This is a genomic window from Leclercia adecarboxylata (genome assembly GCF_023639785.1).
Classification (GTDB): Bacteria; Pseudomonadota; Gammaproteobacteria; order Enterobacterales; family Enterobacteriaceae; genus Enterobacter; species Enterobacter adecarboxylatus_D.
In genome coordinates, this window is sequence record NZ_CP098325.1 from 4519572 (window position 1) to 4695432 (window position 175861).

The 175861-nt window shown below is 55.8% G+C and carries 151 protein-coding genes, 5 tRNA genes, 6 rRNA genes and 1 riboswitch (1 of these 163 running past the window's edge); of the genes, 82 read left to right on the forward strand and 80 right to left on the reverse strand.

Annotated elements, in window-relative coordinates; translation table 11 throughout:
- Window positions 1-170, reverse strand: the 5' portion of a protein-coding gene (locus NB069_RS21385; protein WP_039031246.1) for a DUF413 domain-containing protein. 169 nt of this gene lie to the left of the window's left edge; only the first 170 of its 339 coding nucleotides appear in the window; it begins with the start codon at window positions 168-170; its stop codon lies off the left edge, out of view.
- A gap of 118 nt (window positions 171-288) precedes the next feature.
- Here NB069_RS21385 and hdfR point away from each other — a divergent pair, with 118 nt between their 5' ends.
- Complete coding sequence (gene hdfR / locus NB069_RS21390; protein WP_250586578.1) at window positions 289-1110, forward strand: HTH-type transcriptional regulator HdfR; 822 nt, start codon at window positions 289-291, stop codon at window positions 1108-1110.
- A gap of 100 nt (window positions 1111-1210) precedes the next feature.
- Here hdfR and NB069_RS21395 read toward each other — a convergent pair.
- The 8 genes from NB069_RS21395 to btuB form a co-directional block, all read right to left on the reverse strand.
- Window positions 1211-1286 (reverse strand) — tRNA-Trp (locus tag NB069_RS21395).
- A 50-nt stretch (window positions 1287-1336) separates the two neighbouring features.
- Window positions 1337-1413, reverse strand: a tRNA-Asp gene (locus NB069_RS21400).
- Between the two features lie 55 nt (window positions 1414-1468).
- Window positions 1469-1584 (reverse strand): 5S ribosomal RNA (rrf, locus tag NB069_RS21405).
- Window positions 1585-1651: 67 nt separating this feature from the next.
- Window positions 1652-4556, reverse strand: a 23S ribosomal RNA gene (locus NB069_RS21410).
- Between the two features lie 220 nt (window positions 4557-4776).
- A tRNA-Glu gene (locus NB069_RS21415) sits at window positions 4777-4851 on the reverse strand.
- A gap of 87 nt (window positions 4852-4938) precedes the next feature.
- Window positions 4939-6478, reverse strand: a 16S ribosomal RNA gene (locus NB069_RS21420).
- Together the 16S, 23S and 5S rRNA genes with 3 tRNA genes alongside form the textbook arrangement of a ribosomal RNA operon.
- Before the next feature lie 381 nt (window positions 6479-6859).
- A complete protein-coding gene (murI, locus tag NB069_RS21425; RefSeq protein ID WP_250586579.1) occupies window positions 6860-7711 on the reverse strand; it encodes a glutamate racemase in 852 nt (283 codons plus the stop codon).
- The gene (gene btuB / locus NB069_RS21430; protein WP_250586580.1) at window positions 7656-9509 is read right to left on the reverse strand and encodes a TonB-dependent vitamin B12 receptor BtuB; all 1854 of its coding nucleotides are present in this window, start codon (window positions 9507-9509) and stop codon (window positions 7656-7658) included. Before btuB ends, murI begins: the two co-directional genes overlap by 56 nt.
- 66 nt (window positions 9510-9575) lie before the next feature.
- Window positions 9576-9750, reverse strand: a riboswitch (cobalamin riboswitch).
- 103 nt (window positions 9751-9853) lie between these two features.
- Here btuB and trmA point away from each other — a divergent pair.
- The gene (trmA, locus tag NB069_RS21435; protein WP_250586581.1) at window positions 9854-10960 is read left to right on the forward strand and encodes a tRNA (uridine(54)-C5)-methyltransferase TrmA; all 1107 of its coding nucleotides are present in this window, start codon (window positions 9854-9856) and stop codon (window positions 10958-10960) included.
- A gap of 75 nt (window positions 10961-11035) precedes the next feature.
- Here the strand turns inward: trmA and NB069_RS21440 are convergent, their stop codons facing one another.
- Window positions 11036-11395, reverse strand: coding sequence for a YijD family membrane protein (locus NB069_RS21440; RefSeq protein ID WP_032615232.1), 360 nt, complete (start codon window positions 11393-11395; stop codon window positions 11036-11038).
- Between the two features lie 10 nt (window positions 11396-11405).
- A complete protein-coding gene (gene fabR / locus NB069_RS21445; protein ID WP_032615233.1) occupies window positions 11406-12044 on the reverse strand; it encodes an HTH-type transcriptional repressor FabR in 639 nt (212 codons plus the stop codon).
- 196 nt (window positions 12045-12240) lie between these two features.
- Between fabR and sthA the strand changes: the two genes are divergently transcribed.
- The gene (gene sthA / locus NB069_RS21450) at window positions 12241-13641 is read left to right on the forward strand and encodes a Si-specific NAD(P)(+) transhydrogenase (RefSeq protein WP_138370873.1); all 1401 of its coding nucleotides are present in this window, start codon (window positions 12241-12243) and stop codon (window positions 13639-13641) included.
- Here the strand turns inward: sthA and oxyR are convergent.
- The 4 genes from oxyR to argC all read right to left on the reverse strand — a co-directional run bounded on the left by oxyR (window position 13624) and on the right by argC (window position 18102).
- Window positions 13624-14541, reverse strand: a complete 918-nt coding sequence (oxyR, locus tag NB069_RS21455; RefSeq protein WP_250586582.1) for a DNA-binding transcriptional regulator OxyR — start codon at window positions 14539-14541, stop codon at window positions 13624-13626. The genes sthA and oxyR overlap by 18 nt on opposite strands.
- A gap of 321 nt (window positions 14542-14862) precedes the next feature.
- The gene (gene argH, locus NB069_RS21460; RefSeq protein WP_250586583.1) at window positions 14863-16236 is read right to left on the reverse strand and encodes an argininosuccinate lyase; all 1374 of its coding nucleotides are present in this window, start codon (window positions 16234-16236) and stop codon (window positions 14863-14865) included.
- Between the two features lie 78 nt (window positions 16237-16314).
- Window positions 16315-17091, reverse strand: a complete 777-nt coding sequence (gene argB / locus NB069_RS21465; RefSeq protein ID WP_250586584.1) for an acetylglutamate kinase — start codon at window positions 17089-17091, stop codon at window positions 16315-16317.
- A gap of 6 nt (window positions 17092-17097) precedes the next feature.
- The gene (gene argC, locus NB069_RS21470) at window positions 17098-18102 is read right to left on the reverse strand and encodes an N-acetyl-gamma-glutamyl-phosphate reductase (RefSeq protein WP_250586585.1); all 1005 of its coding nucleotides are present in this window, start codon (window positions 18100-18102) and stop codon (window positions 17098-17100) included.
- Between the two features lie 88 nt (window positions 18103-18190).
- Between argC and argE the strand changes: the two genes are divergently transcribed.
- From argE to gldA, 5 genes are all read left to right on the forward strand, one after another.
- The gene (gene argE, locus NB069_RS21475; protein ID WP_250586586.1) at window positions 18191-19342 is read left to right on the forward strand and encodes an acetylornithine deacetylase; all 1152 of its coding nucleotides are present in this window, start codon (window positions 18191-18193) and stop codon (window positions 19340-19342) included.
- Window positions 19343-19588: 246 nt separating this feature from the next.
- A complete protein-coding gene (gene ppc, locus NB069_RS21480) occupies window positions 19589-22240 on the forward strand; it encodes a phosphoenolpyruvate carboxylase (protein WP_250586587.1) in 2652 nt (883 codons plus the stop codon).
- A 101-nt stretch (window positions 22241-22341) separates the two neighbouring features.
- Window positions 22342-23112, forward strand: a complete 771-nt coding sequence (locus NB069_RS21485; protein ID WP_250586588.1) for a helix-turn-helix transcriptional regulator — start codon at window positions 22342-22344, stop codon at window positions 23110-23112.
- A 128-nt stretch (window positions 23113-23240) separates the two neighbouring features.
- Window positions 23241-23903 (forward strand): fructose-6-phosphate aldolase, encoded by a 663-nt coding sequence (gene fsa, locus NB069_RS21490; RefSeq protein WP_250586589.1) that lies wholly within the window; start codon window positions 23241-23243, stop codon window positions 23901-23903.
- Between the two features lie 12 nt (window positions 23904-23915).
- Window positions 23916-25019, forward strand: coding sequence for a bifunctional L-1,2-propanediol dehydrogenase/glycerol dehydrogenase (gene gldA / locus NB069_RS21495; protein ID WP_250586590.1), 1104 nt, complete (start codon window positions 23916-23918; stop codon window positions 25017-25019).
- 110 nt (window positions 25020-25129) lie between these two features.
- Here the strand turns inward: gldA and katG are convergent, their stop codons facing one another.
- The 4 genes from katG to metB form a co-directional block, all read right to left on the reverse strand.
- On the reverse strand, window positions 25130-27301 hold the full coding sequence (katG, locus tag NB069_RS21500) for a catalase/peroxidase HPI (protein ID WP_250586591.1): 2172 nt from the start codon (window positions 27299-27301) through the stop codon (window positions 25130-25132).
- A gap of 145 nt (window positions 27302-27446) precedes the next feature.
- Window positions 27447-28337: a methylenetetrahydrofolate reductase gene (gene metF, locus NB069_RS21505; protein ID WP_039032119.1), complete on the reverse strand. Its 891-nt coding sequence runs from the start codon at window positions 28335-28337 to the stop codon at window positions 27447-27449.
- A gap of 232 nt (window positions 28338-28569) precedes the next feature.
- Complete coding sequence (locus NB069_RS21510) at window positions 28570-31002, reverse strand: bifunctional aspartate kinase/homoserine dehydrogenase II (RefSeq protein ID WP_250586592.1); 2433 nt, start codon at window positions 31000-31002, stop codon at window positions 28570-28572.
- Window positions 31003-31004: 2 nt separating this feature from the next.
- A complete protein-coding gene (gene metB / locus NB069_RS21515) occupies window positions 31005-32165 on the reverse strand; it encodes a cystathionine gamma-synthase (protein ID WP_250586593.1) in 1161 nt (386 codons plus the stop codon).
- Window positions 32166-32443: 278 nt separating this feature from the next.
- Between metB and metJ the strand changes: the two genes are divergently transcribed.
- Window positions 32444-32761, forward strand: a complete 318-nt coding sequence (metJ, locus tag NB069_RS21520; protein ID WP_007369220.1) for a met regulon transcriptional regulator MetJ — start codon at window positions 32444-32446, stop codon at window positions 32759-32761.
- A 51-nt stretch (window positions 32762-32812) separates the two neighbouring features.
- Here metJ and rpmE read toward each other — a convergent pair whose 3' ends face one another.
- Window positions 32813-33028 (reverse strand): 50S ribosomal protein L31, encoded by a 216-nt coding sequence (gene rpmE / locus NB069_RS21525; protein WP_039032122.1) that lies wholly within the window; start codon window positions 33026-33028, stop codon window positions 32813-32815.
- Between the two features lie 201 nt (window positions 33029-33229).
- On the opposite strand from rpmE, the gene priA reads away from it, so the two are divergent.
- The 7 genes from priA to rraA all read left to right on the forward strand — a co-directional run bounded on the left by priA (window position 33230) and on the right by rraA (window position 41190).
- A complete protein-coding gene (priA, locus tag NB069_RS21530) occupies window positions 33230-35425 on the forward strand; it encodes a primosomal protein N' (protein WP_250586594.1) in 2196 nt (731 codons plus the stop codon).
- Window positions 35426-35559: 134 nt separating this feature from the next.
- Window positions 35560-36585, forward strand: a complete 1026-nt coding sequence (gene cytR / locus NB069_RS21535; protein ID WP_250586595.1) for a DNA-binding transcriptional regulator CytR — start codon at window positions 35560-35562, stop codon at window positions 36583-36585.
- A 93-nt stretch (window positions 36586-36678) separates the two neighbouring features.
- Window positions 36679-37659, forward strand: a complete 981-nt coding sequence (gene ftsN, locus NB069_RS21540) for a cell division protein FtsN (protein WP_250586596.1) — start codon at window positions 36679-36681, stop codon at window positions 37657-37659.
- 92 nt (window positions 37660-37751) lie between these two features.
- Window positions 37752-38282: an ATP-dependent protease subunit HslV gene (gene hslV / locus NB069_RS21545; protein WP_032615282.1), complete on the forward strand. Its 531-nt coding sequence runs from the start codon at window positions 37752-37754 to the stop codon at window positions 38280-38282.
- A gap of 9 nt (window positions 38283-38291) precedes the next feature.
- On the forward strand, window positions 38292-39623 hold the full coding sequence (gene hslU / locus NB069_RS21550) for an HslU--HslV peptidase ATPase subunit (RefSeq protein WP_250586597.1): 1332 nt from the start codon (window positions 38292-38294) through the stop codon (window positions 39621-39623).
- 62 nt (window positions 39624-39685) lie between these two features.
- Window positions 39686-40612, forward strand: a complete 927-nt coding sequence (menA, locus tag NB069_RS21555) for a 1,4-dihydroxy-2-naphthoate polyprenyltransferase (RefSeq protein ID WP_250589556.1) — start codon at window positions 39686-39688, stop codon at window positions 40610-40612.
- Between the two features lie 92 nt (window positions 40613-40704).
- Window positions 40705-41190 (forward strand): ribonuclease E activity regulator RraA, encoded by a 486-nt coding sequence (gene rraA, locus NB069_RS21560; RefSeq protein WP_039032129.1) that lies wholly within the window; start codon window positions 40705-40707, stop codon window positions 41188-41190.
- Window positions 41191-41270: 80 nt separating this feature from the next.
- Here rraA and zapB read toward each other — a convergent pair whose 3' ends face one another.
- On the reverse strand, window positions 41271-41510 hold the full coding sequence (gene zapB, locus NB069_RS21565) for a septal ring assembly protein ZapB (protein ID WP_039032130.1): 240 nt from the start codon (window positions 41508-41510) through the stop codon (window positions 41271-41273).
- Window positions 41511-41911: 401 nt separating this feature from the next.
- Between zapB and NB069_RS21570 the strand changes: the two genes are divergently transcribed.
- The 4 genes from NB069_RS21570 to fpr all read left to right on the forward strand — a co-directional run bounded on the left by NB069_RS21570 (window position 41912) and on the right by fpr (window position 46258).
- Window positions 41912-42757, forward strand: a complete 846-nt coding sequence (locus NB069_RS21570; RefSeq protein ID WP_250586598.1) for an MIP/aquaporin family protein — start codon at window positions 41912-41914, stop codon at window positions 42755-42757.
- A gap of 21 nt (window positions 42758-42778) precedes the next feature.
- Window positions 42779-44290 (forward strand): glycerol kinase GlpK, encoded by a 1512-nt coding sequence (glpK, locus tag NB069_RS21575; protein ID WP_250586599.1) that lies wholly within the window; start codon window positions 42779-42781, stop codon window positions 44288-44290.
- Window positions 44291-44404: 114 nt separating this feature from the next.
- On the forward strand, window positions 44405-45415 hold the full coding sequence (gene glpX / locus NB069_RS21580; protein ID WP_250586600.1) for a class II fructose-bisphosphatase: 1011 nt from the start codon (window positions 44405-44407) through the stop codon (window positions 45413-45415).
- A gap of 96 nt (window positions 45416-45511) precedes the next feature.
- Window positions 45512-46258 (forward strand): ferredoxin--NADP(+) reductase, encoded by a 747-nt coding sequence (gene fpr / locus NB069_RS21585; protein WP_250586601.1) that lies wholly within the window; start codon window positions 45512-45514, stop codon window positions 46256-46258.
- On the opposite strand, the gene NB069_RS21590 is transcribed toward fpr, so the two are convergent.
- Entirely contained in the window at window positions 46259-46678 is a 420-nt protein-coding gene (locus NB069_RS21590) for a DUF805 domain-containing protein (RefSeq protein WP_250586602.1), read from the reverse strand. It lies immediately after the preceding gene.
- A 113-nt stretch (window positions 46679-46791) separates the two neighbouring features.
- Between NB069_RS21590 and NB069_RS21595 the strand changes: the two genes are divergently transcribed.
- Both NB069_RS21595 and tpiA read left to right on the forward strand, forming a co-directional pair.
- Complete coding sequence (locus NB069_RS21595; RefSeq protein ID WP_250586603.1) at window positions 46792-47388, forward strand: DUF1454 family protein; 597 nt, start codon at window positions 46792-46794, stop codon at window positions 47386-47388.
- A 110-nt stretch (window positions 47389-47498) separates the two neighbouring features.
- Window positions 47499-48266 (forward strand): triose-phosphate isomerase, encoded by a 768-nt coding sequence (gene tpiA / locus NB069_RS21600; RefSeq protein WP_250586604.1) that lies wholly within the window; start codon window positions 47499-47501, stop codon window positions 48264-48266.
- Between the two features lie 36 nt (window positions 48267-48302).
- On the opposite strand, the gene NB069_RS21605 is transcribed toward tpiA, so the two are convergent.
- The 6 genes from NB069_RS21605 to cpxP form a co-directional block, all read right to left on the reverse strand.
- Window positions 48303-49607 carry an SLC13 family permease gene (locus NB069_RS21605; RefSeq protein ID WP_250586605.1) on the reverse strand — a complete coding sequence of 435 codons (1305 nt, stop codon included), beginning with the start codon at window positions 49605-49607 and terminating at the stop codon, window positions 48303-48305.
- Between the two features lie 73 nt (window positions 49608-49680).
- A complete protein-coding gene (locus NB069_RS21610; protein WP_250586606.1) occupies window positions 49681-50424 on the reverse strand; it encodes a CDP-diacylglycerol diphosphatase in 744 nt (247 codons plus the stop codon).
- Window positions 50425-50533: 109 nt separating this feature from the next.
- Window positions 50534-51523, reverse strand: coding sequence for a sulfate ABC transporter substrate-binding protein (locus NB069_RS21615; RefSeq protein WP_250589557.1), 990 nt, complete (start codon window positions 51521-51523; stop codon window positions 50534-50536).
- Between the two features lie 264 nt (window positions 51524-51787).
- Window positions 51788-52750, reverse strand: a complete 963-nt coding sequence (pfkA, locus tag NB069_RS21620) for a 6-phosphofructokinase (RefSeq protein ID WP_250586607.1) — start codon at window positions 52748-52750, stop codon at window positions 51788-51790.
- 174 nt (window positions 52751-52924) lie between these two features.
- Entirely contained in the window at window positions 52925-53830 is a 906-nt protein-coding gene (gene fieF / locus NB069_RS21625) for a CDF family cation-efflux transporter FieF (RefSeq protein ID WP_250586608.1), read from the reverse strand.
- A gap of 153 nt (window positions 53831-53983) precedes the next feature.
- Window positions 53984-54484 carry a cell-envelope stress modulator CpxP gene (cpxP, locus tag NB069_RS21630; protein WP_138370896.1) on the reverse strand — a complete coding sequence of 167 codons (501 nt, stop codon included), beginning with the start codon at window positions 54482-54484 and terminating at the stop codon, window positions 53984-53986.
- A gap of 150 nt (window positions 54485-54634) precedes the next feature.
- On the opposite strand from cpxP, the gene cpxR reads away from it, so the two are divergent.
- Together cpxR and cpxA are read left to right on the forward strand one after the other, a co-directional pair.
- The gene (cpxR, locus tag NB069_RS21635) at window positions 54635-55333 is read left to right on the forward strand and encodes an envelope stress response regulator transcription factor CpxR (protein ID WP_039032144.1); all 699 of its coding nucleotides are present in this window, start codon (window positions 54635-54637) and stop codon (window positions 55331-55333) included.
- Complete coding sequence (gene cpxA, locus NB069_RS21640) at window positions 55330-56703, forward strand: envelope stress sensor histidine kinase CpxA (protein WP_250586609.1); 1374 nt, start codon at window positions 55330-55332, stop codon at window positions 56701-56703. Before cpxR ends, cpxA begins: the two co-directional genes overlap by 4 nt.
- Window positions 56704-56755: 52 nt before the next feature.
- Here the strand turns inward: cpxA and yiiM are convergent, their stop codons facing one another.
- The 4 genes from yiiM to rhaS (NB069_RS21660) form a co-directional block, all read right to left on the reverse strand.
- The gene (gene yiiM / locus NB069_RS21645) at window positions 56756-57430 is read right to left on the reverse strand and encodes a 6-hydroxyaminopurine reductase (RefSeq protein ID WP_250586610.1); all 675 of its coding nucleotides are present in this window, start codon (window positions 57428-57430) and stop codon (window positions 56756-56758) included.
- 76 nt (window positions 57431-57506) lie between these two features.
- Window positions 57507-58127: a superoxide dismutase [Mn] gene (sodA, locus tag NB069_RS21650; RefSeq protein WP_039032150.1), complete on the reverse strand. Its 621-nt coding sequence runs from the start codon at window positions 58125-58127 to the stop codon at window positions 57507-57509.
- 183 nt (window positions 58128-58310) lie between these two features.
- The gene (gene rhaR / locus NB069_RS21655; protein ID WP_250586611.1) at window positions 58311-59159 is read right to left on the reverse strand and encodes an HTH-type transcriptional activator RhaR; all 849 of its coding nucleotides are present in this window, start codon (window positions 59157-59159) and stop codon (window positions 58311-58313) included.
- A 73-nt stretch (window positions 59160-59232) separates the two neighbouring features.
- Entirely contained in the window at window positions 59233-60069 is an 837-nt protein-coding gene (gene rhaS, locus NB069_RS21660) for an HTH-type transcriptional activator RhaS (RefSeq protein WP_250586612.1), read from the reverse strand.
- A 300-nt stretch (window positions 60070-60369) separates the two neighbouring features.
- Between rhaS (NB069_RS21660) and rhaB the strand changes: the two genes are divergently transcribed.
- The 9 genes from rhaB (at window position 60370) to rhaM (ending at window position 70279) form a co-directional block, all read left to right on the forward strand.
- Window positions 60370-61839: a rhamnulokinase gene (gene rhaB, locus NB069_RS21665; protein WP_250586613.1), complete on the forward strand. Its 1470-nt coding sequence runs from the start codon at window positions 60370-60372 to the stop codon at window positions 61837-61839.
- Window positions 61836-63095 (forward strand): L-rhamnose isomerase, encoded by a 1260-nt coding sequence (rhaA, locus tag NB069_RS21670; protein ID WP_250586614.1) that lies wholly within the window; start codon window positions 61836-61838, stop codon window positions 63093-63095. Before rhaB ends, rhaA begins: the two co-directional genes overlap by 4 nt.
- A 122-nt stretch (window positions 63096-63217) precedes the next feature.
- Window positions 63218-64048, forward strand: a complete 831-nt coding sequence (gene rhaD / locus NB069_RS21675) for a rhamnulose-1-phosphate aldolase (protein WP_250586615.1) — start codon at window positions 63218-63220, stop codon at window positions 64046-64048.
- 77 nt (window positions 64049-64125) lie between these two features.
- The gene (gene rhaS / locus NB069_RS21680) at window positions 64126-65112 is read left to right on the forward strand and encodes a rhamnose ABC transporter substrate-binding protein (RefSeq protein ID WP_250586616.1); all 987 of its coding nucleotides are present in this window, start codon (window positions 64126-64128) and stop codon (window positions 65110-65112) included.
- Window positions 65113-65211: 99 nt separating this feature from the next.
- Window positions 65212-66714, forward strand: coding sequence for a sugar ABC transporter ATP-binding protein (locus NB069_RS21685; protein WP_250586617.1), 1503 nt, complete (start codon window positions 65212-65214; stop codon window positions 66712-66714).
- Window positions 66714-67718 carry an ABC transporter permease gene (locus tag NB069_RS21690; protein WP_250586618.1) on the forward strand — a complete coding sequence of 335 codons (1005 nt, stop codon included), beginning with the start codon at window positions 66714-66716 and terminating at the stop codon, window positions 67716-67718. Before NB069_RS21685 ends, NB069_RS21690 begins: the two co-directional genes overlap by 1 nt.
- Window positions 67715-68719 (forward strand): ABC transporter permease, encoded by a 1005-nt coding sequence (locus tag NB069_RS21695; RefSeq protein WP_250586619.1) that lies wholly within the window; start codon window positions 67715-67717, stop codon window positions 68717-68719. The genes NB069_RS21690 and NB069_RS21695 overlap by 4 nt, the downstream gene beginning before the upstream one ends.
- 100 nt (window positions 68720-68819) lie before the next feature.
- The gene (fucO, locus tag NB069_RS21700; protein ID WP_250586620.1) at window positions 68820-69968 is read left to right on the forward strand and encodes a lactaldehyde reductase; all 1149 of its coding nucleotides are present in this window, start codon (window positions 68820-68822) and stop codon (window positions 69966-69968) included.
- Window positions 69965-70279 (forward strand): L-rhamnose mutarotase, encoded by a 315-nt coding sequence (gene rhaM, locus NB069_RS21705; protein ID WP_250586621.1) that lies wholly within the window; start codon window positions 69965-69967, stop codon window positions 70277-70279. The genes fucO and rhaM overlap by 4 nt, the downstream gene beginning before the upstream one ends.
- Here the strand turns inward: rhaM and NB069_RS21710 are convergent.
- The 4 genes from NB069_RS21710 to NB069_RS21725 form a co-directional block, all read right to left on the reverse strand.
- Window positions 70267-71541 carry an MFS transporter gene (locus tag NB069_RS21710; RefSeq protein WP_250586622.1) on the reverse strand — a complete coding sequence of 425 codons (1275 nt, stop codon included), beginning with the start codon at window positions 71539-71541 and terminating at the stop codon, window positions 70267-70269. The two genes, rhaM and NB069_RS21710, sit on opposite strands and share 13 nt — an antisense overlap.
- 44 nt (window positions 71542-71585) lie before the next feature.
- Window positions 71586-73709, reverse strand: a complete 2124-nt coding sequence (locus NB069_RS21715) for an alpha-galactosidase (protein ID WP_250586623.1) — start codon at window positions 73707-73709, stop codon at window positions 71586-71588.
- Window positions 73710-73813: 104 nt separating this feature from the next.
- Window positions 73814-74809: a LacI family DNA-binding transcriptional regulator gene (locus NB069_RS21720; protein WP_250586624.1), complete on the reverse strand. Its 996-nt coding sequence runs from the start codon at window positions 74807-74809 to the stop codon at window positions 73814-73816.
- Window positions 74810-74828: 19 nt separating this feature from the next.
- Window positions 74829-75377 (reverse strand): helix-turn-helix domain-containing protein, encoded by a 549-nt coding sequence (locus NB069_RS21725; RefSeq protein ID WP_250586625.1) that lies wholly within the window; start codon window positions 75375-75377, stop codon window positions 74829-74831.
- Window positions 75378-75479: 102 nt separating this feature from the next.
- Here NB069_RS21725 and NB069_RS21730 point away from each other — a divergent pair, with 102 nt between their 5' ends.
- Together NB069_RS21730 and NB069_RS21735 are read left to right on the forward strand one after the other, a co-directional pair.
- Window positions 75480-76139 carry an AzlC family ABC transporter permease gene (locus tag NB069_RS21730; protein ID WP_250586626.1) on the forward strand — a complete coding sequence of 220 codons (660 nt, stop codon included), beginning with the start codon at window positions 75480-75482 and terminating at the stop codon, window positions 76137-76139.
- The gene (locus NB069_RS21735; RefSeq protein WP_250586627.1) at window positions 76139-76462 is read left to right on the forward strand and encodes an AzlD domain-containing protein; all 324 of its coding nucleotides are present in this window, start codon (window positions 76139-76141) and stop codon (window positions 76460-76462) included. Before NB069_RS21730 ends, NB069_RS21735 begins: the two co-directional genes overlap by 1 nt.
- Before the next feature lie 41 nt (window positions 76463-76503).
- Here the strand turns inward: NB069_RS21735 and NB069_RS21740 are convergent, their stop codons facing one another.
- From NB069_RS21740 to fdhD, 3 genes are all read right to left on the reverse strand, one after another.
- Window positions 76504-76716 carry a YdgH/BhsA/McbA-like domain containing protein gene (locus tag NB069_RS21740; protein ID WP_039032167.1) on the reverse strand — a complete coding sequence of 71 codons (213 nt, stop codon included), beginning with the start codon at window positions 76714-76716 and terminating at the stop codon, window positions 76504-76506.
- Window positions 76717-76962: 246 nt separating this feature from the next.
- Window positions 76963-77175 carry a YdgH/BhsA/McbA-like domain containing protein gene (locus NB069_RS21745; protein WP_039032167.1) on the reverse strand — a complete coding sequence of 71 codons (213 nt, stop codon included), beginning with the start codon at window positions 77173-77175 and terminating at the stop codon, window positions 76963-76965.
- A 115-nt stretch (window positions 77176-77290) separates the two neighbouring features.
- On the reverse strand, window positions 77291-78076 hold the full coding sequence (gene fdhD / locus NB069_RS21750) for a formate dehydrogenase accessory sulfurtransferase FdhD (protein ID WP_250589558.1): 786 nt from the start codon (window positions 78074-78076) through the stop codon (window positions 77291-77293).
- Window positions 78077-78561: 485 nt separating this feature from the next.
- Between fdhD and fdnG the strand changes: the two genes are divergently transcribed.
- The 6 genes from fdnG (at window position 78562) to NB069_RS21780 (ending at window position 85959) form a co-directional block, all read left to right on the forward strand.
- On the forward strand, window positions 78562-81612 hold the full coding sequence (fdnG, locus tag NB069_RS21755; protein ID WP_250586628.1) for a formate dehydrogenase-N subunit alpha: 3051 nt from the start codon (window positions 78562-78564) through the stop codon (window positions 81610-81612).
- A 12-nt stretch (window positions 81613-81624) separates the two neighbouring features.
- A complete protein-coding gene (fdxH, locus tag NB069_RS21760; protein ID WP_250586629.1) occupies window positions 81625-82527 on the forward strand; it encodes a formate dehydrogenase subunit beta in 903 nt (300 codons plus the stop codon).
- Window positions 82524-83159, forward strand: a complete 636-nt coding sequence (gene fdoI / locus NB069_RS21765; protein WP_039032173.1) for a formate dehydrogenase cytochrome b556 subunit — start codon at window positions 82524-82526, stop codon at window positions 83157-83159. Before fdxH ends, fdoI begins: the two co-directional genes overlap by 4 nt.
- Entirely contained in the window at window positions 83156-84085 is a 930-nt protein-coding gene (gene fdhE / locus NB069_RS21770) for a formate dehydrogenase accessory protein FdhE (protein ID WP_250586630.1), read from the forward strand. The genes fdoI and fdhE overlap by 4 nt, the downstream gene beginning before the upstream one ends.
- Window positions 84086-84292: 207 nt before the next feature.
- The gene (locus tag NB069_RS21775; RefSeq protein WP_250586631.1) at window positions 84293-85234 is read left to right on the forward strand and encodes an alpha/beta hydrolase; all 942 of its coding nucleotides are present in this window, start codon (window positions 84293-84295) and stop codon (window positions 85232-85234) included.
- Window positions 85235-85398: 164 nt separating this feature from the next.
- On the forward strand, window positions 85399-85959 hold the full coding sequence (locus tag NB069_RS21780; RefSeq protein ID WP_250586632.1) for an Ail/Lom family outer membrane beta-barrel protein: 561 nt from the start codon (window positions 85399-85401) through the stop codon (window positions 85957-85959).
- A 64-nt stretch (window positions 85960-86023) separates the two neighbouring features.
- On the opposite strand, the gene fabY is transcribed toward NB069_RS21780, so the two are convergent.
- The 6 genes from fabY to NB069_RS21810 all read right to left on the reverse strand — a co-directional run bounded on the left by fabY (window position 86024) and on the right by NB069_RS21810 (window position 90768).
- Window positions 86024-86965, reverse strand: a complete 942-nt coding sequence (gene fabY / locus NB069_RS21785; RefSeq protein WP_250586633.1) for a fatty acid biosynthesis protein FabY — start codon at window positions 86963-86965, stop codon at window positions 86024-86026.
- Between the two features lie 44 nt (window positions 86966-87009).
- The gene (dtd, locus tag NB069_RS21790) at window positions 87010-87447 is read right to left on the reverse strand and encodes a D-aminoacyl-tRNA deacylase (protein ID WP_250586634.1); all 438 of its coding nucleotides are present in this window, start codon (window positions 87445-87447) and stop codon (window positions 87010-87012) included.
- The gene (locus NB069_RS21795; protein ID WP_250586635.1) at window positions 87444-88325 is read right to left on the reverse strand and encodes a virulence factor BrkB family protein; all 882 of its coding nucleotides are present in this window, start codon (window positions 88323-88325) and stop codon (window positions 87444-87446) included. The genes dtd and NB069_RS21795 overlap by 4 nt, the downstream gene beginning before the upstream one ends.
- Entirely contained in the window at window positions 88319-88918 is a 600-nt protein-coding gene (gene yihX / locus NB069_RS21800; RefSeq protein ID WP_250586636.1) for a glucose-1-phosphatase, read from the reverse strand. Before yihX ends, NB069_RS21795 begins: the two co-directional genes overlap by 7 nt.
- A 118-nt stretch (window positions 88919-89036) precedes the next feature.
- Entirely contained in the window at window positions 89037-89837 is an 801-nt protein-coding gene (locus NB069_RS21805; RefSeq protein ID WP_250586637.1) for a DeoR/GlpR family DNA-binding transcription regulator, read from the reverse strand.
- A 34-nt stretch (window positions 89838-89871) separates the two neighbouring features.
- Window positions 89872-90768, reverse strand: coding sequence for a sugar kinase (locus tag NB069_RS21810; protein ID WP_250586638.1), 897 nt, complete (start codon window positions 90766-90768; stop codon window positions 89872-89874).
- A 155-nt stretch (window positions 90769-90923) separates the two neighbouring features.
- Here NB069_RS21810 and yihU point away from each other — a divergent pair, with 155 nt between their 5' ends.
- The 6 genes from yihU to NB069_RS21840 are packed head-to-tail and all read left to right on the forward strand — an operon-like array spanning window position 90924 to window position 98910.
- Complete coding sequence (gene yihU, locus NB069_RS21815) at window positions 90924-91814, forward strand: sulfolactaldehyde 3-reductase (RefSeq protein WP_250586639.1); 891 nt, start codon at window positions 90924-90926, stop codon at window positions 91812-91814.
- A gap of 17 nt (window positions 91815-91831) precedes the next feature.
- A complete protein-coding gene (yihT, locus tag NB069_RS21820; RefSeq protein WP_250586640.1) occupies window positions 91832-92707 on the forward strand; it encodes a sulfofructosephosphate aldolase in 876 nt (291 codons plus the stop codon).
- A gap of 14 nt (window positions 92708-92721) precedes the next feature.
- On the forward strand, window positions 92722-93963 hold the full coding sequence (gene yihS, locus NB069_RS21825; protein ID WP_250586641.1) for a sulfoquinovose isomerase: 1242 nt from the start codon (window positions 92722-92724) through the stop codon (window positions 93961-93963).
- Window positions 93964-93980: 17 nt separating this feature from the next.
- Window positions 93981-96005, forward strand: a complete 2025-nt coding sequence (locus NB069_RS21830; protein ID WP_250586642.1) for an alpha-glucosidase — start codon at window positions 93981-93983, stop codon at window positions 96003-96005.
- Window positions 96006-96050: 45 nt separating this feature from the next.
- Entirely contained in the window at window positions 96051-97433 is a 1383-nt protein-coding gene (locus tag NB069_RS21835) for an MFS transporter (RefSeq protein WP_250586643.1), read from the forward strand.
- Between the two features lie 43 nt (window positions 97434-97476).
- Window positions 97477-98910, forward strand: a complete 1434-nt coding sequence (locus NB069_RS21840; protein ID WP_250586645.1) for an MFS transporter — start codon at window positions 97477-97479, stop codon at window positions 98908-98910.
- Between the two features lie 76 nt (window positions 98911-98986).
- Here NB069_RS21840 and typA read toward each other — a convergent pair whose 3' ends face one another.
- A complete protein-coding gene (gene typA / locus NB069_RS21845) occupies window positions 98987-100810 on the reverse strand; it encodes a ribosome-dependent GTPase TypA (RefSeq protein WP_250586647.1) in 1824 nt (607 codons plus the stop codon).
- A gap of 389 nt (window positions 100811-101199) precedes the next feature.
- Here typA and glnA point away from each other — a divergent pair, with 389 nt between their 5' ends.
- The 4 genes from glnA to NB069_RS21865 all read left to right on the forward strand — a co-directional run bounded on the left by glnA (window position 101200) and on the right by NB069_RS21865 (window position 105494).
- A complete protein-coding gene (gene glnA, locus NB069_RS21850) occupies window positions 101200-102609 on the forward strand; it encodes a glutamate--ammonia ligase (protein ID WP_039032183.1) in 1410 nt (469 codons plus the stop codon).
- 189 nt (window positions 102610-102798) lie between these two features.
- Window positions 102799-103848: a nitrogen regulation protein NR(II) gene (gene glnL, locus NB069_RS21855; protein ID WP_250586649.1), complete on the forward strand. Its 1050-nt coding sequence runs from the start codon at window positions 102799-102801 to the stop codon at window positions 103846-103848.
- Between the two features lie 11 nt (window positions 103849-103859).
- The gene (glnG, locus tag NB069_RS21860) at window positions 103860-105272 is read left to right on the forward strand and encodes a nitrogen regulation protein NR(I) (protein WP_250586651.1); all 1413 of its coding nucleotides are present in this window, start codon (window positions 103860-103862) and stop codon (window positions 105270-105272) included.
- A 111-nt stretch (window positions 105273-105383) separates the two neighbouring features.
- Window positions 105384-105494 carry a YshB family small membrane protein gene (locus NB069_RS21865; protein ID WP_250586653.1) on the forward strand — a complete coding sequence of 37 codons (111 nt, stop codon included), beginning with the start codon at window positions 105384-105386 and terminating at the stop codon, window positions 105492-105494.
- A gap of 74 nt (window positions 105495-105568) precedes the next feature.
- Here the strand turns inward: NB069_RS21865 and hemN are convergent, their stop codons facing one another.
- The 3 genes from hemN to NB069_RS21880 all read right to left on the reverse strand — a co-directional run bounded on the left by hemN (window position 105569) and on the right by NB069_RS21880 (window position 108220).
- Window positions 105569-106942 (reverse strand): oxygen-independent coproporphyrinogen III oxidase, encoded by a 1374-nt coding sequence (gene hemN, locus NB069_RS21870; RefSeq protein ID WP_250586655.1) that lies wholly within the window; start codon window positions 106940-106942, stop codon window positions 105569-105571.
- 188 nt (window positions 106943-107130) lie between these two features.
- Window positions 107131-107643, reverse strand: a complete 513-nt coding sequence (gene yihI / locus NB069_RS21875) for a Der GTPase-activating protein YihI (protein ID WP_250586657.1) — start codon at window positions 107641-107643, stop codon at window positions 107131-107133.
- 358 nt (window positions 107644-108001) lie between these two features.
- Window positions 108002-108220, reverse strand: a complete 219-nt coding sequence (locus tag NB069_RS21880; protein ID WP_250586659.1) for a hypothetical protein — start codon at window positions 108218-108220, stop codon at window positions 108002-108004.
- A 4-nt stretch (window positions 108221-108224) separates the two neighbouring features.
- Between NB069_RS21880 and yihA the strand changes: the two genes are divergently transcribed.
- A complete protein-coding gene (gene yihA / locus NB069_RS21885; protein ID WP_250586661.1) occupies window positions 108225-108851 on the forward strand; it encodes a ribosome biogenesis GTP-binding protein YihA/YsxC in 627 nt (208 codons plus the stop codon).
- Window positions 108852-109162: 311 nt separating this feature from the next.
- On the opposite strand, the gene polA is transcribed toward yihA, so the two are convergent.
- The gene (gene polA / locus NB069_RS21890; RefSeq protein ID WP_250586663.1) at window positions 109163-111955 is read right to left on the reverse strand and encodes a DNA polymerase I; all 2793 of its coding nucleotides are present in this window, start codon (window positions 111953-111955) and stop codon (window positions 109163-109165) included.
- 436 nt (window positions 111956-112391) lie between these two features.
- On the opposite strand from polA, the gene NB069_RS21895 reads away from it, so the two are divergent.
- Window positions 112392-113300: an acyltransferase gene (locus NB069_RS21895; protein ID WP_250586664.1), complete on the forward strand. Its 909-nt coding sequence runs from the start codon at window positions 112392-112394 to the stop codon at window positions 113298-113300.
- Window positions 113301-113315: 15 nt separating this feature from the next.
- Here the strand turns inward: NB069_RS21895 and dsbA are convergent, their stop codons facing one another.
- The 3 genes from dsbA to NB069_RS21910 form a co-directional block, all read right to left on the reverse strand.
- The gene (gene dsbA / locus NB069_RS21900) at window positions 113316-113939 is read right to left on the reverse strand and encodes a thiol:disulfide interchange protein DsbA (RefSeq protein ID WP_250586666.1); all 624 of its coding nucleotides are present in this window, start codon (window positions 113937-113939) and stop codon (window positions 113316-113318) included.
- A 27-nt stretch (window positions 113940-113966) separates the two neighbouring features.
- A complete protein-coding gene (locus NB069_RS21905; protein WP_250586668.1) occupies window positions 113967-114953 on the reverse strand; it encodes a serine/threonine protein kinase in 987 nt (328 codons plus the stop codon).
- A gap of 75 nt (window positions 114954-115028) precedes the next feature.
- Window positions 115029-115298, reverse strand: a complete 270-nt coding sequence (locus NB069_RS21910; RefSeq protein ID WP_250586670.1) for a YihD family protein — start codon at window positions 115296-115298, stop codon at window positions 115029-115031.
- 69 nt (window positions 115299-115367) lie between these two features.
- Between NB069_RS21910 and mobA the strand changes: the two genes are divergently transcribed.
- A complete protein-coding gene (gene mobA, locus NB069_RS21915; RefSeq protein WP_250586672.1) occupies window positions 115368-115952 on the forward strand; it encodes a molybdenum cofactor guanylyltransferase MobA in 585 nt (194 codons plus the stop codon).
- Window positions 115949-116455 carry a molybdopterin-guanine dinucleotide biosynthesis protein MobB gene (mobB, locus tag NB069_RS21920; protein WP_250586673.1) on the forward strand — a complete coding sequence of 169 codons (507 nt, stop codon included), beginning with the start codon at window positions 115949-115951 and terminating at the stop codon, window positions 116453-116455. Before mobA ends, mobB begins: the two co-directional genes overlap by 4 nt.
- Window positions 116456-116542: 87 nt before the next feature.
- Here the strand turns inward: mobB and rrf (NB069_RS21925) are convergent.
- The 5 genes from rrf (NB069_RS21925) to NB069_RS21945 all read right to left on the reverse strand — a co-directional run bounded on the left by rrf (NB069_RS21925) (window position 116543) and on the right by NB069_RS21945 (window position 121625).
- A 5S ribosomal RNA gene (rrf, locus tag NB069_RS21925) occupies window positions 116543-116658 on the reverse strand.
- Window positions 116659-116724: 66 nt separating this feature from the next.
- Window positions 116725-119629: ribosomal RNA gene (locus NB069_RS21930) — 23S ribosomal RNA — on the reverse strand.
- Window positions 119630-119826: 197 nt separating this feature from the next.
- Window positions 119827-119902: transfer RNA gene (locus NB069_RS21935), tRNA-Ala, on the reverse strand.
- 36 nt (window positions 119903-119938) lie between these two features.
- Window positions 119939-120015, reverse strand: a tRNA-Ile gene (locus tag NB069_RS21940).
- Window positions 120016-120085: 70 nt separating this feature from the next.
- Window positions 120086-121625: ribosomal RNA gene (locus tag NB069_RS21945) — 16S ribosomal RNA — on the reverse strand.
- A gap of 479 nt (window positions 121626-122104) precedes the next feature.
- Between NB069_RS21945 and NB069_RS21950 the strand changes: the two genes are divergently transcribed.
- Window positions 122105-122797: a FadR/GntR family transcriptional regulator gene (locus NB069_RS21950; protein WP_250586675.1), complete on the forward strand. Its 693-nt coding sequence runs from the start codon at window positions 122105-122107 to the stop codon at window positions 122795-122797.
- A 20-nt stretch (window positions 122798-122817) separates the two neighbouring features.
- On the forward strand, window positions 122818-124245 hold the full coding sequence (gene mdtD, locus NB069_RS21955; RefSeq protein WP_250586677.1) for a multidrug transporter subunit MdtD: 1428 nt from the start codon (window positions 122818-122820) through the stop codon (window positions 124243-124245).
- Here the strand turns inward: mdtD and rbsR are convergent.
- The 7 genes from rbsR to kup form a co-directional block, all read right to left on the reverse strand.
- Window positions 124211-125203, reverse strand: coding sequence for a ribose operon transcriptional repressor RbsR (gene rbsR / locus NB069_RS21960; RefSeq protein WP_250586679.1), 993 nt, complete (start codon window positions 125201-125203; stop codon window positions 124211-124213). The genes mdtD and rbsR overlap by 35 nt on opposite strands.
- Window positions 125204-125206: 3 nt before the next feature.
- The gene (gene rbsK, locus NB069_RS21965) at window positions 125207-126136 is read right to left on the reverse strand and encodes a ribokinase (RefSeq protein WP_250589559.1); all 930 of its coding nucleotides are present in this window, start codon (window positions 126134-126136) and stop codon (window positions 125207-125209) included.
- Between the two features lie 107 nt (window positions 126137-126243).
- Window positions 126244-127134 (reverse strand): ribose ABC transporter substrate-binding protein RbsB, encoded by an 891-nt coding sequence (gene rbsB / locus NB069_RS21970; protein WP_250586681.1) that lies wholly within the window; start codon window positions 127132-127134, stop codon window positions 126244-126246.
- Window positions 127135-127161: 27 nt separating this feature from the next.
- Complete coding sequence (gene rbsC, locus NB069_RS21975; RefSeq protein WP_138370949.1) at window positions 127162-128127, reverse strand: ribose ABC transporter permease; 966 nt, start codon at window positions 128125-128127, stop codon at window positions 127162-127164.
- A gap of 4 nt (window positions 128128-128131) precedes the next feature.
- Entirely contained in the window at window positions 128132-129637 is a 1506-nt protein-coding gene (rbsA, locus tag NB069_RS21980) for a ribose ABC transporter ATP-binding protein RbsA (protein WP_250586683.1), read from the reverse strand.
- Window positions 129638-129644: 7 nt separating this feature from the next.
- Entirely contained in the window at window positions 129645-130064 is a 420-nt protein-coding gene (rbsD, locus tag NB069_RS21985; protein ID WP_250586685.1) for a D-ribose pyranase, read from the reverse strand.
- Between the two features lie 216 nt (window positions 130065-130280).
- Window positions 130281-132149: a low affinity potassium transporter Kup gene (gene kup / locus NB069_RS21990; RefSeq protein ID WP_250586687.1), complete on the reverse strand. Its 1869-nt coding sequence runs from the start codon at window positions 132147-132149 to the stop codon at window positions 130281-130283.
- Window positions 132150-132370: 221 nt separating this feature from the next.
- Between kup and ravA the strand changes: the two genes are divergently transcribed.
- Window positions 132371-133867, forward strand: coding sequence for an ATPase RavA (gene ravA, locus NB069_RS21995; RefSeq protein ID WP_250586689.1), 1497 nt, complete (start codon window positions 132371-132373; stop codon window positions 133865-133867).
- Window positions 133861-135312: an ATPase RavA stimulator ViaA gene (viaA, locus tag NB069_RS22000; RefSeq protein ID WP_250586691.1), complete on the forward strand. Its 1452-nt coding sequence runs from the start codon at window positions 133861-133863 to the stop codon at window positions 135310-135312. Before ravA ends, viaA begins: the two co-directional genes overlap by 7 nt.
- Here the strand turns inward: viaA and asnA are convergent, their stop codons facing one another.
- Window positions 135313-136305 carry an aspartate--ammonia ligase gene (gene asnA / locus NB069_RS22005; RefSeq protein ID WP_250586693.1) on the reverse strand — a complete coding sequence of 331 codons (993 nt, stop codon included), beginning with the start codon at window positions 136303-136305 and terminating at the stop codon, window positions 135313-135315.
- A gap of 150 nt (window positions 136306-136455) precedes the next feature.
- Here asnA and asnC point away from each other — a divergent pair, with 150 nt between their 5' ends.
- From asnC to NB069_RS22070, 13 genes are all read left to right on the forward strand, one after another.
- Entirely contained in the window at window positions 136456-136914 is a 459-nt protein-coding gene (asnC, locus tag NB069_RS22010) for a transcriptional regulator AsnC (RefSeq protein WP_032615488.1), read from the forward strand.
- A 90-nt stretch (window positions 136915-137004) separates the two neighbouring features.
- Window positions 137005-137454, forward strand: coding sequence for an FMN-binding protein MioC (gene mioC, locus NB069_RS22015; protein ID WP_250586695.1), 450 nt, complete (start codon window positions 137005-137007; stop codon window positions 137452-137454).
- A gap of 372 nt (window positions 137455-137826) precedes the next feature.
- Window positions 137827-139716, forward strand: coding sequence for a tRNA uridine-5-carboxymethylaminomethyl(34) synthesis enzyme MnmG (gene mnmG, locus NB069_RS22020; protein WP_250586697.1), 1890 nt, complete (start codon window positions 137827-137829; stop codon window positions 139714-139716).
- 106 nt (window positions 139717-139822) lie between these two features.
- Entirely contained in the window at window positions 139823-140446 is a 624-nt protein-coding gene (gene rsmG, locus NB069_RS22025; protein WP_250586699.1) for a 16S rRNA (guanine(527)-N(7))-methyltransferase RsmG, read from the forward strand.
- A gap of 615 nt (window positions 140447-141061) precedes the next feature.
- A complete protein-coding gene (atpI, locus tag NB069_RS22030; RefSeq protein WP_250586701.1) occupies window positions 141062-141442 on the forward strand; it encodes a F0F1 ATP synthase subunit I in 381 nt (126 codons plus the stop codon).
- Window positions 141443-141450: 8 nt separating this feature from the next.
- Window positions 141451-142266 (forward strand): F0F1 ATP synthase subunit A, encoded by an 816-nt coding sequence (gene atpB, locus NB069_RS22035; protein ID WP_142487639.1) that lies wholly within the window; start codon window positions 141451-141453, stop codon window positions 142264-142266.
- Window positions 142267-142315: 49 nt separating this feature from the next.
- Window positions 142316-142555, forward strand: a complete 240-nt coding sequence (atpE, locus tag NB069_RS22040) for a F0F1 ATP synthase subunit C (protein WP_000429386.1) — start codon at window positions 142316-142318, stop codon at window positions 142553-142555.
- A gap of 52 nt (window positions 142556-142607) precedes the next feature.
- Window positions 142608-143078, forward strand: coding sequence for a F0F1 ATP synthase subunit B (atpF, locus tag NB069_RS22045; RefSeq protein ID WP_032615498.1), 471 nt, complete (start codon window positions 142608-142610; stop codon window positions 143076-143078).
- A 14-nt stretch (window positions 143079-143092) separates the two neighbouring features.
- On the forward strand, window positions 143093-143626 hold the full coding sequence (gene atpH / locus NB069_RS22050) for a F0F1 ATP synthase subunit delta (protein WP_103177606.1): 534 nt from the start codon (window positions 143093-143095) through the stop codon (window positions 143624-143626).
- A gap of 12 nt (window positions 143627-143638) precedes the next feature.
- On the forward strand, window positions 143639-145180 hold the full coding sequence (gene atpA / locus NB069_RS22055; protein WP_039032214.1) for a F0F1 ATP synthase subunit alpha: 1542 nt from the start codon (window positions 143639-143641) through the stop codon (window positions 145178-145180).
- A 50-nt stretch (window positions 145181-145230) separates the two neighbouring features.
- Window positions 145231-146094 (forward strand): F0F1 ATP synthase subunit gamma, encoded by an 864-nt coding sequence (gene atpG / locus NB069_RS22060; protein ID WP_250586703.1) that lies wholly within the window; start codon window positions 145231-145233, stop codon window positions 146092-146094.
- 26 nt (window positions 146095-146120) lie between these two features.
- Complete coding sequence (atpD, locus tag NB069_RS22065) at window positions 146121-147503, forward strand: F0F1 ATP synthase subunit beta (protein ID WP_039032216.1); 1383 nt, start codon at window positions 146121-146123, stop codon at window positions 147501-147503.
- Between the two features lie 20 nt (window positions 147504-147523).
- Complete coding sequence (locus NB069_RS22070) at window positions 147524-147943, forward strand: F0F1 ATP synthase subunit epsilon (protein ID WP_039032217.1); 420 nt, start codon at window positions 147524-147526, stop codon at window positions 147941-147943.
- A 338-nt stretch (window positions 147944-148281) separates the two neighbouring features.
- Here the strand turns inward: NB069_RS22070 and NB069_RS22075 are convergent, their stop codons facing one another.
- Window positions 148282-150372 carry a right-handed parallel beta-helix repeat-containing protein gene (locus NB069_RS22075; RefSeq protein WP_250586705.1) on the reverse strand — a complete coding sequence of 697 codons (2091 nt, stop codon included), beginning with the start codon at window positions 150370-150372 and terminating at the stop codon, window positions 148282-148284.
- Window positions 150373-150715: 343 nt separating this feature from the next.
- On the opposite strand from NB069_RS22075, the gene glmU reads away from it, so the two are divergent.
- From glmU to NB069_RS22120, 9 genes are all read left to right on the forward strand, one after another.
- Window positions 150716-152083 carry a bifunctional UDP-N-acetylglucosamine diphosphorylase/glucosamine-1-phosphate N-acetyltransferase GlmU gene (gene glmU, locus NB069_RS22080; RefSeq protein WP_250586707.1) on the forward strand — a complete coding sequence of 456 codons (1368 nt, stop codon included), beginning with the start codon at window positions 150716-150718 and terminating at the stop codon, window positions 152081-152083.
- A gap of 190 nt (window positions 152084-152273) precedes the next feature.
- Window positions 152274-154103, forward strand: a complete 1830-nt coding sequence (gene glmS / locus NB069_RS22085) for a glutamine--fructose-6-phosphate transaminase (isomerizing) (RefSeq protein WP_250586709.1) — start codon at window positions 152274-152276, stop codon at window positions 154101-154103.
- 323 nt (window positions 154104-154426) lie between these two features.
- Window positions 154427-155467 carry a phosphate ABC transporter substrate-binding protein PstS gene (gene pstS / locus NB069_RS22090; RefSeq protein WP_250586711.1) on the forward strand — a complete coding sequence of 347 codons (1041 nt, stop codon included), beginning with the start codon at window positions 154427-154429 and terminating at the stop codon, window positions 155465-155467.
- A gap of 128 nt (window positions 155468-155595) precedes the next feature.
- Window positions 155596-156555 (forward strand): phosphate ABC transporter permease PstC, encoded by a 960-nt coding sequence (pstC, locus tag NB069_RS22095; RefSeq protein ID WP_032615515.1) that lies wholly within the window; start codon window positions 155596-155598, stop codon window positions 156553-156555.
- The gene (gene pstA, locus NB069_RS22100; protein WP_250586713.1) at window positions 156555-157445 is read left to right on the forward strand and encodes a phosphate ABC transporter permease PstA; all 891 of its coding nucleotides are present in this window, start codon (window positions 156555-156557) and stop codon (window positions 157443-157445) included. The genes pstC and pstA overlap by 1 nt, the downstream gene beginning before the upstream one ends.
- Before the next feature lie 47 nt (window positions 157446-157492).
- Window positions 157493-158266 (forward strand): phosphate ABC transporter ATP-binding protein PstB, encoded by a 774-nt coding sequence (gene pstB / locus NB069_RS22105; protein WP_250586715.1) that lies wholly within the window; start codon window positions 157493-157495, stop codon window positions 158264-158266.
- A gap of 14 nt (window positions 158267-158280) precedes the next feature.
- The gene (phoU, locus tag NB069_RS22110) at window positions 158281-159006 is read left to right on the forward strand and encodes a phosphate signaling complex protein PhoU (protein ID WP_039032224.1); all 726 of its coding nucleotides are present in this window, start codon (window positions 158281-158283) and stop codon (window positions 159004-159006) included.
- A gap of 327 nt (window positions 159007-159333) precedes the next feature.
- The gene (locus NB069_RS22115; protein ID WP_250586717.1) at window positions 159334-160872 is read left to right on the forward strand and encodes a carbohydrate porin; all 1539 of its coding nucleotides are present in this window, start codon (window positions 159334-159336) and stop codon (window positions 160870-160872) included.
- A gap of 25 nt (window positions 160873-160897) precedes the next feature.
- Complete coding sequence (locus NB069_RS22120) at window positions 160898-162067, forward strand: alpha/beta hydrolase-fold protein (protein ID WP_434543598.1); 1170 nt, start codon at window positions 160898-160900, stop codon at window positions 162065-162067.
- A gap of 63 nt (window positions 162068-162130) precedes the next feature.
- Here NB069_RS22120 and yieH read toward each other — a convergent pair whose 3' ends face one another.
- Window positions 162131-162796: a 6-phosphogluconate phosphatase gene (gene yieH, locus NB069_RS22125; RefSeq protein WP_250586719.1), complete on the reverse strand. Its 666-nt coding sequence runs from the start codon at window positions 162794-162796 to the stop codon at window positions 162131-162133.
- A gap of 169 nt (window positions 162797-162965) precedes the next feature.
- Between yieH and adeP the strand changes: the two genes are divergently transcribed.
- Window positions 162966-164300 (forward strand): adenine permease AdeP, encoded by a 1335-nt coding sequence (gene adeP, locus NB069_RS22130; RefSeq protein ID WP_250586721.1) that lies wholly within the window; start codon window positions 162966-162968, stop codon window positions 164298-164300.
- A 112-nt stretch (window positions 164301-164412) separates the two neighbouring features.
- Here adeP and NB069_RS22135 read toward each other — a convergent pair whose 3' ends face one another.
- The 12 genes from NB069_RS22135 to rpmH form a co-directional block, all read right to left on the reverse strand.
- Window positions 164413-164979, reverse strand: coding sequence for an NADPH-dependent FMN reductase (locus NB069_RS22135; protein ID WP_250586722.1), 567 nt, complete (start codon window positions 164977-164979; stop codon window positions 164413-164415).
- 38 nt (window positions 164980-165017) lie between these two features.
- Entirely contained in the window at window positions 165018-165764 is a 747-nt protein-coding gene (locus tag NB069_RS22140) for a 4'-phosphopantetheinyl transferase family protein (protein ID WP_250586724.1), read from the reverse strand.
- Window positions 165765-165906: 142 nt separating this feature from the next.
- Window positions 165907-166869 (reverse strand): HTH-type transcriptional regulator YidZ, encoded by a 963-nt coding sequence (yidZ, locus tag NB069_RS22145; RefSeq protein ID WP_250586726.1) that lies wholly within the window; start codon window positions 166867-166869, stop codon window positions 165907-165909.
- Window positions 166838-168013, reverse strand: a complete 1176-nt coding sequence (locus NB069_RS22150) for an MFS transporter (protein ID WP_250586728.1) — start codon at window positions 168011-168013, stop codon at window positions 166838-166840. Before NB069_RS22150 ends, yidZ begins: the two co-directional genes overlap by 32 nt.
- A 130-nt stretch (window positions 168014-168143) precedes the next feature.
- Entirely contained in the window at window positions 168144-169400 is a 1257-nt protein-coding gene (gene tnaB / locus NB069_RS22155; protein WP_250586730.1) for a low affinity tryptophan permease TnaB, read from the reverse strand.
- 89 nt (window positions 169401-169489) lie between these two features.
- A complete protein-coding gene (gene tnaA, locus NB069_RS22160; protein WP_250586732.1) occupies window positions 169490-170905 on the reverse strand; it encodes a tryptophanase in 1416 nt (471 codons plus the stop codon).
- 229 nt (window positions 170906-171134) lie between these two features.
- A complete protein-coding gene (gene tnaC, locus NB069_RS22585) occupies window positions 171135-171212 on the reverse strand; it encodes a tryptophanase leader peptide (RefSeq protein ID WP_138370951.1) in 78 nt (25 codons plus the stop codon).
- A gap of 193 nt (window positions 171213-171405) precedes the next feature.
- On the reverse strand, window positions 171406-172770 hold the full coding sequence (gene mnmE, locus NB069_RS22165) for a tRNA uridine-5-carboxymethylaminomethyl(34) synthesis GTPase MnmE (protein WP_250586734.1): 1365 nt from the start codon (window positions 172768-172770) through the stop codon (window positions 171406-171408).
- A gap of 103 nt (window positions 172771-172873) precedes the next feature.
- On the reverse strand, window positions 172874-174517 hold the full coding sequence (gene yidC / locus NB069_RS22170; RefSeq protein ID WP_250586736.1) for a membrane protein insertase YidC: 1644 nt from the start codon (window positions 174515-174517) through the stop codon (window positions 172874-172876).
- Between the two features lie 2 nt (window positions 174518-174519).
- On the reverse strand, window positions 174520-174777 hold the full coding sequence (gene yidD, locus NB069_RS22175) for a membrane protein insertion efficiency factor YidD (protein ID WP_072036746.1): 258 nt from the start codon (window positions 174775-174777) through the stop codon (window positions 174520-174522).
- Window positions 174741-175100: a ribonuclease P protein component gene (rnpA, locus tag NB069_RS22180; protein ID WP_014072458.1), complete on the reverse strand. Its 360-nt coding sequence runs from the start codon at window positions 175098-175100 to the stop codon at window positions 174741-174743. Before rnpA ends, yidD begins: the two co-directional genes overlap by 37 nt.
- Window positions 175101-175116: 16 nt before the next feature.
- Complete coding sequence (gene rpmH, locus NB069_RS22185; protein WP_003849659.1) at window positions 175117-175257, reverse strand: 50S ribosomal protein L34; 141 nt, start codon at window positions 175255-175257, stop codon at window positions 175117-175119.
- Window positions 175258-175861: the final 604 nt, after the last annotated feature.

The window sequence follows — 175861 nt, forward strand, 5'->3', positions numbered from 1 at the left end:
TCGTCTTCAGTGGAGGGTTCACGTTTTCCCAGGTCCAGTTCATTGAAGGCATAACCGTGGCGCTCAAGCAGTTGTGCTTCTTTGATGGTGAAATCACCGTGGCGAGAAAATCCGCGTGGATAATTTTTATTGTCGAAAAAACGATTAGTCGTCGTAAAGCTTTCCGCCATCCTACACGCTCCTATATCTTTGGCCGAGCTATTTATGGCGCGGAGTATTAGTTACGCTTGACAGAGCGTCCAACAAAACATTTAAATCATTACGACAAATAATTTTGCGGAGAAAGCCGTGGATACGGAATTGCTAAAAACTTTCCTCGAAGTGAGCAGAACTCGCCACTTCGGGCGCGCCGCAGAAGCGCTTTATCTGACGCAATCGGCAGTGAGCTTTCGTATTCGACAGCTTGAAAATCAGCTCGGTGTAAACCTTTTCACCCGCCATCGCAATAACATACGCTTAACGCCAGCAGGAGAGAAACTTCTGCCTTATGCAGAAACGCTGATGAATACCTGGCAGGCGGCACGTAAAGAGGTGGCTCACACCTCAAAGCATAATGAGTTTTCTATCGGTGCCAGCGCCTCGCTATGGGAGTGCATGCTTAGCCCCTGGCTTAGTCGATTGTATCGCTCTCACGGCCACTTACAGTTTGAGGCGCGTATTGCGCAACGGCAGTCACTTGTTAAGCAGCTGCATGAAAGACAACTGGATCTGCTGATTACCACAGAAGCACCAAAGATGGATGAATTCAGCAGCCAGGTTCTCGGGCAATTTAGCCTGGGGCTGTATGCCGCTGAGCCCTCCGCCAACAAAAGCGACCTGAATTATCTGCGTCTTGAATGGGGCCCCGATTTCCAGCCGCATGAGGCGGGTTTGATTGCGGCTGATGATGTACCGGTGCTGACGACCAGTTCTGCAGAAATAGCGTGCCAGCAACTTGCTGCACTCAAAGGTTGCACCTGGTTGCCGCAACGCTGGGCCAGTGATAAACCAGGTTTGTATAGGGTTACCGATTCTGCTCTGCTTCAGAGGCCGCTATATGCTATCTGGCTTCAGAATAGTGACAAGCAAGCACAAATCAAAGATCTGCTAAAAATCAATGTGATGGAGTAATTGAGCCGATTGCAGGGACGCAATTAAAGGCTTAACGATGGGTAATCTGGATTTGTTGCAGGCAAAAAAAATCCTTTGCCGAAGCAAAGGATCCTTTATATGGCAGGGGCGGAGAGACTCGAACTCGCGACACCCGGTTTTGGAGACCGGTGCTCTACCAACTGAGCTACGCCCCTAAATTTCTTACTACTAAGCCTGCTAATGTAGCAGGCTTAGTTTAAATAAGTGGCGGAACGGACGGGACTCGAACCCGCGACCCCCTGCGTGACAGGCAGGTATTCTAACCGACTGAACTACCGCTCCACCGAATACTTCTACAACTACCGGTTTAATGCCCCGGTTCACTGCTAAATTTGATGCCTGGCAGTTCCCTACTCTCGCATGGGGAGACCCCACACTACCATCGGCGCTACGGCGTTTCACTTCTGAGTTCGGCATGGGGTCAGGTGGGACCACCGCGCTACAGCCGCCAGGCAAATTCTGTTATCTGTATCAGGCTGAAAATCGTCTCAAATCCACACCGAAACAGCTTCGGCGTTGTAAGGTTAAGCCTCACGGTTCATTAGTACCGGTTAGCTCAACGCATCGCTGCGCTTACACACCCGGCCTATCAACGTCGTCGTCTTCAACGTTCCTTCAGGACCCTTAAAGGGTCAGGGAGAACTCATCTCGGGGCAAGTTTCGTGCTTAGATGCTTTCAGCACTTATCTCTTCCGCATTTAGCTACCGGGCAGTGCCATTGGCATGACAACCCGAACACCAGTGATGCGTCCACTCCGGTCCTCTCGTACTAGGAGCAGCCCCCCTCAATTCTCCAGCGCCCACGGCAGATAGGGACCGAACTGTCTCACGACGTTCTAAACCCAGCTCGCGTACCACTTTAAATGGCGAACAGCCATACCCTTGGGACCTACTTCAGCCCCAGGATGTGATGAGCCGACATCGAGGTGCCAAACACCGCCGTCGATATGAACTCTTGGGCGGTATCAGCCTGTTATCCCCGGAGTACCTTTTATCCGTTGAGCGATGGCCCTTCCATACAGAACCACCGGATCACTATGACCTGCTTTCGCACCTGCTCGAGCCGTCACTCTCGCAGTCAAGCTAGCTTATGCCATTGCACTAACCTCCTGATGTCCGACCAGGATTAGCTAACCTTCGTGCTCCTCCGTTACTCTTTAGGAGGAGACCGCCCCAGTCAAACTACCCACCAGACACTGTCCGCAACCCGGATTACGGGTCCACGTTAGAACACCAGCCATTAAAGGGTGGTATTTCAAGGATGGCTCCACGCAGACTGGCGTCCACGCTTCAAAGCCTCCCACCTATCCTACACATCAAGGACCAGTGTTCAGTGTCAAGCTATAGTAAAGGTTCACGGGGTCTTTCCGTCTTGCCGCGGGTACACTGCATCTTCACAGCGATTTCAATTTCACTGAGTCTCGGGTGGAGACAGCCTGGCCATCATTACGCCATTCGTGCAGGTCGGAACTTACCCGACAAGGAATTTCGCTACCTTAGGACCGTTATAGTTACGGCCGCCGTTTACCGGGGCTTCGATCAAGAGCTTCGCGTTGCCGCTAACCCCATCAATTAACCTTCCGGCACCGGGCAGGCGTCACACCGTATACGTCCACTTTCGTGTTTGCACAGTGCTGTGTTTTTAATAAACAGTTGCAGCCAGCTGGTATCTTCGACTGATTTCAGCTCCACCCGCAGGGGCTTCACCTACATATCAGCGTGCCTTCTCCCGAAGTTACGGCACCATTTTGCCTAGTTCCTTCACCCGAGTTCTCTCAAGCGCCTTGGTATTCTCTACCTGACCACCTGTGTCGGTTTGGGGTACGATTCGTTGTTACCTGATGCTTAGAGGCTTTTCCTGGAAGCAGGGCATTTGTTACTTCAGCACCGTAGTGCCTCGTCATCACACCTCAGCGTTAAAAAGGTACCGGATTTACCTGGAACCTCCGCCTACATGCTTAAACCGGGACAACCGTCGCCCGGCCAACATAGCCTTCTCCGTCCCCCCTTCGCAGTAACACCGAGTACAGGAATATTAACCTGTTTCCCATCGACTACGCCTTTCGGCCTCGCCTTAGGGGTCGACTCACCCTGCCCCGATTAACGTTGGACAGGAACCCTTGGTCTTCCGGCGAGCGGGCTTTTCACCCGCTTTATCGTTACTTATGTCAGCATTCGCACTTCTGATACCTCCAGCAAACCTCACAGTTCACCTTCAACGGCTTACAGAACGCTCCCCTACCCAACAACACATAGTGTCGCTGCCGCAGCTTCGGTGCATGGTTTAGCCCCGTTACATCTTCCGCGCAGGCCGACTCGACCAGTGAGCTATTACGCTTTCTTTAAATGATGGCTGCTTCTAAGCCAACATCCTGGCTGTCTGTGCCTTCCCACATCGTTTCCCACTTAACCATGACTTTGGGACCTTAGCTGGCGGTCTGGGTTGTTTCCCTCTTCACGACGGACGTTAGCACCCGCCGTGTGTCTCCCGTGATAACATTCTCCGGTATTCGCAGTTTGCATCGGGTTGGTAAGCCGGGATGGCCCCCTAGCCGAAACAGTGCTCTACCCCCGGAGATGAGTTCACGAGGCGCTACCTAAATAGCTTTCGGGGAGAACCAGCTATCTCCCGGTTTGATTGGCCTTTCACCCCCAGCCACAAGTCATCCGCTAATTTTTCAACATTAGTCGGTTCGGTCCTCCAGTTAGTGTTACCCAACCTTCAACCTGCCCATGGCTAGATCACCGGGTTTCGGGTCTATACCCTGCAACTTAACGCCCAGTTAAGACTCGGTTTCCCTTCGGCTCCCCTATACGGTTAACCTTGCTACAGAATATAAGTCGCTGACCCATTATACAAAAGGTACGCAGTCACACCACGAAGGTGCTCCCACTGCTTGTACGTACACGGTTTCAGGTTCTTTTTCACTCCCCTCGCCGGGGTTCTTTTCGCCTTTCCCTCACGGTACTGGTTCACTATCGGTCAGTCAGGAGTATTTAGCCTTGGAGGATGGTCCCCCCATATTCAGACAGGATACCACGTGTCCCGCCCTACTCTTCGAGTTCACAGCAAGTGTGCTTTCATGTACGGGACTATCACCCTGTACCGTCGGACTTTCCAGACCGTTCCACTAACACACAAGCTGATTCAGACTCCGGGCTGCTCCCCGTTCGCTCGCCGCTACTGGGGGAATCTCGGTTGATTTCTTTTCCTCGGGGTACTTAGATGTTTCAGTTCCCCCGGTTCGCCTCGTTAACCTATGTATTCAGTTAACGATAGTGCAACGGATTGCACTGGGTTTCCCCATTCGGACATCGCCGGGTCAAAGGTTCATATCACCTCGCCGGCGCTTTTCGCAGATTAGCACGTCCTTCATCGCCTCTGACTGCCAGGGCATCCACCGTGTACGCTTAGTCGCTTAACCTCACAACCCGAAGATGTCTCTTTCGATTCATCGTCGTGATTGTGAAAATTTGAGAGACTCGAACACACCTGATTCTGTTCCTGTTTACGGAGAACAGACACGGTGTGTCGTTTCAATTTTCAGCTTGATCCAGATTTTTAAAGAGCAAATATCTCAAACGTGACTCGTAAGCCAGTTTTGAGATACTGATTGGTTGTGCCTTTCACTCACACCCAGCAAGTGGCGTCCCCTAGGGGATTCGAACCCCTGTTGCCGCCGTGAAAGGGCGGAGTCCTAACCGCTAGACGAAGGGGACACGGAGTGTCACGACTTCGCAGCCGTCTTGCTTCTTTACGTTCATCAGACAATCTGTGTGAGCACTGCAAAGGCAGGTTCTTTAAGGTAAGGAGGTGATCCAACCGCAGGTTCCCCTACGGTTACCTTGTTACGACTTCACCCCAGTCATGAATCACAAAGTGGTAAGCGCCCTCCCGAAGGTTAAGCTACCTACTTCTTTTGCAACCCACTCCCATGGTGTGACGGGCGGTGTGTACAAGGCCCGGGAACGTATTCACCGTAGCATTCTGATCTACGATTACTAGCGATTCCGACTTCATGGAGTCGAGTTGCAGACTCCAATCCGGACTACGACGCACTTTATGAGGTCCGCTTGCTCTCGCGAGGTCGCTTCTCTTTGTATGCGCCATTGTAGCACGTGTGTAGCCCTACTCGTAAGGGCCATGATGACTTGACGTCATCCCCACCTTCCTCCAGTTTATCACTGGCAGTCTCCTTTGAGTTCCCGGCCTAACCGCTGGCAACAAAGGATAAGGGTTGCGCTCGTTGCGGGACTTAACCCAACATTTCACAACACGAGCTGACGACAGCCATGCAGCACCTGTCTCAGAGTTCCCGAAGGCACCAATCCATCTCTGGAAAGTTCTCTGGATGTCAAGAGTAGGTAAGGTTCTTCGCGTTGCATCGAATTAAACCACATGCTCCACCGCTTGTGCGGGCCCCCGTCAATTCATTTGAGTTTTAACCTTGCGGCCGTACTCCCCAGGCGGTCGACTTAACGCGTTAGCTCCGGAAGCCACGCCTCAAGGGCACAGCCTCCAAGTCGACATCGTTTACGGCGTGGACTACCAGGGTATCTAATCCTGTTTGCTCCCCACGCTTTCGCACCTGAGCGTCAGTCTTTGTCCAGGGGGCCGCCTTCGCCACCGGTATTCCTCCAGATCTCTACGCATTTCACCGCTACACCTGGAATTCTACCCCCCTCTACAAGACTCTAGCCTGCCAGTTTCGAATGCAGTTCCCAGGTTGAGCCCGGGGATTTCACATCCGACTTGACAGACCGCCTGCGTGCGCTTTACGCCCAGTAATTCCGATTAACGCTTGCACCCTCCGTATTACCGCGGCTGCTGGCACGGAGTTAGCCGGTGCTTCTTCTGCGAGTAACGTCAATCACTGTGGTTATTAACCACAATGCCTTCCTCCTCGCTGAAAGTACTTTACAACCCGAAGGCCTTCTTCATACACGCGGCATGGCTGCATCAGGCTTGCGCCCATTGTGCAATATTCCCCACTGCTGCCTCCCGTAGGAGTCTGGACCGTGTCTCAGTTCCAGTGTGGCTGGTCATCCTCTCAGACCAGCTAGGGATCGTCGCCTAGGTGAGCCGTTACCCCACCTACTAGCTAATCCCATCTGGGCACATCTGATGGCAAGAGGCCCGAAGGTCCCCCTCTTTGGTCTTGCGACGTTATGCGGTATTAGCTACCGTTTCCAGTAGTTATCCCCCTCCATCAGGCAGTTTCCCAGACATTACTCACCCGTCCGCCACTCGTCACCCGAGAGCAAGCTCTCTGTGCTACCGTTCGACTTGCATGTGTTAGGCCTGCCGCCAGCGTTCAATCTGAGCCATGATCAAACTCTTCAATTTAAGTTTGATGCTCGTGAATTAAACTTCGTAATGAATTACGTATGTTCACTCAGAGACTTGGTATTCATTTATTGTCCGAAGACATTAAGAATCCATGTCACTTTGAGTGCCCACACAGATTGTCTGATAAATTGTTAAAGAGCAGTGCAACGCGGCTTTCGCTCACCGTTGCGAGGTCCCGTATATTACGTTTTCCTCATTCAGAGTCAAGCGATTATTTTCACTTTTCTCTGCCGGCGTTCATCGCTGAACCCCGCTGACCCGGCGGCTTGCGTGCCGTTGTTCCGTGTCAGTGGAGGCGCATTATAGGGAGTTCTCCGGCGCTGACAAGTGCAAAATTAAAAAAAACGTCTAACCGTCTCTTTTTTGCGCAAAACAGTGCTACAACGCCAGTTTTTCGAGCGTTTCGAAGCCATAGCGATGCAAAACGGGTAAAAGTTGATCAGTTTCCGGAGTCAATGCCATGCAATAAGCGATATTCGCATCGGCAGATTTCGCATCTGGAGCTTCATGTTCAAGCAGCCATGCCGTGCGACGGGCAATTGCCGCTCCCGAATCCACCAGCCGGGTACCTTCCGGAAGTACGGCAAGCAGCTCTTCCTGTAAAAGCGGGAAATGCGTGCAGCCCAGCACGACCGTATCCGGCGGCTCCGCCATTCGCAGCCATGGACGCAGAATACGACGCAGCTCTTCCAGCGATACTGCCTGGCCATGCAGCTTAGCTTCGGCCATCTCAACCAGCTCAGCAGAACCTAACATCGCAATCTGGCATTCATTAGCAAAGCGCTCGATCAGTTCGCGGGTATAAGGACGCTTAACCGTGCCGCGCGTCGCCAGCAGACCGACCACGCCATTCGCCGTCAGGCGCGCGGCAGGTTTAATCGCCGGAACCACGCCGACAACCGGGAACGGGAATTTTTCACGCAGTGCCGGAAGGGAGACCGTACTGGCGGTATTGCAGGCAATCACCGCCAGTGCGAGAGGGTATTGCTGTTGAACGGCGGTAACGATCTCAACGACGCGTTCGACAATAAACGCTTCGCTCTTTTCACCATACGGAAAAGCCACGTTATCGAATGCATAGATATAATGAAGATCCGGCAGAAGTTGCCGAATCTCATCATAGACTGAAAGCCCACCGACACCGGAGTCAAACACCAGTACGGTGGGACGTGGGTCAGAAGGTGTAGCTGCCAGACAAGGTGTATTCCCGTCCTGCAGTTTCGTAGCCATAAACTGTCTCGTAGTCTTTATCGAACAGGTTGGCTATTTTACCACGAACTGTAAGGTGAGAGGTGACAGGATATGAAACGGCGAGATCCCACAGGCTTACGCCGCCCAGTTTCACGCGCTCTGAAGTAAAGGTATTCGGATCGTACGCCACGTCATAACGGGTTCCCAGGTAGCGGTATGCCAGATTCCAGTCGAGATCCCACACCTGCATGTCCAGCTGATATTTCACCTGCTGCTTCGAACGGCGGGCAAGCACTTCATTCGTTTTCGCATTGCGTGGATCGACGTAGTCATAGGAAACCTGATGGCCTACCGGGCCGGTATCAAACTGCGCCGTCGCTTCGATACCTTTAATACGCGCTTTATCGACGTTGTAATAGCGGAAAGTACGCGGGTCGCTGCTAATCAGGTTGTCGATATCGTTACGATAACCAGACACACGCCAGTTCACCGGGCCGGTCAGCCCCTCGAAGCCGCCCTCCCACTGCTTGCTCTCTTCCGGTTTCAGATCCGGGTTGCCATAGCTCGCGCTGTGGATCTGGCTCATGGTCGGCGCTTTATAGGCCGTGCCGTAGGAAGCGATGATGCGGTAACCGTCGATGAACTCCCATCCGGCGCTGGTCTGCCAGGTGTTATGGTTACCAAAGTTAGAGTTGTCGTCATTACGCGCGGCGGCCTCCAGGGTGACGCTATCGAACTGCTGCAGGGCAGACAGGAACACACCCGTGTTGCGCTGCTCATAGCCTTTATCCAGATAGCCCGTTCCCGCCTGGGTTTTTTGTTTCTGCCAGTCCAGACCGGCGCCGATATTGCCGTGGCCCACCGTGACGGTGTTCATCCACTGGGCGGTGTACTGCTTAACGTCATCCGTGGTGGCAGAGGACGCATAGCGGCCTTTGCTCGGATCGTAGTTCTGGTCTTTGCTACGACCGTAACCGGCCACCAGCTGTGTCTGGTAAATTCCCTGGTTATAGCGCAGGCCGGTGTCCCAGTTCTGGCTGTAAAGCTGACGGGTATCAGGCAGGCCATCGACCATAAAGTTGTCGTCGTAGTGCTCATAGCCGTCATACGCCGTACGGTTGTCATAGCCAAGACCACGCACGAAGCCGCTCAGGTTGTCGGTAAGCTGCTGCTCAACGGAGCCAAACAGCGACTTACTCATAAAGCCGTCACGGTCGGGCTGGCGCGGGGCATCTGCCGCATCGATATCAAAGCCGCGGGTATAGGTATAGTTGCCGCCCAGGGTAATTTTGGTTTTATCCAGCACCTGCTGGAAGGAGCCATCGTAGGATTGATACCCTTTCGATCCCACGCTGGCGGTAATTTCAGCGCCGGGCTTATCACGGCCAGTAATAATGTTAATCACGCCGCCAATCGCATCCGAACCATACAAGGCTGAGCGCGGACCACGGATGTACTCGACACGTTGAATGAGCGAAACAGGGATTTGGCTGAGGTCCGGCGAGTTACTGATCCCGGCGTTGTTCAGCGGAATGCCGTCAATCAGTACCAGAACGTGACGGGATTCCGTGCCGCGAATAAAAGTAGACGAGTTGGCACCCATCCCACCGCTTTGAGCAATATCAACGCCCGGTAAACGCGACATCACCTCAACGACGCTTTTTGCCTGCCAGCGCTCGATGTCTTCGCGGGTCACGACAGAGCTTGGGGCCAGAACGGTATTAGCAGGCTGTGCAACACGGTTTGCCGTCACCACCAACGAGTCTGCGCCATCCTGCGCCCAGCCCGAAAATGCCGTGACGGAAAGCGCCGTCAACAGCGATACTTTTTTAATCATTGTAAAAGCATCCACAATATAAGAAGGATGCCGCAGGCCTCATCCATAGCACGCGATGATGAAACCAAATGCGACGTGATCCCGGCAGGTCTTCGGGCTAGGTGGCGTTTACTGGATGACGACTTCCCATTTTCACAGTGTCTGTTAACTCATCCCGCCAGTCTTTACCGCTGCGCGTCAGCTCCAGATTTGCACTGGATTCCCTTTTCACTCATAAGAGACCGGAAACATAATGCTACATTTAGACACGTATAGATGTCCAGACTGCCGTTAACCAATAGGGCTGGACATCCCCTGCACAATCCCTACAATCCCCGCGTAATTCATCATCAACAGGAAGCATCATGACTCCAGAACACCTCCCGACAGAACAGTACGACGCGCAACTGGCAGAGAAAGTCGTCCGCCTGCAAAATATGATGACGCCTTTTGCTGCGCCTGCGCCTGAGGTGTTCCGCTCCCCTGTCAGCCATTACCGTATGCGCGCCGAGTTCCGTATCTGGCATGACGGCGACGACCTGTACCACATCATTTTCGATCAGCAGACTAAAAGCCGTATCCGCGTGGACAGTTTCCCGGCGGCGAGCGAGCTGATTAACCAGCTGATGACGCTGATAATGGACGGCGTGCGCAATAATCCCCTGTTGCGCCATAAGCTGTTCCAGATTGACTACCTGACCACCCAAAGCAATCAGGCCATCGTCTCGCTGCTGTACCATAAGGCACTGAATGATGAGTGGCGCCAGGCAGCAGAAGCCCTGCGCGATGCGCTGCGTGCGCAAAACATTAACGTGCATCTGATTGGCCGCGCGACTAAAACCAAAATCGCGCTGGATCAGGATTACATCGATGAACGCCTGCCGGTAGCCGGGAAAGAGATGGTCTATCGCCAGGTTGAGAACAGCTTTACACAGCCGAATGCCGCCATGAACGTGCAGATGCTGGAGTGGGCGCTGAAGGCCACCGAAGGTTCAACCGGCGATCTGCTGGAGTTGTACTGCGGTAACGGCAACTTCTCCCTGGCGCTGGCGCGTAACTTTGAACGTGTCCTGGCCACCGAAATTGCAAAACCATCGGTCGCCGCTGCGCAATACAACATCGCGGCGAACCACATTGATAATGTGCAGATCATTCGTATGTCGGCGGAGGAGTTTACTCAGGCGATGAACGGCGTGCGGGAATTTAACCGTCTGCAGGGGATCGATCTGAAGAGCTATCAGTGTGAGACCATTTTCGTCGACCCGCCGCGCAGTGGGCTGGACAGCGAAACTGAAAAGATGGTGCAGGCGTACCCGCGTATTCTTTATATCTCCTGTAACCCGGAAACCTTATGCAAAAACCTGGAAACATTAAGCCAGACGCACAAGGTTGAACGTCTGGCGTTGTTCGATCAGTTCCCGTACACGCACCATATGGAGTGCGGGGTATTACTGACGGCTAAAAACGCGTAAGCCGGATAAGCGAAGCGCCTTCCGGCGCTTTCTGGCAGGTGGCGCTACGCTTACCTGCCCTACAAAACAGAACCGTTACTCTGGCAGCTGCTGCTTACGGTTACGCATTTTAAAGCCAATCCAGAACACCAGCGCCACCGACAGCACAGCCGGCAGGAAGTTAGAGCCAATGTCCGGGTACTCAGCGCGCACCACGGTGCTATACAGCAGGACGCCCAGAACAAAGAACGCTGCCGACAGCGCCGGTAAGCCTACCGGCATGGTGCGATTCTGATAACGCTGATGCAGGCAGTACACCGTCAGCACCAGAGAGATCATCGGGAAAACCGAGAACGGTACAATAGAGCTAAAAATTGCTGCAAACGTACCGTTAATGGATAAGCCAGCGATCAATGCCAGCAACAATGTTCCTTTATCCTGTCCTGTCTGTTTCATTACTCACCTTTCACTCATCGGATTGATGCGCCAGTTTTTCTTGTTCACGGCGATACCAGTAATAAGCCCCTTTAGAGATCATCCGCAGTTGCAATACCAGTCGCTCTTCGAGTTGCTTGCGTTGTTCAACGCTCACATCCAGTGCTTCGGCGCCCGCACTGAAGACTATTGTTACCATCGCCTCGGCCTGCGCCTCAGTGAAGGCGCGCGGCATATGGTTTTCGAGTTCAAGATAGTCGGCAAGTTCCGCAATAAAATGCTGAATCTCCCGGGCCACAGCGGCACGGAATGCTGCCGAGGTGCCAGAGCGTTCCCGTAACAATAAACGAAACGCGTTGGGATTATTGCCGATAAACTCCATAAAAGTGGAAACGGAGGTGCGGATCACGCTGCCCCCTTTAGCGATACGCTGACGCGCCTGGCGCATCAGCTGGCGCAGCATCAGCCCGCTCTCGTCCACCATGGTCAGACCCAGTTCATCTACGTCACGGAAATGACGATAGAAAGAGGTAGGCGCAATCCCGGCTTCGCGTGCGACCTCACGCAGGCTCAGACTGGCAAAACTTCGCTCAGCACTCAGTTGACTGAATGCGGCTTCCACCAGCGAACGCCGGGTTTTCTCTTTTTGTTGTGCTCTTACGCCCATCACGATAGTTGAATCCTTCCAAAGGCCCGCTGGCACTATACCAGAGAATAAAATTAATCGGTTTACCTGGCTTACAGAATGAAGGTTTCCCTGTGGTTTGTGCTCCACCACGCGAAAAGAGCACAACGATAATTGGGTTATCCCGCCAATGATGTTACTATTCTGTTGCTTTTATGTATAAGAACAGGTAAGCCTTACCATGTCACATTCCTACGATTACGACGCAATAGTTATTGGTTCCGGCCCCGGCGGCGAAGGCGCTGCTATGGGACTGGTTAAACAGGGAGCCAGAGTAGCGGTTATCGAGCGCTACCATAACGTTGGCGGCGGCTGCACCCACTGGGGCACCATCCCTTCCAAAGCCCTCCGCCACGCCGTCAGCCGCATTATTGAATTCAACCAGAACCCTCTTTACAGCGATCACTCCCGTCTCCTTCGTTCCTCATTCGCCGATATTCTCAATCACGCTGATAACGTGATTAATCAGCAGACGCGGATGCGCCAGGGGTTTTATGAGCGTAACCACTGCGAAATTCTGCAGGGCAGCGCGCATTTTGTGGATGAACATACGCTGGCGCTGGAGTGCCATGACGGTTCTGTTGAGACGATCACCGCAGAAAAATTCGTTATCGCCTGCGGCTCGCGTCCTTATCGTCCGGCCGATGTCGATTTCTCTCACCCGCGCGTTTACGACAGTGACTCCATTCTGAGCCTGCATCATGAGCCGCGCCACGTGCTGATCTACGGTGCCGGGGTGATCGGTTGCGAATATGCCTCTATCTTCCGCGGTATGAACGTGAAGGTCGACCTGATTAACACCCGCGACCGTCTGCTGGCCTTCCTCGATCAGGAGATGTCCGACTCGCTCTCGTACCACTTCTGGAACAGCGGCGTGGTAATTCGCCACAACGAAGAGTACGAGAAGATCGAACCCTGCGATGATGGCGTCATCATGCATCTGAAGTCCGGCAAAAAACTGAAAGCAGACTGCCTGCTGTACGCTAACGGCCGTACGGGTAACACCGATTCGCTGGCGCTGGAGAACATCGGTCTGACCACCGACAGCCGCGGGCAGATCAAGGTGAACAGCATGTACCAGACCGCCCTGCCGCATATCTATGCCGTAGGGGATGTGATTGGCTACCCAAGCCTGGCATCAGCGGCTTACGACCAGGGGCGCATTGCGGCTCAGGCGCTGGTGAAAGGTGAGGCGACGGCGCATCTGATCGAAGATATTCCTACCGGCATTTACACCATTCCGGAAATCAGCTCAGTCGGAAAAACCGAACAGCAGCTGACGGCCATGAAGGTGCCTTACGAGGTGGGTCGTGCCCAGTTTAAACATCTGGCGCGGGCGCAAATCGTGGGGATGAGCGTGGGTACGCTGAAGATTTTGTTCCACCGCGAGACGAAAGAGATCCTCGGCATTCACTGCTTCGGTGAACGTGCGGCGGAAATCATTCATATCGGCCAGGCGATCATGGAACAAAAAGGTGGTGGTAACACCATCGAATACTTTGTTAATACCACCTTTAACTACCCGACCATGGCAGAAGCCTATCGGGTAGCGGCGCTGAACGGCTTAAACCGCCTGTTTTAAGGTACTGTCGAAATGGCCATCCATTGCACCACGGATGGCCTCTGCCAGCTGCTCATAGCGGCTGCGCAGCGGTGAACCCGGGCGATAAACCAGACCAATGGTACGACGCGGCTCCGGCTTGATGCAGGGCAGATAGACCACGCCATCACGCCTGCGCTCGCGCGGCACGGCCAGCGCAGGCAGCAGCGTAATACCGCTTCCCGCCGCCACCATGTTACGCAGCGTTTCCAGGCTGGTTGCGCGGAAGTGGGTATCTTCATCAGCGCCTGCTTCAAAACAGAAGCCCATTGCCTGATCGCGCAGACAATGACCATCTTCCAGCATCAGCAGCTTTTCACCGGCCAGATCGGCCATCGGGACGCGATCGCGGCTCGCCCACGGATGATCTTCATAGATCGCCAGCATCATCGGCTCATCAAACAGCGGCACTTCGATAAAAGCTTCGCTCTCTTTAACCAGTGCCAGAATGGCACAGTCGAGCTTGCCGCTATCCAGCTGCGCCAGCAGCTGATGGGTTTGCGCTTCATGCAGGTACATTTCGAGCTTAGGGAAAGTCTGATGCAGCATCGGAATGATGTGCGGCAGCAGGTACGGGCCAACGGTTGGGATCAGGCCAATATGCAGCGGGCCGGACATGGTCTCCCCCTGCTGGCTTGCCATTTCCTTGAGCACTTTGACCTCGCGCAACACGGTGCGCGCCTGATCCACCAGCAGCAGTCCTGCCTGGGTGAACAGCACTTTACGACTGGTGCGCTCCAGCAGCATTACGCCAAGCTCGTCTTCCAGCTTACGGATCTGACCGCTAAGGGTAGGCTGACTGACGTGGCAGGAATCTGCCGCGCGGCGAAAATGGCGATGTTCGGCTAACGCCACCAGGTATTCAAGATCACGAATATTCATTATTCATCCTCCGTCGCCACGATAGTTCATGGCGATAGATAGCATAGCAATGAACGATTATCCCTATCAAGCGTTCTGTTGAATAATGCATCACAGAGACGAGGCGGCACTGATTACCCTTGAAGTCCTGTCCCGTCTCACGAGTTTCTCAAAACTCGAACAACTAAAGCCAACGTGAACTTTTGCGGACCCCGTGGTCCGCTTTTTTTTGCGTAAAAAAAACCGAGGGAAAAGCAAAATGGCAACCGAAGTTGCCATTTTTAGTCTTTGCTCCCTCTCCCTGTGGGAGAGGACCGGGGTGAGGGCGCCAGCCCGCACAAATCAAACTAACCGGTTTTTCGCATCCGCGATGGCTTGCGCCACCTGCTTCGGCGACACGCCGCCTTTCGCCGCACGTTTATCCAGGCACGACTGCAGCGCCAGGATCGGATACACATCATCCCCAATCACGCTGCTGAATTTCTGCAGATCGGAAAGCGGCAGGTCTTCCAGGGCTTTGCCCTGACGAATGGCTTCGACCACCGCTTCACCCACAATATGGTGCGCTTCACGGAAGGGTACACCTTTGGCCACCAGATAATCCGCCAGCTCGGTAGAGTTAGCGTAACCCTGCTGAGCCGCTTCCTGGCAGCGAGGACGTTTAACCTGAATGCCGTCCAGCACCAGAGCGGCCATATGCAGACAGTCCAGCCAGGTGTCGAGCGCGTCGAACAGGCCCTCTTTGTCTTCCTGCATATCTTTGTTATACGCCAGCGGCAGCCCTTTCAGGGTCATCATCATGCCGGTCAGGGCGCCCTGCACACGGCCGCACTTGCCGCGGATAAGCTCCAGCGCATCCGGGTTTTTCTTCTGCGGCATCAGGGATGAACCGGAGGTCACGCGATCCGACAGCTCAACGAACCCGGCTTCACCCGAGTTGAAGAAGATCAGGTCTTCGGCGAAGCGCGACAGGTGCACCATGCCGATAGAGGCATTCGAAAGCAGCTCCAGCACGTGGTCGCGATCGGACACGCTGTCGAGGCTGTTGCGTGTAGCAGAGGCAAAGCCCAGCCAGCCCGCCAGCTGTTCACGGTCGATTTCATACGCAGTACCGGCCAGCGCGCCGCTGCCCAGCGGGCTGACGTCCAGACGCTTTAAGGTATCCTGCAGACGACTTTCGTCACGCGCCAGCATCTCAACGTAGGCCAGCGACCAGTGGGCAAAGGTGACAGGCTGCGCACGCTGCAGGTGGGTATAGCCCGGCATGACCGCATCCTGGTTGTTCTGCGCGGTATCCACCAGCGCGCTCTGCAGCTGACGGTTAGCCGCCAGCAGTTCCACGACGGTATCCTTGCACCACAGCTTCAGATCGGTCGCCACCTGGTCGTTACGGCTCCGGCCGGTATGCAGCTTTTTACCCAGCTGGCCCACTTTATCGATGAGCTTCCCTTCCACCCAGCTGTGAATATCTTCCGCGTCGCTTTCAAGAATTTGCTGCGGGTTAAGGCGCACCTCTTCCAGCAGATTGTTCAGCGCCTCTTCCAGCTGCAGCTGTTCGTCTGCAGTCAGAACGCCAACGGTGACCAGCGCTTTGGACCAGGCCACAGAGCCGACGATATCCTGTTCGGCCAGGCGGTAGTCGAAGCGCAAAGAGTCATTGAACTGTTTGAACCGTTGATCCGCTGCCTGTGTAAAACGCCCACCCCAAAGTGCCATAACATGCTTCCTTAATATCTTTGAATTTCATTGCCCGGTGGCGCTGCGCTTACCGGGCCTACAAAAACCGTGAATCTATTACGCCAGAATACGCGTGCCAATCGGCGTGCCGTTAAACAGCGCCGGGAGCTGCTCCGCGTGGCGCCAGGAGGCGATATCCACCGGACGACCCAGCGCGCGCGCCGCATCCAGCGCGGCGTTCACTTTCACGATCATGCCATCGGTAATGATGCCCTGAGCGATCAGCTGCTCGGCCTTCGCCGCGGTCATCTCCGCGATGCGCTGCCCTTTGCCGTCCAGAATCCCGCTTACGTCAGAGAGCAGAATCAGGTCTGCGCCCAGAGTCGCGGCCAGCGCGGTTGCTGCCTGATCCGCATTGACGTTCATCAGTTGGCCCTCTTCGGTCACGCCGATAGAGCTCACTACCGGCAGGAAACCACCCGCCAGCAGCGTGTTAATCAGTTTTGGCGATCCCGGCTGTGCCAGCCCAACGTGGCCAAGCTCTTCGTCGAGCTGGGTTACTTTGACGCTGTCGCCATCCCCCAGGTAGAGCCCCACGGAAGCGATATGGTGCTTCTTCGCCCATGCCAGCAGGGTTTTGTTAGCCGTTCCCGCCAGTGCGCCGGTAATGATGTCAATCTGATCGGCAGGCGTCACACGCAGGCCGTTCTTCTTTTTCACCGGCAGATTCAGGCCTTTCATTAACTCATCCACCACACATCCGCCACCGTGAACGATCACCAGCGGACGTTGATGTGATTCGCGATAGTTGACCAGCGCGTTAAACAGACGCTCCAGCGCCTCTTCGCTGTCCAGCAGTACACCACCAAGCTTGATAATTAATGGGTTCATCATCACACCTTAAATAAGAGACTGCGTCTCAGCATAGCCAAAACGAATATTTGCGCACTGCATTGCCTGGGCGGCTGCGCCTTTGAGTAAGTTATCTTCTGCGGCCACCACAATCAGGTGCTCGCCCTGCACGGCAAAGCCAATATCGCAGAACGGCAGGCCAACCACGTTTTTCAGCGCCGGCACGCCTTTGTCATACAGACGCACCAGCGGTTTATCCGCATACGCCTGGGTAAAGACCGCATTTACCTGGTCTTTGGTGACGCCCGGCTTCAGGCGGCAGGTGATAGTTTCGAGGATCCCGCGCGGGAAGCTGCCCAGATGCGGAGTGAAAATAACGTCCGCACCCAGGTGGGTAGTAATTTCCGGGTGATGGCGGTGGTTGAACACACCATACGGCTGAAGGCTCACTTCACAGAAGCTGTTGGAGATCGCCGCTTTACGCCCCGCCCCGCTCACGCCGCTGGTGGCGTTGATCACCGGCCACTGGTTCAGATCCAGCAGACCGGCGTCGATCAAGGGTTTCAGGGAGAGCTGCGCTGCCGTTGGGTAGCAACCCGGTACGGCTACCAGGTTCGCTTCTTTCATCGCATCTGCGCTCCACTCCGCAAGGCCGTACACCGCTTTTTCAAGTAGATCCGGATGCTGATGGGTGAAGCCGTAATATTTTTCATAAAACGCGGCGTCGTTCACACGGAACGCACCGGAGAGATCGAATACCACGCAACCGGCCGCCAGGAACTGCGGCGCCAGATCGTGGCTGACTTCGTGAGCGGTGGCTAAAAACACCACGTCCACGCCGTCGGTAAACTCGCTGATATCCGACATTGGCTGCAATGGCAGATCGACAATCCCTTTAAGTTGCGGATGTAAATCGGAAATTAACTTTCCTGCATCATTGCTTTGCGCTGAGACAGTCAAAGCGGTTATGGTCATATGAGGATGGCGATTCACGTAGCTTACAAGCTCTGCGCCCGCATAACCGCTAGCGCCTACAATCAGCGTATTCAACATCGGGTTCCTTTATGCTCAACGTTAATGTATTTTTATTCACATTTATTGCATGAATATTGATACTATCACGACCTAAGGTGTGTCAACAATGAAAATGAATTTACCGCCATTTATCGAGATCTACCGCGCCCTGATTGCCACGCCGTCCATCAGCGCAACGGAAGAAGCGCTGGATCAGAGTAATGAGACTTTAATCAATCTGCTGGCGGGGTGGTTCAGCGATCTCGGCTTTAAGGTGGAGGTTCAACCGGTACCGGGAACCCGTAACAAATTTAACCTGCTCGCCAGCACCGGTCAGGGGGCGGGTGGTCTGCTGCTGGCGGGACACACCGACACCGTTCCGTTTGACGATGGCCGCTGGACGCGTGACCCGTTTACGCTGACCGAGCACGACAACAAGCTCTACGGGCTGGGTACCGCCGACATGAAAGGCTTCTTCGCCTTTATCCTCGACGCGCTGCGTGACGTTGACGTGACAAAACTGAAAAAGCCGCTCTATATTCTGGCCACCGCCGACGAAGAGACCAGCATGGCGGGCGCCCGCTATTTCTCTGAAAACACGGCAATTCGTCCGGATTGCGCGATTATCGGTGAGCCAACCTCCCTGCAACCGATCCGTGCACACAAAGGCCATATCTCTACGGCAGTGCGCGTGCTGGGCCAGTCCGGCCACTCCAGCGATCCGGCGCGCGGCGTTAACGCCATTGAGCTGATGCACGACGCCATCGGTCGTATCATGACGCTGCGTGACGATTTGAAAGAGCGCTATCACTACGACGCCTTCACCGTACCGTATCCAACGCTGAACCTCGGTAGCCTGCACGGCGGCGACGCGTCTAACCGTATCTGCGCCTGCTGTGAACTGCATATGGATATCCGTCCGCTGCCGGGCATGACCCTGAGCGATCTGAATGGTTTACTGACCGAAGCGCTGGCACCGGTTAGCGAACGCTGGCCGGGCCGTCTGACGGTATCCGACCTCCATCCGCCGATCCCGGGTTATGAGTGCCCACCGGACCACCAGCTGGTGGAAGTGGTGGAAAAACTGCTCGGCGAGAAAACCGACGTGGTGAACTACTGCACCGAAGCGCCATTTATTCAGACCCTGTGCCCGACCCTGGTGCTCGGCCCGGGCTCCATCAACCAGGCCCACCAGCCGGATGAGTACCTGGAAACACGCTTTATCAAGCCTACCCGGGAGCTGATTACCCAGGTTGTGCATCACTTCTGCTGGCATTAATGACGCTTCCCCTCTCTTCGGAGAGGGGAAAATCTCGCGATCTTCGTCACATTCTCATAAGCATCTCTTATCTGACGCAAAGCGAATTAAATTTCGTAAATTGCCCGCATTTATTCGTTTGCTGAACCGTTTTCGCAGCAATTGACGACGGGGGTTTTACGTGGCTTTATAAAGGGAGATGACAAAATAATGTCCGTGAGATGTCTGGCAGGGCATAAACAAAAATGATGGGGTGACTGGGTTTTTATGAACGAACAATATTCCGCGTTGCGTAGTAATGTCAGTATGCTCGGCAAGGTGCTGGGAGATACCATCAAGGATGCGTTGGGCGAGAACATTCTCGATCGCGTTGAAACAATCCGTAAGCTGTCTAAATCTTCCCGCGCAGGCAACGAAGCCAATCGTCAGGAACTGCTCACCACCCTGCAGAACCTCTCCAATGACGAACTGCTGCCTGTGGCCCGTGCTTTCAGCCAGTTTCTGAACCTGGCGAATACCGCCGAGCAGTATCACAGCATTTCGCCGAATGGCGAAGCGGCAAGCAACCCGGAAGTGATTGCCCGTACGCTCAGAAAACTCAAGGACCAACCCGATCTTAACGAAGCCACCATCAAAAAGGCCGTCGAGTCCCTGTCGCTGGAGCTGGTGCTCACCGCCCACCCGACCGAGATCACCCGTCGTACCCTGATCCACAAAATGGTGGAAGTGAACAACTGCCTGAAGCAGCTGGATAACAAAGACATCGTTGATTATGAACGTAACCAGCTGATGCGCCGTCTGCGCCAGCTGATTGCCCAGTCCTGGCATACCGATGAAATTCGTAAGCACCGCCCAAGCCCGGTAGATGAAGCCAAGTGGGGCTTTGCGGTGGTGGAAAACAGCCTGTGGGAAGGGGTACCTAACTACCTGCGCGAGCTGAATGAGCAACTGGAAGAGAACCTCGGCTATCGCCTGCCGGTGGATTTTGTGCCGGTCCGCTTCACCTCCTGGATGGGTGGCGACCGCGACGGCAACCCGAACGTGACTGCCGACATCACCCGCCACGTGCTGCTGCTGAGCCGCTGGAAAGCCACCGACCTGTTCCTGAAAGACATTCAGGTGCTGATCTCTGAGCTGTCGATGGTTGAAGCCACACCGGAGCTGCGCGAGCTGGCCGGTGAGGAGGGTGCCAGCGAGCCGTACCGTTACCTGATGAAAAAGCTGCGCAGCCAGCTGCTGGCGACCCAGGCCTGGCTGGAAGCGCGCCTGAAAGGCCAGCGCCTGCCGAAGCCGGAAGGTCTGCTGAGCCAGAACGAGCAGCTCTGGGATCCGCTGTATGCCTGTTATAAATCGCTGCAGGCTTGTGGCATGGGCATCATCGCCAATGGCGAATTGCTCGACACCCTGCGTCGCGTGAAGTGTTTTGGCGTGCCGCTGGTGCGTATCGATGTACGTCAGGAAAGCACCCGTCACACCGAAGCGCTGGGCGAGCTGACCCGTTACCTTGGCATTGGCGACTATGAAAGCTGGTCAGAAGCGGACAAACAGGCCTTCCTGATCCGCGAGCTGAATTCCAAACGTCCTCTGCTGCCGCGCAACTGGGAGCCAAGCAACGAAACCCGCGAAGTGCTCAACACCTGCAAAGCGATCGTTGATGCGCCGAAAGGATCGGTAGCCGCCTATGTGATCTCCATGGCGAAAACCCCGTCCGACGTGCTGGGTGTTCATCTTCTGCTGAAAGAAGCCGGCATCGACTATGCCCTGCCGGTGGCCCCGCTGTTCGAAACCCTGGATGACCTGAACAACGCCAACGACGTAATGACCCAGCTGCTGAACATCGACTGGTATCGCGGCTTTATTCAGGGCAAACAGATGGTGATGATTGGCTATTCCGACTCCGCCAAAGACGCGGGCGTGATGGCAGCATCCTGGGCGCAGTACCAGGCGCAGGACGCGCTGATTAAAACCTGCGAGAAAGCGGGTATTGAGCTGACGTTGTTCCATGGTCGCGGCGGCTCTATCGGCCGTGGCGGCGCGCCAGCGCATGCGGCGCTGCTTTCCCAGCCCCCGGGTAGCCTGAAGGGCGGTCTGCGTGTCACCGAACAGGGCGAGATGATCCGCTTCAAATACGGTCTGCCGGAAGTGACCATCAGCAGCCTGTCGCTGTACACCAGCGCTATTCTGGAAGCCAACCTGCTGCCACCGCCGGAGCCGAAAGAGGCCTGGTGCCATATCATGGACGAGCTGTCAGATATCTCCTGCGATCTGTATCGCGGCTACGTGCGTGAAAACAAAGACTTCGTGCCTTACTTCCGCTCGGCCACACCTGAGCAGGAGCTGGGTAAACTGCCGCTCGGATCCCGTCCGGCCAAGCGTCGTCCGACCGGTGGCGTTGAGTCCCTGCGTGCCATCCCATGGATCTTCGCGTGGACGCAAAACCGCCTGATGCTTCCGGCCTGGCTAGGTGCCGGTGCCGCCCTGCAAAAAGTGGTGGATGACGGTAAGCAGAGCGAACTGGAAACCATGTGCCGCGACTGGCCATTCTTCTCCACCCGTCTGGGCATGCTGGAGATGGTGTTCTCCAAAGTCGACCTGTGGCTGGCGGAATACTACGATCAGCGTCTGGTGAAACCGGAGCTGTGGAAACTGGGTACCGAACTGCGCGAACTGCTGGAAGGCGACATCAAAGTCGTGCTGGCTATCGCCAACGACTCTCACCTGATGGCTGACCTGCCGTGGATTGCGGAGTCTATCCAGCTGCGTAACATCTACACCGATCCGCTGAACGTTCTGCAGGCCGAACTGCTGTACCGTTCGCGTAAAGCGGAAGAAGAGGGTCAGGAGCCGGATCCACGTGTGGAACAAGCGCTGATGGTGACCATCGCGGGCGTTGCGGCGGGGATGCGTAACACCGGTTAATCCCCTTTGCCGGGTGGCGCTTACGCTTACCCGGCCTACAAAGCGCTTTTCGTAGGCCTGGCAGGCTCAGCGTCGCCGGGCGATACTTCGGTACTCCGGCCATGCTCCACGACATCACCTCCATTCTGACCGATCTGATCGCCGGCACATTGCCGCTGGGTCAGGTGCATTTCGCCTCTCCGACCGAACCGCTCCCCCAGGCATTCCCTCGCCTTGTAATTTTTCTTGAAGGCGAAACGCATGACGCCGTGTTTTCTTCGGTCGGGTTTATGGATGACCTTCGCTCCGCTACCCTGCTCAGCATCAGTTTCGGGAAGCAGCAGCTGACTCTTCAGGTCCAGCGCGACGACAACGTGTTGCGCCAGCAGCAGGTCGCCAGACGCGGGCCCAGAGTCGGTGCATTTCTGCTGCAAACCCTCGCTGAACTGCACATGCAGCCGGACGAGCAGGCCACGGCCAGACTGGTGGTCTTAAGTCTGCTCAGCCACTGCCGCGATCTGTTGGGCAGCGATATTCACACCGCCTCCCGCAGTCGGGCGCTGTTTGAAGCCATCCGGAGCTATATCGACGAACACCATGCCTCCCCCCTCACCCGCGAGTCGGTGGCGCAGGCGTTTTATATTTCACCTAACTACCTTTCTCACCTTTTTCAAAAGACCGGCAGCGTTGGGTTTAATGAATACCTGACCAGAACCCGTCTCGAACATGCCCGGCATTTGCTTAAAGGCTATGACCTGAAAATTAAAGACGTCGCCGCGCGCTGCGGCTTTACCGACAGCAACTACTTCTGTCGGCTGTTTCGCAGGCACACGGAACGCTCGCCTTCAGAATATCGCCGCCAGTATCACAGCCAGCTGACCGCCAGAAAGTAGCACTGTGATCGTCCTCTCAGTTCGCTGAGGACCTTACATTTGTCCAGTATTTGGCAAAATTGACCTCTGGTTCCCGCCGTCAGGCCCGCCGTATCCTTAATTCATACCCGCTGACTTAAGGAAAAATAATGGAACTGTATCTCGATACCGCCAACGTGGCGGACGTTGAACGCCTCGCCCGCCTCTTCCCCCTTGCGGGCGTCACCACCAATCCGAGCATTATTGCTGCCAGCGGCGAACCCCTCTGGGATGTCCTGCCTCGCCTGCAGAAAGCCATCGGCCCTCAGGGCACCCTGTTCGCCCAGACCATGAGCCGCGACGCCGAAGGTATGGTTGTCGAAGCCAGACGCCTGCGCGACGTCATCCCCGGTATCGTGGTGAAAATCCCGGTTACCGCTGAAGGGCTTGTCGCCATCAAAACCCTTAAAAAAGAGGGCATCACTACCCTCGGCACCGCAGTTTACAGCGCCTCACAGGGTTTGCTGGCGGCGTTAGCCGGGGCGAAGTACATCGCGCCGTACGTTAATCGCGTGGATGCCCAGGGCGGGGACGGCATCCGCACGGTGCAGGAGCTGCAAAGCCTGCTGGAACTGCATGCGCCGGACAGCATGGTGCTGGCTGCCAGCTTTAAAACCCCGCGTCAGGCGCTGGACTGCCTGCTCGCCGGCTGTGAAGCGATCACCCTGCCCACTGATGTAGCGCAACAACTGCTCAATACGCCGGCGGTAGAGTCAGCCATAGACAAGTTTGAGCAGGACTGGAAAAACGCGTTTGGTAGCCTCAACCTGTAAAGGAGACATAGGATGGATCGTATTATTCAATCGCCCGGCAAATACATTCAGGGTGCAGATGTGCTCTCACGCCTCGGTGATTACCTCAAACCGCTGGCCGCGCGCTGGCTGGTAGTGGGCGATAAATTTGTGCTGGGTTTTGCCGAAGAGACGCTGCGCCAGAGTTTCAAACAGGCGGAACTGTATGTAGAAATCGCCCCCTTTGGCGGCGAATGTTCACAGAACGAGATCGACCGGCTGCGTCAGTTGGCGAATAGCGCCGACTGCCAGGCAATCCTTGGCATCGGCGGCGGTAAAACGCTGGATACCGCTAAAGCGCTGGCGCACTTTATGGATGTGCCGGTCGCTATCGCTCCGACTATCGCCTCCACCGATGCGCCCTGCAGCGCCCTTTCCGTGATTTATACCGATGATGGCGAATTTGATCGCTATCTGATGCTGCCGCACAACCCGAACATCGTGATTGTCGATACCAGAGTGGTAGCGGGGGCGCCTGCGCGTCTGCTGGCGGCCGGTATCGGCGACGCGCTGGCAACCTGGTTTGAAGCCCGCGCCTGCTCGCGCAGCGGTGCAACAACCATGGCGGGCGGCAAATGCACGCAGGCGGCGCTGGCGCTGGCCGAGCTTTGCTACAACACGTTGGTTGAAGAGGGCGAAAAAGCGATGCTGGCGGCTGAACAGCATGTCGTCACGCCTGCGCTTGAGCGCATTATTGAAGCCAACACCTATCTGAGTGGCGTCGGGTTTGAGAGCGGTGGCCTGGCAGCGGCACACGCCATTCACAACGGTCTGACCGCCATCCCGGATGCCCACCATTACTATCACGGCGAAAAAGTGGCCTTTGGCACCCTGACCCAGCTGGTGCTGGAGAATGCCCCGGTTGAAGAGATAGAAACCGTTGCGGCGCTCTGTCACAGCGTTGGGTTGCCCATCACGCTTGCCCAGTTGGATATCAAAGAGGATATTCCGGCCAAAATGCGTCTGGTCGCGGAGGCGGCGTGTGCCGAAGGGGAGACTATTCACAACATGCCGGGCGGCGTGTCGCCGGATCAGGTGTATGCGGCGCTGCTGGTTGCCGACCAGTACGGTCAGCGTTTCCTGCAGGAGTGGGAGTAGCCATTATTGCCGGGTGGCGGCTGCGCCTTACCCGGCCTACAAAACCCACAGGCCCGTGCAAGCGAAGCGCTACCGGACAAAAAATCCCCGCCGAAGCGGGGATTTTTCTTTTACAGCAGATCAAACCGGTCGAGGTTCATCACTTTCACCCATGCCGCGACAAAGTCGTTCACGAACTTCTCGTGAGCATCGCTGCTGGCGTAAACCTCTGCCAGAGCGCGCAGCACGGAGTTAGAGCCAAACACCAGGTCGGCACGGCTCGCCTGGTATTTTACTTCACCACTCACGCGGTCGCGGCCTTCAAACAGCTCGCTGGATTCATCGGTGGCTTTCCACTGCGTGCCCATATCCAGCAGATTGACGAAGAAGTCAGTGCTGAGTACGCCCACGCGATCGGTAAAGACGCCGCTCTTGCCGCCATCGAAGTTGGCTCCCAGCACGCGCAGCCCGCCCAGCAGCACCGTCATCTCTGGCGCGGTCAGCGTCAGCTGCTGCGCTTTATCAATCAGCAGTGATTCGGTGGTCGACACGTCGATAGCCGCACGGTAGTTACGGAAGCCATCGGCAGCTGGCTGCAGCAGCGAGAACATCCCGATATCGGTCTGATCCTGACGCGCATCAACACGGCCTGGCGTAAAGGGTACGGTGATGTTGAAGCCAGCCGCTTTCGCCGCCTGCTCGACGCCCACCACACCGGCCAGCACGATGATGTCCGCCAGCGATGCTTTGTGGGCAGATTTATAAATGCCTTCCAGCACCGGCAGAACGCGGGCCGCGACGGCGTTCACATCCCAGCTGCGCTGCGGCGCCAGTGCCAGACGTGCGCCGTTGGCGCCGCCACGCTTGTCGCCGCCGCGGAAGGTGGAGGCCGAGGCCCATGCCACGGAGACCAGCTCACTCACCGACAGCCCGGAGGCCGCAATGTCCTCTTTCAGGCTCTGGATATCTTCTGCGGTCGGGTGGAAGAAGGGCTGCGGCAGCGGATCCTGCCAAATCAGCTCTTCTTTCGGCACTTCCGGTCCGATATAACGGGAGATCGGCCCCATATCACGGTGAGTCAGTTTGAACCACGCCCGGGCGAAGGCTTCGTTGAAGGCCTGCGGATCGTTCAGGAAGCGGCGGGAGATCTTGTCGAACTCAGGATCGAACCGCAGCGTCAGGTCGGTAACCAGCATGGTCGGCTTACGTTTTTTAGACGGGTCGAACGGATCGGGCATGATTTCCGGCGCGTTGACCGCTTCAAACTGAATCGCCCCGGCCGGGCTGCGGGTTTGCACCCAGTCGTATTTGTAGAGGTTCTCGAAGAAGTAGTTACTCCACTGGGTCGGCGTCTGCGACCAGATCACCTCCAGGCCGGAGGTAATAGCGTCCGCTCCGATACCGGTGCCGTGGGTGCTGGCCCAACCCAGCCCCTGAGCCTCAAGCGGGCCCCCTTCCGGATCGACACCCACATGGCTGGCTTTCCCTGCCCCGTGAGTTTTACCCAGCGTATGGCCACCTGCGATCAGCGCGACGGTCTCTTCATCGTTCATCCCCATGTTGCCGAAGGTGGCGCGAATAGCCGCCGCCGCCGACAGCGGCTCGCCGCTGGCATTTGGCCCTTCCGGGTTAACGTAGATCAACCCCATCTCGGTAGCTGACAGCGGATTCTTCGCCAGCGCTTCTGGGTCACGATGGGTTAACCAGGCTTTTTCATCGCCCCAGTTAACGTCCAGATCCGGTTCCCACACGTCTTCACGTCCGGCGCCAAAGCCAAAGGTTCTGAAGCCGGAGTTTTCCAGCGCCACGTTGCCCGCGAGAATAAACAGGTCAGCCCAGGAGATTTTCTGGCCATATTTTTGCTTGATCGGCCACAGCAGACGACGCGCCTTATCGAGGCTGACGTTATCCGGCCAGGAGTTGAGCGGAGAGAAACGCTGTTGGCCACGGCCCGCGCCGCCGCGTCCGTCCACTGCACGATAGGTACCCGCGCCGTGCCACGCCATACGAATGAACAGACCGGCATAGCTGCCCCAGTCCGCAGGCCACCACGGCTGTGAATCGGTCAGCAGAGCTTTAAGATCGCCTTTCAGCGCAGAGTAGTCGAGTTTGCTGAACTCTTTGCGGTAATTGAAATCTTTGCCCAGGGGATTAGAACGTTCGGAATGCTGATTAAGAAGGTCGATACGAAGTTGTTTAGGCCACCAGTCCCGGCTGTTGGTACCGGCACCCGCACTCTTGTCATAAGAGCCCTGGTGGAAAGGGCATTTACCTGCATTCTGTTTATCGTCGGACTGACTCATCGCTCTGCTCCCTATATGGTTTTACCGTTAGGATATACACCACCAGGAACAAGAGATAATTGAAACGATCCACAGATTTGATAGTTAATTCCTGTTAAGGGTACCGTTCGAACAATAAACCCTCACTTATGTGAGGGCTTTATAGTCACAGGCCCGGGCGAACTCCCAGCGTATGGCAAATTGCGTAGCTCATTTCGGCGCGGTTAAGGGTATAGAAATGGAAATCTTTCACCCCTTCGCGGCTGAGAATTTTCACCATGTCCATAGCGATATTGGCGCCCACCAGCTTGCGGGTTTCGGCATCATCGTCCAGACCTTCATACATTTTTGCCATCCACAGCGGGATACGCACGTTGGTCATGTCGGCAAATTTCTTCGCCTGTTTGAAGTTAGAGACCGGCAGGATCCCCGGAATAATTTCCACGTCGATACCCGCTGAAACGCAGCGGTCACGGAAGCGCAGATAGCTTTCAACATCAAAGAAGAACTGGGTGATGGCGCGGTTGGCACCGGCATCCACTTTGCGTTTCAGGTTGAGCAGATCCGCCTGGGCGCTTTTCGCTTCCGGGTGAACTTCCGGGTACGCCGCGACGGAGATATCGAAGTCACCGACCTCTTTCAGCAGGGCAACCAGATCGGTGGCGTACATCTCCGGCTTACCGCTGCCTGGCGGCAGGTCGCCGCGCAGCGCCACGATATGACGGATACCGTTGTTCCAGTAATCCTGGGCGATGGCGCGCAGCTCATCACGGGTGGCATCAATGCAGGTCAGATGCGGGGCCGCTTCCAGACCGGTACGGTCCTTAATGCCTTTAATGATGCTGTGCGTGCGGTCGCGCTCGCCGGAGTTGGCGCCGTAAGTTACGGAGACAAACTTTGGCTTCAGGCTGCTCAGGCGATCGATAGAGGCCCACAGGGTCTGCTCCATTTCACTGGTGCGCGGCGGGAAAAATTCAAAAGAGACGTTAATCTGGCCGTTTACTTCAGCCAGGCTCTGATTCAGTGCTTCCCGCTGGTTGGCGTGAAAAAAGCTCATACCTTACCTCATCAATCGCGTGTCGTTGTTTGTTATGTTTCGAACTTCTATACGTTTAGACGTCCAGATGTAAAAATGACGGAAAAGCGGACTGGCGTCAACTGAAAATATCATCATTGACGGTGAGGAATGCTCAGGGAAAGTGAAAATAGTTCAGGATGGTGCGGGGTGAGTGCGCGCTGGTGCCCTCACCCCAACCCTCTCCCACAGGGAGAGGGAGAAAACATGCGAATTACAGTAGCTGCGCCAGACGGTTGATATCTGACTGGATTGCCCCGGCGGTCACGTCACGGCCCGCACCCGGCCCACGGATCACCAGCGGGTTGTCGCGATACCAGCGGCTTTCGATGGCAAAGACGTTATCGCACGGCAGCAGCGCCGCCAGCGGATGTTCAGGGCGTACGGCCTCAACGCCCACGCGCGCTTTGCCGTTGGCGTCGAAACGCGCCACGTAGCGCAGCACCAGCCCCATTTCACGGGCGGCTTCCAGGCGCTGTAGCATCTGCTCGTTCAGGGCGTCGCCGTTCTCGAAGAAGTGATCGACCGATCCCTCTTCGCAGCCCGCAGGCACCAGCGACTCCACACGCACCTGATTCGGCTCGATGTCGTAGCCCGCTTCACGCGCCACAATCACCAGCTTACGCATCACGTCTTTCCCGGAGAGGTCAACGCGCGGATCCGGCTCGGTCAGCCCCTGCTGCCACGCCTGATCCACCAGGTCAGTGAACGGCACGGTGCCATCAAACTGCAGGAACAGCCAGGACAGGGTACCGGAGAAGATACCGCTGATCGCCAGAATGCTGTCGCCGCTTTCGATCAGATCGCGCACGGTGTGGTTAACCGGCAGACCCGCGCCAACGGTGGCGTTGTACAGCCAGTGACGGCCCGTTTTTTCAAAAGCGTCATGAATTTGACGGTAGTTACGGGTATTGCTGGCACCCGCCAGTTTGTTGGCGCTGATAACGTGGAAACCGTGGCTGGCAAAATCAAGATACTGATCGGCCAGCTGCTCGCTGGCGGTCACGTCCAGCACCACCAGATCGTCATACGGATGGGCGCGCATCCAGAGGAAGAGCGACTCTTCATCCTGCTCAATGGCTTCGTCATTGAAGAAGGCAAGCGCCCGGCTGGCGTCCAGCCCTTCGTAACTGAGCAGGCTGCGGCGGCTGTCCACCACCCCTGCCAGCACAAATTCAAAGCCGGTACGCGCGGAAAGCGTGGTCTGTTCACGGGCAAACAGCTCCAGCCAGCGGGAACCGATATTCCCTTTCCCGAACAGCATCAGGCCGATACGCTTTTCGGCGCGGAACAGCGACTGGTGCAGCCCCTGGATCAGGCTCTCCGTTGGCCCGGTGCGCATCACCGCCACCAGGCTGATGCCCTCTTCCGACTGCCAGGTAAATTCAACCGGCTGGCCTTTCAGCTGCTGCCAGAAACGGTGGCAGTGCAGCGGGTTACGGGTGACGCCCGCACCGACCATGGCGATCAGCGCCAGCCCCTGACGCAGACGAAGCTCGCCCGGCAGGCCCGCTTCATCAAGAATTTTCAGCGCGCTGTCGGCCACTTCTGCGGTGTAGCAGAACTGCAGCAGGTGACGGTCGGTATGCACACCCACGGCCAGGGGACGCACCTGAGCACGCTTGAGGATCAGATCAATCTCTTTATGGGCCTGTTTGAAATCCTGTCCGGCCGGAACGAGAAACTCGATCAGGCAGATATCGTCATGGCTGGTAACGATACGCGCGCCCGTGCCGGAGGCCAGCACGCGCTCGATGCGGGTTGAACCCTGATCCGGCGTATAGCTACAGCGCAGCTGCAGATCGATATCGCTGCCGGAAACCGGCTGAAGCGTGCGGGCGTGGAGAACCGGGGCCGCGAGGCGCGCCAGTTCGCTGGCTTCATCGAGACGCAGCAGCGGCAGCAGGCACGCATCTTTAACCTTACGCGGGTCGGCACTGTAGACACCGGCCACGTCGCTCCAGATGGTGACGCGAGACACCCCGGCCAGGGCGCCGATCTGCGTCGCGGAGTAGTCGGAGCCGTTACGTCCCAGCAGTACGGTTTCACCTGCGTTGCTGCGGCTGATAAAGCCGGTCACGACAATACGTTTATTCGGATGCTGCACCAGCAGCTGCTGAAGCAGCGGATAAGAGAGGCCTTCATCCACCTGCGGCTGTGCGCCACGTTCGGCACGCAGGAAGTCACGCGCGTCCAGCCAGGCAGCCTCGAGCCCCTGCTGTTGCAGAACGGCCGCCATCAGACGGGCAGACCACACTTCGCCGTGGCCCACCACTTCGGCATACACGGCATCGGTCACGCCGCTGTCGAGTAACGCGGCCAGCCGCTCCAGATCCTGGATAAAGGTGCTAATCAGGCCATCGGCTACGTCGGCAGGCAGTAAGCCGGCGATCAACTCACTCTGATAGCGGCGTAATGCTTGTTGAACCTGATGCGCAGAGAGACGATCGGTCTGGCTTAACTTCAGCCAGCTAATCAACTGGTTGGTGGTGCTGCCTGCCGCGGAGACAACCATCATGTCCCCCGGCATCGAATACTCTGCCATGATCCCCGCGACCCGCAGGTAACATTTCACATCAGCAAGACTACTACCACCAAACTTGTGCAGCTGACGACCCTTCGCCCCTGCCTGCGCTATCACACTCATGATTACCCCTTGGCTGCGACCCGGAAGCCATTTTCCAGATCGGCAATTAAATCTTCACAATCTTCAATACCGGTTGAGATACGCAACAGCGTCTCAGAGATCCCGGCGGCGGCACGCGCTTCTGGCGCCATGCCCGCGTGCGTCATGGTGGCGGCGTGGGAGATCAAGCTTTCAACCCCACCTAAAGATTCCGCCAGCGTAAACAGTGACAACCCGCTCAGGAAGCGACGCAGCGTCTGCTCATCGCCATCCAGTTCGAAACTTAACATCGCGCCAAAACCCTTTTGTTGACGCGCCGCAATCTCATGCCCCTGATTCTCCGGCAGCGACGGGTGATACAGCTTTTTCACCAGCGGCTGGGTCTTCAGGAAATCGACAATCGCCTGGGCGTTACGCTGCGCCACCTCCATACGCGGCGACAGGGTACGCAGCCCACGCAGCAGCAGATAGCTGTCGAACGCGCTGCCGGTGACGCCGATGTTATTCGCCCACCATGCCAGTTCGGTGACAACCTCCGGATCTTTTGCAATCACCACCCCGGCAACCACATCCGAGTGGCCGTTCAGATATTTAGTGCATGAATGCAATACCAGGTCTGCTCCCAGTGCCAGCGGGTTCTGTAGCGCCGGACTGAGGAACGTATTATCCACTACACTTATCGCTCCCGCATCCCTTGCAAGCTGACAAATTTTTGCAATGTCCACAACGCGCAGCAGAGGGTTGCTTGGACTTTCCACTAAAACCAGCTTTGGTTTCTCTGCCAGCGCCTGTTTCAGCGCCTGCTCATCACCCTGATCGACAAACAGCACGCGGTAGCATCCGCGCTTCGCCAGGCTGTCGAAAAGACGATAGCTGCCGCCGTAGCAGTCGTGCGGGGCCACCAGCAGATCGCCAGGTTTCAGGAACACGGTGGTCACCAGGTGAATGGCCGACATGCCGGTGTTGGTCATCACCGCGCCTGCGCCACCTTCCAGTTCCGCCAGCGCTCGCTGGGTGACATCACGCGTAGGGTTGCCACGGCGCGAATAATCATGGGCGCGTGGTTCATTAAATCCGGTGAAGTTATAGGTACTGGAGAGATGAATCGGCGGGACAACGCAGCCGTACTGTTCGTCATCATTCAATCCGCTACGCACTGCGATGGTGGCCTGTTTACGCGTCATGGTGAAGGCTTCCTGGCTTAATGGATGAAAAGTCAGGCCCCAGAGTAAACATTGATTATATGGACGTCAATACATCTGGACATCTAAACTTCTTTGCGTATAGATTGAGCAATGCGCAAATAGCCGTTAAAATTATATGCTTTAGCGCATACCGCAGAGGCAATATCCGTGTCACGACGGCATCTCTACGGTAAACTACGCGAGATTATGGCGCGAAACCCTGCGAACCGCTGCGGTGTCGGCCTCATATTAATGACAGAGAGGATTAAAGGTATCTCATGGCTGAATGGAGCGGCGAATATATCAGCCCATACGCTGAGCACGGTAAGAAGAGTGAACAAGTAAAAAAAATTACGGTTTCCATTCCTCTGAAGGTGTTAAAGATCCTCACCGATGAGCGCACGCGTCGTCAGGTGAATAACCTGCGTCACGCGACCAACAGCGAGCTGCTGTGCGAAGCGTTCCTGCACGCGTTTACCGGTCAACCGTTGCCGAACGATGAAGACCTGCGCAAAGAGCGTAGTGATGAAATTCCGGAAGAGGCGAAGGTGATCATGCGTGAACTGGGTATCGACCCGGATACGTGGGAATACTGATTTGCAGATACAAAAAAAGCGCCTTGCGGCGCTTTTTTTTCGGGATGCATCTTACTTGGAAGAGCCCGGGATGCTGAAACGCTTGTTGAAGCGGTCAACACGGCCACCGGTTGCAACATCACGCTGCTTACCAGTGTAGAACGGGTGGCACTGGCCGCACACGTCCAGGTTCAGATCATGACCCACGGTGGAGCGGATCTGGATAGAGTTACCGCAAGAGCAGTTTGCAGTAATCATTTCGTATTTAGGATGGATATCTTTTTTCATGGGAGAACCTCAGTTAAGGCCGCGTCGCTCTTCCAGCCCTAACGCCAGACACCACGCGATGTTGAATGTAAGTTCTTTGATGCAAAGTGCACCAAAGGCGGCGAATCATACAGAATTTAACCAGGGTATGCAAACTGATCCGCACGCCGCCTTTCACTAATGTGTATACTAACGCGCCACTTTTCAAGTCAGGAAGATTCGATGCCCGTTGCTCACGTTGCCCTGCCCGTTCCGCTTCCCCGCACCTTCGACTACCTGCTGCCAGACGGTATGCAGGCCGTAGCGGGCTGTCGCGTGAATGTGCCGTTTGGCAAACAGCAGCGGGTGGGCATTGTGGTTTCCGTCAGCCAGCAAAGCGAACTGCCTCTCAGTGAACTGAAAAGCGTAGTTGAGGTGCTGGACAGCGAGCCTGTCTTTTCCTCCAGCGTCTGGCGACTGCTGCTGTGGGCAGCCGACTATTATCATCACCCCATTGGCGATGTGCTGTTTCACGCCCTGCCCATTCTGCTGCGTCAGGGCAAAAGCGCCAGCCACGCGCCGATGTGGTACTGGTTTGCCACCGAGCAGGGCCAGGCGGTGGACATTAACAGCCTGAAACGCTCCCCGAAACAGCAGCAGGCGCTGGCGGCGTTACGCCAGGGCCGCATCTGGCGGCATCAGGTTGAGAGCCTCGATTTTAACGACGCCGCGCTGCAGAGCTTACGCAAAAAAGGGCTGAGCGAGCTGGCCTGCGAAGCCCCGGCGCTTATCGACTGGCGCGACGGCTTTAGCGTGGCGGGCGACCGCCTGCGCCTGAATACCGAACAGGCAACCGCCGTTGGCGCGATCCATAGCGCGTCCGATCGCTTCTCGGCCTGGCTGCTGGCGGGGGTCACCGGTTCCGGTAAGACCGAAGTCTACCTGAGCGTGCTGGAAAACGTGCTGGCTCAGGGAAAACAGGCGCTGGTGATGGTGCCGGAAATCGGCCTGACGCCGCAGACCATCGCCCGTTTTCGCGAGCGGTTTAACGCCCCGGTTGAGGTGCTGCACTCCGGCTTAAACGACAGCGAACGCCTCAGCGCCTGGCTGAAAGCCAAAAATGGCGAAGCGGCGATCGTGATTGGCACCCGCTCATCCCTGTTCACGCCGTTTAACAATCTCGGCGTGATCGTCATCGACGAAGAGCACGACAGCTCCTATAAGCAACAGGAAGGCTGGCGCTATCACGCCCGCGACCTGGCGGTGTACCGCGCCCACAGCGAGCAGATCCCGATTATTCTTGGCTCAGCCACCCCTGCGCTGGAGACGCTGCACAATGTGCGCCAGCGAAAATACCATTTATTACGCCTGACGCGACGGGCGGGCAATGCCCGGCCAGCCATTCAGCACGTGCTGGATCTGAAAGGTCAGCAGGTGCAGGCGGGATTAGCCCCGGCGTTGATTACCCGCATGCGCCAGCATCTGCAGGCCAACAACCAGGTGATCCTGTTTCTCAACCGTCGCGGCTTTGCCCCGGCGCTGCTGTGCCACGACTGCGGCTGGATAGCCGAGTGCCCGCGCTGCGATCACTACTACACCCTGCATCAGGCTCAGCACCATTTGCGCTGTCACCACTGCGACAGCCAGCGGCCGGTGCCGCGCCAGTGTCCCTCCTGCGGCTCCACCCATATGGTGCCCGTCGGGCTGGGCACAGAGCAGCTGGAGCAGGCGCTTACCCCCTTCTTCCCCGGCGTGGCCATCTCGCGTATCGACCGCGATACCACCAGCCGCAAAGGGGCGCTTGAGCAGCAGCTGGCGGAGGTGCATCGCGGCGGGGCGCGCATCCTGATTGGTACCCAGATGCTGGCGAAAGGGCACCACTTCCCGGACGTCACCCTGGTGGCACTGCTGGACGTTGACGGGGCGCTGTTCTCCGCGGATTTCCGTTCTGCAGAGCGCTTTGCCCAGCTCTATACCCAGGTGGCAGGCCGTGCCGGGCGTGCCGGTAAACAGGGCGAAGTGGTGCTGCAGACCCACCATCCCGAGCATCCGCTGCTGCAAACCCTGCTGCATAAAGGCTACGATGCCTTTGCCGAGCAGGCGCTGGCGGAGCGCCAGACCCTGCAACTTCCGCCGTGGACCAGCCATGTGATTATCCGCGCAGAGGATCACAACAACCAGCAGGCACCGCTGTTCCTCCAGCAGCTGCGCAATCTGCTGCAGGCCAGCCCGCTGGTGGATAATCAGCTGTGGATTTTAGGTCCGGTTCCGGCATTAGCCCCCAAACGCGGCGGACGCTATCGTTGGCAAATTCTGCTGCAACACCCTTCCCGGGTGCGTCTGCAACATATCGTTAGCGGCACGCTGGCGTTAATCAATACCCTGCCGGAAGCGCGTAAAGTGAAGTGGGTGCTGGACGTCGATCCTATCGAAAGCTGAAAAAGGGTGGGAGGCGGATCGAAAAATTCAACATGACTCACACTTTTTATGAAAATTCTGTAACCGCTTCCATTCGCAATCTGATAAAACTGACTCAGTCAGAAGAGCGGTGATTCGCCTGCGAGGAGAAGAGGTTGAAGTCCAGGAAAGAGGTTGCCTCGGCGACCATGAAAGATGTTGCCCTGAAAGCAAAAGTCTCAACGGCAACGGTATCCCGAGCCCTAATGAATCCCGACAAAGTCTCGCAAAGCACGCGAAATCGCGTTGAGCAGGCTGCGCTGGAGGTAGGTTATCTGCCCCAGGCCATGGGCCGAAACGTCAAACGAAACGAATCCCGCACCATACTGGTCATCGTGCCTGACATCTGCGATCCCTTTTTTAGCGAAATCATCCGCGGCATCGAAGTGACCGCTGCAGCCCAGGGCTATCTGGTGCTGATTGGCGACTGCGCGCACCAGAACCAGCAGGAAAAGACCTTCATCGACCTGATTATCACCAAGCAGATCGACGGCATGCTGCTGCTCGGTTCCCGTCTGCCTTTCGATGCCAGCATTGAAGAGCAGCGCAATCTGCCGCCAATGGTGATGGCCAACGAGTTCGCTCCTGAACTGGAGCTGCCTACCGTCCATATTGATAATCTCACTGCCGCATTCAATGCCGTGAATTATCTGCAGGAGCTGGGTCATAAACGTATCGGCTGTATCGCCGGGCCGGAAGAGATGCCTTTGTGCCACTATCGTCTGCAGGGCTATGTTCAGGCGCTGCGCCGCACCGGGGCGACAGTGGATCCCCACTATATTGCCCGGGGTGACTTTACTTTTGCTGCTGGCGGCCTGGCGCTGGAAAAACTGCTGTCGCTGCCGCAACCGCCTACGGCGGTATTCTGCCACAGCGACGTCATGGCGCTGGGTGCGCTCTCTTATGCCAAACGGCGCGGCCTGAACGTGCCGAAAGATCTCTCAATTATTGGCTTCGATAACATCTCTCTGTCTGAATTTTGCGATCCGCCGCTCTCAACGGTGGCGCAACCCCGCTATGATATTGGCCGTGAAGCGATGCTGCTGTTACTGGATCAGCTGAACGGACAAACGGTCAGCAGCGGCTCCCGTTTACTGGACTGTGAATTGATTGTTCGGGGTTCAACCCAGGCACTGACTTAAAGTAAACGCCTTTCAGACGTCCTCATCTGGTCAAAGGCCCGTCGCTTAAGTAACATGACGGGCTGACAAACGAAAAAATACAGCGAAACGATAGTGGCACAACGAGATTATGTACGTCGCGGCCAGCCGGCACCTTCGCGACGCAAAAAGAGTAGCTCACGGAAACCGCAACGCAGCCTGCCTGCGGTCTCGCCTGCCATGGTCGCGATTGCGGCGGCAGTAGTGGTGGCATTCATCGGCGGCCTCTGGTTCATTACGCACCATAAAAAAGAAGAAGCAGAAGCGCTACAGGGCAACAAAGTTGTCGGCAACGGCTTGCCTCCGAAACCGGAAGAGCGTTGGCGCTATATTAAAGAGCTTGAAAGCCGCCAGCCGGGCGTGCGTGCACCTACCGAGCCCTCTGCCGGTGGCGAGGTGATGGATCCTAATCAGCTGACCAACGAACAGCGCCAGTTGCTGGCCCAGATGCAGGCGGATATGCGCCAGCAGCCTACGCAGCTCAACGAAGTGCCGTGGAATGAGCAAACGGCGGCGCAGCGCCAGCAAACGCTGCAGCGCCAGCGCCAGGCGCAGCAACAGGTTCAGCAGCAACAGTGGGCGCAAACCCAGACGGTACAGCAGCCGAAAGCACAGCCGCGGGTGACAGAGCAGCCTTACCAGCAGCCGCGTACCGCGCAAACGCAACCGGCGCAACAGCCGAAGACGCAGCCTGCGAAGCAAAATACCAACACACAGCCGTATCAGGATCTGATGCAAACGCCTGCCCACACTACCGCGCAGCAGCCGAAGGCCGCCCCGGTCACCAAAGAGACCGAGGCGCCGAAACAGACGGCAGAGAAGAAAGACGAACGTCGCTGGATGGTACAGTGCGGCTCCTTTAAAGGCGCAGAGCAGGCGGAAACCGTGCGTGCCCAGCTGGCGTTTGAGGGCTTTGATTCACGCATCACCACCAATAACGGCTGGAATCGCGTGGTGATCGGCCCGGTCAAAGGCAAAGATAACGCCGATGGCACCATCTCTCGTCTGAAGATGGCTGGCCACGCAAACTGCATTCGACTCGCTTCCGGGGGTTGAAACCCCCAAAATCCCCCCCATCTATCATTCTATTCAGCCCTGAGCACTGGCTCGGGGCTTCTATTCCGAATTTGTAACCAGGGGGTCTGCTCGTGACAACAATAGTAAGTGTACGCCGTAACGGCCAGGTGGTGATTGCCGGTGATGGCCAGGCCACGCTGGGTAATACCGTCATGAAAGGCAACGTGAAAAAAGTGCGTCGTCTGTATAACGACAAAGTGATCGCCGGTTTTGCGGGCGGTACCGCTGACGCCTTCACGCTGTTCGAGCTGTTTGAACGTAAACTGGAAATGCATCAGGGCCATCTGGTGAAAGCCGCCGTTGAGCTGGCGAAAGACTGGCGCACCGACCGTATGCTGCGCAAGCTTGAAGCACTGCTGGCGGTAGCCGATGAAAACGCCTCGCTGATCATCACCGGTAACGGTGACGTGGTGCAGCCAGAAAATGATTTGATTGCTATCGGTTCCGGTGGCCCGTACGCCCAGGCCGCTGCCCGCGCACTGTTGGAGAACTCCGACCTGGGCGCGCGCGATATCGCTGTGAAGGCGTTGGATATTGCAGGTGATATCTGCATCTACACCAACCACTTCCACACCATCGAAGAATTGCCGTCTAAGGCGTAAGGATTTCTCATGTCTGAAATGACCCCACGCGAAATTGTCAGCGAACTGAACAAACACATTATCGGCCAGGATAACGCCAAGCGTTCTGTGGCGATTGCCCTGCGTAACCGCTGGCGTCGTATGCAGCTGGACGAAGAGCTGCGCCATGAAGTGACGCCAAAAAACATTCTGATGATCGGACCGACCGGTGTCGGTAAAACCGAGATCGCCCGTCGTCTGGCGAAACTGGCCAACGCGCCGTTCATTAAAGTTGAAGCGACCAAGTTTACCGAAGTGGGCTATGTCGGGAAGGAAGTGGACTCTATCATCCGCGATCTGACCGATTCCGCGATCAAAATGGTTCGCGTCCAGTCCATCGAGAAAAACCGCTATCGCGCCGAAGAGATGGCGGAAGAGCGCGTTCTGGATGTACTGATCCCACCAGCGAAAAACAACTGGGGCCAGGCAGAGCAACCTGCCGAGCCGTCTGCTGCCCGCCAGGCGTTCCGCAAAAAACTGCGTGAAGGCCAGCTGGATGACAAAGAGATTGAGATCGAGCTCGCAGCCGCGCCAATGGGCGTGGAAATTATGTCTCCGCCGGGTATGGAAGAGATGACCAGCCAGCTGCAGTCCATGTTCCAGAACCTGGGCGGGCAGAAGCAGAAGCCGCGTAAGCTGAAAATCAAAGACGCCATGAAGCTGCTGATTGAAGAAGAAGCAGCGAAACTGGTAAACCCGGAAGAGCTGAAGCAGGACGCCATTGACGCGGTTGAGCAGCACGGCATCGTGTTTATCGATGAGATCGATAAAATCTGTAAGCGCGGCGAATCCTCCGGCCCGGACGTTTCCCGTGAGGGTGTACAGCGCGACCTGCTGCCGCTGGTTGAAGGCTGCACCGTTTCCACCAAGCACGGCATGGTGAAAACCGACCACATTCTGTTTATTGCGTCCGGTGCGTTCCAGGTGGCCAAGCCGTCTGACCTCATTCCTGAGCTGCAGGGTCGTCTGCCGATCCGCGTTGAGCTGCAGGCGCTGACCACGGAAGATTTCGAGCGTATCCTGACCGAGCCGAACGCCTCCGTCACCGTGCAGTACAAAGCGCTGATGGCAACCGAAGGCGTGAACATTGAGTTCACCGAAGACGGTATCAAGCGTATCGCTCAGGCCGCGTGGCAGGTTAACGAAACCACCGAGAACATCGGTGCGCGTCGTCTGCATACCGTGCTGGAACGCCTGATGGAAGACATCTCTTATGATGCAAGCGACCTTAACGGTCAAAGCATTACGATTGATGCCGACTATGTGAGTAAGCACCTTGATGCTTTAGTAGCAGATGAAGATCTGAGCCGTTTTATCCTATAATCGCGGTCATTGCATATTCATCACTGATGATGGGGCTGAAAAGCCCCATTTTTATTGGCTAAATAACTATGACTGAAATCAGCCGTACACGTGCCTGGCTGGAAAGCCTGCGGCCTAAAACGCTTCCTCTCGCTTTCGCCGCCATTATTGTCGGCACCGCTCTCGCGTGGTGGCAAGGGCATTTCGACCCGCTGGTGGCCGCTCTGGCGCTGGTTACCGCCGGGCTGCTGCAAATCCTCTCTAACCTGGCCAACGATTATGGCGATGCCGTTAAGGGCAGCGACAAACCCGATCGTATCGGGCCCCTGCGCGGAATGCAGAAAGGGGTGATCACCCAGGAGCAGATGAAACGGGCGCTGATTATCACCGTCGCGCTGATCTGTCTTTCCGGGATTGCGCTGGTGCTGGTGGCCTGTAAAACGCCGGCGGATGCGGTTGGCTTCCTGGTACTCGGCCTGCTGGCGATTGTCGCGGCGATCACTTATACCGTCGGCACCCGCCCTTACGGATACATTGGGCTGGGCGATATTTCCGTCCTGGTGTTCTTCGGCTGGCTGAGCGTGATGGGCAGCTGGTATCTGCAGGCGCACACGCTGATCCCTGCCCTGTTCCTGCCCGCCACCGCCTGCGGCCTGCTGGCGACGGCAGTGCTCAATATCAACAACCTGCGCGACATCGACAGCGATCGTCAGAATGGTAAAAACACGCTGGCGGTCCGTTTAGGGCCGGTGAACGCGCGCCGCTACCACGCGTGCCTGCTGATGGGGGCGCTGTTCTGCCTGGCGCTGTTTAATCTGCTGTCGCTGCACAGCCTGTGGGGCTGGTTGTTCATCCTTGCCGCGCCGCTGCTGATCAAACAGGCGCGCTACGTGATGCACGAGCAAAGCGCCTCAGCTATGCCGCCAATGCTGGAACGCACGGTAAAAGGCGCGCTGTTAACTAACCTGTTGTTCGTGATAGGGATTGTTCTCAGCCAGACGCTAAATTAGCTGACAAATATCAATTAACAATTGATGATTTTGCAAACAATGCATTTCGCGCGATATACTGAAATCACTTGCAGCAACAGAGCGTTAAACCTATGAAATACGATACCTCCGAGCTTTGTGACATCTACCAGGAAGATGTTAACGTCGTAGAACCGCTGTTCTCCAACTTCGGTGGACGGTCGTCATTTGGCGGACAAATCATCACGGTGAAATGTTTTGAGGATAACGGGTTGCTGTACGATCTGCTCGAACAGAACGGCCGTGGTCGTATTCTGCTGATCGACGGCGGGGGCTCCGTGCGTCGCGCGTTAATTGATGCCGAACTGGCCCGTCTTGCCATGCAAAACGAATGGGAAGGCATTGTGGTTTATGGCGCGGTGCGTCAGGTAGACGACCTCGAAGAGCTCGATCTGGGCATTCAGGCGATTGCTGCCATTCCGGTGGGTGCAGCAGGCGAAGGCATTGGCGAAAGCGACGTGCGCGTTAATTTCGGCGGTGTGACGTTCTTCTCCGGCGATCATCTCTATGCCGATAATACCGGCATTATCCTCTCTGAAGATCCGCTGGATATCGAGTAATAAAAAAGCCGGGTGGCGGCTTCGCCTTACCCGGCCTGCTCATTCTCTCTTACGCCGTTAAGCGTAAAAGATAACGGGAATCAGACTTCTTCCATACGTCCCAGCAGGGCATGCAGGCGATCCTGCCAGCCGTTCTGCTGTTCGCGCAGGTGGTGGTTTTCACGCTCCAGCTCTTCGCGGCCATGCTGAGCAGTCTGAATTTCCTGCGACAGCGCGTTGTTTTTTTCTTTCAGCTCTTCGATTTCCATCTGCAGCAGGGTGATGGTATCAATCGCCTGCTGTACTTTGGATTCCAGTTTCTCAAACACTTCTAACGACATAATCCTACCTCTCCTGAATTTGCAAGGCGACGCTTGACGTAAACGCGCACAACACCTGGTGTCGATTGTATGGAGCCCCGTCCTCCCTGTCCAGCGGCAGACCGCGCAGATTGCGGTTTGCAACACTTTTCAGCCTCCTCCTGGTGCGTTCCCGTCATATACCCCTAAATTGTTAACGCTTTAGTTAACGGAATGCTTCAAGCCACCTTCGTCCTTAAACACTTGTGCACACTTTATGGCGCGTTATCGCTCATTTTGTTGACGCGGCACACACATTTTAATTTCGATATTTCTCGTTTTTGCTCGTTAACGATAAATTAACACTATGTCTACAGGACATCGTGGCGGTTACGACAATCGTCGCGCCAACAATAACCATTAATTCTTTTCAGGATCCGATTATGAGTGAAACATCAACCTTAAAAGGCCAGTGCATCGCAGAGTTCCTGGGTACTGGGTTGTTGATTTTCTTTGGCGTAGGATGTGTGGCTGCACTGAAAGTGGCGGGTGCCAGTTTCGGGCAGTGGGAAATCAGCATCATTTGGGGTCTGGGCGTGGCGATGGCCATCTATCTGACGGCGGGTGTTTCTGGTGCGCATCTTAACCCTGCGGTCACCATCGCGCTGTGGCTGTTTGCCTGCTTCGACAAACGCAAGGTGATCCCCTTCATTGTTGCGCAGTTTGCCGGTGCCTTTTGTGCCGCGGCGTTAGTTTACGGGCTCTATTACAATCTGTTTATCGACTTCGAGCAGACGCATCAGATGGTGCGCGGCAGCGTCGAGAGTCTGGATCTGGCCGGTATCTTCTCAACCTATCCGAACCCGCATATCAATTTTGTGCAGGCGTTCGCAGTTGAAATGGTCATTACCGCTATTCTGATGGGCGTCATCATGGCGCTGGGTGATGACGGCAACGGCATTCCACGCGGGCCGCTGGCGCCGCTGCTGATTGGCCTGTTGATTGCCGTTATTGGTGCATCCATGGGCCCGTTAACCGGTTTTGCGATGAACCCGGCGCGTGATTTAGGGCCGAAAACTTTCGCCTTCTTTGCTGGCTGGGGCGACGTGGCCTTCACCGGCGGTAAAGATATTCCTTACTTCCTCGTGCCGCTGTTCGGGCCGATTGTTGGGGCGGCGTTGGGCGCATTTGGCTATCGCAAACTGATTGGTCGCCACTTACCGTGCGACACCTGTGTGGAAGAGGAGAAAGAAACGACTTCCGCCACGCAACAAAAAGCTTCGCTGTAATCTGACTACGGGACAAAAACCATGACCGAAAAAAAATATATCGTTGCGCTCGACCAGGGCACGACCAGCTCCCGCGCTGTCGTTATGGATCATGACGCGAACATCGTCAGCGTGTCACAGCGCGAATTCGAGCAAATTTATCCGAAGCCAGGCTGGGTCGAGCACGACCCAATGGAGATCTGGGCGTCACAAAGCTCGACGCTGGTTGAAGTGCTGGCAAAAGCCGATATCAGTTCCGACGAGATTGCCGCTATCGGCATCACCAACCAGCGTGAAACGGCCATTGTCTGGGAGCGCGAAACCGGTAAGCCGATTTACAACGCCATCGTCTGGCAGTGCCGCCGCACCGCAGATATTTGCGAGAAGCTTAAGCGCGACGGCATGGAAGAGTACGTGCGTAGCGCCACCGGCCTGGTGGTGGACCCGTACTTCTCCGGCACCAAGGTAAAATGGATCCTCGACCACGTTGAAGGCTCCCGCGAGCGGGCAAAACGCGGCGAACTGCTGTTCGGTACCGTGGATACCTGGCTTATCTGGAAGATGACCCAGGGACGCGTCCATGTGACCGACTACACCAACGCCTCGCGTACCATGCTGTTCAACATCAACACCCTGGAATGGGATGACAAGATGCTGGAGGCGCTGGACATCCCGCGCGCCATGCTGCCCCAGGTACGTAAGTCCTCGGAGATCTACGGCCAGACCAATATCGGCGGTAAAGGCGGGACGCGTATTCCTATCGCCGGGATCGCCGGTGACCAGCAGGCGGCGCTGTTTGGCCAGCTGTGCGTGAAGGAAGGAATGGCGAAAAACACCTACGGTACCGGCTGCTTCATGCTGATGAACACCGGCGAGAAGGCGGTGAAATCCGAGCATGGCCTGCTGACCACCATCGCCTGTGGCCCGCGCGGCGAAGTGAACTACGCCCTGGAAGGCGCGGTATTTATGGCGGGGGCCTCCATCCAGTGGCTGCGCGACGAAATGAAGCTGATCAGCGACGCCTTTGACTCCGAGTATTTCGCCACCAAGGTGAAAGATACTAACGGGGTGTACGTGGTGCCGGCCTTTACCGGGCTGGGTGCGCCGTACTGGGACCCGTATGCTCGCGGGGCGATTTTCGGCCTGACGCGTGGGGTGAACTCCAACCACATCATTCGCGCTACGCTGGAGTCGATTGCCTATCAGACCCGCGACGTGCTGGAAGCGATGCAGGCCGACTCGGGTATTCGTCTGCACGCCCTGCGCGTGGACGGCGGCGCGGTCGCCAACAACTTCCTGATGCAGTTCCAGTCCGATATTCTGGGTACCCGCGTGGAGCGCCCGGAAGTGCGTGAAGTGACGGCGCTGGGTGCGGCTTATCTTGCCGGTCTGGCGGTGGGCTTCTGGCAGAACCTCGACGAACTGCAGGAAAAAGCGGTCATTGAGCGCGAATTCCGCCCGGGCATCGAAACCACCGAGCGCAACTACCGCTACAGCGGCTGGAAGAAAGCGGTGAAACGCGCCCTGGCGTGGGAAGAGCACGACGAGTCGTAATCCACCTCACATTCCCTCTCCCTGTGGGAGAGGGTCAGGGTGAGGGCATCAGGCCGCACCCTCTCCACTCTGTGATAAACTTCGTGCAATTCCTTTTGATTGCACGAGTATCTGATGAAACGTGAACTTGCTATCGAGTTTTCCCGCGTAACCGAAGCTGCTGCCCTGGCAGGCTACAAATGGCTTGGCCGTGGCGATAAAAATACCGCTGACGGCGCAGCCGTCCATGCCATGCGCATCATGCTTAACCAGGTCAATATCGACGGCACCATCGTAATTGGCGAAGGTGAAATCGACGAAGCGCCAATGCTCTATATCGGCGAAAAAGTCGGAACCGGTAAAGGCGATGCGGTGGATATCGCCGTGGACCCCATTGAAGGCACCCGCATGACCGCCATGGGCCAGGCTAACGCGCTGGCGGTGCTGGCCGTGGGCGATAAAGGCACCTTCCTTAACGCGCCGGATATGTATATGGAAAAGCTGATTGTCGGCCCCGGGGCAAAAGGGATTATCGACCTGAATCTGCCGCTGGCGGATAACCTGCGTAATATCGCTGCCGCGCTCAATAAACCGCTGAGCGAACTGACGGTCACTATCCTGGCTAAACCGCGTCACGATGCGGTAATTGCCCAGATGCAGCAGCTTGGCGTGCGCGTCTTTGCCATCCCCGACGGCGACGTGGCGGCCTCCATCCTCACCTGCATGCCGGACAGCGAAGTCGACGTGCTGTACGGCATTGGCGGCGCACCGGAAGGCGTGGTTTCTGCTGCGGTGATCCGCGCCCTCGACGGCGATATGCACGGGCGTCTGCTGGCTCGCCATGACGTAAAAGGCGACAGCGAAGAGAACCGCCGTATCGGTGAACAGGAGCTGGCACGCTGCGCGGCCATGGGGATTGCAGCCAACACCGTTCTGCGTCTGGACGATATGGCCCGCAACGATAACGTCATCTTCTCCGCCACCGGGATCACCAAAGGCGATCTGCTGGACGGCATCAGTCGCAAAGGCAACATGGCGACCACCGAAACGCTGCTGATCCGCGGTAAATCACGCACCATCCGCCGCATCCAGTCGATTCACTATCTGGACCGCAAAGATCCCGACGTGCAGACCCACATTCTGTAAAACCGTTTGATCAATTGAGCTTTCCGGCCCGTCCGGGCTGGAAATCTCCCCCTCATGAAAGGAAGATAGATCCCGAGATCAGCACAGGAGAACATCATGGCAGACTGGGTAACAGGCAAAGTCAAAAAGGTAGAGTTCTGGACCGATGCGCTATTTAGCCTCACCGTTCACGCGCCCATCCATCCCTTCACGGCAGGGCAATTTGCCAAGCTGGGACTGGAGATCGACGGCGAGCGCGTGCAGCGCGCCTACTCCTATGTTAACGCGCCGGATAACCCGGATCTTGAGTTCTATCTTGTCACCGTTCCCGATGGCAAACTCAGCCCGCGTCTGGCGGCGCTTAAACCCGACGATGAGATCCAGATTGTCAGCGAAGCCGCTGGCTTCTTCGTCCTGGATGAAGTGCCGGACTGCGAGACGCTGTGGATGCTGGCGACCGGCACTGCCATCGGCCCTTACCTGTCGATCCTGCAATACGGGCAAGACCTCGACCGCTTTAACAATATCGTTCTCGTGCATGCCGCACGCTATGCCGCAGACCTGAGCTACCTGCCGCTGATGCAGGAGCTGCAGAAGCGCTATGAAGGGAAAGTAAAAATCCAGACGGTAGTGAGCCGCGAAACGGTAGCGGGGTCCCTCAACGGGCGTGTCCCGGCCCTGATTGAAAATGGCGAACTGGAAGCCGCCGTGGGTTTGAAAATGGACGCCGACACCAGCCATGTGATGCTGTGTGGCAACCCGCAAATGGTGCGCGACACCCAACAGCTGCTGAAAGAGACCCGGCAAATGACCAAACATTTACGCCGTCGGCCGGGCCATATGACCGCTGAACACTACTGGTAATCAGCGGTACTTTACGTCGATCGTATCTTTACCGTATTTATTCTCGCCCTGGGTGCCAACGAACGCGCCCAGGTCGACAATAATCATCACAAAAATAATGGTGGGGATCAGCCTGCCAACCACCCACGGCAGCATGGATGGCAGCATCGACCAGTTGCCAGCCAGCAGCATCCACGCCAGAACCACCAGCAGCGCCCACAGCCCGGAACGTCCACGATCGTGCAGTCGTTTAACCAGTACCGCTGCGGTCGGCCACAGCAGCGACACCAGCGCGAAGGCCGCCTTCTGGGTGCTCAGCCAGGCGTTATTGGCAAAAATAAACAGAGCCAGCATGGCGACAATCCATACACCAATCCAGATCCAGAAATCACGGCGTCCAATACGCCCTTTGAATGAAAACAACCACTGCTGTATGGTCATGTCGGGTTCCTTAAAATCATTGCGGAGCGTAGTTTACCCTGGAGTCGCATCCTTTTGACAAGCCAGCCGGATCCCGTTTTAATCGTGGGCAGTAACATTCAGAGACTTTATTGATGAAGATGTGGTTTCACCTTATTTGGCTGGGTTTAACACTGTTAAGTGCGGGCTTTTCTCTGCGTGCTGCCGAGACATCCGCACCGGCTACCGCACCCTACGTGATGCCAGGCGCACCGACGTTCGATCAATCCATCAGCCTGTTCCGTGAAGCCTTTAATCAGGATAATCCAACCCTGCCGCTCAATGAGTTTCGCTCTATCGACGGCACCCGCGATACCCCGAACCTGACCCGGGCTGCCAGCAAAATTAATGAGAATCTGTACGCCTCCACGGCGCTGGAGCGTGGAACCCTTAAAATCAAGAGTATGCAGGTCACCTGGCTGCCGATTCAGGGGCCGGAACAAAAGGCCGCCAAAGCCAAGGCGCTGGAGTATATGAGCGCTATTCTGCGTGCTTTCACCCCTGCGCTGACCAAATCCCAAAGCCAGCAAAGACTGCAAAAGCTGCTTAGCGCCGGTAAAAACAAACGCTACTACGCCGAAACGGAAGGCGCGGTTCGCTATGTGGTGGCAGATAACGGCGAAAAGGGGCTGACCTTCGCTGTTGAACCGATTAAGCTGGCGTTATCTGAGACACTCGGCGGGTCGAATTAATGACAAAAAGCAAAGCCTTTCGAGGGAAAATCTCTATACTGATTCACAGACCATGCTGCCCTGTCGGGTGGCCATATTCCTTAATTCGCTCTTGAGCGTGGAGAATTGAAATGCGACATCCTTTAGTGATGGGTAACTGGAAACTGAACGGCAGCCGCCATATGGTAAACGAGCTGGTAGCTAACCTGCGTAAAGAGCTGGCTGGCGTGACTGGCTGTGCTGTTGCTATCGCTCCGCCGGACATGTACCTGGATATGGCTAAGAAAGCGGCTGACGGTAGCCACATCGTTCTGGGTGCGCAGAACGTTGACGTTAACCTGTCTGGCGCGTTCACCGGTGAAACCTCTGCCGAAATGCTGAAAGATATCGGCGCGAAATACATCATCATCGGCCACTCTGAGCGTCGCACCTATCACAAAGAGTCCGACGAGTTCATCGCGAAGAAATTCGCTGTACTGAAAGAGCAGGGTCTGATCCCGGTTCTGTGCATCGGTGAAACCGAAGCAGAAAACGAAGCAGGCAAAACTGAAGAAGTGTGCGCACGTCAGATCGACGCAGTGCTGACCACCCAAGGCGCGAGCGCGTTCGAAGGCGCGGTCATTGCTTACGAGCCAGTATGGGCGATCGGTACCGGCAAATCTGCAACCCCAGCACAGGCTCAGGCCGTTCACAAATTCATCCGTGACCACATTGCGAAAGCAGACGCGAAAGTCGCTGAACAAGTGATCATCCAGTACGGCGGTTCCGTAAACGCAGCGAACGCCGCAGAGCTGTTCACCCAGCCGGACATCGACGGCGCGCTGGTTGGCGGCGCATCCCTGAAAGCAGACGCTTTCGCGGTGATCGTTAAAGCAGCAGAAGCCGCTAAAAAGGCGTAAAAACCTTCTTTCCTCTCCCCTCTGGGGAGAGGAAAATTACAATTTCCCCAGCACGCTAAACCACAGATAATCCAGCGGCAGCAGCACCAGATACGTTGCCACCGCCAGCGCCAGACAGAGCAGCATCCCTGCCCGCGCAGGCACCTTTCCCAGCCCCATCGCCACCACAATCGGCGACGCCTGATACGGCAGCAGCGGCGTGGAATACCCCAGCACCTGAATCATGATCACCGACAGCAGCGGAAAACCGGTCGCGTCCGAGAAGCTTTGCGCCAGCGTGGTATACAGCGCCGGCACGCCGTTGGCGGTCATGATGAAGTTCAGCGCGGTGGTGATGCCGGTCAGGGCCAGGAAACTGGTGAACGGCGCGTCGGCATCCAGCGGCATGACGCGCATCAGCGCCTCACCCACGGCATTGCCAATACCGGTTTGCGTCACGGTGATCGCCAGCCCCAGAATGCCCGCCACGTAGATACAGGTGCGCATATTCACCCCGGCCGAGAACTCTTCGCCGGTGATAAAACCCACCCGCGGAAGCATGACCACAATCGACGCCGCAAGCCCCGTCCACGCCGGGCCAATGCCGTGCCAGCTTTCGGTCACCCACATCACCAGTACCACCGCCAGCAACCAGGCGAGGCGCTTTTCGTCGCGGCCCATGGGTTCCGGCGGCGTCACATCTTTCGCCGGTTTGGGCGCGCCGGGGAACAGCCAGCAGATCAGGCCGATGAGAATCAGGCCCTTAAGAATGCCCAGCACCGGGGTATGCAGCAGCAGGTAGGGAACATAGTTGAGATGAATACCGTATGAACCTTCCGCCGCCCCGCTCATCACCAGATTAGGCACGTTGGCAGGCAGGATAGTGGCCGAGAGCTGGAAGGTGCCAAACCCCACCGCCAGGGCCAGGCCGAACCACGCCCGGGAACCGTCGGCTATGCCCGCCCGCTTCGCCATCGCCGCCACTATGGGCATCAGCAGCGCAATACGCCCCATGTTAGACGGCATGACAAACGCCAGCGCATAGGTGAGCAGCACCACGCTTGCCACCATCAGCGGCCAGGAGTCAGTCAGCCGGGAGGATAATGCCCGCGCCGCCCTGTCCGCCAGCCCGGTTTTACGGATCGCCACGCCGAGCACAAATCCGCTGAACACCAGCCAGAACGCCGACGACGCGAAGCCGCCGAAGATCACCTCCGGCGGCGCAATTTTGGCGATCATCGCCGCGGTAAAAAACAGCAGCGCGGTGATAAATTCCGGCAGCAGCGAGGTGGCCCAGAGCACGATAGTGACGCCGATAATCAGCGAGGGCAGAAACAGCGGGTGGGTGAACCAGAGCGACATGCCTGTCTCCTGTAGAATTTTTCAGCAAGTCTACGGCGACAGGCAGGGCGAGTAAACGCTATTTATGGTGGGGTCAATTCAGGATATGGCATTGATGATCCTGCAATTCCTCAGCAGAGGCGCGGTTAAGCGTCAGCAGATTGCGCTCGTTCGCCAGCAACACAAACGACCCGTCGGACTGCTTCGCCATCGCCAGCGCAAAGCGCCCCATATGGTCCCGCGCTTCCGGGAGCTCTTCTGCCAGCATCATAAACGGACTGCGCTTCACCAGCTCTGCCTCCGTTACCCGCCGCGCCAGATACTCGTGTCCTTCCAGCCCGCCGGGGAACGGCAGCCACTGGGTGCTGATTTGCCCCTGATGCGCATTGAGCTTCTCGCGCACGTCCGGACGCAGGCAGGAGATGTGGATATGAAAATGGTTTTGCGTGCGCCCGGTCGGGGAGTTGATGGTCAGTGAAACCGCGCTGTCAGGCACTCGGGTCCCCCGCTTGATGCTCATAAAGCTGCGCGACTGCCACGCCAGCCAGAAGAAGTTCGGCGTATGGGCCTCGGTCAGGAGAGGGCTTTCGGTACCCTTGATGCGGTACGTTGGCATCAGCAGATACTGCAGCGGCCCGTTGCGGTCTTTAAACACCACATATCCCGCATCCGTCTTAACCTGCACGCAGGGCGCCGGATTACGGTGCTGCATCTGATTTGGCACACACTGGTCAAGAACGATATGCCGCAACGCGTTTGGGTTACCCGTTTTCATCCATAGCCAGCCGCCCGCGGCGAGCGCGATGACAACCAGCACCAGCACGATTATTTTTTTCACAACGCGTTCCCTGTATCCGTTTGAGGGGAAAGAGTAACGCATAAAGATGACCAAATAAAAAACCCGGCGGATTTCTCACACCGGGTCACCGTGTCGTTCTTGAAAACGCTTAACGCTTACTGATCTGATCGAAGGTGCCGCCATTCGAGAAGTGATCTTTCTGCGCTTTCGTCCAGCCGCCGAAGACCTGATCGATAGTGAACAGCTTCAGTTTCGGGAACGCGTTCTCATATTTCTTCGCTACCGCCTCATCACGTGGACGGTAGAAGTTCTTCGCCGCGATCTCCTGGCCTTCCGGAGTGTAAAGGTACTTGAGGTACGCTTCAGCCACGGCCTGGGTGCCTTTCTTAGCCACCACTTTATCGACAACCGAGACGGTTGGTTCAGCCAGAATGGATTCGCTCGGGGTGACGATTTCAAACTTGTCTTTGCCCAGCTCGTTGGTGGCCAGCAGCGCTTCGTTTTCCCACGCAATCAGCACGTCGCCAATGCCGCGTTCAACGAAGGTGTTGGTTGCCCCGCGCGCACCGGAATCCAGCACTTCAACGTTCTTGTACAGCGCTTTTACGAACTCCTGCGCTTTGGCCTGATCGCCATTGTTCTGGTGCAGGGCGTAACCCCATGCAGCCAGATAGTTCCAGCGTGCACCACCTGAACTTTTGGGGTTCGGGGTGATGACAGACACGCCCGGCTTAACCAGATCGTTCCAGTCATGGATCTGTTTCGGGTTACCTTTGCGTACCAGGAACACGATGGTGGAGGTATAAGGTGCAGAGTTGTCCGGCAGACGTTTGATCCAGTTTTTATCGATACGGCCGCGTTGTGCAATGGCGTCCACGTCATACGCCAGCGCCAAAGTCACGACATCGGCTTCGATACCGTTAATCACGGAGGTCGCCTGCTTACCAGAGCCACCGTGCGACTGGCGGATCACGACGTTATCGCCGGTTTCCTGTTTCCAGTGTGCGGCGAACGCTTTGTTGTACTGCTCATACAGTTCACGTGTCGGATCGTAAGACACGTTCAGTAACTGGATATCCTTTGCCAGAACGCTGGTCGATGCCAGCAATAAAGTTAACCCCACGCCCCATTTGTTCATCATCCGACTCGCTTAATATGGTGTTTGATGGATGCAGCGTGCCAGAAAGCGAACCAATGATTAAAGAATAAAAAAAGATTGGCTATAACGAGGAGGAATAAAAAGTAAGCGGCAGGCTTAAAAAGCTGTGCGGGCTGTTGCCCTCACCCCGCCCCTCTCCCACCGGGAGAGGGTGCAAACATTAAAAACGGCCACCTGGGTGACCGTTTTTCGTTTACCTTGTAGGCCGGGTAAGCGCAGCGCCACCCGGCAACAACAGGCTGATTAGTACAGTTTTTTCGCGCAGTCCAGCCAGTCACCTTTGAACGGACGCTTCATATTTTCGATAGCGTCGATGATGTCATGGTGAACCAGTTTTTCGTTCTGAATACCGACGCAACGACCGCCAAAGCCCTGCAGCAGCAGTTCGATGGCGTAGGCACCCATACGGGAGGCCAGGATACGGTCGTAAGGGCCCGGGGAACCGCCGCGCTGGATGTGGCCGAGAACGGTCGCGCGGGTTTCGCGTTTGGTTTCGGTTTCGATGTACTTCGCCAGCTCGTCCACGTCACAGATGTGCTCGGTGATGGCAACGATAGCGTGTTTTTTACCTTTGGCGATACCGGCTTTGATTTCGGCAACCAGGTCTTCACGGCTGAATTCCACTTCAGGAACCACCACGAACTCACAGCCGCCCGCAATGGCTGCCGCCAGGGTCAGGTCGCCACAGTAGCGGCCCATCACTTCAACGATAGAGATACGCTGGTGAGAAGAGGAGGTGTCACGCAGACGGTCAATCGCTTCAACAACGGTGCCCAGCGCGGTGAAGTAACCGATGGTGTAGTCGGTACCTTTGATGTCGTTGTCGATAGTGCCTGGCAGGCCAATGCACGGGAAGCCCATTTCAGTCAGGCGTTTTGCACCCATGTAAGAGCCGTCGCCGCCGATAACAACCAGCGCGTCCAGGCCACGTTTTTTCATGTTCTCGATAGCCACTTCACGGATGCGCTCGTCGCGGAATTCCGGGAAGCGTGCGGAGCCCAGGAAGGTGCCGCCACGGTTAATCATGTCGGAAACACTGTAGCGGTCGAGCTGCACCATGCGATCTTCATACAGGCCCAGATAACCGTCATAGATACCAAAAACTTCCAGACCTTCCGTCAACGCAGCACGAACCACACCACGAATTGCTGCGTTCATGCCGGGCGCATCACCGCCGCTTGTCAACACACCGATTTTCTTAATCATGACTACCTCTGAACTTAGGAATGCAAAAATGAAATCTGTTGCCGGAAGACGTCTATCGACCAACGAATACTGCAAATAGTATATCAATCACTTCCAGCTGAATTGATTCAGGTCAGACCAAATGGCGGTTATTTTTCCACAAAATGCTGCCCTGGTTCACTTTTTTACAACGAATTACGAAAGCTCAAAATGTCCATTACCTGGCTTAGGTACGACTGAGCAGGGATCCTGGTGAATAATGACGTCTGACCCCGGGAAACGCTGCAAAATCGCCTGCTCAACCTGTTCAGCCACCAGATGTGCCTGAACGAGCGGCAGGTTATCTTCCATTTCTAAATGAATCTGAATAAAGCGGGTCGGCCCTGACTGCCGCGTGCGAAGATCGTGAGCGCCCCTGACGCCTGGCCAGGAGGTCACAATTTCAAAGATTTCATGCCGTTCTGCGTCTGGCAGTGCGCGATCGAGCAGCGATTGCACCGCATCGTATCCCATACGCAACGCACTGTATAAAATATAGAATCCAATCCCTAACGCAAACAACGCATCGGCCCGGTGCCAGCCATACCAGGCCAGACCGAGCGCAATAAGAATCGCGCCGTTCATCATAACATCAGACTGATAATGAAGCATATCCGCCCGTACCGCCTGACTTTGGGTTTTGCGTACCACCCAGCGCTGGAACGTTACCAGAACTAATGTGCTTATAAGTGCAATTATTGTCACCACCACGCCAACGCCCGGATCTTTCATCGGCGATGGGGTATACAGGTGCTGAATACCGGTCAGGAAAAGGAACAGCGCCGAGCCGGAAATAAACATACTTTGCGCCAGTGCCGCCAGCGACTCCGCTTTGCCATGACCAAAGGTATGTTCTTCATCCGCGGGTTGCAAAGAGTAGCGCACCACCCAGAGATTAGTGACCGAGGCGGCAATATCCACGAGGGAGTCGACCAGCGCCGCCAGAATACTCACCGAACCGGTATACCACCACGCGAAGATTTTAATCACTAACAGGCACGACGCCATCGTCGTCGCGGCGATTGCGGCCCGGCTGACCAGCCGTCCATAGGATTGATTCATAAACACTCCTGTCATGCTATGCCGCTAGTATAACGGATGCAGGGGAGTCAATAAGATGAATAAACGGTTAACGCATTTTAATGACGGGCAAAAAAAACCCCCTCATCATGAGGGGGAAGACAGGGATGGTGTCTATGGCAAGGAAAACAGGGTCTACTGGTTACTACGGGTATTGCTACTAAAAAGCGTCGATTCGGCGTTCTTCTGCATCCGTGCAACCTCGCGCAACTGATCCATACGTTGCTGGTGTTTCTGGTTCAAAACCGCTTGCTGCTCTGGCGTTAGCAGGTGAAACATCTGGTTGCGGACCCGGGCCATTTCGACCTGGCGGGCAACCTGTTCCTGCGCCATCTTATCTGCCTGAGCGCGTACAGCGTTTTCGTCAAAATTTTCTGCGGTGACAAGGCGATGCATTGTCTCCATTTCGCTAACATTAACAGGGGGCTGGTCATGCCGGGCCCGCTGCATCAGATCTCGCATCTGTTGACGCTGATGTTCGGTTAAACTTATGCCGTCAAACATATGGCCCTGGCCGCTTTGCTGCGCAATGCCCTCTGCTGAGGAACGGTTATCGCCGGTGATAGCTCCAGCAGCCTGGCTAAATGCACTAAACGCCAGCGTTGAGGCCATGACGGCAGCGGTAACTATGCGCATCACTTACTCCCAAAATCTTTCGTGTCGCGATTCAACGAGAGACAGTCTACGATTCAGGCTGCAAACATGCGTCAGGGGGTGTAAAACAACGTAAAGTCATGGATTAGAGAGCCTTGATGACGTAATTTCTGCCTCGGAGGTATTTAAACAATGAATAAAATCCTGTTAGTTGATGATGACCGAGAGCTGACATCCCTTTTAAAGGAGTTGCTCGACATGGAAGGCTTTGACGTGTCAGTTGCCCATGATGGGGAACAGGCCCTGAGTCTACTCGACGATAGCATCGACTTGCTTTTGCTCGACGTCATGATGCCGAAGAAAAACGGTATCGACACCCTTAAAGAGCTGCGCCAGACACACCAGACCCCCGTCATTATGCTGACCGCACGCGGCAGCGAACTTGACCGCGTACTCGGCCTTGAGCTGGGCGCGGATGACTATCTGCCTAAACCCTTTAACGACCGCGAGCTGGTGGCCCGTATCCGTGCGATCCTGCGCCGTTCCCACTGGAGCGAGCAGCAGCAGAACACCGACAACGGCTCACCTACGCTCGAAGTCGACTCCCTGAGCCTGAACCCAGGCCGCCAGGAAGCCAGCTTTGACGGCCAGGCGCTGGAGCTGACCGGCACCGAATTCACCCTGCTCTATCTGCTGGCACAGCATCTCGGCCAGGTGGTATCACGTGAACATCTGAGCCAGGAAGTGCTGGGTAAACGCCTGACACCGTTCGACCGCGCAATTGATATGCACATTTCCAACCTGCGCCGTAAATTGCCGGAACGCAAAGATGGTCACCCGTGGTTTAAAACCCTGCGTGGACGCGGTTATCTGATGGTTTCCGCTTCATGATAGGCAGCTTAACCGCCCGCATCTTCGCCATTTTCTGGCTGACGCTGGCACTGGTTTTAATGCTGGTTTTGATGTTACCCAAACTCGACTCACGCCAGATGACGGAGCTCCTCGACAGCGAGCAACGTCAGGGTGTGATGATCGAGCAGCACGTAGAAGCAGAGCTAGCCCTCGATCCGCCCAACGATTTGATGTGGTGGCGCAGGCTGTTTCGCGCGATTGAAAAATGGGCGCCTCCCGGGCAACGCCTGCTGCTGGTCACCAGCGAAGGCCGCGTGATTGGTGCGGACCGCAATGAAATGCAGATCATCCGTAACTTCATTGGCCAGGCCGATAACGCCGATCATCCGCAAAAGAAAAAATACGGTCGGGTGGAGATGGTGGGGCCATTCTCCGTTAATGACGGAGAGGATAATTACCAGCTCTACCTGATTCGCCCGGCGAGCAACTCCCAGTCCGACTTTATCAACCTGCTGTTCGACCGCCCGCTGTTGCTGCTGATTGTCACCATGCTGGTGAGTTCACCGCTGTTGCTATGGCTTGCCTGGAGTCTGGCGAAGCCGGCGCGCAAACTGAAAAACGCCGCGGATGAAGTGGCGCAGGGGAACCTGCGGCAGCATCCGGAGCTGGAAGCCGGGCCGCAGGAGTTCCTGGCGGCGGGTGCCAGTTTCAACCAGATGGTCGCGGCGCTGGAGCGGATGATGACCACCCAGCAGCGCCTGCTCTCGGATATCTCCCACGAACTGCGCACCCCGCTGACGCGCCTGCAGCTGGGTACTGCCCTGCTGCGCCGTCGCAGCGGCGAGAGCAAGGAGCTGGAGCGTATCGAAACGGAAGCGCACCGTCTGGACAGCATGATCAACGACCTGCTGGTGATGTCGCGCAATCAGCAGAAAAATGCCCTGGTCAGCGAAACGGTGAAAGCCAACCATCTGTGGCATGAGGTGCTGGACAACGCGGCATTCGAAGCGGAGCAGATGGGGAAATCCTTCACCGTCAACTTCCCGCCGGGCCCGTGGCCGCTGTACGGTAACCCCAGTACGCTGGAAAGCGCGCTGGAGAATATCGTCCGTAACGCCCTGCGCTATTCGCATACCAAAATTGAGGTGGCGTTCTCGGTGGACAAGGACGGCATTACCATTAACGTGGATGACGATGGTCCTGGCGTCAGCCCGGAAGACAGGGAGCAGATTTTCCGTCCGTTCTACCGTACCGACGAAGCCCGCGACCGTGAATCTGGCGGCACCGGGCTGGGTCTGGCCATCGTCGAGACCGCCATGCAGCAGCATCGCGGCTGGGTGAAAGCAGACGACAGCCCGCTGGGGGGATTACGGTTAACCCTCTGGCTGCCGTTGTATAAGCGTTCGTAACCGTATGTGCCGGGTGGCAGCTTCGCCTTACCCGGCCTACTTTCTGCGGGAACTATTTCCCCCACAATCTTCGGGAATTATTCTCGATCTTGCCGCTTAAACGCCGCTTCTGCATCGTTCTTGTCCAGCTGGTCGACAGGCCCGCAGCAGACAGCAGACGCTGATACTGTTCATCGTCAAACGGCATATGCCAGGCAATGGCGCAGGCGTCATGCACCGATACGTCGCTCAGGCGGGAGACGAGCGTCAGCGGCGCATCCGCGGATACCTGCCCTGCCAGCACCACGCGATAGAGCCAGCCGGTTTTCGCCGCGTTCTGCATTTGCGTGGCCATGTCGTTAATGCCGAAATGGAAGTTGAGCTTGAAGCACGGCGAGCGCGGCTGGGTCACCTGGATCAGGGCTTCGCCCCAGCGAAAAATGTCGCCGATAAAGACGTTCTTCTCCGTCAGCCCCTCGGTTGACAGGTTTTCGCCAAACGCCGGAGAGACAAACAGATCCGCCTGCGCCGGATATTCGCTGGCCCAGTGCTGGTAATGTTCGCGCGGATAGTGGCACAGCGCCCGATCCGGCCCGCCGTGGATTTTCTTTTCCGCCTGCTCATCCCCCGCCAGGCCCAGCTCGGTTAACGTCAGTTCCCCGTCAACCTGCAGTTTGGCAATCGCGCTCGGGCGGCTACCCTCGTAGTCCCTTATTTTTCCGGTGAATACATTAACGGGATAGTCCATCGCGGCTCCTTGTGCAGATTGTGGGTATAAAAAAAGCGAGTCATCAGACTCGCTTCTCACAGAAGGCTTTGCAACCTTATTTTTTAGCAGCGAAACGTGCCGCAGCTTCGTCCCAGTTTACAACGTCCCAGAAGGCTTTGATGTAGTCCGGGCGACGGTTCTGGAACTTCAGGTAGTAAGCGTGTTCCCACACGTCCAGGCCCACGATTGGGAAGCCGGATGCGCCAGAGATCGCTTCACCCATCAGCGGGGAGTCCTGGTTAGCAGTAGAAACGACCGCCAGCTTGTCGCCTTTCAGAACCAGCCACGCCCAGCCAGAGCCGAAACGGGTAGCAGCCGCTTTTTCGAACTCAGCTTTGAAGTTCTCAACGGAGCCGAAGTCACGCTCGATAGCGGATTTCAGGTCACCCTGCAGGGTGGTGCCGGTTTTCAGGCCTTTCCAGAAGAAGCTGTGGTTAGCGTGGCCGCCAGCGTTGTTACGCAGTACGGTTTTCTTGTCAGCTGGCAGTTGATCCAGTTTGGTGATCAGCTCTTCAGCGGACAGGTTGGCGAATTCTGGCAGGCTTTCCAGCGCCGCGTTGGCGTTGTTAACGTAAGTCTGGTGGTGTTTAGTGTGATGGATCTCCATCGTCTGCTTGTCGAAATGCGGCTCAAGGGCGTCGTAAGCGTACGGCAGGGATGGCAGGGTATAGCTCATAATCATCTCCATTATTGTCGGGCGGCAAACGTGTTAATGCCGCGTAAGCAGTTGGTTCATTATAGTTAATTAAATGATATTGAAAATGTTTATCAATGCCGTAGTTTTAATAAGGTTATAACTTTTCGTTATGTCACTGATCTGGCGGGGCGTGCGGGGGACTCAGGGGCTGTGAATATTCTATTACGCTGCGTTATGGCTGCGATGACGCCACTGAACCGGCGTCATCCCCACTTCGCGGTTAAACACCACCGAGAAATAGTTGCTGTCCTCAAAGCCACACTGCATGGCCACTTCGCTGACCATCAGCTCGGTGTGCTGCAGCAGATACTGGGCATGGCAGATCCGTAGCTGACGCAGATAGTGGTTCACCGTCATGCCGGTCTGGGTACGAAACTGCTGGCGCAGGGCGCGCTCGCTGCACTGCTCCTGCTCGCAAAACTTCTCCAGCACAAAGCTGCGGTTCAGGCTGCCAGAAAGCGCGGTGATAAGCTTATCCAGAAGCGCTTCCGGCTCGCTGGCCGCGGGGTTGTCCGGGGCGTAGCGGTAGCGCTTGAGCATAATCGTCAGTTGGGCAAACAGCAGTTCCGCCAGTTCAAAGGCATGGGGGTCGTCCTTCTGGCTCTCCTGCTCCAGCTGGGTGATGACCTGGCGCACCTGCGCCATGCCGTTGCTGCCGAGCCGCCAGTGCGGTGCGCCGCGGGCGTTCAGAAAACCGGGGATGTTGGCTCCCCAGTCCACATTAAGCTTCAGCCGGTCTGGGCAGTAGATGATGTTCTGCAGCACCAGATCGTTCACCGAGGCGTAGGAGTGTTTGTCCTCGGCGCGGATGTAAAACAGGTCGCCGCGGGTGATGCGGTAAGGGCGATCGTTGAGGATATGCAGGCCGTTGCCACGCCACACCAGCACCAGCTCGCAGAAATCATGGGTGTGCTCGGCAAAGACATTTTGCGGATAGCGGTCCGCCACCGCGACGGCCTGGGCATCGGATGCAAAAAAATCGGCTCTGCGAAGAATCAACTGTCCTGCCACGTCACAACCTCACCGGGGAATAACCTGACATTATTACCCGCTTTGCGGCAATAAAACGGTGATTTTCCTCGCGTTACTGAAGTGACGCATCCCGGCCCTGGCGAATATCGCGCGGGGACCAGTCAAACTCCCGGCGAAACAGGGTCGAAAAGTGGTTACTGTCGCCGAAACCGCAGCGATAGGCGATATCCGTAACGCTATCGTCGGTATGGCGCAGCAGATGGCGCGCTTTAATCAGCCGCAGGCGGTTCAGGTAGCGCTGGGGCGTCTGGCCGGTGTGCTGTTTCAACTGGCGATGCAGAGTGCGCAGCGACAGAGAGAAGTTATCCGCCAGCGTCTCCCAGCAGACATCTTCCGCATAGTGATCTTCCAGCCAGGCCATCAGCTGATTGAGGCGGGCGTCGTTATTTGCTGCCCCTTCCACCAGGCTGCCACGGCGCAGCAGCACCAGCAGCTGCATAAAGAGGATTTCACGGCTGGCGAGAGCGTGGGTTTCCTGGCCCTCTTCCGACTGCTCCATCTGGCTCACCAGCTGGCGCACCTGTTGCAGCGTGGCCTGGTTCACCCGCCAGTGCGACGGGTAGTGGCCGTCCTGCTCCTGAGGCAGAAGCTGGTTTAATCCCGACAAAAACTGGAACGCTTCCGGGGAACGATAGAGCACGTTAGTCAGGCACAGGTTGTCGGTATGTTCATACATGTGCCGGTCGTGATCGCGCACAAAGCACACCGTTCCGCCGCTGATGGTGTACGGCTGTCCGTTGAAGACATGGATACCCGTCCCGTGCTCGACAATCACAATCTCATGAAAATCATGATGATGTTCCGGAAAGGCAGCCTGGGGCAGCCGCGGCTCAATCGCCACAGGCGAGTGGCCTGAAGGGAAAAAATCCACGCTGTGCAGTACGGTCATAACGGGTCACCAGATGATAAGAGTTCTCAAAATAGTAATTTAGGGTTCCCCGGCTCACCTTAAATTTTCGACAGCAAATGGCGCAAAGCCTGTCGCTTTTTCAAGAAACGGCGGGAAAGATCCGGAAATGCGGACACCGTCACACCGCCTGTTTTTGCCGCAAAAAACAGAAATTGTGAACTCTCTCACGTTCATCTTTGAATTCTTGCCAGCGCCTGAAATGCGCTGTCAGTGGCAAGAAGGTCGCTTTCCCTTCCCTTTTTTACACTCACTCGCAATGACTTCAATAAGGATCGGACCATGACTTTCCGCCATTGCGTGGCTGTCGATTTAGGTGCCTCCAGCGGCCGGGTAATGCTGGCAAGCTACCACCGCGGGGCGCGGACGCTTGTGCTTCGCGAAATCCACCGTTTCATTAACTGCCTGCAAAAGCAGGACGGATTTGACTGCTGGGATATCGACGCTCTGGAAGCGGAGATCCGCACTGGGCTGAATAAGGTATGTGAAGAGGGCATTCGCATCGACAGCATCGGGATTGACACCTGGGGCGTGGATTACGTGCTGCTGGACAGCAACGGCCAGCGCGTGGGCCTGCCGGTCTCCTACCGCGACAGCCGCACAGATGGCGTGATGACGCATGCCCTGGAGCAGCTCGGCAAAGCGGAGATCTATGGCCGCAGCGGCATTCAGTTCCTGCCCTTTAACACGCTCTATCAGCTGCGTGCCCTGGTGGAACAGCAGCCGGAGCTGGTAGCGAAGGTCGCCCATGCCCTGCTGATCCCGGATTATTTCAGCTACCGCCTCACCGGCCAGATGAACTGGGAATATACCAACGCTACCACCACCCAGCTGGTGAACATCAATTCCGATAACTGGGACGAGAACCTGCTCAGCTGGACCGGCGCACCCCGGGACTGGTTTGGCACCCCCACCCATCCGGGCAATGTGATCGGTCACTGGATCTGCCCGCAGGAGAATGCCATCCCGGTGGTAGCCGTCGCCAGCCACGACACCGCCAGCGCGGTGATTGCCGCGCCGCTGGCATCAAAGGATGCGGCGTATCTCTCCTCCGGCACCTGGTCGCTGATGGGCTTTGAGAGCAAAACCCCCTACACCAGCGATAGCGCCCTGGCGGCCAACATCACCAACGAGGGCGGCGCGGAAGGCCGCTACCGGGTGCTGAAAAACATCATGGGTCTGTGGCTGCTGCAGCGTGTGCTGAAAGAGCAACACATCAGCGACCTGGCGGCCCTGATTAGCGAGACGGAAACCCTGCCCGCGTGCCGTTTCCTGATCAATCCCAATGACGACCGCTTTATTAATCCGGCCAACATGAGCGCCGAGATCCAGGCCGCCTGCCGCGAAACCGCGCAGCCGGTGCCCGAGAGCGCCGCCGGACTGGCACGCTGCATCTTCGACAGCCTCGCCCTGCTGTATGCCGAGGTGCTGCACGAGCTGGCGACCCTGCGCGGTAAGCCGTTCAGTCAGCTGCACATTGTGGGCGGCGGCTGCCAGAACCAGCTGCTCAACCAGCTGTGCGCCGACGCCTGCGGCATTCCTGTGTTAGCCGGGCCGGTGGAGGCCTCCACCCTCGGCAACATCGGCATCCAGCTGATGACCCTCGACGAATTGACCAACGTCGACCAGTTCCGTCAGGTGGTGACCGGCAACTACGGCCTCACCACCTTTACCCCGAATCCCGATCATGAGATTGCCCACTACCGGGCGCAGTTTCAGCAACAACGACCGACTAAGGAGCTTTGCGCATGACCACTCAACTTGAACAAGCCTGGGAACTGGCTAAACAGCGTTTCGCCGCCGTGGGCGTGGATGTCGAGGAGGCTCTGCGTCAGCTCGACCGTCTGCCCGTCTCTATGCACTGCTGGCAGGGCGACGACGTTGCCGGTTTTGAGAACCCCGGCGGCGCGCTGACCGGCGGGATTCAGGCCACCGGTAACTATCCGGGCAAAGCGCGTAACGCGACGGAACTGCGTGCCGATCTGGAGCTGGCCCTGAGCCTGATCCCGGGCCCGAAACGCCTGAACCTGCACGCCATCTATCTGGAGTCCGACGCGCCCGTCGAACGCAACGCCATCAAACCGGAACACTTTAAGAACTGGGTCGAGTGGGCGAAAACCAACAAGCTGGGGCTGGATTTTAACCCCTCCTGCTTCTCGCACCCCCTGAGCGCCGACGGGTTCACCCTCGCCCACGCCGATGACGAGATTCGCCAGTTCTGGATCGATCATGTGAAGGCCAGCCGCCGCGTGTCGGCATACTTTGGCGAGCAGCTGGGCACCCCGTCGGTGATGAACATCTGGATCCCGGACGGGATGAAAGACATCACCGTTGACCGCCTTGCCCCGCGTCAGCGCCTGCTGGCGGCACTGGATGAGGTAATCAGTGAGAAACTGAACCCGGCCCACCACATCGACGCCGTGGAGAGCAAGCTGTTCGGCATTGGCGCCGAAAGCTATACCGTGGGCTCTAACGAGTTCTATATGGGTTACGCCACCAGCCGCCAGACCGCGCTGTGCCTGGATGCAGGCCATTTCCATCCGACCGAAGTGATTTCCGACAAGATCTCCGCCGCGATGCTGTATGTGCCGCGCCTGCTGCTGCACGTCAGCCGTCCGGTGCGCTGGGACAGCGACCACGTGGTGCTGCTGGACGACGAAACCCAGGCCATCGCCAGCGAAATCATCCGCCACGATCTGTTTGACCGCGTGCACATCGGGCTCGACTTCTTCGACGCCTCCATCAACCGCATCGCGGCATGGGTTATTGGCACCCGCAACATGAAAAAAGCCCTGCTGCGCGCTCTGCTGGAGCCCACCAATGAGCTTCGCGCCCTGGAAGCCGCAGGGGATTACACCGCGCGCCTGGCCCTGCTGGAGGAGCAAAAATCGCTGCCGTGGCAGGCGGTATGGGAGATGTACTGCCAGCGTAACGATGTCCCGGCGGGCAGCCAGTGGCTGGATAACGTCCGGGCGTATGAGCAGGACGTATTGAGTCAGCGCGGGTAACTGCCCCCTCACCCCTGCCCTCTCCCCAAAGGGGAGAGGGAGCAAACCATCCCCTCGCCCCTTTGGGGAGAGGGTTAGGGTGAGGGGAAACCCCGCCCCGATTTAACAGGAAATGAAAGACTATGCACACCATCACTCAATCCTGGTTTGTCCAGGGCATGATTAAAGCCACCTCCGACGCCTGGCTGAAAGGCTGGGACGAGCGCAACGGCGGCAACCTGACGCTGCGCCTCGATGAAGCGGATATCGCCCCGTTTGAAGCGGATTTTCACGCCAAACCGCGCTATATCGCCCTGAGCCAGCCGATGCCGCTGCTCGCCAACACGCCGTTTATCGTTACCGGTTCCGGCAAATTCTTCCGTAACGTGCAGCTCGATCCCACCGCGAATTTAGGGGTGGTAAAAGTGGACAGCGACGGCGCGGGCTACCACATTCTTTGGGGGCTGACTGACGAAGCGGTACCCACCTCTGAACTGCCGGCCCACTTCCTCTCCCACTGCGAGCGCATCAAAGCCACCAGCGGGAAAGATCGCGTGATCATGCACTGCCACGCCACCAACCTGATCGCCCTGACGTTTGTGCTGGAGAACAACTCAGACGTCATCACCCGCCAGCTGTGGGAAGGCAGCACCGAGTGTCTGGTGGTGTTCCCGGATGGGGTGGGCATTCTGCCGTGGATGGTGCCGGGTACCGACGAAATCGGCGAAGCCACAGCGGCCGAGATGCAAAAGCGTTCCCTGGTGTTGTGGCCGTTCCACGGCGTGTTCGGCAGCGGCCCGACGCTGGATGAGACCTTTGGTCTTATCGACACCGCCGAGAAATCTGCCGAAGTGCTGGTGAAAGTCTATTCGATGGGCGGCATGAAGCAGACCATCACCCGGGAAGAACTGATTGCGCTGGGCAAACGCTTTGGCGTTAACCCTGTGCAGTCAGCGTTAGATCTGTACAAATAAGAACATCGCGCCCCGCGCATGACGGGGCGAACCTACACCTGCAAACCCTACAAACTCAATTAAGTGGAGTAAAAGCAATGAAAATAAAGACAAGCTTGATCCTCACCGTTGCCGCCCTGGCGTTGTCCGGTTCTGCTTTCGCGGAAGTGAAAATCGCCCTGGTGGCGAAATCCTTAGGTAATGGCTTCTTTGAAGCGGCAAACGTGGGTGCCCAGGAGGCAGCCAAAGAGTTGGGTGATGTCAAAGTGATCTACACCGGCCCGACCACCACCACCGCGGAAGCGCAGATCGAAGTACTGAACGGGCTGATCGCCCAGGGCGTGGATGCGATCGCCATCTCCGCAAACGATCCTGATGCCGTGGTGCCGGTGCTGAAAAAAGCGATGCAGCGCGGGATCAAAGTGGTCTCCTGGGATTCCGGCGTGGCGAAAGCCGGGCGCCAGATCCATCTCAACCCGTCAAACAATGCGCTGATTGGCGAGACCAACGTCAAGCTGGCCGCCGAAGCGCTGAAAGCACTGAACGTGGAGAAAGGCGACGTGGCGGTACTGAGCGCCACGCCAACTTCCACCAACCAGAATACCTGGATTGCCGAGATGAAAAAGGTGCTGCCGCAGTACCCGTCCGTCAATCTGGTGACCGTGGCCTATGGCGACGATCTGTCTGACAAGAGCTACCGCGAAGCGGTGGGCCTGCTGAAAACCTGGCCGGATCTGAAAGTGATCGTCTCCCCGTCGTCGGTGGGTATCGTGGCGGCGGCACAGGCGGTGAAAGATCAGGGCAAAATCGGCAAGGTGTACGTTACCGGTTTAGGGTTGCCGTCTGAGATGGCCGGCGCGGTGAAATCCGGTGCCAGCAAAAGCTTCGCCATCTGGAACCCCATCGACCTCGGGTATGCCGCGACGTATTTAGCGGACGATCTGGTGAAGGGTACGGCGACGAAACAGGAAGCCAGCATGGGCAAACTGGGCAAAGTGAAGCTGGATGCCGACGGCACCGGCGCCATGGCTGAGCCGTTTGTTTACGATGCCAGCAATATTGATAAGTTCTCGAAGATCTTCTGATGCGTTTTGTAGGCCGGATAAGCGTAGCGCCATCCGGCAAAACGGCGGGTGGCGCTACGCTTACCCGCCCTACAAAATCCCCTATGGTGGAGAACTATCATGACCCCATTGCTTCAGCTCAACGGCATCACTAAAGTTTTCCCTGGCGTGCGCGCCCTTGAGAACGTGCAGCTTGAGCTCTGGCCCGGCAAAGTCACCGCACTGATCGGTGAAAACGGCGCGGGCAAATCGACGCTGGTCAAAGTCATGACCGGCATTTACCAGCCCGACGCGGGCGAAATCCTCTATAAAGCGATCCCCATTCAGCTGCCGACCCCTGACTCGGCGCATAAAGTGGGCATTACCGCCATCCACCAGGAGACCGTGCTGTTCGATGAGCTGTCGGTCACCGAAAACATTTTTGTCGGCCAGTACCTCTGTAAAGGCATTTTCAAAAAGCTCGACTGGCCAGAGATGCACCGACGGGCGCAGGCGATCCTCACCCGTCTGGAGGTGCAGATTGATCCGCGCGCGACGCTGAAAACCCTGAGCATCGCCCAGCGGCATATGGTGGCGATCGCCCGGGCGCTGTCGTTTGACGCTCAGGTGGTGATCCTCGATGAGCCCACCGCCGCCCTGTCCCAGCACGAAATCCTCGAGTTCTACCAGATCGTCGAGCGCTTAAAGCAGGAGGGGAAAGCCATCCTGTTTATCTCCCACAAGTTCGACGAGATTTTTGAACTGGCGGATCACTACACCATCCTGCGCGACGGCGTGTTTGTCGGTGCCGGGGCCATCAACGACATCACCGAGGAGCGGATGGTGGCAATGATGGTAGGCCGCGCGATAACCCAGACCTTCCCGAAAGTAGCATGCGAGAAGGGCGACACCGTGCTGGAGGTGAAAGATCTCTGCCACCCCACCGAGTTTGCCCATATCTCCTTTACCCTGCGCAAAGGCGAAATCCTCGGCTTCTACGGGCTGGTGGGCGCCGGGCGTACCGAGCTGATGCAGGCGCTCTCGGGCGTTTCTCGCCCCTCCTCCGGCAGTATTGTGCTGAACGGTAAAGCACAGCATTTCCGCCAGCCAGCGGACGCCATCAAGGCCGGGATCGTCTGCGTGCCGGAAGAGCGCCAGAAGCAGGGGGCGATTATTGAGCTGTCGATTGCGCAGAACATCAGCCTGCCGCAGCTTGGCAAACTCAACGCCAGCGGCGTGCTGAATGACGAGCGCGAGTGGCAGCTGGCCGACGACTACGCCAGACGCCTGCAGGTGAAAGCCTTTAGCTGGAAACAGGCGGTGGAGACCCTCTCCGGCGGCAACCAGCAGAAAGTGGTGATCGGCAAATGGCTGGCGACCCATCCGGACGTCATCATCCTGGATGAACCGACCAAAGGGATCGATATCGGCTCCAAGGCGGCGGTGCACCAGTTTATGTCCGAGCTGGTGGGCCAGGGGCTGGCGGTGATCATGGTCTCCTCCGAACTGCCGGAAGTGATGGGCATGGCCGACAGAATTATCGTCATGCATGAAGGATTAATGGTGGCGGAGTATCAGGCGGGGGGCGCGACGGCGGAAACCATCGTCAGCGCCGCCAGCGGTGCCAGACAGGAGGCCGCATAATGGTGCAACAACTGCTTAAACACCGCGAAGCATTGCTGGCGGCGGTGATCGTGCTGATGGTGATCGCCATCGGCACCCGCGTCCCGTCGTTTATCGCCCCGGGCAACCTGGTGGAGATGTTTAACGACACCTCGATTCTGGTAATCCTCGCCCTCGGGCAGATGATGGTGCTGCTGACCAAAGGCATCGACCTGTCGATGGCGGCGAACCTGGCCCTGACCGGGATGATTGTCGCCCTGATCAACTTTAACTATCCCGAGGTGCCGGTCTGGGTGCTGCTGATTCTGGCTACCGTGCTGGGCCTTGTGATGGGCGTTATCAACGGCCTGCTGGTGTGGAAGATGGGTATCCCGGCGATTGTGGTCACGCTCGGCACCATGAGCATCTACCGCGGGATCATCTTTTTGCTCTCCGGCGGCGGCTGGGTCAACTCTAACCAGATGGGAGCGGATTTCCTCGGCCTGCCGCGTGCGTCGGTGCTGGGCTTGCCAGTGCTGAGCTGGTGCGCCATTGCCGCCCTGCTGCTGGTGGGCTACTTCCTGCGCTACAGCCGCACCGGACGCGCCCTCTACACCGCGGGCGGTAACGCCACGGCGGCGTACTACACCGGGATCAACGCCGGCAAAATGCAGTTCGTCAGCTTCTGCCTCTCCGGGGCGCTGGCCGGGTTCTGCGGCTATCTGTGGATCTCGCGCTTCGCGGTGGCCTATGTCGACGTGGCGAACGGCTTTGAGCTTCAGGTGGTGGCGGCCTGCGTGATTGGCGGCATCAGCACCATGGGCGGTACGGGCCGGGTGTTAGGTTGCCTGTGCGGCGCGCTGTTCCTCGGGGTCATCAACAATGCCCTGCCGGTCATCGGCGTGTCGCCGTTCTGGCAGATGGCGATTTCCGGGACGGTGATCGTGATTGCGGTGCTGCTCAATGAACGCGGCAACAAACGCAAAGGGCGGCTGATCCTGCGCGATGCGGCGCTGGCACGTCAGAAACAGGCGGTGAGATCATGAGTAAAATTATGACGTCTGAAGAGATCAAACATGCGCCCGCTGCGCCGGGCATTTTCCGGCGCCTGCTGTGCTGGGAAGGCTTTCTGCTGGCGGTGACCCTGGCCGTGTTCGTGGTCAACGCGCTGGCCTCCCCTTACTTCCTTGATATCTGGAACCTGTCGGACGCCACGTTCAACTTCACCGAGAAAGCGATCATCGTCCTGCCCATGGCGATGCTGATTATCGCCCGTGAAATTGACCTGTCGGTGGCCTCCACTATCGCACTCAGCTCCACGGTGATGGGCTTTTGCGCCGCCGCCGGGCTGGACACGCCCTTGCTGGTCTGCGTGGGGTTAGGCGTGGGCCTGCTGTGCGGGCTGTTCAACGGCCTGCTGGTGACCCGCTTTAACCTGTCGTCGATTGTTATCACCATCGGCACCATGAGCCTCTATCGCGGCATCACCTACATCCTGCTGGGCGACCAGGCGTTGAATGCATACCCGGAGAGCTTCGCCTGGTTTGGTCAGGGGTATGTCTGGGGAGCGCTCTCCTTTGAGTTCGCGCTGTTTATCGTGCTGGCGGGGGTGTTTGCCTGCGTGCTGCACAAAACCAACTTCGGGCGTCGCACCTACGCCATCGGCAATAACCCGACCGGGGCATGGTACTCCGGCATCAACGTCAAGCGTCATAACCTGATCCTCTTTGCCCTGGTAGGGCTGATGGCCGGGCTGGCCTCGGTGCTGCTCACCTCGCGTCTGGGCAGTACCCGCCCGACCATTGCGATGGGCTGGGAGCTGGCGGTGGTGACCATGGCGGTGCTCGGCGGGGTAAACATTCTGGGCGGTTCCGGCAGCATGGTGGGCGTGATCATCGCCGCCTTCCTGATGGGGCTGGTGACCTTCGGCCTGAGCCTGCTCAACGTGCCGGGCATCGTGATGTCGGTGATCATCGGCGCGATGCTGATTGTGGTGATCTCCCTGCCGATTATCACCCGCCGGATTATGCAGCGAAGACGGATCTAACTGCCGGGTGGCACTGCGTTTACCCGGCCTACGAAGCCGTAGGCCCGCGCAAGCGCAGCGCCGCCGGGCATAAAAATCACCGTAATTAAGGAGAATTATCATGAGCTTTATGTTGGCGCTGCCGAAAATCAGCCTGCACGGCGCAGGCGCAATTGGCGATATGGTTAAGCTGGTGGCGAACAAACAGTGGGGTACCGCGCTGATTGTTACCGACGGTCAGCTGGTGAAAATGGGCCTGCTCGACAGCCTGTTTACCGCCCTCGACGCACAGCAGATGCCCTATCACCTGTTCGACGCGGTGTTCCCGAACCCGACGGAAGAACTGGTCCAGCAGGGCTTTGCCGCTTTCCAGGATGCGCAGTGCGATTACATCATCGCCTTCGGCGGCGGCAGCCCGATTGACACCGCCAAAGCGATTAAAATTCTCACCGCCAATCCCGGTCCGTCTACCGCTTACTCCGGCGTCGGCAAAGTGCTCAACCCCGGCGTGCCGCTGGTGGCGATCAACACCACCGCTGGTACGGCGGCAGAGATGACCAGCAACGCGGTGATCATCGACTCTGCCCGTCAGGTCAAAGAGGTCATCATCGACCCGAACATCATCCCGGATATCGCCGTGGATGACGCCAGCGTGATGCTCGATATTCCGGCCGCCGTGACGGCAGCCACCGGCATGGATGCCCTGACCCACGCCATCGAAGCCTGGGTCTCCGTCGGTGCCCACCCGCTCACCGATGCCAACGCGCTGGAGGCGATTCGCCTGATCGCCCGCTGGCTGCCGGAGGCGGTCAACAATGGCCACAATCTCGTGGCGCGCGAGCAGATGGCGTACGGGCAGTATCTGGCGGGCATGGCCTTTAACAGCGCCGGGCTGGGGCTGGTGCACGCCCTGGCCCACCAGCCGGGGGCCACGCACAACCTGCCGCACGGCGTCTGCAACGCCATCCTGCTGCCGATCATCGAAAACTTTAACCGCCCGAACGCCGTGGAACGCTTTGCCCGCGTGGCCCAGGCGATGGGCGTGGATACCCGCGACATGAGCGACGAAACCGCCAGCATGGAGGCGATCAACGCCATTCGCGCCCTGAGCACCCGCGTCGGGATCCCGTCCGGCTTCAGCAAGCTGGGCGTGACCAAAGCCGACATCGAAGGCTGGCTCGACAAAGCCCTCGCCGACCCATGCGCTCCCTGCAACCCGCGCAGCGCCAGCCGCGACGAGGTGCGCGAACTCTATCTGGAGGCATTATGATCCGCAAAGCCTTTGTGATGCAGGTTAACCCTGACGCACACGAGGAGTATGAACGTCGCCACAACCCCATCTGGCCCGAGCTGGAAGCGGTGCTGAAAGACCACGGGGCGCACCACTACGCCATCTGGCTCGATAAAGAGCGTAACCTGCTGTTTGCCACGGTAGAGATTGAGTCCGAGGAGCGCTGGAACGCGGTGGCGAATACCGACGTCTGCCAGCGCTGGTGGAAATATATGGGAGAAGTCATGCCCTCTAATCCGGATAACAGCCCGGTGAGTAGCGGGCTGAAAGAGGTGTTTTACCTGGCCTGATGCGTTAACGCTGCCGCGCTCGCGGCAGCGATCTCCCGCTTGCTGCTCAACGTAAACGCCGACACCAGCGTAATCGCCAGCACAAAACAGCCCAGCATCAGATAGGTATCCTGGAAGCCGATCCGGTCATACATATTTCCGGCAAAGGCGGAGAGGAAAATCGCCGCCAGCTGCTTGGAAAAGTTGAAACCAATCAGGTAGATGGTCGCTGACAGCCGGGTATCGAACACCCCGGTGATGTACTTAAATGCGCCCACCAGCAGGAAAGGAACTTCCAGGGCGTGCAGCATCTTCAGGGCCACCACTTCGACGGCGGTGGTAGCAAATGACGACCCGATTATGCGCGTCGCCATAATCAGCCCGGCAATCAGCAGCGTATTCTTCGCACCGATGCGGTTAATGATCCACGGCGAGCAGAACATGATGATGGCGTTACAGATTTCACCCGCGGTGGTGGCAAAACCAAACGCCCGCGTGCCCGCCTCTGGCGTAGCGAAGAAGGTTTTAAAGAAGGTGGCGAACTGCTGATCGAAGACGTCATACACGCAGGCCACGCCAATCACGTACAAAATGAACATCCACATTTTGCGCTGGCGGAACAGGTTAATCACGGTTCTGACGGTGATCTGCGGCTGGTTAGCGCCCAGGGCGTTCATCACCTGCGCGGTCTGGTTGGGCTTCGGTTTTGCCACCACTAACAGCAGCATCAGCACCAGCGCCGCGGCGGAGCCCATCCAGAACACATACGAGGGATCGATGCCGAACAGGATGCCCCCTGTCGAGGCGCACAGCCCCCAGCCCAGACAGCCGAACATGCGCGCTTTGCCATATTCAAAAAAACTGTTGCGGCTCACGCGCTCGATGTAGGCCTCAATGGCCCCCGATCCCGCCGAGAAGACAAAGCCGATATACAACCCGCCGCTCAGCGCCCCAAGCCAGATGTTGGTTTTCAGCAGCGGAGCGAAGACGTAAAGGAAGAACGGCGCGAACAGAAACAGCAGCACCGCGATGATCCACAGCAGGTGTTTTTTCAGCCCCAGCTTGTCGGACACCACCCCCAGCACCGGCTGGAAGGAGATGGCGGAGAGCGAGATGCAGGAGAAGACAATCCCGGTATGGGTTTTATTCAGGCCGATGATATCCGACAGCCAGATCGGCAGGAACGGAAAGCAGGTGGCCATAATGAAGAAGTAGAGAAAGAAGAACGATCCGAAGATCCAGAAGTTCGGATTGTCTTTGTGGGTACAGGCAGTCGTGTTCATTATTTTTATCCTCAACTCAGGGCCGGTTGCCCGGCCCGTTGCCCTTATACGCGTTCAACACCAATCAGAATGGCGGTTTCCGGATCCAGAACCGGCAGCGCCAGCCCCGCCTGCATCAGCCATTCACCGCTCACCGTTTGCGGTGCTTCCATCCAGGCCGGCAGCTTGCGCATGGTGTGGCCCCCTTCACCGGTCAGGCGGATATTGGGGTGATCCAGCAGCGTAATGCGGTACCGGGCGTTGGCCGCCAGGCCCGGCATGCGCAGCGGCATCATCAGGGTGTAATCCGGCATCGCCATCTGGCTGACAATAAACAGCCCCTGCCCCCGATCTGCGCTCACAATCCCCTGCGCCAGGGTGGTGCTGTCAGGCATGTCCACGCGCCACTGGGTGCCGTGGTGGATCACCTCCCGCCACTGCTTATGCAGGGCAGCGTAGTGCCGGTAACCCTCGTGCTCCTGCTCGTCCACGGTTAACGGATCCAGCTCCAGCCCCATATGCCCGAACAGCGCCGTCAGGCCGCGGAAGGCGATGCTGTGCTGGCGGAAGGTGGCGTGGCATTTATGATGACCGATATGCGCGCCCATCACCTCCGGCGGGAAGAAATAGCTCATACCACGCTGGATGGTATTCCGTTCCAGGGCGTCGTTATTATCAGACGCCCAGAAGCGATGGCAGCGGGTCAGCACTTCATAGTCGATGCGTCCTCCACCAGAGGAGCAGGATTCAAACTCCACGTGCGGGAAGCGCTCGCCCAGAGTATCCAGCAGACGATAGAACTGCCGGGTCTGGGCGTCGGCGGCGGCTTTGCCGTTATGCCCTGGCTGCACCAGCTCGCGGTTCATGTCCCACTTCACATAGTCAACCTTATGCTCACCCAGCAGCCAGCTCATCCGCTCCAGAAGGTAGTTGAAGGCGGCAGGAATGTTAAGGTTCAGCACCCACTGATGGCGGCCGGTGGCCTGTTCGTACCCCGGTAAGGCCAGCACCCAGTCAGGGTGGGCGCGGTACAGATCCGAGTTCGGGTTAATCATCTCCGGCTCGACCCAGATACCAAACTCCATCCCGAGCTCTTTCACGTGGTTAATCACCGGCGTTAAGCCGTTGGGGTATTTTTGCTCGTCGAGATACCAGTCGCCCAGCGCGGCGTGGTCGTCGTTGCGCCCCTTAAACCAGCCATCATCGATGATAAAGCGCTCAACGCCCAGCGAAGCCGCCTCGGTGGCCATCCGCATGATGTACTCAGGATTGTGGTTAAAGTAGATCCCCTCCCAGGTATTGAGATGCACCGGGCGCGGTTTGTTTTCCGGGAAGCGAATAATGTTGCTGCGCAGATAGCGGTGGAACTGCTGGCTCATGCCGTTCAGCCCTTGCGCGGAGTAGCTGGCGTAGAGGCGTGGCGTCCAGAGGGTTTCGCCCTCACTGATTGCCATTTCACCCGGCAAATAGAGCGCTTCAGCCTGCAGATAGCGACGGCCATCGGTTTTAGCCTCGGCGCGCAGGCGATGGTTGCCGCTCCAGCCCAGATGCACGCCCCAGACGTCGCCGTGCATTTCGCCAAAGCCCGGCGTGCCGCTAATCAGCGCCGGGAAATGTTCATGAGAGCTGCGGCCGCGGCGGTTTTCGATCACAAAGCTGTCGTGCTCCAGCAGCAAGCGATGCGGCTGGAACTCACGGATCCAGCGGCCATGAAAGGCCATCACTTCCCGGGCACGTTCCGCCAGCGGGAGGGTGACGGCCAGGCGCTCAACCTGCCACGGCTGGCTTTTGAGATTGGTCAGGCCGTGGCGGACGGCGAGCACGCCGCTGTCATCAAGGGCTATCTCGCTGGTCAGGCGCAGACCGGCGTTGTGATCTTCGGCGGTGAGGGTCAGGGTTTGCCCCTCCTGCGATACCGCAAGGGTACGGAACTTCGGCGAGCCATCCAGCCCCTGGCGGTGGCCTTCAATGCCCGGGGCGCCAAACAGGCCGTGAGCAAGTTCCGCCATCAGCGTCACCGGCGTGTCAACGTCCAGTCTGCCGTTAGCAACCGGGCGGGAAAGGGTAGCCGCATCCTGCGGCGAAAAGTGGCGAAGGTGCGGTCCCCAGTAAAGAATTTCGGCGAACGGGTGGGTTTTGATCACCACATCCACCGTTTCGCTCGCGAGTCGTAAAACAGCCTCTTGCATCGGACATCTCCTGTCATCGGGATATCCTGAGTTTTGATCCGAAACGTTTCGGATACAAACCAAAACGTTTCGGTTTTGTGATCGGGTTTAGAAATTGGGGAAAATTATGCCGTCTGTCCCGGAGAGAAGTCCGGCTGCCACAGCACCTGAAGCTGGCTGAGTTCGCCGCCGTTAATCAGTTGCAGCACCATATCGGCAATCTGCTTGCCCACGCCCTGGCGGGTGGACTGGATCACCGCCGCCACGTCAACATCAACAATGCTGTCCTGCGGCAGGCCATCGTAGACCACCAGCGATACGGCGTGCTCGCCGGTTAAACGTCCCATCTGCGCCAGCGCCATCGCTGCGCCATCGCCGTGGGTGTTGCAGTCGGTGACGATCGCCGTCGGAGGCACGTCCAGCCCCAGTAGCGCCTGCGTGGTGGTGTATCCCGCGCGGCGTGAAGGGGGCATAGTGCGCAGCCATTCGCTGGAGAGCCCCGCCTCTTTCAGCGCGTCAAGATAGCCCTGACGGCGCTGGGTGATGAACGCCTGATTGTGGCTTTCACCCAGGTAGGCGATGCGCTGATGCCCGCGTGCAATCAGGCGTTGAGTGGCGGTGTGGGTACCTGCATAGTTATCAAAGTCAAACCAGGCGTAGGGCTCAGGCAGATGGCTGCGACCGAGCGCCAGGAACGGGAACCCGACGGCCTGGAGCTGCTCAAGGCGCGGATCGTTGTCGAGCGTGTGCGCCACAATCAGCGCATCCACGCGTCGGCTCTGCACCATGCGCATGTAGCTGTGCTTGTCGGCCAGGTCGTCGTCGGCAATGAGCAGTAAGTCGATCTCGTGCCGGGCTAACTCGTGGCTAATTTCGCCGACCATCTCCATAAACACGCTGTTGTTGAGCGGAACGGGATGCACCGGAAAGACCAGCCCCACGGCGTCGATCTTGCCCATCTTCAGACGGCGGGCAAGGGTGTTCGGGCGATAGCCACGTCGCTGCGCTTCGGCCTCCACGCGGGCACGCGTCTCGCTGGAAACGTCAAAATAGCCGTTGAGGGCGCGGCTTACCGTCGTTACCGACAGGCCCAGTTCTTTAGCAATGGCTTTAAGCGACATGATTTTCCGTGTCTTTGGGTTAGTTTTGTTCCGCCACCATGAGCGCGTACGTATCGGGCTCAAGGGCTTTGAAGATGTGCGGCTGGTCGGCAGGATAGCAAATATAGTCCCCCTGCCCCAGCTCCTCGGGTGCTTCGGTCAGGCCAATCAGCGCCCGCCCCTTCATCACAATCATATGCTCAACCGACCCCGGCGGATGGGGATGCGAGATACGGTCGGCCCCCGGCTGGGCCATCAGAATATAGATATCGCGTCGGGCGCCCGGCGGACAGGCCGCCAGCAAAATGGCTTCAAAGTTGGCCTGCTCCGCAACCACTTTAGTGCCTTCCCCGAGGCGGATCACCTGTGTGGTGGGCTGCTGCGGTTCGAGCAAACGGGCAAAGGGGATATCCAGCGCCACGCACAGCGACCACAGGGTTTCGAGGCTGGGATTGCCGTTGCCGGACTCCAGCTGGGAGAGGGTGGACTTGGCGATCCCGGCACGGCGGGCAATTTCCGCCAGTGAAAGCCCGGTCCGCATGCGCTCTCGCACCAGACTTTTGGCGATCACGCTGATTGGCTGCGTCATAAACGGCCTCATATACTGTTAAATCGAACGAATCGTTCATCTTGATAAACGATCTTATTGCGTTCATTATAATGGATACTCGTTCGATATGGCTAAATTTGTATGAAACACTCTCTCTCATGTCTTAAAGGCGACACCATCAAAGCGATTATCCTGGTGTGTCTGGCGGTGGGCGTCGTGGGAATGTCCTACGGCTCGCTGGCGATGGCGTATGGCTTTCCGCTGTGGGTGCCGTTTGTGCTCTCCATTTCGGTACTGGCGGGCGCGTCGGAATTTATGTTCATCGGCATCGTCGCCAGCGGCGGCAACCCTCTTGCTGCGGCCGCCGCCGGGCTGCTGGTTAACGCTCGCCATGTGCCGTTTGGCGTAACGGTGCGTGAGCTGGTGGGCAAACGGGGCGCCAGCTTCCTGGGCTGCCACATTATGAACGACGAAAGCGTGGTGTTTGGCCTGTCGCAAAAAACGCCGGAACAGCGCAAAGCCGCCTACTGGCTCTGCGGCCTGGGCGTAGCGATAATCTGGCCGCTGGGCACCCTGCTGGGGGCAATGGTCGGCAAGCTGCTGCCCGAACCGGAAACCATCGGGCTGGATGCGGTCTTCCCGGCCATCTTGCTGGCCTTAGTCGTGCCTGCCTTTAAAAACCGTACCACGCTGATCCGCGCCTGTAGCGGTGCGGCGCTGTCGCTGGCCGCGGTGCCCTTTGCACCGGTAGGCCTGCCGGTACTGCTCTCTCTGCTTGGCCTTGCCACGAGGAAGAAATAATGGAAAACATGACCGTCTTTATCCTCGGCATCGCCCTGCTCTCTGGGGGCACCTACCTGATGCGTCTTGGCGGGGCAAAACTGGGCAGCCGGTTAGCCCTGTCGGAACGCGCCCAGGCGTTGCTTTCCGATGCGGCAACGGTGCTGCTGTTTTCGGTGGCGCTGGCGACCACCTTCTACGAAGGGGAACATTTTGCCGGGATGGCGCGGGTGGTGGGCGTGGCGTTTGCGGTATTCCTTGCCTGGCGCAAGGTGCCGTTGATTTTCGTGATCGTCGCGGCGGCGGTGGTAACGGCGTTATTACGCCTGGCGGGCATAAACTAAAAAAGCGCCCCGGGGGCGCTCTTTCGACAGATGCTGTGTGCTTATTTGTTCAGTTCAGCGGTCATGTGCACGCGGTTACCGGTGAAAGCCTGGGTAATGGTGTAAGACGATGCGCCCGCCTGCTGAGCCTGTGCGGCGATTTTCGCTTCTGCGCCGTCAATGGTGCTGGCGGAGGCGGTAACAGACTGGGCAGCGAAAGAACCGAAAGAAGTAGCCAGAGCGATAACAGCGACAAAAGTTTTGATGCTTTTCATGATAGTGACCCTTTCATTAAGTTGTTTGGTGTAAGGCGCCGTGCCTTGATGTGATAAATAATAGGCCTCATCGCCGACAACTGATAGCGGAAGGATTTGCTATAAAGATTCAAAATTACTGACAAACTTATCAGAGCCAAAAAATAGCCTGCCCGGGTAGCCGCGGCAGGCTTTATTTTGTGAAGAAGCGATCGCTGAAAACGAAAAAAGCGCCCCGGGGGCGCTCTTTCGACAGATGCTTTTTGCTTATTTGTTCAGTTCAGCGGTCATGTGTACACGGTTACCGGTGAAGGCCTGGGTAATGGTGTAAGAGGACGCACCCGCCTGCTGAGCCTGTGCGGCGATTTTCGCTTCTGCGCCGTCAATGGTGCTGGCAGATGCGGTAACAGACTGAGCAGCGAAAGAACCGAAAGAAGTAGCCAGAGCGATAACAGCGACAAAAGTTTTGATGCTTTTCATGATAGAGACCCTTTCATTAAGTTGTTTGGTATAAGGCGCCGTGCCTTGATGTGATAAATAATAGGCCTCATCACCAACAACTGATAGCGGAAGGATTTGCTAATATCATTCAAAATTACTGATCAAAAATCAGGCGCTGCGGATGGGTATACACCGTGGCTCTTCCCGGCTTGCAGAACCCCACCAGCGTCAGATTGCAGCGCTCGGCCACCTCAACCGCCAGCGTAGTGGCGGCGGATACCGCAAACAGGATCTCCACCCCACACATCGCCGCTTTTTGCACCATCTCGTAGCTTGCCCGGCTGGAGACCAGCGCGGCGCCCTGTTGCCAGACGGCGCTTTCACCGGCCCGGCGGCCAAGCAGCTTATCCAGCGCCACATGGCGCCCGACATCTTCGTGCCCACCCGCAATCTCCCCGGACGGCAATACCCAGGCAGCGGCGTGGGTACACCCGCTCAGGTTCCCTACCGGCTGTACCGAGTTAAGATTTTGCAGCGCAATGTTGAGGTTGGTCAGGGTAAAGGTCTGGGTGAAGGGCAGCGGCGCGATGGGTTTATCGATATCGTTTAGCTGCTCAACGCCGCACACCCCGCAGCCGGTGCGCCCGGCCAGGGCGCGCCGGCGCGCCTTGAGGGCCATAAAGCGTCGGCTGGAAAGCTCTATCTGCACTTCCATCCCGTTGCAGACCGGCACCACATCCATGCCGTAGATCTCCTGCGGGTGGTCGATAATCCCTTCCGAGAGCGAAAAGCCAAGGGCAAACAGGGGCAGATCTTTTGGCGAAGCCATCATCACGACGTGCGAAATACCGTTATAAACCAGCGCCACGGGCACTTCCTGCGCCAGCCAGTCCGCAATGGGCTGGTTCAGCTGTGGGGGTCTGCGCACCTCACAGGCCACGACGCCGACGGGCTGGGAGGGGGTATCTCGGTTCTCTTTTGACACGACTTCATTCCTGGGCAACTTCGCAAGTAAGGGCGCTATTGCACCATAAATAGCGGGGTTTCGCGCCGGAGATGGATCAATTTTTCGCAAGAGCGCTGTCAGGCGGTGTTACTCCCTGTGAGGAAGCCTGGCAAGCGGGTTGCTACAGCCTTGTAACACGCAGGGTTAATAAAGTGATTTAGTTCACATTTTTAAATTAGCACGCTTAGATTTCGTTCACTTTGTTTTAACTCCATTCAAACAAGCCTACCGACAATGTGGTATTCTGACGCTTATCCCTCGCGGAATTGAGGGAATACAAAATTCCATCCCTTTACGGTCATTTTGTAGCCGTAAAGTAAAACTATATGCACCTGAATAATGCGCGTTGCAGGAAAGCAGCAAAACGCCCCTGCGACACGCCCTGTGAAGGGTGGCAATGTCGAAACAAGGAGTGACCCATGCAGGTCAGCAGAAGGCAGTTCTTTAAGATCTGCGCTGGCGGTATGGCAGGCACCACGGCAGCAGCACTGGGCTTTGCGCCTGGCGTCGCGCTGGCGGAAACACGGCAGTACAAACTGCTGCGCACCCGCGAAACCCGTAATACCTGTACGTACTGCTCCGTCGGTTGTGGGCTGTTAATGTATAGCCTCGGCGACGGTGCAAAAAACGCCAAAGCATCTATTTTCCATATCGAAGGCGACCCGGATCACCCGGTCAACCGCGGCGCGCTGTGCCCGAAAGGGGCAGGTCTGGTGGATTTCATCCACTCAGAAAGCCGTCTGAAATTCCCGGAATATCGCGCTCCTGGCTCCGACAAATGGCAGCAAATTAGCTGGGAAGAGGCGTTCGATCGCATCGCTAAGCTAATGAAACAAGACCGCGATGCCAACTTCATGGCGCAAAACGCCGAAGGCACCACCGTCAACCGCTGGCTCTCCACCGGCATGCTGTGTGCGTCTGCCTCCAGTAACGAAACCGGCTATTTAACCCAGAAATTCACGCGCGCACTCGGTATGCTCGCGGTCGACAACCAGGCGCGTGTCTGACACGGACCAACGGTAGCAAGTCTTGCTCCAACATTTGGTCGCGGTGCGATGACCAACCACTGGGTCGACATCAAGAACGCCAACCTTATCGTGGTGATGGGCGGTAACGCCGCTGAAGCGCACCCTGTCGGGTTCCGCTGGGCGATGGAAGCCAAAATCCACAACGGCGCGAAATTGATTGTGATCGATCCCCGCTTTACGCGTACTGCGTCAGTGGCGGATTTCTACACCCCTATTCGTTCAGGTACTGACATCACCTTCCTGTCAGGCGTATTGCTGTACCTGATGACCAACGAAAAATATAACCGTGAATACACCGAGGCCTACACTAACGCCAGCCTGATCGTGCGTGAGGATTACAGCTTCGATGACGGCCTGTTCAGCGGTTATGACGCGCAAGCGCGCAAGTACGACAGAACCAGCTGGAACTATGAGCTGGATGAAAACGGCTATGCGAAACGCGATACCACCCTGCAGCATCCGCGCTGCGTGTGGAACCTGCTGAAAACGCACGTCTCGCGCTATACGCCGGAGATGGTTGAAACCATCTGCGGTACGCCGAAGGCCGACTTCCTGAAGGTGTGCGAGTACATCGCCGAAACCAGCGCTCACGATAAAACCGCGTCGTTCCTCTATGCCCTGGGCTGGACGCAGCACTCCGTTGGCGCGCAGAACATCCGTACCATGGCAATGGTGCAGCTGCTGCTCGGCAATATGGGGATGGCGGGCGGCGGCGTGAACGCCCTGCGCGGTCACTCCAACATTCAGGGGTTGACCGATCTCGGCCTGCTTTCGCAGAGCCTGACCGGTTACATGACCCTGCCGAACGAGAAGCAGACCGATCTCCAGACCTACCTTACCGCCAACACGCCAAAACCGCTGCTGGAAGGCCAGGTGAACTACTGGGGCAACTATCCGAAGTTCTTCGTCTCGATGATGAAGGCTTTCTATGGGGATAAGGCAACAGCCGAGAACAGCTGGGGCTTTGACTGGTTGCCGAAGTGGGACAAGGGTTACGACGTTCTGCAGTATTTCGAGATGATGCACCAGGGCAAGGTCAACGGCTATCTGTGCCAGGGCTTTAACCCGGTGGCCTCGTTCCCGAATAAGAACAAGGTTGTGGCCTCCCTGTCGAAGCTGAAGTTCCTGGTGACCATCGATCCGCTCAACACCGAAACCTCAACCTTCTGGCAGAACCACGGCGAGTCGAACGACGTTGATCCGTCGAAGATTCAGACCGAAGTGTTCCGCCTGCCATCCACCTGCTTCGCGGAAGAGAACGGCTCTATCGTTAACTCCGGTCGCTGGCTGCAGTGGCACTGGAAAGGCGCGGACGCCCCGGGCATCGCCATGAACGACGGCGAGATCCTGGCCGGTATCTTCTTACGTATGCGTAAGATGTACGCAGCAGAAGGCGGCGCCAATCCGGAGCCGGTGCTGAACATGACCTGGAACTATTCGACACCGGAAAACCCGGCGCCGGAAGAGGTCGCCATGGAGAGTAACGGCAAGGCGCTGGCAGATGTGATCGACCCGGCCACCGGCACCGTGCTGGCGAAGAAAGGCGATCAGCTCAGCACCTTTGCACACCTGCGCGATGACGGCACCACCTCCAGCGGCTGCTGGATCTTCGCCGGGAGCTGGACGCCGAAAGGCAACCAGATGGCCAACCGCGATAACGCCGATCCGTCAGGTCTGGGTAACACGCTGGGCTGGGCATGGGCGTGGCCGCTGAACCGCCGCATCCTCTATAACCGTGCCTCCGCAGACCCGCAGGGCAAGCCGTGGGATCCGAAGCGTCAGCTGCTGAAGTGGGACGGCGCGAAGTGGGGCGGCGTGGATATTCCGGACTACAGCACCGCTGCACCAGGCAGCGACGTCGGGCCGTTTATCATGCAGCCGGAGGGGATGGGCCGCCTCTTTGCTATCGATAAGATGGCAGAAGGGCCGTTCCCGGAACACTACGAGCCGTTTGAGACGCCGCTGGGCACTAACCCGCTGCACCCGAACGTGGTCTCTAACCCGGCCGCCCGTATCTTTAAGGGCGATCTTGAAGCGCTGGGTAAAAAGGACAAGTTCCCGTACGTGGGTACGACCTATCGTCTGACCGAGCACTTCCACTACTGGACCAAGCACGCGCTGCTTAACGCTATCGCGCAGCCGGAACAGTTCGTGGAGATTGGCGAGAAGCTGGCGAACAAACTTGGCATCGTCCAGGGCGATACGGTGAAGGTCTCCTCCAACCGCGGCTATATCAAGGCCAAAGCGGTGGTGACCAAGCGTATTCGCACCCTGAACGTTCACGGACAGCAGGTGGACACCATCGGTATCCCGATCCACTGGGGTTACGAAGGGGTGGCGAAGAAAGGGTTTATTGCCAACACCCTGACGCCTTTCGTCGGCGATGCGAACACGCAGACGCCGGAGTTTAAGGCCTTCCTCGTGAACGTGGAAAAGGTGTAACGGAGACGACTTATGGCTTATCAATCGCAAGACATTATTCGTCGTTCCGCGACTAACGATCTAACCCCCGCGCCTCAGGCGCGGGACCACCAGCAGGAAGTGGCGAAGCTTATCGATGTCACCACCTGTATCGGCTGTAAAGCCTGTCAGGTGGCCTGTTCAGAGTGGAACGATCTGCGTGATGAAGTGGGTCACAACGTCGGGGTGTACGATAACCCTGCCGATCTGACCGCCAAATCCTGGACGGTGATGCGTTTCTCGGAAGTGGAGCAGAACGACAAACTGGAATGGCTGATCCGCAAGGATGGCTGTATGCACTGCGCCGATCCGGGCTGCCTGAAGGCCTGTCCGTCAGAAGGGGCTATCATTCAGTATGCCAACGGTATCGTCGACTTCCAGTCTGAGCAGTGCATCGGCTGCGGCTACTGCATCGCCGGCTGTCCGTTTGACGTGCCGCGCCTCAACCCGGAAGACAACCGCGTCTACAAATGTACGCTGTGCGTCGACCGCGTTAACGTCGGCCAGGAACCGGCCTGCGTGAAGACCTGCCCAACCGGCGCTATCCACTTTGGCTCCAAAGAGGATATGAAAACGCTGGCGGCAGAGCGCGTGGGTGAGCTGAAAACCCGTGGTTACGACAATGCAGGCCTGTACGATCCGGCCGGTGTTGGCGGCACGCACGTGATGTACGTGCTGCACCACGCCGACAAGCCGAATCTCTATCACGGCCTGCCGGAGAACCCGGAAATCAGCGCCACGGTTAAATTCTGGAAAGGTATCTGGAAACCCCTGGCCGCCGTTGGCTTTGCGGCAACCTTCGCTGCCAGCATCTTCCACTATGTCGGTGTCGGCCCGAACCGTGCAGATGAGGATGAAGACAACCTGCATGAAGAGAAAGACGAGGTGCGCAAATGAAAAGACGTGACACCATCGTGCGCTACACGGCGCCGGAACGTATCAACCACTGGGTTACCGCCTTCTGCTTCATGCTGGCGGCGATAAGCGGGCTGGGGTTCTTCTTCCCCTCTTTCAACTGGTTGATGCAGATCCTGGGTACGCCACAGCTGGCGCGCATCCTGCACCCGTTTGTCGGGGTGGTGATGTTTGCTTCATTCATCATCATGTTTTTCCGCTACTGGCACCACAACCTAATCAATCGGGATGATATCTTTTGGGCGAAGAATATTCGTAAGATCGTCGTCAACGAGGAAGTGGGTGATACCGGACGCTATAACTTCGGCCAGAAATGCGTATTCTGGGCGGCGATTATCTTCCTGGTGCTGCTGCTGGTGAGTGGGGTGATCATCTGGCGTCCGTATTTCGCGCCTGCTTTCTCAATCCCGGTGATCCGATTTGCGTTAATGCTGCATTCATTTGCAGCAGTAGCGTTAATTGTGGTTATCATGGTGCATATTTACGCCGCCCTCTGGGTGAAAGGCACCATTACCGCGATGGTGGAAGGCTGGGTAACGAAGACGTGGGCGAAGAAACATCACCCACGCTGGTACCGGGAAGTCCGCCAGAAACAGGAAAAGCCATCTGAATGAGTATTCGCATAATCCCGCAAGATGAGCTGGGTTCGAGCGAGAAACGCACGGCGGAAGTGATTCCGCCGTTACTGTTCCCCAGACTTAAAAACCTCTATAACCGCCGCGCAGAACGCCTGCGCGAGCTGGCAGAGAGCAACCCACTCGGCGACTATCTGCGCTTTGCGGCGCTGATTGCCCACGCCCAGGAAGTGGTGCTTTACGACCATCCGCTGCAGATGGACCTGACCGCGCGCATCAAAGAGGCGAACGAGCAGGGCAAACCGCCGCTGGATATCCACGTTCTGCCGCGCGATAAGCACTGGCACAAGCTGCTGCACTCCCTGATTGCTGAGCTGAAGCCAGAGATGAGCGGCCCGGCGCTGGCGGTGATCGAGAACCTCGAAAAAGCCTCTGAACAGGAACTGGAGCTGATGGCGAGCGCGCTGTTTGCCTCCGATTTTGCTTCCGTCAGCAGCGATAAAGCCCCGTTCATCTGGGCCGCGCTGTCGCTCTACTGGGCGCAAATGGCCAGCCTGATCCCAGGTAAAGCCCGCGCTGAATACGGCGAAGCGCGCCAGTTCTGCCCGGTTTGCGGTTCGATGCCGGTATCAAGCATGGTGCAAATCGGTACCACCCAGGGCCTGCGCTATCTGCACTGTAACCTGTGTGAAACCGAGTGGCACGTAGTGCGCATCAAATGCAGCAACTGCGAGCAGACCCGCGATCTGCACTACTGGTCGCTGGAAAACGAGCAGTCTGCGGTGAAAGCCGAAAGCTGCGGCGACTGCGGCACTTACCTGAAGATTTTGTATCAGGAAAAAGACCCGAAGGTGGAGGCCGTCGCCGACGATCTCGCCACGCTGATTCTGGACGCTAAAATGGAGCAGGAGGGCTTTGCCCGCAGTTCTATCAACCCGTTCCTGTTCCCGGGTGAAGGGGAGTAATCTCCTGTAATAGTGCCGGGCGGCGCAGGCTTGCCCGGCCTACAGTTTTATCTCATCCTTCCAGCGCATGCTTTAATCGTGTTTAAAGAGTTGCATGCGCTTTTGCGAGCCGCTTTCCAGATTTATATCCCCACCAAAATCCTCTGTTTTCATCCGCATAAAACCAGGCTATAACGCTGTGTATTCATACAGGAAAAGGAAATATTCATGGCACTGGAAAAGGGTATTGAGCAACTGGTTCAGGAGTTTATCGCCGCAGGGAAACCCTCTTCGCGTAGCCAGAATATTGATGTCCGGAGAGCGGGCTATATTGCCAGTGCGGTGCTTGCCGGAGAGAGGGAAACGCGTGTTCAGATGGCAACGCTGGAGCTCGACGGAATCGTTTTTCGTATCTTCTCGCCGCTCAATGCCCCTGAAACGCTGCCCGCCGTTGTCTACTATCACGGCGGGTGCTTTGTCAGTGGCGGCTTTGATACTCATGATAACCAGCTGCGTCAGCTGGCGTATTACGGCAACTGCCGGGTTATTGCGGTGCAATACCGTCTTGCACCTGAGCACACCTTCCCGGCTGCACATGATGACGCGGAGAAAGGTGCCAGCCTTGTCTGGCAAAACGCCGAACGGTTTGGTGTAGATAAAAACCGCATCACGCTGTGTGGAGACAGTGCGGGCGGGCATCTGGCACTGATAACGTCGCTAAGGCTCAAGACAACAGCTCTGTGGCAGCCCGCGCAGCTGATCCTTATCTATCCAATGCTCGACGCAACGGCCTGGTTTGAAAGTTACACCCGCAATGGTTCAGACTACGTTATTACCCGCGACACGCTGCTAAGCGGCTACGACATGTACCTTTCCCATACCGCACGGCAACACCCTGAAGCAAGCCCACTGTGGCGGGATGATTTTAATGGCCTGCCAAAGACCCATATCATCACCGCTGAGTTTGACCCGTTATGTGATGAAGGCGAAGCGTTGCATCATCATTTGACCGAGCAAGGCGTGAACTGTACCTGTCAGCGCTGGTCTGGAGTGATCCACGGTTTCTTTCAACTCGGCGGTATTAGCCAGGCGGCACGAGATGTTATTCGGGATATCGCATGGCGAGTGGCCGCTGTTGCGCCTGCCAGTGCAATTCCGGAACGGGAATAAATTAAGCAAAACCATCTTTACAATAAAGTAATTAGCATTTGCGCCATTCAAATTTGCACATCAGAATAAATCGCCCAAAGCAATGTGATAAAGGAAGAAAAATAATCACATTCACCTCTCATTATTATTAATTATCTAACTTCTTTGATTAATGGATTATATCAATGAATAAAATTTCTCTGGCGATTTTACTGACCGCCTCCCTCAGCAGCAGTCTGGCACTGGCAAACCATCACACTTTTTCTGTTGGTTTTGCGCACAGCGAAGTGCATGGCTTTGACAATCTGAACGGCGTAAATGCCCAATATCGCTATGAATTCGGCTCACCGCTGAGCCTTCTTGGCTCGTTCTCCTGGATGAAGGCGCACGCAAAGCAGGATTATTTAGCCGCCAGCGACATTGTTCATAATGATATAGATCTCAATTATTACTCTTTACTGGCGGGCCCGGCGTATCGTCTGAATGATTACGTCTCTTTCTATGCCGTCGGTGGTACAGCATGGGTCAAAGCGACCGGAAATACCCGTTGGGTTAATTACGGTAATAATGAAGTAAACCATAATGGTATTTCTGAAAAATCAGCTTCTTTTGCGTGGGGCGTCGGAATGGTAATGAACCCGTTCAATGCGCTCTCAATTAATTTCGGCTATGAAGGCACCAAAGCAAAACTGGATCGCAACAAATCGATCAATGGTTTTAACGTCGGCATGGGCTACCGTTTTTAAACCAACGGGCTGGTTTTAAAATGAGAGTTACCCCTTCACGTAGGGTAACTCTCATACCAGAAGATTACTCTTCCTCGTTACCGCCCTCTTCATACGCGCCAAACGGCTTCGCGGGCAGCACGATATAGGTTCCCTCAAATACCGCGCCTGGGGTCTCGTCACCGAACAACTCCACCAGCATCTGCACGCGGGCTTTACGGCCACGCGCCAGGCGATCAAGATCGCCGCTCAGCGAGCCCAAATCAGCCACAGCGCTCGGTTTGCCGATAATGGGACGGCTGTAACGGATATGGGCGTCGGCCAGAATAATGGTGCCACCCAGATGGCGTTCGCGCAGCATTAGCCAGATAAGGCCCCAGCCGGTGAGCGTCGCCAGCGAGAACAGGCTGCCGGCAAACAGGGTGTGATGCGGATTCTGGTTACCAACCTCCGGCATGGTGGTGATAAATTTTTGCCCGGTGTACTGCTGAATACGCACCCCCATCTTTTCACTCAAGGGGATATGCTGATACCAGGCCTGCTGCAGCTGACCACACCAGTCGGCGCGATGCAAAATATCATCCAGCGAGGCGATGGGCTTAATCATCAGGAAGTGACGAATCGGGGTAGTTTGTGGGGCGGTGATTTCGCCCTGGTTAATAAAGCCCAGCTTGGCAAAGAACTCCACCGCGTCTTCACGCGCGCTACAGGTGACGCGCTTTACGCCCTCCTGACGGGCCACGGACTCCAGCGTCATCGCCATCAGCGTGCCAAGACCTTTATCCTGCACGGAAGGGTGTACCGCCATAAAGCGGATAGAGGCTTCGTTATCGGCATTGATATACAGTCGCCCTACGGCGACAAGGTTGCCCTCTTCATCCATCACCATCTGGTGATGCGCCATCGCGTCCCAGGCGTCGCGCTCCGACCCTTTCGGCTGATGCAATGGCTTACGCAGCATCTCCCAACGGAACTGGTAGTAAAGCGCTAATTCTTCTTCTGTTTGCGGTACTCTAAGGTGATACATAGCTGTACTCTCTCTGGTTACCCGCGGCCATACCGTCAGCTCACTCATATCTGGAGCCAGAAAGTGACAGGGCCATCATTAACCAGCGAAACCTGCATATCTGCAGCGAATCGTCCGGTCTGTGTATGCATCTCTTGCTGGCGGCAACGCTCGACAAAATAGTCATAGAGCGCTTCTGCCCGATCCGGCGCGGCCCCTTTAGAGAAGCCAGGGCGCATGCCGCGCTCGGTATCGGCCGCCAGCGTAAACTGTGAAACCACCAGCACGCTACCACCCGCCTGCTGGACGTTAAGGTTCATCTTGCCATCCGCATCGCTGAAGATGCGGTAGCCCAACACGCGCTCGCATAAGCGGTTGGCTTTCTGCTCGTCGTCATCCCTTTCGACACCTAACAGGACTAAAAGTCCCGGACCAATTTCACCCGTCACTTCCCCCTCCACGGTGACGCTGGCACGGGATACGCGTTGAATTAATGCAATCATGGTTGGTCTGCTTCTCGTTGTTTTTCGGCTTCTGCTGCTTTTTTTAGCTCGCGGTATACCCCGAGAGTGACAGTAATTTCTGCGCCAAGCAAGACGATACACCACGTCCAGTAAACCCAGAGGAATAAGATGGGGATCACCGCCAGTACGCCATAAATCAGCTGATATGAAGGGAACATGGTGATGTAAAGCGCGAACCCTTTCTTGCCCAGTTCAAACAGCAAAGCGGCAACCAGCGCCCCCACCATGGCATCCCGGTTAGGCACGCGCGTGGTTGGAACAATACTGTAAAGCAGCCAGAAAGAGAGCCACGAGAGCAGCAGCGGGAAGATGCGCAGCACATCGTCAATCACGCTGTTGAGTTCGCTTGCCCAGCGTAACGAGAGCAGATAGGAGCTGATCGCCAGGCTGGCCCCGGCCAGCAACGGTCCCAGAGTCAGGATCATCCAGTAAACCGCAAACGAATAAATTTTCGGACGTGCGCGGGTGCTGCGCCAGATAGTATTCAGCGCACTATCAATGGCATACATCAACAGCAGTGCGGTGACGATGAGCCCACACGCGCCTACCGCCGTCATCTTGCTGGAGTTAGCAACAAACTGTTCAATGTAATTCTGAATGACATCGCCGGTTGCCGGCATGAAGTTGGCAAAGACAAAATGCCGGAGCTGCAGGCTGACATCTGAAAACATCGGAAAAGCGGCAAAAAGCGCAAAGATGACTGCCACCAGCGGCACAAGAGAGAGCAGCGACACGTAGGCAAGATTGCCTGCCAGCGTCGTCATATTGTCCTCATCGATGCGGTGCCAGAGGAGTTTTAGCCACGCGCGAAACGGCCTGGTGTGGTGGCTGGCTTTTTGATGAACGTTTTTTAGCATAACTGCTTCGCAAAATAGTCAGGTATCGTCTGTTTTCCGGTCACCAGAATTGACGTGATACCCAGCTGGTTAGCTCCCTCTATATTATCGACGTTATCGTCAAAAAAGACGGCATCCGCGGCTGAGAATCCTTCGGCCTGCAAAACGGCCTGGTAGATGCGCGCCTCCGGCTTACGCATTCCCATCTCCTGGGAGAGATAGATCTTGTCAGCTGCCGCTTTCACGTCGGGATACTCTTCCGGCCAGAAGGTGGTGTGCAGACGGTTGGTATTGGAGAGCACCACCACCCGATGCCCCTGCTCGCGCAGTTTGTGCATGATGGTAATCACATCAGGACGGATGCCGACAAAGATCGCCTGCCAGCCGTGGGAAAATTGTTCGTAACTGAGCGAAAGCGCCATCTCCTGGCAGAGCTTTTCGGCAAAGACTTCATCGGTTATTTCCCCGCGCTCATGCTGGTGGAAAGCCTCGCCCATGGTAAAACTTTGCTTTAGCGTGGCCAGCGGAACGCGGCTGAAATTACTCCATGCACCCAGCACACGATTGAAATCGATATCGACGATTACGTTTCCTAAATCAAAGATATAGAGCATGTATTTCTCCTTTTCGCCGTGAAAAGTAACTGTAGCGGGAAAGAAGATGTTTGGCTATGCGCCAGCTTCAGCTTAAAGAAAGGAACGGCCCGACGTTCACCATCGGACCGGGAGAGGATTAACCTGCCTGCTGTTCGTCGTTTGAATTGACTTCAATGATTTCAACTTTGCTCGATTTAAGGTGCGTTTGTAGCGCAGAGCCGGGCAGTTCGTCGGTAAAGAGCGCCGTCGCCTGCGCTACGTTACCAATTTCAACCGCAGCAGAGGCGTGGTATTTCGTATGATCGGCCGCCAGTAAGATGTGCCGGGCGTGGGACATCATGGTTTTCACCACGCTGGCTTCATTGACATCGAACTCCATCATCGCCCCGTCTTGCTCAATCGCACCGACGCTGGTCACCAGATAATCAGCGCGAAAGCCAGAGACGAACGCTGTAGCGGCAGGCCCGATTATGCCCCCATTGTGCGGGCGAAGCGTGCCGCCGGGTACCATAACCTCAAAGCGAGGGTTCTTATAAAGAATGTGCGCGACCCGCAGGCTGTTGGTGATGATGCGCAGATGATTATGGTTGAGCAGCGCCCGGGCAACATGCTCAACCGTCGTCCCAATGGTAATAAAAATGGTTGAGCCATCGGGAATGTAGTCGGCGATGGCTTCGGCTATCGCCCGCTTCTCTTCGGTCATTGAGACTTCGCGCTGCTCGAAGGCGGTGTTAACCACGCTGGATGCCCTACCCGCGCCACCATGATGACGCGTAATCAGCCCCTGTTGACTCAGCTTGCGAATATCCCGGCGCACCGTTTGCGTGGAGACATCCAACAGTTGCGCCAGTTCATCGATATTCATATAGCCACGATCGGCTATCAGCGTCAGCAGTTGATCGTGGCGCGGGTTGCCGGTCAGTTCGGTAAGAGTCATGGGCTGTCCTCTGAAAACCATCACGCCCCGCATTTTATACAAAAAGTGACAAAAAAGAGCGGGTTTGATCACAGTCGGGTATACCCGCCCGTCCGCCGGACTTCGTACATTTCAGTGCCGCAACAGCGCTGGCAAAGCGTACGGCCTCTAACGGCGTGCCCTTTTGCCCCAGGCTGACCGCCAGCGCACCGTGGAAAACATCTCCCGCCCCGGTGGTATCAACGACTTTCACCTCAAAGCCAGGCTGATGACATACCGCGCCGTTTTCCAGCCAGAAGCAGCCGTCGCGGCCCTGCGTGACATACACATGTCCATTTGTGAGCGTTTGTGCTTTTTTCAGCGCCTCTTCTGCGTCGTTCAGCTGTGTTAAACGCCGCAGTCCCGGTGCAGAGAAGGCGGCGTGATCGCTTATAGCAATCAACTCCGCGATATCCTGCGGGGTAACATCCGCATCAAGCAGGGTGGGCACGCCCTGCTGGCGGGCGAGTGTGAACGCCTGTCTGGCCCCCTCATGCCAGCGCACGTCTGCTAATACAATATCCCACTGAGAAAAGTCGATTTCATGCAGCCAGTCTGCCGCAGCAGGAAGATCCGGGCTGGGATAGTTGGCAATAACGCGTTCGCCGTCTGCATCCACCAGCACGGCGGACTGGGACGAGCGGGCACCTTTCACTATGCGCGTATAGCGGGTGTTCACCCCCAGGGATTCCAGCTCCGTGAGCAATCTTGCCCCGGTATCGTCGTCCCCCACCCGGCCAATAAAATCCACCTCAGCCCCCAGTTTTGCCGCCGCCACCGCCGCCGTAGCAGCCGGGCCACCGCCCACCTCCGTATAATCTTTTGCGACATATTTCCCACCTTCTTTCGGTAGATCATCGAGATACCAGATGCGATCCAGCACGGTAATGCCGACACAAACGATGCGAGTCATGGTGATTCCTTCTGCGTTTTCTGTTGCGCTCATTTTAATTTCACCAAATGTTTAAAAAGTGACCCATGTCTATTTTTTGACTATAAATTACAAATACGATCAAAAACAGACAACAAAAACGCGCAAAAATTGACACGATATGACAGGAGAGAGGCATGTCAGCAATCGCATTTATCGGTTTAGGGCAGATGGGCGCGCCAATGGCGAAGAATCTGTTGCAACAGGGCCACCAGCTTCAGGTCTTTGATGTGAATCCGCAGGCGGTTCAGTCGCTTGTGGAAAGCGGCGCGAAGGCGGCGGCAACACCCGCGCAGGCCGCAACAGACGCCGAGTTCGTCATCACCATGCTGCCCAACGGCGACCTGGTGCGTAGCGTGCTGTTTGGGGAACACGGCGTTTGCGAAGGCTTATCCCGCGACGCGCTGGTGATCGATATGTCCACCATTCATCCCCTGCAGACCGACGCCCTGATCCGTGACATGGCTGAGCGTGGTTTCAGCCTGATGGACGTGCCTGTCGGACGCACTTCAGACCACGCCATCGCCGGTACTCTGCTCCTGCTGGCAGGCGGCACGGCGGAGCAGGTTGAGCGCGCCACCCCCGTGTTAATGGCGATGGGTAATGAGCTTATCAACGCCGGTGGGCCGGGCATGGGCATTCGCGTAAAGCTTATCAATAACTACATGAGCATCGCGCTAAACGCCTTATCTGCCGAGGCGGCCGTGCTCTGTGAAGCCCTCGGCCTCTCCTTTGAGGTGGCGCTGAAGGTAATGAGCGGCACCCCTGCGGGCAAAGGGCACTTCACCACCTCATGGCCGAACAAGGTGCTGAAAGGGGATCTTTCACCCGCCTTCATGATCGACCTTGCACATAAAGATCTGGGGATCGCCCTGGACGTAGCCAACCAGCTCCACGTCCCGATGCCGCTGGGTGCCGCCTCCCGCGAAGTTTACAACCAGGCACGCGCCGCCGGGCGCGGGCGCGAAGACTGGACAGCCATTCTCGAACAGGTTCGCGCATCTGCCGGGCTGAAAAAATCACACTGATACGAAAGGACTGAGTAATGACGATCTACACCCTGAAAGATATCACCCGACCTTCCGGCGGTTTTGCGATGCTGGCCGTCGACCAGCGCGAAGCGATGCGCCTGATGTTTGCCGCGGCAGGCGCGCCGGTGCCGGTCACTGACCAGCATCTGACGGATTTTAAGGTCAATGCGGCGAAAATTCTGTCGCCATACGCCTCTGCGATCCTCGTCGACCAACAGTTTTGCTACCGCCAGATTGTGGAGCAGCAGGCGGTGGCCAAAAGCTGCGCGATGATTGTGGCGGCCGACGAGTTTATTCCGGGAAACGGCATTCCCGTCGACAGCGTGACAATCGACAAGAACGTCGACGCGCAGGCCGTCAAACGCGATGGCGGCAAGGCGCTGAAGCTGCTGGTGCTGTGGCGCAGCGATGAAGATCCGCAGCAGCGTCTTGAGATGGTGAAGGCATTTAATTCGCTGTGCCACGACAACGGCCTGCTGAGCATTATCGAGCCGGTGGTGCGCCCGCCACGTCGCGGTGCCGCATTTGACCGCGAGCAGGCAATTATCGACGCGGCCAAAGAGCTGGGGGACAGCGGTGCCGACCTCTACAAAGTGGAGATGCCGCTGTTCGGTAAAGGCACGCAGCAGGCGCTGCTGGCGGCCTCGCAGAAGCTGAACGAGCACATCGCCATGCCGTGGGTGATCCTCTCGTCCGGTGTGGACGATAAGTTATTCCCACGCGCCGTGAGTGTTGCCATGCAGGCGGGGGCATCGGGCTTTTTAGCCGGGCGCGCCGTCTGGTCCTCGGTGATTGGCCTGCCGGATACCGATCTGATGCTTCGCGATGTTTCTGTACCGAAACTGCAGCGTCTGGGTGAGATCGTCGACGAAATGATGGCCCGCCGCTAAGAGAGGACCCGAACATGAAATGGTTTAACACCTTGAGCCATAACCGCTGGCTCGAACAAGAGACCGACCGCATTCTTGATTTCGGTAAAAACGCCGCCGTACCGACCGGCTTCGGCTGGCTGGGCAATAACGGGCAGGTGCGCAGCGATATGGGCACGCATCTTTGGATCACCGCCCGTATGCTGCACGTTTATGCAGTGGCGGCGAACATGGGTCGTCCCGGTGCGTATGCCCTGGTTGAGCACGGCATCAATGCCCTGAACGGCCCACTGCGCGACAAACAGCACGGCGGCTGGTACGCCTGCGTTAACGACGAAGGGGTGATGGATGCCTCCAAGCAGGGCTATCAGCACTTCTTCGTGCTGCTGGGCGCGGCGAGCGCCGTTACCACCGGACACCCGCAGGCGCGCAGGCTGCTGGACGACGCCATTGAGGTGATTGAGCGCTACTTCTGGAGCGAACAGGAGCAGATGTGCCTGGAATCCTGGGATAAAGCCTTCAGCAAAACGGAAGATTACCGTGGCGGTAATGCCAACATGCACGCCGTGGAAGCCTTCCTCATCGTCTATGACGTGACCCACGACCGGAAATGGCTCGACCGCGCCCTGCGCATCGCCTCGGTGATTATTCACGACGTGGCACGCAAAGGTGAGTATCGCGTTAACGAGCATTTCGATACCAACTGGAACCCGATCCGCGACTACAACATCGATAATCCCGCCCACCGTTTTCGCGCCTACGGCGGCACACCGGGGCACTGGATTGAGTGGGGCCGCCTGATGCTGCACCTGCGCGCCGCGCTGGAAGCCCGCTTTGAAACCCCACCTGCGTGGCTGCTGGAAGACGCAAAAGGACTGTTCCACGCCACCATCCGCGATGCCTGGGCGCCAGACGGCGCGGATGGGTTCGTCTACTCCGTTGGCTGGGACGGCAAGCCTATTGTGCGCGAACGCGTGCGCTGGCCGATCGTCGAGGCGATGGGCACAGCGTATGCGCTCTACACCGTAACCGGCGAGGCGCAGTACGAAGCCTGGTATCAGAAATGGTGGGATTACTGCATCAAATACCTGATGGATTACGAGAACGGATCCTGGTGGCAGGAGCTGGATACCAACAACGAGGTGACCACCAAAGTCTGGGACGGCAAGCAGGATATTTACCATCTGCTGCACTGCCTGGTGATCCCCCGCCTGCCGCTGGCCCCGGGCTTAGCCCCTGCCGTAGCCGCCGGATTACTGGATAGCCAGGCCAAATAATAAAGACGGAGTTTTCTATGCGTACCCTACACAATATTGATCTGAAAAATAACGAACATGGCTTCACCCTGCGCTGGCAGGACCGTCTGATTTTGTCCCACTCCACCGATGAACCTTGCCTGTGGATCGGCGCGGGCGTTGCCGATATCGAAATGTTTCGCGGCAACTTCAGCATCAAAGACAGGCTCAACGAAAAAATCGCCCTGACGGACGCGACCGTTACACAGCAAAGCGCAGGCTGGGCGATCCGCTTTACCCGTGGCGATGCGGTGAGCGCGACGCTGCTGGTGGGCGTGGATGAAAAAGGCCGTCTGGAGCTGAAGCTGAAAAATGATGCCACCTGTCACAACCGCATCTGGCTGCGGCTGGCGGCCCAGCCTGAAGATCATATCTACGGCTGCGGCGAGCAGTTCTCGTATTTTGATCTGCGCGGCAAGCCGTTCCCGCTGTGGACCAGCGAACAGGGGGTGGGCCGCAATAAGCAGACCTACGTAACCTGGCAGGCCGACTGCAAAGAGAACGCGGGCGGCGATTATTACTGGACCTTCTTCCCCCAGCCTACCTTCGTGAGCACCCAGAAGTACTACTGCCACGTGGATAACAGCTGCTACATGAACTTCGACTTCAGTGCGCCGGATTTCCACGAACTGGCGTTCTGGGAAGATAACGCCACGCTGCGCTTCGAATGTGCGGAAACCTACGTCGATCTGCTGGAAAAACTCACCGGCCTGCTGGGGCGTCAGCCGGAGCTGCCGGACTGGGTTTACGACGGCGTGACGCTGGGCATTCAGGGCGGCACCGGGGTGTGTCAGCAGAAGCTCGACGCCATGCGCCAGGGCGGGGTGAAGGTGAACGGCATCTGGGCGCAGGACTGGTCCGGTATCCGCATGACCTCCTTCGGCAAACGCGTGATGTGGAACTGGAAGTGGAACAGCGAGCTGTATCCGCAGCTTGATGAGCGTATTACGCAGTGGAAACAGGAAGGGGTGCAGTTCCTCTCCTACATCAACCCGTACGTCGCCAGCGACAAAGATCTCTGCGAAGAGGCGGCAAAACGCGGCTATCTGACCAAAAATGCCGACGGCAAGGACTACCACGTTGAGTTCGGCGAGTTCTATGCGGGCGTTATCGATCTGACCAACCCGGAAGCCTACGGCTGGTACAAAGAGGTCATCAAAAAGAATCTGATCGAACTGGGCTGCGGCGGCTGGATGGCCGATTTCGGGGAATATCTGCCGACCGACACCTTCCTGCACAACGGCGTCAGCGCGGAGGTTATGCATAACGCCTGGCCGGCTCTGTGGGCGAAATGTAATTACGAGGCGCTTGAAGAGACCGGCAAGCTAGGCGAGATCCTCTTCTTCATGCGCGCGGGCTACACCGGCAGCCAGAAGCACTCGGTGATGATGTGGGCAGGGGATCAGAACGTCGACTGGAGCCTGGACGATGGTCTGGCGTCGGTGGTGCCTGCGGCGCTCTCTCTGGCGATGACCGGTCACGGGCTGCACCACAGCGACATCGGCGGCTATACCACCCTGTTCGAGATGAAACGCAGTAAAGAGCTGCTGCTGCGCTGGTGCGATTTCAGCGCCTTTACGCCGATGATGCGTACCCACGAAGGCAACCGCCCCGGCGATAACTGGCAGTTCGACGGCGACGCCGAAACCATCGCGCATTTCGCGCGCATGACCACCGTGTTTACCACCCTGAAGCCGTATATCAAAGCCGCCGTCGCGCAGAACGCGAAAAGCGGCCTGCCGGTGATGCGCCCGCTGTTCCTGCACTATGAAGACGATGCGCGCACCTACACGCTGAAATACCAGTATCTGTTTGGCCGCGATCTGCTGGTGGCACCGGTTCATGAAGAGGGCCGCCGCGACTGGACGCTCTATCTGCCGCAGGACAGCTGGGTGAATGCGTGGACGGGTGAAACCTGCCAGGGCGGTGAGGTGACCGTTGATGCCCCGCTCGGCAAACCGCCGGTCTTCTACCGCCAGCAAAGCGAATGGGCAGATCTGTTTGGCACCTTACGTCATATCTGATAAGGCTCGCCCGCAGGGCAACCTGCGGGCAGACGGAGAACAATGATGAGTCAACATACTTCCGATCCGGCAACCCTGCGCCTGCCGTTTAAAGAAAAACTCGCCTATGGGATGGGCGATCTCGGCTCGAACATCCTGCTGGATATCGGCACGCTCTATTTGCTGAAATTTTATACCGACGTGCTGGGCCTGCCAGGGACCTACGGCGGGATCATCTTCCTGATTGCCAAGTTCTTTACCGCCTTCACCGATATGGGCACCGGGATCATGCTCGACTCCCGGCGCAACATCGGCCCGAAAGGCAAATTCCGCCCGTTCGTACTGTATGCCGCCTTTCCGGTGACCTTGCTGGCGATTGCCAACTTCGTCGGCACGCCGTTCGAAATCACCGGCAAAACGGTGATGGCAACGGTGCTGTTTATGCTGTACGGCCTGTTCTTCAGCATGATGAACTGCTCTTACGGCGCGATGGTGCCCGCCATTACCAAAAACCCGGACGAGCGCGCCTCGCTGGCCGCCTGGCGTCAGGGTGGCGCCACGCTTGGCCTGCTGCTCTGCACCGTGGGTTTTGTGCCGGTGATGAACCTTATCGAGGGCAACGACCAGCTTGGCTATATCTTTGCCGCCACGCTTTTCTCGCTGTTCGGGCTGTTCTTTATGTGGTGGTGCTATAAGGGCGTGACCGAGCGCTACGTCGAGACGCAGCCGGTTAATGCGACGCAAAAACCAGGGCTATTGCAGTCGTTTCGCGCCATCGCCGGGAACCGTCCGCTGTTTATCCTGTGCATCGCTAACCTGTGCACGCTGGGTGCCTTTAACGTCAAGCTCGCTATCCAGGTTTACTACACGCAGTACGTACTGAACGACCCGATCCTGCTGTCGTACATGGGCTTCTTCAGCATGGGCTGTATTTTTATCGGCGTCTTTATGATGCCCGGCGCAGTGCGGCGTTTTGGAAAGAAAAAGGTCTACATCAGCGGGCTGATGATTTGGGTGGCGGGCGATCTGCTCAACTACTTCTTCGGCGGCGGCTCGGTAAGCTTTGTGGCGTTCTCCTGCCTGGCGTTCTTCGGTTCCGCGTTTGTGAACAGCCTGAACTGGGCGCTGGTGTCCGATACCGTGGAATACGGCGAGTGGCGCACAGGAGTGCGCTCTGAGGGGACGGTCTACACCGGCTTCACCTTCTTCCGGAAGGTTTCGCAGGCGCTGGCGGGCTTCTTCCCCGGCATCATGCTTACGCAAATCGGTTATGTGCCCAACGTGGTGCAGTCCGCCGGAACGGTTGAAGGGCTGCGGCAGCTGATTTTCATCTACCCCAGCCTGCTGGCGGTCATCACCATCGTGGCGATGGGCTGCTTCTACAACCTCAACGAGAAGATGTATGTGCGCATCGTGGAAGAGATCGAACTGCGCAAACGTACAGCATAAATGACTTGAGCGAGCGTCCTGCGGGGCGCTCTGAGGATCGACCATGACACATACTCCTGATCCGTTAACACTGAAGTTGAGCCTGCGAGAGAAGTGCGCCTATGGGATGGGCGATTTTGGCTCGAATCTGATGCTGTGTATTGGCACGCTGTATCTGCTGAAGTTCTACACCGACGAGCTGGGCATGCCAGCCTTTTATGGCGGCATTATTTTTTTGGTCGCGAAGTTTTTCACCGCTTTTACCGACATGCTGACCGGCGTGCTGCTGGACTCCCGACGCAATATTGGCGCCAGGGGGAAATTCCGCCCCTTTATTCTCTATGCATCGGTACCCGTCGCGCTGGTTGCAGCGGCACAGTTTATGGCTAACGACTTTAGCCTGACGGTGAAAACGGCGCTCGCTACCGTGCTCTTCATGATGTTTGGCCTCTGCTATAGCCTGATGAATTGCGCCTACGGTGCGATGGTCCCGGCCATCACCAAAAACCCGAACGAGCGCGCGCAGCTTGCGGCGTGGCGTCAGGGCGGCGCAACCGTGGGGCTGTTGCTCTGCACCGTTGGCTTTATGCCCATTCAGGCGCTGTTCGTCAGCCAGCCCTCCCTCGGCTATCTGGTGGCGGCGCTGGTATTCGTCACCGGCGGTCTGTTCTGTATGTGGTGGTGCTACAGCGGCGTGAAAGAGCGCTATGTGGAGCTCACGCCCGATCACCATAAACCCGGCATTCTGAAATCATTCTGCGCGATTTTCCGCAATCCGCCGCTGCTGGTGCTGTGCATCGCCAACCTGTGTACCCTCGCCGCGTTTAACATCAAGCTGGCGATTCAGGTCTATTACACCCAGTACGTGCTGAACGATCTGCATCTGCTGTCATGGATGGGCTTTTTCAGCATGGGTTGCATTCTGGTCGGCGTGTTTCTGGTGCCCGGCGCGGTGAAACGCTTTGGCAAGAAGCCGGTCTATCTGGGCGGGCTGGCGCTATGGGCGGTGGGTGACGTGCTGAACTTCTTCTGGGGGACCAGCTCCCTGCTGTTCGTGCTGTTTTCTTGTATGGCCTTTTTCGGCACGGCGTTTGTGAACAGCCTGAACTGGGCGCTGGTGCCGGATACCGTCGATTACGGCGAATGGAAAACCGGCATTCGCGCCGAAGGATCGGTGTATACCGGCTATACCTTTTCGCGCAAAATCTCCGCGGCGCTCGCCGGTTTCTTGCCCGGTATCATGCTGACCCAGATCGGCTACGTTCCCCATGCGTTGCAAAGCGCCAGCACGCTGTTGGGGCTGCGTCAGCTCATTTTTCTCTGGCCTTGCGGCCTGGCGGTTATCGCCGCCATCACTATGGGATTCTTTTATAAGCTCAACGAAGCACGCTTCGCTTTTATTATCGAGGAGATTGGAAAAAGGAAAAATCAATCAACGAACGTTGCTATGACGTACGGCTCGGAAAAGCAGGTATCAGCTACCAGCCCTTCGCCATAAAAAAGCCGCTGAGGGATCAGCGGCTTTTTACTTGCCGGGTGGCGCATGGGCTTACCCGGCTAACGGATTGACCGTATTACTCTTCTTTCGCACCGCGCATTGCGCGTTTACGATCGTTCTCAGTCAGGTGACGTTTACGGATACGGATAGAAGTTGGCGTTACTTCTACCAGTTCGTCGTCATCGATGAATTCCAGAGCCTGCTCCAGAGTCATCTTAACCGGTGGAACCAGAACCGTTGCTTCGTCAGTACCGGACGCACGCATGTTGGTCAGTTTCTTACCGGTCAGGCAGTTTACAGTCAGATCGTTAGAACGGCTGTGAATACCGATGATCTGGCCTTCGTAAACTTCTGCGCCGTGACCCAGGAACAGCTTACCGCGATCCTGCAGGCTGAACAGTGCGAACGCAACCGCTTTGCCCTGACCGTTAGAGATCAGCACGCCGTTGTTACGCTGGCCAACTTCGCCCGGACGAACGTCGTCGTAGTGGCTGAAGGTGGAGTACAGAAGACCGGTACCGGAAGTCATGGTCATGAACTCTGAACGGAAGCCGATCAGGCCACGGCTTGGGATCACGTAGTCGAGACGTACGCGGCCTTTGCCATCTGGATTCATGTTTTTCAGGTCGCCTTTACGCTCACCCAGTGCCTGCATTACAGAACCCTGGTGTTGCTCTTCGACGTCCAGCGTTACGTTTTCGAACGGCTCTTGTTTACGGCCATCGATTTCGCGGAAGATAACTTTCGGACGGGAAACCGCCATCTCGAAGCCTTCACGACGCATGTTTTCGATCAGAACTGACAGGTGCAGCTCACCACGACCGGAAACGCGGAATGCGTCAGCGTCTTCCGTTTCTTCAACGCGCAGCGCAACGTTGTGCACCAGCTCTTTGTTCAGGCGGTCAAGGATCTGACGAGAGGTAACGAACTTACCTTCTTTACCACAGAACGGAGAGGTGTTGACGTTGAAGAACATGGTTACGGTAGGTTCATCAACAGACAGGGCTGGCAGCGCTTCAACCGCTTGCGTGTCGCAAATGGTATCGGAGATGTTCAGCTCGCCCAGACCGGTGATCGCGATGATGTCGCCCGCTTCAGCGATGTCACTCTCGATACGCTCAAGACCCAGGTGAGTCAGTACTTTACCGACTTTACCGTTACGGGTTTTGCCTTCGCTATCGATGATAGTGACCTGCTGGTTAGGCTTCACTTTACCGCGCTTGATACGACCAATGCCGATGACACCAACGTAGTTGTTGTAGTCGAGCTGAGAGATCTGCATCTGCAGGGTGCCGTCGAGATCGACGTTCGGTGCCGGAACATGATCAACAATCGCCTGGTACAGCGGGGTCATGTCTTCAGCCATGTCTTCGTGGTCCAGACCCGCGATACCGTTCAGCGCAGAAGCGTAAACAATCGGGAAGTCCAGCTGTTCGTCGGTCGCGTCCAGGTTAACGAACAGGTCGAAGACCTGATCAACAACCCAGTCAGGACGTGCGCCAGGACGGTCAACTTTGTTGATTACCACGATTGGCTTCAGGCCATGGGCGAATGCTTTTTTGGTTACGAAGCGCGTCTGCGGCATTGGGCCGTCAAATGCGTCAACCACCAGCAGCACGGAATCCACCATGGACATCACGCGCTCAACTTCACCACCGAAGTCGGCGTGCCCTGGGGTATCAACGATGTTGATACGGTAGTCATTCCATTTGATCGCGGTGTTTTTAGCGAGGATGGTAATCCCACGCTCTTTCTCCAAATCATTGGAGTCCATCACGCGTTCTTGAGTTTCGGCACGTGCATCAAACGTACCGGATTGCTGCAGCAGCTTATCAACCAGGGTAGTTTTACCATGGTCAACGTGCGCGATGATGGCGATATTACGCAGATTTTCGATCACAACTTTGCCTCAGGCATTTAGAAATAGCGCGTTATTGTACACGGATTAATCGCACTACAAAACAGGATCACAAACATCCCCCGCAAACAAGTATCGCAGAGATGCTTTGTGATCGCTTTCACGGAGCGGTAAAAGGGCACTTTAACGTAAATTGCACCAATGTGGTGCTCAATGTTCACATTGAAGCACTATACTGGTGCAACAAAACCATCGTGGTGCAGCCCTTTTGCACTATGGTGCGCATGATAACGCCTTTTTGGGGTGTTTTAAAAGTTGGCACAGATTTCGCTTTATAAAAAATACGGCAACAAAAGGCACCCACGCCTGCCTTATACAGAATTTGAAGACCTCGTTACCACGACGACAATGACCAATCTGGAGAGTTAAGTATGTCCGCTGAACACGTTTTGACGATGCTGAACGAACATGAAGTGAAGTTTGTTGATCTGCGCTTCACCGATACCAAAGGTAAAGAACAGCACGTCACAATTCCTGCTCATCAGGTAAATGCCGAATTCTTTGAAGAAGGCAAAATGTTTGACGGCTCCTCGATTGGTGGCTGGAAAGGTATCAACGAATCCGACATGGTACTGATGCCTGACGCATCTACCGCGCTCATTGACCCGTTCTTCGAAGAGTCTACCCTGATCATCCGTTGCGACATCCTCGAGCCAGGCACGCTGCAGGGCTACGATCGCGACCCACGCTCCATCGCTAAACGCGCTGAAGAGTACCTGCGCTCCACCGGCATCGCAGACACCGTTCTGTTCGGGCCAGAGCCAGAGTTCTTCCTGTTCGACGACATCCGTTTTGGTGCGACCACTTCCGGTTCCCACGTTGCTATCGATGATATCGAAGGCGCATGGAACTCCTCCACCAAATACGAAGGCGGTAACAAAGGTCACCGTCCAGCCGTTAAAGGCGGTTACTTCCCGGTTCCACCGGTTGACTCTTCACAGGACATCCGTTCTACCATGTGTCTGATCATGGAAGAGATGGGCCTGGTTGTTGAAGCGCACCACCATGAAGTTGCAACTGCTGGCCAGAACGAAATCGCCACCCGTTTCAACACCATGACCAAAAAAGCGGACGAAATTCAGATCTACAAATACGTTGTTCACAACGTTGCGCACCGCTTCGGTAAAACCGCAACCTTCATGCCAAAACCAATGTTTGGCGACAACGGTTCCGGTATGCACTGCCACATGTCCCTGTCCAAGAACGGGACTAACCTGTTCGCTGGCGACAAGTATGCAGGTCTGTCCGAGCAGGCTCTGCACTACATTGGCGGCGTAATCAAACACGCTAAAGCGATCAACGCCCTGGCGAACCCAACCACCAACTCTTATAAGCGTCTGGTCCCAGGCTACGAAGCCCCGGTTATGCTGGCGTACTCTGCCCGTAACCGTTCTGCTTCTATCCGTATTCCAGTGGTTGCTTCTCCGAAAGCGCGTCGTATTGAAGTGCGCTTCCCGGACCCGGCTGCTAACCCATACCTGTGCTTCGCAGCGCTGCTGATGGCCGGTCTTGACGGTATCAAGAACAAGATCCATCCGGGCGAAGCAATGGACAAAAACCTGTACGACCTGCCGCCAGAAGAAGCGAAAGAGATCCCACAGGTTGCAGGTTCTCTGGAAGAAGCCCTGCTGGAGCTGGACAAAGACCGCGAGTTCCTGACTGCAGGCGGCGTGTTCACTGACGAAGCGATCGATGCTTACATCGCACTGCGTATGGAAGAGAACGACCGCGTTCGCATGACGCCGCACCCGGTTGAGTTCGAACTGTACTACAGCGTCTAATTTTCAATCCCTGTCGCGCGGCCTTTTCCGCGCGAGATTGATAGCCGTTTTTTTTTGTTGCCGTGGAAACTTTTCAGCCCATCTTCGGATGGGCTTTTTTCACCGTCAACACGCTGATCTCACGCGCCTTTTACCGCGGAAACGCTATACTGCACTAAAATAGTGCAAACAACTCCAGGAGACTGCTGAATGGCAACTGGCACGCTGCCCGATGCTGGGCAGATCCTCAATTCTCTTATCAACAGCATATTACTGGTCGACGACGAGCTGGCGGTGCATTACGCCAATCCCGCGGCCCAACAGTTACTGGCGCAAAGTTCGCGCAAACTGTATGGCGCGCCGCTGCCCGAGCTGTTGAGTTATTTCTCCCTGAATATCGGCCTGATGCAGGAGAGCCTGCAGGCGGGGCAAGGCTTTACCGATAACGAAGTGACGCTGGTGATCGACGGGCGCTCGCATATTCTGTCCCTGACCGCACAGCGGCTGCCGGAGGGGCTCATTCTGCTGGAAATGGCGCCCATGGATAACCAGCGCCGCCTGAGCCAGGAGCAGCTTCAGCACGCCCAGCAGATTGCGGCCCGCGATCTGGTACGTGGCCTCGCCCATGAGATCAAAAATCCACTTGGCGGCCTGCGTGGCGCGGCGCAACTGCTCACCAAAGCCCTGCCCGACCCGGCGCTGGCGGAATACACCAACGTTATCATTGAGCAGGCCGATCGCCTGCGTAACCTGGTGGACCGTCTGTTAGGACCGCAGCAACCCGGCATGCACGTCACCGAGAGTATTCATAAAGTGGCCGAGCGCGTCGTGAAACTCGTTTCGATGGAGTTGCCGGAAAACGTCAGGCTGATTCGGGATTACGATCCCAGCCTGCCGGAACTGCCGCACGATCCCGACCAGATTGAGCAGGTGTTGTTGAATATCGTGCGTAATGCGCTGCAGGCATTAGGCGCGGAAGGCGGAGAAATTATTCTGCGCACCCGTACCGCGTTCCAGCTGACGCTGCACGGCACGCGCTACCGTCTGGCGGCACGTATCGACGTTGAAGATAACGGTCCGGGCATTCCTTCCCATTTACAGGACACGCTGTTTTACCCGATGGTCAGCGGCCGTGAAGGCGGGACCGGGCTTGGCTTATCAATTGCCCGTAATTTGATAGATCAGCATTCCGGAAAAATTGAATTTACCAGTTGGCCGGGTCATACCGAGTTTTCGGTTTACCTGCCAATCAGGAAATAGAGGGTTAGGTTATGCAACGAGGGATAGTCTGGGTAGTTGATGACGATAGCTCCATCCGCTGGGTGCTTGAACGGGCGCTTACCGGAGCAGGATTAAGCTGCACCGCATTTGAAAGTGGTGCTGAGGTGCTTGATGCCCTCACCACCAAAACCCCGGATGTGCTGCTGTCCGATATCCGTATGCCGGGAATGGACGGTCTGGCGCTGTTAAAACAGATTAAGCAGCGCCATCCGATGCTTCCGGTCATCATAATGACCGCCCACTCCGATCTGGATGCGGCCGTCAGCGCCTATCAGCAGGGTGCATTCGATTATCTGCCAAAACCCTTCGATATTGACGAAGCGGTGGCGCTGGTTGAACGCGCCATTAGTCACTATCAGGAGCAGCAGCAGCCGCGCAATGCCCCGGTTTTCGGCCCCACTACCGACATCATTGGCGAAGCGCCAGCGATGCAGGATGTGTTTCGCATCATTGGTCGTCTGTCACGCTCCTCCATCAGCGTATTGATTAACGGCGAGTCAGGTACCGGGAAAGAGCTGGTCGCGCATGCCCTGCATCGCCATAGCCCGCGCGTGAAAGCCCCGTTTATCGCCCTGAATATGGCGGCGATCCCCAAGGATTTAATTGAGTCCGAGCTGTTCGGCCATGAAAAAGGCGCCTTTACCGGGGCCAACACTATCCGTCAGGGTCGCTTTGAGCAGGCCGACGGCGGAACGCTGTTCCTGGATGAGATCGGGGATATGCCCCTCGACGTGCAGACTCGTCTGCTGCGCGTGCTGGCAGACGGCCAGTTTTACCGCGTGGGCGGCTATGCGCCGGTTAAAGTGGATGTGCGCATTATTGCCGCCACCCACCAGAACCTGGAGCTGCGCGTACAGGAGGGGAAATTCCGTGAGGATCTGTTCCACCGGCTGAACGTTATCCGCGTTCACCTCCCGCCACTGCGCGAGCGTCGTGAAGATATCCCACGTCTGGCGCGCCATTTCCTGCAGGATGCCGCCCGCGAACTGGGTGTCGAAGCCAAACTGCTGCATCCCGAAACCGAAGCGGCCTTAACGCGTCTGGCCTGGCCGGGCAACGTGCGCCAGCTGGAAAATACCTGTCGCTGGCTGACGGTGATGGCTGCTGGTCAGGAAGTATTGATTCAGGATCTCCCGCCAGAGCTTTTCGAAACGCATGTTCCGGAAAGCAGTACCGGGCAGAGCCTGCCCGATAGCTGGGCGACGCTGCTGGCGCAATGGGCCGATCGCGCGCTGCGTTCCGGTCATCAAAATCTGCTCTCCGAGGCACAGCCCGAGATGGAACGCACGCTTCTTACCACCGCGCTGCGCCATACTCAGGGACATAAACAAGAGGCAGCACGCCTGCTTGGCTGGGGTCGCAACACCCTGACGCGTAAGTTAAAAGAGCTGGGAATGGAGTGATGCTCTCCGGCAGTGTAAAGAGAGTTAATCAAACGCAAACTGGTGTTATTTTGCGCTTTACTGTTCCGATGAGTTGAGTATGATCTCGCCCGGGAAAACGGGGGGATCATCATGCTGGAATCAATCATCAATATGTTGTCTGGCGCTGCAGTCGAAAGCCATACGCCGCAAACGGCCGTTGCCGCTGTGTTGTGTGCGGCGCTGGTTGGGTTGTTTAGCTAGAACTTCGCTTACCCGGCCTACATTTCGCGCTTTCGTAGGCCGGGTAAGGCGAAGCCGCCACCCGGCAATGGGGCTTAAATCACACGCGAGAACTGCTGCATACGGGCTTTCTGCCGCAGATAAGCGTCAAAGCACATACAGATATTACGAATCAACAGACGCCCTTTCGGCGTAACCTCAATCGCATTCTCCGTGATATCCACCAGCCCGTCTTTTGCCAGCGGCATCAGCAGCTTCATGTCTTCCACAAAGTAATCTTTAAAGATGAGATCCCACTGCGCTTCGACCGCGCTAAATTCGAGACGGAAATTACAGATCAGCGCTTTGATCACGTCCCGGCGAATACAGTCGTCGCGGGTTAATGCAATGCCGCGCCACAGGGCGTTGCCGGTTTCGTCTACCTGCTGATAGTAGAGCTTCAGCTCTTTCTGGTTTTGCGCATAGCAGTCGCCAATCATGCTGATGGCCGAGACGCCCATCCCCAGCAGATCCGTGTCGCCCTGGGTGGTGTAACCCTGGAAATTGCGGTGCAGCACACCCTCGCGCTGGGCAATCGCCAGCTCGTCATCCGGGCGGGCAAAGTGATCCATGCCAATAAACTGGTAACCGGTCTGGGTTAACGAGGTAATAGTCTCCTGCAGAATATCCAGCTTTTGCTGGGCGGAAGGCAGGTCGGCATCCTTGATCTTACGTTGGGCAGCGAACAGCGTTGGCAGATGCGCATAGTTGAAGACGCTCAGGCGATCCGGATTCAGCTCTGCGACACGCTTCAGCGTAAAGGCAAAGCTCTCAGGCGTCTGCTTCGGCAGGCCATAAATCAGATCGATATTGGTGGAGGTAAAGCCAATTTCCCGGGCGTGGTTCAGCAGGGCGAAGATGAACGCTTCATCCTGCTCGCGGTTGACCAGGCGCTGGACCTCCTTGTTAAAGTCCTGCACGCCCATACTCAAGCGGTTAAAACCTTCGGCGCGGAGGTGATCGAGCACATCCAGCTCGATTTCACGCGGATCCACTTCGATAGAGATCTCAGCATCCGCATTAAAACAGAAGTTATCCCGCAGCAGGGTCATCAGGCGGCTGATTTGCGCTTTATTCAGATAGGTTGGCGTACCGCCGCCCCAGTGCAGCTGGCTGACATGCCGGCCTGCAAACTGCGGCGCACGATGCAGGATCTCCTGCTCAAGCGCATCAAGATACTGGTCTGCCTTATGCTGCTGGCGGGTCACAATTTTATTGCAGCCGCAGAAATAGCAGAGCTTGTGGCAGAACGGGATATGAACGTACAGAGAAAGCGGACGGTCAGGATATCGGGCTACCGCCTGCTGAAACTGGGTTTGACCAAAAGCGTCAGAAAACTCCAGCGCAGTAGGGTAAGAGGTATAACGCGGCCCGGAATAGTTATATTTCTGGATGAGGGCCAGATCCCAGTCGATAGTTGGTACAGACATGCTCACTCCTTCCGTTGGTGTCGCGTTCGTATACGGCGGCCCGTTCTGGCCCCTGTGCGGGCCGCGAATCGGGTGCGCAGCCACTTCTGTCGCCGCGACAACCGCCGTAGTTTAACGAATAACCACACCAGATAACATATAACCGGAAGGGTTATAAGCAGGACGAGTGAGCCTGCCGGGTGCAAATGTTAGTTTCCACCTTTCAACAGGCGCATCATATCTTCCTGTTTTTCTTCTTCTTCATCTTCGTCTTCGTCGTCATAGGAGAGACCCAACTGCTGCATCAGTTCATCGATACGATCCAGTTTGGCATCAACCCATGATTGCTCTTCAGCATTCAGGGCTTCGCCCTCTTCAAGACGTTCCAGCAGCGCGTCCAGGCGCTCATCGTTCTCCAGCATATCCAGCTCGGCCTGCGGTGAAAGCATAGGTTTCTCGCTCTTCGGTTTGTGCTGCCTGGTGACCGGGGTATCGGTCACGCCTAATGGAACAGGTGTTTTACTGCCGATACGCGGGTCTTTCTGCTGTTTGCTCTTCGCAGACGCGCCCGAAGTACCGCCACTCGCGCGGCTACCCGCAGCATGACCACGATGCTTTTTATCGCGTTTGCGATCGCGCGCTTCCTGATTCAGTTCTTCGCGCGTTTTGCGGCGTGCTTTAGCAGGACGTTTAGCGCCTGCAGCGGAGGTCGGTTTTTTCATGGTGTTTTGTCTTTAAGTCGTTTTCTTCAGTATAGAATTGCGGCGAAATCTAGCAGAAAGCAAGCAAAGAAAAAAGGCGACAGAGCAATCTGTCGCCTTTTTTCCTGACTCACAACCCATTACGGGTCTGACAATCCCTGTTTGCTTACAACTAACCCTGTTTATCCATTAGCGCATATCGTCCGTGACAGGTTCCTTGTCCCTTTAAAACGCCTCCAGGCGTACGTCTTCCTGACTTTCCTTTGTCTTCGCCTCCTGGCGCTCCTGACCCTCGTCCTTGAGTCCGGTTCCTGTCGGCATCCTCGCCGTTGAACGCTACTTTACCGTTTCCGGCTTCACGTACAAGCCACAAACGCCGTTAATCTAAGAATTTCAGACAAAGACTAAAGCTTAATAGATTGATTTTAATCGTTTTGATTTTCTTAAGCCCTGCGATTTTTCTTAAATCTCCCATAGTAAAAATGGCAGATCTCTTACAAAGCTCAGGGTTTTTACTTACAGGCGGGTTGCCGATGGGAAAAGCCTTTTCTCTCTGTTCAGGTATAATCCCCCCAACGTTACGAATTTCTGGAGACAACCACGTGACCAACCTGAATTATCACCAGACGCATTTTATCCTCAGTGCGCCTGATATTCGCCATTTACCCGCCGATACGGGTCTTGAAGTGGCATTTGCTGGCCGGTCCAACGCGGGGAAATCCAGCGCTCTGAATACCCTGACCAATCAGAAAAGCCTGGCGCGTACCTCTAAAACGCCTGGCCGTACCCAGCTGATCAACCTGTTTGAAGTCGCGCCGGGCAAGCGCCTGGTGGACCTGCCAGGTTACGGCTATGCAGAAGTTCCTGAAGAGATGAAGCTCAAGTGGCAGCGCGCTCTGGGTGAATATCTGGAAAAACGCCTGTGCCTGAAGGGCCTTGTTGTCCTGATGGATATTCGTCATCCGCTAAAAGATCTCGATCAGCAGATGATCCACTGGGCCGTTGAAAGCGGTATCCAGGTGCTGGTGTTGCTGACCAAAGCCGACAAGCTGGCCAGCGGCGCACGTAAAGCGCAGGTGAATATGGTGCGTGAAGCCGTTCTGGCGTTTAACGGTGACATCCAGGTAGAAGCATTTTCTTCCCTGAAGAAACAAGGCGTGGACAAGCTGCGTGAGAAACTGGATATCTGGTATAGCGAGCTGGAACCCGCGACAGAAGCGGATCGGTAAAGATGAGCGCGGCGATGTCCGCGCTTTTTTTTGCGCTGCTTTTTCTTTGCCGCAATAAAAAACGCCCCAGTCATTACTGACTGGGGCGGCTAAAATATTCAGCCAAATCCGATTACGTGAAGTAAAAGGTCTGAAAGATAGAACATCTTACCTCTGTACCCTACGTGAATAACTCTACCCTTTTTTAGACTACAGACAAAGCACTTTTTGTAGTTTTTTTTCATTCTTTACATAGGGAATTCTAATGATCATCACAAAACGTTCATGGAAATGTTGCTTACTTACGAAAACAGTTGATATGCCATAAAGACTTAGTGAGCCTGATCCCAGTTTTCTCCGTGACCCACTTCCACCAGCAACGGCACATCCAGTTTTACGCTGTTCTCCATCAGTTCGTGGATCTTTTTCGACACGGATTCCAGATCGTCTTTGTGCACTTCGAACACCAGTTCATCGTGTACCTGCATGATCATCCGCACCCGCGGCTGTTCTTTCTCGAGCCAGGCGTCAACAGCAATCATTGCACGTTTAATGATGTCGGCAGCCGTGCCCTGCATCGGGGCGTTAATTGCAGCACGCTCAGCCCCCGCACGGCGGGCAGCATTGCTGGATTTGATGTCCGGCAGATAGAGGCGACGCCCTTCCAGGGTTTCGACATAGCCTTTTTCTTTCGCCTGGGCGCGCGTGTTTTCCATATATTGCAGAACGCCCGGATAACGCTCGAAGTAGAGATCCATATACTTCTGCGACTCTTTGCGCGGAATATTGAGCTGGCGGGAGAGACCAAAGGCGCTCATGCCGTAGATCAGACCAAAGTTGATCGCTTTAGCACTGCGACGCTGTTCGCCGGTAACGCTCTCCAGCGGCATACCAAATACTTCGGCCGCCGTTGCCCGGTGAATGTCCTGCCCTTCAGCAAAGGCCGTCAACAGGCCTTTATCCCGGGACAGGTGCGCCATGATGCGCAGCTCAATCTGTGAATAGTCAGCAGAGACAATAAGGTAATCCTCTGGGGCAATAAACGCCTGACGAATACGACGCCCTTCTTCGTTACGTACCGGAATGTTTTGCAGGTTAGGATCGGTTGAGGACAGACGCCCGGTGGCCGCCACGGCCTGATGATAAGAGGTATGCACGCGGCCCGTTTTCGGGTTGATCATCAGCGGCAGCTTATCGGTGTAGGTCGATTTCAGCTTTGCCAGCCCACGGTACTGAAGGATCACTTTTGGCAGCGGATAGTCCAGCGCCAGTTCCTCAAGCACCTCTTCAGAGGTGGACGGCGCGCCGCCAGGGGTTTTCTTCAGGGGCTTGATCCCCTGCTTTTCAAACAGGATGGTCTGCAGCTGTTTGGTGGATGAGAGGTTGAACGGCTCGCCGGCAATCTCATGCGCTTTTTGTTCCAGCTCGTTCAGGCGCAGGGCGATCTCTTCCGAGTGCTTGTGCAATACAGCCGGATCGATTTTAACGCCATTGCGCTCGATGCGGGAAAGAACGGGCACCAGTGGCATCTCGATATTCTGGAACACGTTCAGCGGCCCGGCGTCTTTTTCGAGCTTAGGCCACATTTTCAGATGCAGTTGCAGGGTGACATCGGCGTCTTCTGCCGCGTAGTGACCGGCCTCTTCCAGCGCGATCTGGTTGAAGGTAAGCTGATTCTTACCCTTACCCGCGATCTGTTCAAAGGTAACGGTTTTATGCTTCAGCCAGCGGTCAGAGAGTGAATCCATATCATGACGACCGGCCACGCTGTCGAGGATATAAGACTCCAGCATGGTATCGAACGCAATACCCCGCAGCTCGATGCCGTAATTTTGCAGGATACCGCGATCGAACTTCAGGTTTTGCCCTACCTTCAACGCTTTTTCATCTTCAAGGATCGGCTTGAGGAGTTCAAGCACGCGCTCACGCGTGAGTTGCTCAGGCGCGTCGAGATAGTCGTGAGCAACAGGCACATAGGCGGCAACGCCAGGCTCTGTTGCAAACGAGAGGCCCACCATATTAGCGGAGACGTTATCCAGGCTGTCGGTTTCGGTGTCAAATGCGAATACCGGTGCCTGCTTCAGCTTATCAATCCAGCGCTGCAGCTGCGCTTCATCAAGGACGGTTTCGTAATGCTCGGAAGAGAGAATGCTGGCGGCTTCTTCTACCGCGTCTTCTGCATCAATCACCAGGGTCTCTTTTGGCCTGGTCGCCGGTTTAGCCCCTTTCGCCTGTAGCCATTTCCCCGCTTCAACATCGGTTATCCAGCGTTTGAACTCATACTGCTTAAACAGGCCCAGCAGCTCTTCGGCGGCAGGCTCCTGCACTTCAAGCTGTTCGCAGGTCAATTCGAGTTCGACGTCTGTTTTAATGGTCGCCAGCTGATAAGAGAGATATGCCACCTCTTTGTTCTGCTCAAGCTTCGCGGCCATGGTTTTTGCACCGCGGAAGGTCAACCCGGCGATTTTGTCCTGCTCGCTGTAAAGCGTATCCAGCCCGCCCAGACCTTGCAGCAGCGCCTGAGCCGTTTTCTCACCCACCCCAGGCACGCCAGGAATGTTATCGGAGGAGTCGCCCATCAATGCGAGGAAATCGATGATCAGTTCTGGCGGCACGCCATACTTCGCTACCACCTCTTCCGGCCCGAGAATGGTGTTAGTCATGGTATTAATCAGGGTGATCCCCGGCGTGACCAGCTGCGCCATGTCTTTATCGCCGGTACTGATCAGTACCGGGCGGCCCAGCTTCTCGGCTTCTCGTGCCAGGGTGCCGATAACGTCGTCAGCTTCTACGCCCGAAACGGCCATTAAAGGCAACCCCATCGCTTTTACCATCTTATGCAGGGGTTCAATCTGCGCACGCAGATCGTCCGGCATTGGCGGGCGGTGGGATTTGTAATGCTCGAACAGCTCATCCCGGAAAGTTTTGCCTTTCGCATCGAAGACTACGGCGGCATGACTCGGCTGATACTGCATGATCAGACTACGCAGCATGTTCAGCACGCCATACATTGCGCCCGTAGGCTCTCCTGCGCTGTTGGTCAGCGGAGGAAACGCGTGATACGCCCGGTAGAGGTAAGACGAACCGTCGACGAGAATAAGCGGATTTTCGGGGATCTGAACCATAATGTCCGTGCCTTTAAGGAATTTATGGATAAAGGATGCCACAGAAGGATGAAAACATCAGTTTTTCACGGCCAATACAGCCAAAGATTTTGCGATCCTGAGGATCGCTCGCAAATCTCACCTGTGGATAAGTTTGTGAATAGATTCTACGGCCTGGACTATTTGTGCTTTGCGAAGATCGTTCAGGCAATAATTATTATTAATAATCAATAGATTACTATTTGATCGCGATCTCATATTTTCGGTTGATGACAATTTACTCCATGTGGATATAAGCCATGCCATGTTAGCGAGACAGGATTTTTCTCCACAACACGTGCAAATTATCTTTCCCACCACCTTAAAGCGCCATCATCTGGCGGTTTTCTGGTAAAATCAGCGCCCGGTGTCTGTTTATCAGGCGCTAATCATAGCTAACTACCTGAAAACATTCATCATGTCTAGACTGCTGGCCGCGATCACTCTCCTGTTAAGTATCGCATTAACTATTCTGGTCACCATCGCCTGTTCTGTGCCGATCATCATCGCCGGAATAATTAAGCTGCTTTTACCGATTCCCGTTGTCTGGCGTGCTGTATCTGCATTCTGCAACTTTATGATGTACTGCTGGTGTGAAGGCCTGGCGGTACTGCTGCGTCTTAACCCGCATCTGAAATGGGATATTGAGGGCCTGGACGGGCTCAACAAGAAAAACTGGTACTTGCTCATCTGCAACCACCATAGCTGGGCCGACATCGTGGTGTTATGCGTGTTGTTCCGCAAGCATATCCCGATGAACAAGTATTTCCTTAAGCAGCAGCTTGCCTGGGTTCCTTTTATTGGCCTGGCCTGTTGGGCGCTGGATATGCCTTTCATGAAGCGCTACTCGCGCAGCTATCTGATTCGTCATCCTGAACGCCGTGGCAAAGATGTCGAAACAACCCGTCGCTCCTGCGAGAAATTTCGCGCGCACCCTACCACCATCGTTAATTTTGTTGAAGGCTCTCGCTTTACCGAAGAGAAAAAGCAGCAGACCCGCTCATCATATAGCAACCTGCTGCCACCAAAAGCGGCCGGGATTGCCATGGCGCTGAACGTACTGGGCCAACAGTTTGATAAATTACTGGACGTGACGCTGTGTTATCCGGAAAACGATAAGACCCCGTTTTACGATATGCTCAGCGGCAAGTTAACGCGGATCGTGGTGCGTATTAATCTGGTGCCTGTGGCGGAAGAGTTACATGGGGACTATGTTAACGATAAGAACTTTAAGCGACGTTTTCAGCTCTGGCTGAATACCTTATGGACGGAAAAAGACGCGCTAATCACCAGGATTAAAGCCCAATATAACAACGCCGGTCATTGACCGGCGTTTTCTTTATTACTTCTTCTCAACCAGATATTTCACGGTATCGGCATACTGCTGCACGAAGATGTCCATGCTGCTGGTATCCATACCCTGCATATTCAGCTGGTATTTGCCATTAACGTACATGGCCGGAACACCACGCAGTTGCAGATCTGCCGCCGCTTTTTCCTGCTGTGCGACCAGCGATTTCACGACGAAGCTATTCCAGGCTGCATCGTATTCTTCACCCTTCACACCCGCATCAACGAATACTTTACGGATATCGGCCGTGGTTTGTACGGCCTGAGTTTTCTGCACGGCTTCAAACATTGGCGCAGTAATTTTGTCTTCCACACCCAGGGCCATCGCTACCGCCCACGCCTGCGTTAAGTCTTTACCCAGCGGGCCAAGGAACTCAACGTGATACTTGGTCATTTTGGTGCCTTCTGGCAGTTTTTTCTTCACGCTATCGGAAACATGCAGAACCTGCTCAAACTCATAGCAGTGCGGGCAATAGAATGAGAAGAACTCGAGAACCTGAGGTTCTCCGGCAACAGGTTTGTCGAGGGTAATATACTGTTTACCATCGGTGAACTGTGCAGCCGAAGCGCTAAATGCCAGAATCATACCTGCCAGCGCCAGCCATATTTTTTTCATGATCAACTCTCTCCTGGGTGTGTTCGATTAATACATTGGCGTTAATTGCAAAGGAGGTTCCTGCAGAACCTTTACCTGTTCAATAAATGTGGATATCTGGTTACGCCAGTAATCTTCTCCGGTAAGCCATGGGAAGTTTCTGGGGAATGCGGGGTCGTCCCAACGCCTGATTAACCATGCAAGATAATAAACAAAACGCATGGCGCGTAAAGGTTCGATTAATGCAATTTCGTCTGAATTAAAGGGACTGAACTCTTCATAAGCTTCGATAATCGTCTCAAGCTGCATCCGCTGCTCGGCTTTATCGCCATTTAGCAGCATCCAGAGATCCTGAATCGCAGGCCCCATTCTCGCATCATCGAGATCGACAAATAATGGCCCGTCACGCCAGAGGATATTTCCCGCATGACAATCGCCGTGCAGGCGCAGCGTCTGGACGTTGTTATCCCAGCGCGCTATGACGGCATTAATTAAGCCATCCGTCGCGGCAAGAAAATCAGCTTTCAGACCTGAAGGGATGAGCGCGGAGGCTTCCAATACCTGACGTGGTTCGAGGAGATATTTCTGAATGCCGATAGCAGGACGCGAGGTAAATGCCGTTTTCCTTCCCGTCTGATGAATACGCCCCAGATAACGGGCAACCCATTCCATCTGATCGATATTATCGGCTTCAAATTGCCGACCACCGAGACTGGGAAAGACAGCAAAATAAAATCCCTGATGCGACAGCAGCGTCTGGCCATTAAATTCAAGCGGAGCGGCAACGGGAACGTCATCGGCTACCAGGTCGAGCGCAAACTGATGCTCTTCCTGAATCTGATCGGCTGACCAGCGCTGCGGGCGATAAAATTTCACGACGAAGCGCTGACGCTCCTCATCCTGAAACTGATATACGCGGTTTTCATAGCTGTTTAATGGAGTCAGACCTGAATCCACCCGGATGCCCTGCTCAAACAGAGCATCCATAATGGTATCCGGGTGTAAGGTCTGGAAAGTAAAGGCCTGGTCGTTCATCCGATCATCCGGAAATTATACGAATGATTGAGGATATCATTTAACGGGGATTACGGTGGTGCCTCTTACAAGCTTTTACTCTTTAATTACGCCACGCGCGCGCAGCAGGGCTGTTTTGAAATCCTCTTCATAGTCTTTCTGAATACCGGGGATCACGGCATCTTTGCCTGAATCACGCATTTTCAGGTGATAGATCAGGATGTCATCAGAAAGGTCGGCCAGTTCGCCCTCATAGCCTGACTCCTGCGCCAGTTTCTGTAAGAATTGCATCAGATTCAGCTCAGGCTCTTTTTGCCAGGCTGGCTGGAGAAGTTCGATAACTTCATTCAGACGTTTACATTTCATGGTAATACTCCTTTTCATTTAGAGTGACACGTTAGCAGGGTCAATCCCACAAGAAAAGAGGCGATATTCTTGAGCCAGATAAGCACGATCACCGGTGTGGTTTTAGCCGGCGGTAAGGCATCCCGTATGGGCGGCGTTGATAAAGGTCTGCAGCTGCTGAACGGCATACCGTTATGGCAGCATGTTGCGCAGAGGCTAAGTAAACAAGTGAGTTCACTTGCTGTCAGTGCCAATAAAAACCTCGGCGTTTATCAGGCAAGTGGATATCCCGTCTATTCCGATTTGCTGTCGGATTACCCCGGGCCGCTGGCTGGCATGCTTTCCGTCATGCAGCAGTGTGACGCGGAGTGGTTTCTGTTTTGCCCCTGCGATACACCCTTTATTCCTGATTGCCTGACTGAGCGCTTTGTTAAACAAAGGGGATCGGCTGCCGTTGTCTGGGCATATGACGGCGAGCGCGATCACCCCACTATTGCGCTCATGCACCGCCAACTGATGCCTGAATTACAGGCTTACCTGAGTGCAGGAGAGCGCCGGGTGATGGTATTTATGCGACAGGCAGGCGGGCATCGTGTTGATTTTAACGAGATGAAACAGGCGTTTATTAATATCAATACCCTCGAACAGATAGACACTATGCAGAGGCACCTATGATACCTGTCTTAGCGATCGCCGCATGGAGCGGTACCGGGAAAACCACCCTGCTGAAAGCCATTATTCCGGTACTTTGTACCAGAGGCGTGCGTCCGGGTCTTATTAAACATACCCACCACAATATGGATGTCGATATTCCCGGTAAGGACAGTTATGAACTGCGCAAAGCCGGTGCGGCACAAACTATTGTCGCCAGCAGCCAGCGTTGGGCATTAATGACCGAGACGCCGGATGAAAAGGACCTTGATCTGAGTTATCTCATCAGCCGGATGGATCATTCGACGCTGGATCTGGTTCTGGTAGAGGGTTTTAAGCACGAGCCGGTGGCAAAGATCCTGCTGTTTCGTAGCGATGCCGGGCATGACATTCATGAATTAACGCTTGATGAGCATGTTATCGCAGTGGCCAGTGACACTTCACTGTCGCTTCAGGTACCGGTATTAGATATCAATGATGTGGAAGGCGTTGTCGATTTCATTCAACAATGGATGAAGTCTCAGTAGGCCGGGTAAGGCGCAGCCGCCACCCGGCTTTTTCGCGCATACGGCAAAAAACCCCGCACCTTACGGTACGGGGTTTCTTTAATTGATGCCTGGCAGTTCCCTACTCTCGCATGGGGAGACCCCACACTACCATCGGCGCTACGGCGTTTCACTTCTGAGTTCGGCATGGGGTCAGGTGGGACCACCGCGCTACAGCCGCCAGGCAAATTCTGTTATCTGTATCAGGCTGAAAATCGTCTCAAATCTCACCGAAACAGCTTCGGCGTTGTAAGGTTAAGCCTCACGGTTCATTAGTACCGGTTAGCTCAACGCATCGCTGCGCTTACACACCCGGCCTATCAACGTCGTCGTCTTCAACGTTCCTTCAGGACCCTTAAAGGGTCAGGGAGAACTCATCTCGGGGCAAGTTTCGTGCTTAGATGCTTTCAGCACTTATCTCTTCCGCATTTAGCTACCGGGCAGTGCCATTGGCATGACAACCCGAACACCAGTGATGCGTCCACTCCGGTCCTCTCGTACTAGGAGCAGCCCCCCTCAATTCTCCAGCGCCCACGGCAGATAGGGACCGAACTGTCTCACGACGTTCTAAACCCAGCTCGCGTACCACTTTAAATGGCGAACAGCCATACCCTTGGGACCTACTTCAGCCCCAGGATGTGATGAGCCGACATCGAGGTGCCAAACACCGCCGTCGATATGAACTCTTGGGCGGTATCAGCCTGTTATCCCCGGAGTACCTTTTATCCGTTGAGCGATGGCCCTTCCATACAGAACCACCGGATCACTATGACCTGCTTTCGCACCTGCTCGAGCCGTCACTCTCGCAGTCAAGCTAGCTTATGCCATTGCACTAACCTCCTGATGTCCGACCAGGATTAGCTAACCTTCGTGCTCCTCCGTTACTCTTTAGGAGGAGACCGCCCCAGTCAAACTACCCACCAGACACTGTCCGCAACCCGGATTACGGGTCCACGTTAGAACACCAGCCATTAAAGGGTGGTATTTCAAGGATGGCTCCACGCAGACTGGCGTCCACGCTTCAAAGCCTCCCACCTATCCTACACATCAAGGACCAGTGTTCAGTGTCAAGCTATAGTAAAGGTTCACGGGGTCTTTCCGTCTTGCCGCGGGTACACTGCATCTTCACAGCGATTTCAATTTCACTGAGTCTCGGGTGGAGACAGCCTGGCCATCATTACGCCATTCGTGCAGGTCGGAACTTACCCGACAAGGAATTTCGCTACCTTAGGACCGTTATAGTTACGGCCGCCGTTTACCGGGGCTTCGATCAAGAGCTTCGCGTTGCCGCTAACCCCATCAATTAACCTTCCGGCACCGGGCAGGCGTCACACCGTATACGTCCACTTTCGTGTTTGCACAGTGCTGTGTTTTTAATAAACAGTTGCAGCCAGCTGGTATCTTCGACTGATTTCAGCTCCACCCGCAGGGGCTTCACCTACATATCAGCGTGCCTTCTCCCGAAGTTACGGCACCATTTTGCCTAGTTCCTTCACCCGAGTTCTCTCAAGCGCCTTGGTATTCTCTACCTGACCACCTGTGTCGGTTTGGGGTACGATTCGTTGTTACCTGATGCTTAGAGGCTTTTCCTGGAAGCAGGGCATTTGTTACTTCAGCACCGTAGTGCCTCGTCATCACACCTCAGCGTTAAAAAGGTACCGGATTTACCTGGAACCTCCGCCTACATGCTTAAACCGGGACAACCGTCGCCCGGCCAACATAGCCTTCTCCGTCCCCCCTTCGCAGTAACACCGAGTACAGGAATATTAACCTGTTTCCCATCGACTACGCCTTTCGGCCTCGCCTTAGGGGTCGACTCACCCTGCCCCGATTAACGTTGGACAGGAACCCTTGGTCTTCCGGCGAGCGGGCTTTTCACCCGCTTTATCGTTACTTATGTCAGCATTCGCACTTCTGATACCTCCAGCAAACCTCACAGTTCACCTTCAACGGCTTACAGAACGCTCCCCTACCCAACAACACATAGTGTCGCTGCCGCAGCTTCGGTGCATGGTTTAGCCCCGTTACATCTTCCGCGCAGGCCGACTCGACCAGTGAGCTATTACGCTTTCTTTAAATGATGGCTGCTTCTAAGCCAACATCCTGGCTGTCTGTGCCTTCCCACATCGTTTCCCACTTAACCATGACTTTGGGACCTTAGCTGGCGGTCTGGGTTGTTTCCCTCTTCACGACGGACGTTAGCACCCGCCGTGTGTCTCCCGTGATAACATTCTCCGGTATTCGCAGTTTGCATCGGGTTGGTAAGCCGGGATGGCCCCCTAGCCGAAACAGTGCTCTACCCCCGGAGATGAGTTCACGAGGCGCTACCTAAATAGCTTTCGGGGAGAACCAGCTATCTCCCGGTTTGATTGGCCTTTCACCCCCAGCCACAAGTCATCCGCTAATTTTTCAACATTAGTCGGTTCGGTCCTCCAGTTAGTGTTACCCAACCTTCAACCTGCCCATGGCTAGATCACCGGGTTTCGGGTCTATACCCTGCAACTTAACGCCCAGTTAAGACTCGGTTTCCCTTCGGCTCCCCTATACGGTTAACCTTGCTACAGAATATAAGTCGCTGACCCATTATACAAAAGGTACGCAGTCACACCACGAAGGTGCTCCCACTGCTTGTACGTACACGGTTTCAGGTTCTTTTTCACTCCCCTCGCCGGGGTTCTTTTCGCCTTTCCCTCACGGTACTGGTTCACTATCGGTCAGTCAGGAGTATTTAGCCTTGGAGGATGGTCCCCCCATATTCAGACAGGATACCACGTGTCCCGCCCTACTCTTCGAGTTCACAGCAAGTGTGCTTTCATGTACGGGACTATCACCCTGTACCGTCGGACTTTCCAGACCGTTCCACTAACACACAAGCTGATTCAGACTCCGGGCTGCTCCCCGTTCGCTCGCCGCTACTGGGGGAATCTCGGTTGATTTCTTTTCCTCGGGGTACTTAGATGTTTCAGTTCCCCCGGTTCGCCTCGTTAACCTATGTATTCAGTTAACGATAGTGCAACGGATTGCACTGGGTTTCCCCATTCGGACATCGCCGGGTCAAAGGTTCATATCACCTCGCCGGCGCTTTTCGCAGATTAGCACGTCCTTCATCGCCTCTGACTGCCAGGGCATCCACCGTGTACGCTTAGTCGCTTAACCTCACAACCCGAAGATGTTTCACTTCATGATTGTGAAAATTTGAGAGACTCGAACACACCTGATTCTGTTCCTGTTTACGGAGAACAGACACGGTGTGTCGTTTCAATTTTCAGCTTGATCCAGATTTTTAAAGAGCAAAACTTCGCAGCGCACCTTTTCAGGTACACTCTGAAGTTTTTATGTTGTCGCAATAAAGATGGTGGAGCTATGCGGGATCGAACCGCAGACCTCCTGCGTGCAAGGCAGGCGCTCTCCCAGCTGAGCTATAGCCCCATCGTGGTCAATCTCCTCAAATTTGCTGCGCAAATTTGGTAGGCCTGAGTGGACTTGAACCACCGACCTCACCCTTATCAGGGGTGCGCTCTAACCACCTGAGCTACAAGCCTACAGAGATTTTTACTGCTGTATTTTCATCAGACAATCTGTGTGAGCACTGCAAAGGCAGGTTCTTTAAGGTAAGGAGGTGATCCAACCGCAGGTTCCCCTACGGTTACCTTGTTACGACTTCACCCCAGTCATGAATCACAAAGTGGTAAGCGCCCTCCCGAAGGTTAAGCTACCTACTTCTTTTGCAACCCACTCCCATGGTGTGACGGGCGGTGTGTACAAGGCCCGGGAACGTATTCACCGTAGCATTCTGATCTACGATTACTAGCGATTCCGACTTCATGGAGTCGAGTTGCAGACTCCAATCCGGACTACGACGCACTTTATGAGGTCCGCTTGCTCTCGCGAGGTCGCTTCTCTTTGTATGCGCCATTGTAGCACGTGTGTAGCCCTACTCGTAAGGGCCATGATGACTTGACGTCATCCCCACCTTCCTCCAGTTTATCACTGGCAGTCTCCTTTGAGTTCCCGGCCTAACCGCTGGCAACAAAGGATAAGGGTTGCGCTCGTTGCGGGACTTAACCCAACATTTCACAACACGAGCTGACGACAGCCATGCAGCACCTGTCTCAGAGTTCCCGAAGGCACCAATCCATCTCTGGAAAGTTCTCTGGATGTCAAGAGTAGGTAAGGTTCTTCGCGTTGCATCGAATTAAACCACATGCTCCACCGCTTGTGCGGGCCCCCGTCAATTCATTTGAGTTTTAACCTTGCGGCCGTACTCCCCAGGCGGTCGACTTAACGCGTTAGCTCCGGAAGCCACGCCTCAAGGGCACAGCCTCCAAGTCGACATCGTTTACGGCGTGGACTACCAGGGTATCTAATCCTGTTTGCTCCCCACGCTTTCGCACCTGAGCGTCAGTCTTTGTCCAGGGGGCCGCCTTCGCCACCGGTATTCCTCCAGATCTCTACGCATTTCACCGCTACACCTGGAATTCTACCCCCCTCTACAAGACTCTAGCCTGCCAGTTTCGAATGCAGTTCCCAGGTTGAGCCCGGGGATTTCACATCCGACTTGACAGACCGCCTGCGTGCGCTTTACGCCCAGTAATTCCGATTAACGCTTGCACCCTCCGTATTACCGCGGCTGCTGGCACGGAGTTAGCCGGTGCTTCTTCTGCGAGTAACGTCAATCACTGTGGTTATTAACCACAATGCCTTCCTCCTCGCTGAAAGTACTTTACAACCCGAAGGCCTTCTTCATACACGCGGCATGGCTGCATCAGGCTTGCGCCCATTGTGCAATATTCCCCACTGCTGCCTCCCGTAGGAGTCTGGACCGTGTCTCAGTTCCAGTGTGGCTGGTCATCCTCTCAGACCAGCTAGGGATCGTCGCCTAGGTGAGCCGTTACCCCACCTACTAGCTAATCCCATCTGGGCACATCTGATGGCAAGAGGCCCGAAGGTCCCCCTCTTTGGTCTTGCGACGTTATGCGGTATTAGCTACCGTTTCCAGTAGTTATCCCCCTCCATCAGGCAGTTTCCCAGACATTACTCACCCGTCCGCCACTCGTCACCCGAGAGCAAGCTCTCTGTGCTACCGTTCGACTTGCATGTGTTAGGCCTGCCGCCAGCGTTCAATCTGAGCCATGATCAAACTCTTCAATTTAAGTTTGATGCTCGTGAATTAAACTTCGTAATGAATTACGTATGTTCACTCAGAGACTTGGTATTCATTTATTGTCCGAAGACATTAAGAATCCATGTCACTTTGAGTGCCCACACAGATTGTCTGATAAATTGTTAAAGAGCAGTGCAACGCGGCTTTCGCTCACCGTTGCGAGGTCCCGTATATTACGTTTTCCTCATTCAGAGTCAAGCGATTATTTTCACTTTTCTCTGCCGGCGTTCATCGCTGAACCCCGCTGACCCGGCGGCTTGCGTGCCGTTGTTCCGTGTCAGTGGAGGCGCATTATAGGGAGTTCTCCGGCGCTGACAAGCGTAAAATTAAAAAAAATTACCGACCGTGCTTTTTTTCACCAAAAGCCTCATCTTTTAGCCAGAAATCACCCTAATTGTCGTTTTAGCAACCACAACCCGCCTGCAGGTGGCATACTTACTGGCATTAAGACTGAAGGAATATGCGTTATGCCTTTAAGCGCACAACAGCTGGCGGCTCAAAAAAACCTCTCCTATGTGCTGGCAGAAAAGCTGGCCCAGCGGATCCTGGCCGGTGTTTACGCACCCGGCAGCATTCTGCCGGGCGAACTGGAGCTGGGTGAACAGTTTGGCGTGAGCCGAACCGCCGTTCGTGAAGCCGTGAAAACCCTGACTGCAAAAGGGATGGTTCTTCCCCGTCCGCGTATCGGTACACGCGTCATGCCCCAGGGTAACTGGAACTTCCTCGATCAGGAGCTGCTCTCCTGGTGGATGACGGAAGATAATTTCCAGCAGGTTATTGAGCATTTTCTTGTCATGCGCAGCAGCCTGGAGCCTCAGGCCTGCCTTCTGGCTGCCACGATCGGCACGGCCGAGCAAAAGGCCCGCTTAAATACCCTGATGGATGAGATGGTTCATCTGAAGAAGAACTTTAACCGAGAACGCTGGATAGATGTGGATATGGCCTGGCACGAACATATCTATGAGATGAGCGGTAATCCGTTCCTGACCTCTTTCGCCTCGCTCTTTCACTCTGTTTACCACACTTACTTTACTTCCATTACCCAGGACGAGGTGGTGAAGCTGGATTTACACCAGGCCATTGTCGACGCTATTCAGGATAGTGATGGGTTACGCGCTATGGCAGCCAGCCAGGCACTGCTTGCCCCACCAGCACGGTAGCAATAACAACAGGAATTCGAATGACAGTAAAAAAAGCACGCAGTATGGCGGGCCTGCCGTGGATAGCGGCGATGGCCTTCTTTATGCAGGCGCTTGATGCGACCATCCTCAATACAGCCCTTCCGGCGATTGCCCAAAGCCTGAACCGTTCGCCGCTGGCGATGCAGTCGGCCATCATCAGCTATACCCTGACCGTGGCGATGCTGATCCCGGTAAGCGGCTGGCTGGCCGATCGCTTCGGCACCCGTCGCGTCTTTATGCTGGCAGTCTCCCTGTTTACGCTGGGTTCACTGGCCTGCGCCCTTTCCAGCTCGTTAGGTGAGCTGGTTGTTTTTCGTGTGATTCAGGGGATTGGCGGCGCCATGATGATGCCGGTCGCGCGTCTGGCGCTGTTACGGGCCTATCCCCGCAGCGAACTGTTGCCGGTGCTTAACTTTGTCACCATGCCGGGCCTCGTCGGGCCGATCCTTGGGCCGGTGCTGGGCGGGGTACTGGTCACCTGGGCCAGCTGGCACTGGATATTCCTGATTAATATTCCCATTGGGGTCGCCGGGCTTTTCTATGCCCGCAAATTTATGCCGAACTTCACGACTCCGCGGCGTAAATTCGATATGGGCGGGTTCTTCCTGTTTGGCCTGAGCCTGGTGCTGTTTTCCAGCGGTATGGAGCTGTTCGGTGAGAAAGTGGTCGCCACCTGGCTGGCCATCGCCATTATCTTCAGCGGTATTGTTCTCTTTCTTCTTTATATCCGTCACGCCCGTCGTCACCCGACGCCGCTCATTTCTCTCTCGCTGTTTAACACCCGCACCTTCTCGGTAGGCATTGCCGGTAACATCGCTTCACGGCTGGGCACCGGCTGTGTGCCTTTCCTTATGCCATTGATGCTGCAGGTCGGGTTTGGTTATCCGGCGCTGATTGCGGGTTGCATGATGGCACCTACGGCGGTGGGTTCGATCCTGGCTAAATCCGGCGTGACTCAGCTGTTACGCCGGGTAGGCTACCGCAGGACGCTGGTTGGGGTGACGATATTTATCGGTGTGATGATTGCGCAGTTCTCACTGCAGTCGGCTGCGTTGCCGGTGTGGATGCTGATCCTGCCGCTGTTTGTACTGGGGATGGCGATGTCCATCCAGTTCACCTCAATGAACACCATCACCCTTGCCGATCTTAACGATGAGAATGCCAGCGGCGGTAACAGCGTCCTGGCGGTCACGCAGCAACTGTCGATCAGTCTGGGGGTGGCGGTGAGTGCGGCGGTCCTGCGTTTCTACGAAGGGTTCGACAGCACGAGTACTGTTGAACAGTTTCACTCAACCTTTATCACCATGGGCGTACTGACGGTTGTCTCTGCCCTGGTGTTTATGCTGTTAAAACCGAAAGACGGCCGCAACCTCATCAAGGAGCGGCACAAACCTAAACAGACCCCCGTTCCATCAGAACAGGAGTAAGCTGCAGCCGCTGCTGTTGCAGTGCGGGCTGGGCGATACGGTGGATCAGCACATCAATCGCCAGCTCGCCCAGTTCATCTTTGGGCTGATGGATGGTAGTGAGCGGCGGCGTCATATACTGCGCCAGTTCAATGTCGTCATAACCCACCACGGCGATATCGTCCGGGATACGCAGTCCCGCCTGATAAAGTGCCTTATATGCGCCCACCGCCATGGCATCATTGCCAATAAAGACCGCCTGCGGGCGCTCTTTCTGCGCCAGTAATGCCTGCATTGCCTCATACCCTCCGCTAAATTCGAAGTCACCGGTGATTTGATAGCCTTCAGGCACCGGCAAACCAGCGCGCGCCATCGCCACCAGGAACCCTTCCTGGCGCAGGCGGGCGGGGGTTTTATCCAGCGGACCGGTGATGCAGGCGATGCGGGTATGACCTTTATCAATCAGATGCTGCGTCGCCATATCCCCGCCCAGCAGCGAATTATCCTGGATCAGATCGCTGGTACCGTCGAACGGCGCCCAGTCCATCATCACCGTGGGAACGGAAGGGTAGCGCTGCATAATCTCGGGGGAGGGCTGATGCGTTTCGGTGCACAGCAACAGCAATCCGTCGACGCGCTTTTGCATCAGCGTCTCCAGATTGCGGTTCATACGCTGTTCATCGCCTTCGGTATTGCATAACACCAGGCTGTATCCGCGCTCAAAACAGCTGCGCTCCACGCCGCGCACCAGCTCGGAGTAAAAAGGGTTGGTACTGGCGGTAATAAGCATGCCAATGGTGCGCGTCTGGTTGAGCTTCAGGCTGCGCGCCAGGGCGGAAGGCGCATAGTTGAGGGATTTAACGGCAGCCTCGACCTTCTCCCGGATCGCCTCGCTGACGAAGCGATCGTTATTGATGACGTGGGAGACCGTCGAAGTAGAGACGCCCGCCATGCGAGCGACATCTTTCATTGTGGCCAAGCGTTACCTCTGCTGACTTAAAAATGCATCGATCTCATTGCGCCATGGAACAGAGGGCTGCGCGCCTGGACGGGTGACCGCAATGGCCGCCGCCGCATGGGCAAAGCGGATGGCGGTATCCAGCGGTTCACCTTCCAGCAGCGCCGTTACCAGCGCACCATTAAAGGTATCTCCGGCAGCGATAGTATCGACAGCTTTCACCTTAAAGCCGGGAACGCGGCGACCTTCTCCCTCGACGCTGGCCCATACGCCACGGCTGCCAAGGGTAATGATAACGGTGTTGATGCCTTTGTCGTGCAGGGCTTTCGCCGCACGCGCCGCATCTTCATCATCTTCCACGCGAATGCCCGTCAGCTTTTCAGCTTCAGTTTCATTCGGGGTGATGATGTCCACCAGCGCCAGAAGCTCGTCTGATAATACACGGGCCGGCGCGGGATTTAGTACGACAGTGGTATGATTTTCATGCGCAATTTTAGCTGCCGACAGCACGCTTTCTACCGGCGATTCCAGCTGCATCAGCAGGGCATCAGCACCTGCGATAAGCGCCTTTTGCGCTGCCACCCGATCGGACGTCAGCGCCGCGTTTGCTCCCGCATGAATACCGATGACATTCTCACCTTCCGCGTTGACAAAAATCAGCGCCACGCCGGTTGATTCACCCTCCACCACGCTCACCGGCGCAATGTCGATGTTGTCGCTTGCCAGCTGGCTGCGGACGCGCTCACCGGTATCGTCATCACCCGTACAGGCGATAAAGGCGATGTTCGCCCCGCTACGTCCGGCGGCGACCGCCTGGTTAGCGCCTTTGCCGCCAAAGGCGACCTGATAGCGATTGCCCGTTACGGTTTCGCCCGGGGTAGGGAAAGTATCAAGGTTGAGAATGTGATCGGCATTAATACTGCCAAGGACGACGAGCTTGCCTGCGGTTTTCATATTGGAAATGTCCATCAGAGAGTGCCACCGGGATGCCCCGGTGGCGTATGCCACTCTTTTCTTTATATGTTGTCCTTCAGGCGGCCATTGACTGCCTGAATCGCATATTACTGCTTAATGACCAGCTTCAGGTCAACAGGGTATTTAGCCTGAACTTTTTCGCCCTTCAGCACTTTATCAGCCGTCTGTACGCCAGTCGCGCCGATCTGCTCCGGCAGCTGAGCGATGGTCGCAGCCAGTTTGCCATCGTTTACGGCTTTTTCACCATCAGGCGTGCCGTCAAATCCAACCACCATCACATCAGATTTACCTGCGGTCTGCAGGGCACGCAGCGCGCCCAGCGCCATTTCGTCGTTCTGCGCGAATACCGCTTTAACGTCCGGGTGCGCGGTGAGCAGGTTCTGCATAACGTTCAGACCCTTAGTACGGTCAAAGTCTGCCGGCTGGCTGGCCAGTACGTTAAATTTGTGGGCCGCAACGGCCTGCTGGAAGCCTTCACCACGCTCACGCGCTGCGGAAGTCCCGGCGATACCCTGCAGTTCAATAACTTTGGCGCCTTCGCCCGCTTTTTTGGCGATGTAGTCACCGGCGATTTTGCCGCCCAGCACGTTGTCAGAGGCAATATGGCTTACCACTTCGCCTTTGTTCGCCTGACGGTCCAGGGTAATTACCGGGATATTAGCCTGGTTCGCCATCTTCACGGCGTTACCTACCGCGTCGGAGTCGGTCGGGTTGATCAGCAGAATTTTGGTGCCGCGAACGGTCAGGTCCTGCACGTTAGCCAGCTCTTTAGCCGGGTTATTCTGGGAGTCGAGGATCACCAGGTTGTAGCCCAGTTTGTCGGCTTCTTTCTGCGCGCCATCCTTCAGGGAGACGAAGAACGGGTTGTTCAGGGTAGAAACCACCAGCGCGATGGTGTCTTTCGCCATGGCGTTTGCATTCACAGTTGCGCTCAGCGCGACAGCAGAAACCAGGGTAGCCAGTTTTTTCATGTTCATATCAAAGATGTCCTGTAGTGTCGTCAGTTACTGTTTTTTGTTGTCTACCAGTACCGCCAGCAAAATCACTACCGCTTTGACGATCATCTGGTAATAGGAAGAAACACCTAACAAATTCAAACCATTGTTCAGGAAGCCGAGGATCAGTGCACCGATCAGCGTCCCCACGATACGACCTTTACCCCCCGCCAGGCTGGTGCCGCCCAGCACGACCGCGGCGATGGCATCCAGCTCATAACCTGTACCCGCCGTCGGTTGCGCAGAGGAGAGACGCGCCACCTCGATAATACCCGCCAGCGAAGCCAGCAGACCGCACAGGGAGTAGACGATAATTTTGACTTTATTGACGCTGATGCCGGACAGACGCGTCGCCGCTTCGTTACCGCCCAGGGCATAGATATAGCGACCCAGACGGGTGTGGTGCAACATGTACCACGCCGCAAGGAAGACCAGGCCCATGATCCACACTGGCGTCGGGATACCCAGCGGGCGGCCGATACCAAACCAGCCAAACAGATCGGCGTTGTCGGTAAAGCCGGTATTGACCGGGCTGCCGTTGGTGTAGACCATCGTCACACCCCGCAGCAGCAGCATCATCACAAGCGTCGCAATAAACGCCTGAACGCGGCCTTTCGCCACAATCATCCCGGTGACAGCACCGATCGCCGCGCCCAGCGCCAGCGCAGCGGCAACGGCCACCAGCGCGTTGACTTCAATCCCGACAATCGAAGCGGCCACCGCGCCGGTGAGCGCCAGCAGGGAACCGACGGACAGGTCGATACCCGAGGTCAAGATCACCAGCGTCATGCCCACGGCCATAATGGCGTTGACGGACGTCTGCTGAAGGATGTTGAACAGGTTATTAACGGTAAAAAAGTTCGGGCTCATGGTGGAAACAATCGCGATCAGCACCAGCAGGGCAATCAGCGATTTTTGTTCCATCAACCATGCCTTAGTGAAATAACGGCGTCCAGAAACAGCCTGGGTAGTCATCTTCTTACTCCTGATCCACGCGATTAAGCTTGCCCACAGCGGCAGCCATCAGAATTTCCTGGGTGGCCTGCTCGCGACTGAATTCACCGCCGAGATGCCCTTCATGCATGACGATAATGCGATCGCTCATGCCTAATACTTCTGGCATCTCGGAAGAGACCAGAATGATGCTCAACCCGTCAGCCTTAAACTGGTTGATGAGCTGATAAATCTCTTTTTTGGCGCCAACGTCCACGCCGCGCGTCGGTTCATCGAGGATCAGCACCTTAGGACGTGTCATCAGACCGCGGGCAATCGCCACTTTCTGCTGGTTGCCGCCGGAGAGCAGTCCAATGGCCTGTTCCATCGACGGGGTTTTAACGTTAAAGAGGCGGATAAAATCGCTGACGGCCTGCTGTTCGTCTTTGTGCTTCAGGCTTCCGCCGCTGCGGCTAAAGTAGCGCAGCGCGGTTAAGGACATGTTTTCTTTCACCGACATGCCCAGCACCAGCCCATCGCGTTTGCGGTCTTCAGAGATATAGACGATGCCGTTCGCCAGACCATCCTGTGGAGAGCGGGTGACAACTTCATGGCCATCGAGGGTGACATAGCCGCTGGTGCGTGGACTGGCGCCATACAGCACCTTCATCAGCTCGGTACGTCCGGCCCCCATCAGCCCGGCCACACCGAGGATCTCCCCCTGACGCAGGGTAAAGCTGACATCATTCACCCCAGGACCACACAGGTTATCGACCTTCAGGCGGATCTCGCCCGGTACTTTATCGATACGCGGATACTGGTCTTCCAGCTTGCGTCCCACCATCATCTCAATCAGCGTGTCTTCGGTCAGCGTCGCCACTTCACGCTCGGCAATAAACTGCCCGTCGCGGAAGACGGTGACGTCATCGCAAATCTCAAAGATCTCTTTCATGCGGTGGGAGATATAGACAATGCCGCGCCCCTGCGCTTTCAGCTCGCGAATAACGCGGAACAGGGAGTCGGTTTCGGTGTCGGTCAGGGCGTCGGTGGGTTCATCCATCACGATAACCCGGGATTCAAAACTCAGGACCTTCGCGATTTCCACCATCTGCTGATCGCCAATGGAGAGCTCACCCACCAGACGATCGCTCTTAAAGCGCAGGTTCAGCTTCGCCAGCAGTTTGTCGGCTTCGGCATACATTTGCTTCCAGTCGATTTTGCCGAAGCGATTCACAAACTCACGTCCCAGGAAGATGTTCTCCGCGATGGACAGCTGCGGGATCAGGTTCAGCTCCTGGTGGATGATGCCGATCCCGGCTTCCTGAGAGGATTTCGGGCCGTTGAAGGTGGTCTCTTTTCCCAGCCACAGCAGCGAACCGGCATCGCGTTGATAGATCCCGGTCAGCACTTTCATCATGGTGGATTTGCCAGCGCCGTTTTCGCCCACCAGCGCCATTACGCGGCCAGCGTAAACATTCAACGCTGCGCCAGAGAGGGCTTTAACGCCCGGGAACGACTTATCGATCCCTTTCAGTTGCAGGAGTGCGTCCATGATGGCCTCAGAAGGTGACGCCAGCACAGAGAATGATATTCGCATACGGGGAACACTCCCCGCTGCGGATAACCGCCTGGCTGTCAGCGGTGTTTTTCTTAAACTGCTCGTGCGTTATGTAACTTATTTTTATGGTGTTTCCCTGGTGTTGTTGCAGCTGCTTGATATGGCCAAGCAACGTTTCGTGGAGCTGCGGATTATGGTGTTGGATTTCCGTAGCGAGAATGGCTTCCTCAACCTGCATCTCGGTTGTCACCACATCCAGCACCTGCATAAACGTGGGCACGCCCTGCGTTAACGCCAGATCAATACGCGTTGTGCTGTGGGGAATGGGTAAACCCGCATCACATACCACCAGCGTATCGGTATGCCCAAGACGGGAGATGACCGATGAGACTTCAGAGTTGAGTACCGTGCCTTTCTTCATATTCTTGCTCCACTAGCGAAACGTTTCGCTGAATTGAGTTTAATCTCAATAGTGGTCAGAAAACCAACATGACGTAACGGAATTGTGATCGGCGTCGAAACGTTTCGCTAAGTAAAATATTTGTAGGGGAAATTGCCCGGCGGCGCTTCGCTTGCGCGGGCCTACGGGTTTGGTAGGCCGGGTAAGCGCAGCGCCACCCGGCATTTGCAGAAGGAGTTAAATCTCGACCTGTGTCCCCAGCTCAATCACGCGGTTAGGCGGGATTTCAAACTGGTCGGGCGCACGCAGGGCATTACGCTGGAGGATAAGATAGAGCTTACCGCGCAGGCGCAGATACCAGGGGCGTTTGCCAACAATCAGCGACTCGTGCGACATGAAGAACGAGGTTTCCATCATCCGGCAGCTTAAGCCTTCAAGACCGCAGCGGTGGAATACCTCTTCCACGTTCGGGGTCTCACGCCACCCATAGCTGGCCACCACCCGCCAGAAGGTGGGTGACAGCTGCTCTATCTGCACACGACGAACGTTATGCACATACGGCGCATCTTCGGTGCGCAGGGTTAGCAGGATCACACGCTCGTGCAGCACTTTGTTGTGCTTAAGGTTGTGCATCAGGGCAAAGGGGATCACGTTCAGCGCGCGCGACATATAGACCGCGGTTCCCGGCACGCGTACCGGCGGCGATTTCTCCAGGGAGGCAATCATCGCCTCCAGAGAGTTACCGTGCTCGTGCATCCGGCGCAGCAGGCGGAAACGCTCGCTCTTCCAGGTGGTCATCACAATGAACATCACCAGACCCAGCGTCAGCGGCAGCCAGCCACCAGAGACAATCTTATCGAGGTTCGCTGAGAACAGCGGCACGTCAATACAGAGGAAGCCGACCAGAATCAACGCCACGAGGAATTTATTCCAGTGCCAGTTCCGGTACGCCACCGTGGTGGAGAGGATCGACGTCAGCACCATGGTACCGGTGACGGCAATCCCGTACGCCGCCGCCAGGTTGCTGGAGTGCTCGAAGCTGACGATGACAATCACCACCGCGAAGTAGAGCAGCCAGTTAACAAAAGGAATGTAGATCTGGCCCGACTCCATCTCGGAGGTGTGGATGATACGCATCGGCGACAGATAGCCCAGGCGCACCGCCTGACGGGTGAGGGAGAAGACCCCGGAAATCACCGCCTGGGAGGCAATCACCGTCGCCAGCGTCGCCAGGATCAGCATCGGCACCAGCGCCCAGTCCGGCGCCAGCAGGAAGAACGGGTTTTTAATCGCTTCCGGATGTTTGAGCAGCAGAGCGCCCTGGCCAAAGTAGTTCAGCACCAGCGACGGCAGCACCACCAGAAACCACGCCACGCGAATAGGCAGTTTGCCGAAGTGGCCCATATCCGCATACAGCGCTTCAACGCCGGTGATAGAGAGCACTACCGCGCCCAGCGCGACAAACGAAACGACTTTATATTCAAGGAAGAAGTGCACCGCCCACATCGGGTTCAGCGCGTGCAGCACGTCCGGGTTAGCAATAATGCTGCGTAACCCCAGCGCCGCCAGGATCAGGAACCAGGAGAGCATAATCGGGGCGAAGAGTTTCCCCACCAGCCCGGTACCGTGTTTCTGAATGGCAAACAGCAGGGTCAGAACAATGATGGCCAGCGGGACCACCCATTCATCGAGCTGCGGTGCGACAATCTCGAGACCCTCTATCGCCGAGAGCACCGAGATGGCAGGGGTGATCACCACTTCTCCATAGAAGAAGCTGCCGCCTACCAGACCGATAATGACCAGGAACGACGTCATTCTGGCGGACGTATTGCGCCCGGCAAGCGACATCAGGGTCAGTATCCCACCTTCACCGGCGTTATCCGCGCGCATAACGAAGGAGAGATATTTAACGGAAACGACCAGGATCAGTAGCCAGAAAATCAGGGACAAAAAACCAAACACAGCGTCGCGTTCAACGCCAAACCCAAACTGGCCGGACAGACATTCACGCAACGTATAAAGCGGGCTGGTGCCGATATCACCGTAGACAACCCCGATCGCCGCGAGCGTAACTGCGGGTAATGATTGCTTATTATCAGTGCTCATAGACTAGTCTTTTCGTTTAAATAACAAATGTGTGCTTAGTCCCTTGGCCCACAAAAAGCGCACAGTATGCACGATTAATCTTAGAATCGTACCCCTAAATGCAACCTCATTAACGTAGCGCAAAGAAAATAGCACCGCAGTTCAGTCTATTACCAGCCCGGAACGAAACGTCTATACTCGCTTCAATTAGCCGGGTTACGGCGAAAGGATGCAAAACAATTATGGCTCACACTCATTTATTAGCAGAAAGAATTTCCCGCCTCAGCAGCGCACTGGAGAAAGGGCTCTATGAACGTAGCCATGCCATTCGCCTCTGTCTACTGGCCGCCCTGAGCGGTGAAAGCGTATTTTTGCTGGGGCCGCCCGGCATCGCAAAAAGTCTGATTGCCCGCAGGCTGAAGTTCGCTTTTCAGCACGCCAGAGCGTTTGAATACCTGATGACCCGCTTTTCCACGCCGGAAGAGGTCTTTGGTCCGCTCTCAATTCAGGCGTTAAAAGATGAAGGGCGGTACGAACGTTTAACCACGGGCTATCTGCCGGAAGCAGAAATCGTCTTTCTCGATGAGATCTGGAAAGCCGGCCCGGCGATCCTGAACACCCTGCTCACCGCCATTAACGAACGCCGGTTCCGCAACGGTGCGCATGAAGGGAAAATCCCGATGCGCCTGCTGGTGGCGGCGTCCAATGAACTGCCCGAAGCCGACAGCAGCCTGGAGGCGCTTTACGACCGCATGTTAATTCGCCTGTGGCTCGACAAGGTGCAGGACAAAGGCAATTTCCGTTCGCTGCTGATAAGCCAGCAGGATGAGAACGATAACCCGGTGCCCGCCGGGCTGCAGGTCACCGACGAGGAGTACCAGCAGTGGCAGCAGGACATCGGCAAAATCACACTGCCGGATGCGGTGTTCGATCTGGTCTTTATGCTGCGCCAGCAGTTAGATGCCCTGCCGGGCGCGCCTTACGTCTCCGATCGCCGCTGGAAGAAAGCCATCCGCCTGCTGCAGGCCAGCGCCCTGTTCAGCGGTCGCGATGCAGTTGCCCCTATTGATCTCATTCTGCTGAAAGATTGTCTCTGGCATGACGCCAGCGGCATGAATCTGATGCAGCAGCAGCTGGAAGTATTGATGACCGGGCACGCGTGGGGGCAGCAGGAGATGTTGAACCAGCTCGGGGCCATTACCCAGCGCCGCCTTCAGCTTCAGCAGCAGCAAAGCGATAAAACTGCCCTGCGCGTCAGCCGCCAGAGCGGGATGTTCGCCCGTCGTCCCCACTATGAATTACCGGCCGAACTGAACGAGACCACGCTGACGCTTCTCCTCCAGCAGCCGCTTAAGCTCCATGATATGCAGGTGATTCATATCACCATCGAGCGTGAAGCCCTGGCGCAGTGGCTGAGCAAAGGCGGTGAGATCCGCGGCAAACTCAACGGCATTGGCTTTGCCCAACAGCTTAATATGGAAGTGGACGGCAGCCTGCATCTGGTGATCCGCGACGTCAGCCTGCAGGGATCGCGTCTTGCCCTGCCCGGCACCGCCTCTGAAAGCGTGCCGGAAGAGATCAAACAGCAGCTGGAAGCGCTGGATAACCAGTGGCATCTGCAGCACACCCGCTTCAGCGAGCAGCAAAAATGCCTGTTTATCCACAGCGACTGGCTGGGCCGGATTGAGTCCAGCCTGCAGGATGTCAGCGCGCAGATCAAACAGGCGCGTCAATGCTGACGCTGGACACCCTCAACGTCATGCTTGCCGTCGGCGAGGAGGGGTTGATCGAAGAGATCATCCTCACCCTGCTGGCCTCGCCACAGCTGGCGATCTTTTTCGAAAAGTTCCCACGGCTTAAAACCGCCATTACCGACGATCTTCCGCGCTGGCGGGAAAATTTACGCAAAAGGCTGAAAGATACCCGCGTACCGCCGGAGCTCACCGAAGAGGTGATGTGCTATCAACAGAGCCAGCTACTCTCTACGCCACAGCTGGTCGCCGGGCTGCCACAGATTTTAACCCTGCTCGATAAGGTTCACTCCCCCTTCGCCAGCCAGGCCCGGCAGCTGGTGGTGGATAACGCTACCTTTACCCCGGCTCTGCATACCCTGTTTTTACAGCGCTGGCGGTTGAGCCTGGTGGTGCAGGCCACGTCGCTTAATCAGCAACTGCTGGAAGAGGAGCGGGAACAGCTGCTCAGCGAAGTACAGGAGCGCATGACTCTGGCGGGGGCGCTGGAGCCCGTGCTGGTAGAGAACGAAAACGCCGCCGGCCGGCTCTGGGATATGAGTGCCGGTCAGCTTAAGCGGGGGGATTATCAGCTGATCGTTCGCTATGGCGATTTTCTGGCGCAGCAGCCGGAGCTGGTGCAGCTGGCGGAACAGCTGGGCCGTTCGCGGGAGGCGAAGTCGGTGCCAAAAAAGGATGCCCCGCTTGAAACCTTCCGCACTCTGGTGCGCGAACCGGCGACGGTGCCGGAGCAGGTAGACGGCCTGCAGCAGAGCGATGACATCCTGCGCCTGCTGCCGCCCGAACTGGCGACTCTCGGCATTACGGAACTTGAGTACGAATTTTACCGTCGGCTGGTGGAGAAGCAGCTTCTCACCTACCGTCTGCACGGCGATGCCTGGCGGGAGAAGGTGAGCCAGCGCCCGGCGGTGCATCAGGATTTCGACGAACAGCCCCGCGGGCCGTTTATCGTCTGTGTGGATACGTCCGGTTCGATGGGCGGCTTCAATGAGCAGTGCGCGAAAGCCTTTTGTCTGGCGCTGATGCGGGTGGCGCTCGCCGACCGGCGGCGCTGCTTTATCATGCTGTTTTCCAGCGAGGTGGTGGGCTATGAACTCTCGGGCCAGCACGGCCTGGAGCAGGCGATCCGCTTCCTGAGCCAGCGCTTTCGCGGCGGCACCGATCTCGCCAGCTGTTTTCGCGCCATTATCGAGCGAATGCAGGGTGGAGAGTGGTATGACGCCGATGCGGTGGTGATCTCAGACTTTATTGCCCAGCGGCTGCCGGATGAGGTGGTGAGCAAGGTGAAGGTGCTGCAGCAGGTCCATCAGCATCGTTTTCATGCGGTGGCGATGTCCGCACATGGAAAACCCGGCATCATGCGCATCTTCGATCATATCTGGCGCTTTGATACCGGGTTGCGTAGCCGCCTGCTGCGGCGCTGGAAACGCTAATTACAGCAGCGCGTCGACGCTGTCACGAACCTGCTGAGGCCATACGCCACACTGAACCTGGCCGATATGGGAAAGCTGCAGCAGTAACATGGTCAGACGAGACTGGCCGATACCGCCGCCGATGGTCTGCGGCATCTCGCCACGCAGCAGCGCCTGGTGCCACTCCAGCTTGAGGCGATCCTCGTCACCGGTGATCCCCAGCTGACGCTGCAGCGCCTCGGCATCCACGCGGATCCCCATGGAAGAGAGCTCAAACGCATCTTCCAGAACCGGGTTCCAGACCAGAATATCGCCGTTCAGGCCAGCCAGGCCGCTTTCACCTTCGCTGCTCCAGTCATCATAATCCGGCGCACGCACGTCGTGGCGCTGACCGTGAGACAGTTTGCCGCCGATCCCAATCAGGAACACGGCACCCAGCTCTTTAGCGATCGCACGTTCACGACCTTTCGCATCCAGATCCGGGAAGCGGCTCAGCAGCTCCTGACTGTGGATAAAGTGGATCGTTTCCGGCAGGAACGGAGTCAGACCAAACTCTTTGCTGACCGCCGCTTCGGTGGCTTTGATCCCGGCATAAATGGCTTCTACCGTCGCTTTCAGCGTACCGGTATGACGTTCGCCATCACCCATTACGCGTTCCCAGTCCCACTGGTCAACGTAGACAGAGTGAATAGCGGTAAGGCGGTCTTCATCGGGGCGAAGGGCTTTCATGTGCGTGTAAAGCCCTTCGCCCGCGCTGAAGTCGTGTTGTCCCAGGGTTTGACGCTTCCACTTCGCCAGCGAATGAACCACTTCGAACTGGGCGTCTGGCAGTGTTTTCACTTTCACCTGTACCGCTTTTTCGCAACCAGACAAGTTATCCTGCGTCCCGTCGCCCACGCGGCTTAAGATAGGTGCCTGAACTTCAATCAGGCCCAGCTTCTCTTCCAGCTGGCGAGAAAAGTGGGATTTAACGAAACTGATCTGGCGTTGTTGTGCGATGTAAGCGGTTTTCATTATTTATACTCCTGCGTCCTGTTGGCATTGATTAAGCAACAAAAAAGACGCTCTTTCAATAATCCAACAATAAAACTCCCGCCTTACTTTTAAATCGATAAAATTACCCGCTAAAATAGAGTGATTCATTAATCTTCATAAGGAAAAGCTATGGAAAATTATCAGATCGACAATCTGGACCGCGGCATTCTCGAGGCCCTGATGGCCAATGCGCGTACTGCTTACGCCGAACTGGCCAAACAATTTGGCGTCAGCCCGGGAACCATTCACGTGCGGGTAGAGAAGATGAAGCAGGCGGGGATCATCACCGGCGCCCATATCGACGTCAGCCCGAAACAGCTGGGTTACGACGTCTGCTGTTTTATTGGCATCATCCTCAAGAGCGCCAAAGACTATCCTTCGGCGCTGGCAAAGCTGAACGCGCTGGATGAAGTGACAGAGGCTTACTACACCACCGGGCACTACAGCATCTTTATTAAGGTGATGTGCCGATCGATCGACGCCCTGCAGCAGGTACTTATCAACAAGATCCAAACAATCGATGAAATTCAGTCCACCGAGACGCTGATCTCCCTGCAGAACCCGATCATGCGTACCATCCGCCCGTAGCAGGGCAAAATAATTACCACATTTTCCACAGGTAGATCCCAGCTCGCTCACAGCGTACAATGTCCGCCTGTTTATCTGAGCGAGCGATCAATGGCGGACATTACTCTTATTAGCGGCAGCACCCTTGGCGGCGCTGAATATGTCGCGGAACACCTGGGCGAAAAGCTGGAAGACGCAGGTTTTTCTACTGATACGCTGCACGGACCGTTATTAGAGGATCTTCCGCTCGACGGGATCTGGCTGTTGATCACCTCCACGCACGGTGCGGGCGATCTTCCGGATAACCTTCTTCCTTTATATGAAGCGTTAAAAGAGCAGCAGCCCGATCTGGCGAACGTCCGCTTTGGCGCCATCGGTATTGGCAGCCGGGAGTACGACACCTTCTGCGGCGCCGTTGAGAAGGTTGAGACCGAACTGAAGTCCTGTGGGGCTCAACAGATCGGTGAAACGCTGAAGATCAACATCCTCGATCATGATATTCCGGAAGATCCAGCGGAACTTTGGCTGGCGGAATGGAAAAATTTACTCAAAAACGATTAAAGATCGTGCGATCAGATGTGGATAACTCTGGTTAAAAGCTTGGATCAACCGGTAGTTATCCCAAGAACAACCCGTGATGACTTTTTGTGCTGTGTATAACATCGCGATCTGATCCCAGCTTATACGTCACAGGATCACCGATCATTCACAGCAAACGATCCTCTCTAAGCACATGATCTTCTTTGGGAGATCCGGCTTATCCACAGAAACCCGCGATCCTAATAAGAGATCACAATAAAACAGATCTCTAAATAAAAAGATCTTCTTTTTAATAGCCAGGATCCCAGTGCTTTCTCGAACGACTAAAGTTGAGTAGAATCCACGGCCCGGGTTCAATCCATTTTCTTACCGCTTTACGCGAGGCAGACCACCATGTTTTATCAGGATCCTTTTGACGTCATTATCATTGGCGGGGGTCATGCAGGCACCGAGGCCGCAATGGCCGCGGCGCGAATGGGTCAGCAGACCCTGCTTTTGACACACAATATCGACACGCTAGGACAGATGTCCTGTAATCCGGCGATTGGCGGCATTGGGAAAGGACACCTGGTAAAAGAAGTGGATGCACTTGGCGGCCTGATGGCAACCGCGATCGATCATGCAGGCATTCAGTTTAGGATACTAAACGCGAGCAAAGGGCCTGCCGTTCGTGCGACCCGTGCTCAGGCCGACCGCGTGCTGTATCGCCAGGCCGTACGTACCGCACTGGAGAACCAGCCGAACCTGATGATCTTCCAGCAGGCGGTTGAGGATCTGATCGTCGAAAACGATCGTGTTGTCGGCGCCGTGACCCAGATGGGCCTGAAGTTCCGTGCCAAATCGGTCGTGCTGACCGTCGGGACTTTCCTCGATGGCAAAATTCATATTGGACTGGATAACTACAGCGGTGGCCGTGCTGGCGATCCGCCGTCCATTCCACTTTCACGCCGTCTGCGCGAGCTGCCGCTGCGCGTCAGCCGCCTGAAAACCGGTACGCCGCCGCGTATCGACGCCCGCACGATTGATTTCAGCGTGCTGGCCCAACAGCACGGCGATAACCCGATGCCGGTCTTCTCGTTCATGGGCAACGTGGATCAGCATCCGCGCCAGGTGCCGTGCTATGTCACACACACCAACGAGAAAACCCATGACGTGATCCGCAGTAACCTCGATCGCAGCCCGATGTATGCCGGTGTGATCGAAGGGATCGGCCCACGTTACTGCCCGTCGATCGAAGACAAAGTCATGCGCTTTGCCGATCGCAACCAGCACCAGATCTTCCTGGAGCCGGAAGGGCTGACCTCCAACGAGATCTACCCGAACGGTATCTCCACCAGCCTGCCGTTCGATGTGCAGATGCAGATCGTCCGCTCCATGCAGGGGATGGAAAATGCGAAGATCGTTCGCCCTGGCTACGCTATTGAGTACGATTTCTTCGATCCGCGTGACCTGAAGCCGACCCTGGAGAGCAAATTTATCCACGGGCTTTTCTTCGCGGGCCAGATCAACGGCACTACCGGTTACGAAGAGGCCGCCGCGCAGGGTCTGCTGGCCGGTCTGAACGCCGCGCGCTTCTCTGCCGAGAAAGAGGGCTGGGCGCCGGGTCGTTCTCAGGCTTACCTGGGTGTGCTGGTAGATGACCTTTGCACCCTCGGTACCAAAGAGCCGTACCGCATGTTTACCTCTCGCGCGGAATATCGTCTGATGCTGCGTGAAGATAACGCCGACCTGCGCCTGACCGAAATCGGTCGTGAGCTGGGCCTGGTGGACGATGCGCGCTGGGCGCGTTTCAACGAGAAGCTGGAGAACATCGAGCGCGAACGTCAGCGCCTGAAGTCGACCTGGGTCAACCCAACTGCCGAGTCTGTAGACGAAGTGAATGCTCACCTGTCTGCGCCGCTCTCCCGTGAAGCCAGCGGGGAAGATCTGCTCCGTCGCCCGGAAATGACCTACGACCAGCTGATCCAGATGTCGCCATTCGCGCCGGGACTGGAAGATGTTCAGGCTGCTGAGCAGGTTGAAATCCAGGTGAAATACGAAGGCTATATCGCCCGTCAGCAGGATGAGATCGAGAAACAGCAGCGCAACGAAAGTACGATCCTGCCGGCCACGCTGGATTACCGCCTGGTCAACGGCCTCTCCAACGAGGTGATCGCCAAGCTGAATGACCATAAGCCGTCGTCCATCGGCCAGGCATCGCGTATTTCAGGCGTCACGCCTGCGGCTATCTCCATTCTGCTGGTATGGCTGAAAAAACAGGGTATGCTGCGCCGCAGCGCGTAACCTTCCGCTGCTGTGGCTAAGGCGGGTAGCGCTGACGCGAACCCGCTCTACAAATTCCCAGGCCCGGTGAGTGTCACCGGGCAATTTTTTGAAACAGGTATTCACCGTGCTCAACAAACTCACTCGTCTGCTGGATCAAGCCGGTATTTCGCTCACCGATCACCAGAAAAATCAGCTGGTGGGGTATGTCGACATGCTGAACAAATGGAACAAGGCCTATAACCTCACTTCGGTTCGCGACCCGAACGAGATGCTGATTCGCCATATCCTCGACAGCATCGTGGTGGCGCCTCATCTCAAAGGGGAGCGTTTTATCGACGTGGGCACCGGCCCGGGTCTGCCTGGCATTCCGCTCTCTATCGTGCGTCCTGAGTGCCATTTCACGCTGCTGGACAGCCTGGGTAAGCGCGTACGCTTTCTGCGCCAGGTGCAGCATGAGCTGAAGCTGGAAAATATTCATCCGGTGCAGAGTAGGGTAGAGGCGTTTCCCGCCGAGCCGCCGTTTGACGGCGTGATCAGCCGGGCCTTTGCTTCGCTCGATGACATGATCGGCTGGTGTAAGCACCTGCCTGCGGAAAATGGCCGCTTCTATGCCCTGAAAGGGGTGCTGCCTGAAGATGAGATTGCGCAGATGCCAGAGGGTTTTATGGTTGAAGAGGCGATCAAATTGCACGTTCCGCAGCTGGAAGGTGAGCGTCACCTGGTGATAGTTAAGCCAAACAATTTTTAAAAATATAATAAAAAATGTGGAATTTGTGCTGTTCTTAGTATGTTAAAAATTAGGCGTCAGGCTAAGAAGTGAACAGCACGAATTTAACCGCTTTTTTACTACGGATTTGCTTTGGGTTAACCTGGTCCTGTAGTTAACCCAAAATATAATAAACCTTGAAAATATCAGCTTGCTAAAAGTAGGTCAGAGTAACCAGATTGCAATGTTAAATATTTATTAAAAATGTCAATAAAAGGTTTTTGTTGTATACAGGGCTGTTTTGAGAATAGTTGCTGAAATTAATCTTTAATATCATAAAGATGAAATATAACGATTTACTGCTTTAATTTATTCGACCTTATCGTAAATGTGTATTTTGTGATCTCGTGCACGCTTTATAGTCAACGTTTCCGCGTTGTTTGCAGTTTTCACGTCTCATTCTTCGTTTGTCGAAAAGTTAAGAAATAGCGCCGGGGAAAAATATTTAAACATTTATTCACCTTTTCGCTACTTATTGTTTGAAATCACGGGGACGCACCGTATAATTTGTCCGCTTTTTGCTGCTTGACTCTGAGCCTTAAAGGACGTTTTATACGACACGCGACATACCTCGAAGTGAGCAGGAGTAAAAACGTGATGTCAGTGTCGCTCTTGAGTCGAAACGTTGCTCGTAAGCTTCTGTTCATTCAGTTTCTGGCGGTGATAGCAAGTGGATTGCTGTTCTGCCTCAAAGACCCCTTCTGGGGCATCTCTGCGGTAAGCGGAGGTTTGGCAGTCGTTATGCCAAACATGTTGTTTATGATTTTTGCCTGGCGTCATCAGGCGCATACACCTGCCAAAGGCCGCATGGCCTGGTCCTTCGCCCTCGGCGAAGTGTGTAAGGTGTTGCTGACCTTTACCCTTCTGGTGGTGGCGCTGGCGGTTTTTAAAGTGGTATTTTTGCCGCTGATAGTGACGTGGGTTTTGGTGCTGGTGGTACAAATTCTGGCGCCAGCTGTAATCAATAACAAAGGGTAAAAGGCATCATGGCTTCAGAAAATATGACGCCGCAGGATTACATAGGTCACCATCTGAACAACCTTCAGATCGACCTGCGTACATTCTCGCTGGTGGATCCGCATAACCCCCCAGCCACCTTCTGGACGATCAATATCGACTCCATGTTCTTCTCGGTGGTACTGGGTCTGTTGTTCCTGGCCATTTTCCGCGGCGTTGCGAAACGTGCGACCAGCGGCGTTCCAGGGAAATTCCAGACGTTCATCGAAATGATCATTGGCTTCGTCCACGGTAGCGTCAAAGACATGTACCACGGTAAGAGCAAGGTGATTGCACCGCTGGCGCTGACCGTCTTTGTCTGGGTCTTCCTGATGAACCTGATGGACCTGCTGCCGATCGACCTGCTGCCGTTTATCGGCGAGCATATCTTCGGTCTGCCTGCCCTGCGTGTGGTGCCGTCTGCTGACGTGAACATCACCCTGTCTATGGCACTGGGCGTATTCATCCTGATTCTTTTCTACAGCATCAAAATGAAAGGCGTAGGCGGCTTCGTGAAAGAGCTTACCTTGCAGCCGTTCAACCACTGGGCGTTTATTCCGGTCAACCTGATCCTGGAAGGCGTTAGCCTGCTGTCCAAACCGATTTCCCTCGGTCTGCGACTGTTCGGCAACATGTATGCGGGTGAGCTGATTTTCATTCTGATCGCGGGTCTTCTGCCGTGGTGGTCACAGTGGGTTCTGAATGTGCCATGGGCCATTTTCCACATCCTGATCATTACGCTGCAAGCCTTTATCTTCATGGTTCTGACGATCGTCTATCTGTCGATGGCGTCTGAAGAGCACTGATTCTTTACCAACACTACTACGTTTTAACTGAAACAAACTGGAGACTGTCATGGAAAACCTGAATATGGATCTGCTGTACATGGCTGCCGCTGTGATGATGGGTCTGGCGGCTATCGGTGCTGCGATCGGTATCGGCATCCTCGGGGGCAAATTCCTGGAAGGCGCAGCGCGTCAACCGGATCTGATTCCTCTGCTGCGTACTCAGTTCTTTATCGTTATGGGTCTGGTGGATGCTATCCCGATGATCGCTGTAGGTCTGGGTCTGTACGTGATGTTTGCTGTCGCGTAGTAAGTCGTTTAAACCCTAAGCCACAGTTGTAAATTTAAAGAGGTATTGTGCTGTGAACATGAACGCAACAATCCTCGGCCAGGCCATCGCGTTTGTTATCTTTGTCTGGTTCTGCATGAAGTATGTATGGCCGCCTTTAATGGCTGCCATCGAAAAACGTCAGAAAGAAATTTCTGACGGCCTGGCTTCTGCAGAACGCGCTAAGAAAGATTTGGACCTTGCACAGGCCAACGCGACCGACCAGCTGAAAAAAGCGAAAGCGGAAGCCCAGGTAATCATCGAGCAGGCGAACAAACGTCGTTCTCAGATCCTGGACGAAGCGAAAGCTGAAGCAGAACAGGAACGTACTAAAATCGTGACACAAGCGCAGGCAGAAATTGATGCCGAGCGTAAACGTGCTCGCGAAGAGCTGCGTAAGCAGGTCGCGATTCTGGCTGTTGCTGGCGCCGAGAAGATCATCGAACGTTCCGTGGATGAAGCTGCTAATAGCGACATCGTGGACAAACTTGTCGCTGAACTGTAAGGAGGGAGGGGCTGATGTCTGAATTTGTTACGGTAGCTCGCCCCTACGCCAAAGCAGCTTTTGACTTTGCTATCGAACACCAAAATGTCGATCGCTGGCAGAACATGCTGGCGTTTGCCGCTGAGGTAACGAAAAACGAACACATGGCTGAGATGCTTTCTGGCGCCCTGGCGCCTGAAACCCTCGCCGATTCGTTCATCGCCATTTGCGGTGAGCAGCTGGACGCCAACGGCCAGAACCTGATTCGGGTAATGGCTGAAAATGGTCGTCTGAAAGCGCTCCCGGATGTTCTCGAGCAGTTCGAGCACCTGCGTGCCCTCAGTGAAGCCACCGTTGAAGTTCACGTAACTTCTGCGACTGAACTGAGTAACGAACAGCTTGCGAAAATCACCGCCGCGATGGAAAAACGTCTGTCACGCAAAGTGAAGCTGAATTGCAATATCGATAAGTCTGTAATGGCGGGCGTAATCATCCGTGCGGGTGATATGGTCATTGATGGCAGCGTACGCGGCCGTCTTGAGCGCCTTGCAGACGTCTTGCAGTCTTAAGGGGACTGGAGCATGCAACTGAATTCCACCGAAATCAGCGAACTGATCAAGCAGCGCATTGCTCAGTTCAGTGTTGTGAGTGAAGCTCACAACGAAGGTACTATTGTTTCTGTAAGCGACGGTGTTATCCGCATCCACGGCCTGGCCGATTGTATGCAGGGTGAAATGATCTCCCTGCCGGGTAACCGTTACGCTATCGCACTGAACCTGGAGCGCGACTCCGTAGGTGCAGTTGTGATGGGTCCTTACGCTGACCTCGCCGAAGGCATGAAGGTTAAGTGTACTGGCCGTATTCTTGAAGTTCCAGTTGGCCGTGGCCTGCTGGGTCGCGTGGTGAACACCCTGGGTGCGCCAATCGACGGTAAAGGTCCGGTTGATAACGATGGCTTCTCGCCAATCGAAGTTATCGCACCAGGCGTAATCGATCGTCAGTCCGTCGACCAGCCGGTTCAGACCGGTTATAAATCCGTTGACGCCATGATCCCAATCGGCCGTGGCCAGCGTGAGCTGATCATCGGTGACCGTCAGACCGGTAAAACCGCGATGGCAATTGATGCGATCATCAACCAGCGTGATTCCGGCATCAAATGTGTGTACGTGGCTATCGGCCAGAAAGCGTCCACCATTTCTAACGTGGTTCGTAAACTGGAAGAGCACGGCGCGCTGTCCAACACCATCGTTGTTGTGGCGACCGCTTCTGAATCTGCTGCACTGCAATACCTGGCACCTTATGCCGGTTGCGCAATGGGCGAATACTTCCGTGACCGCGGTGAAGATGCACTGATCGTTTATGATGACCTGTCTAAACAGGCCGTTGCTTACCGTCAGGTTTCCTTGCTGCTCCGTCGTCCACCAGGACGTGAAGCATTCCCGGGCGACGTATTCTATCTGCACTCCCGTCTGCTGGAGCGTGCATCCCGCGTTAACGCGGAATACGTTGAGAACTTCACCAAAGGTGCAGTGAAAGGCCAAACCGGTTCTCTGACCGCGCTGCCAATCATTGAAACCCAGGCGGGTGACGTTTCTGCGTTCGTTCCGACCAACGTAATCTCCATTACCGATGGTCAGATCTTCCTGGAAACCAACCTGTTTAACTCCGGTATTCGTCCGGCAGTTAACCCGGGTATCTCCGTATCCCGTGTGGGTGGTGCAGCGCAGACCAAGATCATCAAGAAACTGTCCGGTGGTATCCGTACCGCGCTGGCACAGTATCGTGAACTGGCAGCGTTCTCCCAGTTTGCATCTGACCTTGACGATGCAACCCGTAAACAGCTTGACCACGGTCAGAAAGTGACCGAACTGCTGAAACAGAAACAGTATGCCCCGATGTCAGTCGCACAGCAGGGCCTGGTACTGTTCGCAGCAGAACGTGGTTATCTGGGGGATGTAGAACTGGCGAAAATCGGTAGCTTCGAAGCCGCTCTGCTGGCTTACGCTGACCGTGACCATGCTTCACTGATGCAAGAGATTAACCAGTCCGGTGGCTATAACGACGAAATCGAAGGCAAGCTGAAAAGCCTGCTCGATTCCTTCAAAGCAACCCAGTCCTGGTAACGTCTGGCGGTCTGTCTTAGGACAGACCGCAAGGCATTGAGGAGAAGCTCATGGCCGGCGCAAAAGAGATACGTAGTAAGATCGCAAGCGTCCAGAACACGCAAAAGATCACTAAAGCGATGGAGATGGTCGCCGCTTCCAAAATGCGTAAATCGCAGGAGCGTATGGCGGCCAGCCGTCCTTATGCAGATACCATGCGCAAAGTGATTGGTCACCTTGCGAGCGGTAATCTGGAATATAAGCACCCTTACCTGGAAGAACGCGACGTTAAGCGCGTGGGCTACCTGGTGGTGTCGACCGACCGTGGTTTGTGTGGCGGCTTGAACATTAACCTGTTCAAAAAGCTGCTGGCGGATATGAAAGCATGGTCCGATAAAGGCGTTCAAAGCGATATCGCGATGATCGGCTCTAAGGGCGTCTCTTTCTTTAATTCCGTCGGTGGCAATATTGTCGCCCAGGTGACCGGTATGGGTGATAACCCGTCCCTGTCCGAACTGATCGGCCCGGTTAAAGTGATGTTGCAGGCCTATGATGAAGGCCGTCTGGACAGGCTGTACGTTGTCAGCAACAAATTTATTAACACCATGTCTCAGGTTCCGACCCTCACTCAGCTGCTGCCATTACCGGCATCAGACGAGCCAGAGTTGAAGCAGAAATCCTGGGATTACCTGTATGAACCGGATCCAAAACCGCTGCTGGATACCCTGCTGCGTCGTTATGTTGAATCCCAGGTTTATCAGGGCGTGGTAGAAAACCTGGCCAGCGAGCAGGCCGCACGTATGGTGGCGATGAAAGCCGCGACCGACAATGGCGGCAGCCTGATTAAAGAGCTGCAGTTGGTATACAACAAAGCTCGTCAGGCCAGCATTACTCAGGAACTCACCGAGATCGTCGGTGGTGCATCCGCGGTATAACCAGGTTAATTCGTAGAGGATTCAAGATGGCTACTGGAAAAATTGTCCAGGTAATCGGCGCCGTGGTTGACGTCGAATTCCCTCAGGATGCCGTACCGCGCGTGTACGATGCTCTTGAGGTTCAGAATGGTAATGAGAGCCTGGTGCTGGAAGTTCAGCAGCAGCTCGGCGGCGGTATCGTGCGTACCATCGCGATGGGTTCTTCCGATGGTCTGCGTCGTGGTCTGGAAGTTAAAGACCTCGAACACCCAATCGAAGTCCCGGTAGGTAAAGCAACTCTGGGTCGTATCATGAACGTCCTGGGTCAGCCGATCGACATGAAAGGCGATATCGGCGAAGAAGAGCGTTGGGCTATCCACCGCGCAGCACCTTCCTACGAAGAGCTGTCCAGCTCTCAGGAACTGCTGGAAACCGGCATCAAAGTTATCGACCTGATGTGTCCGTTTGCGAAGGGCGGTAAAGTTGGTCTGTTCGGTGGTGCGGGTGTAGGTAAAACCGTAAACATGATGGAGCTGATCCGTAACATCGCGATCGAGCACTCCGGTTACTCCGTGTTTGCAGGCGTGGGTGAGCGTACTCGTGAGGGTAACGACTTCTACCACGAAATGACCGACTCTAACGTTCTGGACAAAGTATCCCTGGTTTACGGCCAGATGAACGAGCCACCAGGAAACCGTCTGCGCGTTGCGCTGACCGGCCTGACCATGGCTGAGAAATTCCGTGACGAAGGCCGTGACGTTCTGCTGTTCGTTGACAACATCTACCGTTATACCCTGGCCGGTACAGAAGTATCTGCACTGCTGGGTCGTATGCCTTCTGCAGTAGGTTATCAGCCAACGCTGGCGGAAGAGATGGGTGTTCTTCAGGAACGTATCACCTCTACCAAAACCGGTTCTATCACCTCCGTTCAGGCGGTATACGTACCTGCGGATGACTTGACTGACCCATCTCCAGCAACCACCTTTGCGCACTTAGATGCAACCGTGGTACTGAGCCGTCAGATCGCGTCTCTGGGTATCTACCCGGCCGTTGACCCGCTGGACTCCACCAGCCGTCAGCTGGATCCACTGGTTGTTGGTCAGGAACACTACGACACCGCGCGTGGCGTACAGTCCCTGCTGCAGCGTTATCAGGAACTGAAAGACATCATCGCCATCCTGGGTATGGATGAACTGTCTGAAGAAGACAAACTGGTGGTAGCACGTGCGCGTAAGATCCAGCGCTTCCTGTCCCAGCCGTTCTTCGTAGCAGAAGTATTTACCGGTTCCCCGGGCAAATACGTTGCGCTGAAAGACACCATCCGTGGCTTTAAAGGCATCATGGAAGGCGAATACGATCACCTGCCGGAGCAGGCGTTCTATATGGTGGGTTCCATCGACGAAGCCGTGGAAAAAGCCAAAAAACTTTAACGCCTTAATCGGAGGGTGATATGGCAATGACTTACCACCTGGACGTCGTCAGCGCAGAGCAACAAATGTTCTCTGGTCTGGTCGAAAAAATCCAGGTAACGGGTAGCGAAGGTGAACTGGGTATTTTCCCGGGTCACGCCCCGCTGCTCACCGCCATTAAGCCTGGTATGATCCGCATCGTTAAACAGTTCGGTCATGAAGAGTTTATCTATCTGTCTGGCGGCATTATTGAAGTGCAGCCTGGCAGCGTGACCGTACTGGCTGATACCGCAATTCGTGGCCAGGATCTCGACGAAGCGCGAGCTCTGGAATCGAAGCGTAAAGCAGAAGAGCACATTAAGAGCTCTCATGGCGACGTGGATTACGCTCAGGCGTCTGCAGAGCTGGCCAAAGCGATCGCGAAACTGCGCGTCATCGAGTTGACCAAAAAAGCGATGTAACACCGGCTTGAAAGTACGAAAGCCAGTCTGGTCTCCAGGCTGGCTTTTTTTATGGTTCCGTTTCACTAAATTTGAAACTAAAACGATGTTTTATTATTTTGTGATTTGCGTCACAAAAAGATTGATCGGCGAAATGGTCAGGAGTAGACTTCTTTTTGTGATGAATGTCACATAACTAAACTCCAAAAATATCAGGATGCCATCATGAAAACCATCAACAAAATCATCGCCCTTTTCAGCAACATGAATGTCTCTTTCGGTACGTTCAATATCTAAGTGCTGATATGCCGGGTGGCGCCGCGCTTACCGTAGTGTGATAAGCGAGCGCCTCTCTGGTACTACATTTTTACCTGCGTTTTATCCAGTTCCTTCCCGTCACTGTTCACGCTTTTCCCCTTCGCAATAAAGTAGTTAGTGTTATCAACGTTTCCCACCACCGCATCGTCATACTCCCCTGGCTTATTACGAATCGATACGTTGCCGGTAAAGGTTCCCTGGGTTGAGACATCCCCGTACGGGCTCGGACGGAAGATATAGTTAAAGCGCTGGTTATCCACCGCGATATTGTTCTCCACCACCAGCTTGCCGGGGTTAAAGTTATCGGTGAAGCCGTCCAGGTGATTGCCCGTGGCTTTACTGTTGCGGATCTGGTGCGCCACCGGCTGTCCTTCCCCGCCGAGCTTAAAGCCGTTACTGGTGTTATTGCTGGCCACGGAGTTCTCGATCACCACCACGCCGTTCGCGCCATCTTCAATCTTGTTGAACAGGTCAAAACCGTCGTCGATATTATCGTGGGCATAGCAACGCTCCAGCCGGTTACCCTCCCCGACCCGCATCTTCACCGCAAAGCCATCGGCGTTAATCTTGCCGGGATCCGCATTGCCCCAGGATTCGGAATCCACGACCCGGTTATAGCTCGCCCATAGTGGCCGGCCGATCTTCTCCGGAGAGGAGATCTGGATCCCGGTGTCGTCATTGCGGTATGCCGTGACGCGCTCGATCAGGTTATGGCTACCCTGGACGCGAAGGCTTTTTTCCGTAACGTCGATACCCTTGATATGCCAGTAGCTGGCATCCAGGAGCAGGCCGCGGATCACTACTTTCCCGTCAGCCTCCAGCGTTTTGAGCTTGTCGCGGGTGCCGCTGGCAGAGAGAGGGATTTCGCTGCGGGGATAATCGCCGCTTTTCAGCACCAGTTTTCCGCCGGTAGCCAGCAGCGTGATGGCGGTGGCGAGATCCAGTGGCGCATCGGCTGTGCCTTTCGCTTCTGCTTTTCCGTCCGGAGCGGCATACAGATGTGCCGTATCTCTGTCCGCAACGCGTTCGACGGTGAGCTGCTGATTCACTGGCGCACCATGAGAAGGAGTAAAAGTCACCGTGAAGGTGCTGGTCTGCTCAACGTGAGCTGGCAGGGTATACATCTCGCCCGCCTTCACCGTTTTCTCATTCCCGATCACCACTTCATTTTGTCTGACGCTGAATACGCCGTTCTCGTTAGCGCGCGCCTGCAGCAGGTAATCTGGCGAAGCGCTGACGTTGCCGGACGCCAGCTGCACCACGACCGGCAGCGGCTCTGCCTGCCACGGTTCCGAAGGCAGGGTATGGGCGCTGGTGGTGGTCAGCGAGGCATTAGTCACCGTAATTTTGGCATTGCGGGACGCAAAGAAGCCGACGTAATAATGGTCCTTGTTTTGCACCGAAATCAGGTCAGCACGCGGCACGCTCTTGCTGACCCAGGTGTCGCTGTCCAGCGGCGCCCATGCGGTAATAAACCCGTCGTCGGTTCGCTGGAGCTTGAGGCGAAACGCTGGCGTCTGGCTCAGATCCACCTCTTCCTTGTAACTCTGTTTTTTAATCGCGGCGCCGGCGTCACCCCACGGATGGCTGATCCCTTCCCGGGTGATGGCCTGCAGTTTCACCCGCTGATGATCTTTCTTATCCTGGGTCATGATGGCATTCATCACCTGGTTCGACGCCGCCGGAAACTCTTCATAGCCGGTTTTCAGCGGCTCCTGACGCGGGTTGCCGAGGACATCGCGCACCAGCAGCCCGGCGCCTTCCTGCGCGGCGGGTTTTGCGCCATTCTCCGGTCCAAACTGGTCGACGCGGATCGTGGCCTGCAAAACGAAATTCTCACTCGTCGGTAACTCGGTATAGAAAAAGGTTAACCCGTCATGAGAGTTGGCTATTTTGCCGCCCCGACTTTCCAGGGTTATGGCTTTTGCCAGATCGGCGCTCTCCTGCGCGCTAAGCTTTTTCCCGTCGATGGTGACATCGTTGGTACCGATTTTTTCAGGCAGGACGTTAGAGGAAAAATTCAGATCCGTTGATTGCCCAAAGGCAATGGCTTTCCAGACATGAGGTTGTTCCGTTGCCATGGCGGAAAAGGCGCTACACATCATCAGGGCCAGAGGTATTGTAGACTTCATTTTATTCTCCTGAGTAATAATTGAGCGCCATTATCATCAGAATAAAACAGTGTTTCTTTTTCGCGCGTCACACATTTAGATAATTAAAACAGCGTTTTGGTTATGCAAGGCTTTATTTCTGCACCGAAAAAATAGCTAACGTGTTGTGAGGGCTGGAGACTTCGCTAAAGGAGGCTATATTTCACAGGCAAACCCCTTTAATTTGCGGTAAAAAGAACCTTTATAACGCCCGAAGCAGGCGACATTGCGCGCTTTACCGCCACTCCATTTTATGGCGCAAAATATGTAGAATTTTCAACGCCAAAGGGTTTTACTTTTCACTCAAATTACAGTCAGGACGTGTATGTTGAACACTGCAATGAGCGTGGTCATTCTTGCCGCAGGCAAAGGCACCCGCATGTATTCCGATCTTCCTAAAGTGCTGCACACCCTGGCAGGGAAAGCGATGGTGCAGCATGTTATTGATGCAGCTAACGAACTTGGCGCCAGCCAGGTGCATCTGGTCTACGGTCACGGCGGCGATCTGCTGAAGCAGACGCTGCGCGACGACAACCTTAACTGGGTGCTGCAGGCAGAACAGCTGGGTACCGGCCACGCCATGCAGCAGGCTGCCCCGTACTTCTCTGATGACGAAGATATTCTGATGCTCTACGGCGACGTGCCGTTGATCTCCGTCGAGACGCTGACCCGACTGCGTGCCGCAAAACCGCAGGGCGGGATCGGTCTGCTGACCGTTAAGCTGGACGATCCAACCGGCTATGGACGAATCACCCGCGATAACGGCAAGGTGACGGGTATTGTCGAGCACAAAGATGCCACCGATGCGCAGCGTGAAATTCAGGAAATCAACACCGGCATTCTGATCGCCAACGGCGCAGACATGAAGCGCTGGTTATCGCAGCTGAACAACAACAATGCTCAGGGCGAATTCTACATCACCGATATTATTGCGATGGCGTATCAGGAAGGCCGCGAGATCGCTGCCGTGCATCCGGCGCGCATCAGCGAGACGGACGGCGTGAATAACCGCCTCCAGCTTTCCCGTCTTGAGCGCATTTACCAGTCCGAACAGGCTGAAAAACTGCTGCTGGCTGGCGTTATGCTGCGCGATCCGGCGCGTTTCGATCTGCGTGGGGTGCTGAGCCACGGGCGTGACGTCGAAATCGATACTGACGTTATTCTGGAAGGCAACGTGACCCTGGGTCACCGCGTGAAGATCGGTGCCGGCTGCGTGATCAAAAACAGCGTGATTGGCGATGACTGCGAAATCAGCCCGTACAGCGTGGTGGAAGATGCGCATCTGTCCGCCGCCTGCACCATTGGGCCGTTTGCTCGTCTGCGTCCGGGCGCTGAACTGCTGGAAGGGGCGCACGTCGGCAACTTTGTCGAAATGAAAAAAGCGCGTCTGGGCAAAGGTTCCAAAGCCGGGCATCTGACCTATCTGGGTGATGCGGAGATCGGCGACAACGTCAATATTGGTGCGGGCACCATTACCTGTAACTACGATGGCGCGAACAAGTTTAAGACCATCATCGGTGATGACGTGTTTGTTGGGTCGGACTCGCAGCTGGTGGCGCCAGTGACCATCGGCAAAGGGGTCACCATTGCCGCCGGGACCACCGTCACCCGCAATGTGGCGGACAACGAGCTGGTGATTAGCCGTGTGCCGCAGGTTCACAAGCAGGGCTGGAAACGCCCGGCGAAGAAGTGATTTTTTTGTCGGCCTGATAAGGCGTAACCGCCATCAGGCCGACAGGGTTGAGGGGATAACATAATCCCCCGCCCGAAGGCAGTAACTAAAAATATAACCCCACTCTCTACAAGGCTCGGGGCGCCCGTAAAACGGGCAAAACAGGTCAGCGACAACGCATGGCATAATGCCAAAATCAGGAAATCTAACTATGTGTGGAATTGTTGGCGCAGTCGCGCAGCGTGATATTGCTGAAATCCTTCTCGAAGGGTTACGTCGTCTGGAATACCGTGGTTATGACTCTGCCGGTCTGGCAGTGGTTGATGCAGAGGGGAATATGACCCGTCTGCGTCGCCTCGGTAAAGTAAACATGCTGGCGCAGGCCGCGGAAGAGAATCCGCTGCACGGTGGCACGGGCATTGCCCATACCCGCTGGGCGACCCACGGTGAACCTTCGGAAGGCAACGCGCACCCGCACGTCTCTGAACACATTGTGGTGGTGCATAACGGCATCATCGAAAACCACGAGCCGCTACGCGAAGCGCTTACCGCCCGTGGTTACACCTTCGTATCTGAAACCGATACCGAAGTGATCGCCCATCTGGTTCACTGGGAGCTGGAGCAGGGCGGTACGCTGCGTGAAGCCGTACTGCGCGCTATCCCACAATTGCGTGGCGCCTACGGCACCGTGATCATGGACAGCCGCGACCCGTCCACCCTGCTGGCTGCCCGCTCAGGCAGCCCGATGGTGATTGGTCTGGGAATGGGGGAGAACTTTATCGCTTCCGATCAGCTGGCACTGTTGCCGGTGACCCGTCGCTTTATCTTCATGGAAGAGGGCGATATTGCGGAAGTGACCCGTCGTGACGTAAAAATCTTTGATAAATCGGGCGCGCCGGTAAAACGTCAGGATATCGAATCCACCCTGCAGTACGACGCGGGCGATAAAGGCGCTTACCGTCACTACATGCAGAAAGAGATTTACGAGCAGCCGAACGCCATCAAAAACACGCTGACCGGGCGCATCAGCCACGGCGCAGTGGATCTGAGCGAGCTGGGTGCGAACGCCAACGACATGCTGGCAAACGTTGAGCACATTCAGATTGTTGCCTGCGGCACCTCCTATAACTCCGGTATGGTGTCCCGCTACTGGTTTGAAGCCCTGGCGGGCGTGCCGTGCGATGTGGAGATCGCCTCCGAGTTCCGCTATCGCAAATCGGCCGTGCGTCGTAACAGCCTGATGATCACCCTGTCCCAGTCCGGCGAAACTGCCGATACCCTGGCGGCGCTGCGTCTGTCTAAAGAGCTGGGCTATCTGGGTTCGCTGGCCATCTGTAACGTGCCGGGCTCCTCGCTGGTGCGTGAGTCCGATCTGGCGCTGATGACCAAAGCCGGCACCGAAATCGGCGTGGCCTCCACCAAAGCCTTCACCACCCAGCTGACGGTACTGCTGATGCTGGTGGCAAAACTGGCCCGCCTGAAAGGCCAGGATGCGGCGATTGAGCAGGATATCGTGCATGGTCTGCAGGCATTGCCAAGCCGTATTGAGCAGATGCTCTCTCAGGACAAGCGCATTGAAGCCCTGGCGGAAGATTTCTCCGACAAGCATCATGCTCTGTTCCTTGGCCGTGGCGATCAGTATCCCATTGCGCTGGAAGGCGCACTGAAGCTCAAAGAGATCTCTTATATCCATGCAGAAGCCTACGCGGCAGGCGAGCTGAAACACGGCCCGCTGGCGCTGATCGACGCGGATATGCCGGTTATCGTGGTGGCACCCAATAACGAACTGTTGGAAAAACTGAAATCCAATATCGAAGAAGTGCGTGCCCGTGGCGGCGTGCTGTATGTCTTTGCCGATCAGGATGCCGGTTTCACCAGCAGCGACAACATGCACATCATTGAGATGCCGCATGTGGAAGAGGTGATTGCGCCAATCTTCTATACCGTTCCGCTGCAGCTGCTGTCTTACCATGTGGCGCTGATCAAAGGCACCGACGTGGACCAGCCGCGTAACCTGGCGAAGTCTGTGACCGTAGAGTAATCCCTTCAGGCTCCACCTCCGGGTGGAGCTTTTTCTTATCCTTTCTGCGCACTTTTTCGCCTGCTTTTTTCTGCTTCCTTCTATGACAATCTGTCATCTTCAGCTATTTTTTTCAGTGTCACAGAAAGAAAATTTATCTGAAATCAATCTGTCACATTCTTGTTTAACCTGTTGATAATAATGCATTATTTTGCTGGTTTTTCTGCGCGATTTTCGTTGTCATAAAACTGTCATAATTCGTACATTTATCTGTCACCTCTTTGTCCTATTTTGCTCATCGTAGCCACTAAACAACGATTTACGAAAATCTTGCAGGAGACATTATGAAAGTTATGCGTACCACTGTCGCAACTGTTGTCGCCGCGACCTTATCGATGAGCGCGTTCTCTGTGTTTGCAGAGGCAAGCCTGACTGGTGCTGGTGCAACCTTCCCTGCGCCGGTGTATGCCAAATGGGCTGATACCTACCAGAAAGAGACTGGTAACAAGGTGAACTACCAGGGTATCGGCTCCTCCGGTGGCGTTAAACAAATTACCGCTAATACCGTTGATTTCGGCGCATCTGACGCTCCGCTGTCTGATGAAAAACTGACGCAGGAAGGCCTGTTCCAGTTCCCGACCGTTATCGGTGGTGTTGTGCTGGCCGTGAATATCCCAGGCCTGAAGTCCGGCGAGCTGGTGCTCGATGGCAAAACCCTGGGTGATATCTACCTCGGCAAAATCAAAAAATGGGATGACGAAGCCATCACTAAACTGAACCCGGGCGTGAAGCTGCCTTCGCAGAACATCGCTGTGGTTCGTCGTGCTGACGGCTCCGGTACCTCCTTCGTCTTCACCAGCTATCTGGCGAAAGTGAACGAAGAGTGGAAATCCAAAGTGGGTGCTGGCTCTACCGTTAACTGGCCGACCGGTCTGGGCGGTAAAGGTAACGACGGTATCGCCGCGTTCGTACAGCGTCTGCCAGGCTCAATTGGCTACGTAGAGTATGCCTATGCCAAGCAGAACAACCTGGCTTACACCAAACTGGTTTCTGCCGACGGCAAACCGGTCAGCCCGACCGAAGAGAACTTTGCTAACGCTGCCAAAGGCGCTGACTGGAGCAAATCTTTCGCTCAGGATCTGACGAACCAGAAAGGCGACAACGCCTGGCCAATCACCTCTACGACCTTCATCCTGGTCCACAAAGATCAGAAGAAGCCAGAGCAGGGTGCTGAAGTGCTGAAGTTCTTCGACTGGGCATACAAAAATGGCGGTAAACAGGCTAATGACCTGGATTACGCCAGCCTGCCGGACAGCGTGGTTGAGCAGATTCGTGCTGCATGGAAAACCAACGTGAAAGACAGCAGCGGTAAAGCGCTGTACTAACAGGATATTTTTGACGAAGATGGCGGGTGGCGCTAACGCTAACCCGCCCTACGGTTCAGACTGTAGGCCCGGTAAGCGCCAGCGCCACCGGGCATATTCGTAAGACGTCTCAAACAGAAGAGTAATTTATGGCTGCAACCAAGCCTGCATTTAACCCTCCGGGTAAAAAAGGTGACATGATTTTCAGCGCGCTGGTAAAACTGGCTGCGCTGATTGTGCTATTGCTGCTGGGCGGCATTATCGTGTCCCTGATTTTCTCCTCCTGGCCGAGCATCCAGAAATTTGGTTTCTCCTTCCTGTGGACCAAAGAGTGGGATGCGCCGAACGATATCTACGGTGCGCTGGTGCCGATCTACGGCACGCTGGTGACCTCGTTTATCGCCCTGCTGATTGCCGTGCCGGTGAGCTTCGGTATCGCCCTGTTCCTGACTGAACTGGCGCCGAACTGGCTGAAGCGTCCGCTGGGTATCGCCATTGAGCTGTTGGCGGCTATTCCAAGTATCGTTTACGGCATGTGGGGCCTGTTTATTTTTGCGCCGCTGTTTGCGACCTACTTCCAGGAGCCGGTGGGCAACGTTCTCTCCGCTATCCCGTTCGTAGGTGCCCTGTTCTCCGGTCCGGCTTTCGGTATCGGCATCCTGGCGGCAGGCGTGATCCTCGCCATCATGATTATTCCGTACATTGCGGCGGTAATGCGCGATGTCTTCGAACAGACCCCGGTGATGATGAAAGAGTCGGCCTACGGTATCGGCTGCACCACCTGGGAAGTTATCTGGCGTATCGTTTTACCGTTCACCAAAAATGGGGTGATCGGCGGCATTATGCTGGGTCTGGGTCGTGCGCTGGGTGAAACCATGGCGGTGACCTTTATCATCGGTAACACCTACCAGCTCGACAGCGCCTCGCTCTATATGCCGGGTAACAGCATCACCTCGGCGCTGGCTAACGAATTCGCCGAAGCGGAATCTGGCCTGCACGTTGCCGCGCTGATGGAACTGGGCTTAATTCTGTTTGTTATCACCTTCATCGTTCTGGCGATCTCCAAAGTGATGATTATGCGCCTGGCGAAAAATGAGGGGGCACGCTAATGGCGACGCTCGAAATGCAAAATACCGTGGCGCTGGCGGAATCCCGCCGCAAAATGCAGGCGAAGCGCCGCATGAAAAACCGCCTCGCCCTGACGCTCTCCATGGCAACCATGGCATTTGGTCTGTTCTGGCTGATCTGGATTTTGTTCTCCACGGTGACGCGCGGCATCGACGGTATGTCCCTGGCGCTGTTTACCGAGATGACGCCGCCGCCAAATACGGCGGGTGGTGGCCTGGCAAACGCCCTGGCGGGCAGCGGCCTGCTGATCCTCTGGGCGACCGTTTTCGGCACGCCGCTTGGCATCATGGCGGGGATTTATCTGGCGGAGTACGGCCGTAAATCCTGGATTGCGGAGGTGATTCGTTTCATCAACGACATCCTGCTCTCTGCCCCTTCAATTGTGGTTGGCCTGTTCGTTTACACCATCGTGGTGGCGCAGATGGAGCACTTCTCCGGCTGGGCGGGCGTGATTGCGCTGGCGCTGCTGCAGGTGCCTATCGTTATTCGTACCACCGAGAACATGCTGAAACTGGTGCCGGACAGCCTGCGTGAAGCGGCCTACGCGCTGGGCACGCCAAAGTGGAAGATGATTTCTGCCATCACCCTGAAAGCGTCCATCTCCGGGATCCTGACGGGCGTGCTGCTGGCAGTTGCCCGTATCGCCGGTGAAACGGCCCCGCTGCTCTTCACCGCGCTCTCCAACCAGTTCTGGAGCACGGACATGATGCAGCCGATCGCCAACCTGCCGGTGACGATCTTTAAATTTGCGATGAGCCCGTTTGCCGAATGGCAGTCACTGGCCTGGGCCGGGGTACTGATTATTACCTTGTGCGTACTGTTACTGAACATTCTGGCGCGCGTTGTTTTCGCGAAGAAGAAACACGGTTAATTATTGACGGCGTGGCACTCTGCGGCGCCGGATGAGGAAATGAGTCAATGAGTATGGTTAATGCTGCTCCGGGTAAACTTTCGGTTCGTGACCTGAACTTCTACTACGGTAAGTTCCATGCCCTGAAGAACATCAACCTGGATATTGCCAAAAACCAGGTTACGGCGTTTATTGGTCCGTCTGGCTGCGGTAAGTCCACGCTGCTGCGTACCTTTAACAAAATGTATTCGCTCTATCCTGAGCAGCGCGCCGAAGGTGAAATCCTGCTGGACGGTGACAACATTCTCACCAATACCCAGGATATCGCCCTGCTGCGCGCGAAAGTGGGTATGGTGTTCCAGAAACCGACCCCGTTCCCGATGTCCATTTATGACAACATCGCCTTTGGAGTCCGCCTGTTTGAGAAACTCTCCCGCGCCGATATGGATGAGCGCGTACAGTGGGCATTGACCAAGGCCGCATTATGGAACGAAACCAAAGATAAACTTCACCAGAGCGGGTACTCTCTCTCCGGTGGTCAGCAGCAGCGTCTGTGCATTGCGCGCGGTATCGCTATCCGTCCTGAAGTGTTGCTGCTGGATGAGCCGTGCTCAGCGCTGGACCCGATCTCCACCGGGCGTATCGAAGAGCTGATCACCGAGCTGAAAGCGGATTACACCGTGGTTATCGTGACGCACAACATGCAGCAGGCTGCCCGTTGTTCCGACCACACTGCATTTATGTACCTGGGCGAGTTGATTGAGTTCAGTAAAACGGACGACCTGTTCACCAAGCCTGCGAAGAAACAAACAGAAGACTACATCACCGGACGCTACGGCTGATTCAGGAGTGCGCTATGGATAATCTCAATCTTAATAAACACATTTCCGGCCAGTTTAACGCCGAGCTGGAAAGTATCCGCACCCAGGTGATGACCATGGGCGGTATGGTAGAGCAGCAGCTCTCTGACGCGATCACCGCGATGCACAACCAGGACAGCGAGCTGGCGAAGCGCGTGGTGGAAGGCGACAAAAACGTCAACATGATGGAAGTCGCTATCGATGAGGCCTGCGTGCGCATCATCGCCAAGCGTCAGCCAACGGCGAGCGACCTGCGTCTGGTTATGGCGATCATCAAAACCATTGCTGAGCTGGAGCGTATTGGTGACGTGGCGGATAAGATCTGCCGCACTGCGCTTGAGAAGTTCTCCCAGCAGCACCAGCCGCTGCTGGTGAGCCTGGAGTCGCTGGGGCGCCACACCGTGCAGATGCTGCATGACGTGCTGGATGCCTTTGCGCGTATGGATCTGGATGAAGCGGTGCGTATTTACCGGGAAGACAAGAAAGTCGACCAGGAATATGAAGGCATTGTGCGTCAGCTGATGACCTACATGATGGAAGACACGCGAACCATCCCAAGCGTCCTTACCGCCCTGTTCTGCGCCCGTTCAATCGAGCGTATCGGTGACCGTTGCCAGAACATTTGCGAATACATTTTCTACTTCGTTAAGGGGCAGGATTTCCGTCACGTCGGCGGGGATGAACTGGATAAGATGCTCGCGGGTAAAGATCCGAAAGAGTAATACCTCTCATAACGCCAGCTAAGCTGGCGTTATATTTAAATATCAAAATATTCCTCCTGAGAATAATTCTTTTCTCGCCTGCTTAATTACATTGCCGTCAGTCACATTTCAAAATTTTTCCTGTTGTTTTATTTTCTTATCTACCCTAAAACATCCCGATATTAACGTGAGCCCTGGAAGCAGGCCGTGCGCTAATAACGATATTAAGCAAAAATGGATTGTTACCGCTATTTCGCGGGCAAAACCTGAAAGTGATTATCTCCATGGGGAGGCTAATCGCTTTCAGGTTTTTTTATTTTAGAAGATAAATTAACAGGAAGTTATATTATGTTCAGGATAAACATTATTACCTCTGCCATTTTAATGATGGCACCACTCGGGTATACCTGGTCGGCATCGTTAACGGTGGAGCAGCGCCTTGAATTACTGGAAAAGGCGTTACAAGAAACCCGGGCAGAGTTACAGCAGTATAAAAATAAGGAGATTGTTAAAACAGAGGCCGTCAGCCCGGCGAAAAAACCCGACGCCGTGCTGGTTAAAACGGAGGATAAGAATACCGATACCCTTTATTCCTCAATGACCATGAAAGATTTTAGCCAGTTTGTAAAAGATGAAATTGGGTTCAGCTATAACGGCTATTTCCGCTCCGGCTGGGGAACGGCGTCTCACGGCTCGCCGAAATCCTGGGCGATAGGCTCGCTGGGCCGTCTGGGCAATGAATATTCCGGCTGGTTCGATTTACAGCTCAAGCAGCGGGTCTGGCAGGAGGGTAATAAACGCGTCGATGCCATTGTGATGCTGGACGGTAACGTCAGTCAGCAATACTCAACCGGCTGGTTTGGTGATAACGCGGGCGGTGAAAACTACATGCAGTTTTCCGACATGTACGTGACGACGCAGGGGTTCCTGCCGTTCGCGCCGGAGGCGGATTTCTGGGTGGGTAAACACGGTGCGCCGAAAGTCGAGATCCAGATGCTGGACTGGAAAACCCAACGCACTGACGCTGCCGCGGGTATCGGGCTGGAAAACTGGAAAGTGGGCCCCGGCAAGGTGGATATTGCGCTGGTGCGTGAAGACGTTGACGACTACGACCGTGAACTGAAAAACAAGCAGCAGATAAACACCAACACCATCGACCTGCGTTACAAAGAGCTGCCGCTGTGGGATAAGGCCACGCTGATGCTCAGCGGGCGCTATGTGGCCGCCAATCAAAGCTCAAGCGAGAAATACAATCAGGACAATAACGGCTATTACGCGTGGAAAGACACCTGGATGGTCGGGACGACCCTGACGCAGAAACTGAAGACCGGCGGCTTCAATGAGTTCTCCGCGCTGCTGGCGAATAACTCCATTGCCAGCAGCTTCTCACGTTATGCGGGCTCCAGCCCGTTCACCACCTTTAACGGGCGATACTACGGCGATCATACCAACGGGACGGCGGTGCGCCTGACGTCACAGGGGGAGATGTACCTGAGCGATCGCATTATCGTCGCTAACGCGCTGGTCTACTCCTTCGGCAACGACGTCTACAGCTATGAGACCGGCGCACACTCCGATTTTGAGTCCATTCGTGCCGTTGTGCGTCCGGCTTATATCTGGGACAAATATAATCAGACCGGCGTTGAACTGGGTTATTTCAAACAGAAGAACACCGATGTAAATGATAATAAATATTATGAGTCAGGCTATAAAACCACGTTGTTCCATACTTTTAAAGTCAATACCAGTTTGTTGACCTCCCGCCCGGAATTACGTTTTTATGGGACTTACATTAAAGCGCAAGAGACGGAATTAGATAATTTCACCTTTGAAGACCAGAAAAAGGATCAGTTTGCTATTGGCGCGCAGGCTGAAATCTGGTGGTAATCGGAATGCATAAAGGAATTTATTTATGAAACGAATGAAAACAGCTTTATCCGTTATTTCGCTCTGTTTATTTCTCGGGCAATCGGCATTCTCGGCAGATCTCCCTGTCGCCCCGGATCCCGCTCACCCGCTGAGCCAGTACATCACTCAGGTAAATGCCGATAAGTCGGTGACGTATCGTTACTTCGCGCCATCGGCGAAAAGCGTATCGGTGGTGACAGGGATCCCGACCCCGGAAAACATCCATCCGATGACCAAAGATGCCTCGGGCCTCTGGAGCTGGCGAGGGCCGGTGATGCAGCCCAACCTCTATGAATATTTCTTCAACGTTGACGGTGTACGCAGCATTGATACCGGCACGGCGATGACCAAGCCGCAGCGCCAGGTAAACACCAGCATGGTGCTGGTGCCGGGCAGTATTCTGGATGTTAACCCGGTCCCGCATGGCGATCTTATTACTCTGACCTATCATTCGGCGGCGCTAAAGTCAGAACGTCAGCTATTCGTCTGGACGCCGCCGGGCTATAACGGCCAGGGAAAACCGCTGCCGGTACTCTACTTCTACCATGGCTTTGGCGACACGGGGCGTTCGGCTATCGATCAGGGGCGTATCGCGCAGATTATGGATAATTTGCTTGCCGCCGGAAAGATTACCCCGATGCTGGTGGTGGTGCCGGATACCGAAACCGATGCTGAGGGCATTGTTCCTGAAACTTACGTGCCGAACGAGCGGCGCAAAGCTTTCTATCCATTAAACGCCCAGGCTGCCGATCGGGAGCTGATGAACGACATCATCCCCCTCATCAGCCAGCGTTTTAACGTGCGTGATGATGCCGATGGCCGGGCGCTGGCCGGATTATCCCAGGGGGGATACCAGGCGCTGGTCTCCGGAATGAACCATCTGGAGCGGTTCGGCTGGCTGGCGACCTTTAGCGGCGTCACCACCACCACGGTGCCGGATGCCGGGGTCACTGCGCGCCTGAACGATCCGCAGGCCATCAACAAACAGCTGCGCAACTTCACCCTTGTGGTGGGGAGTAGCGATATGGTCACCGGCAAGGATATCGCCGGGCTGAAAGCGGAGCTGGAGCAACGCAACATCCGCTTTGACTACCACGAATACCCCGGCCTGAACCATGAAATGGACGTCTGGCGCCCGGCTTATGCGCAGTTCGTGCAGAAGCTCTTTAAATAGGGTAAATCAGCATCAAGGATGAGAAGAGAGCCGTAAAGCGACATGCTTTACGGCTGGTCAGGCTTAGCGGGTAATATTCCAGCCGCGCGCTTTCCACAGTGCCGGCAGCTGTGCCAGCTCGGTGAAGACCGTGACCTTCGGATGGTCGAGCGGCGGGTTGTGCGGATCGGCACAGAAATAGAATACCTCCATGCCCGCGGCGATCCCCGCCTGCGCGCCTGCGCTGGAGTCATCCACCAGGATGCAGTTTTCCACGTTGACGTTCATCGCTTTAGCCGCATGGAACATCATTGCCGGATCGGGCTTCCAGCGCTGGATATCGTAGCCGCTGAACAGTTTTTCCGGGAAATGGTGCAGCATCTGCAGCTTGCCAAGGGAGTGCTGCATTTTGCTGACCGGGCCGTTAGAGACCACGCACATCGGCACCGTCATCGCATCCAGCAGGGTGTTGGCACCTGCGATGACCTCCAGTTCGGCGTCGAAAAGGCGTGCGACCTCGGCGCGGTAAACAGGCTCAAGATCCGCTTTCGCCAGGCTAACACCGTGTTCAGCGTTGATGATGTCGATGATTTCGTAGAGCTTCACGCCCTTAAAGCGTTTGAACGTCTCTTCGAGATCGAGCGTGATACCAAATTCCTGGAACATGGTGACATACGCCCGGGAACAGATGACCTCACTGTCGACCAGCGTACCGTCGCAGTCGAAAAATACCGCTTCAATCTGAGACATGCATTTCCCTTTTTTTAACAAGTTTAACGTTTACGTACGACATTACGTTGAGACGCAATCGTTGCCGTATAAGCAAATTCAATGAAAAAAAGTGCCTCCCAACCGCCCTTATTGTCGCATTTTGGTATAGGATAGCGACGGATTTTCCCTCCTTGTTCGGAAATAGATGATGAGTCAACAACACACTACCCAGTCTTCTGGCGCGGGTTTGCTTGAGCGCGTGTTTAAACTGCGCGAACACGGCACAACGGCACGCACCGAAGTGATCGCCGGTTTCACTACCTTCCTGACGATGGTCTATATCGTTTTCGTGAACCCACAAATTCTGGGCGTTGCTGGCATGGATACCAGCGCCGTCTTCGTTACGACCTGTCTTATCGCCGCGTTCGGCAGCATCCTGATGGGGCTGTTCGCTAACCTGCCGGTTGCTCTGGCACCGGCGATGGGCCTGAACGCCTTCTTCGCCTTCGTCGTGGTTCAGGCGATGGGCCTGCCGTGGCAGGTGGGCATGGGCGCCATCTTCTGGGGCGCCGTTGGTCTGCTGATCCTGACCATTTTCCGCGTGCGTTACTGGATGATTGCCAATATCCCGGTCAGCCTGCGCGTGGGCATCACCAGCGGTATCGGCCTGTTCATTGGCATGATGGGGCTGAAAAACGCCGGTGTGATCGTGGCGAACCCGGAAACGCTGGTCAGCATTGGTAAACTGACCTCCCACAGCGTGCTGCTGGGCGTGCTGGGCTTCTTTATCATCGCTATTCTGGCCTCGCGCAATATCCACGCGGCGGTGCTGGTGTCGATCATCGTCACCACCCTGCTGGGCTGGATGCTGGGCGACGTGCATTACAACGGCATCGTCTCCGCGCCGCCGAGCGTCTCCACGGTGATTGGCCATGTTGATCTGGCGGGCTCGCTGAACCTGGGCCTGGCAGGGGTGATCTTCTCCTTCATGCTGGTGAACCTGTTTGACTCCTCCGGTACGCTGATTGGCGTGACCGACAAAGCCGGTCTGGCGGATGAAAAAGGCAAATTCCCGCGCATGAAGCAGGCGCTGTTTGTGGACAGTATCTCCTCCGTGACCGGCTCCTTTATCGGTACCTCCTCCGTGACTGCCTACATCGAATCCTCTTCCGGGGTTTCTGTTGGTGGCCGTACCGGTCTGACTGCGGTGGTTGTTGGCCTGCTGTTCCTGCTGGTGATCTTCCTCTCTCCGCTGGCCGGTATGGTGCCGCCGTATGCTGCCGCTGGTGCGCTGATCTACGTGGGTGTGTTGATGACCTCCAGCCTGGCGCGCGTGAAGTGGGATGACCTGACCGAAGCGGTTCCGGCGTTTATTACCGCGGTGATGATGCCGTTCAGCTTCTCTATTACCGAAGGGATTGCGCTGGGCTTTATCTCTTACTGTGTGATGAAGGCGGGTACCGGACGCTGGCGTGAAATCAGCCCGTGCGTCATGGTTGTTGCCCTGCTGTTCGTGCTGAAGATTGCGTTTATCGACGCCTAAGAAACAGCAAGCCCTTTTCTAAGAAAAGGGCTTTAGTGTTTGCACCCTCTCCCCGTGGGAGAGGGCCGGGGTGAGGGCACCAGACAGCTCCCTCCCTCGCCGCAAACTTCCCTTACGCTTTTACCCGCTGAATATACTTCCCGAACGCGCTCAGCTGACCGCTCAGATGATCCAGCGTGCTCTGGTCAACAACTTCACCCGTCTGCGGGTCGACCTTGTTCTGAATCACTCCACCCATAAACTCCGGCTTGTTCATCACCATCGCATCCAGGAACACCAGGATCTGACGCAGGTGATACTGGCAACGCGCGCCGCCAATCGCCCCCATTGAGCTGGTCTGGATCAGCACCGGTTTACCCGCCAGCGGCTGTTCCGGCAGACGAGAGAGCCAGTCAATCGCGTTTTTTAAACCGCCCGGCACGGAATAGTTATATTCCGGGGTCACGATCACCACGCCGTCTGACTGGCGGATCTGCTCGGCCAGGGCTTCAACGGCTGCCGGGAATCCCTCTTCCTGCTGCACATCCGCGTCGTACAGTGGAATATCACCGATCGAAGGCAGAGCGGTGATTTCCATACCCTCGGGGGCCAGCTTAGGCAGGGTGCGGGCAACCATCCCGTTAAAAGAACCCTTGCGCAGGCTTCCCAGTAACGTAACAACTTTCAACGTATCAGACATCATTACTCCTTCTTTATCATGATGGCCCTGCTGAAGGGTCAGGTGAGGATAATGGCTTTTTCCGCCGGTAAGCTGGTCAGCCGCATCAGGCGAGCCGCCGGTTCGTTGGCGCGGGCGGGAACATCCGGCAGGCTGTGCCATCCAGGGCGGCCGTCGTATTCCCAGATTTTTAATTTTTCAATGGCCGGGGTGACGGCAATCGACCAGATCAGCACGTCTTCGGCATCGCTTATGGCTTCGACCTGCGCGGCTCTGGACGCACGCAGACGACCGGAGCCCGGTAACAGTTGCAGCAGGCTGGCGCAGTCGTTGGCCTCGCCTGACAGCTTACGTATGCTCTGACGCAGGGTAATGAGCTGCGCTCTGGCTTCGTTGGGGTCGTTCTGATTACGCACCCATAAATTCTCGTTGCTGGACAGCGGGTAGGCGTCATGCGCGTGGGTGCCATCCAGGCTGCGAATGGTTCGCTGCAGCTCCATATCCAGACCGCAGTCGCCCTCCGTGGTCAGGACCAGACCCACGATATTGCCGGCATAAGCAATGGAAAAACGGGGAAGCTCAGGATCGGCGAAAACCGGGCGGCCCTCCGGTTCGGTAACGACCTCCGGAAGCTCGCTGGTGCCATAAAGCATAAACATCAGCTCCGCGAGCAAAGCCCGGGAGGCCAAAAACCGTAACCGACGATGTTCAGGAAGTTTCCGCGCTTCGTTGTGGCAGGAAGGCGAGAGTCTGGTCGAAACCATCCATCCTTCGGTCAGTGTCCCTCTTGCAAAATGCGTTGCCATTTTTCGCTCCATGATAATGGTCAATAGACAGGTAAACGGTTACATGATTATCGCCTAAGTTAGCATCTCTTTTAATGGCTAAATGAGGGTATTGGAAGTTTTGCGGCGCAACTTTACATTTTCTTAGCCAAAAACCAGACAATTAGCGCAACGGCGAACCATACAGCGCCTTAATGGTTTCTCTTAGCCAGAGGGTTTTGGGGTTGTGACTGTTACGCTTATGCCAGATCAGGGTAAAAGGCACGGTGAGCTTTTGCGCCTGCGCTTCATCGATGGGGATGGGCAGGGTAACCAGATTACGCTGGTGGAGCTGATTATAGTGATGGCAGTAGTGCGGAGCTGTAGCAATATAGTTATGGCCTGGCTGCGCCGCCATAAACATCGACTGCTCGAATCCGGGCAAGCTCATGGCGATATTACGTGTCCGCCCCATCTCTCTCAGCACCTCATCCAGTGCCCAGGTGTCGCTACGCTCCCAGAAAATGCTGATATGCGGATAGCGCAGGAACGTCTCCAGGTTCCACGCTTCCTGAAGGGCCGGGTGATCCTCGCGCAGGTAAACGCACGGACGGTCGCTGAACAGAATTTCGTAATCCAGAAACCACGGCATCAGCTTCAGCAGTTCGCGGGAGCGGGGATGCGTTTCACGCCCGGTAAAACCGAGGTCGACCTCCCCGCGGGTAATGGCGTCCAGCGAATCGTAATCCCAGTGACGCATCTTCACCGTGGCCTGGGGGTAACGCTGATTCACCTGCTCCAGCAGAGTGTTAAAGCGGATCAGCATCAGCGGCGTTTCTGCCGCCAGCTCAAAGGTCAGGCCGCCGGGGGAGTCATGGTGGAATTTATCGAGGATCTGATTGCCAATCTGCATCCAGTCGGCGAGATCCTGCTCCAGGCTTACCGTCAGCGGCGTCGGCAGCAGCCCCAGTGGGGTCTTCACAAACAGCGGATCGTCAAACCAGTCGCGCAGCTTGGCCAGCGATTTACTCACCGCGGACGGCGTGACGTTCATCCGTTTCGCGGCTTTGGTGACGCTACGCTCCTGCAGCAAAAGCTGCAGGCATAACAACAGGTTAAGATCGAGACTGCTGAGGGGCTTCTTCATGTTGCGCTGCGGGCCGGATGACCATAAGTAGGATGATGCAGAGCATGCTACAGCCAATCAGAACCCCGATCAGCATATTCAGCGCATTCAGCCCAATTATGGCTGCCAGCCAAATCCACAGCGACGAGCCGCAGACCTGGGTGATCCCCAGCACCGAACTGGCCACGCCCGCGCGCAGCGCAAACGGGCCTAATGCCTGGCTCATCGCCACGCCAAAGCCCACCGAGAATCCAGCGCAAATCAGGGTGATACCTGCCAGCATCAGGGACGAGGAACTCGCGGTCGCCAGCAGCACGCCCGCCGCCAGGAACACTACCTGAGAGGTGAGCATCAGCGTACGCTGGCTGAAGATATTCAGCGCAAACGGCGTCGAGAACGAGACGGCCATGCTGACCAGCGCGGTTAACGCCATCACCGTGGAATATTCCCCGCGATCAAACCCCATGATTTCCATTAATAACACCGGGGAAACGTTTACATAGGTCAGGATCACCGCCACGCTCAGAGTGGTAATCAGCAGCCGGCTGATGAAGAAGCGGTTGAGCAACTTCTCTTCCGGGGGAACCGACGCGGTGTGACTCCGGTGTTGCGCCCCGGGATGGGTCTCTTTCAACACCGAGACAGACAGGATGAAAACCAGCATCCCCATCGCCGCCATCGTCCAGAAAAGGCTCTGCCATGGTAATTGCAGCATGATCAGGTAGCCCACCACAGGCGCCAGCACCGGGATAATGCAGGTGATGCCGTTCATTATAGAGAGCACTTTGGCGCGGCGCTGGGTGCTTAAGGTATCGCGCAAAATGGCAAACGCCACCACGTAGCAACCTCCTGCGCCGATACCCTGGATAAAGCGCCCGGCCAGGAACAGCGTGCTCTCCTGCGCCATAGAACAGAGCACCGAGGCCAGGGCAAAAATCACGGCACCGGTAATGGCGATGGGCTGTCGCCCGGCTTTGTCGGCAATCTTTCCGGCAAACACCATCGATGACGCCATACCCGCAAGGTAGGCTGAGAATGCGATATGCAGCTGCGCTTCGCTGGCGCCCAGATCGCGGGCGATGTGCGGCAGCCCCACCAGATACATATCAATGCCTGATGGATAAAGCAGCACCAGCGCAAAACTACAAAACAGAAAACGAGCCATAAAACCCCCATAAATGCAGGCAAGAAGAATAGGGGGAGAATCAGAAAGTAGCGAGTTGCCATTTGGACAAAGGTGATTTCCTCACAGGAAATCACCTCAGCACAGACCACTTGCAGAGCCTCAGGCTGGCTCAACCAAAGCGCGGCAGGAAATTGAAGATATTACCGAACCAGCAAACAATGACCGCGACGCCAAACAGGATCACCAGCGAGGGGATCATCCTGCCGCCCCAGACGGTGAACATCTTATTCGGGAATTTCTTTCGCGCTTTCAACGCCAGAACCGCAGGAATAATCACGGCCCAGATGGTCGCACACAGACCTGCGCCGCCAATGCCGTAGATGAACCCGTTCGGGAAGATCAGGTACAGAATCAAAGGGGGCAGGAAGGTCAGCATGATCGTTTTCAGACGACCGGAGGGCGAATTGTCGAGCTTAAAGAGGTCGGCAAGATAGTCGAACAACCCCAGTGTGACGCCAAAGAAGGAGCTGGCCACGGCTAAATTGGAGAAAACCAGTAAGCAAAATTCGATAACCCCGTGCTGCCGGGTGCCGAGGAAAGATTTCACCAAAGAATCGACATTGCCCCCAGACGAGATGATCGCATTGAAGCTGTCGCGGGTAATATTTCCCATGGTGCAATACAGCCAGAACAGATAGATAAACAGCGCCAGCAGGGAGCCAAACACCAGGCTTTTGATCAGCTTATCTTTCCGCTTTCCGTAGCAGATGATGAGGCTGGGAATGTTGCCATGAAAACCAAAGGATGCCAGACAGACGGGCAGGGCCATGAAGATATAGGGGAAGTAGGTGGCATGGCTGGTGGATGTGACGTTGATATCTCTTAATATGGCGTAATCAACCTGAAAGAAGAATGAGCCAAATACAACGATAAAGGCGATGATCTTAATGCCTAAAAACAGCGAGGTAATTCTGCTGGCGGCTAATGAGCTAAACCACAACACGGCCGCGACGAAGAGGGCCGTACTCACACCCACGATACGGGGGTTCACGTGCGTCCCCTGATTCATGGCGATGGTTTCACTGATTATTGCGCCGTTGGCGGAGATATAGGCATACGTCAGGATATAAAGCACAAAGGCGACCGTGAAACCACTCACGATATTCCATTTATTGCCAAGCAGATCTTTTGTAACCGTATTAAAACTTGAACCGACAGGATAATTTAAATTAGCTTCCAGTAATAGCAGCCCGGAGTGAAGCATCGAAAACCAGGCAATAATTAAAATAAACGCGCCCCAAAAAAACCATGCCCCTGCCAAATCTACGGGTAAAGCAAACATCCCCCCGCCAATAACTGTACCTGCTATAACCATGACACCCCATACCGAGGAGTGTTTAGTTTCTAACTCTAAACTTTGTTCCATGGTGCCCCCATCACTGTGGCAAGCCTGACGTTGTTGATATCGTTATTTTTTGGGTGGCTAACACTATTTAGCCACCCGGGGAGTGAAGGTTAAACTTCTTTGAGTTTTGCAGTGAAGTGGCGTAATACTTTCGGTTCGTAGGTAAAGGTCAATCCTTTAATATTCATCGCATTTTCTTTAACGTGCTTAAAGGCTTCGATGATGAAATCCATATGGGATTGCGTATAGGTTGCGCGTGGTATGGTTAAACGCAGTAATTCTGCCGGGCAGGGTAACTGTTTGCCAGTTTTCGGATCGCGGCCTAACAGGAACGAACCGATTTCAACTGCGCGAATTCCCGCGACTTTATAGAGCTCACAGGCCAGCGCCTGCGCCGGGAACTGCTCTGCAGGAATATGGGTTAACAGCTTGCCCGCATCCACAAAGGCAGCATGGCCGCCCGCCTGCTGGCAAACCACGCCGATGGCTTCCAGGCCGTCGACCAGGTATTGCACCTGATTAATCCGGTATGCCAGCCAGTCCTGGCCCATGCCGTCATGCAGGCCGACGGCCAGACGTTCCATGGCGCCCCCTTCAAGGCCGCCATACGTCGGGAAGCCTTCCTGGACGACGCACAAGGTTCTGCACTCGGTGTAGACGTCGAAGTAGTCGTCGTTCTTGATGCACAGCAGCCCACCCATCGGCACCATGGCATCTTTTTTCGCCGACATGGCCAGCATGTCCGCGTACTTGTACGTTTCGCGGGTAATCTCTGCAATGCTCCAGTCTTTATATTCCGCCTCACGTTTTTGGATGAAGTACGCGTTTTCCGCAAAGCGCGCGGAATCCATAACCACCGGGATATCGTATTTTCTGGCAATCGCATACATCGCCTTCAGGTTCGCCAGTGACACCGGTTGCCCACCGGCTGAGTTGCTGGTGATGGTCGCGACAATATAAGGCACATTGCTCGCACCCACTTCCTCGATGCCGTTTTCCAGCCCCTGCAGGTCAAAGTTGCCTTTAAAATCGTAACGGACGCCGGTATCAAACGCTTCCTTGATATAGACGTTACGCACGGTGCAGCCATTTATCTGGCTGTGACCCTGGGTGGTATCAAAGAAGTAGTTAGAGAAGGCGACCATTTTCGTGCGATCTAAGCCCTTTTCCTGTTCGCGTTTTTTAATTAAGACAGGAATATAGATCTGCTCTGCGCCGCGCCCCTGGTGGGTGGGGATGGTATAGTGATAGCCGAAAATCTCCTTCACGGCGTTGGACAGGGCATAGTAGCTACGGCTTCCACTATAGGCTTCGTCGCCGCGCAGCATGGCGGCCTGCATATTCTGGGTGACTGCGCCGGTGCCGCTGTCGGTCAGTAAATCAATAAACACGTCTTCGCTATCCAGCAGGAAGGGGTTCATACCTGATTGAATAATCGCGTTTTCGCGATGCTCCCTCGTGGTGCGCTTAACCGGCTCAATAACTCTGATGCGAAATGGCTCTGGTAAATGTTTGAAGTTTTCCATTATATAACTCCTGTTTTTATCGCAGCGGTGCTGGGGGTTATTTTAAATAACCCTGAATAACGGTAAGCCTGAGCCAGTTATATCCCCACGCCGCCGGGAGATTAATTCTCACCAACAGAGGCGTGCAGAGACACTATTGCGTTTTTATCAGCGCAATGATTTCAGGCATACCGGATAAACAGACTATTCGTCTGTTCAGGTTGCAGAGAGAAAAAGAGGCGAAGGGAGATTAAGGATGGTGATTGACAATTTTATTGTCAATATTGAACCACTTAGACGTGATGTATGTATTTAAGATAATCGTCATTGATTTATCCTCATTAGACACGCTACTACACTATTCCAATGAAAATATTTGTCTATGTACAGAGATATTAATTGTGATTGTAATCACAGAGAATATAGCCGATATATTAAGTATTTATTCAGGCAATATAAAAAAGAAAAAGCCGCAATAACAGGGATGTTATGCGGCTTTTTAACAGATGGCTGAATCGGACTTATTTCCCGATACAGAAGCTGGAGAAGATCCGCCCCAGCAAATCATCCGAGGTAAACTCCCCGGTGATCTCGCTTAACGCCTGCTGCGCCAGACGCAGCTCTTCCGCCAGCAGCTCTCCAGCCCAGGCGCCAAGCAGCTGTGCTTTACCCTGATCCAGATGCTGTGCCGCCTCTTCCAGCGCCTGCAGATGGCGACGACGGGCGAGGAAGCCGCCCTCCATGCTGGTATCAAAGCCCATGCTCTGCTTCAGGTGGTTGCGCAGCTCATCCACGCCCTCGCCGGTACGCGCCGACAGGCGAATCAGTGAGTGACCATTCACATCGCTGAGGCCCAGCGTTTCACCGGTTACGTCCGCTTTGTTACGCACCACGGTGATCGGCAGCTTAGCGGGCAGGCGGGCGATAAAGTCCGGCCAGATCTCTGCCGGGTCGACGGCGTCGGTGGTGGTCCCGTCCACCATAAACAGCACCCGGTCGGCCTGCTCGATCTCCTGCCAGGCGCGCTCGATACCGATCCGCTCCACTTCGTCGCTGGCATCGCGCAGGCCCGCCGTATCGATAATGTGCAGGGGCATACCGTCGATATGAATATGTTCCCGCAGCACGTCGCGGGTGGTGCCGGCAATATCGGTCACAATCGCCGCCTCACGGCCCGCCAGGGCATTCAGCAGGCTCGATTTCCCGGCATTCGGACGCCCGGCAATCACCACTTTCATCCCTTCGCGCAGCAGGCTGCCCTGACGCGCCTCGGCGCGTACCGCGTCGAGATCGCTCATCACCTCGTTAAGCTGGGCTTCGATTTTGCCGTCGGAGAGGAAGTCGATCTCCTCATCCGGGAAATCAATGGCCGCTTCCACGTAGATCCTGAGGTGAGTCAGTGCTTCCACCAGATGGTTAACGCGGGCGGAAAATGCCCCCTGGAGCGAGTTCAGCGCGGAGCGCGCGGCCTGCTCGGAACTGGCATCGATCAGGTCGGCAATCGCTTCGGCCTGCGCCAGATCCAGCTTGTCATTGAGAAACGCCCGCTCGGAGAACTCGCCCGGTTTGGCGATGCGCACACCCGGCAGGGTCAGAATGCGTTTCAGCAGCAGGTCGAGGATCACCGGCCCGCCGTGGCCCTGGAGTTCGAGCACGTCTTCTCCGGTAAAGGAGTTCGGGCCCGGGAACCACAGCGCGATACCCTGATCCAGCGCCGTACCGTCGTTATCCTTGAAGGGCAGATAGTCGGCGTAACGTGGCTTTGGCAGTTTACCCAGCACCGCTTCTGCCACCTCGCGCGCCTTCAGGCCGGAGATACGCAGAATGCCCACACCACCGCGTCCCGGTGGGGTTGCCTGGGCGACGATAGTGTCGTTATGGCTCATGGTTTGTCTCTTCTTAATGCAATAAAAAAGGCGGTCAATAGACCGCCCTGTCATCACTGTTCTTTATGCCGGGTGGCGCTTCGCTTACCCGGCCTACTGCGGATCAGGAGTTTTTCTTTTCGCGGCTATGCAGGCCACGTTTTTCCAGACCACGGTAGATCAGCTGCTGCTGAAGGATGGTCACCAGGTTGCTGACGATATAGTACAGCACCAGACCTGACGGGAACCACAGGAAGAACACGGTGAAGATGACCGGCATAAAGGTCATGATCTTCTGCTGCATCGGGTCGGTCACGGTGGTTGGCGACATCTTCTGGATGAAGAACATCGTCACGCCCATCAGGATCGGCAGGATGTAGTACGGGTCCTGTGCGGACAGGTCATGGATCCACAGTGCGAACGGCGCATGGCGCAGCTCAACGGAGCCCATCAGCATGTAGTACAGCGCAAGGAAGATTGGCATCTGGATCAGCAGCGGGAAGCAGCCACCCAGCGGGTTCACTTTCTCGGCTTTATACAGGGCCATCATCTCCTGGCTCTGACGCTGTTTGTCATCGCCCAGACGCTCACGCATTGCCTGAATCTTCGGCTGCAGCATACGCATCTTCGCCATGGAGGTGTACTGCGCTTTGGTCAGCGGGTACATGATGCCACGAACGATAAAGGTGATAACGATGATGGAGAAGCCCCAGTTACCCAGGAAGCTGTGGATCCACTTCAGCAGTTTGAACAGCGGCTGAGAGATGAACCACAACCAACCGTAGTCTACGGTCAGATCCAGGTGCGGTGCCACGGCAGCCATTTTGTCCTGGATTTCCGGGCCGACCCACAGGGTGCTGGCCAGGCTACCGGTTTGACCCGGCTGAACCAGAACCGGCTCAGACTTATAGCCGATAGCGGCAATACCGTTACCGAGGTTCGCAGTGTAGAAATTATTGGAACCGGCGTTATTCGGTACCCATGCGGTCGCGAAATACTGCTGCAGCATCGCCACCCAACCGCCTTTAGAGCTGACGTTCAGGTTTTCGTTATCGGCGATAGTGTCGAATTTGTATTTCTCGTACTTGGTATCTGGCGTGGAGTACGCCGCGCCACGGAAGGTATGCAGCGCGAAGTTGCTGCTTCCGGTGTCACGGTGAGACGGCAGATTGATGGACTGCTTCAGCTGACCGAAGGTGGAGAGCTCCAGCGGTTTCGCACCGGTGTTCTGCACGCTATAGCCCACGTTCACCGCATACTCACCGCGTTTCAGGGTGAAGGTTTTGGTGAAGGTGTTGCCGGCCGCGTCAGTGTAAGTCATCGGGATCGCGATTTCGTTCTGGCCATCAGCCATCACAAACGCATCTTTATCGACGTTATACAGCGGACGAGCGCCGTTAGCCGGGTTATCCGGGCCATCACGACCGGTCAGGCCGCTCTGTGCCTGGTAGATAAACTGCGGCGTGGTTTCCAGTAACTGGAACGGTTCGGTAGACTTCAGCTCTTTCGGGTAGGTCAAAAGCAGCGCCTGCTCAACATCACCACCACGGGTGTTGATAGTCAGCTCAAGCACATCGGTCTTAACCGTAATCAGTTTACCCTGGCCACTGGCCGGTACGCCCTGGTCGGCGGCGCTACCCGCTGCGGTGGTCGTTGTCTGCGTGACCTGCTGCTGAGGTTGAGGATTTTTATCCTGCTCCCAAGCCTGGAAGATCATGAAAGACACGAACAACAAAGCGATGATAAGAAGATTGCGTTGCGAATCCATCGTTAGTGTTCTCTGGTATCAAAAGGTCCTGGAGGGACGGGATCGTCTCCACCTGGGTGTAAAGGGTGGCATTTTAATACGCGTTTCACCGTCAACCAACTGCCTTTTATCACTCCAAACCTGCGCAATGCCTCAATTCCGTATTGCGAACAGGTCGGTCTGAAACGGCAGTGTGGCCCGAGTAGCGGACTAATCAGGCGTTGATAGACCCGGATAAGGCCGATCAGGACCCGTGAGCCAGGCGACAGTGGCGGCGCCATAATTTTTCCAACGCTTCCGAGAGAGCACGGTTATCGAGGTCGGCAACCCCTTTTTTAGCCACCACCACGAAATCCATAGAAGGCAGTTCATGTTGACGTAAACGGAAGCTTTCACGCGTCAGACGTTTAATCCGGTTGCGTTCATGCGCACGCTTAACGTTTTTCTTGGCGACAGTGAGACCGATACGGGGATGCCCCAGCGAATTTTGGCGGCCGAGGATGGTGATTTGCGGCGTGCCAGCCCGTTGTGGTTGCTGGAAGACGAAAGTGAAATGAGTGGGAGTTAACAAACGTAACTCCCTGGGAAATGCTAGCTTAACCACTCAGGGGTTAGCTTAATTACTTGGAAACGGTCAGACGTGAACGGCCTTTAGCACGACGACGTGCCAGAACCTGACGACCATTTTTAGTAGCCATACGAGCACGGAAGCCGTGAGAACGGTTGCGCTTCAGTACAGACGGTTGAAAAGTGCGTTTCATGGCGATTTCTACCTAAACTTGAATAAATTCAATGACTTTTTATGGTGTCCGAACGAATAACGAACGATGGACGCCGAAGCCATGGGTGATTAAAGAGGCCGGATTGTAATAATTGTACACTCCGGAGTCAATTCTCTTTCCTTATTTCCCGCGTCTTTCCGCACGTTTTTAGCGTGCAAATTGAGCTGCGTCAGACGCAGGAAATCGAGTCCCACGCGCCGGGTGGGGAATTATACGGGCTCCAGGGCAAATCGCAAGGATCGTCCAGGATCTTCGTTAGATCATTTAAGCAAAAAATTGCCGTTACTCATTAATTTTTCCAATATGCGGCCTAAATCGCGGGGTCGCTTCGCCAGGATCGTTTACACTTACCCGGTTTCGGATCCTCCTGTGGATAAATCGGGAAGAAACTGTGAGAAACAGAAGATCTCTGGCGCAGTTTAGGCTATGATCCGCGGTCCTGATCGCGATCCCAGGATCCAGGGCAGGCAAAAAAACCGCAGATAGCGGTTCGCACGTCCCCCTAAACGCCGGGTTCTTTCGACGTGTGTCTACAATCACGACTATTCAATAGCTTTCTTTTTATGTTCGAGTGGAGTCCGCC

Bases quoted from the DNA above. Each gene is read 5' to 3' on its own strand.
- NB069_RS21510 (WP_250586592.1), bottom strand. From the start codon at position 31,002: ATGAGTGTGATAGCGCAGGCAGGGGCGAAGGGTCGTCAGCTGCACAAG.
- cpxP (WP_138370896.1), bottom strand. From the start codon at position 54,484: ATGCGCATAGTTACCGCTGCCGTCATGGCCTCAACGCTGGCGTTTAGT.
- NB069_RS21710 (WP_250586622.1), bottom strand. From the start codon at position 71,541: ATGAACACGACTGCCTGTACCCACAAAGACAATCCGAACTTCTGGATC.
- NB069_RS21865 (WP_250586653.1), top strand. From the start codon at position 105,384: ATGCTGGAATCAATCATCAATATGTTGTCTGGCGCTGCAGTCGAAAGC.
- rhaD (WP_250586615.1), top strand. From the start codon at position 63,218: ATGCACACCATCACTCAATCCTGGTTTGTCCAGGGCATGATTAAAGCC.
- NB069_RS21905 (WP_250586668.1), bottom strand. From the start codon at position 114,953: ATGAACGACCAGGCCTTTACTTTCCAGACCTTACACCCGGATACCATT.
- atpB (WP_142487639.1), top strand. From the start codon at position 141,451: ATGGCTTCAGAAAATATGACGCCGCAGGATTACATAGGTCACCATCTG.
- NB069_RS21440 (WP_032615232.1), bottom strand. From the start codon at position 11,395: ATGAAACAGACAGGACAGGATAAAGGAACATTGTTGCTGGCATTGATC.
- yihX (WP_250586636.1), bottom strand. From the start codon at position 88,918: ATGCTCTATATCTTTGATTTAGGAAACGTAATCGTCGATATCGATTTC.
- trmA (WP_250586581.1), top strand. From the start codon at position 9,854: ATGACTCCAGAACACCTCCCGACAGAACAGTACGACGCGCAACTGGCA.
- yidD (WP_072036746.1), bottom strand. From the start codon at position 174,777: ATGGCGCCGCCACTGTCGCCTGGCTCACGGGTCCTGATCGGCCTTATC.
- asnC (WP_032615488.1), top strand. From the start codon at position 136,456: ATGGAAAATTATCAGATCGACAATCTGGACCGCGGCATTCTCGAGGCC.
- NB069_RS22115 (WP_250586717.1), top strand. From the start codon at position 159,334: ATGTTCAGGATAAACATTATTACCTCTGCCATTTTAATGATGGCACCA.
- phoU (WP_039032224.1), top strand. From the start codon at position 158,281: ATGGATAATCTCAATCTTAATAAACACATTTCCGGCCAGTTTAACGCC.
- atpE (WP_000429386.1), top strand. From the start codon at position 142,316: ATGGAAAACCTGAATATGGATCTGCTGTACATGGCTGCCGCTGTGATG.
- NB069_RS21720 (WP_250586624.1), bottom strand. From the start codon at position 74,809: ATGTCGCTTAAAGCCATTGCTAAAGAACTGGGCCTGTCGGTAACGACG.
- glmU (WP_250586707.1), top strand. From the start codon at position 150,716: ATGTTGAACACTGCAATGAGCGTGGTCATTCTTGCCGCAGGCAAAGGC.
- ppc (WP_250586587.1), top strand. From the start codon at position 19,589: ATGAACGAACAATATTCCGCGTTGCGTAGTAATGTCAGTATGCTCGGC.
- NB069_RS21950 (WP_250586675.1), top strand. From the start codon at position 122,105: ATGCCTTTAAGCGCACAACAGCTGGCGGCTCAAAAAAACCTCTCCTAT.
- glpK (WP_250586599.1), top strand. From the start codon at position 42,779: ATGACCGAAAAAAAATATATCGTTGCGCTCGACCAGGGCACGACCAGC.
- NB069_RS21690 (WP_250586618.1), top strand. From the start codon at position 66,714: ATGGTGCAACAACTGCTTAAACACCGCGAAGCATTGCTGGCGGCGGTG.
- yihU (WP_250586639.1), top strand. From the start codon at position 90,924: ATGTCAGCAATCGCATTTATCGGTTTAGGGCAGATGGGCGCGCCAATG.
- kup (WP_250586687.1), bottom strand. From the start codon at position 132,149: ATGAGCACTGATAATAAGCAATCATTACCCGCAGTTACGCTCGCGGCG.
- rraA (WP_039032129.1), top strand. From the start codon at position 40,705: ATGAAATACGATACCTCCGAGCTTTGTGACATCTACCAGGAAGATGTT.
- hemN (WP_250586655.1), bottom strand. From the start codon at position 106,942: ATGTCTGTACCAACTATCGACTGGGATCTGGCCCTCATCCAGAAATAT.
- NB069_RS22120 (WP_434543598.1), top strand. From the start codon at position 160,898: ATGAAACGAATGAAAACAGCTTTATCCGTTATTTCGCTCTGTTTATTT.
- atpH (WP_103177606.1), top strand. From the start codon at position 143,093: ATGTCTGAATTTGTTACGGTAGCTCGCCCCTACGCCAAAGCAGCTTTT.
- gldA (WP_250586590.1), top strand. From the start codon at position 23,916: ATGGATCGTATTATTCAATCGCCCGGCAAATACATTCAGGGTGCAGAT.
- rbsD (WP_250586685.1), bottom strand. From the start codon at position 130,064: ATGAAGAAAGGCACGGTACTCAACTCTGAAGTCTCATCGGTCATCTCC.
- yihI (WP_250586657.1), bottom strand. From the start codon at position 107,643: ATGAAAAAACCGACCTCCGCTGCAGGCGCTAAACGTCCTGCTAAAGCA.
- NB069_RS21590 (WP_250586602.1), bottom strand. From the start codon at position 46,678: ATGACCATACAGCAGTGGTTGTTTTCATTCAAAGGGCGTATTGGACGC.
- btuB (WP_250586580.1), bottom strand. From the start codon at position 9,509: ATGATTAAAAAAGTATCGCTGTTGACGGCGCTTTCCGTCACGGCATTT.
- tnaB (WP_250586730.1), bottom strand. From the start codon at position 169,400: ATGGAACAAAGTTTAGAGTTAGAAACTAAACACTCCTCGGTATGGGGT.
- dsbA (WP_250586666.1), bottom strand. From the start codon at position 113,939: ATGAAAAAAATATGGCTGGCGCTGGCAGGTATGATTCTGGCATTTAGC.
- NB069_RS21840 (WP_250586645.1), top strand. From the start codon at position 97,477: ATGACACATACTCCTGATCCGTTAACACTGAAGTTGAGCCTGCGAGAG.
- NB069_RS21895 (WP_250586664.1), top strand. From the start codon at position 112,392: ATGTCTAGACTGCTGGCCGCGATCACTCTCCTGTTAAGTATCGCATTA.
- fabY (WP_250586633.1), bottom strand. From the start codon at position 86,965: ATGTATCACCTTAGAGTACCGCAAACAGAAGAAGAATTAGCGCTTTAC.
- argC (WP_250586585.1), bottom strand. From the start codon at position 18,102: ATGTTGAATACGCTGATTGTAGGCGCTAGCGGTTATGCGGGCGCAGAG.
- mobB (WP_250586673.1), top strand. From the start codon at position 115,949: ATGATACCTGTCTTAGCGATCGCCGCATGGAGCGGTACCGGGAAAACC.
- glnG (WP_250586651.1), top strand. From the start codon at position 103,860: ATGCAACGAGGGATAGTCTGGGTAGTTGATGACGATAGCTCCATCCGC.
- metF (WP_039032119.1), bottom strand. From the start codon at position 28,337: ATGAGCTTTTTTCACGCCAACCAGCGGGAAGCACTGAATCAGAGCCTG.
- rhaM (WP_250586621.1), top strand. From the start codon at position 69,965: ATGATCCGCAAAGCCTTTGTGATGCAGGTTAACCCTGACGCACACGAG.
- glnA (WP_039032183.1), top strand. From the start codon at position 101,200: ATGTCCGCTGAACACGTTTTGACGATGCTGAACGAACATGAAGTGAAG.
- NB069_RS22135 (WP_250586722.1), bottom strand. From the start codon at position 164,979: ATGTCTGATACGTTGAAAGTTGTTACGTTACTGGGAAGCCTGCGCAAG.
- pstB (WP_250586715.1), top strand. From the start codon at position 157,493: ATGAGTATGGTTAATGCTGCTCCGGGTAAACTTTCGGTTCGTGACCTG.
- NB069_RS21740 (WP_039032167.1), bottom strand. From the start codon at position 76,716: ATGAAAAGCATCAAAACTTTTGTCGCTGTTATCGCTCTGGCTACTTCT.
- NB069_RS21780 (WP_250586632.1), top strand. From the start codon at position 85,399: ATGAATAAAATTTCTCTGGCGATTTTACTGACCGCCTCCCTCAGCAGC.
- atpG (WP_250586703.1), top strand. From the start codon at position 145,231: ATGGCCGGCGCAAAAGAGATACGTAGTAAGATCGCAAGCGTCCAGAAC.
- NB069_RS21605 (WP_250586605.1), bottom strand. From the start codon at position 49,607: ATGTCGCTCTGGTTCACCCACCCGCTGTTTCTGCCCTCGCTGATTATC.
- glmS (WP_250586709.1), top strand. From the start codon at position 152,274: ATGTGTGGAATTGTTGGCGCAGTCGCGCAGCGTGATATTGCTGAAATC.
- NB069_RS21810 (WP_250586638.1), bottom strand. From the start codon at position 90,768: ATGACTCGCATCGTTTGTGTCGGCATTACCGTGCTGGATCGCATCTGG.
- yihT (WP_250586640.1), top strand. From the start codon at position 91,832: ATGACGATCTACACCCTGAAAGATATCACCCGACCTTCCGGCGGTTTT.
- argB (WP_250586584.1), bottom strand. From the start codon at position 17,091: ATGATGAACCCATTAATTATCAAGCTTGGTGGTGTACTGCTGGACAGC.
- priA (WP_250586594.1), top strand. From the start codon at position 33,230: ATGCCCGTTGCTCACGTTGCCCTGCCCGTTCCGCTTCCCCGCACCTTC.
- viaA (WP_250586691.1), top strand. From the start codon at position 133,861: ATGCTGACGCTGGACACCCTCAACGTCATGCTTGCCGTCGGCGAGGAG.
- fdxH (WP_250586629.1), top strand. From the start codon at position 81,625: ATGGCTTATCAATCGCAAGACATTATTCGTCGTTCCGCGACTAACGAT.
- pfkA (WP_250586607.1), bottom strand. From the start codon at position 52,750: ATGATTAAGAAAATCGGTGTGTTGACAAGCGGCGGTGATGCGCCCGGC.
- yidC (WP_250586736.1), bottom strand. From the start codon at position 174,517: ATGGATTCGCAACGCAATCTTCTTATCATCGCTTTGTTGTTCGTGTCT.
- NB069_RS21795 (WP_250586635.1), bottom strand. From the start codon at position 88,325: ATGCTAAAAAACGTTCATCAAAAAGCCAGCCACCACACCAGGCCGTTT.
- NB069_RS21725 (WP_250586625.1), bottom strand. From the start codon at position 75,377: ATGACGCAGCCAATCAGCGTGATCGCCAAAAGTCTGGTGCGAGAGCGC.
- rbsK (WP_250589559.1), bottom strand. From the start codon at position 126,136: ATGAAAACCGCAGGCAAGCTCGTCGTCCTTGGCAGTATTAATGCCGAT.
- mioC (WP_250586695.1), top strand. From the start codon at position 137,005: ATGGCGGACATTACTCTTATTAGCGGCAGCACCCTTGGCGGCGCTGAA.
- NB069_RS22075 (WP_250586705.1), bottom strand. From the start codon at position 150,372: ATGAAGTCTACAATACCTCTGGCCCTGATGATGTGTAGCGCCTTTTCC.
- katG (WP_250586591.1), bottom strand. From the start codon at position 27,301: ATGAGTCAGTCCGACGATAAACAGAATGCAGGTAAATGCCCTTTCCAC.
- NB069_RS21685 (WP_250586617.1), top strand. From the start codon at position 65,212: ATGACCCCATTGCTTCAGCTCAACGGCATCACTAAAGTTTTCCCTGGC.
- rbsB (WP_250586681.1), bottom strand. From the start codon at position 127,134: ATGAACATGAAAAAACTGGCTACCCTGGTTTCTGCTGTCGCGCTGAGC.
- asnA (WP_250586693.1), bottom strand. From the start codon at position 136,305: ATGAAAACCGCTTACATCGCACAACAACGCCAGATCAGTTTCGTTAAA.
- pstA (WP_250586713.1), top strand. From the start codon at position 156,555: ATGGCGACGCTCGAAATGCAAAATACCGTGGCGCTGGCGGAATCCCGC.
- rhaB (WP_250586613.1), top strand. From the start codon at position 60,370: ATGACTTTCCGCCATTGCGTGGCTGTCGATTTAGGTGCCTCCAGCGGC.
- yiiM (WP_250586610.1), bottom strand. From the start codon at position 57,430: ATGGACTATCCCGTTAATGTATTCACCGGAAAAATAAGGGACTACGAG.
- pstC (WP_032615515.1), top strand. From the start codon at position 155,596: ATGGCTGCAACCAAGCCTGCATTTAACCCTCCGGGTAAAAAAGGTGAC.
- metB (WP_250586593.1), bottom strand. From the start codon at position 32,165: ATGACGCGTAAACAGGCCACCATCGCAGTGCGTAGCGGATTGAATGAT.
- NB069_RS21615 (WP_250589557.1), bottom strand. From the start codon at position 51,523: ATGAACAAATGGGGCGTGGGGTTAACTTTATTGCTGGCATCGACCAGC.
- NB069_RS21695 (WP_250586619.1), top strand. From the start codon at position 67,715: ATGAGTAAAATTATGACGTCTGAAGAGATCAAACATGCGCCCGCTGCG.
- hslU (WP_250586597.1), top strand. From the start codon at position 38,292: ATGTCTGAAATGACCCCACGCGAAATTGTCAGCGAACTGAACAAACAC.
- NB069_RS21730 (WP_250586626.1), top strand. From the start codon at position 75,480: ATGAAACACTCTCTCTCATGTCTTAAAGGCGACACCATCAAAGCGATT.
- argE (WP_250586586.1), top strand. From the start codon at position 18,191: ATGAAAATGAATTTACCGCCATTTATCGAGATCTACCGCGCCCTGATT.
- sthA (WP_138370873.1), top strand. From the start codon at position 12,241: ATGTCACATTCCTACGATTACGACGCAATAGTTATTGGTTCCGGCCCC.
- NB069_RS21570 (WP_250586598.1), top strand. From the start codon at position 41,912: ATGAGTGAAACATCAACCTTAAAAGGCCAGTGCATCGCAGAGTTCCTG.
- tpiA (WP_250586604.1), top strand. From the start codon at position 47,499: ATGCGACATCCTTTAGTGATGGGTAACTGGAAACTGAACGGCAGCCGC.
- adeP (WP_250586721.1), top strand. From the start codon at position 162,966: ATGAGTCAACAACACACTACCCAGTCTTCTGGCGCGGGTTTGCTTGAG.
- NB069_RS21715 (WP_250586623.1), bottom strand. From the start codon at position 73,709: ATGCAAGAGGCTGTTTTACGACTCGCGAGCGAAACGGTGGATGTGGTG.
- mnmE (WP_250586734.1), bottom strand. From the start codon at position 172,770: ATGAGCCATAACGACACTATCGTCGCCCAGGCAACCCCACCGGGACGC.
- fsa (WP_250586589.1), top strand. From the start codon at position 23,241: ATGGAACTGTATCTCGATACCGCCAACGTGGCGGACGTTGAACGCCTC.
- argH (WP_250586583.1), bottom strand. From the start codon at position 16,236: ATGGCACTTTGGGGTGGGCGTTTTACACAGGCAGCGGATCAACGGTTC.
- sodA (WP_039032150.1), bottom strand. From the start codon at position 58,127: ATGAGCTATACCCTGCCATCCCTGCCGTACGCTTACGACGCCCTTGAG.
- NB069_RS21910 (WP_250586670.1), bottom strand. From the start codon at position 115,298: ATGAAATGTAAACGTCTGAATGAAGTTATCGAACTTCTCCAGCCAGCC.
- NB069_RS21485 (WP_250586588.1), top strand. From the start codon at position 22,342: ATGCTCCACGACATCACCTCCATTCTGACCGATCTGATCGCCGGCACA.
- glpX (WP_250586600.1), top strand. From the start codon at position 44,405: ATGAAACGTGAACTTGCTATCGAGTTTTCCCGCGTAACCGAAGCTGCT.
- rpmE (WP_039032122.1), bottom strand. From the start codon at position 33,028: ATGAAAAAAGATATCCATCCTAAATACGAAATGATTACTGCAAACTGC.
- yieH (WP_250586719.1), bottom strand. From the start codon at position 162,796: ATGTCTCAGATTGAAGCGGTATTTTTCGACTGCGACGGTACGCTGGTC.
- NB069_RS21835 (WP_250586643.1), top strand. From the start codon at position 96,051: ATGAGTCAACATACTTCCGATCCGGCAACCCTGCGCCTGCCGTTTAAA.
- fieF (WP_250586608.1), bottom strand. From the start codon at position 53,830: ATGAATCAATCCTATGGACGGCTGGTCAGCCGGGCCGCAATCGCCGCG.
- NB069_RS22140 (WP_250586724.1), bottom strand. From the start codon at position 165,764: ATGGCAACGCATTTTGCAAGAGGGACACTGACCGAAGGATGGATGGTT.
- zapB (WP_039032130.1), bottom strand. From the start codon at position 41,510: ATGTCGTTAGAAGTGTTTGAGAAACTGGAATCCAAAGTACAGCAGGCG.
- NB069_RS22070 (WP_039032217.1), top strand. From the start codon at position 147,524: ATGGCAATGACTTACCACCTGGACGTCGTCAGCGCAGAGCAACAAATG.
- fucO (WP_250586620.1), top strand. From the start codon at position 68,820: ATGAGCTTTATGTTGGCGCTGCCGAAAATCAGCCTGCACGGCGCAGGC.
- murI (WP_250586579.1), bottom strand. From the start codon at position 7,711: ATGGCTACGAAACTGCAGGACGGGAATACACCTTGTCTGGCAGCTACA.
- fdhE (WP_250586630.1), top strand. From the start codon at position 83,156: ATGAGTATTCGCATAATCCCGCAAGATGAGCTGGGTTCGAGCGAGAAA.
- NB069_RS21830 (WP_250586642.1), top strand. From the start codon at position 93,981: ATGCGTACCCTACACAATATTGATCTGAAAAATAACGAACATGGCTTC.
- cpxR (WP_039032144.1), top strand. From the start codon at position 54,635: ATGAATAAAATCCTGTTAGTTGATGATGACCGAGAGCTGACATCCCTT.
- atpA (WP_039032214.1), top strand. From the start codon at position 143,639: ATGCAACTGAATTCCACCGAAATCAGCGAACTGATCAAGCAGCGCATT.
- NB069_RS22150 (WP_250586728.1), bottom strand. From the start codon at position 168,013: ATGGCTCGTTTTCTGTTTTGTAGTTTTGCGCTGGTGCTGCTTTATCCA.
- dtd (WP_250586634.1), bottom strand. From the start codon at position 87,447: ATGATTGCATTAATTCAACGCGTATCCCGTGCCAGCGTCACCGTGGAG.
- atpD (WP_039032216.1), top strand. From the start codon at position 146,121: ATGGCTACTGGAAAAATTGTCCAGGTAATCGGCGCCGTGGTTGACGTC.
- pstS (WP_250586711.1), top strand. From the start codon at position 154,427: ATGAAAGTTATGCGTACCACTGTCGCAACTGTTGTCGCCGCGACCTTA.
- tnaA (WP_250586732.1), bottom strand. From the start codon at position 170,905: ATGGAAAACTTCAAACATTTACCAGAGCCATTTCGCATCAGAGTTATT.
- yihS (WP_250586641.1), top strand. From the start codon at position 92,722: ATGAAATGGTTTAACACCTTGAGCCATAACCGCTGGCTCGAACAAGAG.
- NB069_RS21775 (WP_250586631.1), top strand. From the start codon at position 84,293: ATGGCACTGGAAAAGGGTATTGAGCAACTGGTTCAGGAGTTTATCGCC.
- tnaC (WP_138370951.1), bottom strand. From the start codon at position 171,212: ATGACGATTATCTTAAATACATACATCACGTCTAAGTGGTTCAATATT.
- rhaA (WP_250586614.1), top strand. From the start codon at position 61,836: ATGACCACTCAACTTGAACAAGCCTGGGAACTGGCTAAACAGCGTTTC.
- fdoI (WP_039032173.1), top strand. From the start codon at position 82,524: ATGAAAAGACGTGACACCATCGTGCGCTACACGGCGCCGGAACGTATC.
- NB069_RS21805 (WP_250586637.1), bottom strand. From the start codon at position 89,837: ATGACTCTTACCGAACTGACCGGCAACCCGCGCCACGATCAACTGCTG.
- atpI (WP_250586701.1), top strand. From the start codon at position 141,062: ATGTCAGTGTCGCTCTTGAGTCGAAACGTTGCTCGTAAGCTTCTGTTC.
- yidZ (WP_250586726.1), bottom strand. From the start codon at position 166,869: ATGAAGAAGCCCCTCAGCAGTCTCGATCTTAACCTGTTGTTATGCCTG.
- rhaS (WP_250586616.1), top strand. From the start codon at position 64,126: ATGAAAATAAAGACAAGCTTGATCCTCACCGTTGCCGCCCTGGCGTTG.
- NB069_RS21735 (WP_250586627.1), top strand. From the start codon at position 76,139: ATGGAAAACATGACCGTCTTTATCCTCGGCATCGCCCTGCTCTCTGGG.
- rbsA (WP_250586683.1), bottom strand. From the start codon at position 129,637: ATGGACGCACTCCTGCAACTGAAAGGGATCGATAAGTCGTTCCCGGGC.
- polA (WP_250586663.1), bottom strand. From the start codon at position 111,955: ATGGTTCAGATCCCCGAAAATCCGCTTATTCTCGTCGACGGTTCGTCT.
- fpr (WP_250586601.1), top strand. From the start codon at position 45,512: ATGGCAGACTGGGTAACAGGCAAAGTCAAAAAGGTAGAGTTCTGGACC.
- metJ (WP_007369220.1), top strand. From the start codon at position 32,444: ATGGCTGAATGGAGCGGCGAATATATCAGCCCATACGCTGAGCACGGT.
- oxyR (WP_250586582.1), bottom strand. From the start codon at position 14,541: ATGAATATTCGTGATCTTGAATACCTGGTGGCGTTAGCCGAACATCGC.
- mdtD (WP_250586677.1), top strand. From the start codon at position 122,818: ATGACAGTAAAAAAAGCACGCAGTATGGCGGGCCTGCCGTGGATAGCG.
- rhaS (WP_250586612.1), bottom strand. From the start codon at position 60,069: ATGACCGTACTGCACAGCGTGGATTTTTTCCCTTCAGGCCACTCGCCT.
- cpxA (WP_250586609.1), top strand. From the start codon at position 55,330: ATGATAGGCAGCTTAACCGCCCGCATCTTCGCCATTTTCTGGCTGACG.
- mnmG (WP_250586697.1), top strand. From the start codon at position 137,827: ATGTTTTATCAGGATCCTTTTGACGTCATTATCATTGGCGGGGGTCAT.
- glnL (WP_250586649.1), top strand. From the start codon at position 102,799: ATGGCAACTGGCACGCTGCCCGATGCTGGGCAGATCCTCAATTCTCTT.
- rpmH (WP_003849659.1), bottom strand. From the start codon at position 175,257: ATGAAACGCACTTTTCAACCGTCTGTACTGAAGCGCAACCGTTCTCAC.
- ravA (WP_250586689.1), top strand. From the start codon at position 132,371: ATGGCTCACACTCATTTATTAGCAGAAAGAATTTCCCGCCTCAGCAGC.
- NB069_RS21595 (WP_250586603.1), top strand. From the start codon at position 46,792: ATGAAGATGTGGTTTCACCTTATTTGGCTGGGTTTAACACTGTTAAGT.
- rbsC (WP_138370949.1), bottom strand. From the start codon at position 128,127: ATGACTACCCAGGCTGTTTCTGGACGCCGTTATTTCACTAAGGCATGG.
- NB069_RS21745 (WP_039032167.1), bottom strand. From the start codon at position 77,175: ATGAAAAGCATCAAAACTTTTGTCGCTGTTATCGCTCTGGCTACTTCT.